Origin of the sequence: Mycolicibacterium madagascariense, from assembly GCF_010729665.1 — a bacterium.
GTDB classification, from domain to species: Bacteria; Actinomycetota; Actinomycetes; order Mycobacteriales; family Mycobacteriaceae; genus Mycobacterium; species Mycobacterium madagascariense.
In genome coordinates this window covers 5,533,107-5,712,088 of sequence record NZ_AP022610.1, presented here as the reverse complement: position 1 = coordinate 5,712,088, position 178,982 = coordinate 5,533,107, and the positions used below count along the sequence as shown (strand labels likewise).

Annotated in this window: 143 protein-coding genes, 3 tRNA genes and 15 pseudogenes (1 of these 161 only partly in view); 96 read left to right on the top strand and 65 right to left on the bottom strand. The window is 69.3% G+C overall.

Features of this window, described 5'->3' with window-relative positions; all coding sequences use genetic code 11:
- Window positions 1-481: pseudogene (locus G6N60_RS27120) on the bottom strand (class I tRNA ligase family protein); the annotation flags it as partial.
- Window positions 482-701: 220 nt separating this feature from the next.
- On the opposite strand from G6N60_RS27120, the gene G6N60_RS27115 reads away from it, so the two are divergent.
- Together G6N60_RS27115 and G6N60_RS27110 are read left to right on the top strand one after the other, a co-directional pair.
- Entirely contained in the window at window positions 702-1,595 is an 894-nt protein-coding gene (locus tag G6N60_RS27115; protein ID WP_163743201.1) for an LpqN/LpqT family lipoprotein, read from the top strand.
- A gap of 43 nt (window positions 1,596-1,638) precedes the next feature.
- Window positions 1,639-1,983 carry a hypothetical protein gene (locus G6N60_RS27110; RefSeq protein ID WP_163743199.1) on the top strand — a complete coding sequence of 115 codons (345 nt, stop codon included), beginning with the start codon at window positions 1,639-1,641 and terminating at the stop codon, window positions 1,981-1,983.
- A 30-nt stretch (window positions 1,984-2,013) separates the two neighbouring features.
- Here G6N60_RS27110 and G6N60_RS27105 read toward each other — a convergent pair whose 3' ends face one another.
- Window positions 2,014-2,613, bottom strand: a complete 600-nt coding sequence (locus G6N60_RS27105) for a YqgE/AlgH family protein (protein WP_246241083.1) — start codon at window positions 2,611-2,613, stop codon at window positions 2,014-2,016.
- 145 nt (window positions 2,614-2,758) lie between these two features.
- Between G6N60_RS27105 and G6N60_RS27100 the strand changes: the two genes are divergently transcribed.
- Window positions 2,759-4,039 (top strand): MFS transporter, encoded by a 1,281-nt coding sequence (locus G6N60_RS27100; RefSeq protein WP_163743195.1) that lies wholly within the window; start codon window positions 2,759-2,761, stop codon window positions 4,037-4,039.
- 18 nt (window positions 4,040-4,057) lie between these two features.
- Window positions 4,058-4,828 (top strand): TIGR03084 family metal-binding protein, encoded by a 771-nt coding sequence (locus tag G6N60_RS27095; RefSeq protein ID WP_163730813.1) that lies wholly within the window; start codon window positions 4,058-4,060, stop codon window positions 4,826-4,828.
- Here G6N60_RS27095 and G6N60_RS27090 read toward each other — a convergent pair.
- Both G6N60_RS27090 and G6N60_RS27085 read right to left on the bottom strand, forming a co-directional pair.
- Window positions 4,825-5,337: a pullulanase gene (locus G6N60_RS27090; RefSeq protein ID WP_163730811.1), complete on the bottom strand. Its 513-nt coding sequence runs from the start codon at window positions 5,335-5,337 to the stop codon at window positions 4,825-4,827. The two genes, G6N60_RS27095 and G6N60_RS27090, sit on opposite strands and share 4 nt — an antisense overlap.
- A pseudogene (locus tag G6N60_RS27085) lies at window positions 5,267-6,792 on the bottom strand (CCA tRNA nucleotidyltransferase). The gene G6N60_RS27090 and the pseudogene G6N60_RS27085 overlap by 71 nt, the downstream one beginning before the upstream one ends.
- Window positions 6,793-6,902: 110 nt before the next feature.
- On the opposite strand from G6N60_RS27085, the gene G6N60_RS27080 reads away from it, so the two are divergent.
- From G6N60_RS27080 to sigM (G6N60_RS27065), 4 genes and pseudogenes are all read left to right on the top strand, one after another.
- The gene (locus tag G6N60_RS27080; protein ID WP_179969750.1) at window positions 6,903-7,691 is read left to right on the top strand and encodes an NUDIX hydrolase; all 789 of its coding nucleotides are present in this window, start codon (window positions 6,903-6,905) and stop codon (window positions 7,689-7,691) included.
- Window positions 7,688-10,074: pseudogene (locus tag G6N60_RS27075) on the top strand (DUF6049 family protein). Before G6N60_RS27080 ends, G6N60_RS27075 begins: the two are co-directional and overlap by 4 nt.
- Window positions 10,071-13,642: pseudogene (gene murJ, locus G6N60_RS27070) on the top strand (murein biosynthesis integral membrane protein MurJ). Before G6N60_RS27075 ends, murJ (G6N60_RS27070) begins: the two co-directional pseudogenes overlap by 4 nt.
- Window positions 13,643-13,700: 58 nt before the next feature.
- Window positions 13,701-14,269 (top strand): annotated as a pseudogene (sigM, locus tag G6N60_RS27065) (RNA polymerase sigma factor SigM).
- On the opposite strand, the gene G6N60_RS28750 reads toward sigM (G6N60_RS27065), so the two are convergent.
- On the bottom strand, window positions 14,266-14,577 hold the full coding sequence (locus G6N60_RS28750; protein ID WP_246240129.1) for a hypothetical protein: 312 nt from the start codon (window positions 14,575-14,577) through the stop codon (window positions 14,266-14,268). The pseudogene sigM (G6N60_RS27065) and the gene G6N60_RS28750 sit on opposite strands and share 4 nt — an antisense overlap.
- A gap of 528 nt (window positions 14,578-15,105) precedes the next feature.
- Here G6N60_RS28750 and trxB (G6N60_RS27055) point away from each other — a divergent pair.
- The 3 pseudogenes from trxB (G6N60_RS27055) to G6N60_RS27045 all read left to right on the top strand — a co-directional run.
- Window positions 15,106-16,071, top strand: a pseudogene (trxB, locus tag G6N60_RS27055) (thioredoxin-disulfide reductase).
- A 16-nt stretch (window positions 16,072-16,087) separates the two neighbouring features.
- Window positions 16,088-16,418 (top strand): annotated as a pseudogene (gene trxA, locus G6N60_RS27050) (thioredoxin); the annotation flags it as partial.
- Between the two features lie 88 nt (window positions 16,419-16,506).
- Window positions 16,507-17,686, top strand: a pseudogene (locus G6N60_RS27045) (N-acetylmuramoyl-L-alanine amidase); the annotation flags it as partial.
- A 14-nt stretch (window positions 17,687-17,700) separates the two neighbouring features.
- Here G6N60_RS27045 and G6N60_RS27040 read toward each other — a convergent pair.
- Window positions 17,701-18,137, bottom strand: a pseudogene (locus tag G6N60_RS27040) (acetyltransferase); the annotation flags it as partial.
- A 17-nt stretch (window positions 18,138-18,154) separates the two neighbouring features.
- On the opposite strand from G6N60_RS27040, the pseudogene G6N60_RS27035 reads away from it, so the two are divergent.
- The 7 genes and pseudogenes from G6N60_RS27035 to G6N60_RS27000 all read left to right on the top strand — a co-directional run.
- A pseudogene (locus G6N60_RS27035) lies at window positions 18,155-18,832 on the top strand (DUF6049 family protein); the annotation flags it as partial.
- Between the two features lie 44 nt (window positions 18,833-18,876).
- A pseudogene (gene murJ, locus G6N60_RS27030) lies at window positions 18,877-22,404 on the top strand (murein biosynthesis integral membrane protein MurJ).
- Between the two features lie 58 nt (window positions 22,405-22,462).
- Window positions 22,463-23,089: an RNA polymerase sigma factor SigM gene (sigM, locus tag G6N60_RS27025; protein ID WP_163743193.1), complete on the top strand. Its 627-nt coding sequence runs from the start codon at window positions 22,463-22,465 to the stop codon at window positions 23,087-23,089.
- 414 nt (window positions 23,090-23,503) lie between these two features.
- Entirely contained in the window at window positions 23,504-23,797 is a 294-nt protein-coding gene (locus tag G6N60_RS27015; RefSeq protein WP_163743189.1) for an RsmA family anti-sigma factor, read from the top strand.
- 70 nt (window positions 23,798-23,867) lie between these two features.
- Window positions 23,868-24,838: pseudogene (trxB, locus tag G6N60_RS27010) on the top strand (thioredoxin-disulfide reductase).
- Between the two features lie 37 nt (window positions 24,839-24,875).
- A pseudogene (gene trxA, locus G6N60_RS28980) lies at window positions 24,876-25,188 on the top strand (thioredoxin); the annotation flags it as partial.
- Between the two features lie 84 nt (window positions 25,189-25,272).
- Window positions 25,273-26,463, top strand: a complete 1,191-nt coding sequence (locus G6N60_RS27000) for an N-acetylmuramoyl-L-alanine amidase (protein ID WP_163743187.1) — start codon at window positions 25,273-25,275, stop codon at window positions 26,461-26,463.
- 1 nt (window position 26,464) lies between these two features.
- Here G6N60_RS27000 and G6N60_RS26995 read toward each other — a convergent pair whose 3' ends face one another.
- The 9 genes and pseudogenes from G6N60_RS26995 to rpmH form a co-directional block, all read right to left on the bottom strand.
- Window positions 26,465-27,214 (bottom strand): acetyltransferase, encoded by a 750-nt coding sequence (locus G6N60_RS26995; protein WP_163743185.1) that lies wholly within the window; start codon window positions 27,212-27,214, stop codon window positions 26,465-26,467.
- Window positions 27,215-27,383: 169 nt separating this feature from the next.
- Window positions 27,384-28,364, bottom strand: a complete 981-nt coding sequence (locus G6N60_RS26990) for a ParB/RepB/Spo0J family partition protein (protein WP_163743183.1) — start codon at window positions 28,362-28,364, stop codon at window positions 27,384-27,386.
- Entirely contained in the window at window positions 28,361-29,350 is a 990-nt protein-coding gene (locus tag G6N60_RS28745) for a ParA family protein (RefSeq protein WP_163730799.1), read from the bottom strand. The genes G6N60_RS26990 and G6N60_RS28745 overlap by 4 nt, the downstream gene beginning before the upstream one ends.
- 213 nt (window positions 29,351-29,563) lie before the next feature.
- Window positions 29,564-30,103, bottom strand: a pseudogene (gene rsmG / locus G6N60_RS29075) (16S rRNA (guanine(527)-N(7))-methyltransferase RsmG); the annotation flags it as partial.
- Between the two features lie 54 nt (window positions 30,104-30,157).
- Window positions 30,158-30,685, bottom strand: a complete 528-nt coding sequence (locus G6N60_RS26980) for a Jag family protein (protein ID WP_163730794.1) — start codon at window positions 30,683-30,685, stop codon at window positions 30,158-30,160.
- Window positions 30,686-30,743: 58 nt separating this feature from the next.
- Complete coding sequence (yidC, locus tag G6N60_RS26975) at window positions 30,744-31,871, bottom strand: membrane protein insertase YidC (RefSeq protein WP_163743178.1); 1,128 nt, start codon at window positions 31,869-31,871, stop codon at window positions 30,744-30,746.
- A complete protein-coding gene (yidD, locus tag G6N60_RS26970) occupies window positions 31,864-32,157 on the bottom strand; it encodes a membrane protein insertion efficiency factor YidD (RefSeq protein WP_281355796.1) in 294 nt (97 codons plus the stop codon). The genes yidC and yidD overlap by 8 nt, the downstream gene beginning before the upstream one ends.
- 10 nt (window positions 32,158-32,167) lie before the next feature.
- Window positions 32,168-32,524 (bottom strand): ribonuclease P protein component, encoded by a 357-nt coding sequence (gene rnpA / locus G6N60_RS26965; protein ID WP_163730790.1) that lies wholly within the window; start codon window positions 32,522-32,524, stop codon window positions 32,168-32,170.
- Window positions 32,525-32,556: 32 nt separating this feature from the next.
- The gene (rpmH, locus tag G6N60_RS26960; RefSeq protein WP_068001749.1) at window positions 32,557-32,700 is read right to left on the bottom strand and encodes a 50S ribosomal protein L34; all 144 of its coding nucleotides are present in this window, start codon (window positions 32,698-32,700) and stop codon (window positions 32,557-32,559) included.
- Between the two features lie 580 nt (window positions 32,701-33,280).
- On the opposite strand from rpmH, the gene dnaA reads away from it, so the two are divergent.
- The 10 genes and pseudogenes from dnaA to G6N60_RS26910 all read left to right on the top strand — a co-directional run bounded on the left by dnaA (window position 33,281) and on the right by G6N60_RS26910 (window position 45,220).
- The gene (gene dnaA / locus G6N60_RS26955) at window positions 33,281-34,753 is read left to right on the top strand and encodes a chromosomal replication initiator protein DnaA (RefSeq protein ID WP_163743176.1); all 1,473 of its coding nucleotides are present in this window, start codon (window positions 33,281-33,283) and stop codon (window positions 34,751-34,753) included.
- Between the two features lie 552 nt (window positions 34,754-35,305).
- A complete protein-coding gene (gene dnaN, locus G6N60_RS26950; RefSeq protein WP_163743174.1) occupies window positions 35,306-36,505 on the top strand; it encodes a DNA polymerase III subunit beta in 1,200 nt (399 codons plus the stop codon).
- A 29-nt stretch (window positions 36,506-36,534) separates the two neighbouring features.
- Window positions 36,535-37,428, top strand: coding sequence for a phosphogluconate dehydrogenase (NAD(+)-dependent, decarboxylating) (gene gnd, locus G6N60_RS26945; protein ID WP_163743172.1), 894 nt, complete (start codon window positions 36,535-36,537; stop codon window positions 37,426-37,428).
- Window positions 37,429-38,589 (top strand): DNA replication/repair protein RecF, encoded by a 1,161-nt coding sequence (gene recF, locus G6N60_RS26940; protein ID WP_163743170.1) that lies wholly within the window; start codon window positions 37,429-37,431, stop codon window positions 38,587-38,589.
- Window positions 38,586-39,148: pseudogene (locus tag G6N60_RS26935) on the top strand (DUF721 family protein). Before recF ends, G6N60_RS26935 begins: the two are co-directional and overlap by 4 nt.
- Window positions 39,149-39,366: 218 nt before the next feature.
- Window positions 39,367-41,385, top strand: a complete 2,019-nt coding sequence (gene gyrB / locus G6N60_RS26930; protein WP_163743168.1) for a DNA topoisomerase (ATP-hydrolyzing) subunit B — start codon at window positions 39,367-39,369, stop codon at window positions 41,383-41,385.
- Between the two features lie 30 nt (window positions 41,386-41,415).
- Entirely contained in the window at window positions 41,416-43,941 is a 2,526-nt protein-coding gene (gene gyrA / locus G6N60_RS26925) for a DNA gyrase subunit A (RefSeq protein ID WP_163743166.1), read from the top strand.
- A 59-nt stretch (window positions 43,942-44,000) separates the two neighbouring features.
- Window positions 44,001-44,888: a DUF3566 domain-containing protein gene (locus G6N60_RS26920; protein ID WP_163743164.1), complete on the top strand. Its 888-nt coding sequence runs from the start codon at window positions 44,001-44,003 to the stop codon at window positions 44,886-44,888.
- Between the two features lie 65 nt (window positions 44,889-44,953).
- Window positions 44,954-45,027 (top strand) — tRNA-Ile (locus G6N60_RS26915).
- A 120-nt stretch (window positions 45,028-45,147) separates the two neighbouring features.
- Window positions 45,148-45,220: transfer RNA gene (locus G6N60_RS26910), tRNA-Ala, on the top strand.
- A gap of 37 nt (window positions 45,221-45,257) precedes the next feature.
- Here G6N60_RS26910 and cwsA read toward each other — a convergent pair.
- Complete coding sequence (cwsA, locus tag G6N60_RS26905; RefSeq protein WP_163743162.1) at window positions 45,258-45,695, bottom strand: cell wall synthesis protein CwsA; 438 nt, start codon at window positions 45,693-45,695, stop codon at window positions 45,258-45,260.
- Between the two features lie 106 nt (window positions 45,696-45,801).
- Between cwsA and G6N60_RS26900 the strand changes: the two genes are divergently transcribed.
- Window positions 45,802-46,329, top strand: coding sequence for a peptidylprolyl isomerase (locus G6N60_RS26900; RefSeq protein WP_163743160.1), 528 nt, complete (start codon window positions 45,802-45,804; stop codon window positions 46,327-46,329).
- A gap of 54 nt (window positions 46,330-46,383) precedes the next feature.
- Here the strand turns inward: G6N60_RS26900 and G6N60_RS26895 are convergent, their stop codons facing one another.
- Both G6N60_RS26895 and crgA read right to left on the bottom strand, forming a co-directional pair.
- Entirely contained in the window at window positions 46,384-46,803 is a 420-nt protein-coding gene (locus G6N60_RS26895; RefSeq protein WP_163743157.1) for a PH domain-containing protein, read from the bottom strand.
- Window positions 46,804-46,958: 155 nt separating this feature from the next.
- A complete protein-coding gene (gene crgA, locus G6N60_RS26890) occupies window positions 46,959-47,243 on the bottom strand; it encodes a cell division protein CrgA (RefSeq protein ID WP_163743156.1) in 285 nt (94 codons plus the stop codon).
- A 109-nt stretch (window positions 47,244-47,352) separates the two neighbouring features.
- Here crgA and G6N60_RS26885 point away from each other — a divergent pair, with 109 nt between their 5' ends.
- Window positions 47,353-48,102, top strand: coding sequence for a DUF881 domain-containing protein (locus tag G6N60_RS26885; protein WP_163743153.1), 750 nt, complete (start codon window positions 47,353-47,355; stop codon window positions 48,100-48,102).
- 17 nt (window positions 48,103-48,119) lie between these two features.
- Complete coding sequence (locus G6N60_RS26880; protein WP_163743151.1) at window positions 48,120-48,794, top strand: aminodeoxychorismate/anthranilate synthase component II; 675 nt, start codon at window positions 48,120-48,122, stop codon at window positions 48,792-48,794.
- Here G6N60_RS26880 and pknB read toward each other — a convergent pair.
- The 7 genes from pknB to G6N60_RS26845 form a co-directional block, all read right to left on the bottom strand.
- A complete protein-coding gene (gene pknB, locus G6N60_RS26875) occupies window positions 48,772-50,664 on the bottom strand; it encodes a Stk1 family PASTA domain-containing Ser/Thr kinase (protein WP_163743149.1) in 1,893 nt (630 codons plus the stop codon). The genes G6N60_RS26880 and pknB overlap by 23 nt on opposite strands.
- Window positions 50,661-51,911 carry a protein kinase domain-containing protein gene (locus G6N60_RS26870; RefSeq protein ID WP_163743147.1) on the bottom strand — a complete coding sequence of 417 codons (1,251 nt, stop codon included), beginning with the start codon at window positions 51,909-51,911 and terminating at the stop codon, window positions 50,661-50,663. The genes pknB and G6N60_RS26870 overlap by 4 nt, the downstream gene beginning before the upstream one ends.
- Window positions 51,908-53,386: a D,D-transpeptidase PbpA gene (gene pbpA / locus G6N60_RS26865; RefSeq protein ID WP_163743145.1), complete on the bottom strand. Its 1,479-nt coding sequence runs from the start codon at window positions 53,384-53,386 to the stop codon at window positions 51,908-51,910. The genes G6N60_RS26870 and pbpA overlap by 4 nt, the downstream gene beginning before the upstream one ends.
- The gene (locus G6N60_RS26860) at window positions 53,383-54,798 is read right to left on the bottom strand and encodes a peptidoglycan glycosyltransferase RodA (protein WP_163743143.1); all 1,416 of its coding nucleotides are present in this window, start codon (window positions 54,796-54,798) and stop codon (window positions 53,383-53,385) included. The genes pbpA and G6N60_RS26860 overlap by 4 nt, the downstream gene beginning before the upstream one ends.
- On the bottom strand, window positions 54,795-56,300 hold the full coding sequence (locus tag G6N60_RS26855) for a PP2C family protein-serine/threonine phosphatase (protein ID WP_163743141.1): 1,506 nt from the start codon (window positions 56,298-56,300) through the stop codon (window positions 54,795-54,797). The genes G6N60_RS26860 and G6N60_RS26855 overlap by 4 nt, the downstream gene beginning before the upstream one ends.
- Window positions 56,297-56,767 (bottom strand): FHA domain-containing protein FhaB/FipA, encoded by a 471-nt coding sequence (locus G6N60_RS26850; protein ID WP_163743139.1) that lies wholly within the window; start codon window positions 56,765-56,767, stop codon window positions 56,297-56,299. The genes G6N60_RS26855 and G6N60_RS26850 overlap by 4 nt, the downstream gene beginning before the upstream one ends.
- Before the next feature lie 171 nt (window positions 56,768-56,938).
- Window positions 56,939-58,387 (bottom strand): FHA domain-containing protein, encoded by a 1,449-nt coding sequence (locus tag G6N60_RS26845; protein ID WP_163743137.1) that lies wholly within the window; start codon window positions 58,385-58,387, stop codon window positions 56,939-56,941.
- Between the two features lie 238 nt (window positions 58,388-58,625).
- On the opposite strand from G6N60_RS26845, the gene G6N60_RS26840 reads away from it, so the two are divergent.
- The 3 genes from G6N60_RS26840 to G6N60_RS26830 all read left to right on the top strand — a co-directional run bounded on the left by G6N60_RS26840 (window position 58,626) and on the right by G6N60_RS26830 (window position 63,111).
- A tRNA-Leu gene (locus G6N60_RS26840) sits at window positions 58,626-58,708 on the top strand.
- A 402-nt stretch (window positions 58,709-59,110) separates the two neighbouring features.
- Window positions 59,111-61,306, top strand: a complete 2,196-nt coding sequence (locus G6N60_RS26835; RefSeq protein WP_163743135.1) for a coiled-coil domain-containing protein — start codon at window positions 59,111-59,113, stop codon at window positions 61,304-61,306.
- A 458-nt stretch (window positions 61,307-61,764) separates the two neighbouring features.
- The gene (locus G6N60_RS26830; protein WP_163743133.1) at window positions 61,765-63,111 is read left to right on the top strand and encodes a hypothetical protein; all 1,347 of its coding nucleotides are present in this window, start codon (window positions 61,765-61,767) and stop codon (window positions 63,109-63,111) included.
- 16 nt (window positions 63,112-63,127) lie between these two features.
- On the opposite strand, the gene G6N60_RS26825 is transcribed toward G6N60_RS26830, so the two are convergent.
- Window positions 63,128-63,283: a hypothetical protein gene (locus G6N60_RS26825; protein WP_163743130.1), complete on the bottom strand. Its 156-nt coding sequence runs from the start codon at window positions 63,281-63,283 to the stop codon at window positions 63,128-63,130.
- A gap of 193 nt (window positions 63,284-63,476) precedes the next feature.
- On the opposite strand from G6N60_RS26825, the gene G6N60_RS26820 reads away from it, so the two are divergent.
- Window positions 63,477-63,800, top strand: a complete 324-nt coding sequence (locus G6N60_RS26820; RefSeq protein WP_163743128.1) for a helix-turn-helix domain-containing protein — start codon at window positions 63,477-63,479, stop codon at window positions 63,798-63,800.
- A gap of 3 nt (window positions 63,801-63,803) precedes the next feature.
- Here the strand turns inward: G6N60_RS26820 and G6N60_RS26815 are convergent, their stop codons facing one another.
- The 4 genes from G6N60_RS26815 to G6N60_RS26800 form a co-directional block, all read right to left on the bottom strand.
- Window positions 63,804-64,412 carry a ClpP family protease gene (locus G6N60_RS26815; protein ID WP_163743126.1) on the bottom strand — a complete coding sequence of 203 codons (609 nt, stop codon included), beginning with the start codon at window positions 64,410-64,412 and terminating at the stop codon, window positions 63,804-63,806.
- 2 nt (window positions 64,413-64,414) lie between these two features.
- On the bottom strand, window positions 64,415-65,020 hold the full coding sequence (locus G6N60_RS26810) for a ClpP family protease (RefSeq protein WP_163743124.1): 606 nt from the start codon (window positions 65,018-65,020) through the stop codon (window positions 64,415-64,417).
- Window positions 65,021-65,081: 61 nt separating this feature from the next.
- Complete coding sequence (locus G6N60_RS26805; RefSeq protein WP_246241078.1) at window positions 65,082-66,041, bottom strand: squalene cyclase; 960 nt, start codon at window positions 66,039-66,041, stop codon at window positions 65,082-65,084.
- Between the two features lie 32 nt (window positions 66,042-66,073).
- Entirely contained in the window at window positions 66,074-67,726 is a 1,653-nt protein-coding gene (locus tag G6N60_RS26800; RefSeq protein ID WP_163743105.1) for a peptide chain release factor 3, read from the bottom strand.
- Between the two features lie 116 nt (window positions 67,727-67,842).
- On the opposite strand from G6N60_RS26800, the gene G6N60_RS26795 reads away from it, so the two are divergent.
- The 5 genes from G6N60_RS26795 (at window position 67,843) to efeB (ending at window position 73,155) form a co-directional block, all read left to right on the top strand.
- A complete protein-coding gene (locus G6N60_RS26795; protein WP_163743103.1) occupies window positions 67,843-68,478 on the top strand; it encodes an FMN-dependent NADH-azoreductase in 636 nt (211 codons plus the stop codon).
- Window positions 68,479-68,553: 75 nt separating this feature from the next.
- Window positions 68,554-68,919 carry a winged helix-turn-helix transcriptional regulator gene (locus G6N60_RS26790; RefSeq protein ID WP_163743101.1) on the top strand — a complete coding sequence of 122 codons (366 nt, stop codon included), beginning with the start codon at window positions 68,554-68,556 and terminating at the stop codon, window positions 68,917-68,919.
- A gap of 117 nt (window positions 68,920-69,036) precedes the next feature.
- Window positions 69,037-70,617, top strand: a complete 1,581-nt coding sequence (efeU, locus tag G6N60_RS26785) for an iron uptake transporter permease EfeU (RefSeq protein WP_163743100.1) — start codon at window positions 69,037-69,039, stop codon at window positions 70,615-70,617.
- Entirely contained in the window at window positions 70,580-71,833 is a 1,254-nt protein-coding gene (gene efeO, locus G6N60_RS26780; protein WP_163743097.1) for an iron uptake system protein EfeO, read from the top strand. Before efeU ends, efeO begins: the two co-directional genes overlap by 38 nt.
- The gene (gene efeB / locus G6N60_RS26775) at window positions 71,830-73,155 is read left to right on the top strand and encodes an iron uptake transporter deferrochelatase/peroxidase subunit (RefSeq protein WP_263992442.1); all 1,326 of its coding nucleotides are present in this window, start codon (window positions 71,830-71,832) and stop codon (window positions 73,153-73,155) included. Before efeO ends, efeB begins: the two co-directional genes overlap by 4 nt.
- Here the strand turns inward: efeB and G6N60_RS26770 are convergent.
- Window positions 73,148-74,683, bottom strand: a complete 1,536-nt coding sequence (locus tag G6N60_RS26770; protein WP_170312581.1) for an LCP family protein — start codon at window positions 74,681-74,683, stop codon at window positions 73,148-73,150. The genes efeB and G6N60_RS26770 overlap by 8 nt on opposite strands.
- A gap of 182 nt (window positions 74,684-74,865) precedes the next feature.
- Window positions 74,866-75,882, bottom strand: a complete 1,017-nt coding sequence (locus tag G6N60_RS26765; protein WP_372511022.1) for an undecaprenyl-diphosphate phosphatase — start codon at window positions 75,880-75,882, stop codon at window positions 74,866-74,868.
- A 148-nt stretch (window positions 75,883-76,030) separates the two neighbouring features.
- Between G6N60_RS26765 and G6N60_RS26760 the strand changes: the two genes are divergently transcribed.
- Both G6N60_RS26760 and G6N60_RS26755 read left to right on the top strand, forming a co-directional pair.
- On the top strand, window positions 76,031-76,825 hold the full coding sequence (locus G6N60_RS26760; RefSeq protein WP_163743095.1) for a lysophospholipid acyltransferase family protein: 795 nt from the start codon (window positions 76,031-76,033) through the stop codon (window positions 76,823-76,825).
- Between the two features lie 80 nt (window positions 76,826-76,905).
- Window positions 76,906-78,096, top strand: a complete 1,191-nt coding sequence (locus G6N60_RS26755) for an alpha/beta hydrolase (RefSeq protein ID WP_163743093.1) — start codon at window positions 76,906-76,908, stop codon at window positions 78,094-78,096.
- Between the two features lie 10 nt (window positions 78,097-78,106).
- Here the strand turns inward: G6N60_RS26755 and G6N60_RS26750 are convergent, their stop codons facing one another.
- The 3 genes from G6N60_RS26750 to G6N60_RS26740 all read right to left on the bottom strand — a co-directional run bounded on the left by G6N60_RS26750 (window position 78,107) and on the right by G6N60_RS26740 (window position 79,580).
- Window positions 78,107-78,454 carry a hypothetical protein gene (locus G6N60_RS26750; protein WP_163743091.1) on the bottom strand — a complete coding sequence of 116 codons (348 nt, stop codon included), beginning with the start codon at window positions 78,452-78,454 and terminating at the stop codon, window positions 78,107-78,109.
- A gap of 197 nt (window positions 78,455-78,651) precedes the next feature.
- The gene (locus tag G6N60_RS26745) at window positions 78,652-78,978 is read right to left on the bottom strand and encodes a DUF732 domain-containing protein (protein WP_163743089.1); all 327 of its coding nucleotides are present in this window, start codon (window positions 78,976-78,978) and stop codon (window positions 78,652-78,654) included.
- A gap of 26 nt (window positions 78,979-79,004) precedes the next feature.
- A complete protein-coding gene (locus tag G6N60_RS26740; RefSeq protein WP_246241075.1) occupies window positions 79,005-79,580 on the bottom strand; it encodes a TetR/AcrR family transcriptional regulator in 576 nt (191 codons plus the stop codon).
- An 89-nt stretch (window positions 79,581-79,669) separates the two neighbouring features.
- On the opposite strand from G6N60_RS26740, the gene G6N60_RS26735 reads away from it, so the two are divergent.
- Entirely contained in the window at window positions 79,670-80,404 is a 735-nt protein-coding gene (locus G6N60_RS26735; RefSeq protein ID WP_163743087.1) for an SDR family oxidoreductase, read from the top strand.
- On the opposite strand, the gene G6N60_RS26730 is transcribed toward G6N60_RS26735, so the two are convergent.
- Genes G6N60_RS26730 through G6N60_RS26715 form a run of 4 tightly spaced genes read right to left on the bottom strand, consistent with a single transcriptional unit; the run spans window position 80,401 to window position 83,561 of the window.
- On the bottom strand, window positions 80,401-80,721 hold the full coding sequence (locus tag G6N60_RS26730) for a putative quinol monooxygenase (RefSeq protein ID WP_163743084.1): 321 nt from the start codon (window positions 80,719-80,721) through the stop codon (window positions 80,401-80,403). The two genes, G6N60_RS26735 and G6N60_RS26730, sit on opposite strands and share 4 nt — an antisense overlap.
- Before the next feature lie 12 nt (window positions 80,722-80,733).
- Entirely contained in the window at window positions 80,734-81,759 is a 1,026-nt protein-coding gene (locus G6N60_RS26725; protein WP_170312605.1) for an NAD(P)-dependent alcohol dehydrogenase, read from the bottom strand.
- A gap of 28 nt (window positions 81,760-81,787) precedes the next feature.
- Entirely contained in the window at window positions 81,788-82,522 is a 735-nt protein-coding gene (locus tag G6N60_RS26720) for an iron-sulfur cluster assembly protein (protein ID WP_163743080.1), read from the bottom strand.
- Window position 82,523: 1 nt separating this feature from the next.
- Window positions 82,524-83,561 (bottom strand): amidohydrolase family protein, encoded by a 1,038-nt coding sequence (locus tag G6N60_RS26715; protein WP_163743078.1) that lies wholly within the window; start codon window positions 83,559-83,561, stop codon window positions 82,524-82,526.
- Between the two features lie 168 nt (window positions 83,562-83,729).
- Between G6N60_RS26715 and G6N60_RS26710 the strand changes: the two genes are divergently transcribed.
- Window positions 83,730-85,205 carry an AAA-type ATPase lid domain-containing protein gene (locus G6N60_RS26710; protein ID WP_246241073.1) on the top strand — a complete coding sequence of 492 codons (1,476 nt, stop codon included), beginning with the start codon at window positions 83,730-83,732 and terminating at the stop codon, window positions 85,203-85,205.
- Between the two features lie 8 nt (window positions 85,206-85,213).
- On the opposite strand, the gene G6N60_RS26705 is transcribed toward G6N60_RS26710, so the two are convergent.
- Together G6N60_RS26705 and G6N60_RS26700 are read right to left on the bottom strand one after the other, a co-directional pair.
- The gene (locus G6N60_RS26705) at window positions 85,214-86,113 is read right to left on the bottom strand and encodes a cation diffusion facilitator family transporter (RefSeq protein ID WP_246241333.1); all 900 of its coding nucleotides are present in this window, start codon (window positions 86,111-86,113) and stop codon (window positions 85,214-85,216) included.
- A 138-nt stretch (window positions 86,114-86,251) separates the two neighbouring features.
- A complete protein-coding gene (locus tag G6N60_RS26700) occupies window positions 86,252-86,575 on the bottom strand; it encodes a histone-like nucleoid-structuring protein Lsr2 (protein ID WP_163743074.1) in 324 nt (107 codons plus the stop codon).
- A 220-nt stretch (window positions 86,576-86,795) separates the two neighbouring features.
- Between G6N60_RS26700 and G6N60_RS26695 the strand changes: the two genes are divergently transcribed.
- Complete coding sequence (locus G6N60_RS26695; protein WP_163743072.1) at window positions 86,796-87,299, top strand: pyridoxamine 5'-phosphate oxidase family protein; 504 nt, start codon at window positions 86,796-86,798, stop codon at window positions 87,297-87,299.
- A gap of 6 nt (window positions 87,300-87,305) precedes the next feature.
- Here G6N60_RS26695 and G6N60_RS26690 read toward each other — a convergent pair whose 3' ends face one another.
- Window positions 87,306-87,998, bottom strand: a complete 693-nt coding sequence (locus tag G6N60_RS26690; protein ID WP_246241071.1) for a transcriptional regulator — start codon at window positions 87,996-87,998, stop codon at window positions 87,306-87,308.
- Window positions 87,999-88,441: 443 nt separating this feature from the next.
- Between G6N60_RS26690 and G6N60_RS26685 the strand changes: the two genes are divergently transcribed.
- The 3 genes from G6N60_RS26685 to G6N60_RS26675 all read left to right on the top strand — a co-directional run bounded on the left by G6N60_RS26685 (window position 88,442) and on the right by G6N60_RS26675 (window position 89,848).
- Window positions 88,442-88,771, top strand: coding sequence for a WhiB family transcriptional regulator (locus G6N60_RS26685; protein WP_246241068.1), 330 nt, complete (start codon window positions 88,442-88,444; stop codon window positions 88,769-88,771).
- Between the two features lie 279 nt (window positions 88,772-89,050).
- Window positions 89,051-89,464 carry an EVE domain-containing protein gene (locus G6N60_RS26680; RefSeq protein ID WP_163743066.1) on the top strand — a complete coding sequence of 138 codons (414 nt, stop codon included), beginning with the start codon at window positions 89,051-89,053 and terminating at the stop codon, window positions 89,462-89,464.
- An 84-nt stretch (window positions 89,465-89,548) separates the two neighbouring features.
- Window positions 89,549-89,848: a GNAT family N-acetyltransferase gene (locus tag G6N60_RS26675; RefSeq protein WP_163743064.1), complete on the top strand. Its 300-nt coding sequence runs from the start codon at window positions 89,549-89,551 to the stop codon at window positions 89,846-89,848.
- 3 nt (window positions 89,849-89,851) lie between these two features.
- Here G6N60_RS26675 and G6N60_RS26670 read toward each other — a convergent pair whose 3' ends face one another.
- A complete protein-coding gene (locus G6N60_RS26670) occupies window positions 89,852-91,168 on the bottom strand; it encodes a MinD/ParA family ATP-binding protein (protein ID WP_246241066.1) in 1,317 nt (438 codons plus the stop codon).
- Window positions 91,169-91,701: 533 nt separating this feature from the next.
- Between G6N60_RS26670 and G6N60_RS26665 the strand changes: the two genes are divergently transcribed.
- From G6N60_RS26665 to G6N60_RS26605, 13 genes are all read left to right on the top strand, one after another.
- Entirely contained in the window at window positions 91,702-92,550 is an 849-nt protein-coding gene (locus tag G6N60_RS26665) for an ESX secretion-associated protein EspG (RefSeq protein WP_163743062.1), read from the top strand.
- A gap of 13 nt (window positions 92,551-92,563) precedes the next feature.
- Window positions 92,564-92,953 (top strand): YbaB/EbfC family DNA-binding protein, encoded by a 390-nt coding sequence (locus G6N60_RS26660; RefSeq protein ID WP_163743060.1) that lies wholly within the window; start codon window positions 92,564-92,566, stop codon window positions 92,951-92,953.
- Window positions 92,946-94,667: a type VII secretion AAA-ATPase EccA gene (gene eccA, locus G6N60_RS26655; protein ID WP_163743058.1), complete on the top strand. Its 1,722-nt coding sequence runs from the start codon at window positions 92,946-92,948 to the stop codon at window positions 94,665-94,667. Before G6N60_RS26660 ends, eccA begins: the two co-directional genes overlap by 8 nt.
- Window positions 94,668-94,670: 3 nt before the next feature.
- A complete protein-coding gene (gene eccB, locus G6N60_RS26650; RefSeq protein ID WP_163743056.1) occupies window positions 94,671-96,131 on the top strand; it encodes a type VII secretion protein EccB in 1,461 nt (486 codons plus the stop codon).
- The gene (eccCa, locus tag G6N60_RS26645; RefSeq protein ID WP_163743053.1) at window positions 96,128-98,353 is read left to right on the top strand and encodes a type VII secretion protein EccCa; all 2,226 of its coding nucleotides are present in this window, start codon (window positions 96,128-96,130) and stop codon (window positions 98,351-98,353) included. The genes eccB and eccCa overlap by 4 nt, the downstream gene beginning before the upstream one ends.
- Window positions 98,350-100,128 carry a type VII secretion protein EccCb gene (gene eccCb, locus G6N60_RS26640; protein WP_163743051.1) on the top strand — a complete coding sequence of 593 codons (1,779 nt, stop codon included), beginning with the start codon at window positions 98,350-98,352 and terminating at the stop codon, window positions 100,126-100,128. The genes eccCa and eccCb overlap by 4 nt, the downstream gene beginning before the upstream one ends.
- A 76-nt stretch (window positions 100,129-100,204) precedes the next feature.
- Window positions 100,205-100,501 carry a PE family protein gene (locus tag G6N60_RS26635; RefSeq protein WP_163743049.1) on the top strand — a complete coding sequence of 99 codons (297 nt, stop codon included), beginning with the start codon at window positions 100,205-100,207 and terminating at the stop codon, window positions 100,499-100,501.
- 11 nt (window positions 100,502-100,512) lie between these two features.
- Entirely contained in the window at window positions 100,513-101,802 is a 1,290-nt protein-coding gene (locus G6N60_RS26630; RefSeq protein ID WP_246241063.1) for a PPE family protein, read from the top strand.
- 85 nt (window positions 101,803-101,887) lie between these two features.
- Window positions 101,888-102,190, top strand: coding sequence for a WXG100 family type VII secretion target (locus G6N60_RS26625; protein WP_163743046.1), 303 nt, complete (start codon window positions 101,888-101,890; stop codon window positions 102,188-102,190).
- A gap of 18 nt (window positions 102,191-102,208) precedes the next feature.
- Window positions 102,209-102,496 (top strand): WXG100 family type VII secretion target, encoded by a 288-nt coding sequence (locus tag G6N60_RS26620; RefSeq protein ID WP_163743044.1) that lies wholly within the window; start codon window positions 102,209-102,211, stop codon window positions 102,494-102,496.
- A gap of 92 nt (window positions 102,497-102,588) precedes the next feature.
- Window positions 102,589-103,788 (top strand): MinD/ParA family ATP-binding protein, encoded by a 1,200-nt coding sequence (locus G6N60_RS26615; protein WP_163743042.1) that lies wholly within the window; start codon window positions 102,589-102,591, stop codon window positions 103,786-103,788.
- A complete protein-coding gene (gene eccD, locus G6N60_RS26610; protein WP_163743039.1) occupies window positions 103,785-105,302 on the top strand; it encodes a type VII secretion integral membrane protein EccD in 1,518 nt (505 codons plus the stop codon). Before G6N60_RS26615 ends, eccD begins: the two co-directional genes overlap by 4 nt.
- Before the next feature lie 16 nt (window positions 105,303-105,318).
- Window positions 105,319-105,630, top strand: a complete 312-nt coding sequence (locus tag G6N60_RS26605; protein ID WP_163743037.1) for a PE domain-containing protein — start codon at window positions 105,319-105,321, stop codon at window positions 105,628-105,630.
- A 17-nt stretch (window positions 105,631-105,647) separates the two neighbouring features.
- On the opposite strand, the gene G6N60_RS26600 is transcribed toward G6N60_RS26605, so the two are convergent.
- The 7 genes from G6N60_RS26600 to G6N60_RS26570 form a co-directional block, all read right to left on the bottom strand.
- On the bottom strand, window positions 105,648-106,130 hold the full coding sequence (locus G6N60_RS26600; protein WP_163743035.1) for a DUF456 domain-containing protein: 483 nt from the start codon (window positions 106,128-106,130) through the stop codon (window positions 105,648-105,650).
- Entirely contained in the window at window positions 106,127-106,834 is a 708-nt protein-coding gene (locus G6N60_RS26595; RefSeq protein ID WP_163743032.1) for a haloacid dehalogenase type II, read from the bottom strand. The genes G6N60_RS26600 and G6N60_RS26595 overlap by 4 nt, the downstream gene beginning before the upstream one ends.
- A 60-nt stretch (window positions 106,835-106,894) precedes the next feature.
- Window positions 106,895-107,860, bottom strand: a complete 966-nt coding sequence (locus G6N60_RS26590) for an NADPH:quinone oxidoreductase family protein (protein WP_163743030.1) — start codon at window positions 107,858-107,860, stop codon at window positions 106,895-106,897.
- A 4-nt stretch (window positions 107,861-107,864) separates the two neighbouring features.
- On the bottom strand, window positions 107,865-108,728 hold the full coding sequence (locus G6N60_RS26585; RefSeq protein ID WP_163743029.1) for an SDR family oxidoreductase: 864 nt from the start codon (window positions 108,726-108,728) through the stop codon (window positions 107,865-107,867).
- A 40-nt stretch (window positions 108,729-108,768) separates the two neighbouring features.
- A complete protein-coding gene (locus G6N60_RS26580; protein WP_163743026.1) occupies window positions 108,769-110,175 on the bottom strand; it encodes an aldehyde dehydrogenase family protein in 1,407 nt (468 codons plus the stop codon).
- Window positions 110,176-110,242: 67 nt separating this feature from the next.
- Entirely contained in the window at window positions 110,243-111,175 is a 933-nt protein-coding gene (locus G6N60_RS26575; protein ID WP_163743024.1) for a class I SAM-dependent methyltransferase, read from the bottom strand.
- 85 nt (window positions 111,176-111,260) lie between these two features.
- Window positions 111,261-111,896, bottom strand: coding sequence for a TetR/AcrR family transcriptional regulator (locus G6N60_RS26570; RefSeq protein WP_179969748.1), 636 nt, complete (start codon window positions 111,894-111,896; stop codon window positions 111,261-111,263).
- A gap of 186 nt (window positions 111,897-112,082) precedes the next feature.
- On the opposite strand from G6N60_RS26570, the gene G6N60_RS26565 reads away from it, so the two are divergent.
- Both G6N60_RS26565 and G6N60_RS26560 read left to right on the top strand, forming a co-directional pair.
- Window positions 112,083-112,646: a TetR/AcrR family transcriptional regulator gene (locus tag G6N60_RS26565; RefSeq protein ID WP_163743020.1), complete on the top strand. Its 564-nt coding sequence runs from the start codon at window positions 112,083-112,085 to the stop codon at window positions 112,644-112,646.
- 24 nt (window positions 112,647-112,670) lie between these two features.
- Window positions 112,671-114,824 (top strand): FUSC family protein, encoded by a 2,154-nt coding sequence (locus G6N60_RS26560; RefSeq protein ID WP_163743018.1) that lies wholly within the window; start codon window positions 112,671-112,673, stop codon window positions 114,822-114,824.
- On the opposite strand, the gene G6N60_RS26555 is transcribed toward G6N60_RS26560, so the two are convergent.
- Window positions 114,821-115,810, bottom strand: a complete 990-nt coding sequence (locus G6N60_RS26555; RefSeq protein ID WP_163743016.1) for a pirin family protein — start codon at window positions 115,808-115,810, stop codon at window positions 114,821-114,823. The two genes, G6N60_RS26560 and G6N60_RS26555, sit on opposite strands and share 4 nt — an antisense overlap.
- Before the next feature lie 129 nt (window positions 115,811-115,939).
- Window positions 115,940-117,700 carry a phosphoenolpyruvate--protein phosphotransferase gene (locus G6N60_RS26550; RefSeq protein WP_163743013.1) on the bottom strand — a complete coding sequence of 587 codons (1,761 nt, stop codon included), beginning with the start codon at window positions 117,698-117,700 and terminating at the stop codon, window positions 115,940-115,942.
- 42 nt (window positions 117,701-117,742) lie between these two features.
- Between G6N60_RS26550 and G6N60_RS26545 the strand changes: the two genes are divergently transcribed.
- From G6N60_RS26545 to G6N60_RS26495, 11 genes are all read left to right on the top strand, one after another.
- Window positions 117,743-118,522, top strand: a complete 780-nt coding sequence (locus tag G6N60_RS26545; protein WP_163743011.1) for a DeoR/GlpR family DNA-binding transcription regulator — start codon at window positions 117,743-117,745, stop codon at window positions 118,520-118,522.
- Window positions 118,519-119,496, top strand: coding sequence for a 1-phosphofructokinase family hexose kinase (locus G6N60_RS26540; protein WP_163743009.1), 978 nt, complete (start codon window positions 118,519-118,521; stop codon window positions 119,494-119,496). Before G6N60_RS26545 ends, G6N60_RS26540 begins: the two co-directional genes overlap by 4 nt.
- Window positions 119,497-119,516: 20 nt before the next feature.
- Window positions 119,517-121,520, top strand: coding sequence for a PTS fructose transporter subunit IIABC (locus G6N60_RS26535; protein ID WP_163743007.1), 2,004 nt, complete (start codon window positions 119,517-119,519; stop codon window positions 121,518-121,520).
- 31 nt (window positions 121,521-121,551) lie between these two features.
- On the top strand, window positions 121,552-121,809 hold the full coding sequence (locus G6N60_RS26530) for an HPr family phosphocarrier protein (RefSeq protein ID WP_163743005.1): 258 nt from the start codon (window positions 121,552-121,554) through the stop codon (window positions 121,807-121,809).
- Between the two features lie 194 nt (window positions 121,810-122,003).
- Window positions 122,004-123,377: a type VII secretion-associated serine protease mycosin gene (mycP, locus tag G6N60_RS26525; RefSeq protein WP_163743003.1), complete on the top strand. Its 1,374-nt coding sequence runs from the start codon at window positions 122,004-122,006 to the stop codon at window positions 123,375-123,377.
- A complete protein-coding gene (gene eccE, locus G6N60_RS26520) occupies window positions 123,374-124,783 on the top strand; it encodes a type VII secretion protein EccE (RefSeq protein ID WP_163743000.1) in 1,410 nt (469 codons plus the stop codon). Before mycP ends, eccE begins: the two co-directional genes overlap by 4 nt.
- 8 nt (window positions 124,784-124,791) lie before the next feature.
- On the top strand, window positions 124,792-126,312 hold the full coding sequence (locus G6N60_RS26515) for a PPE domain-containing protein (RefSeq protein WP_163742998.1): 1,521 nt from the start codon (window positions 124,792-124,794) through the stop codon (window positions 126,310-126,312).
- Window positions 126,309-126,650, top strand: coding sequence for a YbaB/EbfC family nucleoid-associated protein (locus G6N60_RS26510; RefSeq protein ID WP_163742996.1), 342 nt, complete (start codon window positions 126,309-126,311; stop codon window positions 126,648-126,650). The genes G6N60_RS26515 and G6N60_RS26510 overlap by 4 nt, the downstream gene beginning before the upstream one ends.
- 313 nt (window positions 126,651-126,963) lie before the next feature.
- The gene (locus G6N60_RS26505) at window positions 126,964-127,923 is read left to right on the top strand and encodes an ESX-1 system-associated protein (protein ID WP_163742993.1); all 960 of its coding nucleotides are present in this window, start codon (window positions 126,964-126,966) and stop codon (window positions 127,921-127,923) included.
- A 938-nt stretch (window positions 127,924-128,861) separates the two neighbouring features.
- Window positions 128,862-130,073, top strand: a complete 1,212-nt coding sequence (locus G6N60_RS26500; RefSeq protein WP_163742991.1) for an EspK C-terminal domain-containing protein — start codon at window positions 128,862-128,864, stop codon at window positions 130,071-130,073.
- Between the two features lie 49 nt (window positions 130,074-130,122).
- Window positions 130,123-130,443 (top strand): EthD family reductase, encoded by a 321-nt coding sequence (locus G6N60_RS26495; protein ID WP_163742989.1) that lies wholly within the window; start codon window positions 130,123-130,125, stop codon window positions 130,441-130,443.
- Between the two features lie 22 nt (window positions 130,444-130,465).
- Here G6N60_RS26495 and G6N60_RS26490 read toward each other — a convergent pair whose 3' ends face one another.
- From G6N60_RS26490 to G6N60_RS26475, 4 genes are read right to left on the bottom strand one after another with little or no spacing between them, the layout of a single operon-like run.
- The gene (locus tag G6N60_RS26490) at window positions 130,466-131,299 is read right to left on the bottom strand and encodes a tyrosine-protein phosphatase (protein ID WP_163742987.1); all 834 of its coding nucleotides are present in this window, start codon (window positions 131,297-131,299) and stop codon (window positions 130,466-130,468) included.
- A 2-nt stretch (window positions 131,300-131,301) separates the two neighbouring features.
- On the bottom strand, window positions 131,302-132,528 hold the full coding sequence (locus G6N60_RS26485) for an acyl-CoA dehydrogenase family protein (protein WP_163742985.1): 1,227 nt from the start codon (window positions 132,526-132,528) through the stop codon (window positions 131,302-131,304).
- A 26-nt stretch (window positions 132,529-132,554) separates the two neighbouring features.
- Entirely contained in the window at window positions 132,555-134,969 is a 2,415-nt protein-coding gene (locus G6N60_RS26480) for a PEP-utilizing enzyme (protein ID WP_163742983.1), read from the bottom strand.
- A gap of 6 nt (window positions 134,970-134,975) precedes the next feature.
- On the bottom strand, window positions 134,976-147,413 hold the full coding sequence (locus G6N60_RS26475; protein ID WP_163742981.1) for a type I polyketide synthase: 12,438 nt from the start codon (window positions 147,411-147,413) through the stop codon (window positions 134,976-134,978).
- Window positions 147,414-147,640: 227 nt separating this feature from the next.
- Here G6N60_RS26475 and G6N60_RS26470 point away from each other — a divergent pair, with 227 nt between their 5' ends.
- Both G6N60_RS26470 and G6N60_RS26465 read left to right on the top strand, forming a co-directional pair.
- The gene (locus tag G6N60_RS26470; protein ID WP_163742979.1) at window positions 147,641-149,101 is read left to right on the top strand and encodes a pyruvate, phosphate dikinase; all 1,461 of its coding nucleotides are present in this window, start codon (window positions 147,641-147,643) and stop codon (window positions 149,099-149,101) included.
- On the top strand, window positions 149,098-149,634 hold the full coding sequence (locus tag G6N60_RS26465) for a MarR family transcriptional regulator (RefSeq protein ID WP_163742976.1): 537 nt from the start codon (window positions 149,098-149,100) through the stop codon (window positions 149,632-149,634). Before G6N60_RS26470 ends, G6N60_RS26465 begins: the two co-directional genes overlap by 4 nt.
- A gap of 75 nt (window positions 149,635-149,709) precedes the next feature.
- Here G6N60_RS26465 and G6N60_RS26460 read toward each other — a convergent pair whose 3' ends face one another.
- The 5 genes from G6N60_RS26460 to G6N60_RS26445 form a co-directional block, all read right to left on the bottom strand.
- Complete coding sequence (locus tag G6N60_RS26460; protein ID WP_163742973.1) at window positions 149,710-150,327, bottom strand: Fic family protein; 618 nt, start codon at window positions 150,325-150,327, stop codon at window positions 149,710-149,712.
- A complete protein-coding gene (locus tag G6N60_RS28215) occupies window positions 150,327-150,500 on the bottom strand; it encodes a hypothetical protein (protein ID WP_170312580.1) in 174 nt (57 codons plus the stop codon). The genes G6N60_RS26460 and G6N60_RS28215 overlap by 1 nt, the downstream gene beginning before the upstream one ends.
- 159 nt (window positions 150,501-150,659) lie before the next feature.
- Window positions 150,660-152,081: a Re/Si-specific NAD(P)(+) transhydrogenase subunit beta gene (pntB, locus tag G6N60_RS26455; RefSeq protein WP_163742971.1), complete on the bottom strand. Its 1,422-nt coding sequence runs from the start codon at window positions 152,079-152,081 to the stop codon at window positions 150,660-150,662.
- Between the two features lie 43 nt (window positions 152,082-152,124).
- Window positions 152,125-153,651: a Re/Si-specific NAD(P)(+) transhydrogenase subunit alpha gene (locus G6N60_RS26450; RefSeq protein ID WP_163742969.1), complete on the bottom strand. Its 1,527-nt coding sequence runs from the start codon at window positions 153,649-153,651 to the stop codon at window positions 152,125-152,127.
- Window positions 153,652-153,740: 89 nt separating this feature from the next.
- Window positions 153,741-154,745, bottom strand: a complete 1,005-nt coding sequence (locus tag G6N60_RS26445) for a magnesium transporter CorA family protein (RefSeq protein WP_163742967.1) — start codon at window positions 154,743-154,745, stop codon at window positions 153,741-153,743.
- A gap of 147 nt (window positions 154,746-154,892) precedes the next feature.
- On the opposite strand from G6N60_RS26445, the gene G6N60_RS26440 reads away from it, so the two are divergent.
- Window positions 154,893-155,207, top strand: a complete 315-nt coding sequence (locus tag G6N60_RS26440; protein ID WP_163730784.1) for a hypothetical protein — start codon at window positions 154,893-154,895, stop codon at window positions 155,205-155,207.
- A gap of 66 nt (window positions 155,208-155,273) precedes the next feature.
- On the opposite strand, the gene G6N60_RS26435 is transcribed toward G6N60_RS26440, so the two are convergent.
- Entirely contained in the window at window positions 155,274-156,086 is an 813-nt protein-coding gene (locus G6N60_RS26435; RefSeq protein ID WP_372511027.1) for a SigB/SigF/SigG family RNA polymerase sigma factor, read from the bottom strand.
- Between the two features lie 532 nt (window positions 156,087-156,618).
- On the bottom strand, window positions 156,619-156,729 hold the full coding sequence (locus G6N60_RS26430; RefSeq protein ID WP_163742965.1) for a hypothetical protein: 111 nt from the start codon (window positions 156,727-156,729) through the stop codon (window positions 156,619-156,621).
- A 155-nt stretch (window positions 156,730-156,884) separates the two neighbouring features.
- Here G6N60_RS26430 and G6N60_RS26425 point away from each other — a divergent pair, with 155 nt between their 5' ends.
- Both G6N60_RS26425 and G6N60_RS26420 read left to right on the top strand, forming a co-directional pair.
- On the top strand, window positions 156,885-157,532 hold the full coding sequence (locus G6N60_RS26425; protein ID WP_163742963.1) for a TetR/AcrR family transcriptional regulator: 648 nt from the start codon (window positions 156,885-156,887) through the stop codon (window positions 157,530-157,532).
- A gap of 30 nt (window positions 157,533-157,562) precedes the next feature.
- A complete protein-coding gene (locus G6N60_RS26420) occupies window positions 157,563-159,353 on the top strand; it encodes an acyl-CoA dehydrogenase (protein ID WP_163742961.1) in 1,791 nt (596 codons plus the stop codon).
- Window positions 159,354-159,433: 80 nt separating this feature from the next.
- Here G6N60_RS26420 and G6N60_RS26415 read toward each other — a convergent pair whose 3' ends face one another.
- Complete coding sequence (locus G6N60_RS26415; RefSeq protein WP_163742959.1) at window positions 159,434-160,531, bottom strand: alcohol dehydrogenase catalytic domain-containing protein; 1,098 nt, start codon at window positions 160,529-160,531, stop codon at window positions 159,434-159,436.
- A gap of 47 nt (window positions 160,532-160,578) precedes the next feature.
- On the opposite strand from G6N60_RS26415, the gene G6N60_RS26410 reads away from it, so the two are divergent.
- Complete coding sequence (locus tag G6N60_RS26410) at window positions 160,579-161,031, top strand: acyl-CoA thioesterase (protein WP_163742956.1); 453 nt, start codon at window positions 160,579-160,581, stop codon at window positions 161,029-161,031.
- Window positions 161,032-161,058: 27 nt separating this feature from the next.
- A complete protein-coding gene (locus G6N60_RS26405; RefSeq protein WP_163742954.1) occupies window positions 161,059-161,502 on the top strand; it encodes an SRPBCC family protein in 444 nt (147 codons plus the stop codon).
- 3 nt (window positions 161,503-161,505) lie between these two features.
- On the opposite strand, the gene G6N60_RS26400 is transcribed toward G6N60_RS26405, so the two are convergent.
- Complete coding sequence (locus G6N60_RS26400; protein WP_163742952.1) at window positions 161,506-162,186, bottom strand: GntR family transcriptional regulator; 681 nt, start codon at window positions 162,184-162,186, stop codon at window positions 161,506-161,508.
- A gap of 166 nt (window positions 162,187-162,352) precedes the next feature.
- Here G6N60_RS26400 and fadD5 point away from each other — a divergent pair, with 166 nt between their 5' ends.
- The 15 genes from fadD5 to G6N60_RS26325 all read left to right on the top strand — a co-directional run.
- A complete protein-coding gene (fadD5, locus tag G6N60_RS26395) occupies window positions 162,353-164,005 on the top strand; it encodes a fatty-acid--CoA ligase FadD5 (RefSeq protein ID WP_163742949.1) in 1,653 nt (550 codons plus the stop codon).
- Window positions 164,006-164,205: 200 nt separating this feature from the next.
- A complete protein-coding gene (locus tag G6N60_RS26390; RefSeq protein WP_372511021.1) occupies window positions 164,206-165,030 on the top strand; it encodes an MlaE family ABC transporter permease in 825 nt (274 codons plus the stop codon).
- A 1-nt stretch (window position 165,031) separates the two neighbouring features.
- Window positions 165,032-165,901: an MlaE family ABC transporter permease gene (locus G6N60_RS26385; protein WP_163742947.1), complete on the top strand. Its 870-nt coding sequence runs from the start codon at window positions 165,032-165,034 to the stop codon at window positions 165,899-165,901.
- Window positions 165,902-165,904: 3 nt separating this feature from the next.
- Window positions 165,905-167,134, top strand: coding sequence for an MCE family protein (locus G6N60_RS26380; protein ID WP_163742944.1), 1,230 nt, complete (start codon window positions 165,905-165,907; stop codon window positions 167,132-167,134).
- Entirely contained in the window at window positions 167,131-168,162 is a 1,032-nt protein-coding gene (locus G6N60_RS26375; protein ID WP_163742942.1) for a virulence factor Mce family protein, read from the top strand. Before G6N60_RS26380 ends, G6N60_RS26375 begins: the two co-directional genes overlap by 4 nt.
- A complete protein-coding gene (locus tag G6N60_RS26370) occupies window positions 168,159-169,760 on the top strand; it encodes a virulence factor Mce family protein (protein WP_163742940.1) in 1,602 nt (533 codons plus the stop codon). The genes G6N60_RS26375 and G6N60_RS26370 overlap by 4 nt, the downstream gene beginning before the upstream one ends.
- A 10-nt stretch (window positions 169,761-169,770) precedes the next feature.
- On the top strand, window positions 169,771-171,399 hold the full coding sequence (locus G6N60_RS26365) for a virulence factor Mce family protein (protein ID WP_163742938.1): 1,629 nt from the start codon (window positions 169,771-169,773) through the stop codon (window positions 171,397-171,399).
- A complete protein-coding gene (locus G6N60_RS26360) occupies window positions 171,399-172,565 on the top strand; it encodes a virulence factor Mce family protein (RefSeq protein ID WP_163742936.1) in 1,167 nt (388 codons plus the stop codon). Before G6N60_RS26365 ends, G6N60_RS26360 begins: the two co-directional genes overlap by 1 nt.
- Window positions 172,566-172,568: 3 nt before the next feature.
- A complete protein-coding gene (locus tag G6N60_RS26355; protein ID WP_163742934.1) occupies window positions 172,569-174,119 on the top strand; it encodes a virulence factor Mce family protein in 1,551 nt (516 codons plus the stop codon).
- Window positions 174,089-174,778 carry an Rv1363c family protein gene (locus G6N60_RS26350; protein ID WP_163742932.1) on the top strand — a complete coding sequence of 230 codons (690 nt, stop codon included), beginning with the start codon at window positions 174,089-174,091 and terminating at the stop codon, window positions 174,776-174,778. Before G6N60_RS26355 ends, G6N60_RS26350 begins: the two co-directional genes overlap by 31 nt.
- Window positions 174,775-175,827, top strand: a complete 1,053-nt coding sequence (locus G6N60_RS26345) for an RDD family protein (protein WP_163742930.1) — start codon at window positions 174,775-174,777, stop codon at window positions 175,825-175,827. The genes G6N60_RS26350 and G6N60_RS26345 overlap by 4 nt, the downstream gene beginning before the upstream one ends.
- Window positions 175,824-176,384, top strand: coding sequence for an Rv1363c family protein (locus G6N60_RS26340; protein ID WP_163742927.1), 561 nt, complete (start codon window positions 175,824-175,826; stop codon window positions 176,382-176,384). Before G6N60_RS26345 ends, G6N60_RS26340 begins: the two co-directional genes overlap by 4 nt.
- A gap of 305 nt (window positions 176,385-176,689) precedes the next feature.
- On the top strand, window positions 176,690-177,394 hold the full coding sequence (locus tag G6N60_RS26335; protein ID WP_246241059.1) for a mammalian cell entry protein: 705 nt from the start codon (window positions 176,690-176,692) through the stop codon (window positions 177,392-177,394).
- A 10-nt stretch (window positions 177,395-177,404) separates the two neighbouring features.
- Window positions 177,405-178,178 carry a fructosamine kinase family protein gene (locus tag G6N60_RS26330; RefSeq protein WP_163742922.1) on the top strand — a complete coding sequence of 258 codons (774 nt, stop codon included), beginning with the start codon at window positions 177,405-177,407 and terminating at the stop codon, window positions 178,176-178,178.
- A 242-nt stretch (window positions 178,179-178,420) separates the two neighbouring features.
- Window positions 178,421-178,982, top strand: the start of a protein-coding gene (locus tag G6N60_RS26325) for an alpha/beta hydrolase family protein (protein ID WP_163742920.1). Its footprint extends 1,895 nt past the window's final position; only the first 562 of its 2,457 coding nucleotides appear in the window; it begins with the start codon at window positions 178,421-178,423; the stop codon falls past the right edge of the window.

Sequence of the window (178,982 nt, the reverse complement as noted above, 5' to 3'; positions counted from 1 at the left end):
GATCCACTGCGTCCACTTGTAGAAGTCGGTGTCGGTGGTGGAGAAGCTGCGCCGGGCGTCGTGGCCGAGCCCCAGCCCAGCTGGCGACGGAAGTTGACGATGTTCGCCTCGGTGCGGGTGGATGGGTCCCCGTCTGCACCGCGTACTCGGCGGGCAACCCGAACGCGTCGAAACCCAACGCGCAACACGTTACGTCCCGTCATACGGAAGTACCTGGCGTACACGTCGGTGGCGATGTAGCCCAGGGATGACCGACGCAGGCCTCGCCGGAGGGGTAGGGGAACATGTCCTGCACGAACATCTTGTCGGCGGGCACCTCGGAGCCGTCGGTGGGCGCCAGCGAGCCGACCGGGTTGGGCACGTGGAACGTTCCCAGCCGGTCCCAGTTCTGCTGCCAGGTACGTTCGATCTCCCCAGCCAGCGCCGCGTCGTAGCGGTGCCGGGTGCCTGAGGCGTCCGAGGCGCCTTGCCCATCAGTCACGCCGAACAGGGTAGTCACCTGCTGCTCTGAGCCCCAATCGCCATTCGCGGGCCGACCCGCCCGACACGTTGGTATCGGAACCGTTGCAGTGGGGTCAGGGCATGGTTGCAGGTCGATCCCGGGCCTAGTGGTGGCGATCGCGGCATGGATACAGTCGGCGCCTGGCCGGGGATCCCTCGGCCCCGACGACATCGCTTGAGCCGGAAGGACCGACGCTGAGATGCTCGAAACTGCCCGTCGCTGGGGACTTCTGGCCGGTGGCTTCGCCGCGGGCACCGCATGCGTACTCGGTCTCGCAGGCACCACGGCCTCCGCCGAGCCCGCCGCCCCCGTGCCCGCCCCCGCCCCCGCCACCGTCACGCAGACCGTCACGGTGCAGGCGGGCGCACCCGCCGCGGCGCCCGGGCCCAACGAGCTGACCGTCGCCACCCCGATCGCCGCCGCCCCGGCCATCAGCACCATCGTCCCCGCCGCCTCGGGCACCATCGCCGACTTCTTCAAGTCCAAGAACGTCGCCATGGAGCCGCAGAAGGCCGACGGCTTCAAGTCCCTCAACATCGTGCTCCCGATGCCCACCGGCTGGGCCCAGGTGCCCGACCCCAACGTGCCCGACGCCTTCGCGGTGATCGCCGACCGCGTCGGCGGCGACGGCCTCTACACCTCCAACGCTGCGCTCCAGGTCTACAAGCTGGTCGGGGACTTCGACCCCAAGGAGGCCATCAGCCACGGCCTCATCGACTCCCAGCAGCTCCCGGCGTTCCGCCCGATCAAGGGCTCGCTCGCAGACTTCGGCGGCATGCCGTCGGCCGCCATCGAGGGCACCTACCGGCAGAACAACCTCACGCTGAACACCTCGCGCCGGCACGTCCTCGCGACCTCCGGACCGGACAAGTACCTGGTGACGCTGTCGGTGACCACCAGCGCCGACGTGTCGGTCGCGGCGGGGTCGGCGACCGACGCGATCGTCAACGGGTTCCGGGTCGGGTCCCCCGATGCGCCGCCACCGCCGGCCGCCGCGCCCGTCGCAGCGCCGAACGCACCCACCGCACCCCAGGCCCCCGTCGCACCCGCCATCCTGCCCGCGGCCGCCCAGCCGCTCGGCCTGCACCGCTGAGCCCCCACCCGCACCCCCGCGCCGGGCCTCGTATGGTGGGGTCATGCTGATCGCCGCCGTGCTGTGCCTGTGCGCCGCCCTGGTGAGCGCCGCGACCGGGTTCTGGTCGCTGGCCCGGCGGCAGCCGACCGACGGCGTCGCGCGGGTGCTGCGGGCCGTCGTCCCCACCCAGCTGGCCGCCGCGGTGATGCTCGGCGCGGGCGGTGTCGTCGCGCTGATCGCCCCGCACCAGGCCGGGGTCGTGGCCGTCGCGGTCAGCGTGCTCGGTGCGGTCGGAACGGTCGCGGCGGGGTGCTACCAGAGCGCCAAGCTCGTCGCCGACAGTGAGGCCGCGGCGAGTGCCGGTTGTGCGGGGTCGTGCGCCTCGTGCACGCTGTCGTGCGGATGATCCTGCCGCACAACGACTTTCGTAGAGCGGCTAGTTGCGACTGACGTCGATCGGGTGGGTCGCCAGGAGCGACAGCGGCATCGGCTGACGCCGCAGCACCCGCCCCCACAGATCCACCCGCGGCTCGACCAGGACGTCGGATGGCAACGCCGACAACACGATCCAGTCGTCACGCTCGATCTCACCCTCGAGCTGCCCGATGGTCCAGCCCGAGTACCCGGCGTAGATCCGCACACCCTCGACGATGGGCTCGATGGCGTCGGGATCGGCGTCGAGGTCGACCATCACGATGCGGCCCTGGACGTGGCGCAGACCGGGCACGTCGTGCGGCTGGCGCCCCGCCCGCAAGGTGGCCAGGCAGAGGGCGGCGTCGCGTTTGACCGGCCCGCCGACGAACATCGTCTTGGGCTTCGTCGCGAGCTTCGTCCACTGCGGCAGCACGTTGAAGACGGCGGTTTCGCTGGGCCGGTTCAACACCACGCCGAGGGTGCCGCCGTCGTTGTGCTCGACGACGTAGATGACGCTGCGGCGGAACGTCGGCTCCATGAGATCGGTGTTGGCGAGCAGGAGCGTGCCCGCACGGACCCGGTTCGTCGCAGGTGCGATGTGGTCATCCGGTTCCTCCGACACCTGTCCATCATGACACCAGCGTTCGCCGATGGTGGCGATCAACCGCGGCCGTGCGGCGTTTGTTACCTGAATCCTTTGTAGGGTGGTTCGGTCGGCCCGCGACGACGACCTGCCCGCCGACCACCCCCACGACATCGGATGACATGTGACCTCGCCGCGCAACCGCCTCGTCCCGTGGCGAGCGGTTCGAGCCCTCCCCGAATTTCGCCGGTTGCTGGAGCTGCGGGCTGCCAGCTCGTTCGGCGACGGGTTGTTCCAGGGCGGTCTCGTCGGCGCGCTGCTGTTCAATCCCGACCGCGCCACCAGCCCGTGGGAGATCGCCGGATCGTTCGCCGTGCTGTATCTCCCCTACTCGCTGCTCGGTCCGTTCGCCGGCGCCCTGCTGGACCGGTGGGACCGCCGGACCGTCCTGATCGGCGCCAACCTCGCCCGGCTGCTGCTGATGATCGTGGTCGCGGTGCTCATCGCCTCCAGCGCGGGCGCCCCGTGGATCCTGCTCGGCTCCCTGGTCGTCAACGGCTTCACCCGCTTCGTGACGTCGGGGCTCTCGGCCGGGCTGCCGCACGTCGTGCCCCGCGAGCAGGTGCTGACTATGAACTCGGTGGCCACGGCCGTCAGCGCGGCGACGCTGTTCTTCGGCGCGGTCTTCATGCTGGTGCCGCGCTGGGCGTTCGGCGCCGGTGATAGCGGTTCGGCCGCCGCGCTGTTCATGGCGGCGGCACCCGTGGCGCTCGCGTGGTTCCTGTCCGTGCGGTTCGCACCCCACGTGCTCGGACCCGACGACTCGTCACGCGCCGTCCACGGCTCGGTGTTCTATGCCGTCGCCACCGGGTGGGGGTACGGGTTGCGCACGGCGTTCGTCGTGCCGAGCGTGGCCGCGACGCTGTCCGGGGTGATCGCCCACCGCGTGGTGTTCGGGATCAACACGCTGCTGGTCCTGGTCATCGTGCGGCACACCGGCTCGGCGAACGTGGCGGGCCTCGGCGTGGCCGTGCTGTTCGCCGCCTCGACCGGCCTCGGCTCGTTCCTGGCCAACTTCCTCACCCCGGTCGTCGTGCGCCGGTGGAGTCGTTTCGCCACGGTCAACGTCGCGGGCGCGGCCGCCGCCCTCCAGCTCGCCGCGGTCGGCCTCGACCTACCGATCATGATGGCCTGCGGTTTTCTGCTCGGCGCGGCCGGCCAGGTGGTCAAGCTGTGCGGCGATTCGGCGATGCAGCTCGACGTCGACGACGCGCTGCGCGGTCACGTCTTCACCGTGCAGGACTCACTGTTCTGGGTGGCCTTCGTCGCCTCCATCACGGCGTGCGCCGCCGTCATACCCGCCGACGGGCACTCCCCTGGGCTGGTCGTCGCCGGTGCCGTCGTGTACCTGCTCGGCATGGCCGCCAGCGCGGTGACCGGCAGGCGCGCGACGTGGCAGGTCTAGGGTGCCGATGGTGACGCCATGCTGACCGACCTCGTAGCCGACCTCCGCGCCGAGAGCGATGCCCTGGACGACCTGGTCGCCGGGCTCGACGACGACGGCTGGCGACTCGAGACGCTCGCCCCCGGCTGGACCATCGCCCATCAGATCGCGCACCTGTGGTGGACCGACGGGGTCTCGGTCGTCGCGGTGACCGACGAACGGGGGTTCGCCGAGATCCTCCGCGAGGCGGCCACCGACCCGTCCGGCTTCGTCGACGCGGGCGCCGAGCGGCTCGCGACGACGTCGCCGGCGGACCTGCTCGCCGAGTGGCGCAGCACGCGCGCCCGGCTGCACGCCGAACTGCTCGAGGTGGCCGACGGCAGGAAGCTCCCGTGGTTCGGCCCGCCCATGAGTGCGTCGTCGATGGCGACGGCGCGGCTCATGGAGACCTGGGCTCACGGGCTCGACGTCGCCGACGCCCTCGGCGTCACGCGGCCGGCGACGGCCAGGCTGCGCGCCATCGCCCACATCGGCGTCCGCACCAGGGACTTCGCGTTCACCGTGCACGGTCTGCCCGTTCCCGCCGAACCCTTCCTGGTCGAGTTGCGCGCCCCCGATGGCGACACGTGGTCATGGGGTCCGCAGGACGCCGCGCAGCGGGTGACGGGATCGGCCGAGGACTTCTGCATGCTGGTCACCCAGCGCAGACCGGCGGCCCAACTCGACGTCACGGCCGTCGGCGCGGACGCGTCGCGCTGGCTGACGATCGCGCAAGCGTTCGCGGGCCCGCCGGGCGCCGGCCGCGGTTAGGGCGCTCCGGCCGCGTCGGCCAGACCGTCGCCGTCGGCGTCGGTCAGGGTGAGGTCCCACGTCCCGTCGGCGTCGGTGTCCACGTAGACGATGCGGCCGCCGTCGCGACCGACGAGCGCCCGGTCGGCGAGACCGTCGCGGTCGGCGTCCAGCAGTCGGTCGTCGGCCTGGCCGTCGCCGTCGACGTCCGCCAGCGGACCGCCCGTGTGCTCCGCGCCGTCGAGCCCGAACCAGCGCAACGGACCCGCGCGCCCGTCGACTCCCAGTGCCCACGTGCCCGAGCCGTCGTCGGTGTAGGACGCCTCGGCGCGCCCGTCGTCGTCGAGATCCAGCAGCAGGTGATCGGCGACCCCGTCGCGGTCGAGGTCGGCCAGCGCGTCGTCGAGCCTGCCGTCCCCGTCGAAGTCGAGTCCGAACGCGTCGAAGACGCCGTCGCCGTCACTGTCGACGTTCGGTTCCACCGACCACGCCGCCGCCAACCCATCCCCGTCGCCAAGGCAGTACTCCACCCTGCTTCGACGCGCGCTCAGGCCTTGGCGTTCCACCACTTCCGAAGTTCGGCGACGGCCTCGTCGTGCTCGAGGGGGCCGCGGTCGAGGCGGAGTTCCTTGAGGTACTTCCACGCCTCGCCGACCTGGGGTCCCGGTGGGATGTCGAGGATCCGCATGATCTCGTTTCCGTCGAGGTCGGGCCGCACCCGCTGGAGGTCCTCCTTGGCCGCGAGCTCGGCGATGCGGTGTTCCAGGTCGTCGTAGTTGGCCTGCGCGCGGCGCGGCGCTTGTCGCGGGTGGTGCAGTCCGCCCGCACCAGCTTGTGCAACCGCTCCACCAGAGGGCCGGCGTCGGTGACGTAGCGCCGCACTGCCGAGTCGGTCCACTTGCCGTCCCCGTAGCCGTGGAACCGCAGGTGCAGATACACCAGCGCGGAGACGTCGTCGACCATCTGGTTGGAGTACTTCAGCGCATGCGCTTGCGGGTCAGCTTCGCCCCCACCACCTCGGTGATGGAAGCTCACCCGCCGTCGCTCGCGCCTGCGGGTGGCGGGCTTGCCGATGTCGTGCAGCAGCGCCGCCCACCGCAGCACCAGGTCCGGACCGCCGGGCCCCTCCAGGTCCATGGCCTGCCGCAGCACGGTCAGCGAATGCTGGTAGACGTCCTTGTGCTGGTGGTGCTCGTCGATCGCCATGCGCATCCCGCCCACCTCGGGCAGCACCACGTCACCCAGGCCGGTCTGCACCATCAGGTCGATGCCCGCCACGGGGTCGGCACCCAGCATCAGCTTGTCCAGCTCGGCCGCCACGCGCTCGACGGTGATGCGGCCGAGCTCGCCCGCCATCCGCGTCATGGCCTCGCGGACGCGGGGTGCGACACCGAACCCCAGCTGTGAGACGAATCTCGCTGCCCGCAGCATCCGCAGCGGGTCGTCGCCGAACGACACCTCCGGAGCCGACGGCGTGTCGAGCACGCGGTGCCGGATTGCCGCCAGCCCGCCCAGCGGATCGTGGAATTCGCCGAGGCCCGACGGCGTGATTGCCACGGCCATCGCGTTGGCGGTGAAGTCGCGACGCAGCAAATCGTCGGAGAGGTGGTCGCCGAACTGCACCTCGGGGTTTCGGGTGACCCGGTCGTACGCGTCGGCGCGGAACGTCGTGATCTCGAGGCGGTCGGTCCCCTTGCCGACGCCGACCGTGCCGAACTCGATGCCGGTGTCCCACAGGCCGTCGGCCCATCCGCGCACCACCTGCTGCACCTCGCGGGCCGGGCGTCGGTGGTGAAGTCCAGGTCCGTCAGCGGCCGTTGCAGCAGCGCGTCGCGGACACTGCCGCCGACCAGGTACAGCTCGTGTCCGGCGTCAGCGAACAACCGCCCCAGCTCGCCGAGGATGGCGGCGTGGGGCTGCAGCGCCTTCGCGGCAGCCAGCAGCTCCCCTGAGTCAGGCGGGCTGGCAGCGGGATCGTTCGGCACGTTCGTTGAGCCTAGTGGGCGCTCTCGGGTGTATTACGACCCGGCGACAAGCCGACCACGACGGCGAGTGCGGCCAGGGCGAATTCCAACTGGCAGCTACTATCGCTTGGGTGTCGGAGGGCGAACGAGCCAAACCACGACGGCGCCGGGGACGGCGCCGCGGGCGACGCTCTGCCGGTCCCCCCGAGCCAGGCGCCACGGCCGCCGCCGGAACCGCCGCCGCTCCGCTTCCCGGGCCGACGCCCGGACACCGTCCCGACGCCGCGGCGACCCCATCGGGTCGACAGGGCCGGCGCGCGCCCGACCGGCTGCGCACGGTGCACGAGACGTCCGCGGGCGGACTCGTGATCGACGGCATCGACGGCCCGAAGGGCGCCCAGGTGGCTGCGCTGATCGGTCGCGTGGATCGGCGCGGACGCATGCTGTGGTCGCTGCCGAAGGGACACATCGAGCAGGGTGAGACCGCCGAGCAGACCGCCATCCGAGAGGTCGCCGAGGAGACCGGCATCCAGGGCAGCGTGCTCGCGGCGCTGGGCAGCATCGACTACTGGTTCGTGACCGAGGGTCGCCGCGTCCACAAGACCGTGCACCATTACCTCATGCGATTCCTCGATGGCGAGCTCTCCGACGAAGACGTCGAGGTGACCGAGGTGGCCTGGGTGCCGCTGGTCGAGCTGCCCGCCCGGCTGGCCTACGCCGACGAACGCCGGCTCGCCGAGGTGGCCGGAGAGCTCATCGACAAGCTGCACTCCGACGGCCCGGAGGCGCTGCCGCCGCTGCCGCACAGCGCACCGCGGCGCCGACCCCAGACCCATTCGCACACCCGCAACCGCCGACCCGACCAATCCCCGCAACCGCCACCCGGCCGGCGGGCGAACGGCTGCGGCCAAGGCCCATGACGCGCGCCGCGGCGGGTGTCGCCGGGTCGCGCCTGCTGACCGTCCTCGCGCTGCTGATGCTGCTCGTCCTGCCCGGGGTGGCGCCGCGCGCCGCCGCCGGGGAGCCCGGCGAACGACCCTTCCTGCAATTGCACATCGACTCCATCACCCCAGAGACCGTCACGACGACGACCGAGCCCACCGTGACCGTGTCGGGGACGGTGACCAACGTCGGCGACCGGCCCGTGCACGACATCATGGTGCGCCTCGAACACGCCCCCGCCGTCACGTCGTCGACCGGGCTGCGCACCGAATTGACCGGCGGCGTCGACCAATACGAGGCCGTCGCGAACTTCGTCACGGTCGCACCGGAGCTGGCGCAGGGCCAGCACATGCCCTTCACGCTGTCCTATCCGGTGCGCTCGGCGGACTCCTCGCTGCGCATCGACCAGCCGGGGATCTACCCGGCGCTGGTCAACGTCAACGGCACCCGGACTACGGCGCGCCGGCCCGCCTCGACGACGCCCGGTTCCTGCTGCCCGTCCTCGGCGTGCCCGCCGACCCGAGCACGCCCGCCGGCACCGACGACGCGGTGACCGCCGTCGTCCCGCCCGACACGTCGCGACCCGTCCACGTGACGATGCTGTGGCCGCTCGCCGACAAGCCCCGCCTCGCCGCGGGCGTTCCCGGCGGCACGACCCCCGTCCGGCTCGTCGACGACGAGCTCGCCGCGTCGCTGGCCCCTGGCGGGCGTCTCGACACGCTGCTGACCGCCGCCGACTTCGCGACGAGTCCCGCCGTCGACCCGGCCGGGGAGACGCGCGCCGCCCTGTGCCTGGCCGTCGATCCCGACCTGTTGGTCACGGTCAACGCCATGACGGCGGGCTACGTCGTCAACGACGATCCCGCCGGCGGCCTGGCCTCACCGACGCACGCCGGGACGGGGCAGGACGCGGCGGTCAACTGGCTGGGCCGGTTGCGGACGCTCGCCCAGCGGCTGTGCGTGGCCCCGACGGTCTACGCGCAGGCCGATCTGGGAGCCCTCGCCAGGGTCGGGGACCCGGGCTCGACGACCGCGACGACCGAGGGCGCCGACATCGTCGACCAGATCCTCGGCGTGGCGTCGACCCGCGGCGCCACCCTGGTCGGCGACGGCCCCGACCGGGCCCGCGGTCAAGCTGCTGTCCTCGCATGGTCCGACGGTGGCGATCGCCGCCGGTGAGTCCGTCGCCCAGGACTCGACGGCGGACGACCCCGCGGCCATCGACCTCGCCCCGCGTCGCTACGACGCCAACGTGGTCGCCGCGCCCTTCGACCCCGCGGTCGGCGCGGCGCTGGCCGGTGCGGGCACCACGCCGGTGACCCCGTCCTATCTCGATGGCTCCCTCGACGTTCCGCTGTCCCACGACTCCTCCATCGCGCGCCGCGAAGACGCCCTGGCCGCCGTGCTGTGGCGTGCGCTGCGGCCGCAGACCGAGCCCCGCACCGAGCTGCTCATCCCGCCGCTGGCCTGGAACCTGCCCCCCGACGAGGCCCAAGCCGTGCTCTCGACGCTGGCCTCGGCGATCCGGTCCGGGCTGGCCGTACCAAGGCCGCTGTCGGCTGTACTCGCCGAGAGCAGCGCGATCCCGCCGTCGGAGGTGGCTCCGCTACCGGCAGAGACGCTCGGCAACCCGCGGTCCCACATCGACGCGGACGTGACGTCGGACATCTCGAACGTCACCGCTCGGCTGTGGGGACTGACCGGGGCGCTGACCACCGACCCGCGCACCGGCCTGACCGGGCCGCAGTACACCGCGCCGCTGCGGGAGGACATGCTGCGGGCGCTGAGTCAGTCGGTCGCCCCCGATGCCCGCAACGGCCTGGGCGGGCAGCGGGTCGGCGTCGTCGGCACCACGGTCGAGGACCTGCTGCACGCCGTCACGATCGTCAACCCCGGCGGCTCCTACACCCTGGCGACCGAACGCAGTCCGCTGCCGCTGGCCCTGCGCAACGATCTGCCCGTGCCCATCCGGGTGCGCCTCGACGTCGACGCCCCGCCGGGGATGACCGTGACGAACATGGGCGAGATCGAACTGCCTCCCGGCTACCTGCCGCTGCGCGTGCCCATCGAGGTGCACTTCACCCAGCGCGTGGCCGTCGACGTCGCCCTCCAGACCGCCGACGGTCTGCCCTTGGCGAACCGGTGCGGCTGTCGGTGCACTCGAACGCCTACGGCAAGGTGCTGTTCTTCATCACGCTGTCCGCCGGGGCGGTGCTGGTGCTGCTCGCGGGACGCCGGCTGTGGCATCGGTTCCGAGGCCAACCCGACCGCGCCGACCTCGACCGCCCGTCGCGGCGCGACGGTGAGCGCAGGCCGGACCCGTTGGACGTCGCGCTGGCCCACGAGGACGGCCCCCTGTGAATGCCGTCCGGCCGCCCAGGGTGCCGCCGCGCGCACCGCAGCGGATCCCGCAGGGCGCAGCGCCGCGCCGCCGCGCCGGTGCCCCCGAACTGACCGACTCGGCCGTCGTCTCGCGGTCGTGGGCATGGCGCTCGCGACGTTGATTAGCCGCATCACCGGCTTCCTCCGCATCCTCCTGCTGGCCACGATCCTCGGCGGACCGCTGCTGAGCGCCTTCTCGGTGTCCAACCAGCTGCCCAACCTGATCGCCGCGCTGGTGCTCGAGGCGACGTTCACCGCGATCTTCGTACCCGTGCTGGCCCGCGCGGAGCGCGACGACGCCGACGGGGGCACGGCGTTCGTACGCCGCCTGCTGACGCTGACGACCGCACTGCTGGTGGTGGCGACGGTGGTCTCGGTGGCCGCCGCGCCGTTGCTCGTCCGACTGATGCTCGGCGGCGATCCGAAGGTCGACCGATCGCTGACCGTGGCGTTCGCCTACCTGCTGCTGCCGCAGATCATCTTCTACGGCCTGTCGTCGGTGTTCATGGCAATCCTCAACACGCGCAACGTCTTTGGGCCGCCGGCGGGCGCCGGTGCTGAACAACGTGGTGGGCCTGGCGATCCTCGGCGTCTTCGTCGTCGTGCCCGGCGAACTGTCGCTGAACCCCGTCGCGATGGGCACCGCCAAGCTGTTGGTCCTGGGCATCGGCACGACCCTCGGCGTGGTGGCCCAGACCGCGATGGTGTTCGTCGCCGTACGCCGCGAGCGGATCAGCATGCGCCCGCTGTGGGGCCTCGACGACCGGATCAAGAAGTTCGGCGGGATGGCCGCCGCCATGGTGCTCTACGTCTTGATCAGCCAGGCCGGCCTCATCGTGGGCAACCAAATCGCCAGTCACGCAGCGGCTTCGGGCCCGGCCATCTACAACTACGCGTGGCTCGTGCTCCAACTCCCGTTCGGCATGATCGGCGTGACGGTGCTGACGGTGGTGATGCCGCGGCTCTCGCGCAACGCCGCGGCCGACGATCAGCCCGCGGTGCTCGCCGACCTGTCGTTCGCGACCCGCCTGACGCTGCTGACGCTCATCCCGGTCGTGGCGTTCATGACCGTCGCGGGCCCGGCGATCGGCAGTGCGCTGTTCGCGTACGGGAACTTCGGCCAGGTGGACGCCGGCTACCTCGGGATGGCGCTCACGCTGTCGGCGTTCACCCTGCTGCCGTATTCGATGCTGCTGCTGCAGACGCGGGTCTTCTATGCCAGGGAACAGCCGTGGACCCCCATCGTGCTCATCGTCGTGATCACCGCGGTCAAGGTCATCGCCTCGCTCGCCGCGCCGCATCTCACCGACGATCCCGAACTCGTCGCCGGTTATCTCGGGTTCGCCAACGGGCTCGGCTTCCTGGCCGGTGCCGTCGTCGGCCACGTCATGCTGAGGGCCAATCTCAAACCGCCGGGCGGACGAATGATCAGCCTCGACGTGGTGCGGACCATCCTCGTCACCGTGGCGGGTCGTTGCTCGCGGGCCTGGTCGCGCACGTCGTCGACCGACTGCTGGGCCTGGACGCTCACCGAGCACCATGGCGGCGCCGGGTCGATCCTGCGGCTGCTGGTGCTCGGCCTCATCATGGCGCCGATCATCGCGACGGTGCTGCTGACCGCCAAGGTGCCCGACGCGCTCGCCGCCGCCGCGGCGGTCCGGCGCCGGCTCGGACGCGGGCGAGCCGTTCCGAGCGAACCCGTCCCGGGTCGGGTGCCCGACCCACCTCGCCGCGGTATGCCCCTCACGTACTCTGATCAGAGCAATTTCCGTCCGTTACCGTCGCGTCAAATTCCTCCGGCGTGGCAGGGCGGGCCTCCGGCGACCGTCGCCGGTGCCGGGCTTCGGAAAGGACCAGCGGTGACCGACGACCCCGCGGGCGATTCCGCACCCGAGGCGAGCGGCGCGACCACCCGCATCCCGCGACAGAGCGTCGACGACTTCCAACCCGACGTGCCGGCGGAGTCTCATCTGCCGCCGTCGGGACGGCCTCCCGCCGACTACGCCGGCGACCCCACCCGCGAACCGACGGCGTTTGCCGTGCCGGGGGAACCGGCGATCGAGGCCGCCACGGCCGACGACGAGGTCCACCTCATTCCCGGCGCCACCATCGCCGGCGGGCGCTACCGCCTCCTGGTGTTTCACGGCGGGCCTCCGCACCTGCAGTTCTGGCATGCGATGGACACGGTGCTCGACCGTCAGGTCGCTCTGACCTTCATCGATCCCGACGCCGTGCTTCCCGACGAGGAACTGACCGAGATCCTCTCGCGCACAATGCGTTTGAGTTCGGTCAACTCGACCGGCGTGGCTCGCGTGCTCGACGTCGCCCGCACCGGCTCCGGCGGCCTGGTGGTCTCGGAGTGGATTCGCGGCGGGTCGCTGGCCGAGGTGGCCGAGACCGCGCCGTCGGCGATCGGCGGTGCCAGGGCGGTCCAGTCGCTGGCCGCCGCCGCGGAGGCCGCCCACCGCGCGGGGGTCGCGCTGTCGATCGACCACCCGGGCAGGATCCGCGTCAGCATCGAGGGTGACGTCGCGCTCGCCTTCCCGGCGACGCTGCCCACCGCCACGCCCGAGGACGACATTCGCGGCATCGGAGCGGCGCTCTACGCGCTGCTGGTCAACCGCTGGCCCCTGCCGGAGTCCGGCGTGCGCAGCGGCATGGCGGCCGCCGATCGGGATCCCGCGGGCGAGCCGGTGGAGCCGCGCAGCATGGACCGCGCCATCCCGTTCCAGATCTCGGCCGCGGCCGTGCGGGCCGTGCAGGAGAACGGCGGCATCAGGTCGGCGCCCACGTTGCTCAACCTGCTGCAGCAAGCCACCGCCGTCGCCGACCGCACGGAGTTGATCGCGCCGATCGACCAGCCCGAGGCGCCCCCGTGCGCGCTACGCCGCCGACGACGACCCCGAGGCCAAGGCCAAGCGCCGCAAGGGCGTCCTGATCGGCGCCGCGGTGGCGGGTGCCATCCTCGTCGTCGCCCTCGTCGTGCTGGCGACGGTGCTGCGGGGGCGTGTTCAGTGACGTCGGCGGTCCGCTGGACAAGGACCAGCTGGGGCTCAACGCACCGACGAGCAGCAGCACCGGCGCCAGTGCGCCGAGCACGGCGATCGTGAAACCCGTTCGCGCAACGGTCTCGCCCGGCGGTGAGGCCGACAATCCCGCGGACGCGGCCAACGCGATCGACGGCAATCCCGCGACGAGCTGGTCCACCGACATCTACAGCGACGCCGTGCCGTTCCCGAACTTCAAGAACGGGGTCGGGTTGGTCCTGCAGCTGCCGCAGCCGACGGCCATCGGGTCGGTGACGTTGAACCTCAACAGCACCGGCACGTCGATTCAACTTCGCTCGGCACAGTCACCGACGCCGGCGACGCTCGACGAGACCACCGAGCTGACACCCCCGACGCCGATGAAACCGGGCACGAACACCATCACGATCAACAACCCGACGCCGGTCTCCAACCTGCTGGTGTGGATCACCACGCTGGGGTCGGTCAACGGCAAGAGCGTCAGCGCCCTCTCCGAGATCACGCTGAAGGCCGCTTCCTGAGTCAGGCGCCCCACAACAAGTGTCGGGGCAGGGGTGGCGCGTTCATTACTGTTCGGGCATGGGGACTTTCGCGTCGCACGACGGTCGGGACCGCACCGATGCGGAGTTGCTCGCCGCGCACGTCGCCGGGGATCGACATGCCTTCGCGGAGTTGTTCGGCCGCCACCAGCGGCAGCTCTACCGGCTGGCGAAGGTGACCAGCCGCCATCCCGAGGACGCCGCGGATGCCCTGCAGGAGGCGATGCTCGCCGCCCACGCAAGGCGCCGACCTTCCGCCACGACGCGTCGGTGAGCAGCTGGCTGTACCGCATCGTCGTCAACTGTTGTCTGGACCGCTTGCGGCGCAACAAGACTCACGCCGCGCTCCCGCTGGGGGACGACGACTGCCGGATCGGGGACCCGACTGCGCGCGTCGACACCGCGATCGTCGTCGAGCGCGCCCTGCTGCGGCTGCCCGTCGATCAACGCGCGGTCGTGGTGGCGGTCGACATGCAGGGCTACTCGATCGCGGAGACCGCCCGCCTGCTCGGGATTCCCGAGGGCACGGTCAAGAGTCGATGCTCGCGGGCCCGGGCCAAGCTGGCCCAGTCGCTGGCGTCCTTCGACGGCGTCGCGACGGCCCGCTAGCGACTCTGCCGCACCGTGGTGTCGGTGCGCGGCACGGCGACGAGCTGCGGCCCGTTGACCGCCTGCGACAGGCAGCCCGGGATGTTGCGGCACGCGATGATGGTGCCCGCGCCCGGCGAGGCGCCGGGAACGGCGGGGATCGGGTTCGGAATGCCACACGTCTGGTGGTACGGGTCGTACGGCACGATGTTCTGGTCGCACGCCACGGGACTGGAGTCAGGCGTGGTGGCGGCTCCGAACGCGATCAGACCTGAACTCGCCATGGCGGCGAAGGCGCCGGTGACGAGGAGTCGACGGATGTTGCGCATGAGGGCCTTCGTTCGTGTTCGGCGAGATGTCAAGGTGGCCGAGGGCCTTATCAGCTACCCCTCAGCCAACGAACGGGCGAGCCGCGGAATTCCCGATACGGGCAGCGCAATGGTGTACTGACGCGCGACGGCTCGACCCGGCAGGAGACGCGTTCGGTGGACAGCGTGGCAGACGATCACGACGGCGATCGGGTCCCGTGGGAACTGCTGTCCGCGCTGCGGGACGGTCTGCTCGACGAGGGCACCGCGGCCCGCCTGCGCAGCCGTGCCGCTGCCGATCCACACGTCGCCGACCGCCTCGCCGCGCTGGACCGGGTGCCGCAGCAACTGGCCGCCCTGGCCGCGGACGCCGAGACCGCCGACGCCGTCCCGCCGGACGTCACCGCGCGCGTCGAGCGCGCCCTGCGCTCGGTCCGCCACCGGGCCGCCGGCGGTGGCGCCGCTGGGGCCGCCGGTGACGCGTCCGAGGCGCCGTCGCGGAACAGCCGGGCTTACGCTGGTGTTATAGGCGTACCCAGAAAGGCGGAAATGACTTCACCGAACACCGTCCACGACCTGATCATCATCGGTTCCGGCCCAGCTGGTTACACGGCGGCCGTGTACGCCGCGCGTGCCCAGCTGCATCCGCTGGTGTTCGAGGGCGTGCAATTCGGCGCCCTCATGACGACCACCGAGGTGGAGAACTACCCGGGTTTCAAGGACGGCATCACCGGCCCCGAACTGATGGAGCAGATGCGTGAGCAGGCGCTGCGGTTCGGCGCCGACCTGCGCATGGAGGACGTCGACGACGTCTCGCTCGACGGCCCCGTCAAGACGGTGACCGTCGGTGACGAGACGTTCCGGCACGCGCGGTCATCCTGGCCATGGGCGCGGCCGCCCGTCAGCTCGGCGTTCCCGGCGAGATGGAGCGCATCGGCACCGGCGTCAGCACGTGTGCCACGTGTGACGGATTCTTCTTCCGCGATCAGGACATCGCCGTGATCGGCGGTGGCGACTCCGCGATGGAGGAGGCCACCTTCCTGACCCGGTTCGCCCGCAGTGTGACGCTCATCCACCGCCGCGACGAGTTCCGCGCGTCGAAGATCATGCTCGAACGCGCCAAGGCCAACCCGAAGATCACGTTCCTGCTGAACACCGCGGTCACCGAGGTGGAGGGCGAGCCAAGGTCACGGGCGTGCGCCTGCGCGACACCGTCACCGGTGAGGAGTCGAAGCTCGCCGTCACGGGCGTGTTCGTCGCCATCGGTCACGATCCCCGGTCGAGCCTCGTCGCGGGCAAGGTCGACTGGACGACGACGGGTACGTCGCCGTCAAGGGCCGCACCACCAGCACCTCGGTCGACGGCGTCTTCGCCTGCGGCGACCTGGTCGACCACACGTACCGCCAGGCCATCACCGCCGCGGGCAGCGGGTGTTCCGCGGCGATCGACGCCGAGCGCTGGCTCGCCGACACCGAAGACCCCGAGCTGAACCCCACCAACGCCACCGACGCCTAACCCCGAGGAGCCCGACATGAGTGAAACCACCAGCGCGACCGTCGCCGTCACCGACGATTCGTTCTCCAGCGACGTCCTGTCCAGCAGCACTCCCGTGCTGGTGGACTTCTGGGCCACCTGGTGCGGTCCCTGCAAGATGATCGCCCCGGTGCTGGAGGAGATTGCCAACGAGAAGGCTGGCGCACTCACCGTCGCGAAGATGGACGTCGACGCCAACCCCGGCACCGCCCGCGACTTCCAGGTGGTGTCGATACCGACGTTGATCCTGTTCAAGGATGGTCAGCCGGTCAAGCGCATCGTCGGCACGAAGGGCAAGGCCGCTGCTGCGCGAGCTGTCCGACGTCGTTCTGATCGGCCTCCGGCAACGGCAGCCGTGGTTTCCCGACTGGCCTGGAGGTTTCAGAATTACCGGTTCTGTCTGCGACAATTCTGTTCATGTCTAGTCTGCGCCGCGGCGATCGGGGAATCCCCGTGGCCGAGATTCGGGCGGCATTGGCGGCGTTGGGGCTGCTCGACAACTCCGACGCGGACCTCACCACGGGCAAGCACGTGGCCTTCGATGCCTTCGACGACGACCTGGATCACGCGGTCCGCGCCTTCCAGCAGCACCGGGGGTTGCTGGTCGACGGCGTGGTCGGAGAGGCCACGTACCGCGCGCTGAAGGAGGCGTCCTACCGGCTGGGGGCACGGACACTCGCGCACCAGTTCGGCGCGCCGATGTACGGCGACGACGTCGCGACGCTGCAGGCCCGGTTGCAGGACCTCGGGTTCTACACCGGCCTCGTCGACGGCCACTTCGGTTTGCAGACCCACAACGGTCTGATGTCCTATCAGCGCGAGTACGGCTTGTACCCGGACGGCATCTGCGGTCCGGAGACGCTGCGCTCGCTGTACTTCCTCGGCTCCCGCGTGACGGGTGGCTCGCTGCACGCGATCCGCGAGGAGGAGTTGGTCCGCCGCTCCGGGCCGCGGCTGTCGGGCAAGCGCATCATCATCGATCCGGGCCGCGGTGGCGACGACCACGGGCCCATCATGAACGGTCCCGACGGACCCATCAGCGAAGCCGACATCCTGTGGGACCTCGCGAGTCGCCTCGAAGGCCGGATGACGGCGATCGGCATGGAGACCTTCCTGTCCCGGCCTGTCGGTCGCAGTCCCTCCGACGCCGAGCGCGCCGCGACGGCGAACACCGTGGGCGCCGATCTGATGATCAGCCTGCGCTGCGCCGCCTGCCCGGCTCCCCGCCAACGGCGTCGCATCGTTCCACTTCGGCAATTCGCACGGCTCGGTGTCGACCATCGGCCGCAACCTCGCGGACTTCGTGCAGCGAGAGTTGGTGGCGCGCACGGGATTACGCGACTGCCGCACGCACGGCCGCACGTGGGATCTGCTGCGCCTGACGCGCATGCCCACCGTGCAGATCGACGTCGGCTACATCACCAATGCGCACGACCGGGATCTGCTGGTGTCCGGGCAGGTGCGTGACGCGTTGTCCGAGGGCATACTCGCGGCCGTCAAACGGCTCTATCTGCTGGGCAAGAACGATCGTCCGACGGGCACGTTCACCTTCGCCGAACTGCTCGCCCACGAAGCGGTCGGTCGAACAGCAGCGCGCCGCCCAGAGCTGAGTCACGCGCGCAGGCTCGCGCCGGCTCCGACGGGCTGCTTCAGCTCGGCGCTCACCAGGAGTCGCTCCAGCGCTGCTTCGACGTCGGCCTTCCATCCCAGCCCCTGCTCGAGTTCGAGCCGCATCCGCGGGAAGTACCGATGCGGCGCGACGACCTCGAAGCCGACGTCGGCGAGGAACTCCGCGTCGGTCACGCACTGCTCCACCGAACAGTCGCCGAGGACCGCGACCGCGGGCGCAGGTCCGGCGAAACCCGTTGTGGGTCAGACAGTTCCGCTGCGTCGGGCGTCCTGCCGTAGGACTCGAGGGCGCGGACGCCTCGTCGCACCAGGTCCCCGACGACCGCAGCCATCAAAGCCCGGGTGAGCCCGTCGCCGTCCTCCCCCGACTCGACGCCCACCGTCGTCAACAAGACGGCGTCGGCACTCACGGGTCCGGTCGTCGGACATCTCGAACGTCACCGCTCGGCTGTGGGGACTGACCGGGGCGCTGACCACCGACCCGCGCACCGGCCTGACCGGGCCGCAGTACACCGCGCCGCTGCGGGAGGACATGCTGCGGGCGCTGAGTCAGTCGGTCGCCCCCGATGCCCGCAACGGCCTGGGCGGGCAGCGGGTCGGCGTCGTCGGCACCACGGTCGAGGACCTGCTGCACGCCGTCACGATCGTCAACCCCGGCGGCTCCTACCCTGGCGACCGAACGCAGTCCGCTGCCGCTGGCCCTGCGCAACGATCTGCCCGTGCCCATCCGGGTGCGCCTCGACGTCGACGCCCCGCCGGGGATGACCGTGACGAACATGGGCGAGATCGAACTGCCTCCCGGCCGCTGCGCGTGCCCATCGAGGTGCACTTCACCCAGCGCGTGGCCGTCGACGTCGCCCTCCAGACCGCCGACGGTCTGCCCCTTGGCGAACCGGTGCGGCTGTCGGTGCACTCGAACGCCTACGGCAAGGTGCTGTTCTTCATCACGCTGTCCGCCGGGGCGGTGCTGGTGCTGCTCGCGGGACGCCGGCTGTGGCATCGGTTCCGAGGCCAACCCGACCGCGCCGACCTCGACCGCCCGTCGCGGCGCGACGGTGAGCGCAGGCCGGACCCGTTGGACGTCGCGCTGGCCCACGAGGACGGCCCCCTGTGAATGCCGTCCGGCCGCCCAGGGTGCCGCCGCGCGCACCGCAGCGGATCCCGCAGGGCGCAGCGCCGCGCCGCCGCGCCGGTGCCCCCGAACTGACCGACTCGGCCGTCGTCTCGCGGTCGTGGGGCATGGCGCTCGCGACGTTGATTAGCCGCATCACCGGCTTCCTCCGCATCCTCCTGCTGGCCACGATCCTCGGCGGACCGCTGCTGAGCGCCTTCTCGGTGTCCAACCAGCTGCCCAACCTGATCGCCGCGCTGGTGCTCGAGGCGACGTTCACCGCGATCTTCGTACCCGTGCTGGCCCGCGCGGAGCGCGACGACGCCGACGGGGGCACGGCGTTCGTACGCCGCCTGCTGACGCTGACGACCGCACTGCTGGTGGTGGCGACGGTGGTCTCGGTGGCCGCCGCGCCGTTGCTCGTCCGACTGATGCTCGGCGGCGATCCGAAGGTCGACCGATCGCTGACCGTGGCGTTCGCCTACCTGCTGCTGCCGCAGATCATCTTCTACGGCCTGTCGTCGGTGTTCATGGCAATCCTCAACACGCGCAACGTCTTTGGGCCGCCGGCGTGGGCGCCGGTGCTGAACAACGTGGTGGGCCTGGCGATCCTCGGCGTCTTCGTCGTCGTGCCCGGCGAACTGTCGCTGAACCCCGTCGCGATGGGCACCGCCAAGCTGTTGGTCCTGGGCATCGGCACGACCCTCGGCGTGGTGGCCCAGACCGCGATGGTGTTCGTCGCCGTACGCCGCGAGCGGATCAGCATGCGCCCGCTGTGGGGCCTCGACGACCGGATCAAGAAGTTCGGCGGGATGGCCGCCGCCATGGTGCTCTACGTCTTGATCAGCCAGGCCGGCCTCATCGTGGGCAACCAAATCGCCAGTCACGCAGCGGCTTCGGGCCCGGCCATCTACAACTACGCGTGGCTCGTGCTCCAACTCCCGTTCGGCATGATCGGCGTGACGGTGCTGACGGTGGTGATGCCGCGGCTCTCGCGCAACGCCGCGGCCGACGATCAGCCCGCGGTGCTCGCCGACCTGTCGTTCGCGACCCGCCTGACGCTGCTGACGCTCATCCCGGTCGTGGCGTTCATGACCGTCGCGGGCCCGGCGATCGGCAGTGCGCTGTTCGCGTACGGGAACTTCGGCCAGGTGGACGCCGGCTACCTCGGGATGGCGCTCACGCTGTCGGCGTTCACCCTGCTGCCGTATTCGATGCTGCTGCTGCAGACGCGGGTCTTCTATGCCAGGGAACAGCCGTGGACCCCCATCGTGCTCATCGTCGTGATCACCGCGGTCAAGGTCATCGCCTCGCTCGCCGCGCCGCATCTCACCGACGATCCCGAACTCGTCGCCGGTTATCTCGGGTTCGCCAACGGGCTCGGCTTCCTGGCCGGTGCCGTCGTCGGCCACGTCATGCTGAGGGCCAATCTCAAACCGCCGGGCGGACGAATGATCAGCCTCGACGTGGTGCGGACCATCCTCGTCACCGTGGCGGGGTCGTTGCTCGCGGGCCTGGTCGCGCACGTCGTCGACCGACTGCTGGGCCTCGGGACGCTCACCGAGCACCATGGCGGCGCCGGGTCGATCCTGCGGCTGCTGGTGCTCGGCCTCATCATGGCGCCGATCATCGCGACGGTGCTGCTGACCGCCAAGGTGCCCGACGCGCTCGCCGCCGCCGCGGCGGTCCGGCGCCGGCTCGGACGCGGGCGAGCCGTTCCGAGCGAACCCCGTCCCCGGGGTCGGGTGCCCGACCCACCTCGCCGCGGTATGCCCCTCACGTACTCTGATCAGAGCAATTTCCGTCCGTTACCGTCGCGTCAAATTCCTCCGGCGTGGCAGGGCGGGCCTCCGGCGACCGTCGCCGGTGCCGGGCTTCGGAAAGGACCAGCGGTGACCGACGACCCCGCGGGCGATTCCGCACCGAGGCGAGCGGCGCGACCACCCGCATCCCGCGACAGAGCGTCGACGACTTCCAACCCGACGTGCCGGCGGAGTCTCATCTGCCGCCGTCGGGACGGCCTCCGCCGACTACGCCGGCGACCCCACCCGCGAACCGACGGCGTTTGCCGTGCCGGGGGAACCGGCGATCGAGGCCGCCACGGCCGACGACGAGGTCCACCTCATTCCCGGCGCCACCATCGCCGGCGGGCGCTACCGCCTCCTGGTGTTTCACGGCGGGCCTCCGCACCTGCAGTTCTGGCATGCGATGGACACGGTGCTCGACCGTCAGGTCGCTCTGACCTTCATCGATCCCGACGCCGTGCTTCCCGACGAGGAACTGACCGAGATCCTCGCGCACAATGCGTTTGAGTTCGGTCAACTCGACCGGCGTGGCTCGCGTGCTCGACGTCGCCCGCACCGGCTCCGGCGGCCTGGTGGTCTCGGAGTGGATTCGCGGCGGGTCGCTGGCCGAGGTGGCCGAGACCGCGCCGTCGGCGATCGGCGGTGCCAGGGCGGTCCAGTCGCTGGCCGCCGCCGCGGAGGCCGCCCACCGCGCGGGGGTCGCGCTGTCGATCGACCACCCGGGCAGGATCCGCGTCAGCATCGAGGGTGACGTCGCGCTCGCCTTCCCGGCGACGCTGCCCACCGCCACGCCCGAGGACGACATTCGCGGCATCGGAGCGGCGCTCTACGCGCTGCTGGTCAACCGCTGGCCCCTGCCGGAGTCCGGCGTGCGCAGCGGCATGGCGGCCGCCGATCGGGATCCCGCGGGCGAGCCGGTGGAGCCGCGCAGCATGGACCGCGCCATCCCGTTCCAGATCTCGGCCGCGGCCGTGCGGGCCGTGCAGGAGAACGGCGGCATCAGGTCGGCGCCCACGTTGCTCAACCTGCTGCAGCAAGCCACCGCCGTCGCCGACCGCACGGAGTTGATCGCGCCGATCGACCAGCCCGAGGCGCCCCGTGCGCGCTACGCCGCCGACGACGACCCCGAGGCCAAGGCCAAGCGCCGCAAGGGCGTCCTGATCGGCGCCGCGGTGGCGGGTGCCATCCTCGTCGTCGCCCTCGTCGTGCTGGCGACGGTGCTGCGGGGCGTGTTCAGTGACGTCGGCGGTCCGCTGGACAAGGACCAGCTGGGGCTCAACGCACCGACGAGCAGCAGCACCGGCGCCAGTGCGCCGAGCACGGCGATCGTGAAACCCGTTCGCGCAACGGTCTTCGCCCGGCGGTGAGGCCGACAATCCCGCGGACGCGGCCAACGCGATCGACGGCAATCCCGCGACGAGCTGGTCCACCGACATCTACAGCGACGCCGTGCCGTTCCCGAACTTCAAGAACGGGGTCGGGTTGGTCCTGCAGCTGCCGCAGCCGACGGCCATCGGGTCGGTGACGTTGAACCTCAACAGCACCGGCACGTCGATTCAACTTCGCTCGGCACAGTCACCGACGCCGGCGACGCTCGACGAGACCACCGAGCTGACACCCCCGACGCCGATGAAACCGGGCACGAACACCATCACGATCAACAACCCGACGCCGGTCTCCAACCTGCTGGTGTGGATCACCACGCTGGGGTCGGTCAACGGCAAGAGCGTCAGCGCCCTCTCCGAGATCACGCTGAAGGCCGCTTCCTGAGTCAGGCGCCCCACAACAAGTGTCGGGGCAGGGGTGGCGCGTTCATTACTGTTCGGGCATGGGGACTTTCGCGTCGCACGACGGTCGGGACCGCACCGATGCGGAGTTGCTCGCCGCGCACGTCGCCGGGGATCGACATGCCTTCGCGGAGTTGTTCGGCCGCCACCAGCGGCAGCTCTACCGGCTGGCGAAGGTGACCAGCCGCCATCCCGAGGACGCCGCGGATGCCCTGCAGGAGGCGATGCTCGCCGCCCACCGCAAGGCGCCGACCTTCCGCCACGACGCGTCGGTGAGCAGCTGGCTGTACCGCATCGTCGTCAACTGTTGTCTGGACCGCTTGCGGCGCAACAAGACTCACGCCGCGCTCCCGCTGGGGGACGACGACTGCCGGATCGGGGACCCGACTGCGCGCGTCGACACCGCGATCGTCGTCGAGCGCGCCCTGCTGCGGCTGCCCGTCGATCAACGCGCGGTCGTGGTGGCGGTCGACATGCAGGGCTACTCGATCGCGGAGACCGCCCGCCTGCTCGGGATTCCCGAGGGCACGGTCAAGAGTCGATGCTCGCGGGCCCGGGCCAGCTGGCCCAGTCGCTGGCGTCCTTCGACGGCGTCGCGACGGCCCGCTAGCGACTCTGCCGCACCGTGGTGTCGGTGCGCGGCACGGCGACGAGCTGCGGCCCGTTGACCGCCTGCGACAGGCAGCCGGGATGTTGCGGCACGCGATGATGGTGCCCGCGCCCGGCGAGGCGCCGGGAACGGCGGGGATCGGGTTCGGAATGCCACACGTCTGGTGGTACGGGTCGTACGGCACGATGTTCTGGTCGCACGCCACGGGACTGGAGTCAGGCGTGGTGGCGGCTCCGAACGCGATCAGACCTGAACTCGCCATGGCGGCGAAGGCGCCGGTGACGAGGAGTCGACGGATGTTGCGCATGAGGGCCTTCGTTCGTGTTCGGCGAGATGTCAAGGTGGCCGAGGGCCTTATCAGCTACCCCTCAGCCAACGAACGGGCGAGCCGCGGAATTCCCGATACGGGCAGCGCAATGGTGTACTGACGCGCGACGGCTCGACCCGGCAGGAGACGCGTTCGGTGGACAGCGTGGCAGACGATCACGACGGCGATCGGGTCCCGTGGGAACTGCTGTCCGCGCTGCGGGACGGTCTGCTCGACGAGGGCACCGCGGCCCGCCTGCGCAGCCGTGCCGCTGCCGATCCACACGTCGCCGACCGCCTCGCCGCGCTGGACCGGGTGCCGCAGCAACTGGCCGCCCTGGCCGCGGACGCCGAGACCGCCGACGCCGTCCCGCCGGACGTCACCGCGCGCGTCGAGCGCGCCCTGCGCTCGTGTCCGCCACCGGGCCGCCGGCGGTGGCGCCGCTGGGGCCGCCGGTGACGCGTCCGAGGCGCCGTCGCGGAACAGCCGGGCTTACGCTGGTGTTATAGGCGTACCCAGAAAGGCGGAAATGACTTCACCGAACACCGTCCACGACCTGATCATCATCGGTTCCGGCCCAGCTGGTTACACGGCGGCCGTGTACGCCGCGCGTGCCCAGCTGCATCCGCTGGTGTTCGAGGGCGTGCAATTCGGCGGCGCCCTCATGACGACCACCGAGGTGGAGAACTACCCGGGTTTCAAGGACGGCATCACCGGCCCCGAACTGATGGAGCAGATGCGTGAGCAGGCGCTGCGGTTCGGCGCCGACCTGCGCATGGAGGACGTCGACGACGTCTCGCTCGACGGCCCCGTCAAGACGGTGACCGTCGGTGACGAGACGTTCCGGGCACGCGCGGTCATCCTGGCCATGGGCGCGGCCGCCCGTCAGCTCGGCGTTCCCGGCGAGATGGAGCGCATCGGCACCGGCGTCAGCACGTGTGCCACGTGTGACGGATTCTTCTTCCGCGATCAGGACATCGCCGTGATCGGCGGTGGCGACTCCGCGATGGAGGAGGCCACCTTCCTGACCCGGTTCGCCCGCAGTGTGACGCTCATCCACCGCCGCGACGAGTTCCGCGCGTCGAAGATCATGCTCGAACGCGCCAAGGCCAACCCGAAGATCACGTTCCTGCTGAACACCGCGGTCACCGAGGTGGAGGGCGAGCCAAGGTCACGGGCGTGCGCCTGCGCGACACCGTCACCGGTGAGGAGTCGAAGCTCGCCGTCACGGGCGTGTTCGTCGCCATCGGTCACGATCCCCGGTCGAGCCTCGTCGCGGGCAAGGTCGACTTGGACGACGACGGGTACGTCGCCGTCAAGGGCCGCACCACCAGCACCTCGGTCGACGGCGTCTTCGCCTGCGGCGACCTGGTCGACCACACGTACCGCCAGGCCATCACCGCCGCGGGCAGCGGGTGTTCCGCGGCGATCGACGCCGAGCGCTGGCTCGCCGACACCGAAGACCCCGAGCTGAACCCCACCAACGCCACCGACGCCTAACCCCGAGGAGCCCGACATGAGTGAAACCACCAGCGCGACCGTCGCCGTCACCGACGATTCGTTCTCCAGCGACGTCCTGTCCAGCAGCACTCCCGTGCTGGTGGACTTCTGGGCCACCTGGTGCGGTCCCTGCAAGATGATCGCCCCGGTGCTGGAGGAGATTGCCAACGAGAAGGCTGGCGCACTCACCGTCGCGAAGATGGACGTCGACGCCAACCCCGGCACCGCCCGCGACTTCCAGGTGGTGTCGATACCGACGTTGATCCTGTTCAAGGATGGTCAGCCGGTCAAGCGCATCGTCGGCACGAAGGGCAAGGCCGCTGCTGCGCGAGCTGTCCGACGTCGTCTGATCGGCCTCCGGCAACGGCAGCCGTGGTTTCCCGACTGGCCTGGAGGTTTCAGAATTACCGGTTCTGTCTGCGACAATTCTGTTCATGTCTAGTCTGCGCCGCGGCGATCGGGGAATCCCCGTGGCCGAGATTCGGGCGGCATTGGCGGCGTTGGGGCTGCTCGACAACTCCGACGCGGACCTCACCACGGGCAAGCACGTGGCCTTCGATGCCTTCGACGACGACCTGGATCACGCGGTCCGCGCCTTCCAGCAGCACCGGGGGTTGCTGGTCGACGGCGTGGTCGGAGAGGCCACGTACCGCGCGCTGAAGGAGGCGTCCTACCGGCTGGGGGCACGGACACTCGCGCACCAGTTCGGCGCGCCGATGTACGGCGACGACGTCGCGACGCTGCAGGCCCGGTTGCAGGACCTCGGGTTCTACACCGGCCTCGTCGACGGCCACTTCGGTTTGCAGACCCACAACGGTCTGATGTCCTATCAGCGCGAGTACGGCTTGTACCCGGACGGCATCTGCGGTCCGGAGACGCTGCGCTCGCTGTACTTCCTCGGCTCCCGCGTGACGGGTGGCTCGCTGCACGCGATCCGCGAGGAGTTGGTCCGCCGCTCCGGGCCGCGGCTGTCGGGCAAGCGCATCATCATCGATCCGGGCCGCGGTGGCGACGACCACGGGCCCATCATGAACGGTCCCGACGGACCCATCAGCGAAGCCGACATCCTGTGGGACCTCGCGAGTCGCCTCGAAGGCCGGATGACGGCGATCGGCATGGAGACCTTCCTGTCCCGGCCTGTCGGTCGCAGTCCCTCCGACGCCGAGCGCGCCGCGACGGCGAACACCGTGGGCGCCGATCTGATGATCAGCCTGCGCTGCGCCGCCCTGCCCGGCTCCCCCGCCAACGGCGTCGCATCGTTCCACTTCGGCAATTCGCACGGCTCGGTGTCGACCATCGGCCGCAACCTCGCGGACTTCGTGCAGCGAGAGTTGGTGGCGCGCACGGGATTACGCGACTGCCGCACGCACGGCCGCACGTGGGATCTGCTGCGCCTGACGCGCATGCCCACCGTGCAGATCGACGTCGGCTACATCACCAATGCGCACGACCGGGATCTGCTGGTGTCCGGGCAGGTGCGTGACGCGTTGTCCGAGGGCATACTCGCGGCCGTCAAACGGCTCTATCTGCTGGGCAAGAACGATCGTCCGACGGGCACGTTCACCTTCGCCGAACTGCTCGCCCACGAGCGGTCGGTCGAACAGCAGCGCGCCGCCCAGAGCTGAGTCACGCGCGCAGGCTCGCGCCGGCTCCGACGGGCTGCTTCAGCTCGGCGCTCACCAGGAGTCGCTCCAGCGCTGCTTCGACGTCGGCCTTCCATCCCAGCCCCTGCTCGAGTTCGAGCCGCATCCGCGGGAAGTACCGATGCGGCGCGACGACCTCGAAGCCGACGTCGGCGAGGAACTCCGCGTCGGTCACGCACTGCTCCACCGAACAGTCGCCGAGGACCGCGACCGCGGGGCGCAGGTCCGGCGAAACCCGTTGTGGGTCAGACAGTTCCGCTGCGTCGGGCGTCCTGCCGTAGGACTCGAGGGCGCGGACGCCTCGTCGCACCAGGTCCCCGACGACCGCAGCCATCAAAGCCCGGGTGAGCCCGTCGCCGTCCTCCCCCGACTCGACGCCCACCGTCGTCAACAAGACGGCGTCGGCACTCACGGGTCCGGTCGGGAAGAGGCCCGCTCGTGGCACCGCGCGCGGCGGCGCATAGAACGCGTAGCCCAGACACGGGTCGTCGCCACTGGACGCCGATGCGGTGAAGTCGGCCTCCTCGGGTTCGCATGGGACGGCGAGCTGTCCGCAGGAACCCCACTCGAGCATCACCATCGAGAGCCAGGCTTCCTTTTCGAACTCCGGGTCGGCGAGGTGATCTCCGCGCTGCAGGGTGGCCGGGTCGACCTCCCAGAAGACACAGCGCCGAGCGTGCTTGGGCAACTGCTCGAAGGCTTCGAGTCGCAGCGGAGTGATGCGGGCGGACACTAGACCGCCCAGTCCGCTCGTGCCGGCCGCCGACGCAGGGTCACGGCACGGCGTGCTGGCTCCGAGTCCGGAGACATGCGAATCACGTTGCTGCGCAAGGGTTTAGCTCCTTCGAGGGCCGACGACGGCGGGCTGGTGTCACAGTGACGTAATTACGCCGTGTGACCGGTCATGCCTCCGACGCGTTCATTAGGTCGACTATGCGCTGAAGGTCGTCGACCGAGCCGAACTCCACGACGATCTTGCCCTTGCGTTTGCCTAGACTCACGGTGACCCTGGTATCGAACGCCGACGACAGCTTCTCAGCAACGTCCTGCAGCCCCGGCATCTGGATCGGCTTGCGCCGCGGCGCCGGTGGGGCGTCAGGGACGCCATCCCGGTTCGCCAGCGTCACCGCCTCCTCCGTCGCCCGAACCGAAAGGCCCTCGGCGACGATGCGGGCGGCCAACTCCTCCTGCTTCTCCGCACCACCCTCGAGGGCGAGCAACGCCCGGGCGTGGCCGGCGGACAAGACGCCCGCCGCCACCCGGCGCTGCACCGCGATCGGCAGCCGCAGCAGCCGAATCATGTTGCTGATCACCGGGCGCGACCGACCGATTCGCACCGCGAGCTCGTCGTGGGTGACGCCGAATTCGTCGAGCAGCTGTTGATACGCCGCCGCCTCTTCCAACGGGTTCAACTGTGCGCGATGGATGTTCTCCAGCAGCGCGTCCCGCAGCATGCTGTCGTCGGCGGTCTCGCGCACGATGGCCGGGATGGCGGCGAGACCGGCCTCCTGGGCCGCGCGCCAGCGCCGCTCCCCCATCACCAGTTGGTACCGAGGACCGCCGTCGGCCGGCTTCAGCGCCCGCACGACGATCGGCTGCATCAGTCCGAACTCACGGATCGAGTGCACCAGTTCGGCGAGGGCGTCACCGTCGAACACCTGGCGCGGCTGCTTCGGGTTGGGTTCGATCAGCGACGGATCGATCTCGCGGTACACCGCACCCACGTCATCGACGGGCTCGACCGTGGCGGTCGGCGCGCTGCCGTACATCACGTCGGCCGCGGCCGCGCCCATCGCCGGGCTCAGCTCGCTGTCGCTGGGGCCGGTCGGGATCAGGGACGCCAATCCACGTCCGAGGCCGGTTCGCTTGGGAGGCGGCGTCATCGTGGTTCCTTCCCCGTGGTGTGGGCACGTTCGGCGATCTCACGGCTGGCGTCGAGATAGCTCATCGCACCGCGCGATCCCGGATCGTATTCGAGGATCGTCATGCCATAGCCCGGCGCCTCGGAGACCTTGACGCTGCGCGGGATGACGGTCCGGAGCACCTTGGCCCCGAAGTGCGACCGGACGTCGTCGGCCACCTGGTCGGCCAGCTTGGTCCGTCCGTCGTACATCGTGAGCACGACGGTCGTGACGTCCAGCAGAGGATTGAGGTGCGACTTGACCATCTCGATGTTGCGGAGCAACTGACCGACGCCCTCGAGTGCGTAGTACTCGCACTGGATCGGGATCAGCACCTCGGGCGTGGCGACGAGCGCGTTGATCGTCAGCAGGCCAAGGGAGGGCGGGCAGTCGATGAAGACATAGTCGAAGTCGTACTCCTCGAGCGTCGCGAGCGCATTGCGCAGTCGGCCCTCCCGGGCCACCATGCTGACGAGTTCGATCTCGGCGCCCGCCAGATCGATCGTCGCGGGCACGCAGTAGAGGCGTTCGCTGTACGCGCTCTGCTGCAGCGCGTCCTTCACGGGGATCTCACCGATCAGCACCTCGTACGACGACGGTGTGCCGGGGCGATGCTCGATGCCCAGCGCGGTGCTCGCATTGCCCTGCGGGTCGAGATCGATCACCAGAGTCTTCAGCCCCTGCAGCGCGAGCGCCGCGGCGACGTTGACAGCGGTCGTGGTCTTGCCGACGCCGCCCTTCTGGTTCGCGATCGTGAACACCCGTTGGCGTGGGGGCCGCGGCAGCTGCCGACCCTTGGCGCCGTGGAGGACACGGACGGCGCGCTCGGCCTCGGCCCCAATGGGCGTATCGCCGACCGTCTGGTCCTTCCATTCCACGTCGACAGGAGGGCGCCATGTTTCACGTGAAACATCGGGCGGGCTAGCCGGCGACGAAGTGCCGCCGTCGCCACTCGGCGGTCGTGTCACTGGTCCTCCTCGTCGACCCTGGGGCCGTGGTGGTCGTCGCTCCTGGCTCTGCGACCGAGGCGCCGGGGGTATGCGTGACCCCCGACGACCGGCTCCCGAACGACTCCCCCGCACCGCTACGACCACGGTCACGGGTGGAGTCAAATAGTTCACGCCACATTCCATCACCTTCACGTCGGTGGCACCCAATGAGCTCATCACGCGGCGGTGCTCGGCGATCTCGGCCGCCGCCCGCTCACCCTTCATCGCCAGCATCCGACCCCCCGGTTCGAGGAGGGGCAAGCACCAGCGCGACAGCTTGTCGAGAGACGCGACAGCCCGCGACGTGACGACGTCGATGTGACCCGCCGCATCACGCACGGCCCGCTCCTCCGCTCGCCCGCGGATTACCGTCACAGGAATACCGAGCAGCTCGACGACCTCGCTGAGAAACTCCGCCCGCCTCAGGAGCGGCTCGACCAAGGTGACCGCGACGTCGGCCCGCGCCAGCCGCAAGGGAATGCCCGGCAATCCCGCGCCACTGCCGACGTCTGCGACGCGCTCCCCCGAGTTCAGCAATTCGGCCACCGCGGTGCTATTCAGAATGTGCCGTTCCCAGAGTCGATCGACTTCCCCTGGACCAATGAGTCCACGCTCGATGCCGGCGCCGGCCAACACGGCCGCATACTGCTCTGCCAGCTCGAGGCATTCCCCGAACACTGCCGCAGCGGACGGCGGCGCCGCCGGCGCTTCACCATGTTTCACGTGAAACATCCTCCGACTCCGACGCCACCGGCCACACGAACTACATCGTTGTAACTAGAGACGTCAGGCCGGCAGGACGACGACGCGGCGCGACGGCTCGGCGCCCTCGCTCTCGCTGCGAACGCCATCGACAGCCGACACGGCGTCGTGCACGATCTTGCGCTCGAACGGCGTCATCGGCGTGAGCTCCTCACGCTCGCCGCTCGCCAGCACCCGCCGCGCCACCTTGTCACCGAGAGCGGCCAGCTCGTCTCGACGGCCACGCCGCCAATGCGCCACGTCCAACATGAGGCGACTGCGCTCGCCGGTCTTCTGGTGCACGGCCAGCCGGGTCAGCTCCTGCAGCGCATCGAGCACCTCGCCCTTGCGACCGACGAGCTTGGCCAGATCGCTGCCGCCGTCGATCGCCACCACCGCACGATCACCCTCGACGTCGAGGTCGATGTCCCCGTCGAAGTCCAGGAGATCGAGCAGTTCCTCGAGATAGTCACCGGCGATCTCGCCCTCGGCGACGAGACGGTCCTCGAGATTGTCCGACGCGGGTGCGGCGTCGTCGACGTCCGTACGTTCGGTGGTATCGGCATCAGTCATGTTCGTTCACTTCCTTGCTGTCTCAGCCATCAGGGACCCGAGCTCGATCGGGTGAAAGTTAGGGGCGTCGCTTCTTCGGGCGGTTGTTCGTTCGGCGCGGCGCACGGTTGGCGCCCGCGCCGGCCTTGGAGGGCGTCGCCTTCCCACCGGCGTTCGACACCGGCTTCGACACGGGCGTCTTCGCGTCGGACTCGAGCGGATCGGTCTCCTGCCCCGTCGTCTCGGACAGCTCGGTGGGCGCGGGCACGGTCGGCGCCGCACCGTTGGCTGCGGGCCGCTTGCGTTTGGGCTTGGAACCGGGAGCCGGGGCATTCGACGCACGACGCGCCAAGTCCTCCTGCTTCTTCAGCTCCTCTTCCTTCTCGATCCTGCCGAACACGTAGTGCTGCTGGCCGTAGGTCCAGATGTTGTTCGACACCCAGTACAGGATGATCGCGATCGGGAGGAACGGACCACCGACGACCACGCCGAGGGGAAACACGTACAGCGCGAGCTTGTTCATCATCGCGGTCTGCGGATTGGCCGCGGCCTCGACGCTCTGCCGTGCCACCGAGGCGCGGCTGTTGAAGTGCGTCGCGATGCCCGCGATGATCATCAGCGGTACGCCGACCGCAATGACGGCCGCCCGGTTGAAGTCGTCGAAGGCGCCCAGTCCCACCGTCTGAATCATCGACGCGCCGAGCGGGGCACCGAAGAGGTTGGCGTCCAGGAAGTGTCCGACGTCGGTGGCGCTGAAGATGTAGTTGCCCAGTTCGCGGTTCTGCTCGACTGACAGGCCCAGTCGGCCGAAGCCGGTCTGCGTCCGGTTGAATGAGTTCAGCACGTGATAGAGCCCGATGAACACCGGGATCTGGGCCAGCATGGGCAGACAGCCGAGGATCGGATTGAAGCCGTGTTCCTTCTGCAGCTTCTGCATCTCCAGCGCCATCCGCTGGCGATCCTTGCCGTACTTCTTCTGCAGCGCCTTGATCTGCGGCTGCAATTCCTGCATCTGCCGCGTCGTGCGGATCTGCCGAACGAAGGGCTTGTAGAGGATCGCCCGCAGCGTGAACACGAGGAACATCACTGCCAGTGCCCACGCGAAGAAGTTGTCGGGGCCGAGCACGAAGGCGAACGCCTTGTACCAGAGCCACATGATCGCGGAGACCGGGTAGTAGATGACGTCGAGACTGAACCAATTAAACAAACGAATCGCTCCTCAGCGTCGCGGTGTCCTCAGCTTCGCCGGAGTCCGTCCGCGGACGACATCCGATCTCGTGCCGTTCCGGAATCGGGTCCCATCCGCCTCGGTGCCATGGGCCGCACTTGGCCAGCCGCACCAGGGCCAGCCAACTCCCCCGCACCGCGCCGTACTCCCGCAGGGCGTCGACGGCGTACTGACTGCACGTCGGGGTGAAGCGGCACGAGGCGGGACGCAGTGGCGAGATCATCGTGCGGTACAGCTCGATGGCGCGGATGGCCACGCCGGCCACCCGCGGCGCGTCATCCCCGGCCTCCGGCGTTGGCCTTCACGCGCTGCAGCGCGGTGTGCAGTTCCTGCGCCAACCTGGCGGAGATGGCGTGCCTGCTGCCGGGGAGTGCTCGGATCACCACTTTGTCACCTGGCCCCAGATCGTCGATCACCCCGCGTGCCACGTGCCGCAGCATCCGGGATACCCGATGGCGCTGCACGGCCGACCCGACCGACTTCGATACGACGAGCCCGATCTTCGGAGTCGTTTCCTCACCGGTCGACACGAGGGCGTGAACGACGAGATCGGGTTGGGCCGCGCGAAGGCCGCGACTCACGGTCAGCCCGAAGTCGGTCGACCGCGTCATCCGGTACTGAGCCGGAAGCACTCTCCTACACCCCGCTCACGACCCACACGGGATCATGCAGTGAGCGAGCGACGGCCCTTGCTGCGCCGACCCGACACGATGGCGCGGCCGGCGCGGGTGCGCATCCGCAACCGGAAGCCGTGCACGCGAGCCCGGCGCCGGTTGTTCGGCTGAAATGTCCGCTTGCCCTTGGCCACGGCTGCTTCTCCTCTGTGACGGTCGCGCCCGCTCCGTCGCACATGAGCTCCATGTGCGCGTGGAAGCAGCCGCAGTACGTACGCTTCTGTTCGTCTCGCTTGCTAGCCCCGGCGCGTGAACCCGAGGATCCGGGTCGCAGCCGTGCCGCCACGTTCGGGCGACTGTTCGAGGGTACTGACGAGATTTCCCTAGGTCAAACCGCCTTCTCCGGCTCCAGCTACCGCCACATTCTTCACACCGTCACCACCCAGCACGGTGCTTGCCAGAAGCTTCCTGGGAGACGCCGTCAATGTTCCCGAACTGTTGGCACCCGGCAATAAACCTGTTAGCTTCTGCCAAGGCCATTTCAGACGAGACGGCGCTAGACGACACAAGCGAATGACGGTCGCGCGACCGCGAGCCCACGACGCCCTCGACCACCCGGTCGGGCCTAGTGACGTGCCCCGGGAGCCTGGCTGTCCTGCCAGAACGCACGACACGACGACCGGTGTCGGTTATCCACAAATTGTGGATAACCATGTGGACATCCGGTTTTCGTCCATTCGGCCAACACGCCCGGCCAAGAGGGGGACGTCTCCGTTGACAGCAGACCCCGACCCCCCGTTCGTCGCCATCTGGAACGACGTCGTGACGGAGCTCAACGGTGACTTCGGCTCGGACTCGGCGACCGGCGCCGCGATCCCCAACCTCACCCCACAGCAAAGGGCCTGGCTCAAGCTGGTGAAGCCGCTGGTCATCGCCGAGGGGTTTGCCCTGCTGTCGGTTCCGACACCGTTCGTCCAGAACGAGATCGAGCGTCACCTCCGCGAGCCGATCATCTCGAGTCTCAGCCGCCGCCTCGGCCAGCGCGTGGAACTCGGGGTCCGCATCGAGACCCCGGCACCCGATGCCGGCACCGAGCTCCCGCTGGACGGCCTGCCCGATCCGGACGAGGTCGACGACGACGAGGAAGCACTCGCCAGCGCGGAGGAGAGCTGGCCGAGTTACTTCACCAACCGGCCGCAGAATCCGCCGTCCAACGACGTCAGCCTCAACCGCCGCTACACGTTCGACACCTTCGTCATCGGGGCGTCCAACCGGTTCGCCCACGCCGCGACGCTCGCGATCGCCGAGGCGCCGGCCCGCGCCTACAACCCCTTGTTCATCTGGGGCGAGTCCGGTCTGGGCAAGACCCACCTGCTGCACGCGGCGGGCAACTACGCCCAGCGGCTGTTCCCGGGAATGCGCGTGAAGTACGTGTCGACCGAGGAGTTCACGAACGACTTCATCAACTCCCTGCGCGACGACCGCAAGGCGTCGTTCAAGCGGAGCTATCGCGACATCGACGTCCTGCTCGTCGACGACATCCAGTTCATCGAAGGCAAGGAAGGCATCCAGGAGGAGTTCTTCCACACCTTCAACACCCTGCACAACGCGAACAAGCAGATCGTGATCTCGTCCGACCGGCCGCCCAAGCAGCTCGCGACGCTCGAGGACCGGTTGCGGACGAGGTTCGAGTGGGGCTTGATCACCGACGTCCAGCCACCCGAGCTCGAGACGCGAATCGCCATCTTGCGCAAGAAGGCTCAGATGGATCGGCTCGACGTCCCCGACGACGTCCTGGAACTGATCGCCAGCAGCATCGAACGCAACATCCGCGAACTCGAGGGCGCGCTGATTCGCGTGACTGCGTTCGCCTCGCTCAACAAGGCGGCCATCGACAAGTCGCTCGCCGAGATCGTGCTGCGCGATCTGATCTCCGATGCCAGCACGATGCAGATCAGCATCGCGACCATCATGGCCGCGACCGCCGAGTACTTCGAGACGACCATCGAAGAGCTCCGCGGCCCCGGCAAGACCCGCGCGCTGGCACAGTCCCGCCAGATCGCCATGTATCTGTGCCGCGAGCTCACCGATCTGTCCCTGCCGAAGATCGGTCACTCGTTCGGCCGCGACCACACCACGGTGATGTACGCCGAGCGCAAGATCCGCGGCGAGATGGCTCAGCGGCGCGAGGTCTTCGACAACGTCAAGGAACTCACCACGCGGATCCGCCAGCGCTCCAAGCGCTGAGCCCTCGCTTCCCCACCCTCGCATCGGGTAGACACCCGTCGAGTTCTCCCCTGCGCCAACGATTTTCGAAAATCTTCTGACCCTCTCGCACCACGAGTCACATGACCGTCTCGTGGACAACTCGTGTACAGGTTCTGGACGAAGCGGCGGCGGCGGCCGCATCGGTGCACACACCACGAGGCCGTCCACAGGGCGGCCGTCGGCGCCTCGCGACGATCCACGAGTGCCCCACGAGACCGCACCGCCCCCGACCTGCGCGGCGCCGCGTGCACTAACAGCATCCACAGCACCTATTACTGTTACTCATCTCTATCTCTAGATTCTCTTCTAAGAGAAGGACCTGGGGAGCGCGCCCTGTGGGTCGCTCGTCGAGCGGACCTCACGGGGCGTCTGTCACTCCGATGGATTAGCTTTCAACTTGAAGGCGGAGGCTCTACGGTGGGTCTTCGACAACCGGAACGGTCGTCGAATCGCAGCGTGGTGACATGTCCGCAAGGCACCCGTAGATCCGCTGCTAGTGCTTGTAGCTCGGGTTTCACTGAAGGGGACGCGATGGACGTGGCGACGACGATGGGTACCGACCTGAAGTTCCGCCTGGTGCGGGAGGACTTCGCCGACGCGGTGGCGTGGGTGGCGCGCATCCTGCCGACCCGGCCGACGGTGCCGGTGCTCTCCGGGGTGCTGCTCACCGGTTCCGACGAGGGTCTGACCATCTCCGGTTACGACTACGAGGTGTCGGCCGAGGTCCGGGTGGCGGCTGAAATCGCCACTCCCGGAAGCGTTCTCGTCTCGGGACGGCTGCTCTCCGACATCACGAAGTCCCTGCCTGCCAAGCCCGTCGACGTCAGCGTCGAGGGCACCCGTGTCTCGCTCAGCTGCGGCAGCGCCCGGTTCTCCCTGCCGACGATGGCCGTCGAGGACTACCCGACGCTGCCGGCGCTGCCCGAGGAGACCGGTGTCGTCGCCTCCGATCTGTTCGGCCAGGCCATCAGCCAGGTCGCCGTCGCCGCCGGGCGTGACGACACGCTGCCGATGCTGACCGGCATCCGGGTCGAGATCTCGGGTGAGAAGGTCGTGCTGGCCGCCACCGACCGCTTCCGTCTCGCGGTTCGCGAGCTGACCTGGTCGACGAGCGCGGCCGACATCGAGGCCGCCATCCTGGTACCCGCCAAGACGCTGGCCGAGGCCGCGCGCGCGGGGACCGACGGCACCGACGTCCACCTGTCGCTCGGCGCGGGGGCCGCCGTCGGCAAGGACGGACTGCTCGGCATCCGCAGCAACGGCAAGCGCACCACCAGCCGACTGCTCGACGCGGAATTCCCGAAGTTCCGGCAGCTGTTGCCCGCCGAACACACCGCCGTCGCCACGGTCGGCGTCGCGGAGCTGACCGAGGCCATCAAGCGCGTGGCGCTGGTGGCCGACCGCGGCGCCCAGGTCAGGATGGAGTTCAGCGACGATTCGCTACGGTTGACCGCCGGCGGTGAGGACGCCGTCGGCCGGGCTGAGGAGGATCTGCCCGTCGAATTCTCCGGCGACCCGCTGACCATCGCCTTCAACCCGACGTACCTGACCGACGGCCTGGGTTCGCTGCACTCGTCAAAGGTGACGTTCGGCTTCACGACATCCAGCCGTCCCGCAGTGTTGCGGCCGGCGGGTGATGATGGTGATGCGCACGTCGGTGCGACCGGTCCGTTCCCGGCTGGGCAAACCGACTACGTGTATTTGTTGATGCCGGTGCGGCTTCCGGGCTGACCGGCCCTATCGCCACGAAAGAGGCGCACATGCAACTCGGCCTGGTCGGTCTCGGAAAGATGGGCTTCAACATGCGTGACCGGCTCCGCAAGGGCGGTCACGAGGTCATCGGGTACGACCCCCGCCCCGAGGTCAGCGACGTTCCGGACCTCGCCGGGCTCGCCAAGGCGCTGACCGCGCCCCGCGCGGTGTGGGTCATGGTGCCCTCCGGCGACATCACCAACGAGACCATCGTCGGATTGTCCGAGGTGCTGAGTGAAGGCGACCTGGTGATCGACGGTGGCAACTCGCGCTACACCGAGGATCAACCGCACGCTGCCCTGTTGGCGGAGAAGAAGATCGGCTTCATCGATGCCGGGGTGTCCGGTGGCATCTGGGGCTTGACCGAGGGCTACGGGTTGATGGTCGGCGGCAGCGACGAGGACGTCGAGAAGGTCATGCCGATCTTCGACACGCTGCGGCCGGCGGGACCTCGGGAGGACGGCTTCGTCCACGCCGGTCCCGTCGGTGCCGGGCACTTCGCCAAGATGGTTCACAACGGTGTCGAGTACGCCATGATGACGGCCTACGGCGAGGGATACGAGATGTTGGCCGCCGAGGACCTCATCAAGAGTCCGCAGGAGGTCTACCAGGCCTGGACCAACGGCACCGTCGTGCGGTCCTGGCTGCAGACGCTCCTGGCCAAGGCCCTCAAGGAAGATCCCCAGCTCGCCGAGATCCGCGGGTACACCGACGATTCGGGTGAGGGTCGGTGGACGGTCGAGGAGGCCATTCGCCTGCGCGTGCCGGTGCCCGCCATCGCCGCGTCGTTGTTCGCGAGATTCCTTTCGCGACAAGATGATTCGCCGACGATGAAGGCCGTCGCGGCACTGCGGAACCAGTTCGGTGGCCACGCGGTGAAGAGGATCAGCGAGTCGGGCTAGGTGTACGTCCGTCACGTCGCGCTGACCGACTTCCGCTCGTGGTCGCACCTCGAGTTGGAGCTGGTGCCCGGGCGCACCGTGTTCGTCGGACCCAACGGCTTTGGAAAGACGAACATCGTTGAGGCGCTGTGGTATTCGTCGACGCTGGGGTCACACCGGGTGGGGTCGGACGCCCCGCTGATCCGGGCGGGCGCCGAGCGCGCGATCGTGTCCTCGATCGTGGTCAACGACGGTCGTGAGTTGGCAATCGACCTGGAGATCACCGCAGGCCGCGCCAACAAGGCGCGGTTGAACCGGTCGCCGGTGCGCAGCGCCCGCGAGATCCTGGGGGCGTTGCGGGCGGTGCTCTTCGCACCGGAGGACCTGGCGCTGGTGCGTGGGGATCCTGGGGAGCGGCGCCGGTACCTCGACGAGCTCGCCACGACCCGGCGGCCGTCGGTGGCCGGGGTGCGCGCCGACTACGAGAAGGTGCTGCGCCAACGGACGGCGCTGCTGAAGAGTGCTGCGGGCGCGCGGTATCGGGGCGATGCGGGCGCGTTGGAGACCCTCGACGTCTGGGACGGGCACCTGGCGTCCCACGGTGCCAAGCTGATCGCGGCGAGGGTTGCGCTGGTCACGCTGCTGGCCCCCGAGATCGAGAAGGCCTACCAGCTGCTGGCGCCGGCGTCGCGTCCGGCGTCGGTGCGCTACCGCAGTGCGGTGGAGGCGGTCGAGGCCGAGGCCTCGACGGGCGCGGCGAATCAGGAGGTGTTCGAGGTGGCGCTGCTCGACGAGTTGGCGCGCCGGCGCTCGGCCGAACTGGAACGGGGAGTCTGTCTCGTCGGTCCGCACCGCGACGACCTCGAACTGCGGCTTGGGGATCAGCCCGCGAAGGGTTTCGCCAGCCACGGCGAGTCGTGGTCGATGGCGTTGTCGCTGAGACTCGCGGCCTACGAATTGCTGCGATCCGAGGGCTCGGACCCGGTGCTGCTGCTCGACGACGTGTTCGCCGAATTGGACAACGCCAGGCGGCGGGCGTTGGTCGAGGTGGCCGCGTCGGCCGAGCAGGTGTTGGTGACCGCCGCGGTGGCCGAGGACATCCCGCAGGACTGGGATGCTCGGCGGATGCGCATCGGCATGCGCGACGAGGATTCCGGTCGAGTGTCGGAGGTGATTCCATGACGGACCGCAGCGACGACGAGCCGTTGGGACCGCCCGATGCGCTGGCCCATCTGAAGGGGATGGACCTGGTGCGCCGCGCCCTCGAGGAGGCCCGGGCGCGGCGAAGAGCCAGGGCAAGGACGTCGGGAGGGGTCGCACGTCCTCGACGAACGCCACCCCGACACGCGGCTTCCGGCGGCGATGGTCGGGACCCGGTCCGGATTCGCGTGATCCCCAGACGTTGGCCGCGGCGACCTCCGAGCTCGCCAAGAGCCGGGGGTGGTCCGCACGCGTGGCGGAGGGCTCGGTGTTCGGCCAGTGGGCGGCCGTCGTCGGTGAGCAGATCGCCGAGCACGCCGATCCGACAGTCCTGCGCGACGGCGTGCTGACGGTCGTGGCCGAGTCGACCGCGTGGGCCACCCAGCTGCGGATGGTGCAGGCGCAACTGCTGGCCAAGATCGCCGCGGCGGTCGGCGACGGCGTCGTCACCAGCCTGAAGATCGTCGGCCCCGCCGGACCCACCTGGCGCAAGGGCAAGTACAACGTGCCGGGACGAGGCCCCCGGGATACCTACGGATGACCAGAAACAGCCGGTTCTCAGAGCGCCGACAACACGTGTAGGTGCGTATTCGGTCGTCGGGACGCACGGGACGTCGAGAAAAACCGTGCACGGCTCGATTAGGAGCGCGGAAACGCCGCCTCAGAATCAGTGCTGACAGTGCATCACGGTAGACTGGTCTGGACTCGCGAGGGCAATGGCTCTTCGCACCTCGAAAATACCAAGGAGACGCGCTAACTGTGGCTGCCTCAGACAAGACCGCATATGGCGCAGAATCGATCAAGGTTCTCGAGGGCCTCGAGGCGGTGCGGAAACGTCCGGGCATGTACATCGGGTCCACGGGTGAGCGCGGTCTGCACCACCTGGTGTGGGAGGTCGTCGACAACGCGGTCGATGAGGCGATGGCGGGCTTCGCCACCAAGGTGGACGTCCGCATCCTCGAGGACGGCGGCGTCGAGGTCACCGACGACGGGCGCGGCATTCCGGTGGCGATGCACAGCACCGGCATCCCCACCGTCGACGTCGTGATGACCGTTCTGCACGCCGGTGGCAAGTTCGAGGAAGGGGCGTACACCGTCTCGGGTGGCTTGCATGGCGTGGGTGTGTCGGTCGTGAATGCGCTGTCCACGCGCCTGGAAGCCGACATTCGCACCGATGGGTTCGAGTGGTTTCAAACCTACGATCACTCCGTGCCCGGCACCCTGCGCCAGGGCGAGAAGACCACTAAAAAGGGCACCACGATCCGCTTCTGGGCCGACCCCGACATCTTCGAGACCACGAACTACGACTTCGAAACCATTGCCCGTCGCCTGCAGGAGATGGCGTTCCTGAACAAGGGGCTGACGATCGAACTCACAGACGAGCGCGTGACCGCCGACGAGGTGGTCGACGAAGTCGTGAGCGACACCGCGGAGGCGCCGAAGTCGGCCGACGAGAAGGAAGCCGAGGCCAAGGCCCCGCACAAGGTCAAGCACCGCACCTACCACTACCCCGGTGGTCTGGTCGACTTCGTCAAGCACATCAACCGGACGAAGACGCCCATCCAGCAGAGCATCATCGACTTCGACGGCAAGGGCCCCGGCCACGAGGTCGAGATCGCGATGCAGTGGAACGCCGGCTACTCCGAATCGGTGCACACGTTCGCCAACACCATCAACACCCACGAGGGCGGCACCCACGAAGAGGGCTTCCGCAGCGCGCTGACCACGGTGGTCAACAAGTACGCCAAGGACAAGAAGCTCCTCAAGGAGAAGGACCCCAACCTCACCGGTGACGACATCCGCGAAGGATTGGCCGCCGTCATCTCGGTCAAGGTCAGTGAGCCGCAGTTCGAGGGCCAGACGAAGACCAAGCTGGGCAACACCGAGGTCAAGTCGTTCGTGCAGAAGATCTGCAACGAGCAGATGACGCACTGGTTCGAGGCCAACCCCGCCGAGGCCAAGACCGTCGTCAACAAGGCGGTGCAGTCCGCGCAGGCCAGGATGGCGGCGCGCAAGGCGCGAGAACTGGTGCGCCGCAAGAGCGCAACCGACATCGGGGGTCTGCCCGGCAAGCTCGCCGACTGCCGCTCCACCGACCCGAGACTCTCGGAAGTGTATGTGGTGGAGGGTGATTCGGCCGGCGGCTCGGCCAAGAGTGGTCGCGACTCGATGTATCAGGCCATTCTTCCGTTGCGCGGCAAGATCATCAACGTCGAGAAGGCCCGCATCGACCGCGTCCTGAAGAACACCGAAGTGCAGGCGATCATCACCGCGCTCGGTACCGGCATCCACGACGAGTTCGACATCGCGAAGCTGCGCTACCACAAGATCGTGCTGATGGCCGACGCCGACGTCGACGGTCAGCACATCTCGACGCTGCTGCTGACGCTGCTGTTCCGGTTCATGAAGCCGCTCATCGAGAACGGTCACGTCTTCCTGGCCCAGCCGCCGCTGTACAAGTTGAAGTGGCAGCGCAGCGAGCCGGAGTTCGCGTACTCCGACCGCGAGCGCGACGGACTGCTCGAGGCGGGCCGGGCCGCGGGGCGAAAGATCAACGCGGAGGACGGCATTCAGCGCTACAAGGGTCTCGGCGAGATGGACGCCAAGGAACTCTGGGAGACGACGATGGACCCCAGCGCGCGCGTGCTGCGGCGCATCACCCTCGACGACGCCGCGGCGGCCGACGAGCTGTTCTCGATCCTGATGGGCGAGGACGTCGAGGCCCGCCGCAGCTTCATCACGCGCAATGCGAGAGACGTTCGCTTCCTCGACGTGTAACGCCGCCACTCAAAGACGAAGGCTGACACCATGACTGACACCACCCTGCCGCCCGGCGGCGACGACGGCGCGACGACCGACCGCATCGAACCGGTCGACATCCAGCAGGAGATGCAGCGCAGCTACATCGATTACGCGATGAGCGTCATCGTCGGCCGCGCACTGCCCGAGGTACGGGACGGCCTCAAGCCGGTGCACCGCCGCGTGCTCTACGCGATGTACGACTCCGGGTTCCGCCCGGACCGCGGGCACGCGAAATCCGCTCGCTCCGTTGCCGAGACGATGGGCAACTACCACCCGCACGGTGACTCGTCGATCTACGACACGCTCGTCCGGATGGCCCAGCCGTGGTCGCTGCGCTACCCATTGGTCGACGGTCAGGGCAACTTCGGTTCGCCGGGCAACGATCCGCCAGCCGCCATGAGGTACACCGAGGCGCGTCTCACGCCGTTGGCGATGGAGATGCTGCGCGAAATCGACGAGGAGACAGTCGATTTCATCCCGAACTACGACGGCCGGGTACAGGAACCGACGGTCCTGCCCAGCCGGTTCCCCAACCTGCTGGCCAACGGTTCGGGCGGCATCGCGGTCGGCATGGCCACCAACATGCCGCCGCACAACCTCCGCGAGCTGGCCGAGGCGGTGTTCTGGTGCCTCGAGAACCACGAGGCCGACGAAGAGGCGACGCTGGCCGCGGTCACCGAGCGGGTCAAGGGGCCCGACTTCCCCACCTACGGATTGATCGTCGGCTCGCAGGGCATTCACGACGCCTACACGACGGGCCGCGGCTCGATCCGGATGCGGGGCGTCGTGGAGGTCGAGGAGGACTCCAAGGGCCGCACCCTGCTGGTCATCACCGAGCTGCCGTACCAGGTCAACCACGACAACTTCATCACCTCGATCGCCGACCAGGTGCGCGATGCCAAGCTCGCCGGCATCTCCAACATCGAGGACCAGAGCAGTGACCGCGTGGGCCTGCGCATCGTGGTGGAGGTCAAGCGCGACGCCGTCGCGAAGGTGGTGCTGAACAACCTCTACAAGCACACGCAGCTGCAGACGAGCTTCGGCGCCAACATGTTGGCGATCGTCGACGGCGTGCCGCGCACGCTGCGGCTCGACCAGCTCATCCGGTACTACGTGGTGCACCAGTTGGACGTCATCGTCCGGCGCACGATCTACCGGTTGCGCAAGGCCAACGAACGCGCCCACATCCTGCGCGGCCTGGTCAAGGCGCTCGACGCGCTCGACGAGGTCATCGCCCTCATCCGGGCGTCGGCCAACGTCGACGTGGCCAGGACCGGCCTGATCGAATTGCTCGACGTCGACGAGATCCAGGCGCAGGCGATCCTCGACATGCAGCTGCGCCGCCTGGCCGCCCTGGAACGCCAGCGCATCGTCGACGACCTGGCCAAGATCGAGGCGGAGATCGCCGACCTCGAGGACATCCTGGCCAAGCCGGAGCGTCAGCGTGCGATCGTGCGCGATGAACTCGCAGAACTCGTCGAGAAGTACGGCGACGACCGGCGCACGCGGATCATCCCGGCCGACGGCGACGTCGCCGACGAGGACCTCATCGCCCGCGAAGAGGTCGTCGTGACGATCACCGAGACCGGCTACGCCAAGCGCACCAAGTCCGACCTGTACCGCAGCCAGAAGCGCGGCGGCAAGGGCGTGCAGGGCGCGGGTCTCAAGCAGGACGACATCGTCAAGCACTTCTTCGTCAGCTCGACCCACGACTGGATCCTGTTCTTCACGACGCAGGGCCGGGTGTACCGGGCGAAGGCCTACGAGCTGCCGGAGGCGTCGCGGACCGCGCGCGGGCAGCACGTCGCCAACTTGCTCGCGTTCCAGCCCGAGGAGCGCATCGCCCAGGTCATCCGGATCAAGAGCTACGAGGACGCGCCCTACCTTGTGCTGGCCACGAAGAAGGGTTTGGTCAAGAAGTCCAAGCTGACCGACTTCGACTCCAACCGCTCCGGCGGCATCGTGGCGGTCAACCTGCGCGACGGCGACGAACTCGTGGGTGCGGTGCTCTGTGCGGCCACCGAGGATCTGCTGCTCGTCTCGGCGAAGGGTCAGTCGATTCGCTTCTCGGCGACCGACGAGGCCCTGCGGCCGATGGGCCGGGCTACCTCCGGCGTGCAGGGCATGCGGTTCAACGAGGACGATCAGCTACTGTCGCTGAACGTCGTCCGCGAGGGTACGTATCTGCTGGTCGCGACGTCGGGTGGCTACTCGAAGCGCACGCCGATCGAGGAGTACACGCCCCAGGGTCGCGGCGGCAAGGGCATCCTGACGATTCAGTACGACCGCAGGCGTGGCACTCTGGTCGGCGCCCTCATCGTCGACGAGGACACCGAGCTGTACGCCATCACGTCGAGCGGCGGCGTCATCCGGACCGCGGCGCGGCAGGTGCGCAAGGCTGGGCGGCAAACCAAGGGTGTGCGCTTGATGAACCTCGGCGATGGCGACACACTGATTGCCGTCGCCCGCAATGCCGACGAGGATGCCGCCGACGACGACACCGAGAACGAGACAGAGACCAGCGCGACGTGATGCCCGTAGGTGGGCACGCCGATTGCCTCCGGCAGCCGGCCCGAACTAAGGAGCCGTAGGTGGGTTCACCCAACGAGCCGGGACCGCCGCGCGCCACCGAGGGCACCGGTGGCGCCAACGGTTCGAACGGCACCCACGAGGCCGGGCCGAACGGTCCGTCGTCGTCGGGGGACGTGCCACCGTGGCAACGGGGTCCGGCGCGGCCACGGCCGCAGGAGGGTCCGCGAGCGGGCGCCGTGGCCGGCCACTCCCCCGGTCCCTCCCCCGGTCCCGATGCCCGACTGAACCGCTTCATCGCCGGTGGTCCCGCGGCGGGTCCGTCGTCGGGTCCGGCCCGCGAGGCGACGGCCCCGCGTGAGTCGGCGCCCCGTGAGTCGGCACCGGCCCGCGAGTCCGAATCGGGTCAGCCGACCCGCGTCGAGCGGCCGGAGTCCGGACGTCCGGACACCTACGCCAGCGAGCTCCCCGACCTCTCCGGTCCCGCACCGCGATCGGCGCGCAAGCCGGCCGCCGAGCGGCCCGGTGGAGAGCCCGTCACGCGGACGACGACCGCCACCCGGGCGTCGGCGGCGAACCGCTCGCAGGGGCCGGTGCGCGCCAGCATGCAGATCCGTCGGTTGGATCCGTGGAGCGTGCTGAAGGTCTCCCTGGTGCTCAGCGTCTCGCTGTTCTTCGTGTGGATGATCGCCGTCGCGTTCCTTTACCTGGTGCTCGGCGGCATGGGCGTGTGGAGCAAGCTGAACAGCAACGTCGGTGACCTGTTGACCAGCGGTGGCGGCAGCGGCGGTGAATTGGTCTCCAGCGGAACGATCTTTGGGGGCGCGGCCCTCATCGGGTTGGTCAACATCGTGCTGCTCACGGCGATGGCGACCTGTGGGGCGTTCATCTACAACCTGACGACCGATCTGGTGGGCGGCATCGAGGTCACCCTGGCGGACAGGGACTGATCGGCGGCCGTTTTGGGCCATGGCGGGGACTGCGGTAATCTCGTCCCTCGGCCGTACGTGTGTACGGGCCTGTAGCTCAGGTGGTTAGAGCGCTTCGCTGATAACGAAGAGGTCGGAGGTTCGAGTCCTCCCAGGCCCACGGTTCGCCTTGACGAGAAGGGTGCACTGTGAAGGTCTTCGTGGTGCTCGCAATCGTCGCCGCGGTCGCGATGATCCTCAGGTCGCGCAACCGCGTCGAGGTGTGGCACGTGGCCGCCGAGGGGCCTTAGCTCAGTTGGTAGAGCGCTGCCTTTGCAAGGCAGATGTCAGGGGTTCGAATCCCCTAGGCTCCACTCCCCGCCCGTCAAAAACGTTGCCGCGCAATCGATCTCACGGTGCTGGGGTGACGTCGACACTGGGCGGCAGCGACGACGGCTCGGGTTGGGTCGAACGCCTGATGATCGAGAACGACACCGCGCCGACGGAGAGTACGGCCACCGCGGCTCCCGCCAGCACCAGCGGCCTCGGCCGCCGTCGCTTCGCCTTCCCGACGTGGATCGACTGCGGGAGATTAGCCACCACGTCCTGGGCCGCCGACAGTTCGTGGGCGATCGTCGACTGGGCGGCGGCGAGCTCCTGCTTCACCTGAGCCTTCAACCGGTTGAGCCGGTACCGGTTGACCGCCCAGGACGCCGAGGCCCGCGTCGAGTTGACGCCGATGCCGAGCGCTCCCCTGGTGACGTCCACCGGACCCACCGTCGTGTACTTCAGACCGCGGGCGATGCGCGCCGCCGGGGTCAGGCGGGCGACTTTCGTCGTCGTGCTCATGGTCCAGCCTCTCTGCCGGGGGATGTCCGGCGCCCACCCTATTCGGTGCCCGCCGGAGGGGGGCCGGAACCCGGCGCCGAAAGACGAAATGGCACACTGGCATCCCGTGACCAGTCCCATACAGACAGCAACCGCGACCCTGCACACCAACCGCGGTGACATCAAGATCGCGCTCTTCGGAAACCATGCGCCCAAGACCGTCGCGAACTTCGTCGGCCTGGCTCAGGGCACCAAGGACTACAGCACCGAGAATGCCTCCGGCGGCACCGAGGGTCCGTTTTACGACGGCGCGGTGTTCCACCGGGTCATCAGCGGCTTCATGCTGCAGGGCGGCGACCCGACGGGCACCGGCCGCGGCGGCCCCGGCTACCAGTTCGCCGACGAGTTCCACCCCGAGCTGGTCTTCGACAAGCCCTACCTGCTGGCCATGGCCAACGCCGGTCCGGGCACGAACGGCTCGCAGTTCTTCATCACCGTGGGCAAGACGCCGCACCTGAATCGTCGGCACACGATCTTCGGTGAGGTCGTCGACCCCGAGTCGCAGAAGGTCGTCGACGAGATCGGCAACACCCCGACCGACGGCCAGGACCGTCCGACGGAGCCGGTCGTCATCGACTCGATCACCATCTCCTAGCGTTCACCGACGTGCCCCGCGGGCCCGGCTCGCGGGGCACCTCGCTGTCTGGGGTTAGTTGCCCGCGTACCCGGCCTCGGTGAGGGCGTCGAGGACGTGCAGGGGGTCGGTCCCAAGATCCCACCGGGTGAAGACCAGCAGCCGATCATCCGGCGCGGTGTCGATCTCGAGCAGCCGCACCTTGCGGCCGATCCGGCGGAACTCGGTGATGCGCACCTTCGCCAGGTTCTGACGGCCCAACACCTGCGTGCCGAACCACCCGCGAACCACCACGCCGTCGCCGGTGATTGCCAGCTTGGGACGCGCGCGCCACGACATCGTTGCAAACGCCAAGAGACCCACTGCGGCAACGCCGGCAAGGAACCGTCCCGGAACGTCTGTGACCACGGTCACAGCAGCGACGGCCATCACGAAGCCGACGAATCCACACGCGGCGATGCCCGCGGTGGGCGGGCCCCATTCAGTTTGCTGCACAGCTGCCTTGCACCGTTTGTCCGCGGACTATCGGGTTATCCACGAGTGCTATCCCCAATGGGGATGAATCACATCGGTGTGATTGGGTGACGCGGAGGTTGCGAGCAACGAAACGCGGCCGAACGACTTGGGCGCGTTTCCACGGCGCGAAACGGTCATCGCCACCGCATGGTGAGCAACAACCCGGTAATCATGGAGGCAAACGCGATGGCGTAGTTCCACTGGGCCAGCTTGGCCATCCACGTCAGGAAGCTGGGCGCGTCGACGGGGTTGGTCGCAGCGAGTTGGAACACCAGCAGCCAGATCAAGCCGAACAGCATCAATCCGACGAAGAGGACGACGAACCAGACGCTCGACGGACCGGCCTTCACCTTGACCGGCGTCCGGCTGACCGGGCTGATCGTGAAGTCGTTCTTCTTGCGGACCTTGGACTTGGGCATGAACACCTTCGAACAGTTAGCTGCGGGGGGACGATCTGACGTTGTGGGTGCAAGGATGTAACCGCTGCATCCCAGAGCGTAACGCAGCACTCCGAAGACGGGAGAAACGATGGCTGCCGCAGGCCGTTCTCCGTGGCGCTACGGCGTACCCATCGTCTGCCTCTGCGCGGGCTTGCTCCTGGCCACCACCCACACGGTGTCCGGAGGCAACGAGATTCGCCGCAGTGACGCACCCCGCCTGGTCGACCTGGTGCGCGAGGCGCAGGCCTCGGTCGATCGGCTGTCGGCCGAGCGCGAGACGCTCACCAACGACGTCGACAATCATCACGGCGGCACTCCCACCGCCGCGGCGGCCCTGGCGGCGATGACCTCGCGAGCCGACGCACTGGCCGCCGACGCCGGGCTGGTGGCCCTGCACGGGCCCGGCGTCGTCGTCACCCTGACCGACGCCCAGCGCGACGCCGCGGGCCGCTTCCCCGGCGATGCGTCCGCCGATGACCTGGTGGTGCACCAGCAGGACATCGAGGCCGTGCTGAACGCGCTGTGGAGCGCCGGGGCCGAGGGCATCCAGATGCAGGACCAGCGGATCATCACGACGTCGGCGCCGCAGTGCGTCGGCAACACCCTGTTGCTCAACGGTCGCACCTACAGCCCGCCGTACGTGATCACCGCGATCGGCGACACCTCCGCCATGCAGTCCGCGCTCGCCGCCTCGCCCATGGTCACCCTCTACAAGCGCTACGTCCTGCGCTTCGGTCTCGGGTACACCGAGCAGACGCGATCCGACGTCGACGTCGTCGCCCATCCCCCCGCGGTGCGGATGCGCTACGCCAAGCCGGCCGGTCCGCTCGGCTACTGAGCCAGTAACCTGGGCCGATGCGCGTCCTCGTCGTCGACAACTACGACAGCTTCGTCTTCAACCTCGTCCAGTACCTCGGTCAGCTGGGCGTGCACGCCGACGTGTGGCGCAACGACGATCCCCGGTTGGCCACCGACGCCGACATCGCGAAGGTCGCCGAGGACTTCGACGGCATCCTGCTGAGCCCGGGACCCGGCACCCCCGAACGCGCCGGCGCCTCCATCCCCCTCGTGCTGGCAAGCGCCGACGCGGGCACTCCGCTACTGGGCGTCTGCCTCGGCCACCAGGCGATCGGGGTCGCGTTCGGCGGGACGGTGGACCGTGCCCCCGAACTCCTGCACGGCAAGACCAGCAGCGTCAATCACGCGAATGTTGGTGTGCTGATAGGACTTCCGGATCCGTTCACCGCCACGCGGTACCACTCGCTGACGATCCTGCCCGACACCATGCCCGCCGACCTGCACGTCACCGCGCAAACCTCGGGTGGCGTCGTGATGGGCGTGCAGCACGCCGACCTGCCCATCCACGGGGTGCAGTTCCACCCCGAGTCGATCCTGACCGAGGGCGGTCACCGGATGCTCGCGAACTGGCTGGCCGTGTGCGGTCAGCCGCTCGACGAGGGCTTGGTCAGCACGCTGGAGGACGACGTCGCCAACACCGTGCGGACGGCTACTGCGCGAAGCTCAGCGTGATCGGGTCGGTGAACTTCAACGGGGTGCCCGGCGCCGGGTCCTGAGTCACCACGCCCGCCGTCGGGACGCCGCTGTTCTGCGCGTCGGGCAGCTTGATGAAGTTGCTGCCCATGTTCTGCCAGCCCAGCGACTGGAGCAGCGGCGCGACCTCGGTCCAGAACTTCCCGTGCAGATCGGGCATCTTGAACTGGTTGCCTGACGAGACCTGCAGCTGAATCGGGGTGTCCACCGGGACGGTCTGTCCGGCCGGCGGAAGCGTGCCCATCACCTGGCCCTTGGTGTTCGCCAGACCGTCGACGGGGACGGGGATCGCCGTCGTGAACTGGTTGGCCGTCAGAATCTGCGTCGCGACGTCGACGGTTTGCCCCGCGACCTCGGGAATCTGTTGCTGGTTGGGGCCGCTCCCGACGACCATCGTGATCACGTTGGTGATGGCCGAGGTGGAATTCGCCGACGGCATGGTCTGCAGGACCCGGCCCTTGTCGTCGGGACTCGAGGTACCCGGCACCTGCTTGATCTGGTCGAAGCCGGCGTCCTTCAGCTTGCGCTCGGCGTCGGCCGGCAGCAGCTTCGACACGTCGGGCACCTCGCGCTGCTCGGGACCCACCGATACGTTGATCGTGATCTCGTCGTCGCGGGCCGCCGCGGTGTTGGCCGGCGGGTCGGTGCTGATGACCAGGCCGGGCAGCACGGTGGAGTTCGTCTGCTGGTTGATGTTGGTCTTGAACCCGAGGTTCTGCAGCGAGACGACGGCATCGTCGCGCTTCTGCCCGCGCAGGTCGGGAATCTGGACGTCGCGGGGGTTGCCGCCGACGAAGTTGAGCAGCACCGTGACCGCGACGGTCAGGACGGCCAGCACCGCGACGACGGTGAGCCAGCGCCCGATGGCCGGGTTGCGCTCCTTGGGCGGGGTGTAGGTCGCCTGATGCGCTGGCATCCGGTCGGTGGGGTGGTTGCGACCGCCCGTCGGGGCCGCCGAGAGCAGCGACGTGCGCTCGGCGTCGGTGAACACCTTGGGGGCCTCCGGCGCCTCACCGCTGTGGACGCGGATCAGGTCGGTGCGCATGTCGGCCGCGCTCTGGTAGCGGTTGTCCGGGTTCTTGGCCAACGCCTTGAGCACGACGGCGTCGAGCTCGGGAGACAGCGCGGCGTTGCGCTCCGACGGTGGCACGGGATCCTCGCGCACGTGCTGGTAGGCCACGGCGACGGGGGAGTCCCCGACGAACGGCGGCTCGCCCGTGAGCACCTCGTAGAGCACGCACCCCAGCGAGTACACGTCCGACCGGGCGTCGACCGTCTCGCCGCGAGCCTGCTCGGGTGACAGGTACTGCGCGGTGCCGATGACCGCGGCGGTGGCCGTCACGCTGACGCCGCCGTCGTGCAGCGCCCGCGCGATGCCGAAGTCCATCACCTTCACCGCGCCCGACTTGCTCATCATGATGTTCGCGGGCTTGACGTCGCGATGGATGATGCCGTGCTGGTGGCTGAAGTTCAGCGCCTGGCACGCGTCGGCGATGATCTCGATCGCGCGGCGCGGCTCGATGGGACCGTCGTTGTGCACGATGTCGCGCAGCGTCACGCCGTCGACGTACTCCATGACGATGTAGGGCAGCGGCCCGGTGGCCGTCTCGGCCTCGCCGGTGTCGTACACCGCGACGATCGCGGGGTGGTTCAGCGCGGCCGCGTTCTGCGCCTCGCGGCGGAACCGGAGGTAGAAGCTCGGGTCGCGGGCCAGGTCCGCGCGCAGCACCTTGACCGCGACGTCGCGGTGCAGGCGTACGTCACGGGCCAGGTGGACCTCCGACATGCCGCCGAAGCCGAGGATCTCGCCCAGTTCGTAGCGGTCGGACAGGTGTTGGGGGGTCGTCATGTGGATGTCTGTTCTACGCCGATCGACGGAACCGTGGGGGCCCATACGACGCCTGGGGCCATGGCGCCGGGCGTCGCCGAGGACGGCGCGGGGGAGGGACCCACCACGGTGGTGCTGGTCTCGGTGGTCGGCGCGGGCTTGTCCTTGCGGTCCTGGACGTTGAGCACCATCAGGATGGCGATGATGATCGCGAGTGCGCCGAGCACGCCCGCCGCCCACAGCAGCGCGCGCTGACCCGGGGAGAAGGTGCGCTTCGGCGGCGGGGTGCGGTGGCTGCCGGTGGGTGGACGCGTGCGCACGTTGGCGGTCGGCGGCCGACCGTAGTCGGCGACGGGGCGTGGATGCACCGTCGACGGTATGGCCGCCGGGGTGGCCCGGCCGATCGACGGAGCGTGGTTGGGTCGCGGCGGCCGACGACCCGCGCGCACGGCGGCGACGGCGTCGGCGAACGCGCCGCCCGAGCGGTAGCGCTGGCCCGGCTCCTTGAGCAGGCTGATCTCGATCAGCTCCCGCACGTTGGGCGGAATGTCGGACGGCAGCGGCGCGGGCTGCTCCTTGATGTGCTTCATCGCCACCGTCAGGGCGCCGTCGCCGGTGAAGGGACGTCGGCCCGCGACCGATTCATAGCCCACCACGCCGAGGGAGTACACGTCGCTGGCAGCGGTCGCGTCGCGCCCGAGCGCCTGCTCGGGAGCGATGTACTGGGCGGTGCCCATGACCATGCCGGTCTGGGTGACCGGAGCGGCGTCGACCGCCTTGGCGATGCCGAAGTCGGTCAGCTTCACCTGGCCCGTCGGGGTGATCAGGATGTTGCCCGGCTTCACGTCGCGGTGCACCAGACCCGCGGTGTGCGCGACCTGCAGCGCGCGCCCGGTCTGCTCGAGCATGTCGAGGGCGTGGCGCAGCGAGAGCCGCCCGGTGCGCTTGAGCACGGAGTTCAGCGGCTCCCCGGTGACCATCTCCATCACCAGGTAGGCGGTGCGGCCCGCGTCGTCGAGGTCCGTCTCGCCGTAGTCGTAGACGCTGGCGATCCCTGGGTGGTTCAGCATCGCGACGATGCGCGCCTCGGCGCGGAACCGCTCGACGAACTCGGCGTCGGTCGAGAACTCCGCCTTGAGCACCTTGATCGCGACCTGCCGACCCAGCCGGGTGTCCAGACCCTCCCAGACCTGGCCCATGCCGCCCGTCGCGATGAGTCGCTGAAGACGGTAGCGGTCGGACAGCGTCACTCCGACGCGCGCGCTCATGATCCCTCCCGCAGAGCCGCGGCAATGGTCGCCCGCCCGATCGGCGCGGCCAGGGCGCCACCGGTGGCGGACAATCGGTCACCGCCATTCTCCACTAGGACCGCAACCGCCACCTTGGGTGCCTTGGCCGGCGCGAATGCGATGTACCAGGCGTGGGGTGGCGTGTTGCGGGGGTCGGATCCGTGTTCGGCGGTGCCCGTCTTCGAGGCGATCTGGACGCCCGCGATGGCACCCGTCTGCTGGGTCACCTGTTCGGCGTCAATCATCAAGTCCGTAAGTGTAGAGGCGACCTGCGAGGACACCGCCCGGCGAAGCTCGTGTGGGCTGGTCGAGCTGATGTTCGCCAGGTCGGGCCCCTTGAGGTCGTCCACCAGGTACGGCTGCATCGTCACGCCCCCGTTGGCCACGGTCGCGGCGACCATCGCGTTCTGCAGCGGGGTCAGCGCGACGTCCTTCTGCCCGATGCTGGACATGCCGAGCGCCGCGGCGTCGTCGATGGGTCCGACGGTCGACGCCGCCACCTGAAGCGGGATGGGCGGGGGAGCGGCGTCCAGACCGAACGCCTCGGCCGTGCTGCGCAGGGCTCCAGTGCCGGTCTTGATCCCGAGGTCGACGAACGCGGTGTTGCAGGACTTGGCGAACGCGGTCCGCAGGGTCGTCGTCGGATCGTTCCCGCAGGGCGTCCCGCCGTAGTTCTCGAGCGTTGCGGTGCTGTCCGGCAGCGGAATTCGCGGAGCCGCGGTCACCTGGGTGTCCGGGGTGGCGCCGTTGGCGAGCGCCGCGGCGGTGGTGATCACCTTGAACGTCGAACCGGGCGGATAGGTCTCGGAGATCGCGCGGTTGACGAGCGGACCGGTCGGGTCGTCGCGCAGCTGCTGCCACGCGGCGGACTGCACGCTGCCCTCGTGCGAGGCGAGCAGGTTCGGGTCGTACGACGGCGCCGACACCATGCCGAGGATCTTCCCGGTCGACGGCTCGAGCGCCACGACCGCGCCCATGCACGGACCGTCGTTGCAGCCCTTCTGCATCGCGTCCCACGCGGCCTGCTGCACTTGCGGGTTGATGGTGGTGGCGACGTTGCCGCCGCGGGGGTCGCGGCCGGTGAAGAAGTCGGCCAGCCGGCGACCGAAGAGCCGTTCGTCGGACCCGTTGAGGATGCTGTCCTCGGCGCGCTCCAGCCCCGTGCTGGAGTACAGCAGCGAGTAGAAGCCCGTCACCGGCGCGTACGCCTGCGGGTTCGGATAGACGCGCAGGAAGCGGAAGTGCCCGTCGGTGGACGTCGAGTAGGCGAGCAGCTGCCCACCCGCCGAGATCTGGCCGCGCTGACGCGAGTACTCGTCGAGGAGCACGCGCTGGTTGCGCGGATCCGAGCGCAGCGCGTCGGCCCGAAACACTTGCGTCAGAGTGGCATTCGCGAGGAGCAGCACGATCAGCGCCATGACGGCGACGGAGATGCGGCGCAGTGAGGTGTTCATACGCGTCCGATCACCTCGGTGCGCGCCGCCGCGATGGGGGTGGCGTTCGGGGCCTTGCCGTCCAGCGGGCGGCGGGCCGAGTGCGAGATGCGGATGAGGATGCCCAGCAGCACGTAGTTGGCGATCAGCGACGAGCCGCCGTACGACATCCACGGCGTGGTCAGCCCGGTGAGGGGGATCAGCTTGGTGACACCACCGACGACGATGAACAACTGGATGGCCAGCGTCGAGGCCAACCCCGCCGCCAGCAGCTTGCCGAAGCTGTCGCGCACCGCGATCGCGGTCCGTAGCCCGCGGATGATCAGGATCGTGTACAGCATCAGCACGCCGGCGAGTCCGACGAGGCCGAGTTCCTCGCCGACGGCCGCGATGATGAAGTCCGTCGATGCCGCGGGCACCGTCCCCGGCTGGCCGTTGCCGAGACCGGTGCCGAAGATGCCGCCGGTGGCGAAGCTGAACAGCGACTGCACCATCTGATAGCCGGTGCCGTCGGGATCGGCGAAGGGGTCCAGCCAGTTCTCCACCCGCACGCGGACGTGGGCGAAGACGTGGTAGGCGAGCACGCTGCCGATCGCGAACAGGGTGAGGCCCAACAACACCCAGCTCAGTCGGTCGGTCGCCACGTACACCAGGACGAGGAAGGACGCGTACAGCAGCAGCGACGTGCCGAGGTCCTTCTCGAACACCATGACGCCGACGGAGGCGATCCACGCGGCCAGCAGTGGCGCGAGATCGCGCGGACGCGGCAGGTTCATTCCCAGGAAGTGCTTGCCGGCACTGGTGAACAGGCTGCGCTTGGCGACGAGCACCGCGGCGAAGAAGATCAGCAGCAGGATCTTCGACAGCTCGGCGGGCTGAATCGAGAAGCCGTGCACGCGAATCCAGATCTTCGCGCCGTTCTCCTCGGAGATCGAACTGGGCAGCAGCGCGGGGATCGCGAGGAACACCAGGCCGACGAGGCCGCAGACGTAGCCGTAGCGAGCGAGCATGCGATGGTCGGAGAGGTAGGCCACGACGAGGCAGAACGCGATCACGCCGACGAGCGTCCACAGCATCTGCTGATTGGCGCTCGGACCGCGGGCACCGCCGGTGCCGAGTGCGCCCTCCGCGAGGTCGAGACGGTGAATCATGACCAGCCCCAAGCCATTCAAGACGGCCACGACGGGCAGCAGGAGCGGATCGGCATACGGGGCGAAGCGCCGGACCGCGAGGTGCGCGGCCCCGAACAGGGCCAGGAACCCGAGCGTGTACTGCAGCAGATCCCAGCTGACGCCGCGTTCCTGATTGGCCTCGACGATGAGCAACGCCACGGTGGTGATCACCGCGGCGAACCCGAGCAGGAAGAGTTCCGCGTTGCGCCGGTTGGGCAGCGGCGGCACCACGGTCACCGGCGCCTGCGGTTGGGAGCTCATGACGCGATCCGGCAGTCGGTGCCCGGCTTCTGCGGCGGCGGGGGAAGGGCCGTCACGGTCGGGGACGGCGGTGGCGGAGGGGGTGGCGCGGTCACGGTCGTCGGCACCTCGGGCAGGTCCGACGCCGTCGAGGGGGCTGCCGACGAGGTCGTCGTCGGAGCGCCCGACGTGGTGGTGGTCGTGGCGGCGGGCGCCGGCGTGGGCGTGGGGGTGGGCGTCGTCCGCGGGGCGGGTGGCAGGCAGACGGGCAGCACCGAGGACTGGCCGAGCTCCCTCAGTTGGCGGATCGCCTCGTCGAGAGTGCCGCCGGGCAGTCCGGCGGCGACCTGCGCCCGCTCGGACTCGCGGAGGTCGGCGACCTGAAGCGGCTTGCAATTGCCGCGGCTGTCGTCGACCCCGATGTTGGTGATCGCGTTGCGGGAATCGAGGCAGGCGATCTGAAACGGTTGTTGCAGAGGCATTCCCAGGAAGCTGCCCTGCACGCCGCGCATGATCTGCACCGAACCGTCGCGCTCGGCGACGTAATAGTTGTTCTGAATGACCATGCGCCCGACGGCAAGTCCGGCGAGCACCAGCACGAGCAGCAGCAGGGCGACGAAGACGATGCGCCGCCGGGACCGCGGCTTCTTCGACGGCGGCTCGGGTTCGGCCGCGGGCCGATTGGCGGCCGCCGCCAAGCGCTTCGGGTTGAAGGCCGAGGCGCGGCCCGCCGCCGTGTTCGGCGGCGCGCTCTGGTCGTCCTGGCCGGACACCGCGCCCGCGAGGATGGGCTGCGTCTGCCCGTATTCGTAGTCGACGACGTCCGCCACGACCACGGTCACGTTGTCGGGTCCGCCGCCGCGCAACGCCATTTCGATGAGCCTGTCGGCACTTTCGGTGACGTCGGGGATCTGCAGGGCGTCGAGGATGGTGTCGTGGCTGACCGGGTCGGACAGTCCATCCGAGCACAGCAGGTAGCGATCGCCGGCGTGGGCCTCGCGCACCGTCAGGGTGGGTTCGACCTCGTGGCCCGTCAAGGCGCGCATGATGAGCGACCGCTGGGGGTGGCTGTGCGCCTCTTCGGCGGTGATGCGGCCCTCGTCGACGAGGGTCTGCACGAAGGTGTCGTCCTTGGTGATCTGGGTGAGCTCACCGTCGCGCAGGAGGTAGCCGCGCGAATCGCCGACGTGCACCAGGCCAAGCCTGTTGCCCGCGAACAGGATTGCCGTGAGCGTGGTGCCCATGCCCTCCAGTTCGGGATCGGCCTCGACGTGTGCGGCGATCGCCGAGTTGCCCTCGTGCACCGCAGAGTTCAGCTGGCTGAGCAGGTCGCCGCCCGGCTCGTCGTCGTCCAGGTGTGCCAGCGCGGCGATGACCAACTGGGAGGCGACCTCACCTGCCGCGTGTCCGCCCATGCCGTCGGCGAGCGCGAGCAGCCGCGCACCGGCGTAGACCGAGTCCTCGTTGTTGGCGCGGACCAGGCCGCGGTCGCTGCGCGCGGCGTAGCGGAGGACGAGACTCATGGGCGCAACTCGATCACCGTCTTGCCGATTCGCACCGGCGTTCCCATCGGAACCCTTACCGCCGTCGTCACCTTCGCCCTGTCAAGGTATGTACCGTTGGTCGATCCTAGGTCCTCGACGTACCATTCCGAGCCCCGCGGCGACAGCCGTGCGTGCCGTGTCGATGCGTAGTCGTCGGTCAGAACCAGCGTCGAGTCGTCGGCGCGGCCGATCAGCACCGGCTGGGCGCCCAGCTGAATCCGGGTGCCGGCGAGCGCGCCCTCGGTGACCACGAGGTGGCGGGGTGTGTTGCGGCGTTCGCCGCGGCTGGGCAGTAACGTGCCGCGCAGCGCAAGACCACGGCGCACCATGACGGCGCCGGTGGGGGCGTAGATGTCGGTGCGCAGGATGCGCAGGACCGACCAGATGAACAGCCAGAGCAGGAGCAGGAAGCCGACGCGTGTCAGCTGCAGCACTAACCCCTGCATCTGACGTCCTCTCCGTCACCGACCCGATGTCGCCGCGTCGGCGTCATCACGCCGCGTCGCACCGCGCACCGGCCGTGTCGGCCGCCGTCGGCATGGTCACGATACTTGGGCCGGTCGCAGACGCGAGGTCGAAGCAACAGCTTGCACCCCAGCCGCGACCGACCTGAGTCCTCAGTGCACGCGGACGATGATCTCGGAGTGGCCGAGGCGGATCGTGTCGCCGTCGGCCAGTTGCCACTCCTGCACGGGTGCGTTGTTGACCGTCGTGCCGTTCGTGGAGTTCAGGTCCGAGAGCAGGGCGACCTGCCCGTCCCACCGGATCTCCAGGTGGCGACGCGACACTCCGGTGTCGGGGAGGCGGAACTGGGCGTCCTGCCCACGTCCGATCACGTTGGCGCCCTCCCGCAGCTGGTACGTCCGGCCGCTGCCGTCGTCCAACTGCAGGGTGACGTTCGCGCCGCTGGTGCCGTAGCCCCCGCCATAGCCGGCGCCCGCTGCGGGCGGTTGGCCGTAGTCGTACCCGGCGGGCTGACCGTAGCCGCCGTCGGCCTGCTGGCCATAGCCCTGGTCGCCGTAGCCGGGTTCGCCGTAGCCGGCGGGCGCTGCGGTCTCCGCGTAGCGGCCGTAGTCGGGCTGGCCGTAGTCGGGCCTGCCGTAGGCCTGGCCGCCGTAGTGACCCTGGTCGGGGTAGCCCCCTTGGTCGGGGTAACCGCCCTGATCCGGATAGCCGCCCTGGTCGGGGTAGCTGGGCCGGGGCGGTTCGGGACGGGCCTCGGGACGCCCGTACTCCTCGCCACGTGGCGGTGCGGCCGGCGGGCGTCCGTAGTCGTAGCCGCCGGGCTCGGGCTGGCCGTAGCCGGCGGGTGGGCCGTAGCCGGGGGGCGGCTGACGGTAACCCTGGTCCGGGTAGCCGCCGCCGGGGGGAGGACCGTATCCGGACGGCGGCCTCTGCTCGTAGTTGGGCGGCGGGTAGCCCTGGTCGGGGTAGCCGCCGCGGTCCGGGTAGCCGCCGTACTCGGGATAACCGCCCGCCGGGGGCGCGGGTGGGGGAGGCGGGTAGCCGCCCTCGGGTGCGGGCGGGTACGGCGCGCGTGGCTCTTCGCCCTGTCGGCCATACTCGTAGTCGTCGCCTGGCTGCCCTTGTCCATGGCCGCCGCGGTAGCTCGGATTGTCGGTCATCGGTGGAACTCCTGGTTCTGCGGTATGAGCACGGTCTGGGAGTGCAGGGGCGCTTTCGCCGCTGGTCGAGTCGGGGTTGACCGTCCCGCGGGTGCGGAACTGGCCAGTGTGCAGCTGCGGTGACGCTTCGAATCCAACGACCACATCACCATACGTTTGCCACCCTTGGTCACGGATGAATCCCTCCAGGTATCGGGCAAAAGTCGTCGGGGTGAGGTCGGGGTCCGAACGGACCTTGTGAAAGTCGGATGCACTGAGGGTAATGACGTAGTCGTTGGGGGCCAAAATTCGCCCGCCGCCCACGTCTCGGACACCTGACTCGGCTTCGCGCTGCAGAATCCCCTCGACCTCTTGCGCGACGATCGAACCGCCGAAGACTCTGGCAAAGGTGTCACCGACGGTCGACTCGAGCTTGCGCTCGAAGCGGTCGACGAGTCCCATTTCACCGCCTGCCTCGCTGTTCGTCCTAGTCGGTTGCGCGCGACACGTTTCGCGACCTGCAGGTCGTGGACCGGTGCACCTTTAACGCATGCTATCGGCCAGTAGCCGCCGAACGTGACCAACAGATCTCTGAGAATCAGAAACAACCAGGTCACGGGCGGTTGGTCGCGTTGGATACCGCCCCAACTGCGCGGTTGGGGAGTGAGCCACCGTGCGTGATAGTCTCACCCGGTTGTTGGGGCGAGTGGCGGAATGGCAGACGCGCTGGCTTCAGGTGCCAGTGTCCTTCGGGACGTGGGGGTTCAAGTCCCCCTTCGCCCACAATGAAGGAGTCCGACGGACTCCAGGCTTGACGGTCACGAACTCTTCCGGGTTCGTGACCGTCGTCGTTTAGCGGCCCATTGATCTTCCTCAGCCCCGCGGCGCCGGGTCCCACGCTGCGGCGGTCTGACGGGAACATCGCGTCGCCAGCCGTCATCAATGGATGACGGATTCGGTCCCGGGGAGCGCTTCGGCTGACGCTCTCGACGACGCGACCGGTCGCGCCCGCTTCGCCCCGCGGAGGCGAGGGTGCAAGTGCGTAGTTGTCGTTGGCGGTTGTCCCGCTTAGCTTTTCGGCCTTGACGGCGCGAAGTGATCGCCGGTGAGAGGGGTTTCGTCGTGTCCAGGTCCAAGCATCGGGTGTCAGGTGGGAATCGGGCCGCGCAGCGGACGAAGGCCTTGGTGGCCGGCACGGTGACCTCGGGGGTGTTGTTCTCCGGGGCGATGGGCCAAGCCGCGGTGGCCCAGGCGTCGTGTGTGTCGATTTCAGGGATCACCCTGGGGTCGGGGTGTAGCAGTGCGCCGTTGTCCCTTGCGATCGGATGGGGACCCACGGCACAGGCCCATGCGCGACAGCCGCTCAGCGTGGTGTTCAACAACGGTTCGGCCGCAAAGAAGGGCTCGGCCCCTCGGGATCCGCTGAGCATGTTCATCGAGGCGGTGGGCCAAGCGTTCCGGGGGTTGTTGCCGGGTGCCCCTGCGGCCCGTCCGACCAAGGCTCAGCTGGAGGAGTTGGATCGCCGCGGTGTTGAGTTGGAGCGTCAACGCGCGGCGCTGGAACGCCAGCGCGCCGTCCTGGACGCGGCGAAGAAGAAACTCGACGACGCGGCGACCTCGAGTCCCCCCGACGACAAGACCAAGCAGGCCTACGCAGACATCGCCAAGCAGAACGCGGAGCTGGACAGGCAACGCGCCGATCTGGACAAACGGCAGTCCGAATTGGACGCGGCCAGGAAGAAGTTCGACACCGAGAAGGCCCAGCATGGCGCGGACTCGTCTACCGCGGGGCTCAAGAAGCTCGAGGAGGACTTGGCGAAGCAAAAAGCCGATTTGGACCGGCAGCGCGCCGATCTGGAGACGGCGAAGAAGAAGCTCGACGACGATGCTGCTGCTGCCGCCGGCACGTTGGACGCCGACGCCAAGAAGAGGGCCGACGAGCAGTTGGCTGCGCAGAAGGCCGAGCTAGACAAGCAGCGCGCGGCGTTGGAGGAGCAACGCTCGAGGCTGGAGACGGCGGCAGAGAAGTTCGACGACGACCTGTCCAAGCTGCGCGGCACCGTCGATGCCGACGCGAAGAAGACTCTCGAACAAGACCTGGCCAAGCAGCAGGCGGAGTTGGACAAGCAGCGCACCGATTTCGATGCGGCGAGGAAGAAACTCGACGAGGACTTGACCAAGATCACCGGGACTCAGAACGCCACGACGAACCAGTCCGACGAGGCCGCCGCTGCGTCGCGCAAGAAACTCGATGACGAGGCCAAGGCGGCGCGTGACAAGGCTGATCAGGAGGCCGCGGCGGATCGTAAGAAGGCCGATGACGCGGCCGCGGCATCGCGCAAGAAAGCTGAAGACGAGGCCAAGGCGGCGCGGGACAAGGCTGATCAGGAGGCCGCGGCCAAGGCGAAGGCCGACGCGGACGCTGCCGTCAAGAAGAAGGCCGACGACGCTGCTGCCGCCCTCAAGAGCGCGCAGGACGAAGAGGCAGCCGCAAAGAAGGCATCCGAGGACGCAGCAGCACCGCTCACTGATCTCCACGCGAAGGTGAGTAGCGCCGAGGAGCTCGTGACGAAGCAGAACGCCGACACGCAAAAGAAAGCAGAAGACCTCAGCTACTACAAGAAGGTCCAAGCCGAGACAGCGGACGGGTACATCAGCATGAGCAGACGTGGGCCCGAATTGGCGGCGGCCGCGAAGCGCGATGTAGACAACGCGCAAGAGGCACTGCGACAGGCCCAGGAAAAACTGCGACAGGCCCAAGAGCAGCTTGCGACTGCCAAAAATGCGCTACTGGACGCCAACACCAAGGCGGAGGCCGCGAAATACAGGGCTGAGATGGCGGCGCAGAAGAGCCAGCAGGCGGCTGCCGCGAAGAAGGCGTTGGACGACGAAGCCGCCAAGATGACCACCAAGAAGGCAGCCTCGCAGGAGGCGCTGAAGGCAGCCACTACCGGGGATTACATCAAGCAAAATCGCGCCAAGCTCATGGGTGACGAATTCGCTGCCGCGGTGAAGAGGGCAGAAGAGGCACTGGCTTCCCTGGGGCTTGCCCACGGCGACACCGCACTTCCCCCGCAGGCAGGATCGACGCCCCAGAAGCCAACGGACGTCGCCGCACCAGCTACCGAGCCGCAGACGCAACCGGATCAGCCGCAGACCGGTACCAAGGCCGGCGCCGACGAGGCATCCGCGAAAGACGCCAACGTGGAGGGTGCTCGCACGACCGGTTCAGGGGACCCGAGCGCGTCCACGGAGACGTCCACGTCCACGGAGACGGACAAGGACAACGGTCCCAGCAGCCCAGGTACGTCGGTCGCCAACGACACGGGAGAGGGTTCCGACAAGCCGAGCGCGGCCGGCGCAGGCGCAGACGCGGCCTGATGGGAACACCGCGTCGCCATCCGTCATCAATGGATGACGGATTCGGTCCGGGGAGCGCTTCGGCTGGCGGTCTCGACGCGACCGGTCGCGCTCACGCCGGCCCTGCGGACGCGGTGGGTGCAAGTGCGTAGTTGTCGTTGGTGGTTGCGGCGCTTAGCTTTTCGGCCGTATCGGGCGGTGTGACCGCTCGTGGGCGTGGTGATGAAAGGGATGTCGACGTGTCCAAGTGTCGAGTGTCGGGTGGAAATCGGGCCGCGCAGCGGACGAAGGCGTTGGTGGCTGGCACGGTGACCTCAGGGTTGTTGTTCTCCGGTGGCTTGGGTCAGTCCGCGGTGGCCCAGGCGTCGTGTGTGTCGGTCTCGGGGATCACCTTGGGGTCGGGATGTAGCAGTGCGCCATTGAGTATCGCGATTGGGTGGGGACCCACGGCACAGGCTCATGCGCGACAGCCGTTCAGCGTGGTGTTCAACAACGGTTCGACTGGCAAGAAGGGCTCGGCCGCTCGGGATCCGTTGAGCATGTTCCTGGATGCGGTGGGCCAGGCGTTTCGGCGGTTGTTGCCCGGTGCGGCCGCAGGGAAGAAGGCCGACGGCGACGCTGCCGCGGCACGCAACATGGTGAACGGTTCGCAGAGGCTCTCCGACGATGATGGCGATCTGCAGGGTGCCGTCGACAGGGCGTTCGACAGCAAATTCAAGGCCTTGGCACGCCTGACCGAGGCACGAGCAAAGCTGACGAAGGCACACAAAGAGCTTGACGCGCTCGCGACGAGCGATCCGCAGTACGGGCGGAAGAAGGCCGAGGTGGAGCAAGCCGAGGTAGACACCTGGATCGCGTCGGACGAGGAAACCTACTTTGGCGGCGCGGCCTTCGTGGCGGGAAGGAAACTAGCGGCGGCCGACAGGCTTCTGGCCGCCGCCAACGGCCCAGGCAGCGTCCCGGCGACTGAGGCGGACATAGCGGCGAAGAAGATTGTTGCCGAAAAGACGCGGGCCGCGTTCGCGGAGAAGAAGGCTTACCGGCAGAAGGTGCTGTCCGATCTCAAGGCCGCGCAGGCTGAATTGCACGCCCTCGACGTCCTAGACCCGAAGTGGCGCGCCGCGCTGGAGAAGGTCAAGAACCTGCGAGTTGCAGAGATCGAGTCTCGGGATGCCTACCGATTTGCCGACATCGATGCGTTCTCGGCCCACGCCGACTACCAAATTGCGTCGGGAAAGCCCGTGCAGGTGGCTGCGGCTACCGACAGGAACGCCGACGGTGTTGTCGAGCAGGCCCACGCGGCCGCGCCGGCCGAGGCCGGACTTCCGGCGGCGGCCTCTGACACGGTGAGCTCTGACGCGGTGACCGAGCACCCGGGCCGCAACGACTCGGCCGATGACGGCTCCTCGAGTGAGGACTCGGATCAGCATGGCCCGGGCACGCGGACCAACGCGACCACCCGGGTCGACACCGAGGACGATCGGGGCGCCGGGGGTGATCAGTCCTACGACGAAGGTTCACCGGCGACCGCGGAAGAACACACCGTCGCGCAACGCCACCAAGACACCGACACCGAGGACGACGACACGCCCACCGTCCACCAAGACACCGAGGACGACTCGACACCCACCGCGCACCTGAACATCAAATCCGAGAACGGTGCCACCACCAGCGGCGGTCCAACCGCCACGAATGAGGCTGCGCACCAACAGCTCTCACCGCCACCCTCAAGCACGGGCCGCCAGGCGGAGACCCACGACGATGGCTCGTCCACGACCTCGCCGACGACTAAAGATGACGCGGACGCTGGATCGGCGGCGGGCTAACGGTCGGCGGGCCTGGCTAGACGAGGTCGACGGGCCTGCGGTGCACGCCCACCTCGAACCGCTTGGGCCCGAAGGCGGTCGTCAGCTCGAAGTGGACGGTCTTGGGCTGGCCCAGCAGCGTCGTCCGAACGATGGTCCCCACCGCGCCGGCGGGCACGTCGGGGGTGTTCATGCCGGCTATCCCGCTGCGGGCCGTGACCCTGTCGCCTCTGCGGTATCTCCGCACGATCCCTCCCTGTGAGCTTGCTACCTCCATGGTCGAAGCGAGTCGTGTTCGGATGCAACCGATTTTCTGCGCGACGGGTCGCTCTGCTGTCGGCGAAACGAGCACCCCTGCGCTACCCGACGCGCCTTATCGTGAGCCCATGACCGCAAAGCCGGAGTCCCCCGACGTCGAACCGCTGTGGCGCGAGCTCGCCGGTAAGGCCATCCGCTCCGAGCGCACGAAGCAGGGTCGGACGCTGGGGGACGTCTCCGAACGCGCGGGCATCTCGCCGCAGTACCTGTCCGAGGTGGAGCGAGGTCTCAAGGAGCCGTCGTCGGAGATGCTCGCATCGATCTGCGGCGCACTCGGGCTGCGGCTCGTCGACCTCTTGCGGGCCGGCGATCGTCAGCTCACGGGACGCCGGCTGCGGGCGGTCAGCCCCCCGGCGACGCGCCCGTCGGGTCCCGTCCTGCTGGCCGCCTGACCGTCAGGCTGCTGCCGACCGCACCTTGCGCGGCGGCACGATGCGGTCGGCCAGTCCGTAAGCCACCGCCTGTTCGGCTGTGAACACCTTGTCGCGCTCGGTGTCTCGGAGCAGGGTGTCGACGGTCTGGCCAGTGTGAGCGCTTAGGACCTCGTTCATCTGACCCCGCACCCGCAACACTTCTTTCGTGTGCAGAGTCAGGTCGGAGATGGTTCCCTGACCGCCGATCGACGGTTGATGCAGCAGTGCCCTGGCGTGCGGCAACATCGAACGTTCGCCGTCGGCGCCGCCGGCCAGCAGGACCGCGGCCCCCGATGCGGCTTGGCCGACGCAGGTCGTGGCGACGGGGGAGTGGATGAACTGCATGGTGTCGTAGATGGCCATGGTCGCCGACATCGAACCGCCGGGTGAGTTGAGGTACAGGCTGATCTGCTGGTCGGGGGCGTCGGACTCCAGATGCAGCAGCTGCGCGACGATGACGTTGGCGACGTCGTCGTCGATCTCGGTTCCGAGATAGACCACGCGGTCGGACAGCAACCGCGAGTAGACGTCGACGATGCGTTCGCCACCTGCGGTGCGCTCCACCACGTTCGGGATCGAGTAGTGCCCCATGGTCAGTACCCGAGCCCCGAGTTGCGACCCGCGGGGCGGATCTCGTCGAGCGACGACACCACCGCGTCCACGAACCCGTACTCTCGGGCCTGCTCGGCGGTGAACCAGCGGTCGCGGTCGGAGTCCGCCTCGATGCGCTCCACCGACTGGCCGGTGAAGGTGCTGTTGAGACCGTTCATCACCGCCTTGACGTGTGCCAGGTTCTTGGCCTGGATCTCGACGTCGATGGCCGTGCCCTGGACGCCCGCCGAACCTTGATGCATCAGAATCATGCTGTGCGGCAACGCATATCGCTTGCCGGGCGTCCCACCGGCCAGCAGTACCTGGCCCATGCTGGCGGCCAGGCCCATCGCGACGGTGACGACGTCGGGCTTGATGGCGACCATGGTGTCGTAGATGGCCAGGCCCGCCGACACCGATCCGCCCGGTGAGTTGATCAGGAAGAGGATGTCGCGGCGCGGGTCGTCCTCGGCCAGCAGCAGGAGTTGCGCGCAGAGCGTGTTGGCGATCGCGTCGTCGACCTGCTGGCCGAGTTGGACGATGCGCTGGTTCTGCAGGCGATTGAGTAGGTGTTCGGTGACGGGATCGGGAACGGTGGTCGATGTCATGCCTCGACGATGGCAGCGCGCACGGCCAGGCCGCCACCGGATCTGCCGCAGGCGGATCCGCTCACGGCAGCGAGGCGTCCCACCACTGCAGCACGCGAATGGCGAACAGCGTCAACCACTTCGAGGGCTCGCCGGCCGGGACGTCGACGTCGAACCACATCCGGCCGGGCTGGACGTCGCCCTGTCGCCAGGTGCCGTCGGGTTGGCCTGCGGCGCGGATGAGGGCGATGGCCTCGGCCATCCGCGGGTCGGGCGGGGTGCCGTCGACCCGGGCTGCCCGCCGAAAGTAGTCGGCCGCGTTCAGGACGTCGTAGCGCCACCGCATGGGATAGGTGAAGTGATCGACCCAGGGCGCCACCGGCTGCCCGGTGGACAGTCGACGAAATAGATTGCGGCGCAACAGATATTCTTCGCCCGCCTGCCGAGCCGCCCGCGAGGCGTCCGTGCCGCCGGTCGCGGCATCGAAGTCCAGCAACCCCTTGAGCGAGTTGAGCGTCGAGTGGAACGACGACCGCGTCGAGCCCTCGACCCATTCGCAGTTCCAGCCACCGTCGGGCAGTTGGTGTTCGACGAACCAGTCGACGAGTCCGGTGACGTCCGCGCCGAGCCACAGACCGTTCGAGACGGTCCAGGAATTGATGCAGCAGTCGACCTCGCCACTCCAGTAGGGCAGGTCCTCGTACTCCCACCGACTGTTCGCGGCGAGCAGCTCGGCCGTTCGCCGCTCCCGAAGTACCGCGGCGTCGAGGCCCCACTCCCGCAACGCATTGAGCGACCAGGTGGTCGCCGTCCACGGTTGCTCCTCCTCGGGGGAGAAGTCGGCCGGGAAGAACGCGCCGCCGGCCCACTGGCCGTCGGCGTCCTGGTGGGCCAGCAGGCGCGCTCCGAAACCCTCGGTCGCGATGCTCGCCCGCGTGGCCTCCCACACCTCGGGGGGTCGCCGCAGGAGATCTCGCTCGACCTGCCAGCGCAATGCCGGGTCGGAATCGAGGAGCCAGGTCGTCACCGTTGCCGACACCACCGCCTGACTGTAGCGGCGGAGCTCTTGGGAGGTCAGTCGTCGCCGGCGGCGACCAGGGACTGCAGCACGACGTTCGGGTTGTCGCGCTGGAACCCCTCGAGCCGCCACTTCGTCGAGAACAGGACGAGGATGACGCCGTCGGTTCTGGTGAAGACCTCGACGGAGGGCTGGCGGGACAGGAAGTCGACGTCCTCCGGGGAGGCGGCCCGCGCCACGGTGTAGGGCAGCGACTCCAGCGAAATCGGTGCGCTCATCTCGGCAGCCATGCGATGGCTGGCCACCTCGAACTGCATCGGGCCGACGGCAGCGAAGACGGGCGCCTGATCGCCGCGACGGTCCGAACGCAGCACCTGGACGACGCCCTCCTGCTCGAGCTGTTCGATGCCCTTGCGAAACTGCTTGTGCTTACTGGGATCCGTGCCTCGCGCGACGGCGAAGTGCTCGGGGGAGAAGCTCGGGATCGGCGGGTATTGCACCGGCACGTCGCGGTAGAGGGTGTCGCCGGGGCGAAGGACGTTCGCGTTCGCCAGGCCGATGACGTCACCCGGCCATGCGGTGTCCAGCGTCGAACGCTGCTGCCCGAACACCGACTGCGCGTACTTGGTGACGAAGGGCTTGCCCGTCGTGGCGTGCGTCAACACCTCGCCGCGTTCGAAGGTGCCCGAGCAGACCCGCGCGTAGGCGATGCGGTCGCGATGTGCGGAGTCCATGCCCGCCTGCACCTTGAAGACGAAGGCGCTGAACGGGGATTCGGCGGGCCGGCGGTGGCCCTCGGTGTCGAGCTGGCCGTGTGGTGCCGGGGCGAGCTGAACGAGGACGTCGAGCAACTGGTTGACGCCGAAGTTCAGTGCGGCAGAAGTGAATAGGAGCGGCGTCGTCTCGCAGCCGAGGAAGGTGTCCTGGTCGTAGTCCGAGCCGTCGGCCGACAGCAGTTCGGATTCCTCGACCGCGTTGTCCCAGTCGTCGCCGGCGGCGGCGTGCGCCCGGTCGGGGGTGATGTGCTCCTCGGGCGCGGCCTTGGCGCCGCCCGCGGTGCGGGTGAACCGGATGAAGTTGCCGGTGCGTCGATCGAGCACGCCTTTGAAGTCCCCGGCGATGCCCACCGGCCACGTCAGCGGGGTGGGCCGCAGGCCGATGCGCGACTGGATCTCGTCGATCAGCTCCAGCGGGTCGCGGCCGGGCCGGTCCCACTTGTTGATGACGGTGATGATCGGGATGCGCCGCAGTCGGCAGACCTCGAACAGCTTGAGCGTCTGCGGTTCCAGGCCCTTGGCCGCGTCGATGAGCATGACCGCGCAGTCCACGGCCGTTAGCACCCGGTAGGTGTCTTCGGAGAAGTCGGCGTGGCCCGGGGTGTCGAGCAGGTTGATCACGCAGTCCTGTCCGCTGGGGGCGCGGTAGGGGAACTGCAGCGCGGTCGACGTGATCGAGATGCCGCGGGCCTTCTCCATCTCCATCCAGTCCGAGACGGTCGCCCGACGGCCCGCCTTGCCGTGGATCGCGCCGGCCTCGGTGATGACGTTGGCGTGCAGGACCAGCGCCTCGGTCAGGGTGGACTTGCCGGCGTCGGGGTGGCTGATGACGGCGAAGGTCCGTCGGCGTCGGGCCTCCGCGGTCACGCGGCTCGTGGCGGGCCCGTCCGTGCTCGTCGCAGCGGTGGGCGCCTGAAGGATGTCCTCGGTCATTGCGTCCTCGATGGTATTCGCCCGCGGACCGATCTGATAAATCGCTGCAGGCGGAGCAGCACGTCAGACGCGGTTCGCGGCGCCCCTTCCCCACCGGGCGGTGCGAGGATTGGGCCATGCCCTCACTGCTGCAGCTCGATTCCTCCGCCGACCTCCAACACTCGACGAGCCGCGCGCTCACCGAGCACTTCGCGGACGCCTGGCGGGACAGGGGTGCGGAGTACACCGTGGTGCGGCGCGACCTGCACCGCGACCCGCTGCCCCATCTGCCGACCAACGCGCTGCACTGGGCGCCACGGCTGCGTCTGGCGGGCGAGGTGGCCGATCCGCGCGCCGAGGAGCTGCAGCAGGCGCTGATCGCCGAGGCGATGGCCGCCGACACGATCGTCATCGGCGCGCCCATGTATCAGTGGACGGTGCCCTCGACCCTGAAGGCGTGGCTGGACTACCTGCACGTGCCGGGCGTGACGGCCCCCTATGACGAACCCACGCTGCCGCTGGCGGGCAAGCCGGTGGTGGTCGTGTGCAGCCGTGGCGACCGCTACGGTCCGGGGACGCCCGGCGCCGGGCTGGACTTCGTGACGCCCGTGCTCAACCAGGTGCTCGGCGCGGCGCTCGGCATGCGGGTCACCTTCGTGGTCGCCGAACTGACTCTGGCCCAACGCATTCCAGCGATGGGGGAGTTCGTGGCCGAGCAGCAGGCCGGGTTGGCCAGGGCGCGTGCGGAACTCGAGGCGCTGGCCAACCGATAGGCAATCGCTTGGAGTGTTCTGTGGGCGACCGTTTGGGCGGGTGATCGACGGCGTGTCCTCCGTAGCCTCGGCGGCATGGCTGGCGAGTGGGCGACCGGTACCGAGAGGTGCCCCATGGAGGTCGCGTTGGAGTTGATCGGCACCCGTTCGGCGATGACGCTGCTCCGGGAGGCGTTCCTCGGCGCGCGCCGGTTCGACGACCTCGTCGCCAGGGCGGGACTCTCGAGCATGACGGCGTCGGTTCGACTCAAGGAGTTCGTCGCCGCCGGGCTGATGTACAAGCGGCCCTACCAGGCGTCGTACGGGACGCGCTGCGAGTACGTGCTGACCGATCTGGGCCACGCGTGCCAGCCCGTCGTGCGGGCCCTGATGCAGTTCGGCATGGAGGTCGAGCACTCCGAGCGCGTCGCCCTGGACCGGAGCGCCGACGCGGCGAGCTGACGCTGGGCCTTGCCTGGACGAAATGCTGTGGATCGCCTGCGGATCGCGACGCTGCCCTGTTGGTTGAAGTATCGGCAAGCCTAACCTAACCTCCGGTCAGTCAACGACGGGAGACACGTGCAGGGCATCTTCGTGGGCACGTTCCTCATCGGTCTGCGGGAGGGCCTCGAGGCCGCGCTCATCGTCAGCATCATCGGTGCCTTCCTCGCCCGCAACGGCAACCCCGTCCGCCCGATGTTCGCTGGTGTCGGCCTCGCCGTGCTGATCAGCGTCGGCGTCGGCGTCGGACTGGAGTTGTTGTCCGCGTCGCTGCCGCAGCGCCAGCAGGAGATGCTCGAGACGGTCATCGGCGCCATCGCCGTGGTCTTCGTGACCACGATGATCCTGTGGATGAACCGCAACGCCTTTCGGATGAAGGGCGAGCTGGAACGCGACGCCGCGCGCGCGATCAACGGTGGTGGTGCGTTCGCCCTGGCCGTGATGGCGTTCCTCGCGGTGCTCAAGGAGGGCTTTGAGACCGCGGTGTTCCTGCTGGCGGCGGCCCAGGCGTCCCACGGCAATCGCTGGTTCGCCGTCCTCGGCGGCGCCGCGGGGATAGCCACGGCCGTCGCGATCGGCGTCGGCATCTACTTCGGCAGCCTCAAGCTCAACCTCGGCCGCTTCTTCCGCGTCACCGGCGTCTTCCTGGTCTTCATCGCGGCGGGTCTCGTCGCGAGTAGCCTCCGCACGGCCCACGAGGCCGGCTGGATCGAGGTCGGCCAGGCGCGCACCTTCGACTTCTCGTCCTGGATGCCGACGCAGTCGTTCCTCGGCGCGATCGTGACGGGCATGTTCGGGATCCCCGCGGACCCACGGCTGATCGAGGTCATCGGCTGGCTGCTGTACGCGATCCCCGTGCTGGTCGTCTTCCTGTGGCCCGCCCGCTGGGCGCCGGGGTCGACGGCCAAACGCCGTCTGACCTGGGGGGTGGCCGCCGGACTCGCGATCATCGCCGCGGGCATGGCGCTCCTCGTCCCGGACGACGTGGGTGCGGCCCCGGGCCCGACCCGGACCGCCACCACCGCGGCCGGTGACGCGGTGAGCGCCACCCTGCGGACCGAGGGGGCGGACCGCGTGCTCGTCGCCGGCGCCGATCGGGTGCCCCTGGCGGCCGCGGGTCAGCAGTCCGTCGACGGCGTCGACGTCGACGTGTGGCAGGCGACCGTCCCCGCCGATCCCGGCGTCCCCACGAACCCGATCAGCCTGGCGCAGTTGGCGAACCTGGCCGGCGGCCGGCTTCCCGTCGGCCTCGGAGGCGCCCGCGCGCCCGGCCCGTTCGACGCCCAGTGGAGCGCCAGCACCGTCTACACCGTGCTGGCCCACGGTGACGCCGTGGTCACCGCCGACCGCGCCAGCACCCGCGTCGCAACCCTGCGCGGCGGCGGACTGACGGGGTCGAAGACCGTCAGCGTCGGCGGTCTCGCCACCGACTGGGCGACGGCACCCCACGACGATCATCAGATCGCCACCCAGATCGCGCGATCCGCGCTCGATCGGTCCGAACGAACGCTCTGGACGGTATGGCTGCCAACGGTTTTCGCCATCGCCGCCGCACTGGTCGTGCTCGCCGCGGTCCGCACGAACCGCACTGTCTCCAAGAACGAAAGGGAACGACGACACCATGAATCACCTGCCCGCACCGAGGTCACTGTCTCGTAAAGTCCTGTGGGCGGTGCCCGCCGTGGCGGCCGCGACCGCGCTGACCGTCAGCGCCTGTGGCTCCAGCACGACCGCCGCGAAGAGCAGCTCCGCGCCGAGCACCACCAACGGGGTCAACACGGTCAACGTCACACTCGCCAACGACGGCGGCAAGGACGGCTGCGCCGCCGATGCGACGAGCGTGCCCGCGGGCCCGGTCACCTTCAAGGTCACCAACGCCAGCGCGCCCGGCATCACCGAGATGGAGTTGCTCAAGGACCAGCGCATCGTGGGGGAGAAGGAGAACCTGGCCCCCGGACTGGATCCCGTGAGCTTCACCGCCACCCTCGACGGCGGTCAGTACCGGATCTACTGCCCTGGCGCGAGCAACGAGTACCTCGACCTCACCGTCACCGGTCAGGCGGCCGCCGCACCCACCGGTACGGTGCCGACGATTCTGGCCAGCGGCACCAAGGAGTACTCGGCGTACGTGGTCGATCAGGTGAACCAGCTCGACAGCGGCGTCAAGGCGCTCGATGCCGCGATCCAGGCAGGCAAACTCAATGACGCCAAGGCCGCCTATGCGCAGGCCCGGCCCTTCTACGAGCGCGCCGAGTCCAGCGTCGACGGTTTCGTCCTGCCGGGCTTCGCCGTCGACGACAACGCGGGCAATCTCGACTACCTGATCGACATGCGCGAGTCCACTCCGGTCGACGCCAAGGTGGGCTGGAAGGGCTTCCACGCCATCGAGCGAGACCTGTTCCAGGGCAATGCGATTACCCCCACCACGAAGGCGCTGAGCACCGAGCTCGTCGGCAACGTGGGCCGTCTGGTGAACGTCGTCGCACCGCTGCAGTTCAAGCCGGAGGACCTCGCCAACGGCGCGGCCGACCTCATCGAGGAAGTGCAGAACACCAAGATCACCGGCGAGGAGGAGGCCTTCAGCCACATCGACCTGGTCGACTTCGCCGGCAACGTCGAGGGCGCCCAGCAGGCATACGCGTCGCTGCGCCCGGGCCTGCAGAAGATCGACCCGGCGCTGGTGGCCACCCTCGACGGGCAGTTCCAGTCGGTGCTGACGACGCTCGATGGCTACCGCGACCCGGCGGCCCTCGGCGGCTACCGGACGTGGACCCCCGAACTGCGCGGCACCGACGCCCCCAAGCTGACCGCCGTCATCCAGCCGCTGCACGAGAGCCTCGCGACCGTGGCGCAGAAGGTGGTCTCGGCGACGTGACGACGGGTCACGGGCAGACGCCCACCGACGACGGCGTTCCCGGGGGAGCCGCGGCTCCCCCGGGGGTGAGCCGGCGCGGCATGCTCTCCGGGGCCCTGCTCGCCGGCCTGGGTGGGGCCGTCGTCGGTGCCGCGGGCGGGGGTTCGGCGGCGTGGGCCATGGCGACGTCGGACGCGGCGACGGTGGACGACACCGACACCGTCGACCTGGATCGCAGCTATCCGTACTACGGGACGGGCCATCAGGGTGGGATCGAGACGCAGCCGCAGCGTCACACGGTCTTCATGACGTTCACGCTGGCGGACACCGCGACCAAGAGTTCTCTGCAGACCCTGCTCGCGCGTTGGTCGGCCGCGGCCGCCGTTCTGCAGCAAGGCAATTCGGTGGGTGCGGTGCAGCCGAGCAACGGCGTGGCCCCGCCCGGCGACACGGGCGAGGCGGCCGGGCTGAGTCCCGCCAGCCTCACGGTGACGATCGGTCTGGGCCCCACGCTGTTCGACGACCGCTTCGGCCTCGCGCCCCACAAGCCGGCGGCGTTCTCCGCGCTGCCGACCCTGAACGGGGACACGCTCGACCCGAAGTTCACCGGCGGCGACCTGTCCGTGCAGGCCTGCGCCGACGACCCGCAGGTCTGCTACCACGCCGTGCGCAACCTGGCCCGCCTCGGCCGCAGTGTCGTCACGCCGTTCTGGGCGGTGCTCGGCTTCGGTCGCGCCTCGGCCGGACCCGGCCAGCAGACCCCACGAAACCTGTTGGGATTCAAGGACGGAACGCGCAACATCCAGACCGACCAGCAGTACTCGGAGTTCGTCTGGGTCCAGAACGGCGACCAGCCGTGGATGGAGGGCGGCACCTACCAGGTGGTGCGCAAGATTCGCATGCTGCTGGAGACGTGGGACACCGACCGGGTCGGCAACCAACAGCAGATCATCGGACGCCACAAGGAGGAGGGCTCCCCACTCAGTGGCGCCCACGAGATGGACACGCCGAACTTCGCCGCGAAGACGTCGACCGGCGATCCGGTGATCGATCCGGTGTCGCACGTCGCGCTAGCGGCGCGAGAGAACAACGGCGGCATGATGATTCGCCGCCGCAGCTACAACTACACCGACGGACTGGACGCCAACGGCGAACTCAACGCCGGTCTGCTGTTCATCGCCTACCAGAACGATCCGCAGCACTTCGTCCAGCTGCAGAACCGCCTCGGCGCACACGATCTGCTCAACGAGTACATCCGCCACGTGGGGTCGGCGATCTTCGCGGTGCCTCCGGCGCCGGAGAAGGGCCACTACCTCGCGCAGCAGCTCTTCACGGCTAGTTGACGCAGGGGATGCCGCCACCGCTGATCGGCACGCCCTGATCGGGAGCGGGATCGGTGGAACCCTCCACGTCGATGCCCAGTGACTCGCCGCCGGACGGTGCCGTCGCGAGGCTGGTGGCGTCGGCGGGCAGTTCGTAACCGTCGCCGAGCACGACGCGGACGTGACCGGGGGCCAGATCGCGGCGCGGCTGCGGCGCGGCGATGATGCCGAGCGTCGTGGCGATGGCGTGCGCGGACGCGTCCGCCCCCGGCCCATATGCCACCCCGGTCACCGTCTCCCCGGTGCGCGTCGCATCGAGCTCGCCCTGGCGATAGCCGTTGCGGCTCAACATGTTCGACGTCTCCGTCGCGAGCCCGGTGACGCCCGCTGCGTTCACGACGTCGACGGTGACCTCCGAGGGTGGCAGAGCAGGCGTCACCGTCGGGGTCGAGGCGTCGGTCGATCCGGTGTCGGAGAACGTCCTGGCCACCAGCGACCGGATCGCCGCGGGGTCGATGATGTTGACGTCCTGGCCATCGACGGTGTCATACCGCACCACCGGGAGGGTCTGATAGCGGACCTGTCCGCCCGCCAGTTCGCCGATCCGACGGAACAGGCTCTGGTCCCAGCCGGCCGACAACACGATGTCCTTGCGCGCGACACCCATCAGCGCGTCGAGCTTGCCCATGTCGCTGAACGAGCCGGAGTCCTGCAGCTGATGGATCACCGAGATCAGGAAGGCCTGCTGGCGGTGGGTGCGGTCGAGGTCGCCGTTGTCGAGACCGTGGCGCTGGCGGACGAAGGCGAGCGCCTGCTGCGCATCGAGCGTCTGGTGGCCCGCGGGCAGGTCGGCACCCGAATAGTCGTCGTGGACGGCATGATTCAGGCAGACCTCGACGCCGCCCAGGGTCTCGGCGACGTCGTAGAACCCGGCGAGATTGACCTCGGCGAAGTAGTCGATGGGGACTCCGGTGAGGGATCGCACGACGGCCAGCGTCGCCTTGCGGCCGGCCTCGCGACCCTGCTTCTCCAGCACCGCCTGATCGGTGACGCCCTCGTCGGCGAGCTTCTGCTCCTCGTCGGCCTTGGTGAGCCCGTACGCTTCCTTGATCTTGATGTGGTGGTAGCCCGGCACGATGCCGGCGACGCTGACGTAGTCGTCCCGGGGTATGGAGAAGGCCTCGACGTTCCCGTCCGCGGCGAGGTGCACGAGGATGAGCGTGTTGGTGTTGTAGCCACCGGACGTGGAGTCCCCGGCGTGCAACTGGTCGAGCATCTCCTGGGGGAGGTCGTTGCCGTTCTGGTCCTTGCGGGAGTCCAGGCCGATGAGCAGGATGTTGATCGCGCTGCCCGTCGAACGCGGCGCGTCGGCGCCCAGCGCCTGACTCACCGTGATGCCGTTGAACAACCCGTGCAGAGTCCACCAGCCAGCGCCGGTGGCCGCGACGACGACGGCCGTCGCGACGGCGAGCGCACCGCGGACGATCCGCGACACCAGTACGCGGCGGGGCCCCGGCGGCATCGAGTGGCGACGAGGCCGTCCACTCATCACCGCCACCTTCGCTCGATCGCCGACTCCACCATCCGGGAGGAACCTCGGATGGGGCTGCGAGTGTGGTGGATGACGCTCGACGGTCTCGGCTCGGCCGTGACGGTCGCTAGGTCACCACACCCGGCCCAATGCAGCTCACAGCGTAGTTCGACCCGTCCGCCCGCCGCCACTTGGCGTCGTCAGCGCAACGTCAGCCACAGCAGGCTGGCGATCCCGGCCAGCACGCAGTACACCGCGAACGGCGTCAGGGTCCTGGTGTGGAAGTACTTCGTCAGGAACCGGACCGCGAAGTAGGCGCTGACGAAGGACGCGACGCTGCCCGCCAGCACCGGACCCCCGATGCCCGCGCCCAGCGGGCCGAACAGGTCGGGCAGCTTGAGCACCCCCGCCGCCAGGATCACCGGCGTGGCCAGCAGGAACGAGAACCGGGCGGCCTCGTCGTGCGTCAGGCCACGCAGCAGCCCGGCGGTCATCGTCACCCCGGACCGGCTGATCCCCGGCAGCAGCGCCAGCGCCTGGGCCGCCCCGATCAGCGCACCCCGGCCCAGCGGGGTCTGGGCGAGCCGCTCGTCGATGCCGCTGTCCTGGGTCGCGGTCGTGGTCTCTGCGCGGCGTCGAGCGGCCGCCGCCTCGCCGCCGGCCATCATCGGGTTCGCACCGGCCGATCGACGGTCGGGCCCGGCGTCGACGCGGCGGCGCAGCCGCTCGCCCGCATACAGCAGCACCCCGTTGACGACGAGGAAGGCAGCCGCCGGAATCGGCCTGCCCAGCGTCGTGCGGAACGTGTGCTCCAACGCGAGCCCGGCGATCGCGACCGGGATGGTGCCGACGATGAGCAGCCAGGCCAGACGTTCGCCGGTGGTCTGGATCCTGCGGTAGCGCACGGACGTGTAGAGACCCGTTAGGACCAGCACCCAGTCCCGCCAGAAGAACAGCAGCAGGGCCGCAGCGGTCGCGACGTGCAGGCCGACGATGAAGGCTAGATACGGCGACTCGGGCGCCGAGACGTTCAGATCTCGCGCCCAGCGACCCCCGATCAGCGCCGGCACCAGGACCGAGTGGCCGAGACTGCTGACGGGGAACAGCTCGGTGACGCCTTGGAACGCGCCGACGACGGTCGCTTCGAGATAGCTCAGACTGCTCACCAGGGAGCTCCTCCCATGTGGGGTCGGTGGCGGCGGGTCCGCGCCAGCCATCCTCCCAGTGCCGTGCTGAGAGTTTGCTGAACGGCGGTGGGCAAAACGTGTTGGCGGGGCATGGCCCGATTCGCCGATCTGCGCCGTCACCGGTGGCTACGCTCAGCCGCAACGACCGGCGCGCCGTCGCGCCGAAGCTGGGAGAACCATGGCCGACGACGAGGAAACCGCCAAGTGGGATCCGGTCTTCACCAGGCAGTTCAAGAACCTCGTCGGGCCCCTGGTCCAGAAGTACTTCCGCGCGGAGGTCAACGGTCTTTCGGCGCTGCCGAGCAGCGGTGGGGCGCTGGTGGTGTCCAATCACTCCGGCGGTGTGCTCACCCCCGACGTGCTGATCTTCGCGCCCGCCTTCTACGACGCCTTCGGGTATGACCGTCCGCTGTACATCCTGGCCCACTACGGGGTGCTGATGGGACCGCTCGGAGCGGTGTTCTCCCGCGCCGGAGGCATCGAGGCGTCCCGGGAGAACGCGGCGAAGGCACTGCATTCCGGGGGCGTGGTGCTGGTCTTCCCCGGCGGGGACTACGACGCGTTCCGACCGACCAGGACGGCCAACACCATCGACTTCCAGGGCAGGACGGGCTACGTCCGCACCGCCCTGGCGACCGACGTGCCCATCGTGCCCGTGGTGTCGATCGGCGGCCAGGAGGCTCAACTGTTCCTCGCCCGCGGCGATCGAGTGGCCAAGCGCCTCGGCCTGCATCGGATCCGGCTCAAGGCGCTCCCGCTGACCTTCGGGGTGCCGTTCGGGCTGACCACGGTGCTGCCGCCCAACCTGCCGCTGCCCACCAAGATCGTCATGGAGGTCCAGCAGCCCATCGACGTGCGGGCCCGGTTCGGCGACGATCCCGACGTCGACGAGGTCGACGCGTACGTGCGGGGGGTCATGCAGGCCGCCTTGGACCGACTTGCCAGCAAGCGCCGGTTCCCCGTCCTCGGGTAGGTCCGTGACGAGCGGTGACGAGCCATTCGGCAGGCGCCGCACCGCTTTACAGTTGCCGAAGCGGTCAGTACGTTCGGTCAATGACAATGTCGAAGCTGGCCGACGTCTTCGCCAGGCGGCGCATCACTCCGCTGGGAGTCGCGCTCGCGTGTAGCGACGTGGCGGCCGCGATGCCGGTCGTCGGCCGCCGACTGGAACCGCTCGGGACCGCGGTGGTGGCGGGGGCGTGGCTGCGGCGCAATGCGCCCGGCACGGCGGCCTGGCTCAACGGTGCCGCCACGCAAATCCGTGGCCACACCAGGATTCCGCCGGAAGATGGTGAGCTGCAAGCGCTTTCGGACATGGCACTGCTGGGTTTGAGTGACGAGCCGGCGACGTCGTGGCCGGCGCCCGACCGGCTCGCCCCCTACCTCAGGGCCCGCGGATTGCGCAGCCGGTACCTACACCGCAGCTCGGTGCACTACGGCGACGCGCCCGAGCAGGTGCTCGACGTCTGGCGGCGCCGGGACCTCGACGGGCCTGCCCCCGTCCTGGTCTTCGTCCCCGGCGGTGGATGGCTGCACGGCGGACGCCAGCTGCAGGGCTACAGCCTGATGTCGCACCTGGCCGAACAGGGCTGGGTCTGCGTATCGGTGCAGTACCGGGTGGCGCCGCGGCATCGCTGGCCACGCCACATTCGCGACGTGCGCGCCGCCGTCGCGTGGACGCGCGCTCACATCGGCGACTTCGGCGGTGACCCCTCGTTCGTGGCGCTTGCCGGCTGCTCGGCGGGTGGCCACCTGGCGTCGCTGGTGGGGCTGGCTCCCCAGGACGAGTACTTCAACGCCGAACTGCCCGCCGGCGCGGATCCGTCGGTGAACGCCGTTGTCAGCCTCTACGGCCGCTACGACTGGACCGATCGCAGCACGCGCGACGGCGAGGAGTTCGTGCGCTTCCTCGAGCAGTTCGTCGTGCGCAAGAGCTCGAGCCGCCACCCCGACGTGTTCGACGCCGCCTCGCCCATCAAGCGGGTCCACGCCGACGCGCCGCCGTTCCTCGTCGTGCACGGCGCGACCGACCGGGTGATCCCGGTGCGGGAGGCCCATGCCTTCGTCCACGAGTTGCGCGAGGTGTCCTCGGCGCCGGTCCACTACCTCGAGATCCCCGCGGCGGGGCACGGCTTCGACCTCACCGACCGGTGGAGTACGCAGGCCGCCCTCGAGGCGACCAGCACGTTCTTGCGCGGGGTCCGGCGTCGGCAGGCCGGTCGGGTGCCCCAGGTGGTCGGCTGAGCCGGTCGGGCTACGTCGCCAGCCGGAGGTTGCGGCGGCTGCTGATCGCGCCGATGAAGTGCTGCAGCGCGTCGGGCACTGAGCGGGCGTGCAGGACGGCCTCGTCGGCGCCCTCCAGTAGCTGGCGCGCAGCGGTGTCGGCCACCAGCACCCAGTCGGTGGCGTGGAGGTGGCATTCGGCGTCGAGGATCGACACGAGTCGCCGCACGCTCTCGCCGTCCTCGATCCGCAGCTCGGCCACGTCGACGACCAACGGATCGCCCAGGGCGGTGAACCGCGCGAGGTGGGCGGCCAAGACTTCGACGCCGTCGGGCCGAAGCCGCCCGGTGATGCCGAGAACCACTGCGACACTGCGCATGTGGGCTCGCACCCAGGTGCCGTCGCACGCGACGCAGCCGGGGGGCAGGGGAAGTGCAGGGTCGCTCGATGAACCGTTCACGATGACCGATCAGAATTCGCGGGGAGAGATGCCGTTCCGGCTACGCGCCAGAGGTGGCAAGGCTGTCGTCTCAACCGCCCCTGTAGCTTAGCGGTCCCGCCTCCAGAGTGCCCGGGCTAATCCTCGGGGCAGTAGGCGGTCTTCGCGGCGGCGACGAGCTTGACCGCCTGATCGGTCTGCACGGTCGGCTGGCTGCGGACGATCATCGTGCTGAGCGACCTCGCGGAGTTGCCGCCGTGGAGCTGCCGACAGATCTGGCGACCGAACGAGATCAACGTGGCATCGCCGTCGGGGCAGCTGAAGACGTTCTGGTCGCAGCTCAGCCCCATGGACTTGAGCAGGTCGAGATACTGCTGGTCGCCGGTGTCGGCGCGCGCCGGGCCGGCGAGAGGTAACGCCACCGCCCAACAGGCCACCACGATTGCCATCCAGATCTGCCGCACCCGGTCAGCTTAGATGCTCGCGCGACCTACCTCGGCGCGAAGACCCCGGCGGTGGCCAGTTCGACCCGGTGGCGGGCGTGCTCCTGGTCGTCGCCGAAGCGGTCGATCGCCCAGGAGAGGGCGACGACGAGCTCGAACAGCTCGTGGGCCGACACCGACTGCGAGGCCGATCCGGCGGCGCTGGCCCGGTGGAGGAAGTCCCCGGTGCGGGCGATGAGCCGGGCGGAGACGTCCTGCACCGGGGAGGCGTCGTCGTCGACGGCGGTCGCGATGCAGGTCGGCAGGTCGTTCCAGATGCGCAGTTGCCAGGCCAGCTGACGAAGCCACTCGCGCAATGCGTCGGCCGGGGACAGGTCGCGCGCGAGCGCGTCGGCAGCGGCGAGCAGGTCGCCGACGCTGTCGTCGATGACGGCGGCGAGCAGGTCGTTCCTGGTGGGGAAGTTGCGGTACAGGGTGGCGTTGCCCACGCCTGCTGCGGTGGCGATGCAATCGATCGGCACGAAGATGCCCTCGGTGTCGAACATCTCCCGGGCGGCGTTGAGGATCGCGTCGCGGTTGCGACGGGCGTCGGCACGCAGGGGGCGTGCCCGCGGTGTGCTCACGACCACCTCCCGAACATTTGCGCAACTGGGGAGTCTCCCCACATAATCGAAGTGGGGACACTCCCCACAAACCTAACAGCGGAGAGACGATGACGGAACGACTCGACGGCAGAACGGTGCTCGTCACTGGCGCGAATGGTGGACTCGGAGAGGAATTCGTGCGACAGGCCCTCGATCGCGGTGCCAGCAAGGTGTACGCGGCAGCCCGGTCCCCCCGGACGTGGGGCGACGATCGCGTCGTGTCACTCGCGCTCGACATCACCGACGCCGCGTCCGTCGACGCGGCAGCGAAGACGGCGTCGGACGTCGACCTTCTGGTCAACAACGCCGGCATCGCTCCCGAGGGGGACGCGTCGGTCGTGGCCTGGGACGACGACCTCGCCAGTCGGATCTTCGAGACCAACTTCTTCGGGACGCTACGCGTGACGAGATCCTTCGCGCCCGTGCTGGCCGCCAACGGCGGCGGCGCCCTCCTCAACGTGCTCTCGCTCGCTGCGTGGCTGCCGCTGCCGACGATCTATGCCGCGTCGAAGGCCGCCGCCTGGTCGGCCACCAATGCCACCCGGGGCGAGCTGGCTGCACAGCAGACCAGTGTCACGGGCCTGATCGTCGGCATGGTGGACACGCCGATGTCGGCGCGTTGGGACGTGCCGAAGGTCAGCGCGGCGAGCGTCGTCGCGCAGGGTCTCGACGGCGTCATCAGTGGTGCGTTCGAGGTGTACGCCGACGACGACTCGCGAGACGTCAAGTCGCGCCTGGCCGCGAGCTCGGAGGAGCTGAACGCCTACCTCGCCGAGCGGCTCGAGGGCTTCGTGCCCGGCTAGACCGTGATCTCGCCCATCTCACCCCAGCCGTCGGCGTCGATCGCCTGGCTGATGATCTCGGGGGTCGAAGCCAAGAAGCTGGGCGCCGCGGCGGTGAACGCCTTGAAGTGCTCGCTGTTGACGTGTTCGCCACCGGCGTCGCCGTCCCGAAAACCCTCGACCAGAACGTATTCCGCGGGATTCTCCAGGCTGCGCGACCATTCGAAGAAGAGGTTTCCCGCCTCGGCGCGGGTGGCCTTGGTGAAGTCGGCGACGAGGTTCGGGAAGTCCTCGACGTGCTCGGGCTTGGGCGTCCACTTCACGACGATGAATATCACTGCAGTGCTTCCTTACGGGATGAGGATGGCGCGACCGCGGACGTTGCCGTTGTCGAGATCGCTGATGGCGGACTGAAAATCGGTGAGTTCGTACTTCTGCGTGTGCAGGTTCACCGAACCCCTGGCGGCGAGTGCCATCAGGTCGCACAGGTCGTTGTAGGAGCCCACCAGGTTGCCGATGAAGTTGATCTCGCTGGAGACGATGTCTATGGTCGGCACGTCGATGTTCTCGCCGTAGCCGACGACGTAGTAGTCGCCCGCCCCGCGCAGCATCGCGACGCCCTCGCGGGTTGCACCGCCCTCGCCGACGAAGTCCACGACGGCCTCCGCCCCGTGCCCGTCGGTGAGGTCAAGCACCTGATCCACGTGCGTCCCGTCGGCGACCACGCCACGGTCGGCGCCGATCGCCTCGGCGAGCTTGAGCGCCTCGGGGTTGCGGTCGACGACGATCAGCTCCGCGGGCGTCAGCGCCTTGAGCACCTGAATCCCGATGTGGCCCAAGCCCCCTGCGCCGATGATGACGCAGCGGTCGCGCGGGGTGAGGCGCTTGGCGGCCTTGGCGGCGGCGTGATACGCGGTCAGGCCGGCGTCGGCGAGGGCGGCGACGTCGGACGGCTCCAGCGCATCGTCGATCTTCACGACGCTGCGCGCCGAGGTCTTGAGATAGTCGGCGTACCCGCCGTTGGTGTCGATGCCGGGGAAGGCGTTCGCCTCGCAGTGGACGTCGTCACCGGACCGGCAGGCCCGGCACAGGCCGCAGGTGATCAACGGATGCACGATGACCTTGTCGCCCTCGGCGACGTTGGTGACCGCCGAGCCGATGGCCTCGACCCAGCCCGCGTTCTCGTGCCCGATCGTGTACGGGAGTTGGACCTGTGACTTCTCGGCCCACTGGCCCTCGAGGATGTGGAGGTCGGTCCGGCAGACACCGGCCCCGCCGATCTTGACGACGACGTCGAACGGACCCGTCGGCGTTGGCTTCTCGACGTCGGCCAGCTCGAGATTCTGGTGGTAGCCGACCACTTGGACGGCTCGCATGGTGCTCATGACGCGGGTTCCCTTCTCGTTAGCGGGTGAGGGCGGACACTGGAATGAAGGCCGCCGGCTCGTTGATCGTCTCGCTTCCGCCGTCTTCGTAGCGGGTGCGCAGCAGCCCCCGGCAGAAGTGGGCGTTGCCGTCGATGGAGATCCTGGTGGACCTCGCCCGGCGCAGCGCCATCGGTACCACGTCGGGTGCGTAACCGTCGCCGTGATGATCGACCATCACCAGATCGTCTGGTGCGCAGGACAACCCGATGGCGGCCCGTCGCCGCAGCAGCGAGGCGGTGGCGTCGTCGTCGGGCAACTCCCCCAAGCGGACCGCGCCGAGTCCGGAGACCGGTCGCTGCGGTTCGGTGCGCAGCAGCGCCGTGAGGCAGCGCTCCATGGCCGCGGTGTGCGCCTTGCGCCGAAACGTCACGCGCAGTTCGTCGAGGCCGTCCTCCGCCTCGTGGCCGAACGTGCCCCGGTAGCCGGCATCGGCGGCCAGCCCCGTGTTGATGATGTCGGAGTCGTGGTGGTCGTCGAGCTCCACGACCACGTGCCGCGTCCAATCCAGCGCCAGCAGAACGTCTTTCGCATCCGACGCCATCAGGTAGGCGAAGTTCGGCGCGCAGAACGACGTGGGCAGTCGCAGATGGACCCGCACGTTTCCGCTCGGCGTCACCATCACCGAATGGACGAAGCCGAGATCGGTGATGGGCTCGTCCAGCTCGGGGTCGATGACGGCGTCGAGAGCCTTCACGACGAGTTCGCGGCGCACGTCAGGCCTCGACGAGGTCGTCGGCGCCCCGTGGACCGGTGGCGGTCTCGTCGGCGTCGGCGAGCCGAAGCTCGGCGGGCACCGGGATGTCGTACATCTTGGCGGCGTTGAGCCCGAGGATCTTCTTCTTCTGATCAGTCGTCAGCGGCGCGTATTCGGACAGCTCGGCGGGCATCTCGAAGTCGACGAACGCCTCGATCAGCCACCGCGGCGTCCAGATCGCGTAGTCCGACGAGAACTGGATGCGGTCCTCGCCAATCCAGTAGAGCAGCTCGCCGATGATCTGCCCGAAGTACTTGGGCCTGGTGTGGATGAACGGCATCGCGACCGCGAGGCCGGCGTGGACGTTCGGCTCCTGGGTGGCGATCCAGCAGAAGTCCTCCAGCCGCGGCAGGCCGCAGTGCTCGACGACGAAGTTCAGGTCCGTGAAGTCCGACGCGACGTGGTCGATGTCGGCGACGTCGAAGGCATCGCGGTCCAGCGGACGGATGGTCGGGCCCTTGTGCACGTGGATGTTCGTGACGCCGAGCTCGCGACAGGCCTCGAAGTAGCGGTAGGCCCACGGGTCGTCCATCCGCCAGCCGCGTGACTCGCCGTGCCACTCGGCGGTGTACAGCTTGACGCCCTTGAGGCCGTACTTCGCCACGTCCTCGCGGAACTGGTCCAGTCCGGCTTCGCCGTTGCGCGGGTCGAAGTGGTGGTTGTAGGTCAGCTTGTCGGGGTGCTGGGAGGCGAGCTCGAAGGCCTCGTCGGTCTGCCCGAACCCCTTGTAGTAGAACTCGCCGAGGTGCGCGGGCTGGAAGATCGCGTGGTCGACGTACCCGTTGGTGAAGAGGTCCGCCATCAGCCGCTGACCGCCCTGGTAGAGGTACTCGTCGTAACCCCACACCTCGGACTCGGGGGAGAGGTTGCGGTGGTAGTCGTAGAAGCAATCGATGAACTGCTTGCCGTGGATGTTGCGCTGGTTCTCGGGCCTGGCGTCCCACAGCGCGACGTGGGCGTCGACGATGAAGTAGCTGTTGCCGTCCTTGCGATACATGTGGTTACTCCCGGGGTGCGGTACGTGCACGACTCGGTGTGAGGGCTGTCACACCGACTGACCGGAGCCTATGGGCGCCCGCGGGATGCGCGGTGGCCTCGACCGTCTCAATCTGAGACGGCCGGGGCAGGCGGTGCCCGGCAGGCTGGTTGTAACGTGGATCACAGCGTGAATGACGGCCTACCCGAGCGAGTGAAGCTGCACCAGCTGCAGCACGGCGGGACACCCGAGGTGCCCCGGCGCTTGCTAGCGTCCTGGCAGCGCAGCGAGGACTACGGCGTTCCGCCCGACGGCGTCGAACCCGTCTTCACCGGCACGGACAACGTGGAGTCGCTGTTCGTCGAGTGCGGCAACGAAGTGCTGCTCGACCTGCACCGCACGCTGGCCGACGAGCCGGTGAGTCTGATGCTGACCGATTCCGACGGCGTGGTCCTGAGCCGGATGAGCGGTGACCACGCCCTGCTGAGGGCCCTCGACGACGTGCATCTCGCGCCGGGTTTCGCGTACTCGGAGCGTGCCGTTGGCACCAACGGTCTCGGGTTGGCGCTGGCCGACCGGACCCCGACGCTGGTCCGTGCCGACCAGCACTATGCGGCGAGCCTGTGCACGTTCACCTGCGCCGCGGTCCCGGTTCTCGACGCCTCGACGGGACGCCTGGAGGGGTGCGTCAACCTGACGACCTGGTCGCAATCGTCGAGCGAGCTGCTGCTCGCGCTGGCGCGCTCGGCGGCGAGCAACACCGCCGCCCTCATGCTGGCGCGGACGAATGGACGCCGCCCGCGCAGAACGCCGCGCGGCCAGGTGTTCCGCGTCGAGGTCCCGCGCCTGGAACCGGGATCGGGCAGTGTGCACGACCTCTCCGCCGCCTGGAACGACGCCGTCGGGGTGGCCGAGCGGGCGATGGCCGAGGGCAGTGTGGTGGCGGCCATCGGTGAACCCGGAGCAGGCCGGTCCACGCTCCTCGCGCAGGCGGCCCGGCACACCTATCCGCGCGACCGCATCCTGTCGGCAGGCGTCCCCGACGCATCGGACGTCCAGACCTGGCTCGGGCTGTGGGCCCCGGAATTGGGCAAGGAGCACACCGCCGTCGTCGTGCGCGACGTCGACATGCTGCCGTCGTGGGTGGCCGACCGACTGCGTGATCTGGTCCTGCATTCGCGCCGCGAGTCGGCGGTGCCGTTCGCCGTGACCGCGGAACGCTTCGAGGACGTCCCCCCGGCCCTGGCGGGTCTCGTCGACGCCGTGGTCGAGGTGCCGCCGTTGCGCGAGCGGCCCGACGACGTACTCCCACTCGCCGCCCACATCGCCAAGCGGGCCCGGGGGCGCGACGTCGTCGTGAGCCCCGCCGCGTCGCGTGCCCTGCAGAACTACGGCTGGCCCGGCAACGTCGACCAACTCGCCAGGGTCGTCGCGCACGCCGCCAACCGGACCGACGTCATCGACGTGGGCAGCCTGCCGCCGGAGGTGCTGGCCGGGCCATCCCGACATCTGTCGCGCATCGAGACTTTTGAGCGGGGCGAGATCGTCCGCGTGCTGACCGCGCGCAGCGGACCCACGATGGCCGAGGCGGCGCGCCAACTCGGCATGAGTCGAGCGACTCTGTACCGCAAGCTGAGTCAGTACGGGATCAAGGTGCGGACGTAGCGCCCGCGTTAGCCTCGGTAGGACTGCCCGTGCGGCTCGACGCAGTGTTCTTCGGGATCGTCGACGCAGGCGTGGTCGACCTGCAGCGTGGTGTGGTCGATGTGGTGGCGGTCGTGCAGGATCTGCTCGAGCCCGTTTCGGACGGCGTGGCAGTCGACGCCCTCACTCACGAGCACGTGCGCCGACAGTGCGGCCTCACCCGACGTGATCTCCCAAATGTGCAGGTCGTGCACCTCGACGACGGCGCCGACGGCCGCCAGTTCCGCACCGACCGCCTCGGGGTCGACTCCGCGCGGAGCGGCTTCGAGGAAGATGCGGCCGGACGCCCGGACCAGGCCCCACCCCGCCTTGACCATGAGCGCCGCCACGATCAGGGCGGCGATCGCGTCGGCGCGGGCGAAGCCGGTGAACCACACGACGGCCCCTGCGACCGCGGTGGCGATGAAGGCGTAGAGGTCGTTGAGAATGTGCTGGAACGCGCCCTCGACGTTGAGGCTCGACCGGTTGGCCTTGCTGATGCTCCAGGACGCCGCGACGTTGACCGCAATGCCGACGAGCGCGGTGACGAAGACCAGCGCACCCTCGACCTCGCCGGGGACGAACAGGCGCCGGACGCCCTCGAAGACGAAGAACGCCGCCAGGAGCAGCAGCGTGATGCCGTTGGCCTGGGCGGAGAGGATCTCCGCGCGCTTGAGGCCGTAGGTGTAGTCGCCGCGGGCGGGCCGGGCGGCGAGCCGGATCGCCGCCAGCGCGAGCACGATCGACGCGGCGTCGGTCAGCATGTGCCCGGCGTCGGTGATGAGGGCCAGCGAACCCGCCAGCACGCCCACGACCACCTCGGCGGCCATGAAGCCGACGATGAGGACCAGGGCGATGGTCAGCCAGGTGCGGTCCGCGTCGGCGGTCACCCCGTGGGAGTGCCCGTCGTGGCCGTGCGTGTCGTCTCCCACGAGGTGGGTCCCCCCTTCGGTGCGCACGGACGTAACGCCACCGAGCCTACCTCGACACATGCATGGATCGGCATGCTTTCGTCGGAGGGGAGGGTCCTAGTCGGAGCGGGAGCGGTAGGCGTCGAGCACCTCGGAGCGCAGCCTGCCGCGAGGTCCGACGTCGAACCCGTTGTCGATGGCCCACTTTCGCGCTTCCGTCGACTCCGAGGAGTCGTGCTTGGGGACCGATGCGCGGGATCGGCGATGCGTCGACCGCCGGCTCGCCTCGATCCAACCGCTCATGACGTCGCGGAGCTTGGCCGCGTTCTTCTCGGACAGGTCGATCTCATACCGGGACCCGTCGATGGTGAAGGTCACCGTCTCCGATGCCGCACTGCCATCGATGTCGTCGACCCATTCGACCACGGTCTTTCTCGCCACAGCTCGCGAACCCCCATCGTCATGCTGTCGAAGCGTCCCCCATAGTAGGCCTTTGACGGGGTCGTCAATGACCTGCGGCTCGCCGGGAGCGCGTGTTGGGTGACCCTCTCGTCGCCGCCGCGAGCGAACGCGACGCCGCCGGCGCGGGCGACGGGCCGGTCGGCGCGGCGAACCCAAGCCCGGTGGTCGCCGGCCCCGGGGCCGCTGGTAGGGATGACCGATGGGAAGAAACGAGCGCTCGAAGATCGTCATGACCGACGAGGAGATCGTCGAGTTCATCGATCACAGCCGCACCGCCACGTTGGCGACGCTGTCGGCCGACGGCAAGCCGCACCTCGTCGCCATGTGGTACGCGATCATCGACGGCGAGATTTGGTTCGAGACCAAGGCGAAGTCGCAGAAGGCCGTCAACCTCCGCCGCAACCCCACCCTCACGGTGCTGATCGAGGACGGCGACACCTACGGCACCCTGCGCGGCGTGTCGATCGACGGCCACGCCGAGATCGTCGACAGCGACCCGGACCTGCTCCTGCGCGTGGGAATCAGCGTGTGGGAGCGCTACACCGGGCCGTACACCGAGGACCTGAGACCCTACGTCGATCAGATGATGAACAACCGGATCGCGGTGCGCGTGGCGGCCGACCGGCTGCGCAGCTGGGATCACCGCAAGCTCGGCCTCGGCGAGATGCCGGTCGCGGGGTCGACCGCGCAGTACCTGAACTGATCGGCCTCAGTCGAGCTGGCCGAGCAGGCGCTCGAGGAGGTCGGCTGCCACGCCGGTGATCGCACGCTCGGACTCGACGGACACGACGTCCTCCTCCGCGACCCCGGCAGCGCGAGCCGTCTCGGCGATCGTGAGGTTCGCCCGTCGACGGGCGGCGTAGAGCCGTTGCCCCAGGGTGGCGTCCGGTGAGGTCGCCGCCAGCAGCGTGACGTCGTCGATCCGTCCGCGGACCGCGCTGAGCGCCCGGATCAAGGCCGGGGTGACCCTGCCGACCTTGGTCGCGCGGGTGGCTACCCCCTCGAGTTGCCGAAGGTCCGCCAGGATTGCCGAAAGCCTAGGGATGAACTCGGGATGGTCGCGGGCGGGCACGGCGGCGATGGCCGATCCCAGCGCATTGACCGCGGCCACCACCGCCTCCGAGATCAGCGATCCCTCGTCCGAGTGCGCCGCGTCCGCAGCGAATTCGGCCCGGACGTCGGTGCGGGCGGCGGGGGCACCGGACCGAATCTGATCGATGGTCCCCGGCGGCCAGCGCAGGACGTCCTCGAGCTTGGCCCGGGTCTTGTCGCGCGGCCAGCTGCGCCCCTTCTCGAAGGAGATGAGGGCGCCGGCGTTGATGATGCCCTCGGCGGCGAGACTGCGCTGGCTGATGTCGAGCTCCCGGCGCCGCGCCGCCGCAGCCGCACCGGCCCGCACCATGCCTGGGTCCGTCGCGACGGTGCCGGGATCCGCATGCCGATGACGTGACGTCGACGGTGGCGCTGTCATTGTCCGGTGAGTCCTCGATGATCAGGTGCGCTGGACGGTGGGCGATCACCGTCCTGCGTCGTCGCGCAGGGCCGGCCAGACCGCCCGCAGCAACCGTAGCAGCTCTACCGACCCTGCCGATGCAGAGCTTTTCGAACCGTGTCGATGCCACGCGAACATGGCGGCGCCCGCAGACGTCACCACGGTTCGACGAGGCGAGATGAGCGGCGCGACAACGGGTTTGCCCAGTTATGGTGACGGGCCCCGTTGCCGCGGACGTCTCGAGCAACCGCACGTGTGCAACCCCGTTCAACCATTGCATCGCTACGGTTGCGTCGATAGGTTCCCCTCCGCGCGGCTGCGCTGCCGCCTCACCGGAGACAAGGAGCAGGGTCTTGAAGGCATCGAATGGCGAACGAGCGTCCACCCCCGTCGGCCTCGACGGGCTGCCCCTCGGCGAGTGCACGAAGGACCCCGAGCGATGGACCACCACGGCCGACGACGACGCCAAGGCCATCTGCCGCTCGTGCCCGCGGCGCTGGGTGTGTGCCCGCGAGGCCGTCGAACTGCCGCGGGCCGAGGGCCTCTGGGCGGGAATCGTGGTGCCGGAGTCGGGGCGGGGCCGCGGTCATGCGCTGCGCCAGTTGCGCGAACTGGCCGAGCGCCACGGCCAGCCGATCCGTCGACGGCGCGTCTTCGTCGAACAGTTCCTGGAAACGGCCTGACTCCGTCCGCGGGCCACCCCCGCCGACCTCGAATGACGGCGGTTCGGAATACCCGGGTGCCGATCCGTGGTTAAGCTATTGCCGACGGTGCCGGACATGCCCCGGGTACCAACTAAATTCGTCGCCTAGAGCGACCACCTGCCGTGAGGCGCCATGGCGGTGCCGTCGCCCGAGCCGCCGATGCATCAGCATCGGCGGCTTCGTGGTCTGTGGATGACTTCGCGCCAGCCTGTGGATGACGGGCGATGATTGTCGGTGAGCGCCCCTAGCTTTGGCGCCATGACGTACTGGATCAACACCGTGAGCCGCGGCCACGTGCTGCGCGGCGTGGCGGGCGGCTTCACGCAGGCCAATCATGGCAGACCGCACATGCTCCGCCGGATGGAGCGCGACGACTGGATCGTCTTCTACTCGCCCAAGACCGACTACCCCGACGGCGATCGCCTGCAGGCCTTCACCGCACTGGGACGGGTGTGCGACGACGAGGTGTACCAGGAGGACTTCGACCCGCAATTTCAGCCGTATCGCCGCCGGATGGAGTTCATTCCGTGCGCCGAGACACCCATTCGACCGCTGCTCGATCAGCTGACCTTCATCGAGGACACGTCGCGGTGGGGGTTCCGGTTCCGATCGGGCGTCTTCTCGATCGACCAGCACGACTTCGACGTCATTCGGGCCGCGATGACGCAGTGACGCCGGAGCTACTCTGGCTCAGGTGAACAATACCTAGCCGGCGCCCGACCACTGCCGACCCCACCCCACGATCCGAGGAGCCCCATGACCACCGATCGCACCGGCGCAGAGGCCACCGTCAGCTCCGAGCCCGGCCGCTTCGTCATCACCGTCGACGGGCAGACCGTCGGCCTCGCGGACTACCACGACCGCGACGGCCGACGCACCTTCCCCCACACCGAGGTGAGCCAGGAGTTCCAGGGCCGCGGGCTCGCCACGATCCTGGTCGGCGAGGCGCTGGCGGCCACGAAGGACGCGGGCCTGCGCGTGGTGCCGGCGTGCTCGATGGTCGCGGACTACATCGACAAGCACCCCGAGTACGCCGACATCACCGACGCGTACTGAGCGTCAGTGACGCTCGCGGCCGGCCGGGAAGTGCTCGGCCAGCGCCGCGGCGATCTCGACGAACTTGCGCCGGGTCGGTGCCGACATCTCGGCGGTGCCATCGATGACGCCGCCGGGCCGTAGATGCGGATCGAAGGGCACCTCGACGACGACCTGACCCTGCCCGGCGAACTGCTGCGCCAGGATCGTGCGGGTGCGCTTGTCGGCGTGCCCATCCGAGTCGTTGAGCACGACGACGGTGCGGCGCAACAGGTTGGTCAGGCCGCGGTTGGCCAGCCAGTCCATCGTCTGGCCCGCGGCGGCCGCGCCGTCGACCCACGGCGACGACACGATCACCAGAGCGTCGAGGTCGCGGAGGACTTCCTGCGTGACCGGGGTGTCCATCGTCGAACTGCAGTCGACGATGGTGATGGAGAAGTAACGGTCGAGGCGGGACAGCGCCTCGCGATAGATCGCGGGATCGAGGACCCGCCGCCGGGCCGGGCTGGCCTCGCCCGCGAGGACGAACAGACCCGCCGAGTTGTTGCCGACGCGGTTGCGGACGTCGGCGAACGTCTCGAGGTGCTGATCGCCGGCCAACTCCCAGTACGACCCCACGGCCTTGGGGTCGACGCGGCTGCCGAGCTTGCCGAACGCGGTGTCGGCGTCGATCGCGACGACGCGGTCCTCCTGGCGGAGTTCGGCGAACACCGAGCCGATGCTGGCCGAGACCGTGGTCTTGCCGACACCGCCCTTGCCCATCACCCCGACCTTGTAATGGCCGCGCAACGCGACCCTGATGCGGGCCTCGAGCTCGGCCTGCCGTAGCTCGTCGGGCGACTGGCCGAGGTTGATCAGACCGAAGGTCATCTTGTAGACCGTGCGGCGCCACCCGCGACCGGGAATGACGCGACGGCTGGGCACCAGTTGATCGGCTCTGATCCGCTCGGCGTAGGAGCCCGGCGGCTGCGGTGTGGCGCGCGGATCCTGGCCCTGCTGCGGCGGCCAGCCGAACTGCGGAGGTCCCGGCGGACCCTGGCGAGCTCCCCGGCCCTGCGGCCAACCGGACGGGGGCTGGTGGGGCTGAGGCGGCTGTTGCGGCTGGGGCGGTTGTCCCCACTGCTGGGGCGGCTCCGGCGGGCGGCCCACCGCGGGAAACGCGCCGGTGTCGCGGGGTGTGCCGGGCGGCGGGCCGAAGCGCTGCTGCGGCTCCCGCAGGGGAGGAGGCGGCGGTGGCGGCGGGTGGGGAACCTGATGCTCCTGGGTCACCTGATCGTCCTGCGGCGTCTCGGCGTCGAGCCGGGGCTCGGGCGAAATCGGGGCGTCGTCACGCTCGCTCACGGCACCAGGGCTCCTTCCACGGGATCGACGGACCGCCTGCCGGCCAGGTCTCCAGTATCGACCACGACGCCAGGGGCGTTCCGGTCCGTCGTGAACGTCGTCCACCAAAACGACTCCAGCAAACAGATTTCTGGAGTGGTGAGAGGCGGCTAGGAGCCGGGTCCGGCAGCGCCCGCGGGACGGCCGGCTGGTGCGGGCCGGGGCGTCGGTGGGTTGCGGTCATCCCGGGATTGAACGGCTCACGGCAGGCATATGTGCAGATGGAGTGGGTTATTTGGGCCGGTTCTTCGCTGCGGGAGGTAGCCATCTGACGCCAGGATTTGGTGCGCAGGCAGGTGTGAAGGCGCTGGTAATCTCTTGTGAACCGGTACGGGGACAGGCCCGTCCGCAATCACGACCCGCCGCAATCTGGCAAACCCGTGTCGGCGAGGTCGAGGGCAGATCGAAGACCGTCGCCGAGCGTCGGCGCGGGCGAACGACGACTGACGAGGGGACACGGCCATGGCGGCGACGAGACCGGGTTCGAGGTGTCCGTGACCACGTGCCCGGCTGTCGCCATCGCCGACCTGAACGACGTCGTGGCCGTCGAGCTCACCATCGACGGGCTGCTCCTCGTCGCGGACCGTCTCGACTCCGTCGAGTTCCCTCCGGTACTGGGCATCCGACACAACGTCGCCCAGCCCGAACTGCGCGCCGTGGTGTGGGAGCGGGTCGCTCGTGACCTCGCCGCGCAGGGGGTGCTCGATCCCGGGGGCACTCCCCATCCCGAGGTCGCGGCCATGGTCGACGTCTGCTGTCGCGCTGACCGGACGCTCGAGGGCCGGTGGTGGCGCAGGGATGCCGGCGGACGGATGGTGCGCTTCGCCGTGTGTCGCCGGGCCCGGCACCACGTCGTCGCCGTCCGCGACGGCGACATGATCGTCGTGCAGCGCATCGCCGGACAGGTCGGGCTGGCCGCCATGGTGACGGCCGTGCTGGGACCGGCCGAGATCGCCGACGTCGAACCCCTCACCGCGAGTGCGGAGGCGCTGACCCGGTCGTCGACACCGCAGGACGTCGCGCGGCTGGGGGTGGATCCGGCCTCGGCGAGGCGCTACGCCGAGCTGAACACGGACTCGCACAGCTGGGTGGAGATCACCGCGGCCGAGCGACACCCTGGCGGCACGCGTTCCAGGACGACGGTCGCGGCCGGTGTCCTCGACTCCCGCCACGGACGCATCGTGTCGGTTCCGCGACGGGTCAACGGCGAGCTCTACGGGAGCTTTCTTCCCGGGACCCAGCAGAACCTCCAGCGCGCCCTCGATGGACTGGTGCGCTTCCTGCCGTCGACGGTCTGGTTCGACGACGGCCCCACCGACTTCGACGCCGACCCCGCCGATTGAGAGAGGCCCTCTGGTGGACGACACTCCGCCGCCTGACGACACCCTCGACGGCGATCGAGAGGCCCGTGCCGATCTGGCGTTCACGGTCGCCAATCCCCCTGCGACCGTGACGGTCTCGGCATGTGCGGACGGCCGGATCCGGCACGTGGACCTGGCGCAGCGCGTGGCGGCGATGGGCGAGGCCGACCTCGCCGACGAGATCGTGGCGATCGCGGAGCTGGCGACCCGGCACGCCCTGGCGGCCCAGTACATGGGCGTGCTCGACGGCATGACCGAGGAGGGCCACGACGCCGCCACCACCCGCGACTTCCTGGCCAGGGACCTCGGCCTCCCGTCACCGGCTGAGGCCGTCGCCGCCCAGGCGCGAGTCTTCGCGGCCCGCTACGGAGACGGCCATGACTGACCAGCTGGCCGCACTGTTCGGCAGCGCGGTCGCGACGCTGCCGACCGCCCCCTCGCGTGCATTGCAGACGTTCGTGGACATCACCGCCATCGACGAGGCGGCCTGCGACGCCTGGGTCGGGCGCATCCGCTGCGGGGACGTCGACCGGCCGACGATCTTCCGAGCGTGGTACTCGCGCGCCAACTTCGGTCGCCTCGCCGGAGCCGCCGAGGTCTCGATGAACACCCTCGGCGCCCGCGTCGAGGTCGGCGGCGCGTTCGGCGACGTCACCTATCCGGTGAACTCGCCGCTGTCGCTGACCCTCGGGTTCGCGGTAGGGGAGGCAGCCGTGGGCAACTTCACCGATGCGATGGACGCGCTCCACGGCGTCCCACCCGGCGCCGCCGATCATCTGATCGTCTGGGCGAGGGCGGTCGTCTTCGGCGCCGCCGAACGGTGGACCGACGTCATCGCCGAGGTCCGCGGGGCCGCGGCATGGCCGGATCGGTTCCTCGCCGCGGCGGCCAACGTGGCGCACGGGGTCGCGGCGGCCAACCTCGGCCTGTTCCACGAGGCCGAACGCCGACTCACCGAGGCGAACGCCTCACCGGCCGGCGAGGCATGCGCGCGGACGATCGCCTGGTATCTCGCCATGACCCGCCGCAGCCTGGGCGATCAGGCAGCGGCGAACGTGCTGCTGGAATGGTTGCAGGCCACCCATCCGGACCCGAATGTGGCTGCGGCGCTGCGTGATCCGGACCTTCGACTGACCACCACCACCGCGGAGCGCATCGCGGCGCGACGGGACCCCTGGGATCCCACCAGCGTCGAGGCGGACCACTCGGGGCGCGACGCGCTACTCGCCAAGGCCCAGGCCGAACTCGACCGCCAGATCGGCTTGCGCCGGGTCAAGGAGCAGATCGAGAGGTACCGGGCCGCAACGCACATGGCGAAGGTGCGCGCGGCCCGCGGGATGAAGGTCGCCCAACCGTCGAACCACGTCATCTTCACCGGCCCGCCCGGCACGGGGAAGACCACGATCGCCCGCGTCGTGGCCAACATCCTCGCCGGCCTCGGCGTGATCGCCGAGCCCAAGCTCGTCGAGACGTCGCGCAGGGACTTCGTCGCGGAGTACGAAGGGCAGTCCTCGGTCAAGGCCTCGCGCACCATCGACAGGGCCATCGGTGGCGTGCTGTTCATCGACGAGGCCTACACCCTGGTGCAGGAGCGCGACGGCCGCGCCGATCCATTCGGCACCGAGGCGGTCGACACGCTGCTGGCCAGGATGGAGAACGACCGCGACCGGCTGGTCGTCATCATCGCCGGTTACGGCGCGGACATCGATCGGCTGCTGGACACCAACGACGGCCTGCGATCCCGGTTCGGCACCAGGATCGAGTTCGACTCCTACCAACCCCGGGAGATCCTCGACATCGCGAAAGTACTTGCCGAAGCCAATGATTCGTCGCTCAGCCAGCAAGCCGCGGCCAACGTCCTCGCCGCGGCGACGCTGTTGAGCCGGACCACGCTGGGCGGCAAGCCGGCGCTCGACGTGGCGGGCAATGGCCGCTACGCGCGGCAGTTGGTCGAGGCCGGGGAACAGGCCCGTGACACCCGGCTGGCTCGGCTGACCGACCTCGAGAGCCTCGGCAACCGGGAGCTCGGCGAGATCGAGGGCGACGACATGGCCAGTGCGATCCGGGCCGTGCACGCCCGGCTGAACGTGGGCGGGTGACGCGTGGCCGGGTTGCGGATGACCACCAGGATCCAGGTGAGCGGTTGGCGTTTCCTGCTGCGTCGGGTCGAGCATGCGATCGTGCGGCGCGATACCCACATGTTCGACGACCCGCTCCAGTTCTACAGTCGGGCAGTCGTTCTCGGGGTGGTCATCGCCATCCTGACGTGTCTGGGCTGCGCGCTGCTGGCGTACGTCAAACCGCTCGGCAAACGCGGTGAGGATGCGCTCGTCGTCGACCGCACGACGAATCAGCTCTACGTCGTGCTGCCGGGCACCGAACGGTTGCGACCGGTCTACAACCTCACCTCGGCGCGCTTGGTGCTCGGCCATCCCGACACCCCGAGCGCGGTGAAGTCCGACGAGCTGGAGGGCATGCCGAAGGGGCTCCCGATCGGCATCCCCGCCGCGCCGTACGCCACGCCCGTCGCCCGCGTCCCGGCGTCGACGTGGACCGTGTGCGACACCGTGACGAAGTCCGGCAGCGTGGCCCCCGTCCTCGAGACGGCGGTGCTGGTCGGTCCGCCGTTCACCGATGCGGCCGTCAGTCCGCTCACCGCGGGGCAGGGCATGCTGGTGTCCTACGGGGACGCGAACTGGCTCATCACCGACACCGGGCGACACGCGATCGACGTGGCGGACCGCGCCGTCACATCGGCCGTGGGCATCCCCGTCGCGGCGCGACCCGCACCCATGTCGCGGGCACTGTTCGACGCGCTGCCGGACGCGGGACCCTTCACCGTGGCGCCACCGTCGGGCAGTGGGTCGACGAACACCGTCGGGCTGCCGGCGAACCTCGTGGTCGGCAGCGTGTTCGACACCGTCACCGACTCCGGCGCGCAGCAATACGTGGTGCTGTCCGACGGCGTCGCGAAGGTGAACGGCCCCACGGCCGCGGCGCTGCGAGCCACCGACTCCCACGGGCTCGTCTCACCACCGTCGGTCGCGTCCAGCGTCGTCGCGAAGATCGCCGAGCGGGTGTTCGACTCACCATTGCCCGCCGAACCGCTCGAGGTTCAGACGCGGGCGGACCGCCCCACGCTGTGCTGGTCGTGGCGACGCGACGTCGGTGACCACGCGCCGGTCACCACGGTGCTCACCGGACGGCATCTGCCAATGGCGGTGCCGGGCGCCGGCGTTGGGCAGATCGACGGCGATGCGACGGTGTTCATCGCCGGTGGACAGTACGTGCGCGTGCAGTCTTCCGACCCCCGCTACGGCGAGAGCCTGTACTACGTCGACCCGCAGGGCGTGCGCTACGGACTGCCCGACCAGCACACCGCCGACTCGCTGGGCCTGGCCTCGCCGGTCACGGCGCCGTGGCAGGTGCTCGCCCTCCTCGTCGACGGTCCGGTGCTCCTCGCGGAGGCAGCACTGCTGGAGCACGACACGCTGCCGCCCGATCCGGATCCGAGGGCAGTGCCCGACGCACGCCGGCCGGGTACGACGAGGGGCGGGCCGTGACGACACGCAAGTTCACGCCGATCGTCACGCGCGGTCCCCGGCTCACACCGGGCGAGATCGCCGTCGCGCCGCCGGAGGACCTCGGAGTCGAGATCCCTCCCTCGGGCCTGCAGAAGGTGCTGCCCTACGTCATGGGTGGCGGCATGCTCGGCATGGTCGCGATCATGATCTTCACCGGCATTCGGCAGCTGTCGCCCTACATGCTGATGATGCCGCTCATGATGGTGATGGGCACGGTCGGCTTCATGGCGGGCGGCGGCCCCGGCGGCAAGAAGATCCCCGAGATCGACGCCGACCGTCGGGAGTATCTGCGCTACCTCACGGGCCTGCGGACCCGCGTGACGGCATCGGCCACCGCCCAGTTCGCGTTCTTCGGTTACCACGCACCGCATCCCGACGACCTCGCGTCAATCGTCGGAACTCGCCGTCAGTGGTCGCGTACGTCGGACGCCGACTTCTGCGCGGCCGCCCGCATCGGGGTGGGAACGGAGCCTGCCGTCGATCGGCTGCTCAAGCCCGCGGTCGGCGGCGAGCTCGCGGGTCCGCAGGCAGCACCACAACCCCACCTCGAGCCGGTGAGTCACATGTGGGTGACCAAGTTCCTTCGCACTCACGGCCTCCTTCACGATTGTCCCAAACTGGTTGCGCTTCGGTCGTTTCCGACGGTGGCGGTCGGAGGGGAGGCCGCGGGGGCGGCGGCCCTGCTGAGGGCCATGGTCTGCCACCTGGCCGTATTCCACCCGCCGGACGTGCTGGCCCTCCGAATCCTCACCGACGACCCGGAGGACCCGGCGTGGGCGTGGGTGAAGTGGCTGCCGCACCTCGCGCATCAGGCCGATAGCGATGCCGCCGGTGCGACGCGGATGGTCTATACGCGCCCCGACGGTCTGGCCGACCTCGCGGCGCGGGGACCGCACGTCGCCGACTCCGCACCCGCCGGGCCCTACGTCGTGGTGATCGACCTGACGGGTGGTCGGGCCGGGTTCCCCGTCGACGGCCGGGCCGGGGTCACGGTGGTCACGCTCGGCAACCACCGTTCGGCCTACCGCATCCGGGTCGGCGCGGATGGTTCGGCGGACGATCGGCTGCCCGGCCTGGGTTTTCGGCGCGTCGTCAGCGTCGCCGACGCGATGTCCCCCGGTCAGGCGGCGCGTCTTGCGCGCAGGCTCGCCGGCTGGTCCATCACCGGCAGCATCGTCGACAAGGGCGTCAGGGTGCACGACCGGGTGGCGACGGAATGGCACCAGCTCGTCGGCGCCGAGACCGTCGAGGAGGTGACGCCGCACCGGTGGCGGATGTTCGCCGACCAGGACGTCCACCGCCTGCGGATCCCCTTCGGCCACGAGCTGAGGACCGGCGACGTCATGTGCCTCGACATCAAGGAGGGCGCCGAGTTCGGGGCGGGACCGCACGGGATGTTGATCGGCACGACCGGATCCGGGAAGTCCGAATTCCTTCGCACGCTGATCCTTTCGCTCGCCGCCACGCATCACCCCGATCAGGTCAACCTGCTGCTCACCGACTTCAAGGGCGGTTCGACGTTCCTCGGCATGGAGAAGCTGCCCCATACCGCGGCGGTGGTCACGAACATGGAGGAGGAGGCCGAACTCGTCGGTCGCATGGGTGAGGTGCTCTCCGGGGAGTTGGATCGGCGCCAGTCGATCCTGCGACAGGCCGGGGCCGTGGTCGGCGCCGCGGGGGCGCTGTCCGGTGTCGCCGAGTACGAGAAGTTCCGCGAACGCGGGGCCGACCTGGCGCCGCTGCCCACGCTGTTCGTGGTCGTCGACGAGTTCGCCGAGCTGCTGCAGAGCCATCCGGACTTCATCGCGCTGTTCGATCGCATCTGCCGCGTCGGCCGGTCACTGCGCGTGCACCTGCTGCTCGCCACCCAGTCCCTGAACACCGGTGGCATTCGCATCGACAAGCTCGAGCCCAACCTCACCTACCGCATCGCCCTGCGGACGACCAGCTCCGCCGAGTCGAAGGCGGTCATCGGAACGCCTGAGGCGCAATACATCACGAACAAGGAGAGCGGGGTGGGGTTCCTGCGGGTCGGTATGGAGGACCCGGTCAAGTTCCACAGCGTGTACACCGGGACGAACTACGTCCCGGCGACGGCCGACCCCCGCGACGGCCACCATGCACCGACGCGCCCCACGCCGCGTCGACCCCGCGTGCAACGCTTCACGGTGGCCCCGATCGCCGAGGCGGCCACGGCGTGACCGCGTCGCCCGAGCCGCGGGTACTACGGGAGGTCGTGCTCGAGCAGCTGGGTACCGGCGAGACGCGGGCCTACCGAATGTGGTTGCCGCCGTTGACGAATCCGACCCCGGTCGACGAGCTCGTCGCTCGCGACGAGGGCCGCCCGTTGCGGTTCGCCCTCGGCATCATGGACGAACCGCGCAAGCATCGGCAGGAAGTCTGGGGCATCGACGTGTCCGCCGCGGGTGGGAACGTCGCGATCGGCGGCGCACCGCAGACCGGCAAGTCGACCTTTCTGCAGACCCTGGTGTTGTCGGCGTCGGCGACCCACACCCCGCGGCAGATCCAGTTCTACTGCGTGGACATGGGTGGCGGTGGCCTGGTCTATCTGCAGGACCTGCCGCACGTGGGCGGCATCGCCACCCGGTCGGAGCCGGACCGCGTCAACCGCGTGGTCGCCGAAATCAAAGCCGTTCTGCGACAACGAGAAGCGGCGTTCACCCGACACCGGGTCGGGTCGGTGGCGGCGTACCGGCAGATGCGCGACGATCCGGCCCACCCGGCGTCGGCGGACCCCTTCGGCGACGTCTTCCTGGTGATCGACGGCTGGCCGGCCTTCGTCGCCGAGTTCCCCGAACTCGAGCCCGTCGTCCAGGACGTGGCCGGGCAGGGACTGGCCTACGGTGTCCACGCGATCATCTCGACGCCGCGTTGGACCGAGCTCAAGTCCCGGGTCCGTGACTACCTCGGCACCAAGGTCGAGTTTCGGCTCGGCGACGTGAACGAGACGCAGGTCGACCGCATCACGCGTGACATCCCCGCCAATCGGCCGGGGCGGGCCGTCTCCTCCGAGAAGCACCACCTGATGGTCGGCGTTCCCCGGATGGACGGCGTCCCGAACGTCGACGGCATCGTCGAGGCGATCGGCGCCGCCGTCGAACAGGTGGCGGCGCGCCACGTCGAACGCGCACCTCAGGTGCGGATCCTGCCCGAACGGGTGCACCTACGCGACGTCGATCCCGACCCGCCCGGTCCGCAAGCCGACTACCGGGCGAGGTGGACCGTGCCCCTCGGGGTGCGCGAGTCGGACCTCTCGGTGGCGTCCACTCCGATGCACGCGGTACCGCACCTGCTGATCTTCGGCGCTCCGAAGTCGGGGAAGACGCGGATCGCCCATGCGGTGGCGTCCGCGATCTGCGCCCGCAACGACCCGTCCCAGGTCCGGTTCATGCTCGCGGACTACCGCTCGGGCCTGCTCGACGCGGTGCCGCAGACCCATCTGTTGGCGGCGGGTGCGGTCAACCGCAACACCGCGAGCCTGGAGGAGGCGGTCAAGGCCCTCGCCGCGAACCTGACCAAGCGACTGCCAAACCCCCAGCTGACCACGGCGCAGTTGCGGTCGCGGTCGTGGTGGAGTGGGCCCGACGTCGTGCTGCTGGTCGACGACTGGCACATGATCGTCGCCGCGAGCGGAATGCTCTCACCAATGGCGCCGCTGGCCCCACTGCTGCCTGCGGCCGCCGACATCGGGTTGCACGTCATCGTCACGTGCCAGATGAGTCAGGCGCATCGCGCGACGATGGACAGATTCGTGGGTGCCGCGTTCGGAGCGGGTTCGCCGACCCTCTTCCTGTCGGGGGAGAAGGCGGAATTCCCCACCAGTGAGTTCAAGCTGAAGCGCAGACCGCCTGGCCAGGCGCTGCTGGTGTCCCCGGACGGCAAGGAAGTCGTCCAGTCGGTCTACATGGACCCGCCCGAAGAAGAAGTGTCACGACCCCCTCCGCGCGGTCGGTAGCATTCTCGTTGGCCGTCGAAGACGGAATTCAATTCTCCCGCAATGTCTTTCACTCAATGCCAGGAGGAGTCGAGCCATGCAACCACTTCACCACGATCCGGGCGCCATCGGGGTGGGCACCGCGGTCGTCGCCAACGGCCTGCGCGGGCTGGCAGTCGGTACGGCCGCCGGCGCGGAAGTCAGCGCGCTGGCTCCGGCGGGAGCCGAGGAGGTGTCGCTGCAGGCGGCGCTCGCCTTCGCCACCGAGGGCATGCAGATGCTGGCCATCAATGCGCTTGCGCAGGAGGAACTCTCGCGAACCGGTGCGGCCTACGTCGAGGCGAGCGGGGTCTACGACGCCACCGACTCCTCCGGCGCGGCAGTCTTCGCGTAGGCGCGGACACGATGTCTGCGGTCCCGGCGATGATGGCGATGTTCTACGGTGCGTTGCCGCCCGAGGTCAACACGGGGCGGCTGATGGCCGGTGCGGGGGTCGGGCCGATGTATCAGGCCGCGGCAGGCTGGGAGGCGCTGGCCCTCTCGCTGGAGACCCAGGCCGACGAGCTCGCCGCCAATCTGGTTGCGCTGCAGGCGACATGGCAGGGTGCCGGTAGCGACCGGGCCGTACAGGCGACCACGCCGATGGTCATGTGGCTGCGCACCGCGGCACTGCAGGCGCAGAAGCGGGCCGTGCAGGCCATGGCGCAGGCGGCGGCCTACGCCGCGGCGTTGGCCGCCACGCCTCCGCTGCCGGAGATCGAGGGCAACCACGTCACCCACGCCACGCTGGAGGCCACCAACTTCCTCGGCGTCAACACCGCGCCGATCGCGGTCAACGAGACCGACTACTTCGTGCGGATGTGGAATCAGGCAGCGGACGCGATGGCGGGCTATCAGGCCGCGACGAGTGCCAACACGGTCTTCGAGCCCATCCCGCCGATGACGCCGATCGTGGTGCCGGGCGTCGGGGAGAGCACGGCCGCGGCGGCCGCCGCCCGAAACGCGGCCCTGATGCCCGGGTCGCTCCTGCGCGAGACGGCGTTCGCACACGTCAGTGCAGAGGGTGCGGGTCGATCCGCGGCGCTGGAGTCGGGTGAGTTGGTCAGCGCCGCGAACATGGCCGGGCAGCGTGCCGGGGGACGTGCGCAGGAGGACGGGCGCGACGCCGGCCGACCGGACCAGCTCGTGCAGCAGGGTGCACAGCTGGCGGGCCAGGTGGCGTCACAGCTCGGCGCCATGGTGGGACAGCTGCCCCAGCAGGTCATGCAGCCGGTGCAGCAACTCACCCAGCCGTTGCAGCAGGTGATGCAGATCTTCGGTCAGCTGGGTAGCGGCTTCGGTTCGGACGAGACGCAGCTGGGGCTCGTCGGCGCCAGCCCGGTGTCGAACCATCCACTCGCCGGGGGCAGCGGTGCGGCCGCCGGTGCCGGGCTGGTGCGCGCGGCGTCGCTCCCCGGCTTGTGTGGGACGTCGACCAGGACCCCGTTGATGGCGGGCCTGCTTGGCGAGCAGGCCACGACGACCGCGCCCTCGGCGGCGGCCGGAGTGGGCGGCGCCGGCCTTGCTCCGGTCGGGGGTAGCGGCGTCGGGCCGTCGGGAGCGACGGGTGAGCGTGCTCGCGGCGCGGGCAGCCGGCCTGGCCTGAGGGCGCCGACCCCACTGCCCGCCGAGGACGACGAGGAGGACGACTGGTAGATCGCGGACCCGGTTCGTCCGGCCGCGCCGGCCGACGTAACTCGCCACACCCGTGGCGAGGACACAGGAGAGAAAGGAATGAGCAATGCCCCAGATGAACACCGATGCGGCGGTCCTCGCGAAGGAGGCCGCCAACTTCGAACGCATCGCCGACGAGCTGAAACAGGTCATCGCGTCGGTCGACATGACCGCAGGCACGTTGCAGGCGCAGTGGACCGGCCAGGCCGGGGTGGCCGCGCAGGCGGCCCTCCAGCGATTCGATGCCGCGGCCGCGACGCAGATCCACGAGCTCAACGACATCTCGACCAACATCCACACCTCCGGTGCGCAGTACACGTCGACCGACGACGACCAAGCCGGAAACCTCGCCCACCTGATGCAGCTCTGAGAGACGAAGGACATCGACATGACGGAACAGACGTGGAACTTCGCGGGAATCGAAAGTGGCTCCAGCGAGATCATGGGCGCGGTGGGACAGACCTCCGGACTGCTCGACGAGGGCAAGGCGTCACTGGCATCGCTCGCGGCGGTCTGGGGTGGCACCGGCTCGGAGGCCTACCAGCAGGTGCAGACGAGGTGGGATCAGACGTCCACCGAACTCAACACCGCTCTGCAGAACCTCGCTCAGACCATCAGCGAGTCCGGTCAGACGATGGCGCAAACCGAGGCCGGCGTCACCGGAATGTTCGTCTAGCTGCCCGACACGAGGCGGTGGGCGGGCAGGCGCAACCCGCGCCCGCTCACCGCGTGTTTCGGCGGGCTCCGTGAAACCCTGGGAGGCAAGTCATGTCGGCCGACTACGACCGGCTGTTCCATTCGCCGCGCGTCGACGAGGAATCGGCCGACGGCGAGCTGGTCGTAGCGACCGTCGACGTACCCTTGCCGCCGAGCTCGATGCAGCGTCAGCCCCTAGTCGTGAATTCTGCTGGTGCACAGCGTGTTCGGCCACCGACGCCGCAGCCCGCCACACCCGCGGTCCCGCCGCCGCGCGCGCCGGCGTCTGTACCCGCGCCCGCCGCTCCACCCGGGGCCGCGGTGGCATCCGCGAGGGACGGCGATCGCGCCATCGACACGCTCGCCCAGGTCGGCGTGCGGTCCGCGGTGAAGATGCCCCCGCAGCGGGGTTGGCGCCACGTGCTCCATACGCTGACCCGGATCAACCTGGGGCTTTCGCCCGACGAGCTGGTCGAGATGGATCTGCACACCAGGATTCGGCGCAACGCGCGCGACTCCCATCAGATCGGGGTGTTCGGCCTCAAGGGTGGTGTGGGGAAGACGGCCATCACCGTCGCCCTCGGCTCGTCGCTGAGCAAGATCCGCGGTGACCGCATCCTCGCCGTGGACGCCGACCCCGCGAGCGGCAATCTGGCGGACCGGGCCGGGCGCCGGTCGGCGGCGACCGTCGCCGACCTGCTCGCCGACGACGAGCTCACGCGGTACAACGACATCCGCGCGTACACCAGCATGAACGAGGCCAACCTGGAGGTGCTGTCCGCCGAGGAGTACAGCGGAGCCCGACGGGAGTTCGACGACGAGGACTGGCGGAGCGCCGTCGGCATCGTCTCGCGCTACTACAACCTGATCCTGGCCGACTGTGGCGCCGGACTGTTCCAACCCGCCTCGCGCGGTGTCCTCGAGACGGTGTCGGGTCTGGTGATCGTGGCCAGTGCCTCCATCGACGGTGTCCGGCAGGCGGCGGTCACCATGGATTGGTTGCGGCACAACGGTTATCAGGATCTTCTCGGCCGATCCTGCGTCGTCATCAACCACGTCGTGCCCGGCAGGCCGAACGTCGACGTCGATGACGCCGTGGCGCAGTTCGAGCGCCACGTTCCCGGCGGGCGCGTCCTGGTGCTGCCGTGGGATCGACACGTCGCGGCCGGTACGGAGATTCAGCTCGATCTGCTGGCACCGCGGTTCCGGAGGCGCATCACCGAACTCGCGGCGGCGCTGTCGGACGACTTCGACCGCGGAGCACGCCGATGACGGCGCCCGCCGCCGCGCCGGTGACACCGGACCACCCGCCGACGACCAGGGTGACGATCCTCGTCGGTCGGTTGATGACTGACCTCGTCCTGCCGTCGGCCGTACCCATGGAGGACTACGTCGCCGAGACGGTCGCCGTGCTCGGCGAACTGCTCGCCGACGCCCCCGCCGATGCATTGGCCGGCTTCGACTTCGCCGCGCAGGGGACGTGGGCCTTCGCCCGCCCGGGTGCCCCGCCGCTCGCGACGACCACGTCGCTCGACGACGCCGGGGTCGTGGACGGCGCCTTGCTGACGGTGGTGCCGGTGAGTCGCACCGAGCGGTACCGGCCTCTGGTCGAGGACGTCATCGACGCCATCGCGGTGCTCGACGAGGCGCCGCGTTTCGATCGCCAGGCACTGCACGACGCCATCGGGACCAGCATTCCGGTCGTCTCGGCCGTCATCACCGCGCTGGCCGTATTCGGTTGGGGCCGGACCGGTCACGGCGCGGGGTGGCCGCTGGCGGTCGGGTCATTCGGCGTCGGCCTGCTCGCCGCGAGCGTGCTGGCGGACAGGCGGCATCGCAGCCCGCGCGCGGCGGAGTGCCTTCTGGTGTCGGCGATCCTCCCGCTGAGTGGCGCTGCGGCACTTGCCGTTCCGCTGCCGGCGGGCGAGGCGGGGCTCGGCGCAGCCAACGCCGCGGGGGCGGCCGTGCTGGTGCTGCTGCTCGTGCTCGTCACCCGTGGAGGTCCTCGCCGACGGTCCGAGCTCGCGTCGTTCGTGGCCGTCACGACCGTGGCGGCGACCGCGGCCGCGGTGGCCGACGGCTACGGCTGGCAGGCGTGGATTCCCGCCGGCGCGGTCGCCTTCGGCATGGCCGTCGTCACGAACGCCGCCAAACTGACGGTCGCCGTCGCGCGCATCGCGCTGCCACCCGTTCCGGCGCCGGGTGAGGTCATCGGCAACGACGAACTGCTGGAGCCGGTTCAGACCGACGGCGGCGCCGACGAGGAGACGCCGACCTGGCAAGCCATCATGGCCTCGGTGCCGGTGTCCGCGGTGCGACTGACCGAACGTGGTCACCTGGCCAGGCAACTGCTGGTGGGTTTCGTATCCGCTGGTGCGTTGGCGATGGCGGCGGGGGCGGTCGGCGTCGTGACTCGGGGACACTTCTTCGTTCACGGCTTGGTCGTGGCCGGGCTCGTGACGCTGGTGTGCGGCTTCCGGGCGCGGCTGTACGCCGAAAGATGGTGTGCGTGGGCACTTCTGGCAGCTGCCATCGCGATTCCCACGGGTGTGGTGATCCGCTGGTGCGTCTGGCTTCCGCAGGACGCCTGGGTCGTGCTCGGCGCGTACGTGGCCCTCTGCGCGGTCGCCGTCACGATAGTCGGCGCGACCCGTGGGGTGCGGCGCGTGTCGCCGGTGAGCAAGCGGCTCCTCGAACTCGTCGACGGCGCAGCGATCGCGGCGGTGATCCCCATCCTGCTGTGGATCGCCGGCGTCTACGACCTGTTACGCAACGTCCGCTTCTAGAGAGTGAGGTACCGGCATGGGAACGGGTGATCAGCCGCCGCCGTTGAAGGTCGATCCGGAACAGTTGGAGAAGCTGGGCCACCAGCTGCTGGCCGCCGCGCGCAGCATTCCAGAACCGCTGCCGCCGTTCGTGGTCACGGGCACGGACGCCATCAGCCTGGCGATCGCCGAGCGGTTGCCCGCCGTCGAGGGCACCATCGCGCAGGCGCTTCCCCAGCTCAAGGCGGACGCCACAAGGACGGCGGACAACGTCATCACGGCGGCCCACCGGTATGCGAGTACCGATGCGCAGTTGGCGCAGGAGTATGGCCGAATGCTCGGTCCCTGACCCGCACGAGCGGAACGTTAGCTCGCGAGGACTCCGGCCACCCACACCAGCGTCGCCAGCAGGGCGCCGGCCATCTCGACGCCGACCGACAGCGCCACGCCCTTGATGGCGTGCACGGTCGAGGCCCACGCCAGCCGATTGTTCTTGCGGAGCGCCAACTCCGCGACGTACACGCCCAGGACGAACCCCAGCACCAGACCGAGGACGGGGACGACGAAGAACCCAATGACGCCGAACAGTCCGCCGACCAGCAGAGTCCAGGTGCCGACGTCGGCGTTGCGCATGCGCTTCATCGGCCAGAGGTACTTGATCAGCAGGGCGGCGAGCAGGATCGCGGTGGCGACGCCGAACGCCACCCAGGCCGTCATCGTCCCCACGAGGTACGCCCATACACCGATCGCACCGAACACCAGGATGCTGCCCGGAATGAGTGGCAGCAGGATGCCGATCAGCCCGATCGCGATCACGATCGCGACGAGCACGGTGCCGACGGAGGTCACGCCCCCAGTTTGTCAGCCAGTTCTAAGAAATCTCCCGCGACGACGTCGAACTCGCCATCCTCGACCCGCGGCGGCGGATGTCCCGGCCCACGTTCCAGCGGCCGCGCGACGTACCCCGTCATCAGGCCGGCGTCGCGGGCGGCCCGCAGATCACTGGGGTGCGCGGCCACCAGCATCAGCTCGCCCGGCGCGACGTCGAGGAGATCGGCGCAGCCGAGGTACGCCTCGCGATCGGGCTTGTAATGGTGAAACAGTTCGGCGGAGATCACGCAATCCCACGGCAGCCCAGCACGTTTGGCCATGTCGGTCAGCAGTGACAGGTTGCCGTTGGACAGCGTCGTGATGGTGAACCGCCGCTTGAGCTGGGTCAGCCCGGCCACCGAATCCGGCCACGGATCCAGCCGGTGCCACGCCAGGTTGAGGTCGGCGACGTCGGCGTCGGGCACGTCCCCGATGCCCACCCCGTCGAGCAGATCGTCGAGGATCAGACGGTGCAGCGCGTCGATCTTCAGCCACGGCAAGTCCCCGGTGCGGACCCGGTCCATCGCCTTCGGATAGCCGGCCCGCCAGGCGTCGGCGAACGCCGCCCAGTCCTCCGCGATGCCGTGGCGCTCACCGAACATCTCGAGCTCGCCGATGATGCTGCTGCGCCAGTCCACGACGGTCCCAAAGACGTCGAACGCCAACGCTTTTGGTGCGGTCATAGTCTTCGGTTCCTCGCGCAAGCGCTCGTCATAGTCTTCGGTTCCTCGCGCAAGCGCTCGTCACGGCACCAACACGACCTTTCCCTTGATTCCACCGCTCGCCAAGCTCTCCAACGCCGCCCTTCCGTCGGCCAGCGAATAGCGCACGGGTGGCGGCGGCCGCAGGCCTGCGTCGACGAGTGCGCTCAGCCCGGCACCGATCTCGGCCTGCGCGCCGGGGGTGCGGTTGATGAACTCGCCGAGACCGACACCGACCACGCTGACGTTGCGGAGCAGCAGCCGGTTCACCTTGACCGACGGTATGCCGCCGCCCGAGGCGAAGCCGATCACCAGCAGCCTGCCCTCGGTGGCGAGGACGCGGATCGCGTCGTCGAAGGCCGCGCCCCCGATCGGGTCGACGACGAGGTCGACACCGCGGCCGTCGGTGGCGTCGCGCACCGCCTGGGCCCATCCGTCACTGAGCGGCAGCACGACGTCGGCGCCGAGTGATTCGACGAAGTCGTTGGCGTCCGGCCGGTGCACCATCGCAATCACCCTGGCGCCCAACGCCTTGGCGATCTGGATGGCGGCCGTGCCGACACCACCGGCCGACCCGAGCACCAGCACGGTCTCCCCGCTGCGGAGTCCGCCGCGTCGGACCAGGCCGAAATACATCGTGTAATAGTTGCCGAGCAAGGCGACCGCCGCGCCGTCGTCGATGTCGTCCGGCGTCGGCAGCACGCGGTCCGGGGCCAGGGCCACCCGCTGCGCCCAGGCGCCCAGCATGCTCAGCCCCGTGACCCGTCGACCAACACTGAAACCCGAGCCCTCCGGCGCCGATCGCACGATGCCGGCGACCTCGGTGCCGGGGATGAACGGCGGATCGAGCTTGAGTTGGTACTCGCCCTTGAGCAGCAGCAGATCGGGGAAGGCGACCCCGGCCGCACCGACGTCGACGACGACCATGCCATCGCCGGCCGGCTCGTCGACGTCGGTGTAGGCCAGACCCTCCGGCCCGGAAAGGCTTTGCGCGACAAGCGCCTTCACGGGGTCAGCCGAGCTTGAAGCTGGCTGCCTGGGCTGCGGACAGGTCGGTGATCTCGCCCCACTTGCCCGCGACGTCGTCGACGGTGGGCACCTTCTCGAACGTCACGCCGTCGTTCTGGAACAGCGCGGTGCGCTGCACCTTGCCGCCGCCGACGATGAAGATGGAGTCGGTGTCGGGCACCTCCTCGGTGCACAGGTAGGCCACGACGGGAGCCACGTATTCGGGCGTGAGCTTCTCGAACACCTCGGGCGGCAGGATGTCCTGCGTCATGCGGGTGGCCGCGATCGGCGCGACGGCGTTGGCCTTGATGTCGTACTTGGCGCCCTCCTGCGCCAGCGTGTTGATCAGGCCCACCAGGCCGAGCTTGGCGGCGCCGTAGTTGGCCTGCCCGAAGTTGCCGAACAAGCCGCTGGTCGACGTCGCGACCACGACGCGGCCGAAGCTCTGCTCGCGGAAGTGCGGCCACGCGGCGCGCAGCACGTTGTAACCGCCGTAGAGGTGCACCTTCAGCACGGCGTCCCAGTTCTCGAACGTCATCTTGTGGAACGTGCCGTCGCGCAGGATGCCGGCGTTGCTGACCACGCCGTGCACGGCCCCGAACTCGTCCAGTGCGGTCTTGATGATGTTCTCGGCGCCCTCGGGCTCGGCGACGCTGTCGTAGTTGGCGACGGCGCGCCCGCCGGCCTGCTTGATCTCGTCGACCACCTGGTCGGCCATCGCGGACCCGGCGCCCGACCCGTCACGTGCTCCGCCGAGGTCGTTGACGACGACGCTGGCACCCTCGCGGGCGAGGGTCAGGGCGTATTCACGACCCAGCCCACCACCGGCTCCGGTGACGACGATGACGCGATCCTGCACTCCGGGCATTGGCTTCCAATCTCTCGATGGGCGGTGAGGTGGAGCTGGGTCAGAAGAGCCTGCGGGCCAGCTTCCACGCCTTCTCTGTATACGGCGGGTAGATGATGGCGGTTAAGTCGGGTCGGGTCGGCTTGGTCAGCACCGACTTGCGGTGGCTGAACTCCTCGAAGCCGAATCTGCCGTGATAGGCACCCATCCCGGACGGTCCGACGCCGCCGAACGGCAGCTTCGTCGTCGAGAATTGGAACAGGAGGTGGTTGACGAGCATGCCGCCCGAGGACACCTCCTTGATGACCCGTTCCCGCACGCCCTTGCTCTTGGTGAACAGGTACGCCGCCAGCGGTTTGGGCCGGGCGTTCACGAAATCGATTGCCTCGTCCAGGGATTGGACCGTGACGATGGGCAGGATCGGACCGAAGATCTCGTCGGTCATCAGCGGTTCGTCGAGCGCCGGGTCGACGACGACGGTCGGATCGATCTCGACCGCAGCCGCATTCGAGCCGCCGCCGACGGCGACGGTGCCCTTGGTGGCCGCCAGCGCGGTGGTCAGCCGATCGAAGTGCCGCTCGTTGACGATGCGCTTGCCGGAGTTGCCCGCCTCGAAGGTGGCAACGGCCTCGCCGATCTTGGCGACGAGCTCGTCGCGCACGGTCGCGTCGGCGAGGACGTAGTCGGGGGCGATGCAGATCTGTCCGGAGTTGATGAGCTTGGTCCAGGCGATCCGCTTGGCGGCGACCGCGACGTCGGCGTCGGCGGCGACGATGACCGGGCTCTTGCCACCCAGCTCGAGGGTGACGGGGGTGAGGTGGGCCGCCGCGCTCTCGTACACCTTGCGGCCGATCTCCGTGCCGCCCGTGAAGCAGAGCCGGTCGAAGCCCTGCGCGATGAGTTCCTGGCTGACCGCGCCGTCACCCTCGACGACGGCGATCGCGTCCGGATCGAGGTAGCGCGGCACCAGTTCGGCCATCAGCGCCGACGAGGCGGGCGCCACCTCGGAGGGCTTGAGCAGGACGGCGTTGCCCGCCGCGATCGCCCCGACCGCGGGGCCGAGCGTGAGTGCGAACGGGAAGTTCCACGCGCCGATGATGAGCACCGTGCCGTTGGGCTCGTACTCGACCCAGCCGCGGCCGGGCAGCTGCGCGAACTCTAGCCACTGGTGTTTGCGCTTGGTCCACTTGCCGACGTTCTTCGCGGCGTCGGCCGCCTCTCCCGCGGTGCTAGCGATGTCGGCCAGCCACGCCTCGAACGGCTGGCGCCCGAGGTCCTTCTCGAGAGCGGCGGCGATCGCCGGCTCGTTGTCGACGAGCAGCCGCTCGAGGGCCTCCAATTGGCGCTTGCGCCACGCGACGTCACGGGTACGTCCGGTGCTGAAGGTCTTGCGCAGACGGGCGACGATCGCGGGGATGTCTGCGGCGGGGGCTGCCGAGCTGGGCGGAGCGGTGGCTTCTGTGGTCACGGGGAGTCCTTCCTGACCCGAGGAACAGAAACGACTCTAACCAACCACCCGGTTGGGGAACAGGGCTCTAGCCCCGCCGTCCCACGACGAACGTGGAGAAGGCGTCTTCGTCGGCCTCCTCGGTCAGCACCCAGCGGCCGAGCCGCTGCATCTCCGCCTGGGACGTGACGGCCGTCGCCGTCCAGCCGTGCTCGCCGAGCCAGACCGCCACGTCGGCCCGATCGGGGTCGTCGTACATGAGCTCCTGCACGTCGATCGCCTGCTGCATCTCGAACTTCGAGGCCAGCTGCTGGAAGCGTTCGCGCATCTGCGCGCGGCGCTCCTCGGAGTGCACGCCGACGGTTTCGGCGGCGACGCGGCTCCCCGGCGCGCTCAGCTCCGTGAGTCGCTCGAACAGCAGGTCCTGCGCGTCGGCCGGCAGGTACATCAGCAGACCCTCGGCGAGCCATGCCGTCGGCTGCGCGGCGTCGAACCCGGCCGTCCGCAGCGCGGCGGGCCAGTCCTCGCGCAGGTCGATGGGCACCTCGCGACGGATCGCCGACGGCTCGACCCCGTGCTCGGACAAGGTGGTCGCCTTGTAGTCCAGCACCTTGGGCTGGTCGATCTCGAAGACGGTGGTGCCGGCCGGCCACTGCAGTCGGTAGGCGCGCGAGTCCAGTCCCGACGCCAGGATGACGACTTGCCGGATGCCTGCGGCCGCGGCGTCGGCGAAGAACGCGTCGAAGAAGTGGGTCCGAACCGCCTGGTAGCTGCCCATGTGTTCGAAGATCGCGGCGGCCTCGCTGTCGGCCTCGGCGACCTTGGTGACGAAGTCGGCGTCGAGGAGGTACTCCCACACCCCCGTCCCGGCGTTTGCCACCAGGACTCTGGCGTAGGGATCGCTGATGAGCGGCTCGTCGCGCTCGGTCTCACCGGCTCGGGCGGCCGCCACCATCACGGCGGTGGTACCCACGCTGGTCGCGATGTCCCAGCTATCGTCCGGCGTGCGTAGGGAGCTCATGGAGGCCCATGCTACCCAGGAAGTTAGTCGGGCTACACGCTGGCGCTGCGGGGGCCGCCGATTGGGGCCGAAAGGGCGGCGCGAGTTACTCGGCGAGCTTCCACAGCTTGTTCGCCAGTAACAGCTCGAGCTTGTCGACGATGGTGCCGAGTTCGTCGTGCCCGGCGACGTATCCGGCGTAGAAGCCCATGCCCCACATCACGGCCACCAACATCTCCACCAGCGTCGGCACGTCGGTGTCGGTGGTGAGCTCACCGCTCTGGATGGACTCGGTGACGGCCCAGGTCACGAACGCCCTGGAGGTCTTCAAGGAATTGTGCTCGTCGCGGCTCAGCTCGGGATGGCGCTGCGACTCGAGTACCGACGTGACGAGGAAGGCAGCCGCCGACCGGTCCCGGGAATCGGCCTGCATGGTGGCCGAGAAGAACGCCGACAGCCGCTTCAATAGCGAAGTCTGCCCCTCGGCCTTGGCCATCCCCTCGGCCACGACCAGCTCATTGGTCTTCTCGACGACCTCGCCGTACAGAACGCGCTTGCTGGCGAAGTAGTGATTTATAGCCGGGCGGGTCAAGTCAGCACGTATGGCGATCGCCTGGAAAGTTGCTGCGTCGTACCCCAGTTCGCTAAATACCTCGCGGGCCGCACGAACGATCCGCTCCCGCGTCTCAGCAGCCTTCGCTGCGGGCGGGCGGCCAGGGCCTCTGGTTGCGGTGTACGGCACGGTCAAATTGTGCCACATGTCACCTGACCAGCTCGGCCATAATGGTTGCGGTGTCGATCAAAGTCGAAAACTAGCAAACCATCATCGCCGTCAATCGGGGTGTCGACCCGAAATCTTACGAATTGCCGACATAGCTGGGCGGCTCGCGAAGTGTGCGTCGGAACGGTTGGCAACTAGGGTTCTCGCATGGCGGGCGTCGCATCGAGGGAGTCGTACTTCGAGGCCGGCCTCGACGTGCTGTCCGACCTGGGCTACGGCGGTCTCAAGCTGGCGGTCGTGTGCCAGCGGCTCGGTGTGACGACCGGATCGTTCTACCACTACTTCCCCAGTTGGTCGGCCTACACGAAGGATCTGCTCGACCACTGGGTGCGCGAGCGCAGCGTCGGCGTGGCGTCGGCGTACTCCACGACCGACCCGCGCCGGCGCATCGACGCCCTCATCCAGAACGCGCTCGAGCTGCCCCACGGCGCCGAGTCCGCGATCCGGGTCTGGAGCGCCATCGACCCCGAGGTGCACGCCGTGCAGTCGACCGTGGACCGGCAGCGGTTCGACGTCCTCTTCGACGCCGCGCTGGAGATCCTCGAGCACAAACGCCAGGCGCAGGTGTTCGCGTCGTGGGCGATGTACCTGCTGATCGGGTACGAGCAGTCGACGATGCCCCGTGACCCCGACGATCTGAGATGGATTGCCGACCAGCTGTTGGACACGCTGGACTCCGGCCGCTTCGGATCGGTGCCCGACCCCGGCTGACCTCTCCGGGACTACGATCCGTGCATGCTGACCCCGGCTGGCCTGTGGCGCCGGGCGCTGGATCGGCTCGCCGCACGCGATCCCGAGCACGACGCGGTACGGCGGGCAATCCGGGCGGCCATCGTGCTGCCACTGGCGGCCGCCATCGGCTTTGCGGTCGGAAGTGGTTCGCAGACACCACTTTTCGCGATCTTCGGCTCGGTCGCCCTGCTCATCACCACCGACTTTCCCGGCAACCGATCGGCCCGCGCGCTGGCCTACGCGGGTCTGGGGTTCAACGGCTTCATCCTCATCACCCTTGGCACGCTGGTGGCGGCCATCCCGTGGGTGGCCGTGGTGACGGTGTTCGTCATCGGGGTGGCCGTGACGTTCTCCGGCGTGCTGAGCGAGATCGTCGCGGCGGGCCAACGCTCGACGCTGATGATCTTCGTGCTGCCCGCGTGCACGCCGGTCGGCCCCATCCCCGAACGGCTCCTCGGCTGGGCGATCGCGCTCGCGCTCGCCGTGCCCGCCGCGTTGTTCGTGCTGCCCCCACGTCATCACGACGATCTGCGCCGCCATGCCGCGCTGGCGTGCCAGACCCTGGCCGACCGCCTCGACGGGGAGGCGTCCGCCGACGACGTCACCTCGGCGATGGGTGCGCTGCGCGCCAACTTCCTCGGCGCCGACTTCCGGCCGGTCGGGCTGACCGCGGGCAGTCGTGCGCTGGTCCGCGTGGTCGACGACCTGCAGTGGCTGTCGGACCGCATCTCCGAGGGCTCCGGCGCCGTGCTCGCCGAGATGCGCGAGCCGGTCGTCCGCGTGCTCCGCGAGTCCGCCCGGGTGCTGGACGCCGATGGCGCCGACCGGGCCGCCCATCGCGAACGACTCACCGCGGCCCTCGCCGTGCAGAGGCTGATCGCCCAGAGCCGCTATCGCGACGACATCGTCGACATCCTCGCCGAGCCCAACGACGCCAACGCCGTCCGCGTGGGGCGAACGCTGCTGGCGCGCAGGACGATATCGGGCAGCGTCGGCACCACGGGCCGCATGATCGGCATCGCCGCCGCCGCGGACGCCCGGCCCGTCTGGGCGCGCGTGCTCGGCCGTCGGCTACCAAAGACAGGGGCCGCGGAGCGCTTGCTCTCGGAGTCCGAGGCACTCACGTCGCTGCCGGGCGGGTTCCTTGCGACCAGGGCCGTCGTCGTGCGCAACAGCCTGCGCACCGGTCTGGGCCTGGCACTCGCCGTCACCGTCACGCACGTCTTTCCCGTCCAGCACGGCTTCTGGGTGGTGCTCGGCGCGATGTCGGTGCTGCGCAGTAGCGCCGTCACCACCGGCACCCGCGTCGTCCGCGCGGTGGCGGGGACCACCCTCGGCTTCCTGATCGGCATCGTGTTCATCGAACTACTGGGCGTCGAGCCCGTCGTGCTGTGGATCGCGCTTCCCGTGGTCGCCTTCGGTGCGGCGTACGTGCCGGTGGTCGCCTCGTTCGCGGCGGGCCAGGCGATGTTCACGATGATGGTCCTCATCATCTTCAACACCATCAACCCCAGCGGCTGGCAGGTCGGTCTGATCAGGGTCGAGGACGTCGTGGTGGGCGCCGCGGTCGGCGTCGTGGTCTCATTGCTGCTGTGGCCGCGGGGCGCCGCGTCGATCGTGACCAGAACGGTCGACGCCGCCGTCGCCGTCGGTGGCGACTACCTGGTGGCGGCCGTCAAGCGCGTGACGCGGGGCGCGTCCGAAGCGGCCGACGACCGCGTGTACGCGCTCGGCCACGAGGCGATGTCGGTGACCAGAACGCTCGATGACGCTGTGCGTCATTATCTTTCGGAGAGTGGCGGCTCCACCGACCAGCGGGCGCCCGTCATCAGCGCCTCCAATCGCGCGGTCCGGGTGCGCTCGGTCGCCGAGTTGATCGCCGACGTCGCGCCGCCGCCGTTGACCGCCTACCCGCGCGTGCGGAACGTCCTGGAGAGGCACGCCAACGCGATCCGCGAACGGCTCGAGGGACGGCGTCCGGTGCACGAGCTCGGTCCGATCGCCGAGGACTTCGTGCTGGCGCTGCGCACCGAGGCCGGTGACGACGACCTCTCGATCAGGGCGGCCCTGCCGCTGGTCACCGTGGCGGCCAATCTCGGCGAACTGGAGCTGCTCTACCCCGAACCGATCCGGCCCGTCGCGCTGCAGGGCAGCTAGTCTCGACGCCCCGAGCGCCCCGAGGTGTGGGGCATCAGCGCATTCGGCGGGATGGTGCCGAACTTGCCGGCATTGAAGTCCTCGAGTGCCTCGATCAGCTCGGCCTTGGAGTTCATCACGAACGGGCCGTAGTGGAAGACGGGTTCACGAATCGGCTTGCCGCCCAACAGCAAGACCTCCAGCGCGGGCGTGCGGGAGTCCTGACTCGCACCGGCTGAGACGCTGATCCGGTCACCGGGCCCCAAAACGGCGAGCTGACCCTGGCTCACCGGTCGCCCGGTCGGGCCGACGGCACCGTGCCCGGCCAGCACGTACACCAGGGCGTTGAAGTCGCGGTTCCACGGCACGTCGAGGAGTGCACCCGGCTGAATCGTGGCGTGCGCCAGCGTGATTGGCGTGTACGTGGAGCCGGGTCCCCGATGGTCGCCAATGTCGCCGGCGATGATGCGGACGAGCGCACCGCCGTCGTCGGAGGCCACCAGTGCGACCTGACCGCCCTCGATCGCCTGGTAGCGCGGGTCGGCGAACTTGTCCTTGCGCGGCAGGTTGACCCACAGCTGAATGCCATGAAATGTGCCGCCGCTCTCGACGAGTTCGGCGGGGGGTGTCTCGATGTGCAGGATGCCCGCACCCGCCGTCATCCACTGCGTGGCGCCGTCGGTGATCAAGCCGCCGCCACCGTGCGAATCCTGGTGTGCGAAGCGGCCGTCGATCATGTACGTCACCGTCTCGAACCCGCGGTGCGGGTGCCAGTCGGTGCCCTTGGGCTGGCCCGGTTCGTACTCGACCTCGCCCATCTGGTCCATGTGGACGAAGGGATCGAGGGCCGCCGCGCTCACGCCGGCGAACGCCCGCACGACGGGAAACCCCTCGCCCTCGTAGCCGCGCGGGCCGGTGGTGATCGATCGCACCGGACGGGGGAGGTCGGTCGGGCCCGGGCCCACGATGCGGGGCAGGGTGAGGGTGTCGGCGGTGATGGCGGGCATGTGTGTCTCCTAGCGATAGGGATAGCCTACACAACCGGACTGCGGTCCGAATCATTCCGACCTTTGCGCGAGCAGACGCCAAAGTGCGCGACACGCCGGCGAGAGGGGCACATTCGCGTCTGCTCGCGGTCAGGACAGGACCGCGCTCGCCGCCGCGCGGGCGTCGGCAGCGGTCGCCGTCGCCAGCGCCGCGTCGGCCGCCTCTCGGCACTGCGCGAGCGTGACCTGGGCGAGCTTCGCCCCGACGCCGGACACCGCTGCCGCGGCCGCGGACAGGGACGAGACGCCGAGGCCCACCAGGACGCACGCGAGCTGCGGGTCGGCGGCAGCCTCACCGCACACCCCGACGGGTTTGCCCACCGCGACACCGGCCTTCGCCGCGATGGCCACCAGCGCAAGGACCGCGGGTTGCCACGGGTCGGTCAGCGTGGCCAGTTCGGCAGACATCCGGTCGGCGGCCATCGTGTACTGCGTCAGGTCGTTGGTTCCGATGGACAGGAAGTCGACGTGCTCGAGGATGCGGTCGGCGAGCAACGCCGCGGCCGGCACCTCGATCATCACGCCGGGGGTCAGTCCGTGCGAACGGGTCTCGTCGGCGAACGCCTTGGCCTCCGCAGGCGTGGCGATCATCGGTGCCATCACCCACGGCGCACTTCCCGTCGCGCGTGCCGCGGCGGCGATGCCCTCCAGCTGCCTGGTGAGGATGCCGGGGTTGCCGTCGGCGATCCGGATGCCGCGCACGCCGAGCGCGGGATTGGCCTCGTCGGGGTGGCCCACGAATTTCAACGGCTTGTCCGACCCGGCGTCGAGCGTCCGGATGACGACCTTGCGCCCGTCGAACGCGCCGAGCACCTCACCGTAGATCTCGGCCTGCTCGTCGACGGACGGCTCGGTGGAACGGTTGAGGAAGCACAGCTCGGTGCGGAAGAGTCCAACGCCCTCGGCGGGCGTCTGGCTCGCGGCCCGCGCCGCAGCCCCGTCCTGGACGTTCGCCAGGATTGCGACGGCGTGCCCGTCTGCGGTAGCTCCCGGACCGTGCCAGCTCCGGGCCAGCTCGGCCTGACCCCGCGCCAGTTCGACGGCACGGCGCGCGACGGCCTCGTCCGGTTCGACCGTCACGGTGCCGGACGAACCGTCGACCATCACCATCGTGCCCGCGGGCACCGCGTCGAGACCACCGACCGCGACGACGCACGGGATGCCGAGCTGGCGGGCGATGATCGCGGTGTGACTGGTCGGGCCGCCGAGCGTGGTGGCGAGCGCGACGACCAGTGCGGGATCCAGGCCGGCCGTGTCGACGGGAGCCAGGTCGTCGGCACACAGAATCGACGGCACCTCGGGTACCGGCACTCCGGGTTCGGGGAGCCCGTTCAGTTCGGCGATGACGCGGTCGCGGATGTCGCGCAGATCGGTCACGCGCTCGGCCATCAACCCGCCCAGCTGGGTGAACATGGTGACGAACTGGTCGACGGCGGCCGTCACCGCGCGCACCGCGGGATTGCCCTCACCGATGCGCTTCTCGGTCGCCGCGATCCAGGCGCGATCCTGCGCCAGCGTCGCCGTTGTCGCCAGCACCTCCGATGCGGCGCCCGAGGCGTGGGCGGCCCGGTCCCGCAGCCGTTCGGCCACAGCCGCCGCGGCCGTGGTGAACCGCGCCGCCTCACCCTGGCGGTTCGACTCGTCGACGGCAGCCGCCGCGGAACCGTCGTCGACGGTGGGGCGTGCGCCGGGGCGGATCACCGGCGCGTACTGCACACCGGCCACGGCCGGGATGCCCTGCAGGACGGTCTCCGTGGGGCGCAGTGACGTGGATGACGGTGTGGCACTCATGTGAACCAGGTTACAAGAATTCATTGACAAGTCAACACACTCAAGGGTAAAACCAACCATATCAACATTCCAAAACCACAAGACCAACACAGACGGAGAGCGATGTACGCCGAGGAGCGCCAGCAAGCGATCGCCGAGATGGTGATCAGCCGGGGCCGCGCCTCCGTCGCCGAGCTCGCGCAGGCCTACGACGTCACCACCGAAACGGTGCGCCGCGATCTGGCCGTCCTCGACAGGGCGGGCGTGCTCCGTCGCGTCCACGGCGGCGCCGTCCCCACCCGCGCCCTGCATCTGGTCGAGCCCGGTGTCGGTGAACGCGAGTCCACCCGCGCCGACTACAAGGACGCCATCGCCGAGGCCGCGGGGGAGTTCTTCCCGCTGACGGGCGCCAGCGTGCTGCTCGATGCGGGCACCACGACGGCGCGGATCGCCGGCCAGGTGCCGACCGACCGGGAGCTGGTGGTCGTCACCAACTCGGTACCGATCGCGGCTCGGCTGGCCGCCATGCCCACGGTCACGCTGCAACTTCTCGGCGGGCGGGTCAGGGGCGTCACGCAGGCCGCCGTCGGCGAGCAGGCGCTGCGCGTGCTCGACAACCTCCGCGTCGACATCGCCTTCATCGGCGCGAACGGCATCAGCGCCCGCCATGGGCTGTCCACCCCCGATAGCGAGGAAGCCGCGGTCAAGCGCGCGATGGTCGCGTGCGCGAACTACGTCGTCGTCGCGGCCGATTCGAGCAAGGTCGGCCGCGAGGACTTCGTCAGCTTCGCACCGATCTCCAGCGTCGACACCCTCATCACCGACGCCGAGATCTCCGAGGCGGACCGTCGCACCCTCACCGACGAAGGCGTCGAAGTCATCTCGACGGGAGCTCCCGCATGATCGTCACCGTCACGCCGAACCCCAGCATCGACAGAACGGTTGCCCTGGGTACCCCGCTGGTCCGCGGGGCCGTGCACCGCGTCACCTCCGCCACCGGTGAGCCAGGTGGCAAGGGCGTCAACGTCGCTCGGGCATTGGCGCTCGCCGGCGTCGACACCGTCGCCGTCCTCCCCGCGGGGGAGGCCGACCCCATGCTGGTGGCGCTGAGCGCGGCGGGCGTCGCCTACCGCACGGTGCCGTCCGGCGGGGCCGTGCGCACCAACCTCACGATCACCGAGGCCGACGGCACCACGACCAAGCTCAACGAACCCGGCGCTCCACTCGACGCGTCGGCGCTGCAGGCCCTCACCCGGACGGTGCTCGAGTACGCCGAAACCGCCTCGTGGATCGTCCTTTCCGGATCGCTGCCGCCCGGCGTGCCCGACCGTTGGTACGCCGACGTCGTCGCGCAATTGGCCACTGCGCCGTGTCGGGTGGCGGTCGACACCTCCGAGCGCCCGCTCGACGCGCTCGCGGCAGCGTTCGGCGACGCCGCACCCGACGTCATCAAACCCAACGCCGAGGAGCTCGCCGGTCTGGTCGGCGCATCGCCAGCCGAACTGGAAGTGGCTGCCGCCGAGGGTGATCCGACACCGGTGGTAGCGGCCGCGAGCCAACTCGTCGAACGCGGCATCAGGACCGTGCTCGTCACGCTCGGCGCCGCTGGTGCGGTACTCGTCGACCCGTCTGGCAGCTGGTGGGCCGCCCCGCCGCCCATCTCGCCGCGCAGCACCGTCGGCGCGGGCGACTCCGCGTTGGCGGGTTACCTCCGCGCCGCCGTCGGCGGGGCCGAGCCGCCGCGACGGCTGCAGATGGCGGTCGCCTACGGCAGCGCGGCGGCCGCGCTGCCCGGCTCCGCACTACCCGCGCCCTCGCAAATCGATCTGAATGCCGTTCGGGTGCATGCCATTACACCCGCACCCACCCGTCCGTAACCCACCAGAGGAAGAGAACCATGTCCATCATCACCACCGACCTCGTCGCCATCGACGTCGACGCAGGCGGCGACAAGGAGGCCGTGATCGGCCTGCTCGCCGCACGTCTCGCCGATGCCGGACGATCCTCCGACGGAGCCGGCCTCGTCGGCGCCGCGATGGCGCGCGAGGCGCAGTCCGCCACCGGACTTCCCGGCGGCATCGCCATCCCGCACTGCCGTTCGCCGTTCGTCGACCAGCCGACCATCGGGTTCGCCCGGCTGTCACCCCCCGTCGACTTCGGCGCGCCCGACGGTCCGGCCGATCTCGCGTTCCTGATCGCCGCGCCCGACTCCGGTGGCGCCGAGCACATGAAGCTGCTGTCGAGCCTCGCACGGGCGTTGGTGCGCAAGGACTTCGTCGCATCGCTGCGCAGCGCAGGCTCGGCCGCCGAGGTCGTCGACCTGGTCGAGAGCGTCGTCAATCCGGCTCCTGCTGCGGCGCCCGCGGCAGCCGCCGCGCCCCCGGCCCAGACCCGGACGATCGTCGCAATCACGGCCTGTCCCACGGGCATTGCGCACACCTACATGGCCGCGGACTCCCTGGTTGCCGCGGGCAAGAAGGCCGGTGTCGACCTGCAGGTCGAGACCCAGGGCTCCTCGGGTAGCACACCCCTGCCCGCCGAGACGATCGCCAAGGCCGCCGCCGTCATCTTCGCCACCGACGTCGGGGTCAAGGACCGCGGCCGGTTCGCGGGCAAGCCCGTCATCGCCTCCGGCGTCAAGCGTGCGATCAACGAACCCGACAAGATGGTCGCCGAAGCCCTTGCCGCCGCAGATGATCCGAACTCCGCGAAGGTCGAGGGCGCCGCCGGTGGAGCCGCGGCCGCGTCGGCTCCGTCCGCCTCGGGCGGCGTCGGCTGGGGCACCCGCACCCGGCAGATCCTGCTCACCGGCGTGAGCTACATGATCCCGTTCGTGGCCGCCGGCGGTCTGCTGATCGCCCTCGGCTTCCTGCTCGCCGGCTACGACATCGCCAACAAGCCCGACGGCGGGACGCAATCGCTGGGCAACATCATCGCCGCGGGCAACTCGCTGACGAACCTGCCCAGCGGCGGACTGTCCCAGTACCTCGGTGCCGTGCTCTTCACGCTCGGCGGCCTGGCGTTCTCGTTCCTCGTCCCGGCGCTCGCGGGCTACATCTCCTTCGCGATCGCCGATCGGCCAGGCATCGCACCGGGTTTCACCGCCGGTGCGGTGGCGGTCTTCGTCGGTGGCGGGTTCATCGGCGGCATCGTCGGCGGACTCATCGCGGGCTTCACCGCCTTGTGGATCAGCCGGATCGACGTCCCACGCTGGCTGCGGGGCCTGATGCCCGTCGTGATCATCCCGCTCGTCGCATCGCTGGTCGTCGGGTTGCTGATGTTCCTGCTGCTCGGCCGTCCGCTCGCCGCGATCACGTCCGGTCTGACGCATTGGCTCAGCGGATTGTCCGGCAGCTCGGTCATCTTCCTCGGAATCATCCTCGGCCTGATGATGTGCTTCGACCTCGGCGGGCCGGTCAACAAGGCGGCGTACGCCTTTGCGACCGCAGGCCTCAACGTCGCCGATCCGTCGTCGCTACGCATCATGGCCGCCGTGATGGCCGCGGGCATGGTCCCGCCGTTGGCGATGGCGCTGGCCTCCACCGTCCGACCCGGTCTCTTCACCGAGCCCGAGCGCGAGAATGGCCGCGCTGCATGGCTTCTCGGAGCCTCGTTCATCTCGGAGGGGGCGATACCGTTCGCGGCGGCCGACCCGCTGCGCGTCATCCCGTCGATGATGGCCGGTGGCGCGGTGACCGGTGCGCTGATCATGGCGTTCGACGTCACCCTCAAGGCACCCCACGGCGGGATCTTCGTCTTCTTCGCGATCGGCAACCTGATCTGGTTCCTCGTCGCCCTGGCCGCAGGCACCATCGTCGGTGCGGTCGCGGTCGTCGCCGCCAAGCAATTCGCCAAGACCAAGGCCGACGCGGATTCCACCCCCGAGCTCGTCGCCGCCTGACATCCCGTACACCACCACCAAAGGAGAGACCATGCCCGCCAAGACCGTCATCGTCGGTTCGTCGATCGGCCTGCACGCCCGACCCGCCGCCATCATCGCCGAGGCCGTCGTCAACGCCGGAGTGCCGGTGACCCTGTCCCTCGACGGCGGTGAGCCGGTCGACGCCGGTTCGGCGCTGATGATCATGACGCTGGGCGCCGAGAACGGCGCGCAGGTGACCGTCGCGTCGGACGACGAGTCGGCCCTCGACACCGTCGCCGGGCTCGTCCAGCAGGATCTCGACGCCTAAGTAGGGCCTCGGTAGGCACACGCGCACGCGAGCCGGGGGAGACGCTGACGGCGCCTCCCCCGCGCTGATTTTTGGTGCGCGGATGGCATGCGGGGCGCCCGTAGCATTGCCTGCGTGCACGAGGTCGAGGGCTCCACGTGAGGGAATGCGGCGGGCGCGCAACGAGATTGACGCGGCGCCCCGGTCCTCGGCACATGTCGGTGCCACGATCGGCTCGCTGCGGGCGTGCGCTCGCCCTGGCACTGGTCGTGCTATGCCTCGCGCTGCCGAGTGCTCCTCCCGGGTTTGCCGTCGAACCACCGGTCATCGATCGATCGGCGCTGCCACCCGATCACACGGGCCCGGATCAGCCGATGCAGTTCGGCGGTGGCTGCACCGCGCCGCTGAGCTTCCCCGGGGCGTCCTTCGCCGACCCGCCCTGGCCCAGTGAGTACCTGCGGATCGGCGACGCCCAGAAGTTCGCCACTGGGGCGGGCGTCACCGTCGCGGTCATCGACACCGGGGTGAACGGATCTGGCCGGGTACCCGCGCTGCCCGGAGGTGACTTCGTCGACGCGGCCGGTGACGGGATGTCCGACTGCGACGGTCACGGCACGCTGACCGCGTCGATCATCGCCGGTAGATCAGCACCGACCGATGCCTTCGTCGGGGTCGCGCCGGACGCGAGATTGCTGTCGTTGCGACAGACCTCGGATCACTTTCGATCCGTCGGTGCTCCGAGAGACCTCGATGACCCCAACGCGACGCCGACGGCCGGTTCGTTGCGCAGCCTCGCGAGGGCCGTCGTGCATGCCGCCAACCTGGGCGCCCAGGTCATCAACATCAGCGAGGCGGCCTGCTACAAGAGCACCAAGCCGATCGACGAGAGGAGTCTGGGCGCCGCCATCGAATATGCCGTCACTGCAAGGGGTTCGGTGATCGTCGTCGCCGCGGGCAACGCGGCGGGGGACTGCGGCCAGAACCCCCCGCCGGACGCATCGGCTCCGTTGGACCCGCGGGGCTGGCAGCGGGTGGAGACCGTCGTCTCGCCGGCCTGGTACTCGCCGCTGGTGCTCACCGTCGGCGGAATCGGGCAGACCGGTCAGCCGAGCAGCATCTCGATGTCCGGACCGTGGGTCGACGTCGCCGCACCCGCCGAGAGCGTCGTCGCGCTGGGCGGCGGCGGCAACCCGATGAACGCCCTGCAGGGCGAAGAGGGGCCGGTTCCGATGAACGGCACGTCGTTCGCCGCGGCCTACGTCTCGGGTCTGGCGGCGCTGCTGCGCCAACGCTTCCCCGGCCTGACGCCCGCACAGATCAGATATCGAATCACCGCGACGGCCCGACATCCCGGAGGCGGCACTAACGACGCCGTCGGCGCCGGGGTGATCGACCCCGTCGCCGCGTTGACGTGGGACGTCCCGCCCGGTCCCGCGACCGTGTCCTACGGGGTGCGACGGCTTCCGCCTCCGGTGGTCGTCACCCCGCCGGACCGCGGCCCGATCACGACGGTCGTCGTCATCGGCTCGAGCCTTGCCATCGCGCTCGCCGTCGCCGCGCTGGCCCGTCGCGCCCTGAGACGTCGATGACCGACCCTCGGCCGTCCTTCGGCGTCCGCGTCACGACGGGCCACCTCGCCTCGGCGGCCGCGGTACTCCCCGGGCTGGTGGTCGTCCTCGTCGACCGGCACCTGAGCTGGCTGGCGGTCACGTCGGTCGTAATCGGTTCATTGGCAATCACGTTCACGGTGCGTGGTCGACGCGCGACCGCCTGGATCGCGGCCGTCGTCGCCTGGCGGCGGCGCCGCGGTGAACCCCCGGCCGCGGCGTCGGAGCCCTCGATCGGCACGACGGTGCGGCCGGGTGACCGCGTCGCGGTGCGTTGGCAGGGGGACCGTCTCGTGGCCCTCGTCGAGCTCGTGGCGCGGCCGTTCACGCCAACGGTGATCGTCGCCGGCGCGGCGCGCACCGATGACGTGGTGAACACCGAGCTGGTGCAGCGCATCGTCGCGACCTTCTGCCCAGGCCTCGATGCCGACGTCGTGTCTGCCGGGTATCGGGTCGGTCGGGTTGCGCCGCCAGGCCTCGTCGCGCTCTACGAACAGGTGGTCGGTCCGGCACCGGCCCCCGCCCACCGCCGCACCTGGATCGTGGTGCGCGCCCATCCCGACGAAGCGCGCAGATGGGCGCTGCGGCGCGACACCGGTGTGGCCGGGGTGGCCCGCTATCTGGTCGCGTCGGCGACCCGGCTCGCCGACCACCTGGCGAGCTCGGGGGTCGATGCGCGGTGTGCCGACGGTTTCGAGGAATTCGACCGTGCCACCGGCATCGACTTCCACCGCGAGGCATGGTCGTACGTGAGGGGACGGGGATCGTTCACGACCGCATACACCGCCGCGGGAGGACCCGACGCGTGGTGGTCGGCACGGTCGGATCACGTCGTGACGAGGGTGCGGATCCGTGCGGGGCAGGCGCCCAGGGCGACGGTACTGCTCACCACGTCCACCAGTCCGTCCACGCCACAGGGGTTTTCGTGTCTGCACGGCGGGCAACGAGCCGCGCTGAGTGGGGACTGTCCCACGGCCGGCCGCCACTTCGAACTTCCGATCGGATCGGCGGGCGTCCTGGTGGGCGAGACGGCCAACCGGTGCCCGGTCTACCTACCGTTCGACGACGTCGACTCGTGCATCGAACTCGGGGACGATGCGCGGCTGTTCACCCAGTTCGTGGTGAGGTCGGCTGCCGCAGGCGCCGTCGTAACCCTCGGCCCGCAGTTCGCCGACTTCGCCGGCTCCATCAACGCCCGGATCGGCACCGACCCATCGATCGCGTGGCCCCGGTCGACCACGTACCTCGGGACGCGTCCGGACATCAGTCGAGTGACGTTGCGGGACGGCCACATCGAGACCCCACGTCATCGGCGGCTGCCGATCCGGTTGGTCACTCCGCGCGAAGAGAGCCGCTACCAGATGACACTCGCACACGCGGAGCCATAGGAGGACGGATGGGCGGCGGCATCGACGTCGATACGGAAGATCTGCGCACCCGGGCCAGTGAGGTTGCGAACGTGGAGCTCGGCGACGCCGAGACGCTCGTTCCCGATCTGCGGCCCCCGGACGCCCTGGCCAGCACGCATGCTGCGGTCGCATTGCTCCGCCTGGACGCCGACTACCTCGTGGCCAACCAGGCGTACGGGCAGGTCGAGGCATTCCGTCTGGCCGAGACGCTGAGATCGGTCGCCGACGCCTACGACCGGGTCGACGAGGGAGCGAAGAGGAGTCTCGACGGCACCGGTCCACCGCCGGAACCCGTCGTCCCGGAGAGCGGCTCGATACCTGAGCCCATGGCACCCCCGTCCCCCGAAGCGGCGGGTCTCCCTCCGGGGGAGGAGGCCCTGCACGTCGACGTGGCTCAGCAGCGACTGTCCGACGGGGACCATGGCGTCTCGCTGCAAACGGCGGCTGCCGCGTGGTACGCCAATGGCGTGCGCCTGGGGGAGGCTGCCGCGAGCATGCAGGCACCGATACGCCACTGGGAGGGGGCGGCCGCCACCGCGGCGTACGAGAAGCTCGTTCGGTACGGCGCGTGGCTCGCAAAGCTCGGCCAGGCCTGGCAGCAACTGGCGGCCGAGGCGCACCGAATCGTCGATGCGCATCTCGCCGCGACGGGAGCGCACACGCCCGTCTACCAGCAGTACGAGACGCTCTTGGCCGACGTGGGTCTGGGAAACCAGGTGAGCGCCATGACTCAGATGGAGCAGCTGCAGCATCAGTCCGAACACATTCGGGCGGACTATGCGAATTCGGTCATGCCGCAACGCATCACCGGACTGGAGCCGCCAACACCGGTGGGTGACGGGCCTGCCGCAGGAAACACCGGCCGACGGCCGTCGCCCGCGTCCGGCGGTGCCGAGGAAACTGGGGCGAACGCCCAAGGCGGTGTCGCCGGCAGCATGGGAAGACCCGTTGTGCGGGGTTCGTCGCCGCAGCGGCAGAAGGACACGAGCCCGCCCGCGCCACCGCCTGGCGGGGAACACCCCACGGGCGCGGGAGGACAGGGCTCTCCGACGGGTGGTGGCCCGCCCTCCGGTGCACTGCCGACTGGGGACGTGGCGAGCCACCTCGGTCGCGACGACTCGGCGGGTGCCATCGAAGGACCGATGGTGAGACCTGCCGCTGCCGAGTCCGGAATGGGTGGCGGCGGCGGAGGCTCGGGTGGATCGGCCGCCGGCTCGATACCGTCGCCGCACAGGCTCGGTGACGTATCCGCGGCTATCTCACGACCCCCGCAGGTCCCGCTCAGCCCGGGCTTGGGCGAGACGCCTCCCCCGGGCGGGATGCCACTCGGTGGCGGGGTCGGAGGTGCGCCCATGCACGGACAGGGTGCGGGTGGGGCTCGGGAGAAGCGACGTACACCGGGCCTGTCACCGGACGAGGCCCTCTACGTCGAGGACCGGGACTACACCGAGGAAGTCATCGGTGCGCGCAGACGCAGGACCGTACAGGACCCCAAGGACTCGAAATGACGAACGATCCGCATTCCCGTGTCGACGCCGTGCTCAGATACGCCCAACGGCTCCAGGCCTTGATGGACGAGCAGCTGGACAAGATGGCCGGCGAGTCGTTCATCGCGACTGATGAGGCGGAGACGGTCGAGGTGACGCTGAACGGGCACCATTGGCTCGTCGACGTCTTCATCGAAGACGGTTTGCTTCGCCTTGGCGCAGACGTGGTCGCGGAGCGGATCAACGAGGCGCTTGATCATGCGGGCGCCCGTGCGGTGGCGTCGCTCGCGGCGGACCGAGAGCGCATGGGCACCACCGTCGCAGAGATGGTGCGGGAACTTCGCGAGGTGATCAGCTAGTCCCCGTTGCGCGGACATTTTGGTGCGAAGGGGTGCGGCGAGGGGCGCCTAGGGTGATGAAGGGGAGCCCGGATGCCGCGGATGCGGCTCGAAGCTGTTGTAGGAGTGAAGAAATGGACCGCGCAGCCGCCGGAGACGCCGCATGAGTACACCGCCTGACAGCGGTGGGCAACCCCCGCCGTGGCCCGGCCCGCCTCAGGGCAGCGACTCGCCCACGGGGCCCCCGCGTCCGTCGGACCCAGTCTGGCAACCCGGTCCCTGGCCGTTGCCGCCCGTGCCGACCCGTAGGCGCGGCGTCCGAAGGTGGCTACTGATGGCCGTGGTCCTGCTGGTGGTGATTGGCGTGAGCGTGGCGGCGACGTTGTACGTCACCGGTCGGGAGGGCGGGCGCGGGGCGACTGCTTTGACAACCGGTACGCCCAGTGACTACGCCAGTGCGAATGACACGGGGCCGGTGTCGATCATTACGGATGAGCCGACGTGTGGTGCTTGGGTTGGCATAAGCAACGAGCTGAGCGAAATCGAAAGGGGCGGTTGGGGTGAGATGCGAGGAACGCTGGGGCCAACCTCCCTCTGGACCGCACAGCAACGTGAGGAGATCGATCTCGTCGTTAGAGCGATGCGGAATGCCGCAGATCGGTCGATCGAGCTCGCTAAGCAGACGCCTCACCGTGTGGTCCGAGAGCTATACGAGCAGTTCAGTGCTTACGGGCGTGCATACATCAACAGTACTTACGATTATGAACAGATCGACGATGAGCTCGCTTCCGCTAACGTCAACGCTGCCTCAGCGGTCATCGGGATTTGCAATACGATCACGTTCGGATCGGCCAGCCGGGGCATTACAGTTCCGAAGGCGCCTCGGCCGTCCGGCGTAGCCAAGCCAGAGAAATCCTCCGCTCCACGCACTTTCATGAGCGATCCTGATCCTGAGTGCAGCGGGTTTATTCAAAGGCTCGACGACTTCAATATTCGGACCGCATTGTGGGCTTCTGCCGACGCGGCAACACCGGCTTCACAGTGGAACCCTCTCAGAAGGGTGCTGGAGCAGTCGGTCCAGCCTCTTCTCGAGGCCTACGCAAACGAGGTAGACGAAGCGGCCAGGCGCAGCTTTAACCCGGTTCTGAGCGACTTCGCGTTCTCCACCGGACGCTACTTGATGGCCTATCTCACTGTGGGCGATGAGTATGACGCCGCTGACGGATGGTTGAGTTCCGTCGCATTCAAGTTCGCGAACCTTGTCTCCGCAGCCTGCAGTGCGGCAGGCAGGTGATTGCGACGAGTATTCAGAGGCCCTCCGGTCTTTACACAAGTCGAATGACGGCGCCCCCCGGTGCTTGGCCGTCAGCGGACGAGGACGCTCATACATCCCAAGCCGACCGTCTTCGGCGGGTCCTAGCCGATGTTTATTCAGCAATGGTTTCATGGGAGGAAGCTCACGCTGCGATCAACGACGACCATATTTGGGAAGGTGATGCAGCACTGGCCGGAAGCGCGCGTTCTCGATACATAGTCGGTCGGATCGAGGGCTCGTTCGATCAACTGAACACTGCAATTAAATTTCATTGCGTGGTTCGAGAGCTGATCATAGATTCAAAGAGATTGATCTATGACCTGTGTCGAGGCGCCGATAGTGAAATTGAAAGAGTTGCCTCGGACGGCACTTATAGCCAGACCCAGCGCGACCGCCAGATCAGTCTGATCATCGATCGGGTTCAGAAGGAGAACTCGGCTGTCGTCAGCGCAGTGGGAGAGGCGATTGAAAACGAACACCTCTACCCCGCTGCCGGAAGTGGCGTGAATGAGAAGAGCCAGTCGAAGGTTCTGAGGCGCGTTCTGGGTCCTGAAACCAGGATTTCGACCGAGTCGCGAAGTGGCGTCAGCCCGAAAGTGGCAGAGCTCGGTGGGCCTACTCAGCCCGTCTGCGCGCGCTCCGTCGCCACGTCGGCCCGAGGGGCGACCAAGCAACTTGTCGCGGACCGAGGCGCCAATCCTTTGTCCCCCGAGGTGGCTTCGGCGGTTACGTTACACGGCCGCGATTCAGAATCTTTCCCTCGCGACGAGTTGCAGTACGCACCCCCACCAACCCCTACTCCCGCTCCACCCACCCCCACCCCCACCGCCATCAACACATCGCCAACCACCACCCCCGTCCCGCCGTCCACCACGCTCACGTCCAAACCCATTGCGATTGAACTCAAGTCGACGCCCATGGCGGCCACCGCCGGCGGTGGCCTGGAGAGGGCGCCCGTCGAGCAGTTCGCCAAGAATTTCGCGTCGGCACCGCCCACGGCGCCAACCTCAACGACCTCAACGACCGCAACCAACGCGCCCACCGCACCGCCCCCGCCCGCCCCGAGCATGCCGACCGACACCGCCGCGACGGCGAGCGCGCGCCATCAGTCCGTCACCGCGGCGAGCAGTGCACCGAGCGTCGTCGGTGGCCCGCCAGCGTCGACCAGCCAGCCGCCGCCACCCCTCAACCCGCCCATGCCGCTCACGCCGCCGCCGGCGGTTCCTCCCGTCGCGGGCGTCGGCCCGCCGCCGGCCACCGTGACGGGTGCCGGCGTTCTGGCCGCGGGCAAACCGGACGCCACAACGGGTCTGGCGCCTGTGCCGGTGTCAGCCGTGCGTCGGCAGCGCGACGCGGCGCTGTCCGCGGCGATGCCTGCCGGGCTGCGGCGCTCCGACCATCCCGGTGCCGCACTGATCCGGGCGCGCCGCATCGCCGCCGCCCTCAACATGGGCGCACCCGTCTACGGCTTCTTCTGGGCGACCGGCGTGACCGCGGACGGCTCGATCGTGGTCGCCAACAGCTACGGCGTCGGCTACATCCCCGACGACGTCGAGCTCCCGCCACACGTGACGATGGCGTCGGCCGACGAGTCCATCGCGCCGACCGAACGCGGCACTTGGGCGACGTACCCCATTCGGGCCCTGCAGGGTTGGGCCCGAGCGCACGAGCAACGACTGACGGCCGTGATCGCAACGGTCGAACAGTTCGCCGGCGTCGACCCCGGCGTCCGCACGATCGCCATCGAGCCCACGGACATCCCGGAGACGGGACGGCTGACGGGCCGCAGTCGGTTGGAGGTGCTCGCCCCCGAGGTCGCCGAGCGACTGAGCGCCACTGCGGACGCGGCGCTGTCACACCTGCTGCCCCCAGCCCCGGTAGACCAGAGCGCCCCCGCGGACCGGTCCGCCGCGCTCTGGTTTGAACTCGCCAAGCCCTTGATGAGTACCGCGTCGACCCGCGGCGTCACCCACCTCACGGCGTTCGTCGCCTACGCCGCGCACGCACAGGAACACGCCCTGCACGCGGCGTATCGGGCCGTCGAACCCAGCGCCCAGCGCGCAGCCATTGCCGACTGGATCTACTGGCAGCACGTCGGCGTGCTGACCTCGGAGGCCATCGGCGGGTGAGCTCGGCCAGAGCCCTGCGCCGACGTACGCAGAGGTGCATGATCGTCGCATGGCCGAAACCAAGATCACCGTCATCTACGACAACCCCACCGACCCCGAAGCCTTCGAATCTGCCTACGAGACACAGCAATTGGGTCTCGCGCGCAAGATCCCGGGCTACATCCGATTCGAAACGTCCAAGGTGTGGCCCAAGGAGGACGGTTCGCCGACGCCGGCCTACCGAATGATCGACCTCTACTACCCCGACTACGACGCCGCCAGCGCAGCCGTTGCGACCCAGGAGGCCGGCGCGTTCTTCCAGGCCATGGGAGAGTTGTCGACCGGCGGCGTCCGCGTGTTGTTCTCCGACATCGAGATTGCCCGCGACTGACCCAATTGACGCCTCCGAGACGTCAGGCCAGCAGTGACGTCCGCAGCCGCATCACCTGTTCGTCGTTGACGCCAAGCGCAGCAAGGTAATTGGCCGTCGACCCGTAGTCGGCCTCGATGGCGCGCCACGCGGTGTCCAGGTACTCCTCGCGCACACCGATCACCTCGTCGGTCAGCCGTGCCTCGGCGAACGTGACGATCTCCGGCGTCGCGGACTCTGCGGCCCTGGTGCGGACCGACTCGAGGATCCGCTCGCGAAGCTGGGGCGCGGCGGCGTTGCTGCGGAGGAAGTCCGCCATGATCTGCTCGCGCCCGACGCCGATGGCGTCGAGCACCAGGGCCACGGTGAACCCGGTGCGGTCCTTGCCCGCGAAGCAGTGTGCGATGACCGGCCGCTCGTCGGCAAGTAGCGAAATCACCTGCCGCACAGCGATGTGCGCACCGGGGAGCCTCGGGAACTGGTCGTACTCCTGGTTCATGAACCGACCCGCCGCGGCCGCCGCCTCCGCTTCGGCCGCATCGTCGGTCTCGGCGGTCAGCATCTTCTGGAACGCGGTGTCGTGCGGGGCGTCGGTCCCATCACCGACGGCCAGCTCGTGGAACGGCAACTGGTGAACGGACACACCGTCGGGCACCCGCCCGCTGCCCCGGCGCTCGACCTCGCGCTCGGAGCGAAGATCGACGACGTCGCCGACGCCCAACGTCGCCAACGCGGCACGCCCGGCGTCGTCGAGACGGCTGAGCTCGCTGGAGCGGAACAACCTGCCCGGCCGGATGCCCGTCTGCTCGGCGACGTCACGGAAGTTCCACGCGCCCGACAGCTCGTTACCGGTGGAGACCCCGGTGCCGCTCGACACCACTACGACGTCACCGCGGCTGCGAGAGCGCCCTTCTCCCGGCCGAGTTCAGCGCGGGCGATGCTGCGCATGTGGACCTCGTCGGGACCGTCGAAGAGGCGCATGGCACGGTGCCAGCCATACAGCCGCGCCAGCGGGAAGTCATCGGTGACACCGGCGCCGCCGTGCACCTGGATCGCGCGATCGAGCACGTTGCACGCCATCTGCGGCGCCACGGCCTTGATCATCGCGACCTGGTTGCGGGCCTCCTTGTTGCCGTGCTTGTCAATCGTCCAGGCGGCCTTCTCGCACAGCAGTCGCGCCTGGTCGATCTCGTTGCGCGACAATGCGATCTGCTGCTGCACGACGCCCTGCTCGGCCAGCGGCTTGCCGAACGCGATCCGCTTGTTCACCCGGTCCACCATCAGTGCCAGCGCCCGCTCGGCGACCCCGATGGCACGCATGCAGTGATGGATCCGGCCGGGCCCGAGGCGGGCCTGCGCGATCGCGAAACCGCCGCCCTCCTCGCCGAGCAGATTGCTCGCCGGCACCCGCACGTTGTCGAACACGATCTCGGCGTGCCCGTGCTGGTCCTGCCAGCCGAACACCGGAAGCGACCGCACGATCTGCACGCCGGGGGTGTCGATGGGCACCAGGATCATCGACTGTTGTTGATGCGACGCCGCATCGGGGTTGGTCCGGCCCATCACGATCAGGATCTTGCAGCGCGGATCGTTGGCACCCGAGGTCCACCACTTGCGCCCGTTGATGACGTAGTCGCCGCCGTCGCGCAGCATCGTCGTCTCGATGTTGCGGGCGTCGCTGGAGGCCACGGCGGGCTCGGTCATGGCGAACGCACTGCGGATCTCGCCGTTCAGCAGCGGCTCCAGCCACTGCTTGCTCTGCTCCTCGGTGGCGAACAGGTGCAACGTCTCCATGTTGCCGGTGTCCGGGGCGGCGCAGTTCAGCGCCTCAGGGGCGAGTTCCATGCTCCATCCCGAGAGCTCCGCCAGCGGCGAGTACTCGAGGTTGCTGAGGCCCGACACCGCGGGCAGGAACAGGTTCCACAGCCCCCGATCCTTGGCGAGCTTCTTGAGCTCCTCGACCACGGGCGGCACCGTGTGGTCGTCGCGACCGACCTCCGCCCGGTACTGGTCGTAGGTGTGTTCCGCGGGAAAGACGAACTCGACCATGAAGTCGGTGAGCCGTTGAATGTAATCCTGCGCCTTAGCCGACCGCTCGAAGTCCATACCGCCACGATAAGACACGTGTCGAGTCAGGCTCCGAGCACGGTGACGTCACCCGTCGCGCCGTCCACTTCGATCATGGTGCCGGTCGTCAGCCGGGCGGCGGCGCCGCGCGCGTTGACCACGCACGGCACCCCGAACTCCCTGGCCACGATCGCCGCGTGCGACGTCGGGCCGCCGAGTTCGGTGACGACGGCGGCGGCGTAGGCGAACGCCGGGGTGTAACCGACGTCGGTCACCTTGGCGACGAGGATCTCACCGGGCTGCAGGTCGTCGATCGTCTCGGCACCCACCACGCGCACCCGTCCGCGCACACGGCCACCCGAGACCCCGATGCCCTGCAGGACCTCGCCGCCCTGAATCGCCACGGCCGGCTCGTTCGTCGAGACCCATCGGCCGCTGAACGCCTCGGGCGGGTCGAGTTGCTGCAGGCGCAGCTGTTCGGCTCGGCGGCGGGCGACGATGCCCGCGAGGTCGGGCGGCGGGGCGTCCAGCTCGTCGACCAGTAGGTAGAACACGTCGTCGACGTCACCGAGTTCGCCCGCGTCGACTAGTCGGCGGCCCTGCTCGCGAAGCAGCCGGCGCAGCACCCAGATCGCGCGGACCATGCGATCGCGTCGGACCTCGCGTTCGCGGATCTGATCGGCGGCGGCGACGGCCACCGGCTTGGCCAGCAGTGGCACTGGCGGCAGGGTGGGCAGCTCGAGCGGTGGCACCACGAGCGCCTTGGCCACCATGCGGATCAGCAGATCGGGATCGTCGGCGTAAGTGGCACAACGCATTTCGACCTCACCGGGCCCACGGTGGCCGATCAGGTCCAGCTCCCGGGCCAGGGCGGCGGTGAACGCGGGGGCCTCTGCGGCGAGCGCATCGGTGTCGATCGTCGGCTCCGACAGGAGTCGGACGGCCACCGGATCGCGGCGTGCCATGGCGGCCAGCCGGTGCACGGCGCCGAGCGCCTGGGCGCTGACCAGCTCGTCACCCGCGGCGGGCATGACGTCGCGGCCGCACAGCAGCCGCATGACCACGCCGTAGCCAGCGCACAACAGGATCGACGCCGATGACAACACCCAGCCGTGGACGACGTGGTCGCGACCCAGCAGGATGAGTTCGCGCAGTCGACGATCGGTCAGCGCGGCCGGGTCACCGGCGGCCGCCTCGAGCCGCGCGACGTCGTCGACGAAGGCCCTGGTGTCGGTGCGCGAGCCGGCGGACAGCCCGATCAGGCAGTTCGCGAACGTGAGCCCGCCGCGCAGTTGCCGGGCGAGGCTGCGCGGGGCGACCGGCGGCAGGTGCTCGCCGAACAGTTCGAGGCCGTCCTCGGTGTGACCGAAGAACCCCGAGAGCACCAGGTTGGGATCGATGAACGGCACCGTGTGGGCCATGAAGTGACCGGTCGTGATGCCGGCGTACAACCGGTGGCCGAAGACGCCGGTGGTGCGCACCGACATCTCCCGCTGCACCGCACCGCCGGGGCGCAGGCGCTCGGAGATCACCAGCCCGGCCGCGCGGGTGCCGAGCACGGTGACCGATGCCGACGACGGCGAGAACGGGCCCGCCAACGCCTCGGACAGATTGGTCGCGATGAACGCGGGAAAGCGGGGATCGATCGGGGTGTCGAATTCGCCGTTGGCCGAACCCATTCCGGCCGGAACCGGCTCGACCCCGTCGGGGGACGGCGCGTCGAACGCCGGAATTTGCAGCACCCGCGGCAAACGCCACGGAATGTCGCGCACGGCCGGGCCGACCGCGATCCGCCCGCGGCATGCCAGGGCGAAGTCCTCGACCGTCTGCGCCACGTCGTACCCGAGGTCGCGATCGGGCGTCAGTTCCGGCAGGTCACCGATGGGGCGGGGCACGAGTCGGCGCAGGGGCCACGGGACGCCGACGACGGGTCTGCCGACCGCCGCGGCGATGGCGCGCAGGGTGGTGTTTCCGGCGACGACGTCGATGCGGCCGGTCGATGCGCCGGGGTCGAGGAGCGCCGCCACTAGCGCCCGCTCGACGTCGTGGGCGTGCACCACCGGGAGGGGACGGTCGGCCGAGCCGTCGACGTCCAGGACCACCGGGCCTGCGCACATCCGCAGCAGGGCGTCGTCGACGTGGCGTCCCAGCACGAGGCCGGTCCTGACGACGACGGCGTCGACCCCGGCCGGGATCGACGCGGCGGGCCAGACCGGCGCGAGCACGACGAGCCGCTCGACGTCGGCGTCGCGCACCGCGTCCACCAGGTCGTCGAGCCCAGAGCCGCCAGCGTGCAGCACTGCGTCGGCGCCCTTCAGGACGTCCGCGGTGGCGCGCCGGTTGACGACGAAGTCGACTGCGCCAGGCCAACTCTCGGGACGCCGCGCACCGACGCCGACGACGTCGTGGGACAGGCTGACCAGCCGGGCGGCCACCCCCCGCCCGATGGGCCCGTCAGCCCCGGTGACGACGATCCTCATCGAGGCCTAGGCGTCATCGTCGTCGTCGCTGAATGCGGCCAGCAGATCCTGCAGGTCCATGTCGGCGATGTCCTGAGACCTCGGCTCACTCGATGCGGCCTCGGCGGTGTCGACCCCGCTGCCCTGGGCGGCCAGATTCAGCAGCATGTCGAGCACGCCGGCCTGCCGCAGCTTCTTGACGGGAATCGAGGCCACCACGCGCTGCAGCTCCTCGTCGACCGGGTTGGTCGCGGGCGCCTCCTCGGCCTCGCCGACGAGCTGGGTGCGGAAGTACTCCGCGATCGCCGACGGGTTCGGGTAGTCGAAGATCAGCGTCGGCGACAGCGTCAGACCGGTCGCGGCCTTGAGGCGGTTGCGCAACTCCACGGCGGTCAGCGAGTCGAAGCCGTGGTCCTGGAACGCCAGGTCCGGGGCGATCGCCTGCGGGTTCGGCAGTCCGAGCACCGTCGCCATGTGCGAGCGCACCAGGTCGAGCAGCAGGTCGTACTGCTCGTCGGTGGGCAGCCCCGAAAGACGTTGCGCCAGTGCCGATCGCGACTGCGCGGCGGCCAGTGAGTCGCCGACCTGGCGCCGGGCCGGGCCCGAGATCAGGTCGATGAACATCGGCGGCAGCGTGCCCGCGGCGGACTTGGTCCGCAGCGCGACGCGGTCGATGCGGGCGGGTACCAGGAACGGCTCGTCGACGCTCATCGCCTCGTCGAACAGCGCCAGCGCGTCGTCGACCGGTAGCGCCAGGATGCCGTCGCGGTTCAGCCGGGCGAGGTCGACGTCCTGCAGATGGCCCGTCATCCCGCTCGCCTGCTCCCACAGACCCCAACCCAGCGCCATCGCGGGCAGGCCGTTGGCCCGCCGGTGGGTGGCCAGCGCGTCGAGGTAGGCGTTCGCCGCGGAGTAGTTCGCCTGACCGGACGCGCCCACGAGACCCGCCATCGACGAGAACATCACGAACGCCGACAGATCGAGATCACGCGTCAGCTCGTGCAGGTTCCACGCGGCATCGACCTTGGCGCGCAACACCGTATCCACCCGGTCCGGCGTCAGCGACGTCAGCACCGCGTCGTCGATCACGCCCGCGGTGTGGATGACCGCCGAGAGCGCATGCTGGTGGTCGATGCCCGCCAGGCACTTCGCCAGGGCGTCGCGATCGGCGGCGTCCGCGGCCACGATCTGCACGTGGGCGCCCGCGTCGGTCAACTCCGCCGCCAACTCCACCGCACCGGGGGCGTCCGGCCCGCGGCGCGACAGCAGAACCAGATGGCGCACACCGTGATTGGCGACGACGTGCCGAGCCACCGAGGCACCCGCCATGCCGGTACCGCCGGTGATCAGGACGGTGCCCCTGGCCCAGGCGTCCGGCATGGTCAGCACGACCTTGCCGATGTGGCGGGCCTGGCTCAGATGCCGCAGCGCCGCGGGCGCCCGTCGGACGTCCCACGTGGAGACGGGCAGCGGGCGCAGCGCCCCGGCATCGCTGAGCGCCGCGACGCCGGCCAGAATCGTGCCGACGCCGTCCGCCCCGGCCTCGAAGAGGTCGAACGCGCGGTAGCGCACCCCGGGATGGGCGGCGGCCACGGCGTCTGCGTCGCGGATGTCGGTCTTGCCCATCTCCAGGAAGGCCCCACCACGCGGCAGCAACCGCAGCGACGCGTCGACGAAGTCACCCGACAGCGAGTCGAGCACCACGTCGACGCCGCGGCCGCCGGTGACGGCGAGGAACTTCTGCTCGAAGTCCAGGGTGCGGGAGTCGCCGATGTGGTCGTCGTCGAAACCCATGGCGCGCAACGTGTCCCACTTCGGCTGGCTCGCGGTGGCGAACACTTCGAGGCCCCAGTGCCTGGCCAGCTGCACCGCCGCCATGCCGACGCCGCCGGTGCCGGCGTGGATCAGCACGGACTGACCCGGCTGCACGTCGGCCAGCCCGCGCAGCGCGAAGAACGCCGTCGCGAAGCCGACGGTGAAGCCGGCGCCCTGCGCGTAACCCCAGTCGGACGGAATCGGCAGCACGACGCGAGCGTCGGTCGTAGCGACCGATCCGGTGCCCTCGGGGAACAGGCCCATCACGCGGTCGCCGACGGACACCCCGGTGACGTCGGGGGCGACCGCGATGACGATGCCCGCGGCCTCGATGCCCATCACGCCGCCGCCCGGGTACAGGCCCAGGGCAATCATGACGTCGCGGAAGTTCGCGCCGATCGCCCTGACCGCCACCCGGATTCGACCCGGCTCGAGGGGGGCGTCGGCGTCGGGCGCAGGGCGTAGCGTCAGGTCGTCGAACGTGCCGCCTGCCTCGCCGTCGGCGACCGTGAGCTGCCACGGCGCACCGTCGGGCGGCGGCGCGAGCAGCGACTCAGCCGCCCGGCTCGGCAACACCCGCGCGGTGTGCAGGACGCCGTCGCGGACGACGACCTGCGGCTCGCCGAGCGAAAGGACGGCCGCCGGATCGACGTCGGCGTCGGAGTCGACGAGGACGACGCGACCGGGATGTTCGGTCTGCGCCGCACGCGCCAGCCCCCACACCGCGGCGCCGGCGAGGTCGGTGACGTCCTCACCGGGCAGAGCCACCGCGCCGCGGGTCGTGACGAGCAGCGTGGACGGCGCCGTCGCGTCGGCAGCCTGGGTGAGCCACGCCTGCAGGCGTTCCAGCGCCACGTGCGTCGCACCGTAGACGTCGGAGAGGTCATCCGATTGACTCGTGGCAGGGGCTGATTCGAAGACCTCGAACTCGGTCTCGACGGGTTCGGCGGCCGTCGCGGCGGACCACACGACCTCGAACAGCTCACCGCCGCCGGTACCCCCGACCGCGGCGGCCAACTGCTGGGCCGTCACCGGTCGGGCCACCATCGCCTCCACCGACAGCACGGGGAGCCCGAGGCCGTCGGCGAGGTCGATCGACATCGAGCTGGTGCCGTTCGGCGTGAAGCGCGCGCGGACCGCCGAGGCACCCGACGCATGCAGTGACACCTTCTGCCAGGAGAACGGCAGCGCCATCTCGCCGTCCGCGTCGTCGCGGCTGAGCACCACGGCGTGCAGCGCCCCGTCGAGCAGGGCCGGGTGCACCCCGAAACCGTTGGGCTGCAGGTCTTGCGAGATCGAGACCTCGGCGAACACCTCGTCGCCGCGGCGCCACATCGCCGTCAGACCCTGGAACGCGGGACCGTACTCGTAGCCGCGGTCCCGCAGCGTCGCATAGGTCGCCGCGGGCTCACCGATGTCGACGGGCAGTGCCCCGACCGGCGGCCACACCGCGAGGTCGGCGCCGGGGGCGGCCGCCGCGACGCTGAGCTCGCCCTCGGCGTGCAGTGTCCAGGTGGCCGAATCCCGTTGTGGGCGCGAGAAGATGGAGACGACGCGGCCACCGGCCTCGTCGGCCTCGCTGACGGCGACCTGGACCGAGACGCCCTCGGGGGGCAGGACCATCGGCGCGTGCAGCATGAGCTCGTCGACGCACGAGCAGCCGACCTCGTCACCGGCCCGGATGGCCAACTCGACGAAGCCGGCGCCGGGGAACAGCACGACGCCCGCGACCGCGTGGTCGGCCAGCCAGGGCTGCGTCGCCGTGGACAGCCTGCCCGTCAGGACCACGCCGCCCGACTCCGGAGATTCGACCACCGCGCCGAGCAGCGCGTGGTCGGTACCGCCGAGACCGAGACCCGTGGCGTCGGTCGTCCCGGATCCGCCACTGGACAGCCAGAACCGGCGGCGCTGGAACGCATACGTCGGCAGGTCGACGAGGCGACCGCCCGCGCACACCCCCTGCCAGTCCACGTCGACGCCGGCGACCGACAGCTCGGCCACCGCCGTCAGGAGCGAGGCGGGCTCGCCCGTCTCCTTCTTGAGCGTGGACGCCGTGACCGGTTCGGAGTCGCCGAGCGTCAGCGCGATCGACGCCATCAGCCCGCTCGCCGGGCCCACCTCGAGGTACCGGGTGACCCCGGCGGATTCGAGATGGCGTGCACTGTCGGCGAACCGGACCGCCTCCAGGACGTGCCGGTTCCAGTAGTCGGCCGTGGCGAAGTCCGGTCCGGCGAGTTCACCGGTCAGGTTCGAGATGACCGGGATCTGTGGCGCCGCCAGCGTCATGCCGCGAGCGACCGTGCCGAATTCGAGCAGCATCGGCTCCATCAGCGAGGAGTGGAAGGCGTGCGACACGGCGAGCTGGTGCACCCGTGAGCCCGCGGCGCGCGCCTCCTCGGCGATGGCGAGGACGGCCTCCTCGGGACCGGAGATCACCACCGCACCCGGCCCGTTCACCGCGGCGATGCCGACGCCGTCGCGCAGCAGTGGCTGCATCTCGGCCTCACTCGCCGACACGGCCACCATCGCGCCGCCCTCGGGCAGCCGCTGCATGAGCCTGCCGCGCGCGGCGACCAGCGCGGCGGCGTTCTCCAGCGACAGCACGCCGGCGACGTGCGCGGCGGTCAACTCACCGATCGAATGGCCGAGCACGTAGTCCGGTCGCAGACCCCAGGATTCGAGCAGACGGAACAGGGCGACCTCGACGGTGAACAGCGCCGGCTGCGCGAATTCGGTCGAGTCCAGTACCGCCGCGTTGCTGCCCCACATGACGTCGCGGATGGGACGCAGGAGGTGGCGGTCGAGTTCGGTCGTCACGGCGTCGAATGCCGCTGCGAACAACGGGAATTCGGCGTGCAGCTGACGGCCCATCCCGAGGACCTGCGCGCCCTGCCCCGGGAAGACGAAGGCCGTCTTGCCGGCACCGGCAGCCCGGCCGCGGACGATGCCGGCACCGGCCTCGTCGTCTGCGAGTGCGGTCAGCTCGGCGAGCAGCGTGGCGCGATCGGCGCCCAACACGACGGCGCGGTGTGCGAACGACGCGCGACCGCCGAGGGTCCATCCCACGTCGAGCGGGCTGAGGTCCGGACGGGCTGCCACGTGGCCTGCGATGCGGCGAGCCTGATCCGCCAGGGCCTCGGGCGATTTCGCCGACAGCGCCCACGGCGTGACGGCGGGGGTGCGGACCTCGACGGCCGGTGCGGCCACCGCCGGGGCCGATTCGATGATGACGTGGGCGTTGGTACCGCTGATGCCGAAGGACGACACGCCTGCCCGGCGCGGGACGCCGTTCGCAGGCCACGGCTGCGCCTCGGTCAGCAGGGCGATCGAGCCCATCGTCCAATCGACGTGCGGCGTGGGCTGATCCACGTGCAGCGTGGCGGGGATCCGCTCGTGACGCATCGACTGGACCATCTTGATGATGCCCGCGACGCCCGCCGCGGCCTGGGCATGGCCCATGTTGGACTTCACCGAGCCCAGCCACAGCGGCTGCCGCCGGTCCTGTCCGTACGTGGCGAGCAGCGCTTGCGCCTCGATGGGGTCGCCGAGCGTCGTGCCGGTGCCGTGCGCCTCGACGACGTCGACGTCGGAGGTGGCGAGGCCGGCGTTGGCCAAAGCCGCCCGCAGCACGCGCTGCTGCGACGGCCCGTTCGGCGCGGTGAGCCCGTTGGAGGCGCCGTCCTGGTTGATCGCCGACCCGCGCACCAGTGCGAGCACCTGGTGGCCGTGGCGCTGTGCGTCGGAGAGGCGCTCGACGACGAGAATGCCGCCGCCGTCGGCGAATCCGGTGCCGTCGGCAGCTCCCGCGAAGGACTTGCAGCGCCCATCGGAGGACAGTCCGCGCTGCCTGCTGAACTCCACGAAGATGTCGGGGGTGGCGTTGATGGTGACACCACCGGCCAGGGCCAGGTCGCATTCACCGGTCCGCAGCGCCTGGACCGCCATGTGCAGCGCCACCAGAGACGACGAGCACGCCGTGTCGATCGACACGGCCGGACCCTCCAGGCCCAGCACGTAGGACACCCGGCCCGACGCGACGCTGGAGGCCTGACCCGTCAGCCGGAAGCCCTCCGCACCCTCGGCCCCGACGCCGTAGCCTTGCGCGTAGATCCCGGTGAAGACACCGGTTGCGCTGCCGCGCAACGACGTCGGGTCGATGCCACCGCGCTCCAGACCCTCCCAGGCCAGCTCGAGGAACAGCCGCTGCTGCGGGTCCATCGCCAGGGCCTCGGTCGGGGACACCCCGAAGAAGGCGGGGTCGAAGTCGGCGGCGTCGGAGAGGAAGCCACCCGTGCTGGCGTACGACTTGCCGGGGGCGTCCGGATCGGCGCTGAAGAGCCCGGCCAGGTCCCAACCGCGGTCGGTGGGGAAGTCGGTGACGACGTCACGACCCTCGGCGACCATGTCCCACAACGCCTCTGGCGAGTCGACCCCGCCGGGGAAGCGGCAGGACATGCCGACGATGGCGATCGGCTCGTCAATGGTCGCGACCGCCGAGGTGGTGGTTGCCACGTCTGCGGTGGTGCCCGCCAGCTCCTGGCGGATGTAGCCGGCCAGCGCCTGCGGCGTCGGATAGTCGAAGATGAGCGTCGGCGACAGCGCCAGCCCGGTCGCGGTCTTCAACCGGTTGCGCAGCTCGACGGCCGTCAGCGAGTCGAAGCCGTGGTCGGAGAACGCCAGCTCGGCCGCGATCGCCTCGGGCTCCGTGTTGCCCAGCACCGCAGACATGTGCGAGCGCAGCAGATCCAGCACCAGGGCCTGCTGCGCCTCCTCCGGCATGCCGTCCAGGCGTTGTGCCAGAGCCGATTTGGACTTCGCCGCCATCAGCGTGTCGTCGACGCGACGTCGTGCCGAGGCGTTGGCCAGCTGGGCGAACATCGGGGGCAGCAGCCCCTCCGAGGACCGCATCCGCAGCGCGCCGCGGTCGATCCGCACGGGCGCCAGCAGCGGCTCGCCCACCACCAGGGCGGAATCGAACAGGGCCATCGCGTCGTCGGTGCTCATGGCGAGGATGCCGTCGCGGCTCAGTCGGGCGACGTCGGCGTCGGCCAGGTGACCGGTCATGTCGGACGCCTGCTCCCACAGGCCCCAGGCCAGCGACGAACCCGGCCTGCCGTGGGCGCGACGATGTGCGGCCAGTGCGTCGAGGAACGTGTTCGCGGCGCTGTAGTTCGCCTGTCCCGCCGAGCCGACCACGCCCGCCATCGACGAGAACAGTACGAAGGCAGCGAGATTGGTGTCCTTGGTGAGCTCGTGCAGGTTCCACGCGGCGTCGACCTTGGCCCGCAGGACGGTGTCGACGCGCTCGGGCGTCAGGGAACCCACGACCGCATCGTCGAGGACGCCCGCGGCGTGGATGACCGCCGACAGCGGACGGTCCAGGGTGGCCAGGGCGGTCTGCAGGGAGGAGCGGTCGGCGGCGTCGGCGGCCAATACCCTCACCGCGCAACCGTTCTCGCTCAGTTCCGCGACGAGTTCGGCGGTTCCCGGTGCGTCGGGTCCGCGGCGCGACAGCAGCGCCAACTGGCGCACACCGTGATGGTGGACGACGTGGCGGGCGACCGAGGCGCCCGCCATGCCGGTGCCGCCGGTGATCAGAACCGTGCCACGCGTCCACGCCTGCGGCATCGTCATGACGATCTTGCCGACGTGGCGGGCCTGACTCAGGTAGCGCAGCGCGGCGGGAGCGCGGCGAATGTCCCACGTGGTCACCAGAAGTGGTCGCAGCGCGCCTTCCTCGAACATCCGCGACAGTTCGACGATGTATTCGTGCATGCGCGGACGGCCGGGCTCGAACAGGTCGAAGGCGCGGTACCGCACGCCGGGATGGGCGGCGGCGACGGTGTCGGCGTCGCGGATGTCGGTCTTGCCCATCTCCAGGAACGAGCCGCCGCGCGGCAGCAGTCGCAGCGACGCGTCGACGAACTCACCGGCCAACGAGTCGAGCACGACGTCGAAGCCGCGGCCCTGCGTGACGGCCATGAACTTCTGTTCGAAGTCGAGGGTGCGGGAGTCGCCGATGTGGTCGTCGTCGAAGCCCAACGCGCGCAACGTGTCCCACTTGGGTCGGCTCGCAGAGGTGTAGACCTCCATGCCCCAGTGCCTGGCCAACTGGATGGCGGCGAGGCCGACGCCGCCGGTTGCGGCGTGGATGAGGATCGACTGACCCGGCTGCACGTCGGCCAGTTCTCGCAGGCCGTAGTAGGCCGTGGTGAACACGACCAGCGTGGCGGCGGCCTCGGCGTCGGTCCAACCGGTCGGGATGGGGGCGACCAGCCGGGCGTCGGCCTGCACCAGCGTGCCCGTGCCCTCGGGGAACAGCCCCATGACGCGGTCGCCGACGGCGAAGTCGGTGACGCCCTCGCCGACCTCCGTCACGACACCGGCACCCTCACTGCCGAGCAGCGCGTCGTGGGTGAACATGCCGAGGGTGATCATGACGTCGCGGAAGTTGGCCGCGACGGCGTTCACCTCGACCCGGATGTGCCCTGCGCGGGTGGGCTCCTCGGAGTTCGGCACCTCCTGCAGCTCGAGGTCGTCGAACGTGCCGGCGGTGGAAATGCCCAGGCGCCACGGCTTCCCCGTCAGCGGCGGCTCGAGGATCGAACCCGCCGCCTTGCTCGCCACCACCCGCGCGGTGTGGGGGACGCCGTGGCGCACCACGACCTGCGGCTCGCCGACCGCCAGCACCGCCGCGACGTCCAGCTCGCCGATGGCGTCGACGAGCACGAGGCGGCCGGGGTTCTCGTTCTGCGCGGCGCGCACCAAGCCCCATACCGCGGCGCCCGCGAGGTCGGTGACGTCCTCGCCGGGCAGCGCCATCGCGCCGCGGGTGACCACGACGAGCGGCGTCGACGACGGCTCCGCGAGGAACGTCTGCAACCGCTCCAGGGCCGCGTGCACGGCGGTGTGAACGTCGGTCACCAGCTCGGAAGTGCCTGCGGCGGAAGCGGTCTCGTACACGGCGGCGTCGGTGACGGCCGGGGCGTGCTCGGGCGCGGGGACGGGGGACCACTCCACCTCGAACAGTTCGCCGTCGGTGGCGGCCCGGCCGGCGAGGGCGAGCTGCTCGGCGCTCACGGGGCGGGTGGACATCGCACCGACCGACAGCACCGGGAGCCCGAGTCCGTCGGCCAGGTCGATCGACACCGAGTTGGGCCCGACGGGGGCGATCCGCGCACGCACCGAGGATGCGCCCGCCGCGTGCAGGGTGACGCCCTGCCAGGAGAACGGCAGGGCCAGGTCGTGATCGATGGCCGCCAGGGCGATCGCGTGCATCGACGCGTCCAGCAGCACCGGGTGCACGCCGAACTCGGACGCCGAAACGTCCTGCGGCAGAGTCACTTCGGCGAAAACCTCGTCGCCGCGGCGCCACATGGCGGTCAAACCGCGGAACGCGGGACCGTACTCGTAGCCGCGGGCGGCGAGCAGTTCGTAGGCGTCGGTGACGTCGGTCGCCACGGCACCCGCGGGTGGCCACGTCGACAGCTCGGCCGTCGAGGAGACCGGCTCGTGGCCGACGATCGCCTCGGCGTGCAGGACCCACGGGGCATCGTCGTCGTCTGAGCGGGAGAACACCGACACCGAGCGGGAGCCGGATTCGTCGGCCGAGCCGACGAGCACGCGGATCGGGACGCCGGAGGCAGCGACCACCAGGGGCGCCTGCAGCGTCAGCTCCTCGACCGTCGGGCAGCCGACCTCGTCGCCCGCGCGAATGACGAGCTCGACGAAACCCGCTCCGGGGAACAGGATTACGCCGCTGACGGCGTGGTCGGCCAGCCACGGCTGGGTGGCGACCGCCAAGCGGCCCGTCATCACCACCTGACCCGTCTCCGGGACCTCGACGACGGCGCCGAGCAGAGCGTGGGCGGCGCCGTTGATGCCGAAGCCGGAGGCGTCCGACGTCGCGGTGCCCCCGCCGGACAGCCAGAAGCGGCGCCGCTCGAAGGCGTAGGTCGGCAGGTCGACGAGGTGGCCGCCCTCGCAGACCGCCCGCCACGTGACCGGGATGCCCGAGGTGAACGCCTGCGCGGCAGCGGTGAGGAACCGGTCCCAGCCGCCCTCGTCGCGGCCCAGGGTTGGCACCACGACGGGCTCTGCGGCGCCATCGGTGGCGTCGCGCACGGTGTCCTCGATGCCGGCGATGAGCGCCGGGTGGGGACTGGCTTCGACGAACGCCCGGTAGCCGTGCTTGCTCGCCGAGCGCACGGCCTGGTCGAACTGCACGGTCTGACGAATGTTGCGGTACCAGTAGGCGGCATCGAGGGTGGCGGTGTCGATGAGATCACCGGTGACGGTGGAGAAGAACGCGGTCCGCGTCGAGCGCGGTGCGATCTCGGCGAGCGCATCCTGCAGGCGGCCGTCGATGGCCTCGACCTGTGCGGAGTGCGACGCGTAGTCCACGTCGATGCGGCGGGCGCGGATCTCGAGTGCCTCGCACTGCCGGACGAGCGCGTCGAGGGCGGCGGACTCGCCGGAGACCACGACCGTCGAGCGGCCGTTGATGACCGCGATGTCGGCCCGGTCCGACGCAATGTCCAAGCCCGCCAACAACTCTCGGGCCCGGTCCGCGCTGCACGCGAGTGACACCATGCCCGCCGACCCCGACAGTTCGACGAGCAGCTGGCTGCGCAGCGCCACGACCCGGGCGGCGTCACGCAACGACAACGCGCCCGCGACGTAGGCGGCCGCGATCTCGCCCTGCGAGTGGCCGATGACGGCATCCGGCGTCACTCCGACCGACCGCCACAGCTCGGCGAGGGACACCATCACCGCGAACAGCGCGGGCTGCACCACGTCGACGCGGTCGAGACCGGGCGCACCGGCTTCCCCGCGCAAGACGTCGAGCAGGGACCAGTCGGTGAATTCGGCGAGCGCCTCCGAGCACGCCGCCAGGTGCTCGGCGAAGACCGTCGAGCTGGCCATCAGTTCGATGCCCATACCGAGCCACTGGCTGCCCTGGCCGGGGAACACGAAGGCGACCTTGCCGACCGGCGTGGCTGCCCCATGGATCGCGAGCATCGGGTCGTCCTCCGAGGCCACTTCGGCCACCCCGGCCAGCAACCGTTCGCGGTCACCGCCGAGCAGGACCGCGCGGTGCTCGAACGTCGAGCGGCCCGCGAGCGTCCACGCCACGTCGCGGACGTCGAGGTCGGGGTGCTTGTCGAGGTGCTCGGCCAGCCGGCCCGCCTGCGCGCGCAGCGCCCCGGGCGACTTCGCCGACAGCACCCACGGAAGAACCGCCGGCGCCGGCACGGGCTCGGCCGCAACGGGTTCCGGCGTCGGAGCCGACTCGACGATGACGTGCGCATTGGTGCCGCTGATGCCGAACGACGACACACCGGCCCGGCGCGGCGTCGTGCCGGCCGGCCACGGCTGCGGCTCGGTCAGCAGGGACACCGCTCCCGCGGTCCAGTCGACGTGCGGGCTGGGGGCGTCGACGTGAAGGGTCACCGGCAGCGTCTCGTGCCGCATCGACATGATCATCTTGATCACGCCCGCGACGCCCGCCGCGGCCTGGGTGTGGCCCATGTTCGACTTCACCGAGCCCAGCCACAGCGGCTGCGTCCGGTCCTGGCCGTAGGTGCTCAGCAACGCCTGGGCCTCGATGGGGTCACCGAGCGGGGTGCCCGTGCCGTGTCCCTCCACGACGTCGACCTGCGCCGTCGACAGGCCGGCATTGGCCAGCGCGGCGCGCACGACGCGCTGCTGCGACGGACCGTTGGGGGCCGTCAACCCGTTGGATGCGCCGTCCTGGTTGACCGCCGAGCCGCGCACCACGGCGAGGACGGGGTGACCGAGCCGCTGCGCGTCGGAGAGCCGCTCGACGACGAGCACGCCGCCGCCCTCGGCCCAGCCGACGCCGTCGGCCGCCCCGGCGTACGGCTTGCACCTGCCGTCGGCGGCCAGCCCGCGGTGCCGGCTGAACTCCACGAAGATCGTCGGGGTCGCGTTGACGGTGACGCCACCGGCCAGCGCCATGTCGCATTCGCCGAGCCGCAGCGCCTGTACGGCCATGTGCAGGGCGACCAGCGACGAGGAGCAGGCGGTGTCGATCGAGACCGCGGGCCCCTCCAGGCCGAGCACGTAGGCCACCCGGCCGGACGTCACGCTGGAGGTCATGCCGGTGAGGCGGTAACCCTCGATGCTGTCGGCGGACATGCCGTAGCCGCCCGCGATCACACCGGCGAACACACCCGTCGCGCTACCGCGCAGCGACGTGGGATCGACCCCGGCCCGTTCGAGCGCCTCCCAGGACAGTTCGAGCAGCATGCGCTGCTGGGGGTCCATCGCCAGGGCCTCGCTCGGGGCGATGCCGAAGAAGCCGGCGTCGAAGTCGGCAACGTCTTCGACGAATCCGCCCGCGCGGGCGTAGGACTTGCCGGGGGCGTCCGGATCGGGGTCGTAGAGGCCTGCGACGTCCCAGCCGCGGTCGTCGGGCAACTCCGACGCCACGTCACGGCCCTCGGCCACCATCTCCCACAGGCCTTCGGGGGAGTTCACACCGCCGGGGAAGCGACACGACATGCCGACGACCGCGATGGGTTCGCCAGAACGCTCCAGCAGCGCCCTATTCTGGGACTTCAGCCGGTCGTTCTGGACGAGCGCCCTGCGAAGCGCCTCCGTGGCATGTGCGAGTTGATCGGCCATACGGTGAGAAACCCCTGTCTGAGCCACTGTGCGCAGTGACCCCCAAGTATTCGGTACATCGCGCTCGTCGGTTGAGCCTAGAAGCTCGTGGCGCGGTTCAACAACGCGAGCGAACGCGCTCAGACCATTGTGTTCCCTCCGATGACGCGGGCAATCACCCGCCTGCTTAGACTCGGGCAGTCCTGGGAACGCGGACGCATCGGCAGGCGACACGACGGGATGGCGCGATGACACTCGGCGCGGGTAGCCGACCCGTTCACGCAGCACACCGCCTATTCGCGGCCCCACTCGACGGCAGCCTCGACGACGCCGCGATGGCCGTCGTGGGCGGCAAGGGCCGGGCCATCGCGACCATGGTCGAGATGGGTTTGCCGGTCCCTCCTGCGTTCTGCATCACGTCCGACTGGTGTGACGAATGCGAGGCCCGACCGGCCGCCACGGTGCAGCGAATGTGGCAACACGCGCTCGACGGTCTGAAGGTGCTGCAGCGGCGCACCGGCACGACGTTCGGCGCCGGTCCACGGCCGTTGCTGCTCTCCGTCCGCAGCAGTGGCGCGACGTCGATGCCGGGCATGCTCGAGACGGTCCTCGACGTCGGGGTCGACGACGCCGTGCTGACCGCGCTGGCCGAGCGTCACTCCCCGGAGTTCGCCGCCGACGTCCGCGAGCGATTCCGCCGCGGCTACCTGCGTGCCGTCCCCGCCGCCACGCACGTCCCCGCCGACCCGTGGGACCAGCTGCGCGGCGCCATGGAAGCCGTCGTGGGGTCGTGGTCGTCGGACCGGGCGGCGGCCTACCGGGCGCACCGCGGCGCCGACCGCGGTGGCATCGCGATCGTGGTGCAGGCGATGGTCTACGGCAATCTCGACGAGCAGTCGGGTACGGGCGTGCTGTTCACCAGGAATCCGGCTACCGGCGATGCGACACCGTTCGGCGAATGGCTGCCCGCCGCGCAGGGGGATGACGTGGTGTCGGGCACCAGCGATTGCCTGCCGCTCGCGGCGATGCGCGACCGGCTCCCGGAGGCGTACGAGCAGCTCCTCGAGGCGGGCAGGCGGCTCGAGCGCCGCGCCGGGGACGTGCAGGACGTCGAGTTCACCGTCGAGGCAGGCGTGCTGTGGCTCCTGCAATCACGCGTCGCGCAGCGATCGCCCCTGGCGGCGGTGCGGCTCGCGCTGGCGCTGCGCGACGAGGGCCTGATCGACGATGCCGCAGCAATCGGGCGCGTCACCGCCGAACAGCTCGAGTCACTCGCCACGGCCCGCCCGGACGCCGCGCAGGGCGGCCCGACGCTGGCCACCGGCGTACCCGCCTGTCCCGGGCTGGCGTCCGGCGTGGTCTGCACGACCAGCGACGACGCCATCGCCGCCGCCGACGACGGCCGCGACGTCATCCTGGTGCGACCGACGACGAGCCCGGACGACATCGCCGGGATCATGGCGGCCGCGGGCGTCGTCACCGAGATCGGGGGTGCCAGCAGCCACGCCGCGATCGTGGCCCGTGAGCTCGGCATCCCCGCGGTCGTCGGCTGTGGGTCGGGCACCGCCGAGCGGCTCGCCGGACGGAGCGTCACCGTCGACGGCACGGCCGGCCGGGTGCACGACGGCGCGGGTAGGCGTGGCGCCGCGATCGACGATCCCGACCTACGGCGATTCGACGAGCTGGTGAGAGGGGTGCGCGGACGATGAACGAGCTGGCACTGCTGCAGACGGTGCGACTCAAGGGCCGCGTCCCGCGGACAGAGGTCGACGCGGACGACCTGGTCGCGGCCGGGCTGCTCGTCGATGCGCCGATGGTGCGGCTGACGGAGGCGGGCCGGGCGCGGTTGGCCGACCTGCTGGCCGCCGAGCGCGCGACCGTGGACCCGACGGCCGCCGACGACGTCTACGCACGCTTCACCGTCGTCAACGCGAAGCTCAAGCCGGTGATCTCGCAGTGGCAGCTGACGAGGGAGGCGGCCGGTCCGGGCGAGGTGGCCGCCGTCCTCGCCGAGGTCGACCGATTGCATCGCGACGTCGAGCCGGTGATCGAGGCCGCGGCCGCGCTGGTCCCACGGCTGAGGTCCTACGGCGAGCGCCTCGACGGTGCCCTGCAGCGGGCGCGTTCGGACATGTCGTGGCTGACCCGCCCGATCGTCGACTCGTACCACACGGTGTGGTTCGAACTGCACGAGGAATTGATCGGCCTCGCCGGTCGCACCCGGGCGCAGGAAGGCGACTGAGCCCGTCGCCCACCGCACGCTTGTTGGACGCATCGCCCGAGAGGCGGCGTCAACAAGCGTGCGCTCGGCGAACGCCTACATCTTGCGAACGGGGATCATCGCGGCGAGGTCAGTGACGTCACGATGCCGGTCGTACGCCCGCAGACGCTCGATGTATCGCGGCTTGTCGAGGTCCCAGTCGTATTGCAGTTCTGCGGGATCCTGGGTGGCCGCGAAGACCAAGTCGGCGAGAAGGCGTGCAGTGCGACCATTGCCGTCGGTGAAGGGGTGGACCCGCACGACCTCGGCGTGCGCGGCGATCCCCAGTTGACGTGCGGTCCAGTCGCCTGTGTGCTCCCACCGGTACGCAACGGTGCCGAGCGCGTTTCGCATGTCGACGGGAATGTGCTCGGGCGCCACCCCGATGTTGAGCTCGAGCAGCCGCCATCGACCGGCCCACTGCCACACCGGCCCGAACAACTGCGAGTGCAGACTTCGGACGAAGTGGTCGCTGAGAAGCTCGGCAACCGACAGGGATCCGTCGAGCGCGAGCGGCATGAAGCCTTCGTACACGGATTCTTGAAGGCCCTGTTCGAGGTCGTACACGTCGGCGCGGGTGATGGGCTTGGGCAGGACGTCGAGGACTGCGGGCAAGAGCGCGGTCAGCTCCTCGTGGGGAAGCGGAGTCTCCCCGTAGCCGGGCGCAAGTGGCATCAGGGCAGGTGTGGCCGCTGCTTCTCGATGTAGGCCCGCACCGCTGCCGACCGTCGATGGCCGTGGGGGACGACCCGGCCCTCCAACTTCGCCGAGGCCTTCGTCGCGCGCGCACCGGCCCGCCTGATGGCGGCTGCCGTCACCGTCACCTTCTTGGGTGTCCGACGCTCCACGACCTCACCTCCCAAGCCAGCTCGAGTACGACTACCGACGACACCGCATTGTATTCCGCCACCCGGGCGCAAGAGGGCGACTGAGCCCATCGCCCACCGCACGCTTGTTGAACGCATCGCCCGAGAGGCGGCGTCAACAAGGGTGCGCTCGGCGAACGCCTACAGCGCGGCGTTGATGGCGTCCACGCGGTCCTTTGCGTCGCCGAACAGCATCTGGGTGTTGTCGCGGAAGAACAGCGGGTTCTGAACACCGGCGTAGCCGGATGCCATGGAGCGCTTGAAGACGATGACGTTGTCGGCGTTCCACACCGTCAGCACCGGCATGCCCGCGATGGGGCTGCCGGGATCCTCCGAGGCGGCCGGGTTCACGGTGTCGTTGGCGCCGATGACCAGCACGACGGACGTGTCGTCGAAGTCGTCGTTGATCTCGTCCATCTCCAGCACGATGTCGTACGGCACCTTGGCCTCGGCCAGCAGCACGTTCATGTGCCCGGGCAGCCGGCCCGCGACGGGGTGGATGCCGAAGCGCACGTTGACACCGCGGTCGCGCAGTTTGCGGGTCAGGTCGGCGACGCCGTACTGGGCCTGCGCGACGGCCATGCCGTAACCCGGGGTGATGATGACCGAACTGGCGGAGTTGAGCAGTTCGGCGGCGCCGTCCGCGGTGATCTCGCGATGTTCGCCGTAGTCCTTGTCCTCGGCCGGGCCCGCTTCGATGCCGAAACCGCCGGCGATGACCGAGATGAACGACCGGTTCATGGCCTTGCACATGATGTAGGACAGGTACGCACCGGAGGAGCCGACGAGGGCGCCCGTGACGATCAGCAGGTCGTTCGACAGCAGGAAGCCCGACGCCGCGGCGGCCCAGCCCGAGTAGCTGTTGAGCATCGACACCACCACCGGCATGTCACCGCCACCGATGGACGCGACCAGATGCCAGCCCAGCAGCAACGCCAACACGGTGACGGCGACGAGCAGCCACAGCTGCGGGGTGATGACGAACCAGACCGTCAGCACCAGGAACAGCACCAGCGCCCCGATGTTGAGGGCGTTCTTGCCGGGCAGCATCAGCGGGGTCGACTTGATGCGCGCCGACAGCTTGAGATTCGCCACGATCGATCCGGTGAACGTGACGGCGCCGATGAACACGCCGATGAAGACCTCGGCGGAGTGGATGCCGAGCAGGTGTTGCCCGTCGAGCACGGCGGCCTCTGGCCCGGCCAGGTCGCGCTCGACGTGGAGGTAGCCGTTCCACCCCACCAGGACCGCGGCCAGGCCGACGAACGAGTGCAGCAGGGCGATCAGCTCGGGCATGCCGGTCATCTCGACCACGCGGGCCCGCCACAGGCCGATCGCGGCGCCGATCGCCATCGCGCCGACCAGCAGCCCGATGCCGAGGGGCTCGATGTGGCGGCCCAGTGCCAACGCGATGGTGGCGACGAGCGCCACCGCCATGCCGGCAATGCCGAAGGAGTTGCCCGAGCGCGAGGTCTCGTGCCGGGAGAGGCCGGCGAGGGCCAGGATGAACAGCAGCGCCGCAACGACGTAGGCCGCAGTGGCAGTGGTTTCGAGGGTGAACATTCGATCCGTCCGATTCGGGAAGAGCGCAGGGGGCGGGGAGTGGTCAGCTACGCGAGAACATCGCGAGCATGCGGCGCGTCACGGCGAAGCCACCGAAGATGTTGATGCTGGCGAGCAGGATGGCGACCGCGGCCAGCCCGGTGACGATCGCGTCCCCCTGGCCGATCTGCAGCAGCGCGCCGACGACGATGATGCCGGAGATCGCGTTGGTCACCGACATCAGCGGCGTGTGCAACGCATGGTGCACGTGGCCGATCACGTAGTAGCCGATCACGATCGCCAGCGCGAACACCGTCAGGTGGACCTGCAGCGCGGCCGGGGACAGCGCGACGAGCGCGAACAGCACGGCGGCCGCGACGAACGTGACGCCCAACCGCCGGCCCGCCGTCATCGGCGGCTTCGGTGCGGGCTTCTCGACGGGGGCGGCCGTGGCGGCAGCCGGGGCGGCCGACACCTGCACCGGTGGCGGCGGCCAGGTCGTCTCGCCGTCGCGCACGACGGTCACCGAGCGCTGCACGACGTCGTCGAAGTCGAGAGTCAGCTGCCCGTCCTTCTCGGGGGTGAGCAGCTTGAGCAGGTTGACCAGGTTGGTGCCGTAGAGCTGCGACGCCGTGGCGGGCAGGCGTCCGGCCAGATCGGTGTAGCCGATGATCGTCACGCCGTTGTCGGTGACGATGGCCTGGTCCTTGACGGTGCCCTCGACGTTGCCGCCGTTGGCTGCGGCCATGTCGACGATCACGCTGCCCGGTTTCATCGAGGCGACCATGTCCGCGGTGATGATGCGGGGCGCGGGCCGGCCGGGGATCAACGCGGTGGTGATGATGATGTCGACGTCGCGGGCCTGCTCGGCGTAGAGCGCCGCCTCGCGGGCCTTGTAGTCCTCGCCCATCTCCTTGGCGTAGCCGGTGGCCGACGCCTCGGCAGCCGCAGCGGGGTCGACGTAGAGGTACTCCCCGCCGAGGGACTTGACCTGATCGGCGACCTCGGGCCGCGGGTCGGTCGCGAGCACGATCGCGCCCATGCCGCCCGCCGCACCGATGGCGGCCAGGCCCGCCACGCCCGCTCCGACGACGAGCACCTTGGCCGGCGGCACCTTGCCCGCGGCGGTGACCTGTCCGGTGAAGAACCGACCGAAGGCGTGGGCGGCTTCGACGACCGCGCGGTAGCCCGCGATGTTGGCCATCGAGGACAGCACGTCGAGTGACTGCGCGCGGGAGATGCGGGGGACGGCGTCCATCGCCAGCACCGTGATCGGGCGGGCCGACAGCTTCTCGAGCAGCTCGGGGTTGAGCGCGGGGGAGATGAGGCTGATCAGTGTCGCGCCGTCGCGCAGGGCGGCGATCTCGGCGTCGTTGGGGGCGTTGACCTTCAGCACCACCTCGGCCGCCCAGGGATCGCCGATCTCGGCGCCCGCGTCGACGTAGGCGGCGTTGGCGAAGCTGGAGGCGTCGCCGGCGCCGGGCTCGACGATGACGGAGTAGCCCAGCTTGATGAGTGCTCCGACGGTCTGCGGCGTGGCGGCCACACGCGTTTCGCCCGCGTGGGATTCGCGGGGTATCCCGATCTGCATGCCAAGAGTCTCCCATTCCGGCGACGACGGAATGCGCACCCCCTACGCGGTTGAGCGGATGCTCGTGCCCCCTGAACAGTTGCTACGCATCAGAGCCAGTCGCGCTTGCGGAACATCACGTACAGCCACGCGACGATCACCACGATGATCGCCGAGCTGACGACGAACCCGCTGAACGTGTTCATCAGCGGATAGCTGACGTTCTGGCCGTAGAAGCCGGTGACCGCGGTCGGCACCGCGATGATGGCCGCCCACCCGGTGAGCTTCTTCATCACGGTGTTCAGCCGGGCGTCCTGCAGCGACAGGTTCGTCTCGAACACCGTCGTCACCATGTCGCGCAGGGACTCCGTCCACTCCGAGGCCCGCAGGACGTGGTCGTAGAGGTCGTCGTAGAGCGGGTCGAGTTCGGGTGCGGTCTTGGAGTCCATCCGCCTGCTCTTGATGGCGCTGACCACCTCGCGCATGGGCAGCACCACTCGGCGCAGCTCGACCAGATCCTTGCGATAGCGAAAGGTGCGGCGCTGCAAGCTCTTTGGAGGCGAGCTCTCGGCGAACAAGTCGTCTTCGAGGGATTCGATGTCGTCGTCGAGGACCTGCACGGCCTCGAAGTGGCCGTCGACGACGACGTCGAGCAGACCGTGGACGAGCGCCCCGACGCCGTACTCCTGGCCGCCCAGCTCGTCGAACCGTTGCGACACGTCCTTGATGCCGAAGTTCGGATCACCACCCTCGACCGGGGGCAGTCGCACGGTGATGAGTCCGCGCGGCAGCACGAACGCCGAGATGCGGTGCTTGGTCAGGGTGGCCGTCGTGTCGTCGTCGGGCGTCACCATCTCGACCGCGTAGACCGTGAAGAACGTGTGGGAGCGGTACACCGTCGCCTTGGTGCGCTCCTTGGGCGCCGTCGCGTCCTCGACGGCCCAGACGTTGAGCCCCAACTCGTCGGCGAGGGCGACGAGCGCGTCGTGGTCGGGGTCGTAGATGTCGGCCCAGACCAGGGTGTCCTCGTCGTCCAGACAATCCGAGATGCCCGAGAAGGTGAAGCCGTCCACCGGCTGGCCCTTCTGCCATATCCGCCCGTGCACCTCGGTCATGACGCCATCATCCCGCGCCCGTCATCTCGGTTGCGCACCGATCCTGCATCGAGACCCTCCGCCCTGGTGCACGAGTGCGGTGGCAGACCGCACGATGGCGACCTGACCGTATTTCCGGGTGGGCTGATCGAAGGGAGCGCCGCTGCCGTGAGTGTGGTGGTTGAACGTGGTCTCGCGCGGTGCCCGCGCTGCGTCGCGGTGGCCGACTACGCATTCGTCGAGTCGGGGCCCAATTCGGTGCGCTACGAGGTGCATTGCGCACGGTGCGGCGAAGACTACTGCGAAGTGCACGCGCCGATGGCACCCGGCTTCTCCGCTGCCGTCGAGGCATTGGCGGCGCAGCCGCTGATCGTGGCGGCCTCGGACTTCGGCTCCCGACGCCGACGGTTCGCGGCATGGACCGCGCGGCTGTCCCGGCGGACCCGAAAAGCCCTGCGGGCGATCGACTTTCGTCGACGCTGACGGTCCGGACACCGGCGAGGCCCCTCCCCCGGATACCAGGGAGGGGCCTCATCGTGGTGGTGTGCGCTAGATCTGGTTGCGCAGCTCGCGCAGGGTCTTCTCGAGGATGCGCGAGACGTGCATCTGCGACACCCCGATCTGCTCGGCGATCTGGCTCTGCGTCATCGATTCGAAGAACCGTAGGTACAGCACCGTGCGTTCCCGCTCGGGCAGTGCGCTCAGCAGGGGCCGCACCGTCTGCTGATCGGTGATCCTGTCGAACTCGAAGTCCATGCCGCCGACGGTGTCGGACACCATCCGGGGTGCGGAATCACCGCTGGAGACCGGAGCGTCGATGGAGTGCACCCGGTACGCCTCGGCGGCCAGCATGCTGTCGACGATGTCTTCACGGCTCATGCCGAGCACCTCGGCGAGCTGGCCGGCGGTCGGTGCGCGACCCAGCGTCTGGGTCAGTTCCGTCGTCGCCTTGGTGATGTGACCGTGGCGGTCCTTGAGACGGCGCGGGACGTGCATGGACCAACCGTGGTCGCGGAAGTGCCGTCGCACCTCGCCCATCATGGTGGGGACGGCGAAGGCGACGAAGTGCGAGCCCTTCGACGGGTCGAAGCGGTTGACCGCCTTCACCAGTCCGAGCCGGGCGACCTGGGTCAGGTCTTCGATGTCCTCACCGCGTCCGCCGTAGTGGCGGGCGATGCGGTCGGCGAGCGTGAGGCAGCGGTTGAAGATGGCCTCGCGCTGCCTCCGGACCTCGGCGGACTCCGGGACGCCGCCACTCATGGCGGCGAACATCTCCATGACGTCGGCGTATTCGTCGACCTGGGGTTCGACGAGTTCGACCTCGGCCGGGTGTTCGAGTTCTGGTTCGGCCGGACTCTCCAGGTCGTGCTGGGCCGGACGTTCGAGTTCCTGGACCGGCCGTCCGAGTTCCTGCTCCGGTCGTTCGAGTTGCATCGTCATGCGGTCACCCCCAAGCCGGGAGTGGTCACGAATTCGATTGCACTGCAATTGGTTTCCACTGTCGGACCCCCTAACAGGCGTCCATGGGCACAGCGCAGCAGACTGGTGGGTCAGCGCGACGCAATGGGCCATCCGTCGAAGACGGAACCGGCAATTTGCCGTAGCCACGCGGCGAACAGATGGGCGCTACCTGCCGCAGGAGTCTCAACGAATGAGGCGCTACCCAGAAGAATCGCGGGGCTTCGTGCCCGCTTTGCACTAAACGGGGTGTGTCCGTGGTGGACGTTTTCTACCCTACGCCCTTCTGAACAACTCGTACAGTAGAGCGAAGAATCCAGCCGCGAATCGTGCGGCAGCCTACGAAGCTACTCCGCCCGGTCAGCTCGGCGCCAAGATTGCTGGCGGCAGACGGAATGAGTCGGACCGCAGCGGCCCGACGGATGTCGGCGAGAAATTAGACCGGTGGGTAGGCCGGGGGCGGGTACACACCGCGCAGACCCCACGGCACGAACTGGAAGAAGTACTCGATCTCGTCGCTAGCGTCGTAATCGGGATTCGGATCCATGAGAACCTCCACGTGAGCACCGGTTGCTAGGGAGTCTAGCCCGTTTGGCGTCGACGTAACCATCTCTCGGACGGAACCCCAGTTCGACTGCATAGACTGGCCAACCAGTTGATTGGCACCCGGGCGGCGGTCCGGCCTACCTATAGTGAGTCGCCATGTCCGAACCACCGTCGAACGGGTTGACCCGTCGCGAGGAACTCCTCGCCGTCGCCACCAAGCTCTTCGCCGCGCGCGGCTACCACGGCACCCGCATGGACGACGTCGCCGACGCGGTCGGACTCAATAAGGCGACCGTTTACCACTACTACGCCAGCAAGTCGTTGATCCTGTTCGACATCTGCCGCAGCGCGGCGGACTTCACCGTCGAGGCCCTGCACGACGACCCGTCGGCGTCGGCGCGCGAGATGCTCTACCTCTTCACCCGCAGGCTGCTGGTCGGCATCGCCAGCGACATCGAGCGAGGGGCCGTCTACTTCCAGGAGGCGCCCTACATCACCGAGTGGTTCACCGAGGAGCAGGTCGCCTACATCCGCAAGGCGGAGACCTCGGTCTACGAACACGTCCGCGACGTCATCGACCGGGGCATCGCCAGCGGCGAGTTCTACGACTGCGACTCCCACGTGCTGGCACTCGGCTACATCGGGATGACGCTGGGGTCCTACCGGTGGCTGCGCCCGCAGGGCCGGCGCACCGCACCGGAGATCGCGGTGGAGTTCAGCACCGCCCTGCTGCGCGGCCTCATCCGCGACGACGCGATCCGCACGGCAGCCCCCCTCGGCATCGAAGTAGCCGACGCCCAGTAACCACCACACCCGTAGCCCAGGAGTTCTCACATGAAGTCCACCCTGCTCTCCCGCCGCGACCTCGACTTCCTGCTCTACGAATGGCTGCGGGTCGACGAACTCACCAAGCGGCAGCGCTTCGCCGACCACTCCCGCGAGACGTTCGACGGCGTGCTCGACCTCAGCGAGGAGGTGGCCGAGAAGTACTTCGCCCCGCACAACAAGACGAGCGACGCGCACGAGCCGACCTTCGACGGCACCACCGTGACCGTCATTCCCGAGGTCGGGGAGGCGCTGCGGGCATTCGCGCAGGCCGACCTCGTCGGCGCGAGCATGGACGAATCCCTTGGCGGCGCCCAGCTGCCGGTCTGCGTGGCGCAGGCCGCGTTCGCCTACGTCTCGGCGGCCAACGTCTCGACGTCGGGCTACCTGATGCTGACGATCGCCAACGCCAACCTCGTCGCGAAGTTCGGCGACGAGCAGCAGATCGAGAGCTTCGTCAAGCCGATGCTGGCGGGGCGCTTCACCGGCACGATGGCACTGTCCGAGACGCAGGCGGGCTCGTCGCTGGCCGACATCGTGACCCGGGCCGAGCCGCGCGACGACGGCACCTATCGGCTGTTCGGGTCGAAGATGTGGATCTCGGGCGCCGAGCACGAACTCAACGAGAACATCGTCAACCTGGTGCTGGCGAAGATCCCCGGCGGGCCGGCGGGCACCAAGGGCATCTCGCTGTTCATCGTGCCGAAGTTCCTCGTCGACGCCGACGGCTCGATCGGCGAGCGCAACGACGTGACGCTGGCCGGGCTGAACCACAAGATGGGTCAGCGCGGGATCACGAACACCGTGCTGAACTTCGGCGAGGGCGTCCACACGCCCGGCGGCGAGGCGGGCGCTGTCGGCTACCTCGTGGGCGAACCGCACCGCGGGCTGACCTACATGTTCCACATGATGAACGAGGCGCGCCTGGCGGTCGGCCTGGGCGCGGTGTCGCTGGGCTATACGGGCTACCTCAAGTCCGTCGAATACGCCCGCGAACGCCTGCAGGGGCGGCTGGTGAAGGACCCGACCACGCCGCAGGTGCCGATCGTCGAGCACGCCGACGTGAAGCGAATGCTGTTGGCGCAGAAGTCCTATGTGGAAGGCGGGCTGGCGCTCGGGCTGTACTGCACCAAGCTGATGGACCTGCAGCGCACCGCGGAGTCCGACGAGGAGGCCAGGCAGGTGACCGACCTGCTCGAGATCCTGGTCCCGGTGGCGAAGAGTTGGCCGTCGCAGTGGTGCCTGGCCGCCAACGACCTGGCCATCCAGGTGCACGGCGGCTACGGCTACACCCGCGAGTACGACGTCGAGCAGCACTACCGCGACAACCGGCTCAACCCCATCCACGAGGGCACGCACGGCATTCAGAGCCTGGACCTGTTGAGCCGCAAGGTGACTCAGCGCGACGGGGCCAGCCTGGCCGAGCTGGACCGGACCATGTCGGCCACGATCGCCCAGGCCGCCGCGCTCGGCGGGGACGCGGCCGAGCTGGCCGCCCAACTGGACGCGTCGCGGCAGCGGCTCGTCGAGGTGACCGCCGCGATGTACGCCGCCGGCGACGTCGAGGCGACGCTCGCCAACAGCGCGATCTACCTCGAGGCGTTCGGGCACGTCGTGATGGCGTGGATCTGGCTCGAGCAGGTCGTGGCGGCCGATGGGCAGTCCGATGACTTCCACGACGGCAAGCGCCACGCCGCCAGGTACTTCTTCCGCTACGAATTGCCGCGCACCGCACCGCAATTCGACCTGCTGGCGGGGCTGGACCGCACCACGCTGGAGATGCGCGACGCCTGGTTCTGACAGCCCGCCGAGCCTGCTGGGAGATCGCCAAAGCGGCGCGGATCGCGATCTGACAGCAGTTTCGAGGCTTGCGCCGGGGGCTAGAACTCGATGATCTGGCGGACCGCGCGGCCGTCGGCCAACTGGTCCATGCCGTCGTTGATCTCGTCGAGGTCGATGCTGGCCGACACCAGCGACTCGATCGGCAGTCGACCCGCCCGCCACAGCTCGACGAAGCGGGGGATGTCGCGCGCCGGCACCGCCGAGCCGAGGTAGCTGCCGATCAGTGACCGGCCCTCGGCCACGAAACCCAAGGGCGACACATTGATTCGCGCATCGGGGCGCGGTAGCCCGACGGTGACGGTGCGGCCGCCCGGGGCGGTCAGGGCGATGGCGGTCTCCAGTGCGGCGGGGTGGCCCGCCGCCTCGATCGCGATGCGGGCCTTGAGGCCGTCGGCCTGATCGGGGGTGACGGCGGCGTGCGCGCCGAGCCGGGTGGCGAGGGCCAACTTGTCGGGCAGCTGGTCCACGGCGATGACCTCGACGTCGTCGTGTGCCAGCGCGGTGAGCAGCGCCGCCATGCCGACCCCGCCCATGCCGACGATCGCGACGGTGTCACCCGGTCGCGGTTGGCCCGCGTTGAGCACCGCCCCGCCGCCGGTGAGGACGGCGCAACCCAGCAGCGAGGCGACGACGGGCGGCACGTCGTCGTCGACGGGGACGACGGAGCGGCGGTCGACGACGGCATGCGTCGCGAAGGCCGAGACGCCGAGATGGTGCAGGACCGGTCCCTGCTCGCCGGACAGCCGCGTGCCCCCGCCGAGGAGCACGCCCTCCGCGTTGGCGGCGCTGCCGGGGATGCAGGGCGCGAGCCCGTCGGTCGCGCACGCCGAGCATTCGCCGCACCGCGGCAGGAACGTCATCACGACGCGCTGTCCGACGGTCACGTCGTGCACGTCGGCGCCGACCTCCTCGACGATGCCTGCCGCCTCGTGGCCGAGCAGCATCGGAACGGGCCGCACCCGGGAGCCGTTGACCACCGACAGATCCGAGTGGCACAGGCCCGCCACCTCGATGCGCACCAGCAGCTCGGTGTCGGTGGGCGGGGCGAGGTCGAGCTCGGTGATCGTCAGGGGGTGGGACTCGGCATAGCGGGGTGGTGCCCCGATGCGGTCGAGGACGGCGCCACGGATCTTCACGCGACCAGCTTGCCAGCCCGCGGACGCTCGCCTGCAACACTGCAGGCGTGAACGGCGAGCGGGAGCTGACGTCGCGGGACTTCCCCGTGCACTGGCCGGTGCTGACGAGGTGGACCGACAACGACATGTTCGGCCACCTCAACAACGCGGTGTACTACGAACTGTTCGACACCGCGATCAACGCGTGGCTGGGCACCACCGCGGGTCTGGACCCCGTGACGGCGCCGTGGCTGGGGGTGGTCGCCGAGTCCGGCTGCCGCTACTTCGCCGAACTCCAGTTCCCCGACCCGCTCGTCGTCGGCCTGGCCGTCACCCGGGTCGGTACCAGCAGCGTCACCTACCGACTGGCCGTGTTCGCGCCGCCGGACACTGACGACGACGCGAAACCGGTTGCGGCAGTTGGTCATTGGGTCCACGTCTACATCGACAGGACGACCCGTCGCCCGGTCGCGATCCCCGACGCCATTCGATCGGTGCTGCAGACCGCGGTCATCACCTAGCGACGGGGCAGCCGATATGCTCGCCCGATGCCGCTCGTAAGCAAGACCGTCGAGGTCCAGGCCGCCGCCGACGCGATACTGGCGATCGTCGCCGACTTCGAGGCCTATCCGCAGTGGAACGAAGAGGTGAAGGGCGTCTGGATCCTGCACCGGTACGACGACGGCCGCCCCAGCCAGCTGCGGCTCGACGCCACGGTGAACGGTTACGACATCACCTACATCCAGGCCATCTACTACCCGGGCGACAACCAGATCCAGACCGTCATGCAGCAGGGTGACCTCTTCGCCAAGCAGGAGCAGCTGTTCTCGGTGGTCGCCATGGGCTCGACGTCGCTGCTGACCGTCGACCTCGACGTCGAGGTGACGCTGCCGGTGCCCAAGCCGATGGTGAAGAAGATGGTCAACGACGCGCTGGAACACCTCGCCGACAACCTGAAGAAGCGGGCCGAGGACCTCGCCTCGACCGGGTAGCCGCTAGGTCCACAGCCCCAGTTCGTCCAGCCGGGCGGTGAGCCGCCGGGCTCCGTCGGTGAACTGGAGATCGGTCAGCCGGACCACGGTGTCGACGTCACGGCGGCGCAGTGCGGCGATGAGCTCGCGCCGGTTGGCCACCGTCTGCCTGCCCCACACCGGGTCGGCGGTGTAGACGTGCGGTGGCAGGTAGCGGGCGGCGTGCAGCAGGAACCAGGCGAGCTTGATGCGGCCCGAGGCGCGGTTGAAGGTGCGGTGGAACGCGAACTCGGCGTCGGCGACGTCGGCCGTGCTCCCGTGCTCGATGGCGTCGGCGACGATCTCGGCGAGCCGCTCCAGCTCGTCGATCTCCTCGTCGGTGACGCGTTCGGCCGCCGACCGCGCCAGTTGCCCGGCGATGACGGCCTGCAGCCAGAAGATGTCCTCGATGTCGCCGCGGGTGAAGGGCGAGACGACGTGACCGCGGTGCGGCTCCAGCTGGACCATGCCCTCGCCGCGCAACGTGCGCAGCGCCTCGCGGACCGGGGTGATGCTGACGCCGAGTTCGGCGGCCGTCTCGTCGAGCCGAATGAACGTGCCGGGCCGCAGCGTGCCGGACATGATGCGCACCCGCAGATGGCCGGCGACCTCGTCGGAGAGCTGCTCGCGGCGCGGCCTGGGACGTGCCCGCACAGGCGCGTTCACCGACGTGAACCTCCCCTTCGGCGTGCCATGTCTCCCCGTCGTCGGACCTCGAACCGTGGGCTTGTCCACGAGCCGCCGAGGCCATAGTGTGACCGGGGCAACACAATGTTTGATCAAATATCAACGCCGCGCAACCTGTCCGTCGAACATCCGGGAGCACCACACGTTGACCTCGCCAGCCGACGCGGAACGGCAGCTGTCACAGCCGTACCTGGCCCGCAGGCAGAACTGGTGCAACCAGCTCGCCCGCCACGCACTGATGCAGCCCGATGCGACGGCTCTGCGATTCCTCGGTCAGACCACGACCTGGGGCCAACTCGACCATCGCGTGACCGCGCTCGCCGGGGCACTGAGCCGCCGCGGCGTCGCGTTCGGCGACCGCGTGCTGATCCTCATGCTCAACCGCACCGAGTACGTCGAGTCGATATTGGCGGTCAACCGACTCGGCGCCATCGCGGTGCCCGTGAACTTCCGCATGACGCCGTCGGAGATCGCCTTCCTCGTCGGCGACTGCCAGGCCGGGGTCGTGCTCACCGAGCCGGTGCTGGCCGGTGTCGCGGCCGCCGTGCGCGAGCTGGACCCCACCCTGGCACAGGTGATCGTCGCGGGCGGGACCACCGAGGACGGGCTGCTCGGGTACGACGACCTGCTCGCCGAGCAGGGCGGGGCACCGGAGCCGGTCGACATCCCCAATGACGCCCCCGCGCTGATCATGTACACCTCCGGCACCACCGGTCGGCCCAAGGGCGCGGTGCTCACCCATGCCAACCTCGCCGGCCAGGCCATGACCAACATGTTCACCGTCGGCGTGGACCTGGCCAACGACGTGGGGTTCATCGGCGTCCCGCTGTTCCACATCGCGGGTGTCGGCAACACCATAACCGGCCTGCTGCTCGGGCGGCCGACCGTCCTCTACCCGCTGGGCGCGTTCGATCCGGGGGTGCTGCTCGACGTGCTGGAGGCGGAGCGCGTCACGGGCGTCTTCCTGGTGCCCGCGCAATGGCAGGTCGTGTGCGCCGCGCAGCGGGCCCGGCCCCGGGACCTCAAGCTGCGCATGCTGTCCTGGGGCGCGGCCCCCGCGTCGGACACGCTGCTGCGCGAGATGGCCGAGACCTTTCCCGGAACCCAGATCCTCGCGGCCTTCGGCCAGACCGAGATGTCACCGGTGACGTGCATGCTGCTCGGCGATGACGCCATCAGAAAGCTCGGTTCGGTGGGCAAGGTGATCCCGACGGTCGCGGCGCGCATCGTCGACGAGGACATGAACGACGTGCCGGTCGGTCAGGTCGGTGAGATCGTCTACCGCGCGCCCACGCTGATGGCCGGCTACTGGAACAACGAGCGGGCGACGGCCGAGGCCTTTGCGGGCGGTTGGTTTCACTCGGGTGATCTCGTTCGCCAGGACGACGAGGGTTACGTCTGGGTGGTCGATCGCAAGAAGGACATGATCATCTCCGGGGGAGAGAACGTGTACTGCGCCGAGGTCGAGAACGCCCTGGCCGCGCACCCGCTCATCGGCGAGGCCGCGGTGATCGGCAGGCCGCACCCCCGATGGGGTGAGGTGCCGGTGGCGATCGTCGCGCTCGATGCGACCGCGCGCTCCGGCCTGACGCTCGGCGAGCTCGACGAGTTCCTGACCGAACGGCTCGCCAGGTACAAGCATCCGAAGGCCCTCGAAGTGGTCGACGCACTGCCCAGAAACCCGGCTGGCAAAGTCCTGAAGACGGAACTGAGAAGCCGTTTCGGCGCGGCCGCGATCACTGACGCTCGCGAAAGTTCCTCTGCTGCACCGGATTCAATCGTCGCGGCGGAAGGCTGACCTGCGCTGATGTGTTTGCTAACAAGTCGAATGACAATCCTGCCGATGCGGCGCACGCTGCCGATTCCATCGGGTACTCTCCTGTGGTCCGTCTTACTACCCAAGAGTAGGGAGACAGTGGTCACACACGCGCAGCTCGGGCAAGGAGGGGACGTGCGACAGCTAATGCCGGTGCGTCGCGGCGATCTGGGCTTCGTCGGGTGCGCGATCGCGGGACCACACCGGTGACGGCCCAGAACTCGGGTCTCTTCACCTACGTTCGCAATCAGGCACGGCCGGGACTCGAGGCCGTCGGTGGCTTCGTCAAGATGTGCGTGCTCACGGGTAAGGCCCTGTTCCGCAGGCCCTTCCAGTGGCGGGAGTTCATCCTGCAGGGCTGGTTCCTGATGAGGGTCGCGTTCCTGCCGACCATCGCGGTCGCGATCCCGCTGACGGTGCTCATCATCTTCACCCTCAACATCCTGCTCGCCGAGTTCGGTGCCGCCGACATCTCCGGCGCCGGTGCGGCACTGGGAGCGGTTACCCAGCTGGGGCCGCTGGTAACCGTGCTGGTGGTTGCCGGCGCGGGGTCGACGGCCATTTGCGCCGACATCGGAGCCCGGACCATCCGCGAGGAGATCGACGCGCTCGAGGTGCTCGGCATCGACCCGATCCACCGACTCGTCGTTCCCCGCGTGATCGCCTCGACGTTCGTCGCCTTCCTCCTCAACGGCGCCGTCATCACCATCGGTCTCGTCGGTGGCTTCGTCTTCGGCGTCTACATCCAGAACATCTCCGCGGGCGCCTACGTCTCGACCCTGACGCTCGTCACGGGCCTGCCCGAGGTCGTCATCTCGGTCGTCAAGGCGCTGGCCTTCGGGCTGATCGCCGGTCTGGTCGGCTGCTACCGCGGACTGACCGTCTCGGGCGGCGCCAAGGGCGTCGGCACCGCGGTGAACGAGACGCTGGTGCTGTGCGTCATCGCGCTGTTCGCCGTCAACGTCATCATGACCACCATCGGCGTGCGATTCGGAACGGGGCGCTGACATGTCGACCACCGCAGTCCTGCGGTCCCGGTTTCCCCGGGCCGTCCCCCGCGTCGAGCGGCTGGCGGGCACGCCGGGCCGCTTCCTCGACAGCGTCGGTCACGTCGCGTGGTTCGTCGTCACCGCCGTCGGCTCGATCGGGCACGCCTTCCGCTTCTACCGCAAGGAGATGCTGCGACTGATCGCCGAGATCGGCATGGGCACCGGTGCCATGGCGGTCATCGGCGGTACCGTCGCCATCGTCGGCTTCGTCACCCTGTCGGGCGGTTCGCTGATCGCCATCCAGGGTTTCGCGTCGCTGGGCAACATCGGCGTCGAGGCCTTCACCGGCTTCTTCGCCGCACTGGTCAACGTGCGCATTGCCGCGCCGGTCGTCGCCGGCCAGGCGCTGGCCGCCACGGTCGGGGCCGGTGCGACCGCCGAACTCGGCGCCATGCGCATCAGCGAAGAGATCGACGCCCTGGAAGTCATGGGCATCAAGTCGATCAGCTACCTGGTGTCGACGCGCATCATGGCCGGCCTCGTCGTCATCATCCCGCTCTACGCCATGGCGATCATCATGTCGTTCCTGTCGGCGCAGGTCACCACGACGCTGTTCTACGGCCAGTCGACGGGCACCTACGAGCACTACTTCCAGACGTTCCTGCGCCCCAACGACGTCGCCTGGTCCTTCGTGCAGGCCATCATCATCGCGATCATCGTCATGCTGAACCACTGCTACTACGGCTTCTACGCCAGCGGCGGCCCGGTGGGCGTCGGCGAGGCCGTCGGTCGCTCGATGCGGGCCTCGCTCATCGCGATCGTGCTCGTCGTCCTGTTCGCCTCGTTGGCGCTGTACGGCACCAACGCCAACTTCAACCTGACGGTGTAGCCGATGACCGCACCAGGCCAGAACCAGCTGCCCGTCAACCAGCCGCGGACGCCTCCGTACAAGATCGCGGGAATCGTCCTGCTGGTCATCGCGCTCGTCGTCCTGGCGCTGGTGTGGTTGCAGTTCCGTGGCGACTTCCAGGACCCCGAGAAACTGACCCTCATCTCGTCGCGGTCGGGCCTGTCGATGGACCCCGGCTCCAAGGTCACCTACAACGGCGTGGAGATCGGCCGCGTGGCCGACGTGACCCCGACCGAGCTCAATGGCAAACCCGCCGCCAAGGTCCTGCTCGACGTGGACCGCAAGTTCACCAACCTGATCCCGAGCAACGTCGACGCGCAGATCAAGGCGACCACGGTGTTCGGCAACAAGTACATCTCGTTCTCGACGCCGAAGGACCCCACCCCGCAGCGGGTGTCATCGTCCCAGCCGATCGTCTCGTCCGGGGTGACGACGGAGTTCAACACCGTCTTCGAGACCATCGTGTCGGTCGCGGAGAAGGTCGACCCCGTCAAGCTCAACCAGACTCTCACCGCGACGGCGCAGGCCCTCGACGGGCTGGGCACGCGCTTCGGCCAGTCGATCGAGAACGGCAACACGATCCTGGCCGACGTCAACCCGCGGCTGCCCCGACTGCAACAGGACAATCAGCTCCTGTCCCAGACCGCGGACATCTTCGCCAATGCCGCTCCGGACCTGTTCGACGCGCTGAACAACGCCGTCACGACCGCCAGGACGCTCAACGCCGAGCAGAAGAACACCGACGAGGCGCTGATGGCCTCGGTCGGCTTCGGCAACACCGCGGGTGAGGTCTTCGAGAAGGCCGGGCCGTACCTGGTCCGCAGTTCGCGCGACCTCGTCACCACCAGCGCCCTGCTCGACGAGTACAGCCCCATGCTGTTCTGCACCATCCGCAACTACCACGACGTCGACCCGAAGATCGCGTCGTCGCTCGGTGGCAACGGCTACTCCCTGAACACCCATACCGAGATCCTCGGCGCGGGCAACCCCTATGTGTATCCCGACAACCTGCCCCGGGTGAACGCCCACGGCGGGCCGGAGGGTAGGCCGGGTTGCTGGCAGCCCGTCACCCGTGACCTGTGGCCACAGCCCTACCTGGTGATGGACGACGGCGCGAGCATCGCCCCGTACAACCACATCGGTCTGGGTCAGCCCCTCGCCAACGAATACGTCTGGGGCCGTCAAATCGGGGAGAACACGATCAACCCATGAGAATCACCGGCACAGCGATCAAGCTCGGCGCACTGTCCTTCGTGCTGCTGCTGTTCACCGCACTCATCGTCGTGGTGTTCGGCCAGCTGCGGTTCGACCGCACCACGGGGTACTCGGCGATCTTCACCAATGCGAGCGGCCTGCGGGCCGGGCAGTTCGTCCGCGCGTCCGGTGTCGAGGTCGGCAAGGTCAGCAAGGTCGAGCTGATCAACGGCGGCAACGACGTTCAGGTGGACTTCGACGTCGACCGCGGATTGCAGCTCTTCCAGGGCACGACGGCCTCGATCCGCTACCTCAACCTCATCGGCGACCGCTACATGGAGCTCAAGCGCGGTGACGACAACCGCAAGCTCGCCCCGGGCAGCACCATCCCCAGCTCGCGCACCGAACCCGCGCTCGACCTCGACGCCCTGCTCGGTGGCTTCAGACCGCTGTTCAAGGCGCTCGACCCCGACAAGGTCAACGTCATCTCCCAGGCGATCGTCACGATCTTCCAGGGCCAGGGCGGCACGATCAACGACATCCTGGACCAGACGGCGTCGCTGACCTCGGCGCTCGCCGACCGCGACCAGGCGATTGGTGAGGTGGTCAAGAACCTCAACACGGTCCTGGACACCACGGTCAAGCACCAGCAGCAGTTCGACGACACCATCAAGAACTTCGAGGTGCTCGTCACCGGGTTGAAGAACCGCGCGGACCCGATCGCGTCCGGCCTGGCGCAGATCAGCGACGGCACCGGCTCGATCGCCGACCTGCTCGGGGAGAACCGGCCGCTGCTGCAGAAGACCGTCACCGACCTGGAGATCCTGCAGCAGCCGCTCGTCGACCAGAAGGCTCAACTGAACGACACGCTCATCAAGATCCCCGCCGCGCTGAAGATCATCGGGCGCGCGGGCGGCATCTACGGCGACTTCTTCAACTTCTATGCCTGTGACATCACCTTGAAGTTGAACGGCCTCCAGCCTGGTGGCCCGGTCCGTACGGTCAGGGTCACGTCACAGCCATCGGGTAGGTGCACACCGCAATGAGGACTCTCGAGGGCAACAACCGGATCCGCAACGGGTTGATGGGCATCATCATCCTGGTGCTCGTGATCGGTGTCGGGCAGAGCTTTGCGAGCGTGCCGATGATCTTCGCGCAGCCCCACTACTACGCGCAGTTCACCGACTCAGCCGGCATCAACCCCGGGGACAAGGTGCGCATCGCCGGCGTCGACGTCGGGCAGGTCCAGTCGTTGGCGATCGACGGTGACAAGGTGCTCATCGGCTACACGCTCGACGGCACGAAGATCGGCACGGACAGCCGCGCCAACATCCGCACCGACACGATCCTCGGGCGCAAGAACCTCGAGATCGAGCCGAGGGGCTCGAAGGCGTTGGGCGCCAACGGAGTACTGCCGGTCGCGCAGACCACGACGCCCTACCAGATCTACGATGCGTTCTCCGACCTCACCAAGGTCGCGGGCGGCACGGACACGGCGACGCTGAAGCAGGCGCTGAACGTGCTGTCCGACACGATCGACCAGACCTACCCGCACCTCAGCTCGGCCCTCGTGGGCGTCCAGCGCTTCTCGGACACGATCGGCAAGCGCGACGAGGACATCAGGCACCTGCTGTCGAACGCCAACAAGATCGCCGGCATCCTCGGTAGTCGCAGCGGCCAGATCAACACGTTGTTCGTCAACGCCAACACCCTGCTGGCCACGGTCAACGAGCGCTCGGCCGCGATCGATCAGCTGCTGCAGCACGTGAGCGAATTCTCCACGCAGGTCAAGGGTTTCATCGACGACAACCCCAACCTGAACAAGGTCCTCACGCAGCTGCAGACCATCAGCGACGTGCTGGTGGCCCGCAAGTTCGACCTCGTCGACACGCTGACGTCGCTGAGCAAGTTCACCGCGTCACTGGCCGAGGCCATCGCCTCGGGCCCGTACTTCAAGGTCATGATCGTCAATCTCCTGCCGTACCAGATCATTCAGCCGTGGGTCGACGCCGCGTTCAAGAAGCGCGGCATCGATCCCAACGAGTTCTGGCGCAACGCGGGTCTGCCGTCGTTCCGCTACCCGGACCCCAACGGCCAGCGACAGGCCAACGGCGCACCGCCGCCCGCGCCGACGCCATTGGAGGGCACGCCGGAGCATCCCGGCCCCGCCGTGATCGCCGGCTCGCCGTGCTCATACGCGCCCGGCCCCGGCAACTTCCCGACGCCGCAGAACCCGCTGCCGTGCGCCCAGACCGACACCGGTCCGTTCGGCCCGAACCCCTACGGCGCCAACGACTATGGCGCGCCCGACGTGATGGGACTGCCGCCCAACCCGAACGCTCCGCCACCGGCGCCCGGCGTGCCGAGTGCGGCGTTCCCCGGCGAGTACTCACCGCCGGTGGAGGGCACCCCGCCGCCGTCGTTCGCGCCCGGAAACCCTGGCGCCAGAACGGTTCCCGCCACGCCTGGTCCGTCGGACCCCTACATCGCGCCCGGATCGCTGCAGGGTGACGGCACCTCGCCGCTGCCGCCCGCGCTGACCGGACCGCCGCCGCCACCGGGACCGGGCCCGCAGTTGCCGCCCGCGGGAACGCCTCCGCTGCCCGGCAATCCGCCGTTCCTTCCGCCCGGATCACAAGGTTAGGGGGGCGTAGATGTCGACGATCTTCAACGTCCGCAACATGAAGATGCCCGCCCTGACCAAGGGTTCGATCATCATCGGCACGCTGCTGCTGATCGTGGTGGTGGTTGCCGCGTACCTCGGCTACCGGCTCTACGAGAAGCTGACCTACACGACGGTGGTGGCGGAGTTCCCGCAGACGCTGGCGCTGTACCCCGGCGACAAGGTCCAGATCATGGGCGTGCGGGTCGGGTCGATCCAGAAGATCGAGCCCGCCGGGGACAAGATGCGGGTGACGTTCGACTATGAGTCCAAGTACAAGGTGCCGGCCAACGCCACCGCGTCGATCCTCAACCCGAGCCTGGTCGCGTCGCGCACGATCCAGCTGGCCCCGCCCTACACCGGCGGCCCCGTCATGCAGGACGGCGCGACCATCCCCGAGGACCGCACGCAGGTGCCGGTCGAGTACGACCAGTTGCGCAACTCGCTCGACCGCATCCTGACCGACCTTGGCCCGACCAAGCAGCAACCGAGGGGCCCGATCGGTGACGTCATCGAGTCGTTCTCCGACGGCCTGGCCGGCAAGGGCGAGCAGATCAACAAGACGTTGAACAGCCTGTCCGAGGCGTTGACGACGTTGAACACCGGCCGTGGTGACCTGTTCGGCGTGGTGAAGAGCCTGGCGCTGTTCATCAATGCGCTCTATAAGAGCGATCAGCAGTTCGTCGCCCTCAACGACAACCTGGCGCAGTTCACGAACGCGTTCACCAACTCCGACCGCGAGGTGGCCAACGCGGTCCGCGACCTCAACACGCTGCTGACGACGACGCGTGGCTTCCTCGACAAGAACTCCAAGGTGCTGACGAAGGACGTCGACAACCTGTCCGACGTGACGAGCGCGATCCTGCAGCCCGAGCCGTTCAAGGGTCTCGAGACCGGCCTGCACGTCTACCCGAACCTCGCGGCCAACATCGTCAACATCTCCTCGCCGAACGCGGGTGGCATCGTCGGCCTGCCGACGGTCAACCAGTTCGCGAACCCGATGCAGTTCCTGTGCAGTTCGATTCAGGCGGGTAGCCGTCTGGGCTACCAGGATTCGGCGGAGCTGTGCGCGCAGTACCTCGCGCCGATCCTCGATGCGATCAAGTTCAACACGCTGCCGTTCGGCCTGAACAACTTCAACACCGCGATGACGCTGCCCAAGCAGATCGCCTACTCCGAGCCGCGCCTGCAGCCGCCGCCCGGCTATAAGGACACGACGGTGCCGGGCGTCTTCTCCCGCGACACGCTGTTCTCCCACGGCAACCACGAGCCGGGCTGGACCGTGGCACCCGGCATGCAGGGCATCCAGGTGCAGCCGTTCACCCAGAACATGCTGACCCCGGAGTCCCTCGGCGAGCTCATGGGCGGCCCGGACATCGTGGCGCCGCCCGCACCGCCTGCGTTCGGGGTGAGCGACGGCCGCCTGCCCGGCCCGCCGGACGCCTACAGCGAGAACAACCCGCTGCCGCCGCCGTGGTATCCGCAGCCCGGCCCGCCGCCGGCGCCCGCACCGGGCGTCGTCCCCGGTGATCCGGTCGGCGCCGTCACCCCCGCGGGCGGCCCGGCACCCGGTCCCGCGCCCGCTGGACCACCGCTACCCGCTGAATCAGGAGCCGGCTGATGCTCGAGCGTCTGAAGCCAACGTCGCGGACGTTGCGGACCGTCGCCAAGCGCGGTGGGGCGCTGCTCGCCGCGGCCCTGATCCTGACCTCGTGCGGGTGGAAGGGCATCGCCAACGTGCCGGTGCCCGGTGGGGCCGGCACGGGATCGAACAGCATGACGATCTACGTGCAGATGCCGGATACGTTGGCGCTCAACGTCAATAGCCGGGTCCGGGTGGCCGACGTCTTCGTCGGCAGTGTCCGGGCGATCGAGCTGAAGAACTGGGTCGCGACGCTCACGCTGGACGTCGAACCCGGTCTGAAGCTGCCCGCGGACACGCGCGCGGCGATCGGCCAAACGTCGCTGCTCGGCTCTCAGCACGTGGAGCTGACGCCGCCGCCGAACGCCTCCGGGCCGTTGCTCAAGAACGGCGACACCATTCCGCTCGACCACTCCAGTGCGTTCCCGACCACGGAGCGAACGCTGGCCAGCATCGGCACCATCCTCAGCGGCGGCGGCATCCCGAACCTGGAGACCATCCAGAACGAGGTCTTCAACGCCCTGAACGGCCGCGGTGACCAGATCCGAGAATTCCTCGGCCGCCTCGACACCTTCACCGCGGAGCTCAACGACCAGCGCGCGGACCTGACCCGCGCGATCGACTCGACCGACCGGCTGATCACGATCGTCGCCCAACGCAACGACACCCTGGACCGCGTGCTGACGGAGTTCCCGCCGCTGATCAAGCACTTCGCGGACACCCGGGACCTGATCGGTGACGCGGTGGTCGCCCTGGGTCGCGTCAGCAAGGCCACCAATGATGCGCTGTCACAGGCGAATCCGGACATTCATACCAACCTGCAGAATCTGCAGCGGCCGTTGGTCCAGCTGGGCAAGGCCTCGCCCTACCTGCTGGGCGCGCTGAACGTCATCGGCACGGCACCCTTCAGCATCGAGAACGTGCCGAAGGCGATCCGCGGCGACTACATCAACGTGTCCCTGAACGTGGATCTCACACTGTCGGCGATCGACAACGGATTCCTCAGTGGCACAGGGGTTTCGGGCCTGCTGCGCGCTCTCGAGCAGTCGTGGGGCCGGGATCCGAACACGATGATTCCGGACGTGCGGTTCACCCCGAACCCGCACGACGCGCCCGGCGGACCGCTGGTCGAGAGAGGTGAGTGAGCGATGCTGACCCGCTTCGTCAAGATCCAGTTGGTGATCTTCACCATCCTGACCGTCATCGCGCTGGTCGTCCTCGGCTGGTACTACCTGAAGTTGCCCAGCTTGGCGGGCATCGGACAGTACGAGCTGAAGGCCGACCTGCCGCGCTCCGGTGGCCTCTACGCGACCGCGAACGTGACGTACCTCGGCACCCAGATCGGCAAGGTCACCCAGGTGGTCCCCACCGAGCGCGGCGCCGAGGCGACCATGAGCATCGACAGCAAGTACAAGATCCCCGTCGATGCCTCGGCCAACGTGCACTCGGTCTCGGCGATCGGTGAGCAGTACCTCGATCTGGTGTCGACGACGGACAAGCCAAGCAAGTACCTGGCGCCGGGATCGACGATCACCAAGAGCACGGTGCCCAGCGAGGTCGGCCCGGCGCTCGACGCCGCCAACAACGGGCTGGCGGCGTTGCCGAGGGACAAGATCGACTCGCTGCTGACCGAGACCTCGCAGGCGGTCGGTGGGCTCGGTCCGGCGCTGCAACGGCTGGTGGACTCGACGACCGCCATCGCCAGCGACCTCAAGGACAACCTCAAACCGGTCGACGACATCGTCGACAACGCCGCGCCGCTGCTCAACAGCCAGGTCGAGTCGGGCGATGCGATCTCGCGATGGGCGAAGAACCTCAACACCATCGCCTCGCAGACGGCCGAGCAGGACCAGGCGCTGCGCAGCGGCCTCGAGCAGGCCGCACCGACGGCCGATCAGGTCGCGGCCGTGTTCTCCGACGTACGGGAGTCGCTGCCGCAGACGCTGGCGAACTTGGCCGTGGTCGCCGACCTGTTGAAGCGCTATCACGCGGGCATCGAGCAGGCGCTGGTGATCCTGCCGCAGGGAGCGACGGTGGCGCAGGCCGCGACCATCTTCCCGGGCGAGGGTCTGCTGCACGTCGGGCTGTCGCTGGGGCAGCCGGCGCCGTGTCTGACCGGGTTCCTGCCCGCGTCGCAGTGGCGGGCTCCGGCCGACACCAGCACCAAGCCGCTGCCGGACGGGTTGTACTGCAAGATCCCGAAGGACACCCCGGCCAACGTCGTCCGCGGTGCGCGCAACTATCCGTGCGTCGACGTCCCCGGCAAACGAGCCGCGACACCCGAGGAGTGCCGCAGCAACGCGCCCTACGAGCCGATGGGCACCAACCCCTGGTACGGCGACCCGAACCAGATCCTGACGTGCCCGGCGCCCGCGGCGCGCTGTGACCAGCCGGTCAAGCCCGGCTACGTGATCCCGGCCCCGACGATCAACAACGGCCTCAACCCGTTGCCCGCCGATCAGGTGCCGCCGTCACCGCAGCCGACCAGCGACCCGCTTACCGCCCCTGGCCAGGGCACGGTCGCCTGCAGTGGCCAGCAACCCAACCCGTGCATCTACACTCCGGCAGCAGGTCCTACGGCGATCTACAACCCGCAAAGCGGTGACGTCGACGGGCCAGACGGAATCAAGTACTCCGTCACCAACTCAAGCGATCCAGGAGAAAACGGATGGAAGGAGATGCTGGCACCAGCCGGCTGAACCCCACCGGAGGGCAGGAGCGAAGCGACCCGGGAGATGTGAGCGGACTAGACCCCGACACGTCGGACGAGTCCGACGCACGATCCGACGAAGTGCAGGACGACGCCCGACCGCTCGCGGATGAGGCGACCCTCGGCGACGACGAGCCGCCCCGGCGCGCCGAACGCTTCGGCAGCGGCTGGCTGATCGCCATCTGTGCCCTGCTCCTGGTGCTGACCGCGGGCGTGGCCGTCGGTGGCTACCTGGCTCTGCAACAGCACGACAAGAGTGAGGCGATCGCCCGCGAGGACGCGCTGGCGCTGGCTCGGGCCAAGGATTGCGTCGCCGCCACGCAGGCGCCCAACGTGGCCGCGATGACGGCGAGCCAGACGAAGGTCATCGAGTGCGCGACGGGCGACTTCGGCGTGCAGGCCAACTTCTTCGCGAGCATGCTCGTCGAGGCCTACCAGGCCGCCAACGTCTCGGTCCAGGTGTCCGACATGCGGGGCGCCGTCGAGAAGCACAATGACGACGGCTCCGTCGACGTCCTGATCGCCGTGCGGGTCAAGGTGACGAACTCCCAAGCGCCCAACCAGGAGCAGGGCTACCGGCTGCGGGTCAACATGCAGCCCGCCGACGGCACCTACAAGATCAACCGACTGGATCAGGTCACCTCGTGACCGCTTTGCTCGACGCAGCTCTCGACACGCCGCCCGCCGCGAAGGACGCCGTCCGCTACGCGTCCTGGCCCGCCCGCGCCGGGGCCCTGGCGCTCGACGTCCTGCCCGGCGTCGCGCTGATCACGACGATGGCGTTGCTCGCCGTCACCACGACGCACGGATCGTGGCTGTGGTGGGTGTTCACGGCGGTGATGGCGCTGGCGGCCATGGCCACGTTCGCCAATCGCTGGCTGGCACCGGCGATCACGGGCTGGACGCTGGGCCGCGCCGTGGCGGGCATCCGCGTCACGACCGCCGACGGCGCGGCCGCGGGCAGTCCCCGGTTGCTCCTTCGCGACCTCGCTCACCTGCTCGACACCGCGTCGCTGCTCGTCGGGTGGTTCTGGCCGCTCGGCGACAAGCGGCACCGCACGTTCGCAGATCTGTTGGTGCGCACCGAGGTTCGCGTCGTCGACGCGCCGCAGGCCAACGTCCGGCGCCTGGCCGCCGTCATACTGATCGCGACGGCCGTCCTCGGTGCGGGCGGCGCAGGGCTGGGCTACTGGCAGGTGTACCGCGAGGACCGCGCCGTCGAGCAGGCCCGGTCCGAGATCGCCCAGCAGGGTCCGCGCATCGTGGAGCAACTGCTGAGCTACGGGCAGCAGACGGTGGTCGACGACTTCGCGAAGGCGCAGAGCCTGGCCACCGACCAGTACCGTCCCCAGCTCGTCCAGCAGCAGCAGGCCGTGCAGAAGGCGGGTGTCACCGACAACGAGTACTGGGCGGTGAGCAGTGCCGTGCTGTCCGCGACGAAGGACCACGCGGCGATGTTGCTGGCACTGCAGGGGCAGCGCGGGTCAGACCCCAATACGCTGAAGTTCATCACCGCGACCGTGCGCGCGGACTTCGAGAAGTCCAGGGACGGCCGGTGGCAGGTCGCCACCCTCACCGTGTTGAAGAAGCCGCTGATGGGTCAGGCCGGGCCGCCGGGGGCAGCCGCGCCCGCTGCGCCCGCCCCGCCGCCGGGTCGGCCCGCACCCGCTCCGCCGAACGGCGGGCCGGGCCGATGAGCCCGCGCCGCAAGGTCGACGACACCGTTCGCGACTTCTTCACCGTGTCGGCCACCGAGCCCAAGGCGCCGCGGCGGTGGGGTCTTCCGGTGTCGGCCGTGCTGGCGTTCGTGGTGGCGGTCGCCGCGATCGTGGGCAGCGTGTTCATGGTGGTCGAACACACGAACCTGGACCGCTCGGAGGGCAGGGATGCCGCCGCGCTGTTCTACGTCCGCGGCTTCATGACCGACTACACCTCGCTGGATCCCTTCCACGCCAATGACTATGCCGACCGGGTGCTGGCGCAGGGCACAGGAGAGTTCGCGAAGTCGTTCAAGGAGAAGATGAACGAGATCGTCGTTCAGGTGGCGCGGGCGGAGCCGACGACGGGCGTCGTCCAGGAGGCCGGAGTGCAGCGCTGGAACGACAACGGCAGCGCCGACGTCCTGGTGGCCGCCACCGTCAAGACCACCGGACCCGACGGCAAGACGCCCATCGAAAGCGGAACCCGTTGGGTCGTCACGACTATCGAGGAGGGACAGCAGTGGAAGATCAGTCAACTGATTCAGGTGATCTGACCGCCGCCGACGCTGCCGCCGCCTCGGCACCGCAGGGCAAGGCGGCCCGCAATCGGCACCGCCTCCCGCGGCAGAAGGCGACGCAGCCGAGCGCGACGGCGGACGAGGCGCCCGCACCGACCGTGCCCGAGCCTGAGCCGACGGCTGAGCCCGCACCCGCGCCCGAGCCAACCGCGGAGGTAACGAAAGAGCCTGTCGCAGAGGATGTTTCGGGCGCTCAGGTTCCCGCAGACCACGGGCCGGCGGATCAGTCCAAGCCCACCCGCCGACGCCGCTCCTGGCGACGCGCCAAAACCGAGACGCCGGTGAACGAGACGCCGGAGACCGAGACGCCCGCCCCCGAGACATCCGACCCCGACGCGCCAGGAACCGAGGCGCCCGAGACCGAAACCCCCGACACCGAAACCCTCGACGCCGAGACCCCCGACGCCGAAACCCTCGACCCCGAGACCCCCGACCCCGAGGCGCCCGAACCCGTGCTGGTTCCGCATCGCACGGCGGGGCGACCGCTGAAGGTGGCCGCCGTCATCGCGAGCGCGTTGTTCGTCGCGGCCGCCGCCTTCGCGGGCGCGACGATTCAGCCCTATCTGGCCGATCGGGCCGCGGTGCACGTGAAGTTCGTGGTCGCCGAGACCGCGGCGAACGCGATCACCACGCTGTGGACCTACACGCCCGACGACATGGACAAGTTGCCGGAGCGCTCGGCCCGCTACCTGGGTGGCGACTTCGCCGTCGACTACAAGCGCTACATCGACGCGATTGCGGCAACAAACAAGCAGGCCCAGGTGTCCAACAACACCCAGGTGCTCGGTGCGGCGGTGGAGTCGTTGACGCCGACGGAGGCCAGCGCGATCGTCTACACCAACTCGGTGGCGACCAGCCCGGTGACCAAGGGCATCCCGTCGCTGCGCTACCTGTCCTACCGGCTGGTGATGAAACCGCAGGGCAGCCGCTGGCTGATCACCCAGATGGTCGCGATCACGAAACTCGACCTGACGCCGCGCCTGTAGCCGTTCGGTCATGGAGACCTTCGTCAAGCGGCGGTCGTCCGCCCCGGAGGGCTTCTTCGCGTGCGAGGCCGCCGGTCTGCGATGGCTGGCCGCCGCCGACGGCGGTGTCGCCTGCGTGCGCGTGCTGGGGTACGACGCCACGACGCTGACCCTGCAGCGGCTGGTGACGGTGCCCCCGGACCGGCGCTGCGCCAACGACTTCGGCCGTCGACTGGCCCGCACCCACGATGCCGGGGCGCGCGCGTTCGGCGCGGCCCCCGACGGGTGGACGGGACCGGGTTTCTTCGGACCCCTGAACCATCCGCTGCCGATGGCGCTGTCCGAGCACGTCCGCTGGGGCGAGTTCTACGCCGAGGACCGACTCGAGCCGATGGCCGAGCTCGCCGGTCGGGCGCTCGACGCCGAGACGCGCCGCGGGCTCGACGAGGTGATCGCACGGTGTCGTGCGGGCGCCTACGACGGCGGGGACACCCCGGCCCGGCTGCACGGTGACCTGTGGAGCGGCAACGTGATGTGGACGCCCGAGGGCGTGGTGCTCATCGACCCCGCAGCCCACGGCGGAAATCGCGAGACCGACCTGGCGATGCTGGCGCTGTTCGGCTGCCCCCACTACGAGGCGGTGCTCGCCGGCTACCAGGAAATTCATCCGGTGCGGCCGGGGTGGCGCGAGCGGATCGGGCTGCACCAGCTCCATCCTCTGCTGGCGCACGTCGTACTGTTCGGTGCCAGCTACCGGGGGGCGGCGTCGTCGGCGGTGGCCGCCGCCCTCGAGATCGTCGTCTAAGAACCCTTAGCCCGCCTTACTCCCGCGCGTGGTCTAAATTTGCGCAGCCGTCAATCCACGAAACGCCGCGCTGAGCGGGAGGTTTGCTGGTTCTGTCTGCCGGGTGATGGCGCGAAGTTCGCCGCAGCAATGCCCCTATTGGCGTCTGCGTAAGTGTTACCTTCTTGTGACGCAGCACCCCCGTGTGCATTGAAAGGACAGGTCAGATGGCAGGCACGCACCGCACTCGGAGGGCTCGTCGGTTGAGCGTCGCGTTGGCCAGCGCCGCTACAGCGACGGCCACGGCGTTGACCGTCGGTGTCGCACCCCCGCCTGCGCCCGCCCAGCGCGTGCTCGCCGCGAACGTCGATCTGGCCGCTGCCGTCCGGTTGCTGCCAAATCATGATCAGGTGCACGACATCACCGGCGGTCTGGGTACCGCGGTCTACGACTTCGACCAATCGGTGCTCGACCAGCTCTCCAGGGCGATCGTCAACGGGGTCAGCCTGACCGCGCTCGCGCAGGCCGCGGGCATCGACCCGAAGAGCCTCGTCAACGGACTCCTGGCGCAGCTGCCCGCGAACCTGCTGCCCGGCATCATCGGCCAACTCGGCGCCTCCATTCCGATTCCGATCCTGAGCACCGCCCTGGGCCAGGCGGGCGTTGCGGGTCTGCTGACGAACGTGCTGAATCTGCTCGGCGTCTCCGACATCACGAACTCCACGCTGTCGGGTCTGCTGGCGGTCATCGGGCTGAACCTGTCCGACCCGCTCAACCTGTCGGGCCTGGCCGTCCCCGGGCTGAACGTCGTAACGAGCGGTTCGC

Coding starts and splice junctions, on each gene's coding strand:
- G6N60_RS27115 (WP_163743201.1), top strand. CDS start 702: ATGCTCGAAACTGCCCGTCGCTGGGGACTTCTGGCCGGTGGCTTCGCC.
- G6N60_RS27110 (WP_163743199.1), top strand. CDS start 1,639: ATGCTGATCGCCGCCGTGCTGTGCCTGTGCGCCGCCCTGGTGAGCGCC.
- G6N60_RS27095 (WP_163730813.1), top strand. CDS start 4,058: ATGCTGACCGACCTCGTAGCCGACCTCCGCGCCGAGAGCGATGCCCTG.
- G6N60_RS28750 (WP_246240129.1), bottom strand. CDS start 14,577: ATGCGCAACATCCGTCGACTCCTCGTCACCGGCGCCTTCGCCGCCATG.
- sigM (WP_163743193.1), top strand. CDS start 22,463: ATGGGGACTTTCGCGTCGCACGACGGTCGGGACCGCACCGATGCGGAG.
- G6N60_RS27000 (WP_163743187.1), top strand. CDS start 25,273: ATGTCTAGTCTGCGCCGCGGCGATCGGGGAATCCCCGTGGCCGAGATT.
- G6N60_RS26990 (WP_163743183.1), bottom strand. CDS start 28,364: ATGACGCCGCCTCCCAAGCGAACCGGCCTCGGACGTGGATTGGCGTCC.
- G6N60_RS26980 (WP_163730794.1), bottom strand. CDS start 30,685: ATGACTGATGCCGATACCACCGAACGTACGGACGTCGACGACGCCGCA.
- dnaN (WP_163743174.1), top strand. CDS start 35,306: ATGGACGTGGCGACGACGATGGGTACCGACCTGAAGTTCCGCCTGGTG.
- gnd (WP_163743172.1), top strand. CDS start 36,535: ATGCAACTCGGCCTGGTCGGTCTCGGAAAGATGGGCTTCAACATGCGT.
- gyrA (WP_163743166.1), top strand. CDS start 41,416: ATGACTGACACCACCCTGCCGCCCGGCGGCGACGACGGCGCGACGACC.
- cwsA (WP_163743162.1), bottom strand. CDS start 45,695: ATGAGCACGACGACGAAAGTCGCCCGCCTGACCCCGGCGGCGCGCATC.
- crgA (WP_163743156.1), bottom strand. CDS start 47,243: ATGCCCAAGTCCAAGGTCCGCAAGAAGAACGACTTCACGATCAGCCCG.
- G6N60_RS26885 (WP_163743153.1), top strand. CDS start 47,353: ATGGCTGCCGCAGGCCGTTCTCCGTGGCGCTACGGCGTACCCATCGTC.
- G6N60_RS26880 (WP_163743151.1), top strand. CDS start 48,120: ATGCGCGTCCTCGTCGTCGACAACTACGACAGCTTCGTCTTCAACCTC.
- pknB (WP_163743149.1), bottom strand. CDS start 50,664: ATGACGACCCCCCAACACCTGTCCGACCGCTACGAACTGGGCGAGATC.
- G6N60_RS26870 (WP_163743147.1), bottom strand. CDS start 51,911: ATGAGCGCGCGCGTCGGAGTGACGCTGTCCGACCGCTACCGTCTTCAG.
- pbpA (WP_163743145.1), bottom strand. CDS start 53,386: ATGAACACCTCACTGCGCCGCATCTCCGTCGCCGTCATGGCGCTGATC.
- G6N60_RS26860 (WP_163743143.1), bottom strand. CDS start 54,798: ATGAGCTCCCAACCGCAGGCGCCGGTGACCGTGGTGCCGCCGCTGCCC.
- G6N60_RS26855 (WP_163743141.1), bottom strand. CDS start 56,300: ATGAGTCTCGTCCTCCGCTACGCCGCGCGCAGCGACCGCGGCCTGGTC.
- G6N60_RS26850 (WP_163743139.1), bottom strand. CDS start 56,767: ATGCAGGGGTTAGTGCTGCAGCTGACACGCGTCGGCTTCCTGCTCCTG.
- G6N60_RS26845 (WP_163743137.1), bottom strand. CDS start 58,387: ATGGGACTCGTCGACCGCTTCGAGCGCAAGCTCGAGTCGACCGTCGGT.
- G6N60_RS26825 (WP_163743130.1), bottom strand. CDS start 63,283: ATGAACACCCCCGACGTGCCCGCCGGCGCGGTGGGGACCATCGTTCGG.
- G6N60_RS26820 (WP_163743128.1), top strand. CDS start 63,477: ATGACCGCAAAGCCGGAGTCCCCCGACGTCGAACCGCTGTGGCGCGAG.
- G6N60_RS26815 (WP_163743126.1), bottom strand. CDS start 64,412: ATGGGGCACTACTCGATCCCGAACGTGGTGGAGCGCACCGCAGGTGGC.
- G6N60_RS26810 (WP_163743124.1), bottom strand. CDS start 65,020: ATGACATCGACCACCGTTCCCGATCCCGTCACCGAACACCTACTCAAT.
- G6N60_RS26800 (WP_163743105.1), bottom strand. CDS start 67,726: ATGACCGAGGACATCCTTCAGGCGCCCACCGCTGCGACGAGCACGGAC.
- G6N60_RS26795 (WP_163743103.1), top strand. CDS start 67,843: ATGCCCTCACTGCTGCAGCTCGATTCCTCCGCCGACCTCCAACACTCG.
- G6N60_RS26790 (WP_163743101.1), top strand. CDS start 68,554: ATGGCTGGCGAGTGGGCGACCGGTACCGAGAGGTGCCCCATGGAGGTC.
- efeO (WP_163743097.1), top strand. CDS start 70,580: ATGAATCACCTGCCCGCACCGAGGTCACTGTCTCGTAAAGTCCTGTGG.
- G6N60_RS26770 (WP_170312581.1), bottom strand. CDS start 74,683: ATGAGTGGACGGCCTCGTCGCCACTCGATGCCGCCGGGGCCCCGCCGC.
- G6N60_RS26765 (WP_372511022.1), bottom strand. CDS start 75,882: ATGGCTGGCGCGGACCCGCCGCCACCGACCCCACATGGGAGGAGCTCC.
- G6N60_RS26760 (WP_163743095.1), top strand. CDS start 76,031: ATGGCCGACGACGAGGAAACCGCCAAGTGGGATCCGGTCTTCACCAGG.
- G6N60_RS26755 (WP_163743093.1), top strand. CDS start 76,906: ATGACAATGTCGAAGCTGGCCGACGTCTTCGCCAGGCGGCGCATCACT.
- G6N60_RS26750 (WP_163743091.1), bottom strand. CDS start 78,454: ATGCGCAGTGTCGCAGTGGTTCTCGGCATCACCGGGCGGCTTCGGCCC.
- G6N60_RS26735 (WP_163743087.1), top strand. CDS start 79,670: ATGACGGAACGACTCGACGGCAGAACGGTGCTCGTCACTGGCGCGAAT.
- G6N60_RS26725 (WP_170312605.1), bottom strand. CDS start 81,759: ATGCGAGCCGTCCAAGTGGTCGGCTACCACCAGAATCTCGAGCTGGCC.
- G6N60_RS26715 (WP_163743078.1), bottom strand. CDS start 83,561: ATGTATCGCAAGGACGGCAACAGCTACTTCATCGTCGACGCCCACGTC.
- G6N60_RS26695 (WP_163743072.1), top strand. CDS start 86,796: ATGGGAAGAAACGAGCGCTCGAAGATCGTCATGACCGACGAGGAGATC.
- G6N60_RS26690 (WP_246241071.1), bottom strand. CDS start 87,998: ATGGTGCGGGCCGGTGCGGCTGCGGCGGCGCGGCGCCGGGAGCTCGAC.
- G6N60_RS26680 (WP_163743066.1), top strand. CDS start 89,051: ATGACGTACTGGATCAACACCGTGAGCCGCGGCCACGTGCTGCGCGGC.
- G6N60_RS26675 (WP_163743064.1), top strand. CDS start 89,549: ATGACCACCGATCGCACCGGCGCAGAGGCCACCGTCAGCTCCGAGCCC.
- eccA (WP_163743058.1), top strand. CDS start 92,946: ATGACTGACCAGCTGGCCGCACTGTTCGGCAGCGCGGTCGCGACGCTG.
- G6N60_RS26635 (WP_163743049.1), top strand. CDS start 100,205: ATGCAACCACTTCACCACGATCCGGGCGCCATCGGGGTGGGCACCGCG.
- G6N60_RS26630 (WP_246241063.1), top strand. CDS start 100,513: ATGTCTGCGGTCCCGGCGATGATGGCGATGTTCTACGGTGCGTTGCCG.
- G6N60_RS26625 (WP_163743046.1), top strand. CDS start 101,888: ATGCCCCAGATGAACACCGATGCGGCGGTCCTCGCGAAGGAGGCCGCC.
- G6N60_RS26620 (WP_163743044.1), top strand. CDS start 102,209: ATGACGGAACAGACGTGGAACTTCGCGGGAATCGAAAGTGGCTCCAGC.
- G6N60_RS26615 (WP_163743042.1), top strand. CDS start 102,589: ATGTCGGCCGACTACGACCGGCTGTTCCATTCGCCGCGCGTCGACGAG.
- eccD (WP_163743039.1), top strand. CDS start 103,785: ATGACGGCGCCCGCCGCCGCGCCGGTGACACCGGACCACCCGCCGACG.
- G6N60_RS26605 (WP_163743037.1), top strand. CDS start 105,319: ATGGGAACGGGTGATCAGCCGCCGCCGTTGAAGGTCGATCCGGAACAG.
- G6N60_RS26595 (WP_163743032.1), bottom strand. CDS start 106,834: ATGACCGCACCAAAAGCGTTGGCGTTCGACGTCTTTGGGACCGTCGTG.
- G6N60_RS26585 (WP_163743029.1), bottom strand. CDS start 108,728: ATGCCCGGAGTGCAGGATCGCGTCATCGTCGTCACCGGAGCCGGTGGT.
- G6N60_RS26575 (WP_163743024.1), bottom strand. CDS start 111,175: ATGAGCTCCCTACGCACGCCGGACGATAGCTGGGACATCGCGACCAGC.
- G6N60_RS26565 (WP_163743020.1), top strand. CDS start 112,083: ATGGCGGGCGTCGCATCGAGGGAGTCGTACTTCGAGGCCGGCCTCGAC.
- G6N60_RS26560 (WP_163743018.1), top strand. CDS start 112,671: ATGCTGACCCCGGCTGGCCTGTGGCGCCGGGCGCTGGATCGGCTCGCC.
- G6N60_RS26555 (WP_163743016.1), bottom strand. CDS start 115,810: ATGCCCGCCATCACCGCCGACACCCTCACCCTGCCCCGCATCGTGGGC.
- G6N60_RS26550 (WP_163743013.1), bottom strand. CDS start 117,700: ATGGTTGGTTTTACCCTTGAGTGTGTTGACTTGTCAATGAATTCTTGT.
- G6N60_RS26545 (WP_163743011.1), top strand. CDS start 117,743: ATGTACGCCGAGGAGCGCCAGCAAGCGATCGCCGAGATGGTGATCAGC.
- G6N60_RS26540 (WP_163743009.1), top strand. CDS start 118,519: ATGATCGTCACCGTCACGCCGAACCCCAGCATCGACAGAACGGTTGCC.
- G6N60_RS26535 (WP_163743007.1), top strand. CDS start 119,517: ATGTCCATCATCACCACCGACCTCGTCGCCATCGACGTCGACGCAGGC.
- G6N60_RS26530 (WP_163743005.1), top strand. CDS start 121,552: ATGCCCGCCAAGACCGTCATCGTCGGTTCGTCGATCGGCCTGCACGCC.
- mycP (WP_163743003.1), top strand. CDS start 122,004: ATGTCGGTGCCACGATCGGCTCGCTGCGGGCGTGCGCTCGCCCTGGCA.
- eccE (WP_163743000.1), top strand. CDS start 123,374: ATGACCGACCCTCGGCCGTCCTTCGGCGTCCGCGTCACGACGGGCCAC.
- G6N60_RS26515 (WP_163742998.1), top strand. CDS start 124,792: ATGGGCGGCGGCATCGACGTCGATACGGAAGATCTGCGCACCCGGGCC.
- G6N60_RS26510 (WP_163742996.1), top strand. CDS start 126,309: ATGACGAACGATCCGCATTCCCGTGTCGACGCCGTGCTCAGATACGCC.
- G6N60_RS26505 (WP_163742993.1), top strand. CDS start 126,964: ATGGCCGTGGTCCTGCTGGTGGTGATTGGCGTGAGCGTGGCGGCGACG.
- G6N60_RS26500 (WP_163742991.1), top strand. CDS start 128,862: ATGGCGGCCACCGCCGGCGGTGGCCTGGAGAGGGCGCCCGTCGAGCAG.
- G6N60_RS26495 (WP_163742989.1), top strand. CDS start 130,123: ATGGCCGAAACCAAGATCACCGTCATCTACGACAACCCCACCGACCCC.
- G6N60_RS26485 (WP_163742985.1), bottom strand. CDS start 132,528: ATGGACTTCGAGCGGTCGGCTAAGGCGCAGGATTACATTCAACGGCTC.
- G6N60_RS26480 (WP_163742983.1), bottom strand. CDS start 134,969: ATGAGGATCGTCGTCACCGGGGCTGACGGGCCCATCGGGCGGGGGGTG.
- G6N60_RS26475 (WP_163742981.1), bottom strand. CDS start 147,413: ATGGCCGATCAACTCGCACATGCCACGGAGGCGCTTCGCAGGGCGCTC.
- G6N60_RS26470 (WP_163742979.1), top strand. CDS start 147,641: ATGACACTCGGCGCGGGTAGCCGACCCGTTCACGCAGCACACCGCCTA.
- G6N60_RS26465 (WP_163742976.1), top strand. CDS start 149,098: ATGAACGAGCTGGCACTGCTGCAGACGGTGCGACTCAAGGGCCGCGTC.
- G6N60_RS26460 (WP_163742973.1), bottom strand. CDS start 150,327: ATGCCACTTGCGCCCGGCTACGGGGAGACTCCGCTTCCCCACGAGGAG.
- pntB (WP_163742971.1), bottom strand. CDS start 152,081: ATGTTCACCCTCGAAACCACTGCCACTGCGGCCTACGTCGTTGCGGCG.
- G6N60_RS26450 (WP_163742969.1), bottom strand. CDS start 153,651: ATGCAGATCGGGATACCCCGCGAATCCCACGCGGGCGAAACGCGTGTG.
- G6N60_RS26445 (WP_163742967.1), bottom strand. CDS start 154,745: ATGACCGAGGTGCACGGGCGGATATGGCAGAAGGGCCAGCCGGTGGAC.
- G6N60_RS26430 (WP_163742965.1), bottom strand. CDS start 156,729: ATGGATCCGAATCCCGATTACGACGCTAGCGACGAGATCGAGTACTTC.
- G6N60_RS26425 (WP_163742963.1), top strand. CDS start 156,885: ATGTCCGAACCACCGTCGAACGGGTTGACCCGTCGCGAGGAACTCCTC.
- G6N60_RS26420 (WP_163742961.1), top strand. CDS start 157,563: ATGAAGTCCACCCTGCTCTCCCGCCGCGACCTCGACTTCCTGCTCTAC.
- G6N60_RS26405 (WP_163742954.1), top strand. CDS start 161,059: ATGCCGCTCGTAAGCAAGACCGTCGAGGTCCAGGCCGCCGCCGACGCG.
- G6N60_RS26385 (WP_163742947.1), top strand. CDS start 165,032: ATGTCGACCACCGCAGTCCTGCGGTCCCGGTTTCCCCGGGCCGTCCCC.
- G6N60_RS26380 (WP_163742944.1), top strand. CDS start 165,905: ATGACCGCACCAGGCCAGAACCAGCTGCCCGTCAACCAGCCGCGGACG.
- G6N60_RS26375 (WP_163742942.1), top strand. CDS start 167,131: ATGAGAATCACCGGCACAGCGATCAAGCTCGGCGCACTGTCCTTCGTG.
- G6N60_RS26370 (WP_163742940.1), top strand. CDS start 168,159: ATGAGGACTCTCGAGGGCAACAACCGGATCCGCAACGGGTTGATGGGC.
- G6N60_RS26365 (WP_163742938.1), top strand. CDS start 169,771: ATGTCGACGATCTTCAACGTCCGCAACATGAAGATGCCCGCCCTGACC.
- G6N60_RS26360 (WP_163742936.1), top strand. CDS start 171,399: ATGCTCGAGCGTCTGAAGCCAACGTCGCGGACGTTGCGGACCGTCGCC.
- G6N60_RS26355 (WP_163742934.1), top strand. CDS start 172,569: ATGCTGACCCGCTTCGTCAAGATCCAGTTGGTGATCTTCACCATCCTG.
- G6N60_RS26350 (WP_163742932.1), top strand. CDS start 174,089: ATGGAAGGAGATGCTGGCACCAGCCGGCTGAACCCCACCGGAGGGCAG.
- G6N60_RS26340 (WP_163742927.1), top strand. CDS start 175,824: ATGAGCCCGCGCCGCAAGGTCGACGACACCGTTCGCGACTTCTTCACC.
- G6N60_RS26330 (WP_163742922.1), top strand. CDS start 177,405: ATGGAGACCTTCGTCAAGCGGCGGTCGTCCGCCCCGGAGGGCTTCTTC.